At 61.4% G+C, this 230,686-nt stretch carries 196 protein-coding genes, 3 tRNA genes and 2 pseudogenes (2 of these 201 only partly in view); 104 read left to right on the top strand and 97 right to left on the bottom strand.

Annotation, left to right across the window (positions count from 1 at the left end; all coding sequences use genetic code 11):
• Positions 1–463 carry the 3' portion of a hypothetical protein gene (locus G442_RS0102625; protein WP_146882104.1) on the top strand. 35 nt of this gene lie to the left of the window's left edge, so only the last 463 of its 498 coding nucleotides appear in the window; the start codon falls outside the window, past its left edge; the stop codon is at positions 461–463.
• A 134-nt stretch (positions 464–597) separates the two neighbouring features.
• Here the strand turns inward: G442_RS0102625 and sthA are convergent, their stop codons facing one another.
• From sthA to G442_RS20585, 6 genes are all read right to left on the bottom strand, one after another.
• Positions 598–2,073 carry a Si-specific NAD(P)(+) transhydrogenase gene (sthA, locus tag G442_RS0102620; RefSeq protein WP_026396727.1) on the bottom strand — a complete coding sequence of 492 codons (1,476 nt, stop codon included), beginning with the start codon at positions 2,071–2,073 and terminating at the stop codon, positions 598–600.
• A gap of 86 nt (positions 2,074–2,159) precedes the next feature.
• Positions 2,160–4,043, bottom strand: a complete 1,884-nt coding sequence (locus G442_RS0102615; protein WP_084440301.1) for an ABC transporter ATP-binding protein — start codon at positions 4,041–4,043, stop codon at positions 2,160–2,162.
• 540 nt (positions 4,044–4,583) lie between these two features.
• On the bottom strand, positions 4,584–5,540 hold the full coding sequence (locus G442_RS0102610) for an alpha/beta hydrolase (protein ID WP_246789298.1): 957 nt from the start codon (positions 5,538–5,540) through the stop codon (positions 4,584–4,586).
• A 260-nt stretch (positions 5,541–5,800) separates the two neighbouring features.
• Complete coding sequence (murA, locus tag G442_RS0102605) at positions 5,801–7,063, bottom strand: UDP-N-acetylglucosamine 1-carboxyvinyltransferase (protein ID WP_026396724.1); 1,263 nt, start codon at positions 7,061–7,063, stop codon at positions 5,801–5,803.
• A gap of 3 nt (positions 7,064–7,066) precedes the next feature.
• Positions 7,067–7,621: a dCTP deaminase gene (gene dcd, locus G442_RS0102600; protein WP_026396723.1), complete on the bottom strand. Its 555-nt coding sequence runs from the start codon at positions 7,619–7,621 to the stop codon at positions 7,067–7,069.
• Positions 7,612–7,866, bottom strand: a complete 255-nt coding sequence (locus tag G442_RS20585; RefSeq protein WP_035376013.1) for a hypothetical protein — start codon at positions 7,864–7,866, stop codon at positions 7,612–7,614. The genes dcd and G442_RS20585 overlap by 10 nt, the downstream gene beginning before the upstream one ends.
• Before the next feature lie 187 nt (positions 7,867–8,053).
• Here G442_RS20585 and G442_RS0102590 point away from each other — a divergent pair, with 187 nt between their 5' ends.
• From G442_RS0102590 to hflX, 11 genes are all read left to right on the top strand, one after another.
• Positions 8,054–8,263, top strand: a complete 210-nt coding sequence (locus G442_RS0102590) for an entericidin A/B family lipoprotein (RefSeq protein ID WP_026396722.1) — start codon at positions 8,054–8,056, stop codon at positions 8,261–8,263.
• A 196-nt stretch (positions 8,264–8,459) separates the two neighbouring features.
• A complete protein-coding gene (locus tag G442_RS20580; protein ID WP_035376012.1) occupies positions 8,460–8,903 on the top strand; it encodes a hypothetical protein in 444 nt (147 codons plus the stop codon).
• Between the two features lie 104 nt (positions 8,904–9,007).
• Positions 9,008–9,610 (top strand): nitroreductase family protein, encoded by a 603-nt coding sequence (locus tag G442_RS0102580; protein WP_026396721.1) that lies wholly within the window; start codon positions 9,008–9,010, stop codon positions 9,608–9,610.
• Positions 9,611–9,820: 210 nt separating this feature from the next.
• Positions 9,821–12,457 carry a cation:proton antiporter gene (locus G442_RS0102575; protein WP_026396720.1) on the top strand — a complete coding sequence of 879 codons (2,637 nt, stop codon included), beginning with the start codon at positions 9,821–9,823 and terminating at the stop codon, positions 12,455–12,457.
• Positions 12,458–12,578: 121 nt separating this feature from the next.
• Positions 12,579–13,700, top strand: a complete 1,122-nt coding sequence (gene dusB, locus G442_RS0102570; RefSeq protein WP_051291837.1) for a tRNA dihydrouridine synthase DusB — start codon at positions 12,579–12,581, stop codon at positions 13,698–13,700.
• A 107-nt stretch (positions 13,701–13,807) separates the two neighbouring features.
• Positions 13,808–14,845 (top strand): two-component system sensor histidine kinase NtrB, encoded by a 1,038-nt coding sequence (locus G442_RS0102565; RefSeq protein ID WP_246789307.1) that lies wholly within the window; start codon positions 13,808–13,810, stop codon positions 14,843–14,845.
• 132 nt (positions 14,846–14,977) lie between these two features.
• Positions 14,978–16,447 carry a nitrogen regulation protein NR(I) gene (ntrC, locus tag G442_RS0102560; protein ID WP_026396717.1) on the top strand — a complete coding sequence of 490 codons (1,470 nt, stop codon included), beginning with the start codon at positions 14,978–14,980 and terminating at the stop codon, positions 16,445–16,447.
• A 175-nt stretch (positions 16,448–16,622) separates the two neighbouring features.
• Positions 16,623–18,893 carry a sensor histidine kinase NtrY-like gene (locus G442_RS0102555; RefSeq protein WP_035376122.1) on the top strand — a complete coding sequence of 757 codons (2,271 nt, stop codon included), beginning with the start codon at positions 16,623–16,625 and terminating at the stop codon, positions 18,891–18,893.
• Entirely contained in the window at positions 18,883–20,271 is a 1,389-nt protein-coding gene (gene ntrX, locus G442_RS0102550; RefSeq protein ID WP_026396715.1) for a nitrogen assimilation response regulator NtrX, read from the top strand. Before G442_RS0102555 ends, ntrX begins: the two co-directional genes overlap by 11 nt.
• Before the next feature lie 397 nt (positions 20,272–20,668).
• The gene (gene hfq, locus G442_RS0102540) at positions 20,669–20,974 is read left to right on the top strand and encodes an RNA chaperone Hfq (protein WP_026396714.1); all 306 of its coding nucleotides are present in this window, start codon (positions 20,669–20,671) and stop codon (positions 20,972–20,974) included.
• Positions 20,955–22,286 carry a GTPase HflX gene (gene hflX / locus G442_RS0102535; protein WP_026396713.1) on the top strand — a complete coding sequence of 444 codons (1,332 nt, stop codon included), beginning with the start codon at positions 20,955–20,957 and terminating at the stop codon, positions 22,284–22,286. Before hfq ends, hflX begins: the two co-directional genes overlap by 20 nt.
• 436 nt (positions 22,287–22,722) lie before the next feature.
• On the opposite strand, the gene G442_RS0102525 is transcribed toward hflX, so the two are convergent.
• From G442_RS0102525 to G442_RS0102510, 4 genes are all read right to left on the bottom strand, one after another.
• Positions 22,723–22,799, bottom strand: a tRNA-Asp gene (locus tag G442_RS0102525).
• A gap of 120 nt (positions 22,800–22,919) precedes the next feature.
• Positions 22,920–23,834 (bottom strand): delta(1)-pyrroline-2-carboxylate reductase family protein, encoded by a 915-nt coding sequence (locus G442_RS0102520; protein WP_246789297.1) that lies wholly within the window; start codon positions 23,832–23,834, stop codon positions 22,920–22,922.
• A 293-nt stretch (positions 23,835–24,127) separates the two neighbouring features.
• Complete coding sequence (gene amaB / locus G442_RS0102515; protein WP_026396710.1) at positions 24,128–25,672, bottom strand: L-piperidine-6-carboxylate dehydrogenase; 1,545 nt, start codon at positions 25,670–25,672, stop codon at positions 24,128–24,130.
• Between the two features lie 337 nt (positions 25,673–26,009).
• On the bottom strand, positions 26,010–27,302 hold the full coding sequence (locus G442_RS0102510) for an NAD(P)/FAD-dependent oxidoreductase (RefSeq protein ID WP_026396709.1): 1,293 nt from the start codon (positions 27,300–27,302) through the stop codon (positions 26,010–26,012).
• A gap of 207 nt (positions 27,303–27,509) precedes the next feature.
• Between G442_RS0102510 and G442_RS0102505 the strand changes: the two genes are divergently transcribed.
• Entirely contained in the window at positions 27,510–28,490 is a 981-nt protein-coding gene (locus tag G442_RS0102505) for a retroviral-like aspartic protease family protein (RefSeq protein ID WP_026396708.1), read from the top strand.
• Positions 28,491–28,520: 30 nt separating this feature from the next.
• Here the strand turns inward: G442_RS0102505 and G442_RS0102500 are convergent, their stop codons facing one another.
• Entirely contained in the window at positions 28,521–29,051 is a 531-nt protein-coding gene (locus G442_RS0102500; RefSeq protein WP_026396707.1) for a carboxymuconolactone decarboxylase family protein, read from the bottom strand.
• 210 nt (positions 29,052–29,261) lie between these two features.
• Complete coding sequence (locus G442_RS0102495) at positions 29,262–29,804, bottom strand: peroxiredoxin (RefSeq protein WP_026396706.1); 543 nt, start codon at positions 29,802–29,804, stop codon at positions 29,262–29,264.
• 474 nt (positions 29,805–30,278) lie between these two features.
• On the opposite strand from G442_RS0102495, the gene G442_RS20570 reads away from it, so the two are divergent.
• The 3 genes from G442_RS20570 (at position 30,279) to G442_RS0102480 (ending at position 32,263) form a co-directional block, all read left to right on the top strand.
• A complete protein-coding gene (locus tag G442_RS20570; RefSeq protein WP_051291835.1) occupies positions 30,279–31,268 on the top strand; it encodes a hydrogen peroxide-inducible genes activator in 990 nt (329 codons plus the stop codon).
• Positions 31,269–31,406: 138 nt separating this feature from the next.
• Positions 31,407–31,532, top strand: a complete 126-nt coding sequence (gene ykgO, locus G442_RS0102485) for a type B 50S ribosomal protein L36 (RefSeq protein WP_025886195.1) — start codon at positions 31,407–31,409, stop codon at positions 31,530–31,532.
• Between the two features lie 107 nt (positions 31,533–31,639).
• Positions 31,640–32,263 carry a tetratricopeptide repeat protein gene (locus G442_RS0102480; protein ID WP_051291834.1) on the top strand — a complete coding sequence of 208 codons (624 nt, stop codon included), beginning with the start codon at positions 31,640–31,642 and terminating at the stop codon, positions 32,261–32,263.
• Between the two features lie 106 nt (positions 32,264–32,369).
• Here G442_RS0102480 and G442_RS0102475 read toward each other — a convergent pair whose 3' ends face one another.
• Positions 32,370–32,927, bottom strand: coding sequence for a Dps family protein (locus tag G442_RS0102475; protein WP_026396704.1), 558 nt, complete (start codon positions 32,925–32,927; stop codon positions 32,370–32,372).
• A 173-nt stretch (positions 32,928–33,100) separates the two neighbouring features.
• Positions 33,101–34,057 (bottom strand): tRNA1(Val) (adenine(37)-N6)-methyltransferase, encoded by a 957-nt coding sequence (locus G442_RS20565; RefSeq protein ID WP_246789296.1) that lies wholly within the window; start codon positions 34,055–34,057, stop codon positions 33,101–33,103.
• A 166-nt stretch (positions 34,058–34,223) separates the two neighbouring features.
• Between G442_RS20565 and G442_RS0102465 the strand changes: the two genes are divergently transcribed.
• Positions 34,224–35,279: a polyprenyl synthetase family protein gene (locus tag G442_RS0102465; protein WP_026396703.1), complete on the top strand. Its 1,056-nt coding sequence runs from the start codon at positions 34,224–34,226 to the stop codon at positions 35,277–35,279.
• Positions 35,280–35,841: 562 nt separating this feature from the next.
• Here G442_RS0102465 and G442_RS20560 read toward each other — a convergent pair.
• Positions 35,842–36,735 (bottom strand): glutamate racemase, encoded by an 894-nt coding sequence (locus tag G442_RS20560; RefSeq protein ID WP_051291833.1) that lies wholly within the window; start codon positions 36,733–36,735, stop codon positions 35,842–35,844.
• 56 nt (positions 36,736–36,791) lie between these two features.
• Positions 36,792–37,547 carry an orotate phosphoribosyltransferase gene (locus G442_RS0102450; protein ID WP_026396701.1) on the bottom strand — a complete coding sequence of 252 codons (756 nt, stop codon included), beginning with the start codon at positions 37,545–37,547 and terminating at the stop codon, positions 36,792–36,794.
• 126 nt (positions 37,548–37,673) lie between these two features.
• On the opposite strand from G442_RS0102450, the gene G442_RS0102445 reads away from it, so the two are divergent.
• Together G442_RS0102445 and G442_RS0102440 are read left to right on the top strand one after the other, a co-directional pair.
• Positions 37,674–38,624: an ELM1/GtrOC1 family putative glycosyltransferase gene (locus tag G442_RS0102445; protein WP_084440298.1), complete on the top strand. Its 951-nt coding sequence runs from the start codon at positions 37,674–37,676 to the stop codon at positions 38,622–38,624.
• A 118-nt stretch (positions 38,625–38,742) separates the two neighbouring features.
• Positions 38,743–38,982: a hypothetical protein gene (locus G442_RS0102440; protein WP_026396699.1), complete on the top strand. Its 240-nt coding sequence runs from the start codon at positions 38,743–38,745 to the stop codon at positions 38,980–38,982.
• 472 nt (positions 38,983–39,454) lie between these two features.
• Here G442_RS0102440 and gltA read toward each other — a convergent pair whose 3' ends face one another.
• The 4 genes from gltA to G442_RS20550 all read right to left on the bottom strand — a co-directional run bounded on the left by gltA (position 39,455) and on the right by G442_RS20550 (position 42,754).
• Positions 39,455–40,768: a citrate synthase gene (gltA, locus tag G442_RS0102435; RefSeq protein ID WP_026396698.1), complete on the bottom strand. Its 1,314-nt coding sequence runs from the start codon at positions 40,766–40,768 to the stop codon at positions 39,455–39,457.
• Between the two features lie 154 nt (positions 40,769–40,922).
• A complete protein-coding gene (locus tag G442_RS20555; protein WP_035376010.1) occupies positions 40,923–41,459 on the bottom strand; it encodes a SixA phosphatase family protein in 537 nt (178 codons plus the stop codon).
• Entirely contained in the window at positions 41,456–41,830 is a 375-nt protein-coding gene (locus G442_RS0102425) for a chorismate mutase (RefSeq protein ID WP_026396697.1), read from the bottom strand. Before G442_RS0102425 ends, G442_RS20555 begins: the two co-directional genes overlap by 4 nt.
• 126 nt (positions 41,831–41,956) lie before the next feature.
• A complete protein-coding gene (locus G442_RS20550) occupies positions 41,957–42,754 on the bottom strand; it encodes a metallophosphoesterase (RefSeq protein WP_051291832.1) in 798 nt (265 codons plus the stop codon).
• Between the two features lie 446 nt (positions 42,755–43,200).
• On the opposite strand from G442_RS20550, the gene G442_RS0102415 reads away from it, so the two are divergent.
• From G442_RS0102415 to G442_RS0102400, 4 genes are all read left to right on the top strand, one after another.
• Positions 43,201–44,718, top strand: coding sequence for an acetyl-CoA hydrolase/transferase family protein (locus G442_RS0102415; protein ID WP_026396696.1), 1,518 nt, complete (start codon positions 43,201–43,203; stop codon positions 44,716–44,718).
• Between the two features lie 320 nt (positions 44,719–45,038).
• A complete protein-coding gene (locus tag G442_RS20545) occupies positions 45,039–46,409 on the top strand; it encodes an MFS transporter (protein ID WP_051291831.1) in 1,371 nt (456 codons plus the stop codon).
• Positions 46,410–46,443: 34 nt separating this feature from the next.
• The gene (locus G442_RS0102405; protein WP_026396695.1) at positions 46,444–47,589 is read left to right on the top strand and encodes a glycerate kinase; all 1,146 of its coding nucleotides are present in this window, start codon (positions 46,444–46,446) and stop codon (positions 47,587–47,589) included.
• A 145-nt stretch (positions 47,590–47,734) separates the two neighbouring features.
• Positions 47,735–48,199 (top strand): nuclear transport factor 2 family protein, encoded by a 465-nt coding sequence (locus G442_RS0102400; RefSeq protein WP_026396694.1) that lies wholly within the window; start codon positions 47,735–47,737, stop codon positions 48,197–48,199.
• Between the two features lie 77 nt (positions 48,200–48,276).
• Here the strand turns inward: G442_RS0102400 and G442_RS0102395 are convergent, their stop codons facing one another.
• The 3 genes from G442_RS0102395 to G442_RS20540 all read right to left on the bottom strand — a co-directional run bounded on the left by G442_RS0102395 (position 48,277) and on the right by G442_RS20540 (position 54,441).
• Entirely contained in the window at positions 48,277–49,158 is an 882-nt protein-coding gene (locus G442_RS0102395) for a PI-PLC domain-containing protein (protein WP_026396693.1), read from the bottom strand.
• Complete coding sequence (locus tag G442_RS0102390; protein ID WP_026396692.1) at positions 49,151–53,701, bottom strand: AAA family ATPase; 4,551 nt, start codon at positions 53,699–53,701, stop codon at positions 49,151–49,153. The genes G442_RS0102395 and G442_RS0102390 overlap by 8 nt, the downstream gene beginning before the upstream one ends.
• Positions 53,702–53,778: 77 nt before the next feature.
• Complete coding sequence (locus G442_RS20540) at positions 53,779–54,441, bottom strand: thioredoxin domain-containing protein (RefSeq protein ID WP_051291830.1); 663 nt, start codon at positions 54,439–54,441, stop codon at positions 53,779–53,781.
• Between the two features lie 215 nt (positions 54,442–54,656).
• On the opposite strand from G442_RS20540, the gene G442_RS0102380 reads away from it, so the two are divergent.
• On the top strand, positions 54,657–55,037 hold the full coding sequence (locus G442_RS0102380) for a hypothetical protein (protein WP_026396691.1): 381 nt from the start codon (positions 54,657–54,659) through the stop codon (positions 55,035–55,037).
• A gap of 237 nt (positions 55,038–55,274) precedes the next feature.
• On the opposite strand, the gene G442_RS23805 is transcribed toward G442_RS0102380, so the two are convergent.
• Together G442_RS23805 and G442_RS0102370 are read right to left on the bottom strand one after the other, a co-directional pair.
• On the bottom strand, positions 55,275–56,789 hold the full coding sequence (locus tag G442_RS23805) for a glycosyltransferase family 2 protein (protein WP_051291829.1): 1,515 nt from the start codon (positions 56,787–56,789) through the stop codon (positions 55,275–55,277).
• 232 nt (positions 56,790–57,021) lie between these two features.
• A complete protein-coding gene (locus G442_RS0102370) occupies positions 57,022–58,119 on the bottom strand; it encodes a lysine-2,3-aminomutase-like protein (RefSeq protein WP_026396690.1) in 1,098 nt (365 codons plus the stop codon).
• A gap of 290 nt (positions 58,120–58,409) precedes the next feature.
• On the opposite strand from G442_RS0102370, the gene epmA reads away from it, so the two are divergent.
• From epmA to G442_RS24830, 6 genes are all read left to right on the top strand, one after another.
• The gene (epmA, locus tag G442_RS0102365) at positions 58,410–59,447 is read left to right on the top strand and encodes an EF-P lysine aminoacylase EpmA (protein WP_051291828.1); all 1,038 of its coding nucleotides are present in this window, start codon (positions 58,410–58,412) and stop codon (positions 59,445–59,447) included.
• 118 nt (positions 59,448–59,565) lie between these two features.
• Positions 59,566–60,000, top strand: coding sequence for a hypothetical protein (locus G442_RS0102360; protein ID WP_026396688.1), 435 nt, complete (start codon positions 59,566–59,568; stop codon positions 59,998–60,000).
• A gap of 122 nt (positions 60,001–60,122) precedes the next feature.
• Positions 60,123–60,872 carry a fasciclin domain-containing protein gene (locus G442_RS20530; protein ID WP_161628322.1) on the top strand — a complete coding sequence of 250 codons (750 nt, stop codon included), beginning with the start codon at positions 60,123–60,125 and terminating at the stop codon, positions 60,870–60,872.
• Positions 60,873–60,946: 74 nt separating this feature from the next.
• Entirely contained in the window at positions 60,947–62,305 is a 1,359-nt protein-coding gene (locus G442_RS0102350) for an 8-oxoguanine deaminase (RefSeq protein ID WP_084440297.1), read from the top strand.
• A gap of 302 nt (positions 62,306–62,607) precedes the next feature.
• The gene (locus G442_RS24220) at positions 62,608–64,278 is read left to right on the top strand and encodes an AAA family ATPase (protein WP_084440296.1); all 1,671 of its coding nucleotides are present in this window, start codon (positions 62,608–62,610) and stop codon (positions 64,276–64,278) included.
• Between the two features lie 3 nt (positions 64,279–64,281).
• Entirely contained in the window at positions 64,282–65,136 is an 855-nt protein-coding gene (locus tag G442_RS24830) for an HNH endonuclease (protein ID WP_146882100.1), read from the top strand.
• 70 nt (positions 65,137–65,206) lie between these two features.
• Here G442_RS24830 and G442_RS0102340 read toward each other — a convergent pair whose 3' ends face one another.
• From G442_RS0102340 to aroB, 5 genes are all read right to left on the bottom strand, one after another.
• Entirely contained in the window at positions 65,207–65,695 is a 489-nt protein-coding gene (locus G442_RS0102340; RefSeq protein ID WP_161628321.1) for a hypothetical protein, read from the bottom strand.
• A 610-nt stretch (positions 65,696–66,305) separates the two neighbouring features.
• Positions 66,306–68,954 (bottom strand): alanine--tRNA ligase, encoded by a 2,649-nt coding sequence (gene alaS / locus G442_RS0102335; protein ID WP_026396685.1) that lies wholly within the window; start codon positions 68,952–68,954, stop codon positions 66,306–66,308.
• Between the two features lie 154 nt (positions 68,955–69,108).
• Positions 69,109–69,624, bottom strand: a complete 516-nt coding sequence (locus G442_RS20520) for a GtrA family protein (RefSeq protein WP_035376110.1) — start codon at positions 69,622–69,624, stop codon at positions 69,109–69,111.
• Positions 69,625–69,765: 141 nt separating this feature from the next.
• Positions 69,766–70,905 carry an OmpA family protein gene (locus G442_RS0102325; RefSeq protein WP_026396684.1) on the bottom strand — a complete coding sequence of 380 codons (1,140 nt, stop codon included), beginning with the start codon at positions 70,903–70,905 and terminating at the stop codon, positions 69,766–69,768.
• Positions 70,906–71,230: 325 nt separating this feature from the next.
• The gene (gene aroB, locus G442_RS20515; RefSeq protein ID WP_051291826.1) at positions 71,231–73,024 is read right to left on the bottom strand and encodes a 3-dehydroquinate synthase; all 1,794 of its coding nucleotides are present in this window, start codon (positions 73,022–73,024) and stop codon (positions 71,231–71,233) included.
• Positions 73,025–73,113: 89 nt separating this feature from the next.
• Between aroB and G442_RS20510 the strand changes: the two genes are divergently transcribed.
• The 3 genes from G442_RS20510 (at position 73,114) to G442_RS0102305 (ending at position 75,633) form a co-directional block, all read left to right on the top strand.
• The gene (locus G442_RS20510) at positions 73,114–73,392 is read left to right on the top strand and encodes a hypothetical protein (protein ID WP_051291825.1); all 279 of its coding nucleotides are present in this window, start codon (positions 73,114–73,116) and stop codon (positions 73,390–73,392) included.
• A gap of 82 nt (positions 73,393–73,474) precedes the next feature.
• Positions 73,475–74,422: a tyrosine recombinase gene (locus G442_RS0102310; protein ID WP_026396683.1), complete on the top strand. Its 948-nt coding sequence runs from the start codon at positions 73,475–73,477 to the stop codon at positions 74,420–74,422.
• A 239-nt stretch (positions 74,423–74,661) separates the two neighbouring features.
• Entirely contained in the window at positions 74,662–75,633 is a 972-nt protein-coding gene (locus G442_RS0102305; protein ID WP_026396682.1) for an acetyl-CoA carboxylase carboxyltransferase subunit alpha, read from the top strand.
• Positions 75,634–75,773: 140 nt separating this feature from the next.
• Here the strand turns inward: G442_RS0102305 and G442_RS0102295 are convergent, their stop codons facing one another.
• The 7 genes from G442_RS0102295 to G442_RS0102265 form a co-directional block, all read right to left on the bottom strand.
• Positions 75,774–76,529 (bottom strand): competence/damage-inducible protein A, encoded by a 756-nt coding sequence (locus G442_RS0102295; protein ID WP_026396681.1) that lies wholly within the window; start codon positions 76,527–76,529, stop codon positions 75,774–75,776.
• A 224-nt stretch (positions 76,530–76,753) separates the two neighbouring features.
• Entirely contained in the window at positions 76,754–77,758 is a 1,005-nt protein-coding gene (locus G442_RS0102290; protein WP_026396680.1) for a bifunctional GNAT family N-acetyltransferase/(deoxy)nucleoside triphosphate pyrophosphohydrolase, read from the bottom strand.
• A 6-nt stretch (positions 77,759–77,764) separates the two neighbouring features.
• Positions 77,765–79,150: a Rieske 2Fe-2S domain-containing protein gene (locus tag G442_RS20505; protein WP_084440295.1), complete on the bottom strand. Its 1,386-nt coding sequence runs from the start codon at positions 79,148–79,150 to the stop codon at positions 77,765–77,767.
• Positions 79,151–79,290: 140 nt separating this feature from the next.
• Positions 79,291–79,806, bottom strand: coding sequence for a RidA family protein (locus G442_RS0102280; protein ID WP_035376009.1), 516 nt, complete (start codon positions 79,804–79,806; stop codon positions 79,291–79,293).
• Positions 79,807–79,809: 3 nt separating this feature from the next.
• The gene (locus tag G442_RS0102275) at positions 79,810–80,238 is read right to left on the bottom strand and encodes a c-type cytochrome (RefSeq protein WP_026396678.1); all 429 of its coding nucleotides are present in this window, start codon (positions 80,236–80,238) and stop codon (positions 79,810–79,812) included.
• Positions 80,238–81,839, bottom strand: a complete 1,602-nt coding sequence (locus G442_RS0102270) for a flavin monoamine oxidase family protein (protein WP_026396677.1) — start codon at positions 81,837–81,839, stop codon at positions 80,238–80,240. The genes G442_RS0102275 and G442_RS0102270 overlap by 1 nt, the downstream gene beginning before the upstream one ends.
• 838 nt (positions 81,840–82,677) lie before the next feature.
• On the bottom strand, positions 82,678–83,550 hold the full coding sequence (locus G442_RS0102265; protein WP_026396676.1) for an ATP-binding protein: 873 nt from the start codon (positions 83,548–83,550) through the stop codon (positions 82,678–82,680).
• Between the two features lie 168 nt (positions 83,551–83,718).
• Between G442_RS0102265 and yajC the strand changes: the two genes are divergently transcribed.
• On the top strand, positions 83,719–84,093 hold the full coding sequence (gene yajC, locus G442_RS0102255) for a preprotein translocase subunit YajC (RefSeq protein WP_026396675.1): 375 nt from the start codon (positions 83,719–83,721) through the stop codon (positions 84,091–84,093).
• A gap of 169 nt (positions 84,094–84,262) precedes the next feature.
• Here yajC and G442_RS0102250 read toward each other — a convergent pair whose 3' ends face one another.
• The 4 genes from G442_RS0102250 to G442_RS26050 form a co-directional block, all read right to left on the bottom strand.
• Positions 84,263–84,562: a hypothetical protein gene (locus G442_RS0102250; protein WP_026396674.1), complete on the bottom strand. Its 300-nt coding sequence runs from the start codon at positions 84,560–84,562 to the stop codon at positions 84,263–84,265.
• Positions 84,559–86,241, bottom strand: a complete 1,683-nt coding sequence (locus tag G442_RS20500; RefSeq protein WP_084440294.1) for a PepSY-associated TM helix domain-containing protein — start codon at positions 86,239–86,241, stop codon at positions 84,559–84,561. Before G442_RS20500 ends, G442_RS0102250 begins: the two co-directional genes overlap by 4 nt.
• Positions 86,238–86,546 (bottom strand): hypothetical protein, encoded by a 309-nt coding sequence (locus G442_RS0102240; protein ID WP_051291823.1) that lies wholly within the window; start codon positions 86,544–86,546, stop codon positions 86,238–86,240. The genes G442_RS20500 and G442_RS0102240 overlap by 4 nt, the downstream gene beginning before the upstream one ends.
• 179 nt (positions 86,547–86,725) lie before the next feature.
• Positions 86,726–86,983, bottom strand: coding sequence for a hypothetical protein (locus tag G442_RS26050; protein ID WP_456303699.1), 258 nt, complete (start codon positions 86,981–86,983; stop codon positions 86,726–86,728).
• Here G442_RS26050 and G442_RS0102235 point away from each other — a divergent pair.
• Together G442_RS0102235 and G442_RS0102230 are read left to right on the top strand one after the other, a co-directional pair.
• Positions 86,919–89,264: a TonB-dependent receptor gene (locus G442_RS0102235; protein WP_051291822.1), complete on the top strand. Its 2,346-nt coding sequence runs from the start codon at positions 86,919–86,921 to the stop codon at positions 89,262–89,264. The genes G442_RS26050 and G442_RS0102235 overlap by 65 nt on opposite strands.
• Positions 89,265–89,376: 112 nt before the next feature.
• The gene (locus G442_RS0102230) at positions 89,377–90,489 is read left to right on the top strand and encodes a glycerophosphodiester phosphodiesterase family protein (RefSeq protein WP_026396671.1); all 1,113 of its coding nucleotides are present in this window, start codon (positions 89,377–89,379) and stop codon (positions 90,487–90,489) included.
• A 67-nt stretch (positions 90,490–90,556) separates the two neighbouring features.
• Here G442_RS0102230 and nadC read toward each other — a convergent pair whose 3' ends face one another.
• The 4 genes from nadC to G442_RS0102210 form a co-directional block, all read right to left on the bottom strand.
• Positions 90,557–91,408, bottom strand: a complete 852-nt coding sequence (nadC, locus tag G442_RS0102225) for a carboxylating nicotinate-nucleotide diphosphorylase (RefSeq protein ID WP_026396670.1) — start codon at positions 91,406–91,408, stop codon at positions 90,557–90,559.
• A 24-nt stretch (positions 91,409–91,432) separates the two neighbouring features.
• Complete coding sequence (nadA, locus tag G442_RS0102220; RefSeq protein WP_026396669.1) at positions 91,433–92,425, bottom strand: quinolinate synthase NadA; 993 nt, start codon at positions 92,423–92,425, stop codon at positions 91,433–91,435.
• A gap of 405 nt (positions 92,426–92,830) precedes the next feature.
• Positions 92,831–93,772, bottom strand: a complete 942-nt coding sequence (locus tag G442_RS0102215; RefSeq protein ID WP_026396668.1) for an NUDIX hydrolase — start codon at positions 93,770–93,772, stop codon at positions 92,831–92,833.
• Between the two features lie 112 nt (positions 93,773–93,884).
• A complete protein-coding gene (locus G442_RS0102210; RefSeq protein WP_026396667.1) occupies positions 93,885–95,510 on the bottom strand; it encodes an inorganic phosphate transporter in 1,626 nt (541 codons plus the stop codon).
• A gap of 228 nt (positions 95,511–95,738) precedes the next feature.
• On the opposite strand from G442_RS0102210, the gene G442_RS20495 reads away from it, so the two are divergent.
• On the top strand, positions 95,739–96,089 hold the full coding sequence (locus tag G442_RS20495) for a hypothetical protein (protein WP_051291821.1): 351 nt from the start codon (positions 95,739–95,741) through the stop codon (positions 96,087–96,089).
• Between the two features lie 170 nt (positions 96,090–96,259).
• Positions 96,260–97,897: a dihydroxyacetone kinase subunit DhaK gene (locus G442_RS0102200; protein ID WP_026396666.1), complete on the top strand. Its 1,638-nt coding sequence runs from the start codon at positions 96,260–96,262 to the stop codon at positions 97,895–97,897.
• 273 nt (positions 97,898–98,170) lie between these two features.
• Here the strand turns inward: G442_RS0102200 and G442_RS20490 are convergent, their stop codons facing one another.
• Both G442_RS20490 and murJ read right to left on the bottom strand, forming a co-directional pair.
• Positions 98,171–99,406, bottom strand: coding sequence for an MFS transporter (locus tag G442_RS20490; protein WP_051291820.1), 1,236 nt, complete (start codon positions 99,404–99,406; stop codon positions 98,171–98,173).
• Positions 99,403–100,968 (bottom strand): murein biosynthesis integral membrane protein MurJ, encoded by a 1,566-nt coding sequence (gene murJ / locus G442_RS0102190; RefSeq protein ID WP_026396665.1) that lies wholly within the window; start codon positions 100,966–100,968, stop codon positions 99,403–99,405. Before murJ ends, G442_RS20490 begins: the two co-directional genes overlap by 4 nt.
• Positions 100,969–101,157: 189 nt before the next feature.
• On the opposite strand from murJ, the gene G442_RS24825 reads away from it, so the two are divergent.
• The gene (locus tag G442_RS24825) at positions 101,158–101,361 is read left to right on the top strand and encodes a hypothetical protein (protein ID WP_146882096.1); all 204 of its coding nucleotides are present in this window, start codon (positions 101,158–101,160) and stop codon (positions 101,359–101,361) included.
• Between the two features lie 387 nt (positions 101,362–101,748).
• On the opposite strand, the gene G442_RS0102175 is transcribed toward G442_RS24825, so the two are convergent.
• On the bottom strand, positions 101,749–102,501 hold the full coding sequence (locus G442_RS0102175; RefSeq protein WP_026396664.1) for a hypothetical protein: 753 nt from the start codon (positions 102,499–102,501) through the stop codon (positions 101,749–101,751).
• 189 nt (positions 102,502–102,690) lie between these two features.
• On the opposite strand from G442_RS0102175, the gene G442_RS0102170 reads away from it, so the two are divergent.
• The 4 genes from G442_RS0102170 (at position 102,691) to G442_RS0102150 (ending at position 111,690) form a co-directional block, all read left to right on the top strand.
• Positions 102,691–106,107 (top strand): transglutaminase family protein, encoded by a 3,417-nt coding sequence (locus G442_RS0102170; protein ID WP_026396663.1) that lies wholly within the window; start codon positions 102,691–102,693, stop codon positions 106,105–106,107.
• Between the two features lie 101 nt (positions 106,108–106,208).
• On the top strand, positions 106,209–107,321 hold the full coding sequence (locus G442_RS0102165) for a zinc-binding metallopeptidase family protein (protein WP_026396662.1): 1,113 nt from the start codon (positions 106,209–106,211) through the stop codon (positions 107,319–107,321).
• Positions 107,322–108,118: 797 nt separating this feature from the next.
• Positions 108,119–110,767: a circularly permuted type 2 ATP-grasp protein gene (locus tag G442_RS0102155; protein ID WP_026396660.1), complete on the top strand. Its 2,649-nt coding sequence runs from the start codon at positions 108,119–108,121 to the stop codon at positions 110,765–110,767.
• The gene (locus G442_RS0102150) at positions 110,764–111,690 is read left to right on the top strand and encodes a transglutaminase family protein (protein WP_026396659.1); all 927 of its coding nucleotides are present in this window, start codon (positions 110,764–110,766) and stop codon (positions 111,688–111,690) included. Before G442_RS0102155 ends, G442_RS0102150 begins: the two co-directional genes overlap by 4 nt.
• 133 nt (positions 111,691–111,823) lie before the next feature.
• On the opposite strand, the gene G442_RS0102145 is transcribed toward G442_RS0102150, so the two are convergent.
• Together G442_RS0102145 and G442_RS0102140 are read right to left on the bottom strand one after the other, a co-directional pair.
• Complete coding sequence (locus tag G442_RS0102145; protein WP_026396658.1) at positions 111,824–112,645, bottom strand: endonuclease/exonuclease/phosphatase family protein; 822 nt, start codon at positions 112,643–112,645, stop codon at positions 111,824–111,826.
• 305 nt (positions 112,646–112,950) lie between these two features.
• Entirely contained in the window at positions 112,951–113,634 is a 684-nt protein-coding gene (locus G442_RS0102140) for a carbonic anhydrase (RefSeq protein ID WP_026396657.1), read from the bottom strand.
• 373 nt (positions 113,635–114,007) lie between these two features.
• On the opposite strand from G442_RS0102140, the gene G442_RS0102135 reads away from it, so the two are divergent.
• Together G442_RS0102135 and G442_RS0102130 are read left to right on the top strand one after the other, a co-directional pair.
• Entirely contained in the window at positions 114,008–115,009 is a 1,002-nt protein-coding gene (locus tag G442_RS0102135) for an NrtR DNA-binding winged helix domain-containing protein (protein WP_026396656.1), read from the top strand.
• A 134-nt stretch (positions 115,010–115,143) separates the two neighbouring features.
• Positions 115,144–116,664, top strand: coding sequence for an FAD-binding protein (locus G442_RS0102130; protein ID WP_161628318.1), 1,521 nt, complete (start codon positions 115,144–115,146; stop codon positions 116,662–116,664).
• On the opposite strand, the gene G442_RS0102125 is transcribed toward G442_RS0102130, so the two are convergent.
• The 3 genes from G442_RS0102125 to G442_RS20485 all read right to left on the bottom strand — a co-directional run bounded on the left by G442_RS0102125 (position 116,659) and on the right by G442_RS20485 (position 123,113).
• Positions 116,659–118,101 (bottom strand): FAD-binding oxidoreductase, encoded by a 1,443-nt coding sequence (locus tag G442_RS0102125; protein ID WP_026396654.1) that lies wholly within the window; start codon positions 118,099–118,101, stop codon positions 116,659–116,661. The genes G442_RS0102130 and G442_RS0102125 overlap by 6 nt on opposite strands.
• A gap of 511 nt (positions 118,102–118,612) precedes the next feature.
• Positions 118,613–121,705 carry an efflux RND transporter permease subunit gene (locus tag G442_RS0102115; protein WP_026396653.1) on the bottom strand — a complete coding sequence of 1,031 codons (3,093 nt, stop codon included), beginning with the start codon at positions 121,703–121,705 and terminating at the stop codon, positions 118,613–118,615.
• 4 nt (positions 121,706–121,709) lie between these two features.
• Positions 121,710–123,113, bottom strand: coding sequence for an efflux RND transporter periplasmic adaptor subunit (locus tag G442_RS20485; protein WP_161628317.1), 1,404 nt, complete (start codon positions 123,111–123,113; stop codon positions 121,710–121,712).
• Positions 123,114–123,307: 194 nt separating this feature from the next.
• On the opposite strand from G442_RS20485, the gene aspS reads away from it, so the two are divergent.
• The 6 genes from aspS (at position 123,308) to G442_RS0102080 (ending at position 129,049) form a co-directional block, all read left to right on the top strand.
• Positions 123,308–125,119 carry an aspartate--tRNA ligase gene (gene aspS, locus G442_RS0102105; protein ID WP_026396652.1) on the top strand — a complete coding sequence of 604 codons (1,812 nt, stop codon included), beginning with the start codon at positions 123,308–123,310 and terminating at the stop codon, positions 125,117–125,119.
• Positions 125,120–125,241: 122 nt separating this feature from the next.
• Complete coding sequence (locus G442_RS20480) at positions 125,242–126,171, top strand: EipB family protein (RefSeq protein WP_051291817.1); 930 nt, start codon at positions 125,242–125,244, stop codon at positions 126,169–126,171.
• 133 nt (positions 126,172–126,304) lie between these two features.
• Positions 126,305–126,469: a hypothetical protein gene (locus G442_RS25695; protein ID WP_169720784.1), complete on the top strand. Its 165-nt coding sequence runs from the start codon at positions 126,305–126,307 to the stop codon at positions 126,467–126,469.
• Positions 126,466–127,401: a DnaJ C-terminal domain-containing protein gene (locus G442_RS0102090; protein WP_026396651.1), complete on the top strand. Its 936-nt coding sequence runs from the start codon at positions 126,466–126,468 to the stop codon at positions 127,399–127,401. Before G442_RS25695 ends, G442_RS0102090 begins: the two co-directional genes overlap by 4 nt.
• Positions 127,398–127,754 (top strand): chaperone modulator CbpM, encoded by a 357-nt coding sequence (locus G442_RS20475; protein ID WP_051291816.1) that lies wholly within the window; start codon positions 127,398–127,400, stop codon positions 127,752–127,754. Before G442_RS0102090 ends, G442_RS20475 begins: the two co-directional genes overlap by 4 nt.
• Positions 127,755–127,843: 89 nt before the next feature.
• Entirely contained in the window at positions 127,844–129,049 is a 1,206-nt protein-coding gene (locus G442_RS0102080) for a sensor histidine kinase (RefSeq protein ID WP_026396650.1), read from the top strand.
• Positions 129,050–129,501: 452 nt separating this feature from the next.
• Here the strand turns inward: G442_RS0102080 and G442_RS0102075 are convergent, their stop codons facing one another.
• The 7 genes from G442_RS0102075 to zwf all read right to left on the bottom strand — a co-directional run bounded on the left by G442_RS0102075 (position 129,502) and on the right by zwf (position 135,108).
• On the bottom strand, positions 129,502–129,918 hold the full coding sequence (locus G442_RS0102075) for a c-type cytochrome (RefSeq protein ID WP_026396649.1): 417 nt from the start codon (positions 129,916–129,918) through the stop codon (positions 129,502–129,504).
• Positions 129,918–131,516, bottom strand: coding sequence for a flavin monoamine oxidase family protein (locus tag G442_RS0102070; RefSeq protein ID WP_026396648.1), 1,599 nt, complete (start codon positions 131,514–131,516; stop codon positions 129,918–129,920). Before G442_RS0102070 ends, G442_RS0102075 begins: the two co-directional genes overlap by 1 nt.
• Before the next feature lie 138 nt (positions 131,517–131,654).
• On the bottom strand, positions 131,655–131,804 hold the full coding sequence (locus G442_RS26650; RefSeq protein ID WP_154660336.1) for a hypothetical protein: 150 nt from the start codon (positions 131,802–131,804) through the stop codon (positions 131,655–131,657).
• A 182-nt stretch (positions 131,805–131,986) separates the two neighbouring features.
• Complete coding sequence (locus tag G442_RS20470) at positions 131,987–132,379, bottom strand: hypothetical protein (RefSeq protein ID WP_146882094.1); 393 nt, start codon at positions 132,377–132,379, stop codon at positions 131,987–131,989.
• 90 nt (positions 132,380–132,469) lie between these two features.
• Positions 132,470–133,108 carry a ubiquinol-cytochrome c reductase iron-sulfur subunit gene (gene petA / locus G442_RS20465; protein WP_051291814.1) on the bottom strand — a complete coding sequence of 213 codons (639 nt, stop codon included), beginning with the start codon at positions 133,106–133,108 and terminating at the stop codon, positions 132,470–132,472.
• A 51-nt stretch (positions 133,109–133,159) separates the two neighbouring features.
• Positions 133,160–133,651 carry a hypothetical protein gene (locus tag G442_RS20460; protein ID WP_051291813.1) on the bottom strand — a complete coding sequence of 164 codons (492 nt, stop codon included), beginning with the start codon at positions 133,649–133,651 and terminating at the stop codon, positions 133,160–133,162.
• Positions 133,651–135,108: a glucose-6-phosphate dehydrogenase gene (gene zwf, locus G442_RS0102045; RefSeq protein WP_026396647.1), complete on the bottom strand. Its 1,458-nt coding sequence runs from the start codon at positions 135,106–135,108 to the stop codon at positions 133,651–133,653. Before zwf ends, G442_RS20460 begins: the two co-directional genes overlap by 1 nt.
• Positions 135,109–135,260: 152 nt before the next feature.
• Here zwf and G442_RS0102040 point away from each other — a divergent pair, with 152 nt between their 5' ends.
• From G442_RS0102040 to G442_RS0102025, 4 genes are all read left to right on the top strand, one after another.
• Positions 135,261–135,509, top strand: coding sequence for a hypothetical protein (locus G442_RS0102040; protein ID WP_026396646.1), 249 nt, complete (start codon positions 135,261–135,263; stop codon positions 135,507–135,509).
• A 62-nt stretch (positions 135,510–135,571) separates the two neighbouring features.
• The gene (locus G442_RS0102035; RefSeq protein ID WP_026396645.1) at positions 135,572–135,844 is read left to right on the top strand and encodes a DUF2312 domain-containing protein; all 273 of its coding nucleotides are present in this window, start codon (positions 135,572–135,574) and stop codon (positions 135,842–135,844) included.
• Positions 135,845–135,957: 113 nt separating this feature from the next.
• On the top strand, positions 135,958–136,890 hold the full coding sequence (locus G442_RS23795) for a hypothetical protein (RefSeq protein WP_146882092.1): 933 nt from the start codon (positions 135,958–135,960) through the stop codon (positions 136,888–136,890).
• 499 nt (positions 136,891–137,389) lie between these two features.
• Positions 137,390–138,478, top strand: coding sequence for an acyltransferase family protein (locus G442_RS0102025; protein ID WP_084440291.1), 1,089 nt, complete (start codon positions 137,390–137,392; stop codon positions 138,476–138,478).
• A 50-nt stretch (positions 138,479–138,528) separates the two neighbouring features.
• Here G442_RS0102025 and proB read toward each other — a convergent pair whose 3' ends face one another.
• The 4 genes from proB to rplU all read right to left on the bottom strand — a co-directional run bounded on the left by proB (position 138,529) and on the right by rplU (position 141,458).
• Positions 138,529–139,680 (bottom strand): glutamate 5-kinase, encoded by a 1,152-nt coding sequence (gene proB, locus G442_RS0102020; protein ID WP_051291812.1) that lies wholly within the window; start codon positions 139,678–139,680, stop codon positions 138,529–138,531.
• Entirely contained in the window at positions 139,677–140,699 is a 1,023-nt protein-coding gene (gene obgE, locus G442_RS0102015; protein ID WP_026396641.1) for a GTPase ObgE, read from the bottom strand. Before obgE ends, proB begins: the two co-directional genes overlap by 4 nt.
• A gap of 122 nt (positions 140,700–140,821) precedes the next feature.
• Complete coding sequence (gene rpmA, locus G442_RS0102010; protein ID WP_026396640.1) at positions 140,822–141,091, bottom strand: 50S ribosomal protein L27; 270 nt, start codon at positions 141,089–141,091, stop codon at positions 140,822–140,824.
• 52 nt (positions 141,092–141,143) lie between these two features.
• Positions 141,144–141,458 carry a 50S ribosomal protein L21 gene (rplU, locus tag G442_RS0102005; RefSeq protein WP_026396639.1) on the bottom strand — a complete coding sequence of 105 codons (315 nt, stop codon included), beginning with the start codon at positions 141,456–141,458 and terminating at the stop codon, positions 141,144–141,146.
• Between the two features lie 237 nt (positions 141,459–141,695).
• On the opposite strand from rplU, the gene G442_RS0102000 reads away from it, so the two are divergent.
• A tRNA-Ser gene (locus G442_RS0102000) sits at positions 141,696–141,784 on the top strand.
• Between the two features lie 106 nt (positions 141,785–141,890).
• Here G442_RS0102000 and G442_RS0101995 read toward each other — a convergent pair.
• Positions 141,891–142,799, bottom strand: coding sequence for a LysR family transcriptional regulator (locus G442_RS0101995; protein ID WP_026396638.1), 909 nt, complete (start codon positions 142,797–142,799; stop codon positions 141,891–141,893).
• A 105-nt stretch (positions 142,800–142,904) separates the two neighbouring features.
• Between G442_RS0101995 and G442_RS0101990 the strand changes: the two genes are divergently transcribed.
• Entirely contained in the window at positions 142,905–143,615 is a 711-nt protein-coding gene (locus G442_RS0101990; RefSeq protein ID WP_035376008.1) for an RraA family protein, read from the top strand.
• A gap of 46 nt (positions 143,616–143,661) precedes the next feature.
• Complete coding sequence (locus G442_RS0101985) at positions 143,662–144,996, top strand: 2-hydroxycarboxylate transporter family protein (protein ID WP_026396636.1); 1,335 nt, start codon at positions 143,662–143,664, stop codon at positions 144,994–144,996.
• Between the two features lie 380 nt (positions 144,997–145,376).
• On the opposite strand, the gene G442_RS0101980 is transcribed toward G442_RS0101985, so the two are convergent.
• On the bottom strand, positions 145,377–146,222 hold the full coding sequence (locus tag G442_RS0101980) for an oxidoreductase (RefSeq protein ID WP_026396635.1): 846 nt from the start codon (positions 146,220–146,222) through the stop codon (positions 145,377–145,379).
• A 49-nt stretch (positions 146,223–146,271) separates the two neighbouring features.
• Here G442_RS0101980 and G442_RS0101975 point away from each other — a divergent pair, with 49 nt between their 5' ends.
• Positions 146,272–146,868, top strand: coding sequence for a TetR/AcrR family transcriptional regulator (locus G442_RS0101975; RefSeq protein WP_026396634.1), 597 nt, complete (start codon positions 146,272–146,274; stop codon positions 146,866–146,868).
• Positions 146,869–147,051: 183 nt separating this feature from the next.
• Here the strand turns inward: G442_RS0101975 and G442_RS23785 are convergent, their stop codons facing one another.
• Both G442_RS23785 and G442_RS0101965 read right to left on the bottom strand, forming a co-directional pair.
• Positions 147,052–148,074 carry a 2OG-Fe(II) oxygenase gene (locus G442_RS23785; RefSeq protein WP_051291809.1) on the bottom strand — a complete coding sequence of 341 codons (1,023 nt, stop codon included), beginning with the start codon at positions 148,072–148,074 and terminating at the stop codon, positions 147,052–147,054.
• Between the two features lie 207 nt (positions 148,075–148,281).
• On the bottom strand, positions 148,282–149,181 hold the full coding sequence (locus tag G442_RS0101965) for a LysR family transcriptional regulator (protein ID WP_026396633.1): 900 nt from the start codon (positions 149,179–149,181) through the stop codon (positions 148,282–148,284).
• A gap of 125 nt (positions 149,182–149,306) precedes the next feature.
• Here G442_RS0101965 and G442_RS0101960 point away from each other — a divergent pair, with 125 nt between their 5' ends.
• Positions 149,307–150,020: an SDR family oxidoreductase gene (locus G442_RS0101960; protein ID WP_026396632.1), complete on the top strand. Its 714-nt coding sequence runs from the start codon at positions 149,307–149,309 to the stop codon at positions 150,018–150,020.
• A 255-nt stretch (positions 150,021–150,275) separates the two neighbouring features.
• Here the strand turns inward: G442_RS0101960 and G442_RS23780 are convergent, their stop codons facing one another.
• A complete protein-coding gene (locus tag G442_RS23780) occupies positions 150,276–150,830 on the bottom strand; it encodes a GNAT family N-acetyltransferase (RefSeq protein WP_051291808.1) in 555 nt (184 codons plus the stop codon).
• A 246-nt stretch (positions 150,831–151,076) separates the two neighbouring features.
• Here G442_RS23780 and G442_RS20440 point away from each other — a divergent pair, with 246 nt between their 5' ends.
• Positions 151,077–152,348: a cation:proton antiporter gene (locus G442_RS20440; RefSeq protein ID WP_051291807.1), complete on the top strand. Its 1,272-nt coding sequence runs from the start codon at positions 151,077–151,079 to the stop codon at positions 152,346–152,348.
• A 19-nt stretch (positions 152,349–152,367) separates the two neighbouring features.
• Here the strand turns inward: G442_RS20440 and gluQRS are convergent, their stop codons facing one another.
• A complete protein-coding gene (gluQRS, locus tag G442_RS0101945) occupies positions 152,368–153,303 on the bottom strand; it encodes a tRNA glutamyl-Q(34) synthetase GluQRS (RefSeq protein ID WP_026396631.1) in 936 nt (311 codons plus the stop codon).
• Positions 153,304–153,462: 159 nt separating this feature from the next.
• Between gluQRS and G442_RS0101940 the strand changes: the two genes are divergently transcribed.
• Positions 153,463–154,023, top strand: coding sequence for an HNH endonuclease (locus G442_RS0101940; RefSeq protein WP_026396630.1), 561 nt, complete (start codon positions 153,463–153,465; stop codon positions 154,021–154,023).
• Positions 154,024–154,299: 276 nt separating this feature from the next.
• On the opposite strand, the gene G442_RS0101935 is transcribed toward G442_RS0101940, so the two are convergent.
• The 3 genes from G442_RS0101935 to G442_RS0101925 form a co-directional block, all read right to left on the bottom strand.
• Positions 154,300–154,620 carry a hypothetical protein gene (locus G442_RS0101935; RefSeq protein ID WP_051291806.1) on the bottom strand — a complete coding sequence of 107 codons (321 nt, stop codon included), beginning with the start codon at positions 154,618–154,620 and terminating at the stop codon, positions 154,300–154,302.
• A gap of 118 nt (positions 154,621–154,738) precedes the next feature.
• On the bottom strand, positions 154,739–154,945 hold the full coding sequence (locus G442_RS0101930) for a heavy-metal-associated domain-containing protein (protein WP_026396628.1): 207 nt from the start codon (positions 154,943–154,945) through the stop codon (positions 154,739–154,741).
• Between the two features lie 138 nt (positions 154,946–155,083).
• Complete coding sequence (locus G442_RS0101925) at positions 155,084–157,459, bottom strand: heavy metal translocating P-type ATPase (RefSeq protein ID WP_026396627.1); 2,376 nt, start codon at positions 157,457–157,459, stop codon at positions 155,084–155,086.
• Between the two features lie 291 nt (positions 157,460–157,750).
• Here G442_RS0101925 and G442_RS0101920 point away from each other — a divergent pair, with 291 nt between their 5' ends.
• From G442_RS0101920 to G442_RS0101910, 3 genes are read left to right on the top strand one after another with little or no spacing between them, the layout of a single operon-like run.
• On the top strand, positions 157,751–158,347 hold the full coding sequence (locus tag G442_RS0101920; protein WP_051291863.1) for a TadE/TadG family type IV pilus assembly protein: 597 nt from the start codon (positions 157,751–157,753) through the stop codon (positions 158,345–158,347).
• A complete protein-coding gene (locus tag G442_RS20435) occupies positions 158,344–158,880 on the top strand; it encodes a TadE/TadG family type IV pilus assembly protein (RefSeq protein ID WP_051291805.1) in 537 nt (178 codons plus the stop codon). The genes G442_RS0101920 and G442_RS20435 overlap by 4 nt, the downstream gene beginning before the upstream one ends.
• A 40-nt stretch (positions 158,881–158,920) precedes the next feature.
• On the top strand, positions 158,921–159,499 hold the full coding sequence (locus G442_RS0101910; RefSeq protein WP_084440289.1) for a GNAT family N-acetyltransferase: 579 nt from the start codon (positions 158,921–158,923) through the stop codon (positions 159,497–159,499).
• A 66-nt stretch (positions 159,500–159,565) separates the two neighbouring features.
• On the opposite strand, the gene G442_RS0101905 is transcribed toward G442_RS0101910, so the two are convergent.
• Positions 159,566–161,524 (bottom strand): OPT family oligopeptide transporter, encoded by a 1,959-nt coding sequence (locus tag G442_RS0101905; RefSeq protein ID WP_026396624.1) that lies wholly within the window; start codon positions 161,522–161,524, stop codon positions 159,566–159,568.
• A gap of 360 nt (positions 161,525–161,884) precedes the next feature.
• Here G442_RS0101905 and G442_RS20430 point away from each other — a divergent pair, with 360 nt between their 5' ends.
• From G442_RS20430 to G442_RS25855, 9 genes are all read left to right on the top strand, one after another.
• Positions 161,885–164,386, top strand: coding sequence for a mechanosensitive ion channel family protein (locus G442_RS20430; protein WP_084440323.1), 2,502 nt, complete (start codon positions 161,885–161,887; stop codon positions 164,384–164,386).
• Between the two features lie 123 nt (positions 164,387–164,509).
• A complete protein-coding gene (locus G442_RS0101895) occupies positions 164,510–165,331 on the top strand; it encodes an SDR family NAD(P)-dependent oxidoreductase (protein WP_084440322.1) in 822 nt (273 codons plus the stop codon).
• A 171-nt stretch (positions 165,332–165,502) separates the two neighbouring features.
• Positions 165,503–168,127, top strand: a complete 2,625-nt coding sequence (locus tag G442_RS0101890) for a M16 family metallopeptidase (protein WP_246789303.1) — start codon at positions 165,503–165,505, stop codon at positions 168,125–168,127.
• Between the two features lie 75 nt (positions 168,128–168,202).
• Positions 168,203–168,493, top strand: coding sequence for a hypothetical protein (locus G442_RS0101885; RefSeq protein ID WP_146882090.1), 291 nt, complete (start codon positions 168,203–168,205; stop codon positions 168,491–168,493).
• Between the two features lie 80 nt (positions 168,494–168,573).
• Entirely contained in the window at positions 168,574–168,846 is a 273-nt protein-coding gene (locus tag G442_RS26535; protein ID WP_371863389.1) for a transposase, read from the top strand.
• A 138-nt stretch (positions 168,847–168,984) separates the two neighbouring features.
• A complete protein-coding gene (locus tag G442_RS26530) occupies positions 168,985–169,389 on the top strand; it encodes an IS5/IS1182 family transposase (RefSeq protein ID WP_026396620.1) in 405 nt (134 codons plus the stop codon).
• A gap of 184 nt (positions 169,390–169,573) precedes the next feature.
• The gene (locus G442_RS0101870) at positions 169,574–169,996 is read left to right on the top strand and encodes a hypothetical protein (RefSeq protein ID WP_026396619.1); all 423 of its coding nucleotides are present in this window, start codon (positions 169,574–169,576) and stop codon (positions 169,994–169,996) included.
• A gap of 266 nt (positions 169,997–170,262) precedes the next feature.
• Positions 170,263–171,204 (top strand): VOC family protein, encoded by a 942-nt coding sequence (locus G442_RS0101865; protein ID WP_246789291.1) that lies wholly within the window; start codon positions 170,263–170,265, stop codon positions 171,202–171,204.
• The gene (locus G442_RS25855) at positions 171,201–171,572 is read left to right on the top strand and encodes a hypothetical protein (protein ID WP_161628314.1); all 372 of its coding nucleotides are present in this window, start codon (positions 171,201–171,203) and stop codon (positions 171,570–171,572) included. Before G442_RS0101865 ends, G442_RS25855 begins: the two co-directional genes overlap by 4 nt.
• A gap of 262 nt (positions 171,573–171,834) precedes the next feature.
• Here G442_RS25855 and G442_RS0101855 read toward each other — a convergent pair whose 3' ends face one another.
• Together G442_RS0101855 and G442_RS0101850 are read right to left on the bottom strand one after the other, a co-directional pair.
• Positions 171,835–172,998 carry an MFS transporter gene (locus G442_RS0101855; protein WP_026396616.1) on the bottom strand — a complete coding sequence of 388 codons (1,164 nt, stop codon included), beginning with the start codon at positions 172,996–172,998 and terminating at the stop codon, positions 171,835–171,837.
• A 370-nt stretch (positions 172,999–173,368) separates the two neighbouring features.
• Positions 173,369–174,751 (bottom strand): ABC transporter ATP-binding protein, encoded by a 1,383-nt coding sequence (locus G442_RS0101850; protein WP_026396615.1) that lies wholly within the window; start codon positions 174,749–174,751, stop codon positions 173,369–173,371.
• A gap of 351 nt (positions 174,752–175,102) precedes the next feature.
• Between G442_RS0101850 and G442_RS0101845 the strand changes: the two genes are divergently transcribed.
• Positions 175,103–176,494: a M20/M25/M40 family metallo-hydrolase gene (locus G442_RS0101845; RefSeq protein WP_026396614.1), complete on the top strand. Its 1,392-nt coding sequence runs from the start codon at positions 175,103–175,105 to the stop codon at positions 176,492–176,494.
• Between the two features lie 112 nt (positions 176,495–176,606).
• Here the strand turns inward: G442_RS0101845 and G442_RS26045 are convergent.
• The 6 genes and pseudogenes from G442_RS26045 to G442_RS0101815 form a co-directional block, all read right to left on the bottom strand.
• A pseudogene (locus tag G442_RS26045) lies at positions 176,607–176,747 on the bottom strand (IS5/IS1182 family transposase); the annotation flags it as partial.
• Positions 176,748–177,091: 344 nt separating this feature from the next.
• The gene (locus G442_RS0101835; RefSeq protein ID WP_026396613.1) at positions 177,092–177,271 is read right to left on the bottom strand and encodes a CsbD family protein; all 180 of its coding nucleotides are present in this window, start codon (positions 177,269–177,271) and stop codon (positions 177,092–177,094) included.
• A 342-nt stretch (positions 177,272–177,613) separates the two neighbouring features.
• Positions 177,614–179,368, bottom strand: coding sequence for an ABC transporter permease subunit (locus tag G442_RS0101830; protein ID WP_026396612.1), 1,755 nt, complete (start codon positions 179,366–179,368; stop codon positions 177,614–177,616).
• A gap of 17 nt (positions 179,369–179,385) precedes the next feature.
• A complete protein-coding gene (gene dut, locus G442_RS0101825; RefSeq protein ID WP_026396611.1) occupies positions 179,386–179,841 on the bottom strand; it encodes a dUTP diphosphatase in 456 nt (151 codons plus the stop codon).
• Positions 179,842–179,905: 64 nt separating this feature from the next.
• On the bottom strand, positions 179,906–181,180 hold the full coding sequence (gene coaBC / locus G442_RS0101820; RefSeq protein ID WP_026396610.1) for a bifunctional phosphopantothenoylcysteine decarboxylase/phosphopantothenate--cysteine ligase CoaBC: 1,275 nt from the start codon (positions 181,178–181,180) through the stop codon (positions 179,906–179,908).
• Positions 181,181–181,231: 51 nt separating this feature from the next.
• Positions 181,232–182,050 (bottom strand): class I SAM-dependent methyltransferase, encoded by an 819-nt coding sequence (locus tag G442_RS0101815; protein ID WP_026396609.1) that lies wholly within the window; start codon positions 182,048–182,050, stop codon positions 181,232–181,234.
• A 28-nt stretch (positions 182,051–182,078) separates the two neighbouring features.
• On the opposite strand from G442_RS0101815, the gene mutM reads away from it, so the two are divergent.
• The 6 genes from mutM (at position 182,079) to gyrB (ending at position 190,595) form a co-directional block, all read left to right on the top strand.
• Complete coding sequence (gene mutM / locus G442_RS0101810) at positions 182,079–182,954, top strand: bifunctional DNA-formamidopyrimidine glycosylase/DNA-(apurinic or apyrimidinic site) lyase (RefSeq protein WP_026396608.1); 876 nt, start codon at positions 182,079–182,081, stop codon at positions 182,952–182,954.
• Positions 182,955–183,126: 172 nt separating this feature from the next.
• On the top strand, positions 183,127–183,396 hold the full coding sequence (rpsT, locus tag G442_RS0101805; protein WP_026396607.1) for a 30S ribosomal protein S20: 270 nt from the start codon (positions 183,127–183,129) through the stop codon (positions 183,394–183,396).
• Between the two features lie 606 nt (positions 183,397–184,002).
• Positions 184,003–185,454, top strand: coding sequence for a chromosomal replication initiator protein DnaA (gene dnaA / locus G442_RS0101800; protein ID WP_026396606.1), 1,452 nt, complete (start codon positions 184,003–184,005; stop codon positions 185,452–185,454).
• A 143-nt stretch (positions 185,455–185,597) separates the two neighbouring features.
• Positions 185,598–186,722, top strand: a complete 1,125-nt coding sequence (dnaN, locus tag G442_RS0101795) for a DNA polymerase III subunit beta (protein ID WP_026396605.1) — start codon at positions 185,598–185,600, stop codon at positions 186,720–186,722.
• Between the two features lie 121 nt (positions 186,723–186,843).
• On the top strand, positions 186,844–188,004 hold the full coding sequence (gene recF, locus G442_RS0101790) for a DNA replication/repair protein RecF (RefSeq protein WP_035376006.1): 1,161 nt from the start codon (positions 186,844–186,846) through the stop codon (positions 188,002–188,004).
• A gap of 149 nt (positions 188,005–188,153) precedes the next feature.
• Positions 188,154–190,595 carry a DNA topoisomerase (ATP-hydrolyzing) subunit B gene (gyrB, locus tag G442_RS0101785; protein WP_026396603.1) on the top strand — a complete coding sequence of 814 codons (2,442 nt, stop codon included), beginning with the start codon at positions 188,154–188,156 and terminating at the stop codon, positions 190,593–190,595.
• 60 nt (positions 190,596–190,655) lie between these two features.
• Here gyrB and G442_RS24815 read toward each other — a convergent pair whose 3' ends face one another.
• Positions 190,656–190,826: a hypothetical protein gene (locus G442_RS24815; protein ID WP_154660335.1), complete on the bottom strand. Its 171-nt coding sequence runs from the start codon at positions 190,824–190,826 to the stop codon at positions 190,656–190,658.
• Positions 190,827–191,152: 326 nt separating this feature from the next.
• Positions 191,153–191,332: a hypothetical protein gene (locus G442_RS26645; RefSeq protein WP_211229111.1), complete on the bottom strand. Its 180-nt coding sequence runs from the start codon at positions 191,330–191,332 to the stop codon at positions 191,153–191,155.
• Between the two features lie 96 nt (positions 191,333–191,428).
• On the opposite strand from G442_RS26645, the gene G442_RS26640 reads away from it, so the two are divergent.
• Positions 191,429–191,590: a hypothetical protein gene (locus tag G442_RS26640; RefSeq protein WP_170230051.1), complete on the top strand. Its 162-nt coding sequence runs from the start codon at positions 191,429–191,431 to the stop codon at positions 191,588–191,590.
• A 109-nt stretch (positions 191,591–191,699) separates the two neighbouring features.
• Here the strand turns inward: G442_RS26640 and G442_RS0101765 are convergent, their stop codons facing one another.
• A complete protein-coding gene (locus tag G442_RS0101765; RefSeq protein ID WP_026396601.1) occupies positions 191,700–191,888 on the bottom strand; it encodes a hypothetical protein in 189 nt (62 codons plus the stop codon).
• Positions 191,889–192,193: 305 nt separating this feature from the next.
• A tRNA-Val gene (locus tag G442_RS0101760) sits at positions 192,194–192,268 on the bottom strand.
• 207 nt (positions 192,269–192,475) lie between these two features.
• On the opposite strand from G442_RS0101760, the gene G442_RS20415 reads away from it, so the two are divergent.
• Positions 192,476–193,312: an N-formylglutamate amidohydrolase gene (locus G442_RS20415; protein WP_161628313.1), complete on the top strand. Its 837-nt coding sequence runs from the start codon at positions 192,476–192,478 to the stop codon at positions 193,310–193,312.
• Positions 193,313–193,337: 25 nt separating this feature from the next.
• Here G442_RS20415 and G442_RS0101750 read toward each other — a convergent pair whose 3' ends face one another.
• From G442_RS0101750 to G442_RS0101735, 4 genes are all read right to left on the bottom strand, one after another.
• Positions 193,338–194,108 (bottom strand): RluA family pseudouridine synthase, encoded by a 771-nt coding sequence (locus tag G442_RS0101750; RefSeq protein WP_246789290.1) that lies wholly within the window; start codon positions 194,106–194,108, stop codon positions 193,338–193,340.
• Positions 194,101–196,947 (bottom strand): FtsK/SpoIIIE family DNA translocase, encoded by a 2,847-nt coding sequence (locus G442_RS0101745; protein WP_026396599.1) that lies wholly within the window; start codon positions 196,945–196,947, stop codon positions 194,101–194,103. Before G442_RS0101745 ends, G442_RS0101750 begins: the two co-directional genes overlap by 8 nt.
• 203 nt (positions 196,948–197,150) lie before the next feature.
• The gene (locus tag G442_RS0101740; protein WP_026396598.1) at positions 197,151–198,605 is read right to left on the bottom strand and encodes a sugar porter family MFS transporter; all 1,455 of its coding nucleotides are present in this window, start codon (positions 198,603–198,605) and stop codon (positions 197,151–197,153) included.
• Positions 198,606–198,672: 67 nt separating this feature from the next.
• Positions 198,673–200,100 (bottom strand): protein adenylyltransferase SelO, encoded by a 1,428-nt coding sequence (locus G442_RS0101735; protein ID WP_026396597.1) that lies wholly within the window; start codon positions 200,098–200,100, stop codon positions 198,673–198,675.
• Positions 200,101–200,445: 345 nt separating this feature from the next.
• Here G442_RS0101735 and G442_RS0101730 point away from each other — a divergent pair, with 345 nt between their 5' ends.
• Positions 200,446–203,343, top strand: a complete 2,898-nt coding sequence (locus G442_RS0101730) for a TonB-dependent receptor plug domain-containing protein (RefSeq protein ID WP_371863388.1) — start codon at positions 200,446–200,448, stop codon at positions 203,341–203,343.
• Positions 203,344–203,476: 133 nt separating this feature from the next.
• On the opposite strand, the gene G442_RS0101725 is transcribed toward G442_RS0101730, so the two are convergent.
• On the bottom strand, positions 203,477–204,541 hold the full coding sequence (locus G442_RS0101725; protein WP_026396595.1) for an enoyl-CoA hydratase/isomerase family protein: 1,065 nt from the start codon (positions 204,539–204,541) through the stop codon (positions 203,477–203,479).
• A gap of 196 nt (positions 204,542–204,737) precedes the next feature.
• Between G442_RS0101725 and G442_RS0101720 the strand changes: the two genes are divergently transcribed.
• Together G442_RS0101720 and G442_RS26415 are read left to right on the top strand one after the other, a co-directional pair.
• Positions 204,738–205,199: a flavin reductase gene (locus tag G442_RS0101720; RefSeq protein WP_084440320.1), complete on the top strand. Its 462-nt coding sequence runs from the start codon at positions 204,738–204,740 to the stop codon at positions 205,197–205,199.
• A gap of 116 nt (positions 205,200–205,315) precedes the next feature.
• On the top strand, positions 205,316–205,441 hold the full coding sequence (locus G442_RS26415) for a hypothetical protein (protein WP_264801481.1): 126 nt from the start codon (positions 205,316–205,318) through the stop codon (positions 205,439–205,441).
• A 276-nt stretch (positions 205,442–205,717) separates the two neighbouring features.
• Here the strand turns inward: G442_RS26415 and G442_RS20410 are convergent, their stop codons facing one another.
• Together G442_RS20410 and arsC are read right to left on the bottom strand one after the other, a co-directional pair.
• A complete protein-coding gene (locus G442_RS20410; protein WP_084440287.1) occupies positions 205,718–206,671 on the bottom strand; it encodes an MIP/aquaporin family protein in 954 nt (317 codons plus the stop codon).
• A 127-nt stretch (positions 206,672–206,798) separates the two neighbouring features.
• A complete protein-coding gene (arsC, locus tag G442_RS0101705) occupies positions 206,799–207,164 on the bottom strand; it encodes an arsenate reductase (glutaredoxin) (RefSeq protein WP_035376085.1) in 366 nt (121 codons plus the stop codon).
• A 177-nt stretch (positions 207,165–207,341) separates the two neighbouring features.
• Here arsC and G442_RS0101700 point away from each other — a divergent pair, with 177 nt between their 5' ends.
• The 14 genes and pseudogenes from G442_RS0101700 (at position 207,342) to G442_RS0101635 (ending at position 222,890) form a co-directional block, all read left to right on the top strand.
• Positions 207,342–209,192, top strand: a complete 1,851-nt coding sequence (locus G442_RS0101700; RefSeq protein WP_211229110.1) for an adenine deaminase — start codon at positions 207,342–207,344, stop codon at positions 209,190–209,192.
• 167 nt (positions 209,193–209,359) lie between these two features.
• Positions 209,360–209,563, top strand: a complete 204-nt coding sequence (locus G442_RS0101695; RefSeq protein ID WP_026396591.1) for a cold-shock protein — start codon at positions 209,360–209,362, stop codon at positions 209,561–209,563.
• Between the two features lie 578 nt (positions 209,564–210,141).
• Positions 210,142–210,435, top strand: coding sequence for a co-chaperone GroES (groES, locus tag G442_RS0101690; RefSeq protein WP_026396590.1), 294 nt, complete (start codon positions 210,142–210,144; stop codon positions 210,433–210,435).
• A 60-nt stretch (positions 210,436–210,495) separates the two neighbouring features.
• Positions 210,496–212,136, top strand: a complete 1,641-nt coding sequence (gene groL / locus G442_RS0101685) for a chaperonin GroEL (RefSeq protein ID WP_026396589.1) — start codon at positions 210,496–210,498, stop codon at positions 212,134–212,136.
• Between the two features lie 336 nt (positions 212,137–212,472).
• Positions 212,473–213,876: an aminotransferase-like domain-containing protein gene (locus G442_RS0101680; protein ID WP_026396588.1), complete on the top strand. Its 1,404-nt coding sequence runs from the start codon at positions 212,473–212,475 to the stop codon at positions 213,874–213,876.
• 338 nt (positions 213,877–214,214) lie between these two features.
• Entirely contained in the window at positions 214,215–214,697 is a 483-nt protein-coding gene (locus G442_RS0101675) for an MSMEG_0572/Sll0783 family nitrogen starvation response protein (RefSeq protein WP_026396587.1), read from the top strand.
• A 24-nt stretch (positions 214,698–214,721) separates the two neighbouring features.
• Positions 214,722–215,696, top strand: a complete 975-nt coding sequence (locus G442_RS0101670) for a Nit6803 family nitrilase (RefSeq protein ID WP_026396586.1) — start codon at positions 214,722–214,724, stop codon at positions 215,694–215,696.
• On the top strand, positions 215,693–216,802 hold the full coding sequence (locus G442_RS0101665; RefSeq protein ID WP_026396585.1) for an MSMEG_0568 family radical SAM protein: 1,110 nt from the start codon (positions 215,693–215,695) through the stop codon (positions 216,800–216,802). The genes G442_RS0101670 and G442_RS0101665 overlap by 4 nt, the downstream gene beginning before the upstream one ends.
• Positions 216,799–217,362, top strand: coding sequence for an MSMEG_0567/Sll0786 family nitrogen starvation N-acetyltransferase (locus tag G442_RS0101660; protein WP_026396584.1), 564 nt, complete (start codon positions 216,799–216,801; stop codon positions 217,360–217,362). Before G442_RS0101665 ends, G442_RS0101660 begins: the two co-directional genes overlap by 4 nt.
• Positions 217,362–218,333 (top strand): sll0787 family AIR synthase-like protein, encoded by a 972-nt coding sequence (locus tag G442_RS0101655; RefSeq protein ID WP_026396583.1) that lies wholly within the window; start codon positions 217,362–217,364, stop codon positions 218,331–218,333. Before G442_RS0101660 ends, G442_RS0101655 begins: the two co-directional genes overlap by 1 nt.
• Positions 218,330–219,510: pseudogene (locus G442_RS20405) on the top strand (MSMEG_0565 family glycosyltransferase). The gene G442_RS0101655 and the pseudogene G442_RS20405 overlap by 4 nt, the downstream one beginning before the upstream one ends.
• The gene (locus G442_RS0101645) at positions 219,498–219,785 is read left to right on the top strand and encodes an MSMEG_0570 family nitrogen starvation response protein (protein WP_026396582.1); all 288 of its coding nucleotides are present in this window, start codon (positions 219,498–219,500) and stop codon (positions 219,783–219,785) included. The pseudogene G442_RS20405 and the gene G442_RS0101645 overlap by 13 nt, the downstream one beginning before the upstream one ends.
• Positions 219,786–219,799: 14 nt before the next feature.
• Positions 219,800–221,047 (top strand): MSMEG_0569 family flavin-dependent oxidoreductase, encoded by a 1,248-nt coding sequence (locus G442_RS0101640; RefSeq protein WP_026396581.1) that lies wholly within the window; start codon positions 219,800–219,802, stop codon positions 221,045–221,047.
• Positions 221,048–221,063: 16 nt separating this feature from the next.
• Complete coding sequence (locus G442_RS0101635) at positions 221,064–222,890, top strand: AMP-binding protein (RefSeq protein WP_026396580.1); 1,827 nt, start codon at positions 221,064–221,066, stop codon at positions 222,888–222,890.
• Between the two features lie 341 nt (positions 222,891–223,231).
• Here the strand turns inward: G442_RS0101635 and G442_RS0101630 are convergent, their stop codons facing one another.
• Together G442_RS0101630 and G442_RS0101625 are read right to left on the bottom strand one after the other, a co-directional pair.
• Positions 223,232–223,582 carry a VOC family protein gene (locus G442_RS0101630; protein WP_026396579.1) on the bottom strand — a complete coding sequence of 117 codons (351 nt, stop codon included), beginning with the start codon at positions 223,580–223,582 and terminating at the stop codon, positions 223,232–223,234.
• Between the two features lie 60 nt (positions 223,583–223,642).
• A complete protein-coding gene (locus G442_RS0101625) occupies positions 223,643–224,569 on the bottom strand; it encodes a helix-turn-helix transcriptional regulator (RefSeq protein WP_246789288.1) in 927 nt (308 codons plus the stop codon).
• 150 nt (positions 224,570–224,719) lie between these two features.
• Here G442_RS0101625 and G442_RS0101620 point away from each other — a divergent pair, with 150 nt between their 5' ends.
• The 3 genes from G442_RS0101620 (at position 224,720) to G442_RS20400 (ending at position 227,347) form a co-directional block, all read left to right on the top strand.
• On the top strand, positions 224,720–225,148 hold the full coding sequence (locus tag G442_RS0101620; RefSeq protein ID WP_026396577.1) for an NUDIX hydrolase: 429 nt from the start codon (positions 224,720–224,722) through the stop codon (positions 225,146–225,148).
• 202 nt (positions 225,149–225,350) lie between these two features.
• Positions 225,351–226,076, top strand: coding sequence for a class II aldolase and adducin N-terminal domain-containing protein (locus G442_RS0101615; RefSeq protein WP_026396576.1), 726 nt, complete (start codon positions 225,351–225,353; stop codon positions 226,074–226,076).
• A 461-nt stretch (positions 226,077–226,537) separates the two neighbouring features.
• Entirely contained in the window at positions 226,538–227,347 is an 810-nt protein-coding gene (locus G442_RS20400) for a 2OG-Fe(II) oxygenase (protein ID WP_218030244.1), read from the top strand.
• A 103-nt stretch (positions 227,348–227,450) separates the two neighbouring features.
• Here G442_RS20400 and G442_RS0101605 read toward each other — a convergent pair whose 3' ends face one another.
• Positions 227,451–229,139 (bottom strand): M3 family oligoendopeptidase, encoded by a 1,689-nt coding sequence (locus tag G442_RS0101605; protein WP_026396575.1) that lies wholly within the window; start codon positions 229,137–229,139, stop codon positions 227,451–227,453.
• Positions 229,140–229,866: 727 nt separating this feature from the next.
• On the opposite strand from G442_RS0101605, the gene G442_RS23770 reads away from it, so the two are divergent.
• Positions 229,867–230,403: a hypothetical protein gene (locus tag G442_RS23770; RefSeq protein ID WP_051291801.1), complete on the top strand. Its 537-nt coding sequence runs from the start codon at positions 229,867–229,869 to the stop codon at positions 230,401–230,403.
• Between the two features lies 1 nt (position 230,404).
• Here the strand turns inward: G442_RS23770 and G442_RS25505 are convergent, their stop codons facing one another.
• On the bottom strand, positions 230,405–230,686 hold the 3' portion of the coding sequence (locus tag G442_RS25505; RefSeq protein WP_161628311.1) for a glycoside hydrolase family 73 protein. 243 nt of this gene lie beyond the right edge of the window; only the last 282 of its 525 coding nucleotides appear in the window; the start codon falls outside the window, past its right edge — the gene reads right to left on this strand; the stop codon is at positions 230,405–230,407.

Raw genomic sequence — 230,686 nt, 5'->3', positions numbered from 1 at the left:
GATCGTTTTGCTGGGTTGCTCCCCCGAAGCGGCGAAGGCGCCCGCCGCGGGTTCTGTGGCGTTTCTGCGCGGCGCATGGCGCATAGACATCAGCAGCGAAGACCCTGATTTCACGCAGGACCTCGCACGCAAACTGCGGAGTGCGTTGGAGGCGCGTCTTGGCGCCGTCGGGCTGTCGGTTCCTGGAGGGGGCGCCCCGGATCGCGTCCTGACCGTCAATTTGACGAAAGTCGCGATCGCGGAAGAGGCTGACTACGTCACCATCGGGTCGCCGACGACGCGCGACGTGCTGGATGCGAAGGAAACAGTGAAGGTAAAGACGGCTGACGGGTTCAGCGCGGTTCAGACATTCACGGTTGGAGCCAAATCGCCGCATAGCTACTTCAATAACGAAGCGTCGTTGAACGACACGATCTCGCTGCTTGCGCGCCGCAGCGTCTCGGCTCTCCACCGGGGGCAGTAGGGAGGCTGGAGAATTGTTTCTGACCGCATGGCGCAGCCGTCCGGGCGGGAGCGCGCCTGCGGAAGGTGTGAAGGACATCGCTCACGATTGCGCTGAGCGTGCGGGATCGGACAATCGCCGCGCGCTGTATTTCTTCAGTGTGATTCGGTTTTCATCCGTTGCGGCGCGGATGATTCCGGGGAGATTGCGGGAGGCTCGCCCTTTCCCGCGTGGCGGGGCGTGATGCGGTTCCACACGTCCAGCGCCGCGCTTTTGTAGGCCTCCGCGAACGTCGGATAATTGAAGGTAGCTTCGATAAAATACTCGAAACTTCCGCCAAAGTTCAACACGGCCTGACCGATATGGATCAGCTCCGTCGCCGCTTCGCCGACGATGTGCACACCCAGAAGCTTGTGCGTCTTCAGGCATACGATAATTTTCAGAAACCCTTGGGTTTCGGCCATAATCTGACCGCGCGACGTCTCCCGGAAACGCGCCACGCCAGCCTCGTAAGGAATTTTCTTCTTTCGCGCTTCTTCCTCCGTGATGCCTACGATCGATATCTCGGGCACGGAGTAGATGCCGTAAGGGAAAAATTTAGGCGCAGGCGGCACCGGCTGTTCGCACGCGTGGCACGCGGCGATCCGGCCCTGCTCCATGGACGTGGAGGCGAGCGCCGGAAAACCGATGACGTCCCCCGTGGCGTAAATATTGGGCGTTTTGGTTTGAAAAGTTATCGGGTCGACATCCAGTCGTCCGCGCTCGTCGGCTTCCAGTCCTGCGGCTGCGAGGTTGAGATCACCCGTCGCTCCCTGACGTCCACCGGTGTAGAGCAGGAGGTCCGACCGAACTCGTCGACCGTCCTCCAGAATGGCGACGGGTTGCCCGGCTTCGATAACGATGGACTCCAGTGCGCCACCCAAACGAAAATTGACGCTCTGATCGCGAAGTTGATGGATGAAGTCGTCCACGATCTCTCGGTCGATGAAGTCGAGAATATGCTCGCGCTGGTCGATGATCGTGACGCGGACGTCAAGCGCGCTGAAGATCGTGGCGTATTCGATGCCGATGACGCCGGCGCCGACCACCGTCAGAGAGCGTGGGATGCGATCAAGATTGACCATGCCGTCGCTGTCGATCACACGCGTCCCATCGAAGGGAATGTTGTGCGGGCGATGGGGCGCGGAGCCAACGGCGACGACGATCGCCTTTCCACTTACGCGACGGGATCCGCCTGCCGGATTTTCGATTTCGATCGTATGCGCGTCAACGAATTTCGCTGATCCGTATTCGACGGATACCCCGTTTCTCAGAAACTGGTGCTCAAGCACTTCGACTTCGTCGTCGAGCGTCTTGCCAAGCCGCATGTTGAGATCTTGCGCGTCGATATTCTGTTTGACGCGGTAGTTCATTCCGTAAATCCCGCGTTCGCGCCAACCTGTCAGGTTGAGCACGGTTTCGCGGAGGGTTTTCGACGGAATGGTGCCGGTGTGGACGGAAACGCCGCCGACCTTGCCCCGACGGTCCACGACGAGGACGGAGCGGCCGAACTTCGACGCCTGAACGGCAGCGCGGCGACCGGACGGCCCGCTGCCGATGACGATCACGTCGTAATCATAATGCTTCGTCACCCACTTCCTCCGGTTCAGTCTTCGCGCCCAAGCACAGACGCGCCCGCCAAAAGGCGGTTCCGTCTGCTCAGGAACAGTTGACGGCGCTATCCATCCAGCGACTGCAACTCATAGAGCCGCCGGTAGAGTCCTCCCTCGCGTCGAATCAACGCTTCATGGGAGCCGTCTTCACGGATTTCCCCATGTTCGAACACCAAAATCCGATCCAGGCCGACGACGGTCGCAAGGCGGTGGGCGATCACGATCACCGTTCGGTCCAGCATCAGCCGCTCGATCGCGTCCTGCACCAGAGCCTCGGACTCCGAATCAAGGCTGGCCGTGGCTTCATCAAGGATGAGAATGCGTGCGTCAGCGAGGAACGCTCGCGCGATGGCCACGCGCTGGCGCTCGCCGCCCGACAGTTTCACGCCGCGCTCACCGACAAGAGTGTCGTATCCCTGCGGCAGGCGCGAGATGAAGCCCGACGCGTTCGCCAGTTCTGCGGCGCGCTCGATCTCCGACTGAGTTGCGCCAGGGCGGGCGTAGGCGATGTTTTCCGCCAGAGAGCGGTGAAACAGGATTGGCTCCTGCTGCACGATTGCGATCTGCGAACGCAACGACGATTGCTGAACGGAGGCAATATCCACGCCGTCGATCAGGATGCGTCCGCCGTTGATGTCATAGAGTCTCTGCAACAGTTTGGTGAAGCTGGACTTTCCAGATCCCGACGGGCCGACCAGCCCGACGCGCCCACCCGGGGGGATCGTGACGTCGAGGTCTTTGAACAGCGGCCTGTCCAGACCCTGATACCGAAAGAGAACATGCTCGAACCGGATCTCGCCCCGGGTGATGGCGATGCGCCCGGCTCCCGGCCTATCTCTGACGGCGGGCGGCTGGTCCCAGATCGCGACAAGCTCTTCCATTTCGTTCACTGACCGCTGAACGACGGAAACCTGCTGCCCGATATCGCGCAGATAACCCTGCACGAGAAAGATCATGGTCAGGACATAGGCGACGTCGCCGGGTCCGGCTGCTCCTTTCCACCAGAGCCACACCGCCGCAGAGGCGAGCGTCAGCCGCATGCCGGTGACGGCCAGATTCTGCGCGTTGCCGCTGTTCGTGCCGCGAACCCACGAACGGGCGGTGCGCAGGCGCCATATCGCCAGCGTGCGGCCAAGGCGCCGCTCTTCCCGGGCTTCGGCGCCGAACGCCTTGACCAGCGGGTTGCAGGTGATCGCGTCGGCCAACGCGGCGCCCACCCGGCTGTCCCAGCGGTTCGCCTTGCGTGCGTGCGGGGCGACATAGCGCAGCGTCAGGGCGCAGGAGAGCGCGACGAACGCTATCGACATTCCCGCCAACAATGCGCCCATCAAAGGCCAACGCCAGCCGAGCACCAGCGTCGTGCCGGTCAGCACGAGCATCTCCGGCAGCAGCATCAGCAGCAGGTTGTCGTTCAGCGTGTCCAGAGCCCACATTCCGCGCGTCAGCTTGCGGACCGTGGATCCGGCGAATGTGTTGGCGTGCCAGTCGGTTGAGAATTTCTGTAGTCGGGCAAAGCTCTCCTGCGCGACGTCGCGCATGATGTTGATCGACAGGTGGGTTATGCCCAGAAAGGATGCGCGCCTGCCGGCCACGCTGACCAGACCGAGCAGACCGAGCGCGCCCAGCATCCACATCGCATCGCCACGAGCGGCCAGGGCGGCCGTGCTTGTCACCGCATCGCCGGCCACTGGCGGCGGGTGCGCCACGTCCTCTACCAGCCGACCCGCGACGAGCGGCGTGGCGACGTCGGATAATGTGGCGACGGCCATGCCGGACAGCGTGGTCGTCAGGTATCGTGGCCAGCGCGTCCACTGGCGGATCGCGAAGCTCAGGGCTGCGACGAAGGGGCTGCGTTCGGACTTCGCCGCTATCGACGCGCCGTCAACTTCGTCTTCGGACGCGGCATCGCCGTGCGTAGAGTGGACACCTGCGGGGTGCGCTCCGCACATTGCGGCGCTCTCCGATGGGGCGTCTGCAGGGGCCACGTGAGCGGGTTGAGAGGGAGGGGCATTCTGCTCCGCAGTTTCGTCGACTGCGGAAGTCGTGGGTGATTGAGGTGATGATGTCATGCGACACCCACTCTAGCCAGTCAGGCAGCGTCCAGCCAAGCGCCTCGTCGCATGTGATTACTATAACGTCTACGATGTGGATTCACATAGGGTACGCAGAAAAATCAAATCTTCTATTAATTTCGTCATATTTAATTAATAAGTTATTTTATTTTCTGAGAAATATTTACGTCCATGGGTGTGTTTCGTGACCTTCAAATGCGAACTTAAATATATTGCCGTATAATCAGACTGTATGCTTGAGGCGCTGGTATAAATATGCTCCCCGCCCGACGATCAGCTTTCGGAGGGGGCCAGAGGCAGTCTTGGGTAGGGATCGTCGGCTGCCCGGCTACGTAACCGAGTGCAGGTGAGAGGATACCCAAAATTTTGTTACGTTTAAGGGTGCGGTAATAGCGTTGCTGAGAACGAAGCTTGTCTTCAGGCGATAAAGCCCGTTTTGCGCATCCAGCTTTCAGCCAATCCAGGCCATGTCATGGTCTCCGTCCCCGGAATCCCCATTCCGAAGCCATGCCCTCCCATTGGAAAAAGATGGCGCTCTACGCTGACCGCAGCCTGCTGGCACGCTGATTCCAAAATGGCGGTGTTCGCGGGATTCGAAATCTGGTCGTCTGCTGCCTGGGTCAGGAAGAACGGCCTCAGGCCCCGATGAATGTGCGTCTCCAGGGACCACATGGCGCTATCTTCAGGCGTAGGATGGGCGCCGATCAGCACCCGACGGGTGGACGTCCGATCATAAGGAGGCTTCAGCGTCACAATAGGGTAGAGCAGCAGGTTCAGATCGAGAGCAGAACTGGCGACGTCGATTGCGTCTGCTGAGGCGTAAATCGCCTCGTGAGACCGGGCGCTTGTCATGCCGAGAAGATGGCCGCCAGCCGAAAATCCGACGCCGCCAATACGGTGCGGGTCGAGGTCGAGTGCGGGGGCGTTGTGGCGTATCATACGCACGGCCCGCTGCGCGTCCTGAAACGGTGCGAGGCGGCCTGCGCCCCAGCCTTCCATGGGAAGGCGATAGGCAAGGGTGAAGGCGGTCACGCCCAGGCCAATCAGCCAGCGTGCGGCGGCTTCGGCTTCCTTCTGCATCTGAATCCGCTGGTACCCTCCGCCGCCCGCCACCAGCATCGCCGCGCCGTTGGGGCGTTCCGGACGCCAGATCGTCAACGTGGGCGTGGAGACGTTGGTGATTGCGCCGTGCGCCGAAATCTGTTCGGGGCCTGTGGGACCGCCGCCGCCGGGCGGCGCCCCTTCCCATAATGGCCATGTTCCAACGGCGTCGTCGGCTCTGGCGCGGGACAGAGCCGGCAGAGGCATCCCGCCAAACATCAATCCCGTGCTAGCGCCGATGAGCATCTGGCGGCGGGTTCGTGATCGCGTCACTGCGTCGTCTCCCCGATCAGGGAACTAATCTTCGTGCTTCAATCGTACGGAGCGTCTGGACCGATGTGCCGTAGCTAACGGGGGAGGCTCGTGACCGCGACATCGAGAGCTGTGGCTTGGCTGGTTTCCCTGTTGACGTCAGCGCCGTTGGTCAGACGCTGGTTTGGCGGTCCATCGAAAAGGCGTTCCGAAAAAGTGTCGACAGGAACGGGCCGCCGGAGGGGGCGGGATCGAAAGCACCGCCCGACTATGCGCGTCCGCTACTCCCGAACGCGCTCGATATTCGCGCCGCATGCCGCGAGCTTCCGCTCCACGGCCTCGTATCCGCGATCAAGGTGGTACACGCGACTCAGGATCGTCTCGCCATGTGCGGCGAGGCCCGCGAGAATGAGCGAGAACGACGCCCGAAGATCGGTCGCCATGACTGGCGCGCCAGACAGGGCGTGCACGCCGCGGATGATGGCGGATGAGCCGTGAACGTTGATTCGCGCGCCCATGCGGTTCAGTTCCGGCACATGCATGAAACGATTTTCGAAGATGGTCTCAGTGACCATCGACGCGCCCTCTGCGACCGAAAGCAGCGCCATGAACTGCGCCTGCATGTCGGTTGGAAAGCCGGGGTAGGGCTCGGTCATGATGTCGACGCCGCGCAGCGCCCCCGTGCGACGTACCCGTAGACCCTTCTCGTCTTCCGTCACTTCGACGCCCGCTTCTTCAAGCGTGCGTACGACCGCGCCCAGATCGTCCAGTCTGCCGCCGACCAGACGAACATCGCCGCCCGTAATGCCCGCAGCGCAGGCGTAGGTGCCGCATTCGATGCGATCGGGCATGATCCGATGCTCGGCGCCCTGCAGCGCTTCCACACCGTCGATCACGAGCGTGCCGCTGCCCGAGCCGCTGATCCGCGCGCCCATCTTGTTCAGGCAAGCCACAAGGTCGCCGATTTCCGGTTCGCGCGCCGCGTTGACGATTTCCGTGCGCCCCTTGGCGAGCGTCGCCGCCATCAGCAGGTTCTCGGTCGCGCCCACCGAGGCGAAAGGAAGAATGATCCGCTCGCCGATCAGGCCCTCTGGCGCGCGGGCGTTGATGTAGCCGTTTTCAAGCCGGATCTCGGCGCCCAGAGCCTCCAGCCCCTTCAGGTGCATGTCGACCGGACGCGTGCCGATCGCGCAGCCGCCGGGCAGGGATACGCGCGCTTCCCGACAACGGGCGAGCAGCGGACCGAGGACCAGAATCGAGGCGCGCATTTTCGAGACGATGTCGTAAGGCGCTTCCGTGCTGGTGATCTCGCCGCCGACGGCGTAGGCGCTGCCGTCGCCGTTGACGTCCTCAACCGCGACGCCATGCTGGATCAGCAGATCGCGCATGGTCGCGATGTCGGCGATGCGCGGCACGTTGGTCAGCACCAGCCGCTCGGCGGTCAGAAGTCCGGCGACCATCAGCTTCAGACCGGCGTTTTTCGCGCCGCCAATGACGATCTCGCCACGAAGCGGCCGTCCGCCGCGGATGATGAAACGGTCCATCGTTCAGAGCCTCGGTGTCGTGACGCCGTGTTGTCCCATATACTTGCCCGCGCGATCCGCGTAGCTGACTTCGCAGGGCGACGCGCCCTGGAAGAACAGGAACTGGCAGATGCCTTCATTGGCGTAGATGCGGGCGGGAAGCGGCGTCGTGTTGCTGATCTCGATCGTCACCTGACCTTCCCACTCAGGCTCCAGCGGCGTCACGTTAACAATGATGCCGCACCGGGCGTAAGTGGATTTGCCGAGACAGACGACCAGAGTGTCGCGGGGGATGCGGAACCGTTCGATGGTGTGCGCCAGAGCGAAACTGTTCGGCGGAATGACGCAGACCGGACCTTTGCGAGATACGAAGCTGTCCTCGGTGAAGGCCTTCGGATCGACGATGGCGCCGTTGACGTCGGTGAAGATACGGAATTCGTCCGCGACGCGCGCGTCGTACCCATAGGACGACAGGCCGTAGGAGATCACGCCCTCACGCTTCTGGTTTTCGACGAAAGGTTCGATCATGCCGTCGTTTAACGCCCGCTCGCGGATCCAGGTGTCGGGCATTATGGGCATGAATCTGTCTCCGGTGCAGGCGTGTCGATACGGGCGGGCTGGTCGCGCGACGCTTCGTCGGCCACGCGGGCGCGGGCTTGCGCCTTACGCCGAAGCAGATTGGCGCGCAAGGCGTTGGCCTCAGCGGTTTTCCGTTCCTGCAGGGCGGCTTCGGCTGCAGGCGTGAGCCGGGGCTTCCGCACGGGCGGGGTTTCAGTCGCCTGAGGCGCTGCGTCATGGGGTGTGTCGGGCGGGCGCGTCGTCATGGCCGCTTGCGCCCCCCAGATGGCGTTGATGCGAAAATACCGTGCATCGGCGCAGCTTATCCGAGTAGGGAGCGGCCCGCCAGCGTTCGCACAGGGCGTCATTGCGAACTGTTATCTCTGTAGTGAAACTTTCTCGGGCCTGTCTACGTTATCGCGGCAGACGACTGTTTAATGGAGTGTCGACCCAATGGTAACGGTATCCTCAGTTAACCGCAGCAAATCGGACGTTAAGCTGACGCGCGTGGTCGCGATCGGCGCGGCGCTGCTCTCTCTCGCCGCTTGCAACACGGTGGCGGGCGCCGGCAAGGACGTCAGCTCGGTTGGGCACGATGTGTCTCGCGGCGCCAGTTCGGCGCAGCAGGGGATCGCGAACTCGACCGGGGCGTCCTCGCAGTAATCTGCGCCGATCCGGCGCGGGCAGCCGCGATTTGCGAAGCGCGCCGCGAAAGCGGCGCGTTTTGCGTTTGTGGAGGACGAAGGCGCTGCGGCAGGTATGCTGCCGCAAGCGGCGAAGACCGTCGGCCTCTGAGGCGCTATGGTGGGGCAGGGCGACGGTCTCCGCTTTGGCGGCCGCCCCGAGGGAAGATCCTGCCATGCGCGTTAGTCATTCATATCGCGAAGCACGGCCTGCGAACTGGCGCCGGACGATCCGGGTCGCGTTCGGAGCAGCTATCCTGTCCGTGACGGCTGTCACGCACGCCGCTCCGCCTTCGAACAGCCTGCCTCCAAATTCGGCTTACCCGGATGGCACTGGCGATAGCGAAGTTGACGGCCTCAACGCCGCCCAGATCGGCGGGGCTTATGCGGGGCCGTATTATCGAAGAGACCAGCCCGCGCCCGCAGCTCGCCCGGTGACGCCGCGGGGCGCGTCGTCTGCAACGGCCACGACGGCGCAGCCGCAGGGGCGGCCTCAGGCGGCGGGGACGGCAGGTGTCCCGGAAACGACTTCGGTGAAGCGCGGCGGGGTAGGTTATGACGGATCGTTGTATTATCGTGGCGCGGGTCGCCCGACGTTGCCGCCGCCGTCACCCCGGTGACGGGCGTCGCGCTATCGGCCCGCTCCACAGTTGCGGCCCCGGCTGACGCGGTTTCTGCACCGCCGCCGCCTTATGTATCTTCCGCAGGAAAGCACACCTTAATCATGACGACTTCGCAAAATCGGGTCTCCAGCCCCTCGACCCTTGGCATTGTGCTCGACCGCTGGTCGCCGCGCGCGTTCACTGACGCGCCGATTTCATGGGACGAACTGTCGTCCATCATCGAGGCCGCGCGCTGGGCGCCCTCCGCCTATAACTCGCAGCCCTGGCGCTTCCTGGTCGCCCGCAAGGGAACGCCCGAGTGGGAAACGTTTCTGTCGTGGTTGATTCCGTTCAACCAGTCCTGGGCCTCGAACGCCTCCGCCCTCGTCTACATCGCGTCCCGCACCGTCATGCTCTCGCCTTCGGGGGAAACTGTTCCGGCGACCACGCATGAATTCGACGCCGGAGCGGCTTCGATGCTGCTGCATCTGCAGGCCAACCATCTGGGATGGGCCACGCATGCGATGAGCGGCTTTGACGCGGAGGCGGCGAAGAAGGGACTCGCAGCGCCGGACGAATTCAAGATCCACGCGGCGGTCGCGATTGGTCGACAGGGTCCGGCCGAGTTGCTTCCCGAAGGCCTGAGGCCGCGCGAGACGCCGTCCGGGCGCGCTCCGCTCGCTACTATGGCGTGGGAAGGCCCGTTCAAAGCGCAGGAAGGCTGATAATTCGCCACGAGGCGGCGACGTAACCATATCGCCGCCTTAAATCTCGTTTACTTTATGCGAGTAAGAACGCTTCGCGCGTTGACTGCGCGGCCACGGTCGCCTCTGTGTGATCGTGAGCCGCTGTTTTTTTGGCGCGGTGGGGCGTGACGGCACGACCGTCGGGTCCGGGAGGCGGAAAGCGGATCGGGTGAATCCAGGGAGGGCGGCATGGAGGTGACTGGTCTGGCGGCGGTGCTGCTTGCGATCGCGCTTCTTCTGGTGATCGTCAGCGCCGTGCAGCCGCTGGCCCGCAGACTGGAAGTCTCGGAAACCGTTTTGCTCGCGGTCGTGGGCATTGTGATCGGCGGCGGCGCCGATCTGGTGCTCCGTACGACGTACACCGATTCGCTTTCCGGCGTCGCCAGCAACGCCATCAATGGCGTTGCGGAGACGTTGCTCGACTTTCCGGTCAGCAGCGAGGTGTTCCTGCTGATCTTCCTGCCGGTGCTGGTTTTTCAGGGCGCGATGGTGATCGATGTGCGGCGCCTCGCGGACGAAACCGCCACGGTGCTGCTGCTGGCCGTGGTGGCCGTCGCAGTGTCGACCGCCACCATCGGCCTGGCGCTCATGCCATTCGCGCAGATGCCGTTGATCGTCTGTCTGCTCCTCGGCGCGATCGTGGCGACCACCGACCCGTCTGCGGTCGCGGGCATCTTTCGCGACATCGGCGCGGCGTCGCGACTGACCCGACTTGTGGAGGGCGAGGCCCTGCTCAACGACGCGGCCGCGATCTCCATTTTCTCGATCCTGCTCGCCGCCGTCACGTCGCACCATGCGATTCATCTCGGCGGCGCGGCGTTGTCGTTCGTGGTGTCGTTTGCGGGCGCCACGATCATCGGCATCGTGGGCGCGCGGCTCATGCTCTACATGATCACCGCCCTGGGGAATGCTCCCGCGGCGGAGACGACGCTGACTGTGGCGTTGCCCTACATCGTCTACATTCTGTGCGACGAAGTGCTTGGCGTATCAGGCGTCGTCGCGACCGCGTCCGCCGGTCTCACGCTTTCGGTTTATGGTCCTTCGACCTTTCGCCCGCAAACATGGCGCTTCCTGAACGAGCTGTGGCAGCAGCTTGTGTTCTGGGCCGGATCGCTCGTCTTCGTGCTCGCCTCGATGCTCGTTCCGCGTTTGCTGATCGGCATGACGCGCTGGGACGTGGTGCTGATCCTGATCGCCAGTTGCGCCGGTCTGGTGGCGCGCGCTTCCGTCGTGTTCGGCATGCTGCCGCTCCTGGCGATGACCCGGCTGGCCCCGCCAGTGCCGACGCCGTTCAAGGTGACGATGGTGTGGGGCGGCCTGCGCGGCGCGATCACGCTGGCGCTGGCGCTGGCGGTCACCGAAAACCCGCGCGTATCGACGCCGGTGGCCCATTTCGTCGGTATCATCGCGACCGGCTTCGTGCTCATCACCCTGTTGGTTAACGGCACCACCCTTCGCTCTCTCGTGCTCTTCTTCAGACTGGATCAGCTGTCCCCGATTGATCAGGCGATGCGCCATCAGGTGCTGGGCATCGCGCTGGGCAAGGTCGCCGAGCAGGCCAGGGAAACCGGCGAAGAGCTTGGGTTTTCTCCTGATGCGACCGGGTCGGTCGTGTCCTCGCTCGAAAAGCGGGGGGCGGAAGAGCAGTCCACCAACACGTTCGACACCGCGCTCGGAGACCGGCAGAGGGTGACGCTGGCCCTGATCACGCTCGCGAATCAGGAGCGGTCGATCCTGCTCGATCTGTTCAAGATACAGGGCCTGTCGCGACGCGTGATGGAGAATCTGTTGCGCACGTCGGAGGCCATGGGCGACGGCGCGCGGCTGGAAGGGCGCTTCGGTTACGTTCGGGCGCTTCGGCGGCGGCTGAGCCCATCGCTGCGCTTTCGGATTGCGCAGGAGATCCATAACCGTTTCCATTACGACCGGCCGTTGATGGAATGCATGGCCGAGCGTTTCGAGATGCTTATGGTCATCCATCTCGTGGCGATCTCGTTGATGCGTTTCATGCGAGACCGTCTTGAGCCGACGCTGGGCAGCCGCATCAGCGAAATCGTGGGTGAGACGCTGCTCCGGCAACGCAAGATGCTGGACGAGGCGTTGACGACCCTGCGTCTTCATTATCCCGGCTATTCCGAGGCGCTGGAGAACCGGATTTTCCGGCAGATCGTCCTGCGGTTGGAGAGCGTCGAGTTCGACGAATTGCACTCGGAATCGTTGATCAGCGACGAACTGTACCGGGAACTGAATCGGGACGTGGAATTGCGAAAGCAGCGTCTTGGCAACCGCATGACGTTCAACCTGAAGAACAATATCGAAGACCGGCTGCGCCGGGCTGCCGTGTTCGATGGGCTGCCAGCATCTGTCATCCACGACCTGGCGATGACCACTTCGCTCCGGTTCACCTCTCCGGGCGAGAAGATCATCCGGCGTGGGCGCAAGACGCGTTCGGTGTTCTTCATCAGCGCGGGTCTGGCTGAAATGCACGTTGCGGAGAGCGATCTGCGCTATGGCGCGGGCGATCTGATCGGCGGGGTGGAGGCGCTGGAGGCGCGGCCGATGCCCGGCACCGTTCGCACCCTGCAATTCAGCCACATGTTGACCATCAGCGCCTCCCTCTTCGTCAGGCTGGTGGAAGAATTTCCGGTCATCCGGGAGAATCTGGAAAAGCTGCGCTCCCGGACGGAAGACGATGCGGTTCCGGCTATCGTTCATCTGGAACAGGACTTCGACGAAGATAGTCCCCCGGGAGAAGCTGCAGTGGCGCTGCTCAATGAACCGGCAACAAAGTCTGACGAGCACCACGAAAACGCAACGTGGTCGTGAACGACAAAGACGCCGAAAAGCTTGGTTGAACGCGGGGAAGGGCGGCAGCCGCATCGCTTGCGCATGACGAGGGGTTGAAACGCCGATTGCGCTGCACTGGGCCGGGCACTATATTGCTCAAATGGTAGGCAGCACTCAAAACACGGGCGAACGCGCAGCTGGTTTGTCGCCGATTGACCTCGGCGGCGTGATTCTGGAGACGCCGGTCATCCTCGCGCCGATGGCGGGCGTGACGGACGTCCCTTTCCGGCGTCTTGCCCGGCGTTTGGGCGCAGGGCTCGTGGTCTCCGAAATGATCGCTTCGTGGGCAATGGTGCGGGAGAATGAAGCGACTCTTCGTATGGCGGAGGTCGCCGGGCCGGAGGGCCTGAACTCGATCCAGCTCGCCGGATGCGATCCTGATGCGATGGCGGAGGCGGCGCGCATCGCTGTCGGTCGCGGCGCGAATATCATCGACATCAATTTCGGCTGCCCTGTGAAGAAGGTGGCGGTCGGGCAGATGGCCGGATCGGCCCTGATGCGTGACGAAGTCGCGGCTGGCCGCCTGCTGGAAGCGACGGTCAAGGCCGTGAACACGCCGGTGACGCTGAAAATGCGCATGGGCTGGGATCATGATCACCTGAACGCCCCGACGCTTGCGCGTATCGCGCAGGAAGCGGGAATACGCATGGTTACGGTGCATGGCCGCACGCGCCAGCAGTTTTACAATGGCGTCGCTGACTGGGGCTTCGTCCGCAACGTCAAGGATGCGGTGCGGATTCCAGTCATCGTCAACGGCGACATTCTGACGGTCGAGGATGCGCGCGAGGCTCTGGCGCGTTCCGGAGCTGCTGGCGTGATGATCGGCCGCGGCTGTTACGGTCGGCCATGGTTTCTGGCGCAGGTGGCGCAGGCGCTGAGAACCGGCGTGACGCCAGCAGACCCGGATCTGCCGACGGAGCGGACCATTGTGCTCGAGCACTACGACGCCATGCTCGCGCATTTCGGGCGGGGGCCCGGCATGCGTCTGGCCCGCAAGCACGTGTCCTGGTACTCCGCCGGCCTTCCGGATTCCGCGGGCTTTCGTTCGGCGGTGAACCGCATGGACGACGTTGACGAGGTCATTGGCGCGATCAACGCGTTTTACGACAGGCAGATCGCCGCTGGCGCAGTGCGGGAAGTCCGGAAATCGCGTGTGCTCGACGCCGCCTCCGCAGATGGCGGAGAAGTGGATGAACGGACGGAAGCGTTGTGCGCGGCATGAACCATCTGGCGCCGCGCAGCGTCTCGCGTGACGGGGTCTCCGGCGCCGTCGCTCAGGAGAGAATCCCTGAGGCCGCCCTGCTGCTGGATTGTCTGCCCGCGCCCGTGATGCTGATTGGCGCGGGGGACGCGATCCTGACCGTCAACAGCGCCGCCGAGATGTTTTTCGCCCGGTCGCGGGCTCAGCTCAAGCGTGAACCGCTCTCCGATCTGGTGCCTCCTGACCATCCGCTTTTTCTGTTGTTGAGGCAGGTGCGAGAGATCGGCGGCTCGGTGACGGAGCACGGACTGGTCCTGAGCACGCCGCGTTTCCAGCATGACGGCGTCAGCGTTCAGGGATCGGACGTGCCGGACTTCCCTGGGCAGGTGCTGCTGGTCTTTCAGGACGAATCTGCGGCGAAGGCGCTGGACCGACAGCTTACGTTTCGTTCCGCCGCGCGAAGCGTGGCTGGCATGGCGGCGATTCTCGCGCACGAAGTGAAAAATCCGCTGTCGGGCATTCGTGGCGCGGCGCAGTTGCTGGAGGGCTCCGTTGGAGAGACGGACCGGGAACTTGCGGTGCTTATTCGCGACGAGGCTGACCGTATCCGCTCGCTGGTGGAGCGGATGGAGATTTTCAACGAAAAACCGGTCGGAAGACGGCCGGTCAATATTCACCGCGTTCTGGAACATGTGCGGACGCTTGCGGAAAACGGCGTCGCCAGTGGCGTTCCTATCGTCGAATCATACGATCCGTCCTTGCCGCCGGTCTGGGGAAATCGCGACGAACTGGTTCAGGTCCTGCTCAATCTGGTGAAGAACGCCGCCGAAGCCATTACCGGCGCTGGCGGAAGCGGGACGATCACGCTGGCCACCGCGTATAGGCAAGGCATCCGTCTGGCCGTGCCGGGGACCGGGCAGCGACGGCACCTTCCGCTGCTCGTTACGATCAGGGACACCGGGCCGGGAATATCGGAAACCGTGCGCCCGCATCTGTTCGAGCCTTTTCTGACCACCAAGGCCGCGGGGTCTGGTCTGGGCTTGGCGCTGGCCGGAAAAATCGTCAACGACCACGGCGGCATTATCGAGGTCGAAAGCCGTCCGGGGTGCACGGAGGTCAGTCTGCATTTGCCGGTGGTGACCGAGGAAACCGGCGCGGTTGCTTAAACTGCCGTCCGACGAGGCGGCGTCTGGAGATCGGGCGCTGCTTGCTGTAGTGCCTGCGCGAGCCGAAGCCGGCTTCTGTTCATTTCCCGCCTGCATGCGGGCTATCCTGTTTTCGAGAGATATTCCGTTCCTATGACTTTGCCCACGATCCTGATCGCCGACGATGATCGGTCGATCCGCACGGTTCTCAGTCAGGCCCTCGGGCGGGCTGGATACCAGGTGCGTTCCACAGCTAGTGCAAGCGCGCTGTGGCAATGGGTGGAAGACGGCGAGGGCGATCTGGTCATCACCGACGTCGTCATGCCGGACGAGAACGGTCTCGACCTCATTCCGCGCATTCGTCGCGCCCGTCCTGACCTGCGGGTGCTGGTGATGAGTGCGCAATCCACGCTGGTGACCGCAGTGAAGGCCACGCAGCGCGGCGCCTTCGAATATCTGCCAAAACCGTTCGACCTCACTGAGCTTCTCGCCGTCGTCGAGCGCGCGCTTGCCACGCCTGCGCCTGCGTCGGGCCTGAGCGTCCCGCCGCAAGGCGACGACGGGATGCCGCTGATCGGCCGCTCGATGGCGATGCAGGATATCTATCGCATCATCGCCCGCCTCACGACGTCCGATCTGACTGTGATGATCAACGGGGAGAGCGGCACGGGCAAGGAGCTCGTGGCTCGGGCGCTGCACGATTACGGACGGCGTCGCACAGGGCCTTTCGTGGCGGTGAACATGGCGGCGATCCCGCGCGACCAGATCGAGAGCGAGTTGTTCGGCCATGAACGCGGAGCCTTCAACGGCGCCACGGCGCGCAATCCGGGTCGCTTCGAGCAGGCGGCGGGAGGGACGCTGTTTCTCGACGAGATTGGCGACATGCCGCTGGAGGCGCAGACGCGCCTGCTGCGGGTGCTGCAAGACGGCGAATTCACATCTGCGGGCGGCCGCAACCCCATCAAGGCGAACGTCCGGATCGTGGCTGCGACGCACCGCGACCTCAACCAGATGATCCGTGCGGGCGCCTTTAGGGAAGATTTGTTTTATCGCCTCAATGTCGTGCCGATCCGCCTGCCGCCCCTGCGCGAGCGGGTGGAGGACATTCCGCTGCTCGCACAGCATTTTCTGGAGCGTTGTTCGGAGGGCGGCCTTCCCAAGCAGCTGTCTGAAGACGCCCTTGCGCGATTGCAGGCATGGCGGTGGCCCGGCAACGTGCGTGAGCTCGAGAACCTGATGCGGCGCGTGACCGCGCTGTATCCGCAGGAGACCATCACAGGCGCATTGATCGACCATGAACTGTCCGAAAGCGTGCGCGAGGACTCTCGCGCCGCCAGCCATCAGGCAGCTTCCTCGGATGACGAGACGCTCTCCGATGCGGTGAGCCGCCATATCAGGCGCTACTTCGCAGCAGGCAATGACGGCGCCCCCTTGCAGGATGTGTATGACAAGGTGATCGCCGAAGTCGAACGGCCGCTGATTCAGATGACGCTTGCAGCGACGCGGGGCAATCAGATCAAGGCGGCGGCGATGCTGGGCCTTAACCGGAACACGCTGCGCAAGAAGATCCGCGATCTGAACATTCCCGTGATGAAGGGGCCGATCGCGAGGGAGGCCGATTGAGGCGCGACGACGCGCTGCGCGCCACAGGCATACGGCTCTGTCCACCTACTAAACCGGGGCTTCGTCGATGAGCGGGCACGAAACATCCGCAAAGGCTTCGCGGGCGGACGCCCCGTCCGCAGCGAACGCTCCGGCGGCGGGCGAGGGGCAGGAGCGGCGCCTGCTGCTTGGACGCATGCGCTGGGCGCTCGACCTGCGCAGCGTCGTCGTCATTCTGGTCGCGCTCGCGCTGGTTCTGGGATTCGCGACGTTCGTGGTGCTTTCAGGCGGCTCGGCGTTGGCTCACCATCCGGTGCTGCAGACCTGCGTGTTCGTCGGAAACGCGCTTGCGCTCATCCTGCTTGCGCTCATTTTCGGGTCGCGCGTCCGTAGCGTCCTCGCCGATACGCGTAGCGGGCTGGCTGGGACGCGGCTGCATGTCCGGCTTGTGGCCTTGTTCGGCCTTGTCGCCGTCGCTCCGACTATCCTCGTCGGCGTGTTCGCGACGCTGTTCTTCAATTACGGCATCCAGATATGGTTCTCCGACCGGGTCAATACGGCCCTGAACGAGGCGTTGCTCGCGTCGCGCGGATATCTGACCGAACACAACGCTAATATCCGAACAGACGCCTTCTCTCTCTCCAACTACCTTGTCAGCGCGGAAAACGAGTTGTCCGGCAATGGCGGGGATCTGATGCACGACCCGGCCAGTCTGGGGGAAATGCTGGACAGTCAGGCGACCGTGCGAGGACTGACCGAGGCGGTCGTCTACGACCCGCTGACCAACAAGGTCGTCGCGTCAGGCGGCCTGCTGAGCCACGCCGGTTACAACGAGCCGCTTCCGCCGCCAGCCGCCACGATGATGGCGCGGGCGAACGACGTCGCGATTTATGACAGTCCGGACGAAAAATCTGTGCGGGCGGTCGTCTCCCTGGGCGTCACACCGGAATTGATGCTGGTGATAACACGCCCGGTCGACCCGGAAATCGTCGGCCACATGCGCAAGACCGAGCGCGTCGTCGCGGATTACCACCGCCTGAACAACAACCGCGCGAAAATTCAGTTCACGTTCGTGATGATTTTTGCGCTGGTGGCGCTTCTGGTCCTCGCGATGGCCGCGTTGATGGGGCTTGCGCTCGCAAACCAGATAGCAAGGCCCCTCGGGCTTCTGATGGTCGCGTCGCGTCGAATCAGTGAGGGCGATCTTGCAGTCCGCGTGCCTGAAGGCGGCGGCGACGACGAAATCACCAGCCTGTCGCGGGCGTTCAACCGGATGACCGACGAACTGTCGAGCCAGCGTTCGGAACTGATGTCGGCCTACGCGCAAATTAATGAACGGCGCCGCTTCACGGAGGCGGTGCTATCGGGCGTGTCGGCAGGCGTGATCGGCCTCGACGCGCTGACGCGGGTCGAACTGCCGAACCGGGCCGCATCGGAGTTGCTCAACCGCGACCTCACGCTCGCGGTCGGTGAAAAGCTGTCGGACGCGATTCCCGAGTTCGCCTCCATCCTCGACGACCTGCGTCAGGGCTCGGACCGCGCGCTGACGCGGGAAGTGCAGATCGGGCCGACAGGAAACCGCCGGGTGCTGCTGGTCCGGGTCGCCGCCGAGCTGCGGGGCAGCGTCACGCGCGGCTACGTGGTGACTTTTGATGACATCACAGCGTTGCAGGCGGCCCAGCGGAAGGCTGCGTGGGCCGATGTAGCGCGCCGTATCGCCCACGAGATCAAGAACCCCCTGACCCCGATCCAGTTGGCGGCGGAACGTCTGAAGCGCCGTTTCCTACGGGAAATCACGTCTGATCCCGAGACGTTCCAGCAATGTGCGGACACCATCGTGCGGCAGGTCGGGGACATCGGACGGATGGTGGACGAATTTTCGTCCTTCGCGCGCATGCCTCAGCCGAAAATCGCGATGGAGGACGTGTCGCGCATCGTGCGGGAGGCTCTGGTGCTTCAGCGCGACGCCCACCCGGAGATCGCCTATTCGGTGATCGGGCCGGAGCATGGACCTGTCGCGCCGTGCGACAGGCGGCAGATCGGGCAGGCGCTGACCAATCTGTTGCAAAACGCCGCTGACGCCATCTCGATGACCGGCCGGGCGAACGGTATGGCGCTGGCTGCAGACAGGCGGGACGACAACGTTGGGGACGCTCAACGCGTTCATCATCCGGATGGCGTGATCGGCGCGATCACTGTCGAAATCACGGAGAAGGACGGGCGGGTGAGCATAGCCATAGTGGACGACGGGGTCGGTTTGCCGCAGGCAGACCGGGATCGGCTGACCGAGCCGTATGTCACTCACAAGCCGAAGGGAACCGGTCTGGGGCTGGCCATCGTGAAGAAAATCATGGAAGACCATGAGGGCAGTGTTCAACTCTCCGATCGGCCCGGGTGCCCGGGAAGCGAGGCAGTTCTGATTTTACCCGTCAAGGATTCAGCACGGAAAGAAAACGATGGCGTATGAAGTCCTGATCGTTGATGACGAGCCGGATATCCGCATGCTCATCGAAGGCGTGCTGCATGACGAAGGATACGAGACCCGGGTAGCCGGTGATTCGGAGGCTGCGCTTGCGGCGTTCCGCGCCCGCCGCCCTGCGCTGGTGATCCAGGATATCTGGTTGCAGGGATCGAAGCTGGACGGCCTCGACATTCTCAAGACTATGCACGCGGAGGACCCCTCCGTTCCGGTCGTGATGATTTCCGGGCACGGCACGATCGAGACGGCCGTCGCGGCTCTTCAGCACGGCGCGTACGATTTTATTGAAAAGCCTTTCCAGTCGGATCGCCTGCTCGTGGTGACGCGTCGCGCGATCGAGGCGTCGCGTCTGGCGCGTGAAAACGCGGAACTGCGTCTTCGCGCCGGACCGGAAACCACGCTGTTCGGAGAAAGCGCTGCGATCGCAGCCGTTCGCACGCAGGTTGAACGCGTCGCCCCGACGGGATCGCGCGTGCTGATCACAGGTTCTCCCGGCGCAGGCAAGGAAGTGGCGGCGCGCATGATTCACGCGCGGTCGCGTCGCGCGGAAGGCCCGTTCATTGCGCTAAACTGCGCCACCCTGGCGCCGAGCCGGTTCGAAGAGGAGCTGTTCGGCCTCGAGGGGCCGGAGGGAGCGCCGCGACGCATCGGCGTTCTGGAACGTGCGCATGGCGGCACGCTGCTGCTCGACGAAATTTCGGACATGCCGATCGAGACGCAGGGCAAGATCGTCCGCGCGCTTCAGGATCAAAGTTTCGAACGAATTGGCGGAGCTACGCGCGTGCGTGTCGACGTGCGGGTGATCTCCACCACCAATCGTGATCTGCATGTGGAGATCGCGGCGGGTCGATTCCGTGAGGATCTGTTCTACAGGCTCGCCGTTGTGCCGGTGCGTGTGCCCAGCCTGCGCGAACGGCGCGAGGACATTCCGGATCTCGCGCGGCTGTTTCTCACGCGCGCGGCCGAATCGGCGGGACTGCCGGTGCGGGAACTGAGCATGGACGCCATTGCGGCGTTGCAGGCTTATGAATGGCCCGGCAACGCGCGAGAGTTACGGAATCTGATGGAGCGCCTGCTCATCATGATGCCGGGCAACGGGACTGAACCGATTCGCGCGGATATGCTGCCTTCGACAATAGCGGAAGGCGCTCCCGCCCTTCTGAAGCTGGATTCGAACGCCGACGTGATGAGTCTGCCGTTACGCGAGGCGCGAGACCTGTTCGAGACACAATATCTGCAGGCCCAGCTTTTGCGATTTGGCGGCAACATCAGCCGGACAGCTGGATTTGTCGGCATGGAGCGTAGCGCCCTGCATCGCAAGCTGAAACAGCTTGGAGTGACAGCGGACGAACGCGCCGGGGTATAGAGGAGAGGTCGGACAAACGCGATGTCCGGTGGGCAGTACTGCGTCCGCCGCTCTGGTGGCCGGAGCGACGGTGTGTTTTTTCCGGGAAACCCGGTGGTTCCTGCCGCCGCCTTTCGTTACAAATCAACCGGCGCGGCTGGTCGATCATGGATCAGACGCGTGGTAGGGAACGCGGGACGATGCATGTCTAAATAAAAATATATCGTGTTTGTGAGGAAGCCCGGCGCGCTACGCAGGGCCAGCATCGCAAAGCGCTCTCGCCAGTGGCGGTAAATCTGCTTTAATGGTGAAACTGACATTTTGCGCGCCCGTTTCGGGGAAGGGGATACGACAATCTCCGCGCGTTCAACATTAATCGGCCGCAACAATAAAAAAAAGAAAAGCGCAGGACAACAACGTGGCAAAATCAGCACCTCAGACAGTACAGGATGTGTTTCTAGGGCATGTCCGGCGCGGCAAGGCGCCAGTCACTATCTTTCTTGTGAACGGCGTAAAGCTGCAGGGCGTCATCACCTGGTTCGACGCAGAAACCGTTTTACTGCGTCGCGACGGCCATACGCAGCTGGTCTATAAACACGCCATCAGCACGGTCATGCCGCTGGTGCCAGTGAACATATTCGAGACCGCGACCGGAATTGCGGCGCAGGCGGGCACGGCGGCGCATGTGGAGAACGACGAAACCCTTGCCGACGACATCTACTGACACCACTCCGGCCGCCACCCGGGCGGCCGTCATTCTTCCGTGGGAGCGTCCAGACAGGGATCAAGACGTTCGGGCCGCCGAAGCGCGGCTTGACGAGGCAGTCGGCCTGACGTCCTCCATCGGCCTCGTCGTCGTTTTGAGTGCGGTGCTTCTGCTGCGCGCGCGTCGCCCGGCGACGCTGCTCGGAAGTGGCCAGGTCGAATCGCTTAAAGCTGCGGTCGCGGACAAGGGCGTCACCGTCGTTGTGATTGACGCGCGTCTTTCCCCCGGTCAACAACGCAATCTGGAAACGGCGCTCGGGTGCAAGGTCATCGACCGCACCGGGCTCATTCTGGATATTTTCGGCGCACGCGCAGCGACGCGGGAAGGAACGCTGCAGGTCGAACTGGCGCACCTGGAATACCAGCGCTCGCGGCTCGTGCGCCTGTGGACCCATCTCGAGAGACAGCGCGGCGGCTTCGGCTTCCTCGGCGGTCCCGGTGAAACCCAGATCGAGGCCGACCGCCGGATGATCGGCGACCGCATCGTGCGCCTGAAGCGCGAGCTTGAGCAGGTGCGACGCACGCGCGGTCTGCACCGCTCAGCGCGCAAGCGTGTGCCGTTCCCGGTCGTGGCGCTGGTGGGCTACACCAACGCCGGAAAGTCCACGTTGTTCAACGCGCTTACTGGCGCGTCGGTGATGGCGAGGGATCAGCTTTTCGCGACGCTCGATCCGACCATGCGCGGCATTGAGCTGCCGTCAGGGCGGCGGGTGATTCTGTCGGATACGGTCGGCTTCATCAGCGAGCTGCCGACCGAACTGATCGCCGCGTTCCGAGCTACGCTGGAGGAGGTGGCGGAGGCGGACATCATCCTGCATGTGCGCGATATCGCCCACCCTGATTCTTCCGCGCAGCGATCGGACGTGCATTCCGTGCTCACCGGCATGGAGCGCGACGGCATGCTGGACGCCGAATGGCGGTCGCGAGTGATCGAGGTGCTGAACAAGGTCGATTTGCTCGCCGAGCCCAGGACTCTGCCGCACCGGGACGATATCGTGCCGATCTCGGCCATGGCGGGCGACGGGTTGCCTGAATTGATGGAGGCCATCGATGCGCGCCTGACCAGCGCCATGGTCGTCGCGAGCTACAGGTTGCCGATTCACGAAGGCGGGGCCATCGCGTGGCTTTACGATCATGGCGAGGTACTGGAGCGCGACGACGGCGACGAGAGAGTCTCCATAACCGTGCGCCTTCGCGACGCCGATAAATCGCGCTTCGCGGTTCAGTTTCGTTCGTTGCTAGCCACGATGGAAGAGGCGCCTGAAGCCTGAAATCGGGCGATCGTCGTCGTGCGTCTCGTTCGTGCGGGGCGCGCGGCCTTGAAGACGATCGCTGCAGGGACGATTCGAAACCGTAGCGCTGAAAAGTCTTGCGCTGAACACGGAGCAGCTGGGGAATCTGCTGACTGGATCAGGATGTTCGCCGAAAGAACGAATTCAGATCGAATTTTCGGGCCGCAACGCGCCTGATTCGCGAGTAGCGGAAGTCACCGATGAAGGGGGGATTCACGAATTGCCGTGAACGGAGCAGACCCTGCCGGTTGCGCCCGTCTTGATCGATCGCCTCTGCTGTCAGGCGATCATTTCCGGTTGCCTGCTGAAAGCGCCGATAACGAGGGTGCATGCGTGCGCGCATCAGGAGAAATTCGAACTTTTGTGATGGTGTCAAATGACGCCACTGTTCTAAATCAACATGGATTTTTGAAAGTGGCGCGAGTGACGGGGCTCGAACCCGCGACCTCCGGCGTGACAGGCCGGCGCTCTAACCAACTGAGCTACACCCGCTTTTTTCAACGAGCGCCTCGGTGAGGCGTCGTGTTGGCGCGACTTATAGCGGGGATTTCGACGCTGGCAACACCTGTCGGAAAAATTTTTCCTACACGCTGCCGAAACATGGCTGCCCCCTTACTGAGTGCTGGAAAAACCAAGCGCCGTGCGGCAGGCCGCAAGATCCCACGCGGCGCATCCGACTGTTTTGCACACGATCGGGACACGGGAATCGGGTGGGGCATCGAGCGCGGAGGCGAGGGGGCTGACGCGATTCCAGTCGATTCCGGCCTGAATCAGGTCTCCCGCTTCCGAAGGCGCGCCGTGCAGGTCGTCCACATAGATCGCACTGCTCTCAAGCGTCGCAGGGCCGATCTCGGCCATGTCCGGGCGGAAGGCCCCCAATCCCACCACCAGAACCCCAACACGGCCGGGAAGGTCATAGACAGGCTCCCGGGCCGTGGTCGCTATGATGACCACATCATGAGCGGCGTCAGGCTGACCGGGCTCTACGGCTTCGTGAGAAAGAACGACACGCGAGTCCGTCGCTGCGCGAAAAGCGCTCTCCCGCTCAACCGAGCGGCCTTGCACGGTCACGCGAATATCCGGCCACAGGGCGAAGAGACCCTCCACATGTGCTCGCGCCTGCACGCCCGTACCAATCAGCAAAGCGGAGCGCGGCGGGGCCGGCAACAGGCGGCGGATTGCGACAAAGGTGACGGCGGCCGTCCGGCGCGCTGTGACGGTCGGGCCGTCGAGACTCAGGATCGTGCGGCCGTCGCGGGCGTCGCCGCAGGTCACCACACCGTGAATCGCGGGCAGATTGCGTGTGGCGTTGCCGGGATAGACGGTCACCAGCTTGTGGCAGAATACGTCTGCCGCCGCGCTGGGCATGGACAGCATGACGCCTTCGCGCCCCGGAGGCGTGAGCGCCTGCCGTTCGGGGCAGAGAATCCTGCCCGCCGCGTAGTCCAGCATCGTCGCCTCCAGTGTCTCGATCAACGGAGTCCACGGAAGGCGGGAGGCGGTTTGCCCGGCGTTGAGGATATCCACGGTGTTTATGCTCCTGATGCGAAAAGGGGGGCGGCGCGGGCGTAAATCGCCCTTCAAACGACATATGGAAAAGCGTCGGTCGACGGGCGAGCCGTGCGGAACGCGGAGACGTCTGGACGAGGGAGGGGAAACCGAATGTCCGTTTTGAGGTCAGCGGCAAGGGATGGTGCAAGAAACGCTACGTTGTCGTCTTCGAAAATCACTCCTGCGGTTATTGCGGAGTGGCGTCGCAGCGTAGCGTTGGTATGTCTTTCCGCCGCGTTCTGATGGCGGAAAGCTTCGAACGACCGGTCTCAACCGACGTCGAACGTGACACCCTGCGCCAGCGGCAGGTCGCGACCGTAATTGATCGTGTTGGTCGCGCGCCGCATATAGCCTTTCCACGAATCGGAACCGGACTCCCGGCCGCCGCCGGTCGCTTTCTCCCCGCCGAACGCGCCGCCGATCTCCGCGCCTGACGTGCCGATATTCACGTTGGCGATGCCACAGTCCGAACCGCGCGCGCTGAGGAACAACTCCGCCTCGCGCAGGTCGGTGGTGAAGATGGCGGAGGAAAGGCCCTGCGGGACGTCGTTCTGCAACGAGATGGCGTCTTCAAGATCGTCGTAAGGCAGCACATAGAGAATCGGCGCAAACGTCTCGTCCAGCACAGGGCCGTCGTGCACCGGCGTCTCCACCAGCGCGGGGCGTGCGTAGAACGCCTGCGGGGCGCCGACGTCGACCCGCTCTCCGCCATGCACCGTCGCGCCGAGCTCCATGGCCGCCGCCAGCGCCTCCTGCATGCGCTCCAGTGCGGCATGGTCGATCAACGGCCCCACGAGGTGCCCCTCCAGCGGGCTGCCGACGCTGACCGAAGAGAACGCGGCCTTCAGCCGCGGCACGAAAGCGTCATAGACGCTGCTATGAACGAATAGACGGCGCAGCGTGGTGCAGCGTTGACCGGCCGTGCCCATCGCCGCGAAGGCTACTCCGCGTAGCGCCAGATCGAGGTCGGCGGACGGCGTGACGATCGCCGCGTTGTTGCCGCCCAGTTCGAGAATCGCCCGTCCGAAGCGGCTCGCCAGTTCACGTCCAACGATGCGCCCCATTTCAGTCGACCCCGTGGCCGAGACCAGCGGGACTCTCGGATGGGCCACCAGCGCCGCGCCGGTCTCCCGCCCGCCGACCGCAAGCTCCGCCAGCCCGTCGGGCGCTGCGTCGCCGCTGGCGTTGAAACGCGTGATTGCGCGGCGGAGAATCGCGTCCGTCGCGATGGCCGTCAGCGGCGTCTTCTCCGACGGCTTCCAGACGACAGAATCGCCGCAGACCAGCGCCAGCGCAGCATTCCATGCCCAGACTGCAACAGGGAAATTGAAAGCGGAGATGACGCCCACGACGCCGATCGGGTGCCATGTCTCCATCATCCGATGCTCGGCGCGCTCCGTAGCGATGGTCAGGCCGCAGAGTTGCCGTGACAGACCGACTGCGAAGTCACAGATGTCGATCATCTCCTGCACTTCGCCCAGCCCTTCGGACGGCGATTTGCCGACCTCGATCGAGACCAGTCGTCCCAAAGCGTCCTTGTTGGCGCGCAGTTCCTCGCCGAGCAGGCGGACAAGTTCGCCGCGCCGGGGCGCGGGGATGCGACGCCACGTGAGAAAAGCTCCGTGCGCGCGCTCGATTGCGGCGTTCGTTTCTTCAACTGTGGCTGAGGCTACATGTCCAAGCGTCTGCCCGTTGACCGGCGAGCGGACGGTGATCGCCAAGCCTTGCGCCGACAGGCGTCGATCATCCACCCCGAGGCTGGAGAGCAGGTCGCGCGTCTGTGTGGCGAGGTCGAGCGAGGCGATGTCGGACATGGTTTTTCCTCCGGGTTTCCCCGTGACAAAACGAAAACGCGGCGACTGTGTCCAGAGCCGTCATCGCAGGCGGCGCCTGACGCATGGTTGCGGTGTGACGGACGCTGGGTGGCCGGAATGTGTAAGTCCGGCTGCGTCGCCTATCCTGCCAGAATATTTCTCGGCAAATGAGGGTCCACTGCCGAGATGCGAAGCGAACCCTGATGTTTTAGCTGTCGTTATGAATAAGGTCCGCAAGCAGCCTCGGCGCACGCCGGTTCAGTCGGATGGCTCAAGACTGCGGCTTCCCCGCGCCCGACTTTCGCCGATCAAACATCGTGCCGAAACGGAGTGCGCCCTACCGGGGGCGCCTGGCTCCCGCGAAATGTCTGAGACCGGAGCCCACCGCATAGATCAGCCCCCGCAGTCCGCGTAGCGCATCCGGCTCCGGAAGGTTCATGACCGGCAAAGGCAGTTCGCTGTCTGGCGTATGGCCGGCCGTCATGTCCGCAAGGACGCGCCCGAAGGCCGTGCCCGGCGCAATGCCGCGTCCGTTGTATCCTGCCATCGCGACGACGCCCGGCGCCAGGCGGTGCAGGCGCGGCAACCGCGTTGCGGTCACGCCGATGGAGCCGGACCACTCCGTTTCGAAATCCACGCCTGCGAGCTGAGGGAACAGGCGAGTCACCTCGCGGCGCGCCCAGTCGCGATGGACGGCCGCGTCCCACCGTCCCAGGCCGCCGACACTGCCGAAGACGAGGCGCCCTGCAGCGTCCATGCGAAAGGAACTGAGCACGGATCGCGTGTCCCAGGCTCCGTGGCCTTCGGGCAGGATGCGGGCGCGCATTGACGGCGATAGAGGCGCGGTTGCGACGTTGAAGTAGGGCAGCGGCGCCAGAGAGTCCGAGATCGCGGCAAATGGACCGGTGCTGTAGGCGTTGGTCGCGACGATGACTTTCGCCGCGCGAACCTGTCCGCGCGGAGTGTCTATGATGTGCCGGTCTCCCGACTGCATCATCCCGGTGACAGGAGAGTTCACGAAAATCCGTGCGCCCGCGCCAATTGCGGCGTCGGCGAGGCCGCGCGCATAGGCCAGCGGCTGCACCGTCCCCGCGCGTCGGTCGAGCAAGGCGCCCTTGTAGTCGCAGGACCCGATCAGCCGAGCAGTCTCCTGCGCGCCGAGAAGGCTGACCGGCGCCCCCCACCGCGCCCATTGACGCGTCCGCTCCGTCAGATCGGACAACCCCCGCTCGTCCGGCGCGCAATGCAATGTGCCGACGCGTGTCGCCTCGCAGGCGATGGCGTGCGCCGAGATCACGTCGAACACCAGATCCGGCGCCTGTCCGAGCAGCGTGAGCAGTCGCTGGCCGTAGATCGGCCCCAGGACGCCGGGGAAGTCTTCGGGTTTCACCCACATTCCGGCGTTGACCAGTCCGACGTTGCGCCCCGACCCGCCGAAACCGATCTGTGCGGCCTCGACAACTACCGGCGCATAACCCGCCTGCGCCAGATGCAGCGCGGCGGACAGACCGGTGTAACCCGCGCCGATGATGACGACGTCCGTGTCTATCGTGGAATACAGCGCCTCGGCATAGGGCGCGGGAGGCGCGGTACGTTCCCAAAGTCCGTGTGAGCGTAAATCGGTCTGCATCGCCGCGGCCGTCCCAAACTTTGAAAACCGAAACAGCATCACATGGTTTTCGTTACGCCGCCAGAGCGTCTTATTTTTGTCTCAAACATGCAGCGCCGTGCGCGGGGCGGGTTGTCAGGGAGTTATGACCGTTTCAGAGTGTAACTGGATGCGCTGTGGCCTGAAGGCTTAACGCCCCGGTACATCTGGCGCTGCAGGAGATGCGTTTTGAAGTTGAACCGGACGGCCGCTTACGTTTTTTTCGCCGAAATTTTAGCGCGTGTTGGTAAAACTCTGTTCAAAGCCACGTTATGTTGCGCCGCTATCGGACTGGCGGCCTGTGAGGATGGTGGCGGCGGATGCAAGGTGGAGCGGCTCGGTCCACTTCAGGTGCTGAACAGGAAAGGCGTTCCGATCGTAAAGGTGACGATCAACGGCAAGCCGGCAGCCATGATTGTCGATACTGGCGCAGGCATGTCGGGCGTATCTTCGTCCATCCATGCGTTCGATGTGGCGTACACCGGAGCGACGACTCTGGGTTACGGGATAGGCGGGCTTTCAAGATTCCCCATTATGTCGATCGCGGAACTCGGGATGGGAACCGCGATTGCGCGGAACGTACAGATGATCCAGACCGATCAGAAGTTCGGTTTCATCGGCGGCGTGCCGATTGTTGGCCTGTTCGGCGCTGATTTTCTCTCCAACTACACTGTGGCGCTGGAGTTGCCCCATCTGACGGTCAGCCTATATCGCCTGCATGAATGTGCGGACGAAAAAGAGCGGTGGGAAAAGGAATTCGATCCCGTTCCCTTCAGTATCGACAATGATCGCCATGTGGAGATCAGCATAAAGCTCAACGGCGCGTCGGTGGACGCCATTCTCGATAGTGGGGCGGTTGGTACGACGATCCTGCCCGACGATGCTGCGCGGGCGGGCGTGACGAAGTCTATGTTGCAGACTGACCGCACAGCGTCGCTGATCGGCGTCGACCAGAACGTGGTGCGCAGCTGGCGTCATAAGTTCAGAACATTGCAGGTAGGGAAAGAGGTATTCAGAGACCCGTCTCTTTTGGTCGCACCGCTGGAAATTTCGACCTCACTACTGGGCGCTGACTTCCTGCGCCATAACTCGGTAATGATATCCTACCCGTATAGGCGCCTCTATATCCGCAACGACGACGCTCCCGCCGATGGAGCGTCGCCCAGATAATAACGGCGCTCCTCTCGGCGCGCGTCGGCGTCAGGCGTCAGCGGCGGCGGAAGCTTCCAGAGTGACCGCCACCGCGTGCACCACCGCAGCGATGCGCGCAGCCGTCTGAACCTGTTCGCTGGTCAGGCCGCCTTCGCGCACGGCGCGCTCGTGGCTGCGCACGCACATCTCACATCCGTTGATCGCGGACACGGCCAGCGACCACAGTTCGAAATCGACCTTCTCCACGCCCGGCTTGCCGATGACGCTCATCCGCAGCTTCGCCGGGAGGTTTTCGTAATCGCCGCCCATGAAATGGGTGAAGCGGTAATAGACGTTGTTCATGCCCATGATGGCGGCTGCCGATTTCGCGGCCGCCAGAGCTTCCGGCGACAGCTTCGCGCCGAACTCCTCGATCACCGCCTTCGTGAACTCGTCGTTGCGCGAGGCGATGGCGCTGGCCACGAACGTGCCGGCCAGTTGCTGCGCAGAGAGCGTGGCGTCGTTGGCGAGCGTCCCGAGGTTGAGGCGCAGGTCCTTGGCGTAGTCGGGAATCCGGTCCTTGAGTGCTTCGAATGACATGATGGTCTCCTGCCGAATAGCGGCGGATGGCGGCGCATGCGCCGACAGGTAACGGGAAGGGGTTTGATCGCCCTTGCCGCATCGGACGACGGTCGTCCGATCGGGCAAGGGCGCTTCGGCGCGCCGGGGTCCGCCCTGCGGGGCTGGCCTCGGCGCGCGGGCGACGAAGGCCGGGGGGAACCTTCGTCGCCGGTCGTCTTCCTTGCGGAATCAGACCTTCAGGAAGTCGTCGCCCTGCTTCCAGTTGCACGGGCAGAGCTCGTCGCTCTGCAGTGCGTCCAGAATGCGGACGATTTCCTGCGGGTTGCGGCCGACCGACAGGTCGTTGACCGACACATGGCGGATGATGCCCTGCGGGTCGACGACGAACGTGGCGCGCAGGGCGACGCCCGCGTCCTTCGCCAGAACGCCGGTCTGCTCCGACAGCTCACGCTTGATGTCGGCGAGCATCGGGATCTCGAGCTTGTTCAGGTCCTCGTGGTGGAGGCGCCAGTTGAGATGAACGAACTCGCTGTCGATCGACACGCCGTAGACCACGGCGTCACGGTCGGCGAATTCCTTGTGGAGCTTGCCGAACGCCACGATCTCCGTCGGGCAGACGAAGGTGAAGTCTTTCGGCCAGAAAAACACGACTTTCCACTTGCCGGCGTCCGACGTGTCGGAAATCTGAACGAAATTGCCTTTCAGGCCTTCCGGACCGCCGGGGACGGAGGCCAGGTCGAATGTGGGGAACTTGTCGCCTACGGTAAGCATGAAACGCTCCTCGCGCTTGAAGTGGCACATGGCGCGTCGCCGGACGGCGTCGCGCTCTGGAGGTATCTATGGCGGCGATTGTCTGATCATGCCAATGAATAATTTATCTCAGGATGATTGAAATATTCGATGGTGACGCGGTGTCATCAATGTGGTGTACTGACCGCTCGTCCCTGCGTCCGATGCTTCGGCGTTCTCGAAAGCTTCTGTCTGGTGCAAAGGCGCGGTCCATTGAGCGCGCTGAGGCCACCGCGCCGACGGGTCTTCGCTGGAGCTTACGCAACCGGACACGTCGGCTGTTCCTCTGACGTCATAAGGCAAGATGGATGCGTCTTCCGCTCGCCAGACGGAGTGAGTGCGGCGCACCCTTGTCCATAAAGACATAAGAGCCGATTTCTGGGTCATCGTCTGGCGACCGGTTCTGTTCGTTTGCCGCCGCCCTTTTCATATCTGAGCCGCACCGGAGGCGTTTTCATGCAGGCGCTGCCTTCTCCCCAGCAACTCCGATACCTGATAGCACTCGCGGAACTGCGGCATTTCGGGCGTGCCGCAGCGGCCTGTTCCGTGACGCAGTCCACTCTTTCTGCCGGGTTGCTCGCGCTGGAGCGTCAGATGGATGCGCAATTGCTCGACCGGGATGTCGGCAAGCGTGTGGTCTTCACCCCGCTGGGAGACGAGGTCGCCCGTCGCGCACGAGTGGCGCTGGACGCGCTGGAGGCGATTCCCCTGATTGCGCAGGCCGCGCGTGCGCCCATGCATGGCCCGATGCGCATGGGCGTGATCCCGACGATCGGACCGTTTCTGCTGCCCCGTCTCGTCCCGCTCCTGCGGGAGCGGTTTCCGGGCATGAAGCTCGTGCTGACCGAGGACGTGACCGAGCGGTTGCTGGAAAAGCTGTCGAAGGGCCGACTGGATGTTCTGCTTCTCGCCATGCCGTGCATGTGCGACGGATTGGAGACCATTCCAATCTGGCGCGACCCGTTCATCGTCGCCGCGCCGCCCGGGCACCCGTTCGCGATCAATATGGCGGACGTTCCGCTGAATCGGCTGCAATCTGAACACATGGTGCTGCTGGAGGACGGGCATTGCCTTCGGGAGCAGACCGTCGACGTATGTCGTCAGGGCGGAAGCTGGAGCGGCGAGGAGAGCGAGACGGCGCATACGGCGTCCTCCCTGCACACGCTGGCGCGGATGATCGGGCAGGGGCTGGGCGTCGGGTTGCTGCCGCGCATGGCGGTCGATTCGGGTATTTTGAACGGCACGGGCGTCGTCACGCGCTCCATTGAAGGCGGGCAGGCATGGCGGACGATCGGCGTCGGCTGGCGCGCCAAATCGCCTCGTGCGGCTGATTACCATGCGCTCGCCCAGGCGTTGCGTGCGCTGGCCCCCGGCGATACGTCTGTGTCGGCCGAGGGGGATCCGGCTGTGGCGAGCGCCGCAGTAGGGTTGGAGGCCGCCGTATAGCTGTCGCTATCCGGCGGCTATACGCTAAAAAAGCGCGCTCGACCGCAGTCAGGGTTTGACTTTGGCGCGGGGGCTGCTTATGTCGCTCCACTTTCCGTTTCACGACGCCTCACGGCGTGCTGATTAAAGAGACCCGTTATGAAGATCAGGAACAGCCTCAAGTCGGCGAAAATCCGCGACAAGGACTGCCGCGTCGTTCGTCGTCGTGGGCGCGTCTATGTCATCAACAAGAAGAACCCGCGCATGAAGGCTCGTCAGGGCTGATACCGGTTTCCTTTTCCTTGGTGATCAGGATTACGTCGACCCGCCATGTGGCTCTTCTAAGAGAGCTGTCTGGCGGGTTTTCGCGTTCTGAGGCCGGAACTCGAGCGATGCGCCCGCTTCTGTCGGCGTTGCTGCTGACGATGTGGTGCGGGCAGGCCGCAGCTCAGGCGCAAGTCCCGGCCCCGTATGCTAGCGGCCAGACCGATACAGCCGTCCCGCCGGGCAAACCGGCGACTCCGTCCAAAAAGGCGATGGACCGGCGCGACGCGTTGGTGAAGGCTCTCGCGCAGGCGCACGACGAATCCGAGGCGACGGCGATCGCGGCGCAACTGGAAGAGATGCGTAGCCATGGCCTCGCGCCTGCGACGTTGCTGTTGCTGCGACGGGCCAATCGGGAACTGTCTCAGGAGAAGCATGGAGACGCCATCGAGGACCTTGGCGCAGCGCTGGCGTTGCAGGGGGACGCCGAAATCCTCTGGCGTCTGCGCGCGCAGGCGCGTCTCGCCACGGGCGATACCGATGGCGCTATCGGCGACCTTGGCGTGGCGCTGCAACACGATCCGGATGATGTCGGCGCCTGGCAGCTTCTGGCGGCGACGGAAGAGCAACGCGGAGACGGGCAGGCTGCGTTGAAAGCGTGGCGGCGCGCTCTGGAGCTTGACCCGAAAATGCCGGGTGGCGCGGCTCGTGAGGACAAACTGAAACTGAAGGCGTTCGGTCGGCCGACCTGAAGGTTCCGCCAGTTGCTGCCCGTAGCTCTTTAGCGAACCCGCGCGACGCTCTGTGTGGCAGGCCGTATTCGCGCGCAAGCGTAGCGCGAGATACGGCCACCCTGTGTCAGTCGTTCGTCCCTGACGTATTGCGCGAGGCTTCGAAGAGGAACCACGTGCGGCGTTCGGTCTCGTCGATCCAGTTCTCCAGCAGGCTGGTCGTCGCGCAGTCGCCTGCATCGCTGGTCAGTTCATGTACGGCGCGCATTTCGGTCGTGAGCTGCCTGTTGTCCTCGCACAGTTCCGCGAGCATGTCCTGCGCATCGACGTATTCCGCATTGTTGTCGGAAAGGCGCTGCAATTTCGAGATTTCGCTGATGGAGTGGAGGGAGGTCCCGCCGATCTTGCGCGCACGCTCGGCGATCGGGTCGGTCATTGCGAAAATCTGATCGCTCTGCTCGTCCAGCAACAGGTGGTAGTCGCGGAAATGGCGACCGCTCATGTGCCAGTGAAAGTTCTTCGTCTTGAGGTAGAGCGCGAACACGTCTGCGAGCAATGCGCGTAAAGCGGCCGAAATGTTCTCGACGTTTTCAGCGCCCAGATCGGAGGGCGTGCCCAGAAAGTGGTGAATTTGAGCCGCCTTCGCTGCGGCCGGCTTTGACCTGGATGTCTGTGCTTTCGCCATTTTTGCGGTCCTTGAGCATCTTCTGCAGCCGCCCGTAGCGAGCGACTGTGTTCAGGGCGTTCACCTGAAGCCTGCGACGCTTGCGCGTCGCCGCTCGTCAGTTACGAGGCTCCCGCTAGAGACTGATGTCAACGCAGGACAGTTATTCGTGGCGCGTGGAACTGGGCATGTCGTCAACGTCCGACCGACTCATCTCTTTCAGAGGTGGCCGAGGCTATCTGGGGTGCGACGGCGGAGGCGCTTGCCGTACGGGCGGTCGTTCGGAAAGACGCCTGATACAATCCATGTCCCTCGCGCAGAACAGCCTGTGCGTCAGTGGTGAACTCGCCGCCGGGAAGATGAAGCGTGAGGCCAGCGAGCATCCGCGATCCCGCGCGCCCGTCCAGCCGCCCGCGAAGAAGGGTCAGCCTGGCTTCCTTTCCCGCCTCCGGCCACAACGGGATGATCTCGACGCTGCCTATTCCATGCGCTTCGCACGCAGCGAGGGCAGGGGCCAGCAATTCGGCGGGCAGGGCGAGCGTCAGCGAGCCTTTTGGCTTCAGCAGGCGGGCGAGGGCGCTCACCCAGGCGGGAATCGTGTCGGGTCGCCTTCGCCGGGCCTGATCCCTGCGGGTTTCAGACGACGGCGTGGCGTCGGGCCGCCACCATGGCGGATTGGCGAGGGCATGGTCGAACCGGGTCGCCCCCAGCGCGCCGAGCCGTTCAGGGAGGGCCGACGCAAGGATGTCTTCTTCAATCGCCGTCAGGCGCGAGCGACCATTGGCGGCGAAATTGGCGCTGGCGAGGGCGGCAGTGCCGGGATCGATCTCCACACCTACGCCAGCCAGACCCGGAATCCGCTCGGTCAGGCATAAAAGCCCGGCGCCCGCGCCGCATCCAGCCTCGATAACCCGCTCCCCATTTCGCGCAGGGGTCAGCGCCGCCATCAGCACCGGCTCAAGGCCGGTGCGATAGCCGTGGCGGAACTGCCGGTAGATCACGCGGCCGCCGAGGAGCGTTCCATCGGATATTTCATCCGGGACGGCCTCATGGCCCGCGTCGGGGGCTGAGCCTGCGTTCGGCGCGCCGAGCTGCGCCGGATGCGGTCCTGCGGAGGGGTAAGGCGAGGAGGTCACAGCTTGACCGTCCATTGACCGCCGCTCATATGGTTGCACCAACGGGCGTCCTGCATCGGGAGAAAATCGTTTGCGCGCTGCAGCCAATCCTTCCGCGACTGATCATGTCGGAAGTCCCGTCGTCGACGCCACGCCCGGCTCCGGGATCGCGTCGACAAAAGGAAAGGACGCGAGACATACAATGAATTCTGGCGGTGAAGAGGCGACTGCTCAAGAGGGCGTCCATGACGGAGAGACGGCGCTTAGGGCGCTGGCCGACTATCTTGCCGAGGATATGAAAGCTTGCAACCGCGAGATCGTCGCGCGGATGCAGAGCGAGGTTCCCTTGATCCCGCAACTGGCCGCCCATCTGGTCGCCGCTGGCGGCAAACGGCTGCGTCCTCTGCTGGTGCTGGCTGCGGCCCGTCTGGCCGGGTACGACGTTCAGGGCGACGATATGCGTCATGTGGGCGTCGCCGCCTGCGTGGAATTCATCCATACGGCCACGCTGCTGCATGACGACGTCGTCGACAACAGCCAGCTCCGGCGCGGCCTCGCCAGCGCCAACGCGGTCTTTGGCAACAAGGCCTCGGTGCTGGTCGGAGATTTTCTGTTCGCCCGCGCGTTCCAGATTCTGACCGCCGACGGTTCTCTGCCGGTTATGGCGATTCTCTCCGCGGCGTCGGCGACTCTCGCAGAGGGCGAGGTCATGCAGATGACCACCCAGAACGACCTTTCCACCACGGTCGATCGCTATCTGCAGGTCATTTATGGCAAGACCGCGGCCCTGTTCGCCGCCGCGTGCGAAACCGGCGCCGTCGTGGCTGGCGCAGATGAGCACACGCGCGCAGCCTTGCGCGATTACGGCGCCAATCTCGGCATGGCGTTTCAGCTCGTCGATGACGCGCTGGACTACGCGGCCGATCAGGCGGTGCTGGGCAAGACCGTCGGCGACGATTTCCGTGAGGGCAAGGTCACGCTTCCGGTGCTGGCGGCCTATCACGCCGGAAATGAAGAAGAGCGCGCTTTCTGGGTCAAGACGATCGAGGACAACGAGTCGCAGGTCGACGCAGATCTCGACCGGGCGCTCGACCTTATCGCGAAAACGGACGCCATCGGCGTGACGATGGCGCGCGCGCGTGATTACGCGGAGAAGGCGTGTCAGGCGCTTGAAGGCGCCCATATCTCCAGCGGCGACGATAAGCTGGCGGGCCTGTTAGTGGCCGTCGCGCGTTATACGGCTGTGCGCTCCAGATAATCCGGTTCACAGCCAGGCGCCGTCGTCTGGTTATTGGGTATTTCACGGGCGATATGCCGCAGTGCATTTCGCTCGGGCGTTCCTGACGATCGTCCACCGGTCATGCGACGCGCATGGCTTATCGCTGTCTGGCTGCAGCTGCTGGCGGACTGAGCCGTTTCCGTGAGATCGGGGAGAGTGGGCGCAGTTCCTGTGCTGACGGCTCATTGCGTTTTCGCCGCGCGCGGCTGTGCGCATCCGCCGCCTTTCAGCGGCGCGATGGCCCACGAATTCGCGGTTTGTCCGTTCAGGCATACTGTATCGATCAGGCGCTTCGCGTGATCCTTGCAGAGGTCCGCGTTCAACCAGTCGATTCTGTCAGACTGGACGCTGTCAAGGAGCCACATCCACTCGGAGAACGGTCCGGCCATGACAATGAACTGGCTTCACATCCGCGAATCTGCACAAGCGGATACGGCTCCAGAATTCTTCCACTGAACATGGGATCAGTGGAAAAGCTCGAATCCCTATTCCATCGGGCGTCTGAGCGCTCTCAAACGATCCCATTTGACCGGGATTTGCTTCAGGCGCTTTGGGAGCGAACCGACGGGGTCTGGGCAGGCCAGATTTCTGGTGCCGCATAGCCGCAGTCTGCGAGACCGCGCGTAAGCGACGAAGGGCGCTCGGGCGGAGCGGTGAACCATGCCCCGCCTGGTCCGCCCTCGTCTTCGGCCCTTTCGGGCTTCGCGTCATCCGCCCCGCGCTCGGTCGTCAGGACCGTAGCTGTGCGCCTGGCGACAGCGTCGGCAGGGTCCAGCCACGCCACATCTGGCGGCGCCGCCTGCCGCAAGGCGTCAAGCAAAAACGTGTAGTGCGTGCAGCCTATGCCGACGGCGTCGATCCGGTCGCCATTGGGTTGTTCGAACAGGCCGCGCAGTTCACGGGAGATGACAGCCGGGTCGGCGGCTTCTCCCCGAAACGTCCTCTCCGCCATGTCCGCAAGGTGGCGCGCGCCATGCGCGATCAGAACACAGTCCGGGGCGTATTGCTCCCGAAGGGCGGCGACATAGGGTCTACGCACGGTGGCGCGTGTCGCCAGAAGGCCGATAACGCGGGTTTGGCTCAACCGCGCCGCCCAACGTATCGGCGGCACGCAACCGACGAACGGGACGGTGGGACAGGCGGCGCGCAGGCTGGTCAGCGCAAGCGTGCTGGCGGTGTTGCACGCTACGACCACGACGTCGGGGTTCAGGCGCCGCACGGCGTCGGTCAGAAGCGCCACGATATGGCGGATCAGCGTTTCGTCTTCCTGTTCTCCATAGGGAAACAGGGCGTTATCGGCGAGGTAGTCGATCCGCGCGCCCGGCAGGCGGTGGCGGAGGGCCGCGACGATCCCGAGCCCCCCGATGCCGGAATCGAACGCCAGCACGCGAAAGCGCGAAAAATCGTCGGGCAGGGGGATGGAAGGTTCGTCCATGGCGTCGCGCGGCGTCGAGGGTTGAGACCGGCGCGCCGGGGCGCGCCGCCGTGACGTCAGGAGTCGCGCGCAGTCTTCAGCGCGAGGGCTTCCTCAAGGCTGCCGACGCCGCCGTGCTTCGCGGACCACGCGCACGGATCTTCGAGGAAGCGCCGGACTTCGGTAGCGGCTTCTTCCGAGAAATACGGACGCTCGGCGCAAGCCTCCAGCACGTCCCACCAGGTGCACAGCGAATGCAGCGTGATGCCCATGTCGGACAACGTGCGATGGGCGCCGGGGAACACGCCGTAGAAGAAGACCACGAAGGTGTGATTGACGATCGCCCCGGCGTCGCGAAGCGCCTTGGCGAAGCCGATCTTCGATGCGCCGTCGGTCGTCAGATCTTCGACCAGCAGGGTGCGCATGCCTTCGGGCACGTCGCCCTCGATCTGGGCGTTGCGCCCGAAACCTTTCGGTTTTTTGCGGACATACGCCATGGGCGTCATCATCCGGTCGGCGAACCACGCGGCGAACGGAATTCCCGCCGTTTCTCCGCCGACCACCGCGTCGATGCTTTCGTAGCCGACATGGCGACCGATTTTCTCGACGCCCAGCTCGACGATTTTGGCGCGGGCGCGCGGGAAGAAGATGATGCGGCGGCAATCGATGTAGACTGGGGATTTCCAGCCGGAGGTTAGTGTATAAGGATCCTCGGGTCGGAAATTGACTGCCTTGATTTCAAGAAGAAGACGCGCAGTCGTGAGAGCGGCGTCGCGATCCCAAGCCGATGCGTCATTGCCCAGAACCGATTCCTGTCCGATCATGTTTCCCATGCCCCTCTATCCTCGCGCGCCTGCCGACGTCGTCGTGGCATAGACGGAGATGGGCGGAAAATCCATCGCCGCGCCCTTGAAACGCGGCTCAAAGGGGTAAGGCTGGCGATCGGGAGCGCCGATGAGATGGAGAAAGAGGGTTCAGCCAGGGCGAGCCGCCCGACCGCCATGGCCAGACAAGCTGCGCCCGACGCCGCAATCTGGGTGATCGAAACCGTTCGCGCGGGGCAGGTGGGGCAGGCTCACGCTCTGGCGGGAAGGCTCGGCAACTCTTTTCGGCGCGTGCGCGATGTGGCCACGGCCGAAGCGGATGGACAGCCGCCGCATCTCATTCTGACGTCAGGGGTCAATGGCGGTCTGGCCGGCCTCACCCTGGGGAGGCGTTTCGACGCGCCGGTCGTCCATTGCGCAAGCCAGTTCGCGCGGGTCACGCGCGGCAGGCCCTTCGATATGACGATCGTGCCGTCCGTTCGCCCGCGCGACCTGCGGGATGATCGCGTGATGTCGGTCTTTGGCCCGCTGACTCCGGTGTCGCCGATGCTGTTCGACCGGGCTCGCCGTCTCTGGAGCGAGCGTCTCGACCATTTGCCGGAACCGAGAATTGCCGCCGTTCTGGATTCAGGCGCGCATATGACCCCGTCGCTGGCTAATGAAAGCGCGCGGCGCCTCGCTCTCATGGTGCAGGACCATTATGGCTCGGTCCTCCTTTCCATCGCGGACGGGGTCTCGCGGGAGGTCGCCGACTCGTTCGTCGCAGGACTTGGTTCCTGCTTCAATCTCGTTTGGCGGCATGGGGAGCCGGACGACGATCCGACGCTGGGCTTCATGGCCTGCTCCGACGCCGTGGTCGTGTTCTGCGGGAGGCCCGCGACGCTTGTCGATGCGGCGGCAAGCGATCTTCCCGTGTTCGTCGGGGAAGCGCCGGGGCTGTTTGGCGCCCGTAACGCAATCGTCAAAAATTTGATCGCGGCCGATTATGTGCGGGTGCTGGATGAAGGATTTTCGCCGTGGCCCCGCCAACCGCTGGATGAGGCCGGGCGGGTTGCGGCGTTTCTTCGTCAACGCTTCGGGCTCTGATCTCGCCGGGCATGCAGGCGGCACGCGGTTGCCATACTTCAAGAGACTTGCGCCCGACGAAGCATTTCCATTAAACTGACATCAGTTGCAATTAATTCTCAGTTTAAGGACTCGCTCCGTGGTCGTTGAAACCAGCCGGATTGCCCGCAAGTGCGAGCGCGCAGTGATCACCGCCTATCAGGAGCTGAAAGTGGTGGGGATTAATGAGGTCTCGGCGTTCAACGCCTGCACGACCCTCTATCGCATCCATCATCCCGAGGCTTCGGTGAACGAGGCCCGCCGTCTGGTGTCGGAGTGGATAGATCATCACATCGTCAGGCAGGCGCCGGGCCAAACCAACGGGTGCGACTGCCCCTGATCAGCTGAATCCCTTTTGGGGAGCGCCTCGGCGCGGCGGGTCTCGGCCTGCCGCGCTTTTTTTTTTGCCGTTTCGCAAAGGGGGCGCCCGCATGGTGAACGGGAAGGACTTTCTAGGGCCTTCGCTGAATCCCGCGAAGATGCGCATCCTCTGGACGCAAGACTTGTCAGGCAATGGAGCGGATGGAGGTGGCGCCATCAGAAAACGCCAGCACAGCGGCGACGCTCCGTTTACCTGTTTGGTAAAGCGTCCTCATCCACCAGAAACGAGCGCACCAAGGCAAGCTATTGCTGATCGATCGCGCCCGAATGGACCTTCATGGATGCTTGCAGGCCCTTAATTGTTCCCAGGCAAGGATGTCTGTCTCCCGGAACATGCGCCACAAACAAGAAAGGCGCGCTGTTAGCCGACGCGCCCTGTCTGAAAACGCGACCCGCCAGCTTTTCAGGGCGGACGGGCTGGGCGCAGCGATTCAGCCGCGCTTTTCGACTGGGACGTAATCCCGACGTCCAGCGCCAAGATAGAGCTGGCGAGGGCGGCTGATGCGCTGGCCGGGCTCCTCGATCATTTCCTTCCACTGGCTGACCCAGCCGGTGGTGCGCGCGACGGCGAAGAGAACGGTGAACATCGAGGTCGGGATGCCCATCGCCTTCAGGATGATGCCCGAATAGAAATCCACGTTCGGGTAGAGCTTGCGCTTGACGAAGTATTCGTCATGCAGGGCGATCTTTTCCAGTTCCACCGCCAGTTCCAGCAACGGATCGTCGGTGATGCCGAGCTCAGTCAGAACCTCGTGGCACGTCGCCTGCATGATCTTCGCGCGCGGGTCAAAGTTCTTGTAGACGCGGTGCCCGAAGCCCATCAGCTTCACGCCGCTGTTCTTGTCCTTCACCTTTTCGATGAAGTCGGGGATGTTCTCCTTCGAACCGATCTGGGCGAGCATCTTCAGCACCGCCTCGTTCGCGCCGCCATGAGCGGGTCCCCACAGAGCGGCCACGCCCGCTGCAATACAGGCGAACGGATTGGCGCCCGTCGATCCCGCCATGCGTACGGTGGAGGTCGAGGCGTTCTGTTCGTGATCGGCGTGCAGGATCAGGATGCGGTCCATGGCCCGCGCCAGAACCGGGTTGATCGTGTACGGCTCCGAGGGGCGCGCGAACATCATCGACAGGAAATTTTCCGCGTAGCTGAGGTCGTTGCGCGGATAAACGAAAGCTTCGCCGATCGTGTATTTGTAGGCCCAGGCGGCGATCGTCGGGATCTTCGCGATCAGGCGCATAGCGGCCAGTTCGCGGTTCTCCGGCTTCGAAATGTCGTTGGCGTCAGGGTAGAACGCGGCGAGCGCTCCGACCGTGCCACACAGGATCGCCATCGGATGGGCGTCGCGGCGGTAGCCGTTGAAGAAGTTGCGAATCTGCTCGTGCAGCAGGGTGTGATTGGTCAGCGTGCTTACGAACGCGGCGTATTCCGCCTTGTTCGGCAGTTCGCCGTTCAGCAGCAGATACACCAGCTCGGGGAATGTCGCTTCGGTGGCGAGCTGCTCGATCGGATATCCGCGATGCAGGAGAACGCCTTCATCGCCGTCGATGAACGTGATCTTGCTCTCGCAGGATGCGGTCTCGCCGTAACCCGGATCGAACGTGAAGACGCCCAGATCGGCGGTAATGCGGCGGATATCGAGGACATCCGGTCCAAGAACGCCCGTAAGAACCGGCAATTCGGCTGTTTTGTTTCCAAGCGTGATTGTGGCGGGCTGTCCCGTCACCCCGGTCTGCGACGCGCTCATGGTGATACTCCTGCAACGATCCTACCACCAACCGGTTGTACGGTTGGTGACGTTCCCCCCGGTTTTCCCCGATCAGAGATAAAACAGGAAGTCGAAGACGGGCGCTCAGTAGCTCACCTTGTTGCGAGGCAGGCTTCTGAGGGCGTTTTTCGGCTCAACTTTGCGAGAACGATTCCAGCCAGGACGTCTTCGGTCCCAATCCGGCCCACGCCAGTGCGATTGATTCCCGTTCCTCCGCCTCCACCCGGAAGGTGGCCAGCGTGGCGAGCGCGAAGTCGGAATCCAGCGCCGCTTCCACGCCGTTGAGATAACGCGCGAGAGCCGGAAGGCCAGGATTGTGGCCTACCAGCAGGATCGTATGAACGGAGTCGCGGGTGGCTCGTAAACGGGCCAGCAGTTCGTCGGGCGCGGCGAGATAAAGCGTCGGCTCGATTCTGATCTCTGGCCGCGCATTGCGTCCGAAGGGCAGCAATCCTGCATAAGTCTGTCGGGTGCGCAGCGCGGGGCTGCACAGGACCAGATCCGGGATGAGCCCGGCGCGGCGCATGCTTTCGCCGCGTTGCCGGGCGATCTGGTGGCCTGTGGCTGTCAGGGGGCGCGCCAGATCGGCGTCTCGTCCGAGATCGCCGCCTTCGGGGGGCGCGGCCTCGGCATGGCGCAGCAACAGCAGACGATGGGCGACGGGTTTCACGGTGCGCCGCCTGCTCCGGACAAAGCCTGCCCCTGATTTCGGTCGCGGGCGATGGCTTCGTGGTGGCGGATGACCTCACGAATGATGAAGTTCAGGAATTTCTCCGCGAAATCGGGGTCCAGCCGGGAACTGGCGGCAAGCGTGCGTAACCGCTCGATCTGGCGCGCTTCCCGCGCCGGGTCGGCGGCCGGCATGCTGCTTCGGGCTTTCAGCTCGCCGACCGCCTGCGTGCAGCGGAACCGTTCCGCGAGGATTGAGATCAGCGCGGTGTCGATATTGTCGATGCTCTGTCGCAGCTCAGCGAGTCTGGCGGCGGCGTCCGCCCCATCCGCTAATCCGGCGCCAGTTGGCTCGTTTGTCGTCGCGGTCACACCTGCCCCGTGTTCTGAATTCGTGAAAAACGGCGCATTTCCCGTGCCGAAAAGGCGGTCGGAAACGCTTGCCCATTCATCACGTGGACAAGCCTTCTGTCAAAGCCGACGACCCTGCGGCGTGCATCAGAATCCTTGTGGCGCGGCGCCGTGAGAATCGCGCGGAGAGCCATGGTCGAAGTAAGGTTCCGGCGCAGGATAGTCAGGGGTGTCGGGATCTTCCGCAGGCAGATCGATCCACGCCAGATGCCCGCCTTTGCCGGCTCCGGTATCCACGAATACCGCGGTTCCGCCGTTTCGTCCGTGCTTCACCCAGGGCCGACCATCTGTGGAGCGACGGTCGTGGCCGCAATAGACAGTGTATCCGGCGGGAATGTGGTCCACCCAGTTCAGGCGTCGCTCCGGGTAGCCGTCCGCCTGAGTGCGTCCCACCACTTCTCCGAACATCGCGCGTGAGAGGACCGGCGTGACGCCGTCGAGACCGCCAGGCGCATCTTCTACGAGCATGCGTGTGTGGAAGGCGCCATGTACGAAGACGCGGCGGCCGAGACGCAACCATGTGGGCGCAGCGGACAGCATTGGGACGACCATATCCAGAACGTCCGCGTTTTCAGGGCGGGTGATCTGGGCGAGGGTGGCTTCGACGACAGGATCGCGCCGCAGCTTGCGTCCGAGCAGGGCGCGCCCCAGCTTGCGATCATGATTGCCGAGCACAAAGACGCCTCGACGTTCCTCTATTACGGACGCCATGAGCCGCAGCGCGCCAACGCTATCAGGTCCATAATCCACCAGATCGCCAAGCTGTACGATGAAACGGTCCGTCGCCGTCGCATGGCGGAAGGCGGCTATGTCGCCGTGCACGTCTCCCACCACCCGCACGGGGCGGCCAGCAATCAGTCGCGCGAATGAACTGTTTTCACTCATCGTTTGCCCACCGCCTCCTAGCCTATGGATATAAGCCGGTATTATTCCAACGGCAGCCCCTAAAGACGGTTCGCAGGTTATTTATCCGGCTGTGACGGACAGACAGCGTGCTTCCGCCCTGACATCCTTTTAAATTGGGCCCCACAAGCCTCGGCGGAAGATGGGGGATGCTCGAAAAACGATTGCATCGCCGTTAACCGCTCGGGAGAACGTGCGGCGCTCTGTCGAAGCTCACGCTCCCGTCAGAGCGCGCACAACCATGTGACGCGCATCTCGAACTGAATTGCGACTAAGTGTTAGCCCGACGGTCGTAGCGGAATGCGCGCATCGGCAAGCAGTAGGGGCATTGGCGGGGCCAGCAGGGCGTCCCGGGCTGGTGACTTCGCAAACTTGTCGAGCGTGCGCGCCGACGGCTGGATAAACGATGTGGGACGGGACCGCCTTTCATGACTGATCGCATCCGCAGCCAGGCGCTGCGCGCCAAAGAAAAACCTGCCGCAGCCGCAGCCGAACTGATCGGCAACGGCGCTACGCTGGGAACCAGCGGCTTCACCGGCGCGGGATATCCGAAGGCAGTGCCGGGCGCTCTGGCCGAACGTATCGCCGCAGCGCACGAGAAGGGCGAGGAGTTCAAGGTGCGCTTGGTGACCGGCGCTTCGACCGGCCCGCAGATGGACGGCGCGCTTGCCAAGGTGCACGGCGTTTCGTTCCGGTCGCCGTTCAACACCGACGCCGCGATGCGCAACAACATCAACTCGGGCGAGACCGAATATTTCGACACCCATCTGGGTCAGGTCGCGCCGCGCTCGATTCAGGGCAACTACGGCGAGTTCGACTTCGCCATCGTCGAGGCGACGGCGATCACGGAAGACGGCGGCATCGTGCCCAGCTCGTCGGTCGGCAATTCGCAGACCTTCCTCGATCTCGCCAAGAAAGTGATCATCGAGGTCAACGAGTGGCAGCCAGCCGGCCTCGAAGGCATGCACGACATCTGGCGCGGCAATGTCAGCGCGCTCCCGCCGCGCGACATCATCCCGATCACGACTGCAGACCAGCGCATCGGCGAAGGCGCGCTGAAGGTCGATTCGGAGAAGATCGCGGCTATCATTCGCACCAATGACCCGGACCGCAACGCGCCGTTTGCGGCTCCGGACGACAATGCGAAAGCGATCGCGGGTCACCTGCTCGAGTTCCTCAAGCATGAAGTGAAGAAAGGCCGTCTGCCTCCGTCGTTGCTGCCGCTTCAGTCAGGCGTCGGCAATGTCGCGAACGCGGTGCTGGAAGGCCTGAACGAGGGGCCGTTCGAGAACCTGATGGGCTATTCGGAAGTCATTCAGGACGGCATGTTGAAGATGCTCGACAGCGGCAAGATGAAGATCGCGTCCGCGACGTCCTTCTCGCTGAGCCCCGACGCGGTTAACGAAATCAACGACCGCATCGACTTCTTCCGCCAGAAGATCATTTTGCGCCAGCAGGACGTCAGCAACAACGCGGAAGTCATCCGTCGTCTGGCCTGTATCGCTATGAACGGCATGATTGAGGCCGATATCTACGGCAACGTGAACTCCACCCGCGTCATGGGCACGCGGATGATGAACGGCATCGGCGGTTCGGGCGATTTCGCGCGCAACTCCTTCCTGTCCATCTTCCTGTCCACGTCGACGGCAAAGGAAGGCAAGATCTCTGCGATCGTGCCGTTCGCGGCCCATGTCGATCACATCATGCAGGACAGTCAGATCATCGTGACGGAGCAGGGGCTCGCGGACATGCGCGGTCTCGGCCCTGTCCAACGCGCGGAAGTGGTGATCGAGAACTGTGCGCACCCGGATTACAAACCTGCCCTGCGTGACTACTTCGAGCGTTCTAAGAAGGACTCCTACGGCAAGCACACGCCGCATCTGCTGAGCGAAGCCCTGTCCTGGCATCAGCGCTTCGTCGAAACCGGCACGATGATGCCGTCCTGAGAAACAAATCTGGCTGGACTGGCGGGCGACGCCAGCCCAGCCGGGTAAGTCAGTTGCTCAACTTAACTGTCGGTGTGCTCGCCAACTCGTTCCGGGTCCGCCAGCTCGTTTGCCGCAGATTCGTTTGTCCGCCGGCGGTCGGGGTCGCCTTGATCGGCAACGTGTGTACGAAAAGTAGTTCCGTCCCGACCAGTCGAGGCGGCTGGTCGGACGGAGGTTTTTGGTCGTAACGTGAAGCTTCGCCGCGCCGTATCGGACGTGGCCTTCGTATCCTCAGGCGTATTTGCGCGCCTCAAGAACAAAGAGCTGGAAAAGCGACCATGACCACCGGCGCAGACCGGGCGACGGGTTTCGGCGGCGACGCCGAGGCATTGTATCGCCGCGTCACCCTTCGTATCGTTCCCTATATTTTCGTCTGTTACCTGTTCAATTACCTTGACCGGGTGAATGTCGGCTTCGCCAAGTTGCAGATGCTCGACGCTCTCGGCCTGAACGACGAGCAGTTCGGGCTGGCGGCAGGCATCTTCTTCATCGGATATGTCTGTTGCGGAGTTCCGGCGAACGTCGCATTGCAAAAATTCGGCGCCCGGCGCTGGCTGTCTATCATCATGATCGTCTGGGGAGCGTTGTCCGCCAGTCTGGCGTTCGTTCACAGCGCGACCGCCTTTTACGTCCTCCGCTTCCTGACAGGCGCGGCGGAGGCCGGGTTTTTCCCCGGTCTGGTGCTCTACCTGACGCGATGGTTCCCGACTGATCGCCGGGGACGCGTGATGGCGCTGTTCATGGCGGCGATTCCGCTGTCTGGCGTCGTGGGCGGTCCGCTTTCCGGGTGGATCATGACCTCGTTCGTGGGCGGGACCGCCGGAGCGCCGGGCGGCGTCGGCGGCTTGCAGGCGTGGCAGTGGCTCTTTCTGCTGCAGGGCGCGCCGACCGTGGCGCTGGGCGTGGGTGTGGCCTTCATCCTGAGCGATGACGTGAAGCGCGCGCGATGGCTGTCATCAATGGACCGCGCAGCGCTGGAAGGGCGATTATCAGCCGATGCCGCCGCACAGGCGCCCGCTCAGCGCGCAGCGAATTTTGGCGACGTCTTACGCAGCCCCTGGATATGGGCGATGGGGCTGGTCTATTTCTGCGTGCAGGGCGGGGTTTACGCGATCAACTTCTGGCTGCCGTCGCTTATGCGGGCGAGCTTCGGGGAGGATCTGCAACTGATCGGCTGGCTGAGCGCCGCGCCCTATGCGGTCGCCGCAGCGGTGATGCTTCTCATAGGGCGTTCTGCGGATCGCACGCGGGAGCGGCGATGGCATCTCGCCGGACCGATGTTGCTGGCGTCCGCCGGGCTTTTGACGGCGGCATGGACCGGAGGCGCCCATGCGCAGGATCCGGCGATCCGCCTTGTTGCTTTGGTCGGGGTGTCGCTGGGCGCCTCGGGCGCGTTGACGGGGTTGGCGATGTTCTGGCCGCTTGCGTCCTTGTTCCTTGGTGCGGAGGCTGCGGCGGCGGGACTCGCGCTGATCAATTCGATGGGGCAGGTCGCCGGGTTCGTCAGCCCCTATCTGGTCGGATGGATCAGTCACGTTACGGGCGGACCGGGCGACGCGTTGGCGGTTCTGGCCGCGTTGATGATTACTGGCGTCGTCATCGTCCTCCGTAGTCCGGTGGCTGGCCGAACGGACCGGCGGCAGGCGTGATGTTCGATGGACGCGAAGCAGGGAGAGAGACGAGATGAAGATTGCGATCATCTGCGATTCCTTCAAGGAGAGTCTCTCCGCGTTGGAGGTGGCCGACGAGATCGAGGCGGGGTTCCGTCTCGTCTGGCCTGACGTCGTCTGCGTGAAGCTGCCCGCGGCTGACGGCGGCGAAGGGACAGTTGCGGCGCTGGTCGCTGCGACCGGCGGACGCGTTGTGCGGACATGCGTTACGGGTCCGCTGGGCGACCCTGTGGAGGGGTTCTTTGGCGTCACGGGCGACGGCCGGACGGCGATCATCGAGATGGCTGCGGCTGCGGGGCTTGAGCTGTTGTCGCCGGAACGCCGCGATCCGCTTCGGGCGACGACGCGCGGCGTGGGCGAACTGTTTTGCGCGGCGCTCGACGCCGGGTGTCGGCATATCATCCTTGGTCTTGGCGGCAGCGCCACGAACGATGGTGGAGCGGGCTTCGCGCAGGCGCTGGGAGCGTCGCTCCTTGACGATTCCGGGCGCGAGATCGAAGCGGGCGGCGCGGCGCTGACGCGGCTTGCCCGGATAAGCCTTGATGAGCTGGATCCGCGTCTGGCGGAAACGCGCGTCGATGTGGCTTGCGACGTGGACAATCCCCTGACTGGCGAGCACGGCGCCTCGGCGGTCTTCGGGCCGCAGAAGGGCGCGACACAGGCGATGGTGGACGTTCTGGATGCGGCGTTGAGCCATTACGCAGGGCGGATCACAGCCGATCTGGGGCGCGACGTGGCGTCTGTTCCCGGCGCTGGCGCTGCTGGCGGCATGGGCGCTGCGGCGCTGGCATTTCTTGATGCGCGCATGCGCCCCGGCGTCGAAATCGTGATGGAGGCTCTCGGCGTCGCAGAGATCGTCGCGGACGTGGATCTGGTCATTACCGGCGAAGGACGGATCGACGGCCAGACTGTGCGCGGTAAGACGCCTGCGGGCGTTGCACGGGTGGCTAGGCAGGCGGGGAAACCGGTGATCGCAATAGCCGGCTCTCTCGGCGCGGGCGTTGACGACGTCTACGGGGCCGGAATCGACGCCGTCTTCTCGACGATGCAAAGGCCCGGGTCGCTTTCCGAGGCTCTGGCGGAAGCTCGCTCAAGCCTGCGCCGGACAGCGCGCAACGTCGCCATGGCGATCAGGCTGGGATCCGGGCTTGGCGCTTAGGACTGGGCGTTTTGCGAGCGATCAGGGAGTCTTTTTTGTTCGAAAAGACTTGTGTTCAAAGCTGTATTGCAATGTTTTTAAAGTATTTCTCTCTTGAGGGGAGATACCCTCTTCCACAGGAGAATTTCTGGAAGAGGAGTGCGTAATGACTCGACCGCCCGTACCGCCGTTCACTGCAGAAACAGCTGCGATCAAAGCTCGTATGGCCGAGGATGCGTGGAACAGCCGGGACCCGCACAAGGTGTCGCTCGCCTACACTGAGGACAGCATCTGGCGGAACCGCGCCGAGTTCATTGTTGGCCGTGAACAGATCGTGGGGTTTCTTACGCGCAAATGGGCGCGGGAGATGGAGTATCGCCTTATCAAGGAAGTCTGGGCGCATGAAGGGCGCCGCATCGCCGTTCGCTTCGCCTATGAATGGCGGGACGACAGCGGACAGTGGTTTCGGTCCTACGGGAATGAGAACTGGCAGTTCGACGACGCCGGGCTGATGGCGCTGCGGATTGCCTCGATCAACGATGTGCCGATTGCTGAAAAGGAGCGGTTGTTTCACTGGCCGCAGGGCGTTCGTCCCGACGATCATCCGTCGCTGAGCGAGCTGGGTCTCTAGGGAGCGCAACTGAACCGGCGAGGCGTCTGAAAACTGGCGTCCGCCGTTTGTTCCCGTCAGTTTATTGGCGTCCGGCCTTACTGCCGGGCGGCGTCCTCGCCAGTCATCGTCTCAGCGAAGCGCACTGGCTGGTCCGTCACTATGATATCCACGGGCTCGTCGAGCAGCGCCTGCAATTTCGCGGGATCGTCAGGCGTCGTCGGGCCGTCGGCAATAACCGCTTCCGCGTCGTGATGGGCCAGGGCGAACAGCTCCGGCGTCGCGGAGGCGGGCAGATAAGCGGCGAACCGATGCGAGCCCACAAGGCGTCGGGCGTGCTGTTCCTCGCGCGCCGAGCGCACGGGAAGAGCGATCATCATGCCGCCGTCGGCGGCCATGGCGGTACGCGCTTCAGCGTCGTTGGTCGCGGCGAGAATGACGTGATGGCGCATATCCGCGGCCCGAATGGCCTGCGCCACGTGCTTCGGGGTCGCGCCATGCAGGGAGAGCATAACCAGCTTGCGTCCTTTTCGGGACGCCGAAAGCGCGCTGGAGAGCGATTGCGTCCCGCCGCCGACGGTCAACAGCCCGCTGGCCGACTCGAAAACGTCCAGCCTGACCATCGCGGGCGCATACTGATGCCCGGTCAGCAGATCCGTGGGAATGGCCGCATTGGCGACCGCGCCGGGGAGAATTGCCGACATGGCGCCGCCCGAAGTGAGCGGACCAACCAGCGTCGCCGTGGCGGCGTCGCCACTCGCGCAGACGAGCATGCCATGATGGATGCGCGACAGAATGGCGTCGGCGCGGGATTCCCGCCAGACAAGCAGACCGCCGGCCACGCCAAGGGCGCACATCGCCATAGCGGCCTTGCGCATGCAGCGGCGCATGACCACCGGGCGCGCCACGCCGCTGTTCTTGCAGTCGCAGACAGAGCGCGAAGGAGCGACGTCGAGTGTGAGGACGTCAGGATCAGGCATGGGCCTCTTCCCGTGTTTGGCTTCCAGCCATGGCGGACGCGCGTTCAAGATCGACCGAGAGCACACGGCTTACGCCGCGCTCCTGCATCGTTACTCCGAACAGGCGGTCCATATGGGCCATGGTGAGTTGATGATGTGTCACAACAAGAAAACGCGTTCCGGCTTCACTGGCCATGTCGCCCAACAGGGCGCAGAAACGACCAACATTGGCGTCGTCGAGAGGCGCGTCAACCTCGTCGAGCACGCATATCGGCGCTGGATTGCACCTGAATACAGCAAAAATCAATGATAAAGCTGTAAGGGCCTGCTCGCCGCCCGACAGCAGCGACAGGGTGGCAAGTTTCTTCCCGGGTGGCTGGGCGTAGATTTCAAGCCCGGCCTGAAGCGGATCATCGCTGCCCACAAGGCCAAGATGCGCCCGCCCGCCGCCGAACATCCGCGAGAACAGCGACTGGAAATGCTGGTCGACTTGCGTGAATACGGCCATCAGCCGCTCCCGGCCTTCCTTGTTCAACGCGCCGATCGACCCGCGCAGGCGGGCGATGGCGGTTTCCAGCTCACCATGTTCGCGCTGGATAGTGTCGATATGGGTCTGGGCTTCCTGGGCTTCAATATCGGCGCGCAGGTTGACCGGCCCCATGTCCTCCCGCTCACGCGTCAGGCGTGCGATCTTGCGGCGAAGGCTGGTTTCGGCGGACTCGGTCAGATCGCTGACCGGGGCGAGCGGCGGTTCAGGGGTTTCGGCCAGCAACTGGTCGAGGATGGCCCGGGCCTGTTCGCTCTTGCCTTCGCTGCGCAGCACGTCCTCGCGCGCCGAAGCCAGCGCGGCTTCGGCGCGGCGACGCTCATCCTGCGCGTTGCGAATGCGGGTTTCGGCGGCGTCGCGCGCGGAATCTGCCGCCAGAAAAACAGCCTCGGCTTCCGCCAGCGCTGAAGCGCTGCTTTCGCGCAGACGCTGGACTTCGGCGGGCAGTGCGGAGACCGTTGCGTGCTCGCCGGACGCCGCCTGCACACGCGCCTCGACGTCGTTCAGGGCCGTGCGGGTCGTGCCCTCGCGCGCGGTCCATTCCGCAACGGACGCCCTGAGGGCGGTCGCACGTGCGGCCAGAGCGCCCGCCTCCGCCGCGAGGGTCGCGCGCAACTCTCGCGCCGCCTGTTCTTCGGCGCGAAGGACCGTCACGCGCTCGCGTAGTGTATCGATGCTCGCGGGATCAACCGCTGAGGCTTCGGACGCGGCGGTGTTGCGGCGTGCGGCCTCAAGCGCGTCGCGCGCTTCGGCCAGTTCCTGTTCCATCGCCGCGCGGCGAGGTTCCAGAGCGGAAATTCTGGCGCCGAGTTCGAGGGAGCGTTCCTGCGTCGCGCGATGGGTCGCGCGTGCGACTTCACTCGCGGCCTCGGCGGCTTCGGTGGCGGCGCGGGCTTCCGTCAGGGCCGCGTCGGCTGCGCGGGTCTCGGTCTCAGCCGCCTGAAGCGCGATCGCCGCAGCTTGCGGGTCCGCCGCTTCGCCAAGCGCGCTCTCCGCTGCGATGATCGCGGCCTCGGCGGCGGCGATTTCATCGCTCAGCCGCGCGAGTTCCGGCAGGATGGTGGCGAGGCGCGCCTCAGCCGCGCCATGACGCGTTTCGGCCTCCTGCGCACGCTTGCGGGCGGTATCCAGCGCCTGCTCCGCACGCTGCCGTTCTGTTCTGCTTGAGGCTTCGGCCTGCGCTGCGCGCTGGTCACGCTCGCGCGCGCCGTCGTGCGCCGCCCGCAGTGCAGCCGGGTCGGGCAGGGCGTTTTGGGCTTGCTGCGCCTCTGCGTGTGTCTGCCGCGCGGCCTCCTGAGCTTGAGCCGCGCGCTCATGCTGCGGGCGCACGGCGTCGAGCCGCGCCTTCGCGGCGCTGTGACGCCGGGCGACGTCTGCTTCCTGCGAGCGGGCCTTGCCCAGTGCGGCCTCGACGGCTGCGCGCGTGGTGCGAGCGGCTTTGACCGCGTCGGACGCATCCTGCGCCGCGTGGGCGGCTTCGGCGGCAAGGCGCTCGGCCTCTGGCAATGATGTGGCGAGATCCTGAAGTCGCTGTTCGGCTTCCCGCAACACGCGGCGTTGGGCAAGACGCAGCGCGGCGGCGCTGGGCAGGCCCGCCCGCATGTGCAGTCCGTCCCACCGCCACAAGGCCCCGGCGCGTGTGACCAGACACTGGCCGGCGGCAAGGCTCGGAGCGAGGCGTTCTGCGTCGGCCTCTTCGACCAGACCCACCAGCGACAGCGCCCGAGCCAGCACGTCCGGCGCAGTGACGAGCGACGCGAGAGGCGTCGTCTCCGGGGGAAGCGGCGGGGGAGCTGCGAGCGGCGGCAGGTCGCGCCAGTTGCGCGGGGCGTTCGGGGAGGTCAACGCCTCCGGGGCGTCGAGTCCTTCAGCGAGCGCCGCAGCCAGCGCGGCTTCCAGCCCATCCGGCACGCTCAGCAGGTCGGAGACCGGCGTACCGCCAGCATCGTGCTCTTCTCCGCCCTTCAGCGCTTCGGCAAGGCCTTCGGCCTGCGCGCGGACGCGGGTCTGTTCAGCCTTCAGCGCGCCAAGAGCGGCGTCGCGTTCCCGGACAGCGGCAGTGGCTTCGCTCTGGGCGCGATCGGCGGCTTCCAGCGTCCGTTCGATTTCGCTCAGGCGTAACTCTTCCGCCGCACGCGCCGTCTGGGCGGTGGAGAGGACGTCGTCGGGAACCTCGTCGCGGATGGCGGCCTGCAAGTCGCGCGACAGGGTCGCCGCTTCCTGTTCGGCCCGTCGCAACGCGGCCTCGGCGGCGCGCAGGGCGTCCGCCGCCGCCGCGCGGATCGTATTGTCTTCCTGTGCGCGGGCGCGTGCTTCGACCAGCGCGGCGCCGGAAGCTGCGCGTTCAACCTCCGCAGCCTCCAGTGCGGCGCCTGCGGCGGCGCGCAGTGATTCCGCTTCCGCGAGCGCTGTCGCCAGCGCGGCGCGGACCTCTTCCGGCACCAATCCGGTTTCGGTTTCCGTCTTGCGACGGCTCAGCGTGTCCCGGTCTTGTTGCAGGGTCTTCAGCCGCGCGGCGGCGCCGTCGCGCGCGGTCCTGCGCTCCGTATGCCGGGCGCGGGCGGTTTCCGCAGCGTTGCGGGCGATGGACAGTGCGAGTTGCGCGTCGCTGCGGCGTTGCGTCGCTTCCTCCAGCGCCGCGCGTCGGGCGACGAGGGCTGCGACGGCTGCGACGATGGCTTCTTCCCGCGCGGTCAGGCTGGCCGCGTCGGGCAAGTCGGCCTTGAGCTTTTCGAATTCGGCTTCCAGGGCCGCACGGGTTTCGACAAGCCGTTCGTGGCGCGTGGCGGCGCTTTGCAGGGCGGTCTGCGCTTGTTCGAGTCTGGCGCGTGCGGCGGAGGCCTCTCCCGTCGCGCGTTCAAGTGTTTCCAGTGCTTCGGCGATGGCGGTCTGCAGGGTCGCCATCGCGCGTTCGGCGTCGGCCTGTTTCTCCGGCAGAGCCGCCGTGGCCGCTTCGGTGTCCGCGATTTCGGCGGTCAGGCGCTGCAACGTGCCCTGCGCGTCGCTGTGGCGGGCCAGCGCGGCGTCGCGATCAGCCTCGCTCTGCTTCAGTCTTTCGGCGGCGGCGCGGGCGGTTTCGGCGGCGCGTTCCTCTTCCCGGGCGACGCCTTCGGCGGCGACGCGGCGACGCTCCAGCGCGGTTCGCGCGGCGTCGGCGGCTTCGCGCAGGGCTGGGAGGACTTTTCCAGCTTCGAAATCGCCGATGACGGAGGTTTCGGCGGCTTCCTCGGCGGCGATCAGTCCCTTGCGAGCGGCGGCCGTCGCTTCGATGGCGCGCTCCACCTGCTGGCGCGCGCGGGCGTGCAGCAGGGCGAGCAGGGAGGTTTCTGATTCGCGCAGCGACGCCGAAATCTCGCGATAGCGGGCGGCCTGCTCCGATTGCCCGGTCAGTCCTTCGAGGCGGGATTCAAGCTGGGTTCGGAGATCCTCTGCGCGGGTGAGGTTCGTTTCGGTGGCGCGTAGCTTCAGTTCGGCTTCATGGCGGCGGGCGTGCAGGCCGGTGATGCCCGCCGCTTCTTCGAGGATAGTGCGGCGTTCTTCCGGGCGTGCGCCGACCAGCATGGCGACGCGGCCCTGACTGACCATTGCTGAAGATCGTGCGCCGGAAGCAAGGTCCGCGAACAGCGTCTGCACGTCTCGGCCACGGATGGTCTTGCCGTTTAGGCGATAGTCGCTGCCTGAACCGCGCTCGGCGCGGCGAGTGACCTGCAGGTCGTCCACTTCAGCGAACGCGCCGGGACCAAGCCCTTTGGCGTTTTCAAGGGTCAGCGTGACTTCGGCCAGGTTGCGCGCCGGGCGGTTGGCGGTGCCTGCGAAGATCAGGTCGTCCATTTCTCCGCCGCGCAGGGAGCGGGCGGAGGTTTCGCCCATCGCCCAGCGCAGGGCTTCGACGACGTTTGATTTGCCGCACCCGTTCGGGCCGACGATCCCGGTCAGGCCGGGAAGGATATCGACGCTGATCGGTTCAGCGAAACTCTTGAATCCCGCAATGCGGAGCTGGACGAAACGCGCGCTCATGGATGGAGATCACCGCCCGCCGCAAAGCGGGGATACGGCGGTGTGCGGGGCGGTTGAGCGGGACGTGCAGGGAGCGTTCAAGGTGTGCGAGAGCCTTGCTGCGCCGTGTGGACGCCGGCGGCCTTTTCGGCGTCGGCGACTTTCTGGGCGAACGCGTCATAGGTCAGTTCGCCCTGACGGTACACTTCGTCGTTGAAGCGGAAGGTCGGCGTGCTGTCGATCTTGTACGCGGCTTCGGCCCGGTTCTGCTCCGCGAGGATGGCGTTTTGCAGGGCGACGTCGTTGACGACGCGGTCGAAATTATCGGCCGACATGCCGGCGAGAGCCGACATCTTGCGAAGCTGGTCCTCGGGGTTGCCATCCTGCACGAACGCCCAGCGATCCTGATTGGACAGGAGAGAGAGGACGAACGCTTCGTAACGCTCCGGCGGCAGCGCCCGCGCGACCTGCGCAGCCATCAACGCCACGCGATCGAGCGGGAAATCGCAGAAGACATAGCGGATGCGGCCCGTGTCGATCAGCTTTTTACGGATGTCGGGGAACACGTCCATCGCGAAGCGCGCGCAGTGAGTACAGGTTAGGGAGAACCATTCCTCCACCACGACCTTGGCGTTCGCGGAGCCGAACGAGCGTTGGGCCATGCGCGGATCGACGGCGTCGGCCAGTGCGAATCGTGGCGCAAGGGTAGCTGCGGGCGCGGATAGACTGGCGGCGAGAAGGACGCGGCGGGAAAGCTGCATGGATTCAGGCTCCGGCGTAGACGGTTCTCGGGCGCGGCGGTCGCGTCCGTTCGTGGGGGCTGGCGAAACTGGCTTAGCTCATGGCCGCACCGGGAGGGGAGCGTCAAGACTGCGCGATGACGGCGCGCTTTCTGGCGTACTGGCTGTCGCCACAATTCGGCGGCATGATGTGCGTGCGCCGGGTCCCGGCGTCCTGGCAGTTTAGGATTATATCGATGCGTAAAGTTCTGACGGCGACTCTCGCCGTAACCATGATGGCGGGTTCACTTTCCGTCGCCAACGCTGAGCCTGGCGGTTGCATCAAATACGGCGCGGCGGGCGCTGTCGGCGGCCATCTGGCGAATCACGGCGTGCTCGGGGCGGTCGGCGGCTGCGTGACCGGCATGTATGTCCGTCACAAATATCGCAAGGAAGCGAAGGCGAAGGCGGCTCTGTATGATCAGGAGCATCCGGGCGTGAAAGGAACGTACGCCCAGAAAGCGACGGCCTACGACGTCGAGCACTCGGCGGAGCCTGGAAATATGGGCTCGGCATCTCAGCCGAGCGTCCAGTCGTCTCCTGCTCCAGGGGCGGACACGACGTCGACGCATATGTAAATTCGTAAGCGTCAGGATGCGGGTGGATTTTTTACCCGCGTCGCTGCGTCATCGGGGGTGGGACGCATGGCCCCCGAAACGGTGGGGCGTGTTGCTTGCGGGATCGCGTCGACGAGGCTTGCTCAGCCCCGGCCTGATCTCGCGACAGCAGGTCTTCGTGCGCGGAGATCGAATGCTGCGTCGCCCGGGTCGTCGCGCCGCAAAAGGCATGACCCCATAACTGCCGCCCTGTGGCTGTTACAGTGTATGGGGTTGCGCGTTGTCCAGCCAGGGAACATTGGGGACGCCGTGGGCCGCACGCCACGCGTCTATGGCTGTTCTCTCCAGGGCTGAGATCGTCGCGATATAGGCGTCGGCGGTGAACTTCTCGCCCGCGTCCGCATAGTGCGGAATATCCTCGCCACGCGCCTGTCTCTGGACGATGTCCGCCACGATGAGCGCAAGCGCTCCGGGCGGCGTTGCGCGCTCGATAAACTTAAATCCCTCCCACCCCAGAATGGCCTCGCGATCAAGCTCCACATGTGACGATACGGATTGGCCGGACTGCGGGGGCAGGCAGCAGACCGCCTTGCCGGAATGCGGGCTGCGCAATCCGATATCGCCTTGTTCACCATGCGAAAGCCTGAATGAAAGAACCGAAGAAACGCGGCAATCGCGGGTAAGGTGCAGGGAGACGACAGGCTCCGCTGCGACCAGATAGACAACGTCGGGCTGCGCATCGACGATGAGGGCGGAGAGTCTGACGAGATTTTTTTCCGCTTCGGGCGATCGCGCCTGGGCGATGCTGCCAGTGTGGGCGTCGTAGCAAAGTTGCATTCCCTCGCCGGTGTGCAACTCCCACTGACGGAAGCCGGGCGAAAGAGAAGCGGTCACGACGACTGCCTGATCCGTCATGCGGTGGGGAAAGACGAGGGCGAGGGCGCGTCGGGCAAGAGAGTTCTGCACGCTGTGGACGATCTGGAACATCCGCCAGTGTCGCGCGTCGAGGCCCGGCGAGAACACGTTGTTTGTGTCGTGATATACGAAGAGACCGATATTGACCCGCGCTTCCCGCAGATCGCTGCGTCGCGCCACCTTCCTTACGTAGTGCTCCGCACTGCGGACGATGTAATGGCGGATCGTCGCGACGCTCCAGTCCGGGCGTCCGGCGATGCGTTCGGGATGTTCGTCCGACCACGTCACGTCTTCACCGGAAGGAAGCACGTAGCGACCGCGCACATGAAAGCGATGGGGGTTCATGTATTCGGTCGCCGTGGCCTTTGGGCGAACGAAGGATTTGACGATCCTGTTTTCTTCCAGATCCTCGGTCGAATGACTCAGGTAGGTTTCAAATACGTTCGGCGTGGACGGTTTGAGGACGTGGCCGCCGCTGCCGAAGCAGGTCCAGTTGATGGCGACTCCGTCAGCGTTCGGATAACGGGCGAGGAAGTCGTGAACGTTCTCGCCTGATTTGATGTCGAGATATTCGTCAGCGTCGAGAAAGATGACCCAGTCGAATTCTGCACGCGCCTCATCCAGTGCGGCCATGTACGTCAAATTCTGGCGTTGATTGAAACGCAGCGCCGGAAGGGCTTTGCGGCAGCGGACGTCCACCGACCACGCCGCAGCTTGTACGAGTTCGCGCGTTCCGTCGGTTGAGTCGTCGTCGTAGACGAATACGGTATCGAAACCGATGGCGAAGTGCCATGCGAGCCACCAGACGATGTCCTCCACTTCGTTTTTTACGAAAAGAACGGCAGCGACTTTCGTCATTCAAAATCCTGAAGAGAAAAGCGGCGAAGAGGGAAGCGACTGCTCTTGGGCATATTATTGAACATTGGAAAGAGGGAAATCAGGTTGTATTATTAATAATATTTGTATAAAAATTTATATTTACGGATATTTATTGAATATAACAATCTATTTTCAATCTTCCCAGGGTTCCGGTCGAATCTGATCTCCGTTGGCTGCAGGGCGCTGAGATCTTCAAGTCGCCAGGTTCACCTCACGCGGCGCCAAGAGCGTGAGTTTGCCCGGACGGATCGATGATCATGCCGGAGTCGAGGTCGACATAATCCGGCCCCAGCGGCGCCTTGCCATGGCCGCCCGGGATATCGAGGACGTAGGTCGGCCATGCGAGACCTGTCACGCGACCGCGCAGCGACGCGAGCAGTGCGCGGCCTTCTTCTATGGGCACATGGAACCGCGCCGTGCCGGGCGCCCGGTCCAGTTGATGGAGGTAGTAGGGTTTGACGCGTCGTTCGACCATGGCGCGAAACAGATCCTCCAGCGCCGCGCTGCTGTCATTGACCCCACGCAGCAACACAGACTGACCGAGCACGGGAATGCCCCGGCGGATGATCGTACGTAGGGCGGCGTCTCCAGCCTGCGTGAATTCGCGGGCGTGATTGGCGTGCAGCGCCAGCCAGAGCGCGCGGTCGGTCTCCAGCGCGTCCAGCAACTCGCCGCTGACCCGCTCCGGCGCGGCGAGGGGAACGCGGCTGTGAATGCGTATGGTGGTGACGTGCGGAATCGCGTTCAGCCGTGCCATGATGGTCGAGAGACGCCGGGGCGACAGCATCAGCGGATCGCCGCCGGTCAGGATCACTTCTCGGATTTCGGCGTGATCGGACAGCCAGCCAAGCGCGCGATCCAGATCGTCGTCGCCAAGCAGGCCGCCATCCGGACCGACATGTTCGCGGCGAAAGCAGAACCGGCAGTAAAGCGGACAGACCAGAAGCGGCTTGAGCAACGCGCGGTCGGCGTAACGCCGCACGATGCCCGGCACAGGCGACAGCGCGTCGTCGGCGATGGGATCGGCGTCCTCGTCGGGAGAGAGGATCAGTTCGTCGGCGTGCGGTATGACCTGCAGGCCGATCGGATCGTCCGGATGTTCGATCAAGGCGCGAAAGACGTCCGGAATGGCGGTGGCGTAGCGTTGGGACACGCGGGTCACATCCGCGAGGGCGTCGCGGTCGATCAGTCCCGATTCGAGCAGGTCTCCAGGCGTGCGTAACGTCCGTTGCGCGCGGGCGGCCTTTCGGGCGTGCGTCTGGGACGGCGCCTCGTGACGGGCGTCAGGAGATGAGGAAATCTCTGGCATGAGCGGTCTTTACCGTTCCCGGCGTCGCGCGCGCAACTGCGCGGGCGAAAGGCGGCGTTGCGGCCGCGTGAGGCTACGGCGATAAGCGGCGGTTTCGTCGCGCGCCCAGGTTCATGAATGGTGCTTCCTGCGCCATTCATGGCCTGCTTTCGGTCGTTCTGGCGTAAGGCGATATGAACAGTTCGGCCTTCGGTCGGATTGCGCAGGGAGTATCTGGCGCACGGGAGGATCTGGGCGAGATCGTTGGCGACGCGTAATTATGTCGGGCGTCGGAAAACAGGGGGCGGGACATGGGAAGCGGCAGTGCAGGCCAGAAAGGGCGGTCTACACTCGTGACCGGAGCGCGAACAGATCCGGGCAGGATCGCCGAGCGTCTTCCGCTCCTGCGTAGACGCGCCCTGCTGGTGCGCGCGGTCCGGGCGTTCTTCGACGGGCGAGGCTATCTGGAGGTCGAGACGCCTTACGCCGTTCCGGCTCCGGGCGAGGAGACGCATCTATACCCGTTCGCCACGCGGCGTGAGTTTCCGGATGGCGGCGTGGAGGATCTGTTCCTCCACACCAGTCCCGAATTTGCGATGAAACGCATCGTCGCGGCGACAGGGTTGCCGGTCTTTCAACTCGCTCGCGTATGGCGAAATGGCGAAGGAAGCGATCTGCACGCCGCCGAGTTCACCATGCTGGAATGGTATCGGCCAGGGGCCTCTCTCTCTTCTCTGATGGATGAGACGGAGGTCCTGACCCGGCTTGCTCTACCGCTGACGATCCATCGAGGCGGCCGGGACATTCCCATCGACTTGCCGTTCGAGAGACTGACGGTCGCGGAGGCGTTTCATCGGTATGTCGGCGCCGACTTGCTCGAAACGGCCGAGGATGCGGCGGGGCTGGCGTCGCAGGCCGGTTGCGTCCTTCGGGATGGGGAGACGTGGGAGGATCTGTTCTTTCGCCTGCTACTCGAGCGTGTGGAGCCAGTGATCGGGCGCGACCGTCCGACGTTTCTGACGCACTGGCCCGTGAGTCAGGCGGCATTGGCGCGCGCCTGTCCTGACGATCCGCGCGCCGCCCTGCGCTTCGAACTTTATATAGGCGGGGTCGAGCTTGCGAACGCCTTCGAAGAGTTGACCGATGCGGCGGAGCAGAAGCGCCGCTTTGAGATTGATCGGGGGCGGCGCAGGTCGCTTTATCCGTCGCGCCCGGACTGGCCTCTCGACGAGGCGCTTCTCGATGCGCTGCCCGATATGCCGCCGACCTCGGGGATCGCGCTTGGCTTTGACCGTCTGGTTATGCTCGCGACCGGGGCGCCGCGACTGGCTGATATCTTGTGGCTTTAGGGATTTCGCGTAACTTAGGCGCGCGTCAGTCGTTAGGGAATTCAGAGCCGCTATGGGCGCGGCTCCGTCGGACGGGCGCGCCGGCGTTGAGCATAGACAACCAGTGAGGGGCGAGCTGATGAAATCCAAGCGTCTCTGCGCAGTGGCGACGGCGGTCGTCCTCACGGCCTGTTCATCCGGCCCGAGCGCCGAACAGCGCGCCCAACTCAATACGCTGATTGGCAAGACCGAAGTCGACGTGATCCGCGCATTTGGCGTGCCGACGCGAACCTTCCAGGCGTCTGGCCACACCTTCCTCGCCTACATCGACAACCAGACCAGCTATTCGCCGGGAACCGGCAGCGCCTGGGGCTGGGGCTGGGGCGGCAGCCCTGGCTGGGGCGGCGGCGGCTGGGGTTGGGGCGGCGGCATGGGCGGCTGGGGTAATGGCTGGGGCGGCGGTTGGGGTGGCGGCGGAATGCCGCCCAGCTACTACAACAGCTCCTGTCAGACGACTTTCGAACTCGCCAACGGCGTCGTGTCCGGTTGGACGATGCGCGGCGACGGTTGCTAGGCCGACAGTTTGAAACTGGACGCCATGTGCGACTTTCGCTCGGGAGGCGGCTTTACGTCTTCGAAACCGGGCGTGAATACGCTCGGCGCGAGCCGCGTCAGTTGTGATGCGGCTGAATGTCAATGATTGAAAACGTGAGGAACGGGATGCTGCCAGGTCTGGCTGGACGGTTCGGCGTGGCGGGGCTCGTCCTCGGGACGGCTCTGTCGCTCGGAGGATGCGAAAGTTCCGCGAGGCAGGACCCTTATACGAAGCCTACCGGCGCCTGTTCCTTCATGGCGCCCACTGTGTCCGGCGCCAGAACCTACGCACCCAAAGGCGCGGCGCCGGACAGCGCGATCGCGTACCCGGACCCTGAAACGCCGATCTACTGCGACCGTCCGATTTCCGAATCGCTGATGGCCGCCATCGAGCTGGCCGATTATCGCAAGGCCCTGCAGGATGCGGATATGTTCAGGCTTCTGCAGCGTAATGGGCCATTCACGGTGTTCGCCATCCCGAACAGCCCGCTGGAACATTACTCCACACAGTTCCCGGGCGGAATTCTGGCTCCGGCGAACGCTCCGGCCCTGAAGTCGCTTCTGTCCTACACGATCGTAGAGGGGAATTGGCCCGCGCCGAAGATCGCGAAAGCGATCGCGCACTCGCCCAACGGCGCGTTTGCGCTGCCGACCATTGGCGGCGCCTCCATCGTTGCTACGGTCGAGGCGTCGAGCGGTCAGATCGTGCTGTCCAACGGAGCGGGCGTCGTGACGCGGCTGTGGGTCACAGGCGCGCCGCAGTCGAACGGGACGCTGTATTTCGTGCAGTCGCTTCTGCCGCCGCCCGCGGTGCACAGCACGCCCGCATCGGCTCCGGCAGGACGGCGCTGAAACAGCCTTTTCGTCTCGAGCGACGCGGGCCTGCGTTCTGGTAGAAAAAGCAAGCAGCCTGCGGAGGCCCCGTCGTGACGAAAACCGTCCTGCTTTCTAACGCCTATGTGGCGACCATGGACGGCCAGCGCCGGGAGTTGCCCGGCGGCTGGGTTCTGGTCACGGACAATCAGATTACGGCAGTGGGAGCCGCCACGGACCCGGAGCCCGAGGCGTCGGAGCGCATCGATCTCGCCGGGCACGTGCTGCTGCCCGGCCTGATCAACACCCACCACCACATGTATCAGACGCTGACCCGCGCCGTGCCGGAGGCGCAGGACGTGTCGCTGTTCGGCTGGTTGCGTGCGCTGTATCCGATCTGGGCGCGTCTGACGCCGGAGATGATCCGGGCCTCTACACGCACAGCAATGGCGGAACTTCTGCTGTCGGGCTGCACGACCAGTAGCGATCATCTCTACCTGTTTCCCAACGGCGCGCGCCTCGATGACCAGATCGAGGCCGCCGAGGACATGGGCATGCGCTTCCATGCCGCGCGCGGCTCCATGAGTGTCGGCGAAAGCGACGGGGGCCTGCCTCCGGACTCGCTGGTCGAGGACGAGCGTTCTATTCTGGCCGATACGCAACGCGTGATCGAGCGGTGGCATGACGCTTCGCGCTTTTCCATGCGGCGCGTCGTCGTCGCGCCGTGCTCGCCGTTTTCGGTGAGTGAGGGGCTGATGCGCGACGCGGCGTCGCTCGCCCGCGCCACAGGCACGACTCTGCACACGCATCTTGCGGAGAATGACAGCGACGTCTCCTACAGTCTGGAGAAATTCGGAAAAACGCCTGCTCATTACGCCGAAGATCTCGGCTGGCTTGGCGCGGACGTGTGGCACGCGCATTGCGTGAAACTCGATCAGGACGGCATTTCGCGGTTTGCGGCAACGCGAACGGGCGTTGCGCATTGCCCCTGCTCGAATATGCGTCTGGGCTCGGGTATTGCGCCGGTGCGCGTGATGCGTGCGGCAGGCGTGCCGGTGGCGCTTGGCGTTGATGGTTCGGCGTCGAACGACGGAGGCCACATGCTGGGCGAGGCGCGGCAGGCGATGCTGCTGGGCCGCGTGCTGGATCAGACGAACGGGCCGTTGCTGGGTGCGCGCGAGGTGCTGGAGATCGCGACGAGGGGAGGGGCGGAGGTGCTTGGCCGCGATGACGTCGGGACGATTGAGCCCGGTATGGCGGCGGACCTCGCGGCGTTCGATATCTCCGGGATCGAGCACGCGGGGGCGCAGTGCGATCCGCTTGCGGCGTTGCTGTTCTGCTCCCCGGTGCGTGCGGCGCTGACGATGGTGAATGGTCGGGTGCTGGTGCGTGGCGGGGTTTTACTGGTCACGGATGAGCGTAGGCTGGTGGCGGACCATAATCGGCTTGCTCTGGATTTGATTAACGGGTGAGAGCTGAGATTGCGTCTTTTTTGAAGAAAAGGACGTAAGACGTCGTGTGTTGTGACTACTTTGGGAGGGGAAACGGAAGGTCGGCTGTTTGGCATAAAAATTTAAATTATCGGACATTGAATCTGACTAAAGATAGCTTTTGAAGTGCCCCACTATAGGAAACATTATAATAATTATTGAAGATATAAAATGCTCATATGCAAGGGAATTTATGGAAGAATAGCCCCGACAATTTAGATCAACCAACATATCCATCAACGTGTAAGATGGATTTCAAAGAGTAGAATCATAAGAGCTTTGGCATGAAAATAACAGTGATTCCGCCACAGCGTGGCGTGCCCCATGGATATAAGGGCTTGGTTCTTGAACAGGATCTTTGGAACGACTTTTCATATCGCACACAATACCATGTCTATTATTTTGGAAACGAATTCGAAGGGTTTATCGGAAACGTAAAAATTCTGAAACGTGGACAAGTTGAGGGTTCTAGCGACGTACTTCCTGTAGGGACGCTTGAGCCTCTCTCCGAGGCTTACTGCTCTCTTGGTCAGTCTCTCGATTATTATGAGAGGCTTGCTCAGCTTTCAGCCGAGGATCGGAATGCGGTCCTACTTGGACTCCGTGACGCATTGAAATATCCCGATCATGCCGAGAAGTTTGTTAATGAACGAGGTTGGAATACCTCGATCATGCGCGATTCAAGCAGTATAGCCGAATATCGTTCAGTTGCGATGGTTCTGGTAGAACGTGATTACAGTGCCCTTGCGTCGCTTGGCATTGAAATGTCTTTTAGGGTCCGCAATTGGAATAAGTCACTAAAAATTTCCTTTGCTGGCAACAACTCATCTGAAGATACAGCAGGAAAGCGCCGACTTAATACGCGATTACCTGAGAGGATTGCAGTGATAACCGGCGAAAACGGATCTGGAAAGAGCACTTTGCTAGCAAGACTTGCGCGAGTACTGCATGCCTCGCCAATGGAGCGTTCTAGGAAGTCAATCCGAAGACTAGGAAAAATCGAACCTAAGGGAATAGGTTTCACCCGTATTATTGCAGTTTCGTATAGCGCATTTGATACTTTTCATGTCCCTGGTATTTCACGTGCCGACAAACAACAAATTGCTAGTGACTTATCGGTTGGGGCTGGCCGTTATGTTTATTGCGGTCTGCGAGATATTGGTCGCGAGCTAAGTGAACTTCTTGACGAGACCATTGATAAAGTAAACAAGCGTTTCAGCAGCGTAAATGAAGAACTTGGCGCTTTCGGCCGAGATCGACAAGTAAAAACTTATCTTAAATCAGCTGATACTCTTGCCGATGAATTTGACGTCATGATTCGACGGATCAAAAAGCATGCACGCATGCCGCTCTTGCAGGACATATTAGAAATTCTGCTCAGTGACGCCTCTTTTGCAGATTTTGCCGACGAGAGGCCGGCAGCTTTTCTTACCTCCAATCCCCGGGCTATGTTCCTTACCCGAAGCACTGGTCATAAGATTGTTCTTCATTTGATTGCAGCTCTTATTGCTTATGTCGAACCCAAGAGTCTTATCCTTATGGATGAGCCCGAAAGTCATCTGCATCCACCATTGCTGGCAGCACTGATGCATGCAACTCGGACCATTCTCGCCGCGCACGATGCTTTTGCCATCGTTGCAACTCATTCTCCAGTGGTGGCGCAAGAAACTCTAGGACAACATGTGGCCATAGTGCGGCGATCGGGCTCAATCACGACTATATTGCGACCTCGTATTGAAACTTATGGTGAAAGCATTGGTGAGATTACTAACGCTGTATTCGGTTTGAATACTAATGTTACCGATTATCACAACGTCCTTGACGAACTTGTTAACGCCGGCATGTCCCAACAGCAGATCGAAGATCTTTTCGAGCGGGGTCTCAGCTTTCAGGCTCGTGCTTATGTTATGAGCCGAATGGCAGACCGGGATGCGCAGGCAGGAGACGAAGGATAATCAATGTGGACTCTTGATCCTCCAGCTGTGCGTATGGCACGCACGCAAGTGCGAACAGCGCTATCCCGCAAAACCGCGCCGCCCATATACACCTTAAGTAACGCAGAGTGGATCGCCATAAAGGATCTTTATGCCCTCTATGAAACCCAGCAAGGTCAGCCTATCAGCGGCCTGAAGCCTGCGGTTCTCAAAGGCTGTGAGCAAACTCTACATGATTGTTATAGTCAGATTCAAATTGGTGGTCGACTTGAAAAGCTGCGTGGACGCCTTCTGACGGGTGCCTCAGAATGTCCCTTATGTGGTTATGGCGACCCAACCACGCTTGATCATTATCTCCCACGCTCAAAGTACAAGGCATTAGCAATCTATCCGCGCAACCTTATTCCAGCATGCCAGCCTTGCAATAGGAAAAAGGGTACGGCTGCCCCTAAAGGAAACAAAGGTTTCATTCACGCTTATTATGAAAATCTTCCGGATCATTGGAACGATGAGCCTTTTTTACATGCAAAAGTGAGCTATACTCGAGGAACGCTACGCGTGATCTTTAGTATTTCGCACCCGACACTGTCCTCACAAACTGTAGAACGGCTTCGCTATCAATTCGAAAAACTCGAACTGAATACGCGTTACGCGGCACCAATAAATAATTTTTTATTTAGCCAAAAAGTCGCTCTACTCGGCTTTACAGGGAAAGATGCGGCTAAGTTGCGTTGCGCCTATCTCAAAACTGTATCCGAACAGTGGGCTAGGGATTTTGGGTTAAATGACTGGCGCGCTGCGTTCTTGCGGGGGTTAATGCTCTGCTCGCAATTCTGCAAGATGCCCGACGCTTATTTCAAAAATCCAAAACGTAGATGATCGATTTCGAATAACACAACGGCGATGAAGAAACCTTCAGCGCCGTTCCAATGGCTTTTTTAACAACCTGTTAGAGTAGTGTCTGGCCACTTGTCGCGGCGACAAGGGATCGTGGAGTAGGTGTTATAACTCGGCTGCCATTTAGTACGTCTCCATTTTGAGAGGTGACACGACGGGCCTTTTTTTTCAGCGCGGCTTCGATACGCTGGGCAAGGTCTGGGTCAGTTTCGGGGTTTCGGGCGATATTCTGAAGTTGTGTGAAGCCAACGATCTCGATTTTCCGGCCTTCGCTTGCCGCCTGTCTTACCGCTTGTTTGGCGCCTCTTCCCGTATCTCCCGACGTTGTAACAAGTAAACCATCAGACTCTGCCCCGTACATCTCTCCGTTCCGGGCTCCTGCCTCGTCTAAGTTCACGACGGCACCTTTAGAGATATTGTTCTGCTGCCGCACGAATTTAGATTCTACTGTAAGGAGGCGGCCCGTTTTCGTGTCTCGGAATAATCCGTCATCTCCGGCGTCATTGCTCGGACCCCGAATTTGTTCGAGATTGGGGTTCATTGTGCGAGCCACATCCTGAGCTATTACCTCCATGTCAGCGTTTTGAGGGTCAAAGTCCTTGGCAGTCTTTCGTCTGGTCAATGGTCATCTCCGATATTACATTGGGGAGGAGCGCACTAGAGATAGACCCCTCATGGTTAGAGTAATTATATCACCGTTTTATGAACTTATATACGCGTTTTATACGGAATTTAATAAATGTGATAATGACTGACGCAAACGATCGGTTCTTGTGGGTCTCCAGCTTAATTGTTGGTACACTTTTGTATCCGTCGCCATTGCCTTGATATAGGTGGGGCGAAGCGGAATCGGTCGCCAAGGTTACTGTGCGGACAGGCGATGTTGCAGTGGTGCAGCCGAGTCCTGATCGGCCGTCACAACCTCAGGTGATAATAGATGACGCGCAGCAAGCGACCACTCGTCTCCAAACTGGGTCTATGCGACTCACCTAACGAATGTCGGCTTTCGGACTCCTGTCACAACCGTTTGAATGTCTGCGATGAGGGCGAAAGCGGTCATAGTCGCGCAAAAATAACCACATACGAAAAACCCCCCGTTCACACGAGGGGCTTTTCCGTTTTCAGCGCTGCGGCATCACTCAGCAATCAGCCTACCCCTGCGCCGCAACAACAATGCCCGCCCGCACCGCGTCCAGCGCCGCATCGGCGGCCCCAACGTCCGGTCCGCCAGCCTGCGCCATGTCGCGCCGTCCGCCGCCGCCCTTGCCGCCCAGCGCGGCGCTTGCGGCGCGGACGAGGGCCACTGCGTCGATGGCTTCCGGCAGTTCCGGGTTCACGGACACCACTACGGTTCCCTTGCCGTCGGCGGTGGAAACAAGCGCCACCACGCCCACGCCGATCTGCTTGCCGATGGTCTCGGCCAACCCCTTCAGTTCACGTGCGGGCGTGTCGCCGATGTTGCGGCCTGCAAACGGAACGCCAGCGATGGTCTCCACGCCTGCGGCTTCGGTTCCTCCCGCTGCGAGCTTGCGCTGGAGATCGGCGATGCGTTTTTCCATCGCCTTGCGCTCTTCGAGGATCGTCGCCAGCCGCTCCGGCGCTTCTGCGGCGTTAACGCGCAGCATGGCGGCGATCTGGAACAGCCGCTCATCGTTCAGGTTGGCGGCGGCTTCGGCGGCGGGACCGGCGAGGGCTTCGATACGACGGACGCCCGCCGACACGCCGCTTTCCGAGGAAATGCGGAACAGGCCGATATCGCCGGTGCGTGCGACGTGGGTGCCGCCGCACAGTTCCACGGACCAGCCGGACTTGTCGTCGGAGGCGCCCATGGAGACGACGCGGACCTCGTCGCCATATTTCTCGCCGAACAGGGCCATGGCGCCTTCGGCGACGGCCTGCTCCGGCGTCATGATGCGCGTCGTCACCGCCGTGTTTTCACGGATGCGGGCGTTCACCTCGGCCTCGACCTCGGCCAGTTCCTCGCGCGTGATCGGGCGCGGCTGGCTGACGTCGAAGCGCAGACGGTCCGGCGCGTTCAGGCTGCCCTTCTGCGTGACGTGCTCGCCCAGACGCCGACGCAGCGCTTCGTGCAGAAGATGTGTCGCGGAGTGGTGGGCGCGGATGGCGCTGCGTCGCGTGTGGTCGACGACGGCGTGGATGGCGAGGCCGGGTTTCACGGTTCCTTCGGTGACCGTGCCGTAATGCACTAGCAGATCGCCGAGCTTCTTCTGCGTGTCAGTGACGGCGATGCGAACACCCGGCGCGGTGATCTCGCCCGTGTCGCCGACCTGTCCGCCGCTTTCGCCGTAGAACGGGGTCTGGTTGAGCAGGATGGCGACCTGCTCGCCGGGACCTGCGCTCTCGACCAGACGGTCGCCGAGCGCGATCGCCTGAATCTCGCCGTCCGCGACTTCGGTGCTGTAGCCAAGGAACTCGCTCGCGCCGAAACGGTCGCGTGCTTCGAACCAGACGGTCTCCGTCGCGGTGTCGCCGGAGCCGGTCCACGCGGCGCGGGCGCGCTCACGCTGTTGCTTCATCGCGGCGTCGAAGCCGTCGACGTCTACCGTGTGGCCGCTGGAACGGAGCGCGTCCTGTGTCAGGTCGAGCGGGAAGCCGAATGTGTCGTACAGCTTGAACGCCACGTCGCCGGGCAACGCGCCGCCCGATGGCAGCTTGTCGGTTTCTTCGCCGAGCAGGCCGAGGCCGCGTCCAAGCATTGCCTTGAAGCGCTCTTCTTCACCCAGCATCGTTTCGCGGATCAGCGCCTCGGCCTGTCCCAGTTCGGGGTAGGCTGCGCCCATCTGGCGGATCAAAGCCGGCAGCAGCTTGTAGAAGACCGGATCGGTCGTGCCCATCATGTGCAGGTGCCGCATGGCGCGGCGCATGATGCGGCGTAGCACGTAGCCACGCCCGTCTTTTGCGGGCAGGACGCCGTCGGCGATCAGGAACGCGGTTGAGCGCAGGTGATCGGCGATCACGCGATGGCTGGACTTGAACTGTCCGTCCGGGTCCTGTCCGGTCGCGTCGGCGGAGGCGAGGATCAGCGCCCGCAGCGTATCGGTGTCGTAATTGTCGCGCTTGCCCTGCATGATCGCGGCGAAGCGTTCAAGGCCCATGCCGGTGTCGATCGACGGACGTGGCAGCGGCGTTCGCGTGCCTGGCGGATCCTCGAAGAACTGCATGAACACGAGGTTCCAGATCTCGACGAAACGGTCTCCGTCCTCATCGGGCGAGCCCGGCGGGCCGCCTGGAACGTCGGGGCCGTGGTCGTAAAAGATCTCGGAGCAGGGGCCGCAGGGGCCGACGTCGCCCATGCGCCAGAAATTGTCGGAGGTCGGGATGCGGATGATGCGGTCGTCAGAAAGACCGGCGATCTTGCGCCACAGCGCCGCAGCATCTTCGTCTTCCGAGTAGACGGTGACCAGCAGCTTGTCTTTCGGCAGCCCGAAATCACGCGTGATCAGATTCCACGCTAGTTCGATGGCGAGCGGTTTGAAGTAATCACCGAACGAGAAGTTGCCCATCATCTCGAAGAACGTGTGATGGCGCGCGGTATAGCCGACGTTGTCGAGGTCGTTGTGCTTGCCGCCTGCGCGGACGACTTTCTGCGCCGTTGTGGCCCGGTTGTAGGGGCGCGTTTCCTGCCCTGTGAACACGTTCTTGAACTGCACCATTCCGGCGTTGGTGAACAACAGCGTCGGATCGTTGCGGGGAACGAGGGGGGAGGACGGCACGATCTGGTGCCCCTGCGACGCGAAATAATCGAGGAACGCGGCGCGGATGTCGTTTGTCGTAGGCATGGCGGCGGACGGATATCCCGGGGATATGGATGCGTGGCGCCCGAGGACAGCCGCGCGGCCGAAAGATGGTCGGAAACTGGTTCTCAGGCAGATTTAACCTAGTCGAGCCCGCCCCGGAAGTGTCGGGGACGACGCTCTGCTCGCCAGAACGGTTTTATGCGGCGGCGCTGTCTTCTGAATCGGATTTTTCCGCGCTGGTCAGGCCCGTGGCGATCTCGGCGAGATCGAGCGCGGAGTGCGGTGGTCGTTCGCGGAAAACCAGGCGTTGGCTGAGGTTGAAATTCGCCAGCATTCCTGTGAGCGACCCGACGGCGATGGCTGTGACCGGGTGCTGGACGCAGAATGGCTCCAGATAAAACAGCAGATAGACCGCGCCGCGGTTGAGGAGAAAGCCGAGGCTGTTGGCTGTCAGAAACCGAAGCCATTGCAGCACTGGATGTTCGTCCAGCCCAACGCCACGGAACGTCCAGAGACGATTGGCCAGCCAGTTGAGCGAGGCGGCGACGAAATAGGCCGCAAGGGTTGCCAGACCAAGTCCGATAATTGGGCGAAGTGCGTAGACCGTGCCGGTATCCCACAGAAAACCGAGGCTACCGATTAGGCCGAACTTCAGGAATCGCTGCATCTTGGCAAGGCGCTGGGCGGAGAGAGGCGGATGGGCGGAGGCCATGTCAGGTGAGATCCTGATCGCGTGAAGAAGCCATGACAAGGCGCGCTGCAAGCAGGCTATTTCGCAGCGGACGAGAGGCAAGAAAAAAGGGCACCGAATGGCGCCCTTTCCTCCGATATCCAGACTGGATCGACGAGTCGATCAGTGCAGGATGATCTCGACGCGACGGTTCTGCGGCTCGCGGGTGTTCGGACCCGTCGGGACCAGCGGGTGCTGCTCGCCATAGCCGTGAATGTCGATGGCGGTCGCCGGAACGCCGTCACGGATCAGTTCAGCCTTCACGCTGTCAGCGCGACGGATGGACAGGCCCATGTTGTACTTCGCACCCGAAGCGCCGCCACGAGCCGACGAGTTGTCGGTGTAGCCGTTAACTTCGATACGCGTCGTCTGAACGTGCGTCGAAGCCTGAGCAGCCTCGGCGACGATCTGGCGAGCGCGCGCCGTGAGGATCGACTTATCCCAGTCGAAGAACACGAGGTACGTGCGAGCCGGAGCGACGACCGGCGGCGGAGCGACCGGAGCCGGCGGCGGCGGCGGCGGAGCCGTGTCGAACGCGTAACGCAGGCTCAGGATGAACTGGTGGTTGAAGCGGTGGTCGAAGTTCACGTTACCCTTGTGAACGCCCGAGCCGTTCCACGAGGTCGACGAGTAAGCGCCGTCCGTGAACGTCTGGCCGATCATGCGGTATTCGGTCGTGATCGCTAGGCCCGGAACCGACGGAATGTCGTAGGCGGCGCCGACGATGCCCTGATAGGCGAAGCCGCCGTTCGTTCCGCCGACGCGGTTGACGTTGCCGTTCGCGTAGGTGGTGGTGATCGGGTTGTAGTGCTGCCACAGGTAACCGGCGCCAACGCCGACGAACGGCGTGATCGGCGCATCGATGCCGAACTGCTTCAGATCGATGTCATACAGGACGTTGACGAAACCGCCGTACGACTGATCGCTGCCGCTGGTCGAGCCGGCGACAGGCGTCGCGTTGCGGTGGTTGATCTGCGAGTAGTTGTAAACGCCTTCGAGCTCAGCGCGGAGACCGTTGCCGAAGCCCCAACCGAACGCGCCGAAGCCCGTGAAGCCGTCCTTGTGACGGAACTTCGAGGACGTGCCGGAATTGGATTCAGATCCGTCCGCCTGCGTCGTCGGGGAGAAGTGAGCGTGCTGGGTCTGGGTCAGATCATAGCCGCCGCCGAGATTGATATACGGGCCAGTGATCGTCGTGGCCGATGCAGCCACAGGCGCCGCGGCCATCAAGGTTGTTGCGAGTAACGCCGTGCGGAGACGCATTTTTTCGTCCTCTTCCCTCATCTGTCGGGGCCGACGCCTACCATTGGCGTGTCAGCCCCCGCAAGATGTCTGAAAGCCCTATAGGGCCAGCGGTTCCTCCAATGGAACCCGCTGTTTAGCTCTATCAGACATTACAAGCCATAAGCGTGTTTTATATGCAACACTTCATTTCGGTAGGCAAAAATTTAGGCAGAAAACAGGGCAATCAAAACGACCGCCCTTTAAGAAAATCCCTGCTTGCGGCGCTTTTAATACGCCGACGCGGAGATTGGCATTAAAATCATGCCCGTAACGTGTTCGTTTTCGTAATAGTTTTGCTTCTCAGCTATTCGCCACGTGCATCGCTAATGTTCAGGGCGCCGTCCTCGATCAGAATGTCACGCACCAGAGGCATCGGAACGTCGCGGGAGCTGAACGCCTGTCCGATGCCTTTCACCAGAACGAAGCTCAGCTTTCCGTCGCTCATCTTCTTGTCCCGCGCCATGTGGGCGACCAGCGCATCCGCCGTGACGGGGCGAGAGAGCGAGGAGATACGCGACGGCATCTCGTGCGCCTCCAGATGCGCGGTCACGCGGTCGAGGTCTTCCTGCGGGCAGACGCCAAGACGCACGGAGAGCAGGAAGGCCAGACGCAGGCCGATCGAGACCGCTTCGCCATGCAGCAGGCTGCCGTCGTATCCCATCTCCGCCTCGAGCGCGTGTCCGAACGTGTGGCCGAGATTCAAAAGAGCCCGACCGCCATCGGACCGCCGCTCGAATTCATCGTCAGCGACGACCGACGCCTTGAATGCGCAGGCGCGTTCGACCGCTTCGGTCAGCGCGCCTGCGTCCTGTGACAGAACCGCAGAGGCATTGGCTTCGCACCACGCAAACAGCGCAGGATCGCTGATAAGACCGGCCTTGAGGATCTCGGCGTAACCGGCGATCAACTCCCGCTGAGGCAGGGTGCGCAGGGTGGATACGTCCGCCAGAACGGCGATCGGTTGATGGAACGCGCCGAGCAGGTTTTTGCCCCAACTCGTGTTGATTCCGGTCTTTCCGCCAACCGACGAGTCGACCTGCGACAGCAGGGTCGTCGGGATCTGCGCGAACGGAAGCCCGCGCAACGTTGTTGCGGCGACGAAGCCGGCCAGATCGCCGACGATTCCGCCGCCGAAGGCGATGATCGTCGTCCGGCGCTCCACACCCGTTTCCAGCACGGCGTCCGTTACACGCTTGTACTCTTCGAGAGACTTTGATCGCTCTCCAGGAGGAACGATCACGGTCTGCGAACGGATTCCCGAATCCGAAAGGGAGTCGAGCAGGCTTTGCAGATGAAGCGAGGCGACTGTTTCGTCCGTGATCACGACGACTCGCGGCTGAGGCAGCAGCGGCGCGAGCAGCAAGCCGGCGCGGGCCAGCAGGCTGGAGCCGATCACGACTTCGTAAGAGGCTTTCTCCAGCGTGATGGCGAGGCGGCGGGGCCGTCTGCTTTGCGCCAGCGCCTCGATGACCCGCGTTGTCCCGTTATCCACGTTGTCGTCTCCACATTGTACGATGACGTCGGCTTCCGCGTATATCGGGTGGCGTTCCGTCATCAGTCTTTCAAGTACGTCCTTCGGACGCGCGTCGTTCAGCAGGGGGCGGTGTGAGCGCCCGGCGACGCGTCGCACCAGCATGGGCAGGGGACAGCGCAGCCATACCGACATCGCGCGTTCCCGGATCAGGGCGCGGGTTTCGGCGTTCATGAACGCGCCGCCTCCGGTAGCCAGGACGCAGGGCGGTCCGTCCAGAAGCCGTCGGATCACACGCCGCTCGCCCTCGCGAAACGCCTGCTCTCCATAAAGGCGGAACACGTCGCTGATCGAGCAACCGGCGGCCCGTTCTATTTCAGCGTCGGCGTCGACGAAGCCGAGCCTCAGGCGTTCGGCGAGTCTGCGGCCGATGGTGCTCTTTCCAGCGCCCATAAGGCCGATCAACACGATGCTGCGCCCCGAGAGCGGTCCGAATCCGGCGGCGGAGCGCACCACGTCGAGGTTGAGCGGCAGGTCCGGCGGCGTCGCGATGGCGTGCGCGTCTTCGTGTTCCGAATAGACGTCGGCGGCGTCGGCGTTGGTATGGGCTTGGCGAGTGCGTGACATGGACGGCATCGTAACATAGAGCGAGGGAAGACCCGCTATTGCGTGGAGAACGGGCGCGCGCCCGACAGTTGTGGAGCATAGAGACAGGAATGCGTCGACTCGTCATCATTGTGGCCGCTCTGGTCGTCGTAATCCTCGTGGGGGGGATCGCGATGCTGGGAACTTCGCCGCAGTCGCCCGTCCAGCAGGTCGTCCATAAGACCCTGCCTTCCAGCGCGTTCGCCTCCAGCGCCCCGCCAGCAGAAGCTCTCCCGAACGTCATTCCGCCCGGTGCGATGACGGCTCCTGCGGCGCCAGCACCTGTCGCTGCGGCCCCGGCGGCGGCCTCTTCGGTTCCTCCGTCGACGCCAGCGGCTGCCGGGCGCTGACGCCGTGCGGGATCGGGCTGGCGCCCGTGTGCTCCGCCGTCGGCTACGATCATATGTCAGCCAGTAAAAGGCTGAACCGTCAGTGACCGGCGCTCTGGTGGACGCTTTTCTTGAAATGCTTGCGGCGGAGCGCGGCGCCGCCCCGGCCACGCTGGCCGCGTACACGCGCGATCTTTCGGAATGCTCCGACAGTCTCGCCGCGCGGGGCGAAGCCTTGCCGGAAGCTTCTGGCGAGGGGCTGCAGGCATGGGTGGCGGAGATGGGCGCCGCAGGGTTATCGCGCCGGACGATCAGCCGCCGTGTTTCCTGCGTCCGACAATATTTTCTCTTCCTGCTCCGGGACGGTCGGCGGCCTGACAATCCAGCGGCCCGACTCGATGCGCCGTCGCCACAGGATTCGTTGCCGAAATTTCTCTCCGAGGCAGAGGTTCTGTCGCTCATCGGCGCTTGCCGTCCTGACGAGAGGGCGTCGCCGGAATTGACGCGCCGTCTGCTGGTCGGGCGGGCGGCGATAGAGCTGCTCTATTCAACCGGGCTCCGCGTTTCCGAGTTGCTGGCGTTGCGCAGGGCCGCTTTTCGGGATCGCGCACGGATGCTTCTTGTAAGAGGCAAGGGCGGCAGGGAGCGGCTGGTGCCGTTATCCGACCCCGCGCGAGAGGCGGCGGTGGCGCTGATGCGCGCGGACGAAACGAAAGGCAGCCCGTTCGTTTTTCCTGGACGCAACCCGCTGCGCGCGCTCACTCGGCAGGGGTTCGACAAGATTCTTGCGGACATCGCCACCCGGGCGGATCTCGACGTCGCGCGTTTGTCGCCGCACACGCTGAGGCACTCATTCGCGACGCATATGCTGGCGCACGGCGCGGATTTACGGACGCTGCAGACATTGCTTGGGCACGCCGACATAGCGACCACGCAAATATATACGCATGTGCAGGCCGACAGGCTGCGCGAGGTCGTGCTCGCCCATCATCCACTTGGGGAGGCCGCCGACTCGACCGAAGACGACGCGTCGCCGCCAGAATGCGACTGATCAGCCGACGATCTGGGGACGGCGAAGGACGAGGGTTGTGCTCTGATATCCATATACTGAAGGCGTGTGACGGAGGCAGCCTGACGCGCCAATGGCGATAAAACCTGCCTATCGCCATGATTCGCCGCGAGTTTGCCACCGGTGCAGCCCTGTCGGCCACGCTGGCCTGATGTAAAAGATGTGCGGTCGTTGCGCTGTGAAGCTTGGCTTTGCGCGCCACTGTGCTATCGCCATCCGCCATGCGTCAGTTTCTGGACTTTGAGAAGCCGGTCGCCGAGCTTGAGACCAAGATCGACGATCTGCGAAATATGGCCGCCTCGAGCGAGGGCGGGCCTGATGGTGTCAATATTTCCGACGAGATTTCTCGTCTGTCGGACAAGGCGGAGAAGCAGCTTCGCGCGCTTTATGCGAAGCTCACCCCCTCGCAGAAAGTGCAGGTCGCGCGTCATGCGCAGCGTCCGCATGCGCTGGATTACATCCGCGCGACGATCTCCGATTTCACGCCGCTGGCGGGCGACAGGCAGTTTGCTGACGACAAGGCCGTTGTCGGCGGTCTGGGCCGGTTCAATGGCCAGTCCGTGGTGGTGATCGGCACGGAGCGTGGGTCGGATCTCGATACGCGGCTTGTCCATAACTTCGGCATGGCTCGTCCGGAAGGCTATCGCAAGGCCATGCGCCTGATGGAGCTGGCTGGGCGTTTCGGCCTGCCGATTCTGACCTTCGTCGATACGTCCGGCGCATGGCCAGGCATCGACGCGGAAGCGCGTGGGCAGGCCGAGGCTATCGCCCGTTCGATCGAGACCTGCCTGACGGTTCCCGTGCCGCTGGTTGCAACGGTGATCGGTGAGGGCGGATCAGGCGGCGCCGTGGCGCTGGCGTCGGGCGATCGTGTGCTGATGCTGGAGAACGCCATCTATTCCGTCATTTCGCCGGAAGCGTGCGCGTCGATTCTGTGGAGAGACCCGAAGCAGGCCACTACAGCGGCGGAGGCTCTAAAGCTGACGGCGCAGGATCTGCAGAAACTTGGGCTGATCGACAGAATCGTGACCGAGCCTGTCGGCGGCGCGCAGCGTGACCCGGCGTCGACCATAGAGAGCGTAAAGAACGCGATTTCGGAAGAACTGGCGCCGCTGGTCGGATTGGAGCCCGCGCTTCTGGTCGCGCAACGGCGAGACAAGTTCGTCGCCATGGGGCGTGACGCTTTGACCTGATGCTTTCCGGGCGCGGGTTACACGCCCGGCAGACCCTGCGTCTTCCGGGCTACGGCGCGACGCTCCCGAAGCAGCAGAGTTGCGGCGCGGCTGCCGGCGAGGCGGCTTTCTTTTTCGCCTGATGTTTGTCGCTCAGCCCGTCAGACTGGCGATTCTCCCTCGATCGGATCGCCGCCTGCCGTAACGATAAGGCTGCGGATTTCCTCGGACGCCGCCGCCACGTGGTCGGCGTTCGCGCCCTTGGCGACCAGAGCGACGCCCCGCCGTCCATCCGCGCGCATGAAGGGGTATGAGCCGATGTCGAGATCGGGAAAACGATTCTGCACCGCTTCCAGCGGCGCGGCGATCATGCTCTCGAACAGCGTCGTCGTATGCCAGGTGCGCGACGTGATCGGCGATCCGCGCAGGAGGTCGGGCTCCACCGCTTCATACATCGACTGCATGATGGACGGCACGCCAGCCATGACGTGGACGTTGCCGATCGTAAAGCCGGGTGCGACGGAGGCTTTGTTGATGATCGGCGTTGCTCCTTTCGGCAGCATGGCCATACGGTGCCGCGCCTCGGAGAACTGGTCGACGCCGTAGTGCGCCTCCATCCGGGCGGCGGTGTCCTGATGCAGTTCAAGCGTCGTGCCGAACGCTTCGGCGATGCAGGCGGCGGTGATGTCGTCGTGGGTCGGACCGATCCCTCCGGTGGTGAACACCTGCCCGAAACGCGCCTTCATCTCCGTCACGGTCGTGATGATAGTCTCCCGGATATCCGGGATGATCCTGACCTCCCGCAGTGGCGCGCCGAGTTCGCCCAGCCTCTGGGCCAGAAAACGAATATTGGCGTCCTGTGTTCGCCCCGAGAGAATTTCGTTGCCGATAACGATCAGCGCGGATGTTGGGTTCATCGGGTGCTATCCTGTCCTTGGCCCGTTTTCCGGGCGTGTTTCAGCGAGCCTGTTTGGGGGCTGCTTTCCGAAATCGTCGCTCGGCTGTGGTGAGGAGGACGGTTGATTGTTTTTGAGCGAGCGCGCCGCGCGGGGCAATGCGCCAATACGCGGTTGACTGCTCTGTTCGACAGAGTGTGCGCCGGGTGTCGGGATTTAGCCAGCGGGCGGCGCCCGTTTGGGCGTCACAGCAGGTCGCGTAGCAGCGGAATGAATGGCAGGTCTGCGGCGGGCATCGGATAATCTGCGAGTTGTTCCGCGGCGACCCATTTCAGGGTCTGGCCCTCCTTCGGCTGGGGCGCGCCCTTCCAGCGACGACAGACATATAGCGGCATCAGAAGGTCAAACGTCTCGTAAGCGTGAGACGCGAAGGTGAACGGGGCGAGGCAGGCGCTGGTCACGTCGAGCCCCAGTTCCTCGTTCAATTCGCGAATTAACGCAGCTTCGGGCGTTTCTCCGGGTTCAACCTTGCCGCCCGGAAACTCCCACAGGCCCGCCATAGGCTTGCCTTCGGGACGTCTGGCCAGAAGAATACGGCAATCAGCGTCAATCAGAGCGGCCGCGGCCACGAGGACCAGCTTTCGTGCGTCGCCTGTGGCGGCAGGCGCGGCGGAAGCGTCGCCCGACCCGACGTCCAGGTCGCCTCGCGACGCCTCGAACAGGTGGATCGGGATTTCACCGCCGCGCGCCATGAAGGGCTGCGAACCTTCTCCGATCTGGCGGAAGCCAATGCGGCGCAGTACGGCGGCTGAAGCCGGGTTGTCCTGCGCCACGGTTGCGCGCAACGCCTGAACGTCAAGGTTGGCCATAGCCCAGCGGGCGACGCGCCCGGCGGTGAGTGTTGCGACGCCGCGGCCCCAGAACGGCTTGCCGATCCAGTATCCCAGCCGGGCGACCTTGATGGCCGGGTTTTTTTCAAGTGTGAGGCCTACGCACCCGATCAGGGCCTCGTCGCCGTCCAGAATCGCGAAATGGTGGCTTTCGCCTCTCGCCGCCTGCTCGCGGGTGCTGGCGATCCAGTCCATGGCGAGTTCGCGGGGGTAGGGGAACGGTAGTCGGCTTAGCATCCGGATGACGTTCCAGTCGTTCACCAGACGGTGCATCCCGCTGGCGTCGCTGACGTCGAGGGCCCGGAGACGGTAGGGGCCGGCCTCGAGATCAGGTGTCCGGGTGTTATGATGACTTTCCACGAGTGATCAGGTCGGCTTGTCGTCTGGCTTCGCGGCGCCAGCTTTCCTCTTCGCGCTCGGAGCGCGCTTACTGGACCGAGACTCCGGTTTGGCGCGGGTCGCCGTCACGTTTTCAGGCGCTGGAGCGTCACTGCGCGAGACAGGAGCGGCGGCGGCGTCTTCCCGGCCTTGTGACGAGGAGGACGGCGGGGATGCCTCTTGTGGCGAACTGCCCGGCGTTGAAGCGCCCGGCTGCACGCCGCATTCGGCGAGCAGGCTGCGGAGCGCGTTGATCACGGGGAAGACTTCCTGATTGTGATCGCCGCCCAGTTCATTCCACGCTTTTTGTTCGAGCTCGACGATTTCGCGGTCCTCCGCGAAAATACGCTCGGTGAACGCCACAAGGAACGGCCATGCGAGGTCGAGCAGGCCGGGGACGCCAGGCTTCTTGACCGACAGCAGGCCGAAAGTGCGGTTGGTGAGTTGGTCCGCGTCCTGCGGCGTGTAAGCGATCCACAGGTCCATGACGGGGGCTTCGTCGCCGGTCTGGATTCGCAGCGTCTGGAACGGGTATTCGGTGCGGATCGTCATGACATCGCGGTCTGCGTACTTGGCCGACGCGTCGCGACGTTCTCCGAAAATCAGGGCCTCGCCGAGGGGCTGCTTGCCACTGGTACGCGCGAAACTGTAGCGCGCTTCAACCAGACCGGGCTCGCGCTTCTGGCCGAGGAAGCGAGGGCGCATTTGCCCCATCTGTTTCATGTGCATGAACTGATGGTTCATATCCATCAGGTTCTCGTGCATGAAACTGTAGTGGCAGGCGACATGTCGCCCAAAACGGCGGGTTTTGTAGGCTGCGTTGTTACTTTGAGCCAATTCGCGGCGTAGTGGCGTGGCGGCGGCCTTTTCAGGGTCTCCGGGAAAGACGAAGATCAGGCCGTCCTGTTCCCGCACCGGATAGGTGCGTACGCCGTTCGGCAGTTTGCCTTTGCCGAGATACGGCACATCAATGCAGCGACCTGAGCGGCCATAGGCCCAGCCATGGTAGCAACATTGAACGGATTGCCCGCACACTCGCCCCTTGCTGAGCGGGACCTGCCGGTGAGCGCAGCGATCTTCGAGAGCGAAGACGGGGCCTTCGTCAGGTCTGACAAGCGCTATCGGATGCCCGGCGTAACGCGTGGCGATAACCTTGCCGCGCCTCAGTTCGCGGCTCCAGGCGACGGGATACCAGAAATCCGGATCGCAGTGGATGCGGCGAAGGTCCTGCCCGGAGGCGCTGTTTGGAGATACGGACCGATTTTCGGCGTCACTGGCGTCCGTCGACGTTTTGGAATCCGTGGCCGCGTTCGCGGGATCGAGGCATACCTCGACGGATTCTGAGTGACTTTCGGTCGGAAGAAACTGGTCCATCGTACCCCTTTTTCGCGCTCTCCTGCGCCTTCGCTCCGCCGTGATGAAGCGGAGGAGCGAATCCCGGCGAACTCTTCGCTTATATCATCCAGTGCGTGGCGACGAAGTGAACTGGATCAATATCAGGGATAACGTATGAATTATGAATGAGGCGCCCGAACGGCGGTGACTTCGATTTCGATGAGCCAGCCGGGGTTGGCGAGGTGAGCGACTTCGAACGCGGAGCGAACCGGCAGGTTAGGCTGCGCTGCCGTCCCGAAGAACTGCGTGTAAGCCTTCATCATGCCTGCGAAATCGAGCTTGCCGAGCTTCGGGTCCGTGACCATGTACATGTGCATCTGCACGACGTCGCCCATCGTCAGGTTCAGCTTGGCGAGAGCGTCCTGAATTTTCTCCAGCGCGCCGCGGGTCTGCGTCTCCGTGTCGCCATAGGCGGCGAGGGTCTTCGGGTCCGCCGATTTGTTCGTCGGTGGGGAACCCATACCGCTGAGATAGATCGTCGAGGCGCCGGGCGGCACTTCGATGGCCTGAGCGATCGGGAAGTGGCCCGCCGGGTCGGTGTGTCGGACGACGCCGTCGGCGGCGGACGCGCTGGCGGCGCCGATGGCGGCGACGCTGGCGATCGCGAAAGTCAGGTTACGGATCGTGGAGTTCATTGCTTATTGCTCTTCCATCTGAACGGGCTGCCGCATCTTCGCAACATCCTCCGGCTTCACGGTTCCATCGAAATGGTTGCCGAAGCTCGTGCGAATATAATTGACGACATCCGCAATCTGCTTGTCCGAAAGCATGCCTGCGAACCAGGGCATGCCCGCACGGCCGTTCAATACCATGTAAACAGGGTATCCGGCGCTTTGCAGGCGTCCGTCGCCAGCGAATGCGGGAAAGCCCGAACTCGCCCCGGCCGCGCCCTTGCCGCCGGGCATATGACAACCCTGACAGACGTGCTCATAGACGGCGGCGCCGGTGTTGAGCGGCTGTACGCGGCCAACGACAGAGCTGGCGGAGTCCGCGTGGGCCTGTCCTGCTGTCAGCACGGGAACAGCTGTCGCGGCGACGGCGAGTGCGGCGAGAAGATAAGAACGCATCAGGCGGCTCCGATGGCGCGTTTGTGCAGGGAGGTGATCGCCGCGAGCGAGGACAGGATGGCGCCTTCCTGCCAGCAACCCACGTAGGACGCGTGCTCGCCAGCGAGCACGATGCGGTTGTCCATCGTGACCAGCGCTTTGTAGTGCTGCTTGCGCGCCTGCTCGGACCACATGCTGCAGCAGCCGAGCGTCCATGGCATGCGGCTCCATGCGAAGCCGACGCCGTTGGAAAACTCTTCGCGATACTGCGGATGAATCTTGAGGCCTTGTTCGATGCCCGCCTGAACGCGCTGTTCGGGCGTCATGCCTGCGAAGTCGTATGCGGCGGGGCCGAACATGTAGCCGCCAAGCAGCACGCCGGGGCCTTTGGAGAAGATGCCGCCGGACGGGTAGGAGATCTGGCTGATCGGTTGGTCGGTGAAGCTGATGCCGCCGTAAATCTGTTCATCCTGCTCCCAGAAGCGGCGCTTGAACTCGAGGCCGAGTTTCACGGAAGACGCATAGGGAACCGCCGAGATCGCGGCTTTCAACGGACCGCTGACCTGCACGTCGAGCTGCGACAGGACCGGAAGCGGGATGGTGCAGACGCAGTAATCGGCTTCGACTTCGCGCATTGCGCCGCCATGGGCCATATCCGCGTAGGACACCTTCACGCCGTGATCGTCCTGATGGATCGCCGTCACCTTGCAGTTCAGCGTGATCAGGTCGTGAACCTGCTTGATGAAGCCCTTGCCGATATTATCCATGCCGCCGACCGGCTGGAACATGGTCGTCTGCATGTCGAGGCGTTCATGGAACGACATGAACTGCCACAAACCCGACTTCATGATTTCGTCGCGGGGCAGGAGGTCGGACGGAATGGGTTCGCCGTCGATGCCGCCGCCCTGGGGACGCTCGAAGCCACGACGGAGGGAACTGCGGACGCCTTTCACCCATGCGCCGTTATTCTCGAGCCCGGCCCAGCCGCGCATCGCGGCCCCGACATGCTCGCGCTCGTCCTTGGACATGACGTCGTCCAGCTTGTGCTGGTCGATGGCTTTGGCCAGCAGTTCCGCTGTGTAACCGGTGAAATCGGAGGCATAGTCACGATACCGAACCGGCTTGCCGCCGAACATGGCGGACGAATGCAGGTAGCTGTTGTGGTTGAGTTCCACGAACGGCTCGAGCGCTACGCCGAATTCCTGACAGTAATGCAGCAGACCCTGATGGTGGTAGGGAATGCGCCACGGACCGGGGTTGATATAGTTGCCCGGAGCGAAGCCGACCTTCTGGGTGTAACCGCCGAGTTCGTTGACGACGTCGCCGCCGCGGAGCGTGATGTTTCGCCCGCCCGCTCGGTTCTGGTACTCGATGATCTGCACGGCGTAACCGGCTTTTCGCAGTTCATATGCGGCCAGCATTCCGGCCAGACCGGAGCCGAGGATGACGACGCGGGTGCCTTTCTTGGCGCCTTTAAGGTCGGGTGAGCCCTTGAAGTCGGTGCCCATCGCGTGACCCATGCTGGTCATCGCCTGATAGAGACCGGCGCTTCCGGCGAGCAACCCGATACGGGTCAGCATCTGCCGACGCGTTGGCGCGGCGTGCTGATGAACGTCCGTCATGCAAAGTCCTTGGTGGTAGGTTGGTGTATGTTTCTCGGTCGGGAACATTCCCTACACGGATTGATCGCCCTTGCAAATCAGATCGCGAACGCGTGCATGGCTATGGTTTCGGGGCGTGTCCGCTTTGCAACGGGCGTCCCGATTTAATGAAATAATTGTTTAATAAGAGGAGACGGGGGGTGTCGGGGCGGCGCCGCAAAACGTCCGGCGAATAGGACAATGGGCGGGGGCCGTTCAGGACATGGGGCTGGATCGGTCGACCGGAGCGATGACTTGTCTCGGCGGTTGGCGCCGAGGCCGTGGGGCGGAATATAGTCGATTTTCGGGTGTTTTGTCGGGTTGAGGCGGGCAGGTGCGATGGTGTGTTGCGGGCGAACGTTCGCAAAACGCACATTGCACAAGTATTTACAGATATTTTCAGAAATTACGCGTTTCGTCCGTCAATGGCGGCACGTTTTTCCTCGGGCGCATTGGATGGTTGTTTTTTTTGATTTATAATGTTCCGAATATGACATTTTCCGAAGGTATGTGATCTGCGCAAAGTTATGCGTATGGGCTTCCAGTATGGCGCGTTATAGCTTCGTCCTGAAAGCGCCGGGCGCCTCCGTGAGGAGACGTCGTGTGGATCATGGGAAAGCTGGCGCGCTGCAGTTGCGGTCATCCGCTGCTGCGTAGCTGTGTATTCTTCCCTTATCTCTTATCGAATAGTTTTTTGTGTATCGGGAGTATGTTGTACATTTACGCCCGACGCCCGACGCCCGACGCCCGACGCCCGACGCCCGACGCCCGACGCCCGACGCCCGACGCCCGACGCCCGACGCCCGACGCCCGACCTCTTCTATGCTTCCGTGCTCAACGTGGCTGAGAGGTCGTCGATGAATTGTTGCGCGACACGCCCCGAGCGGCCGCCGCGAGAGATCGACCACGCGTTGGCGCGCATACACAGGTCTTCGTCAGCGATCCTGAGCGACTGCTCACGGGCATAACCGCGCACCATTTCCAGGAATGTGTCCTGCGAGCAGGGATGAAAGCCGAGCCACAGTCCGAAGCGGTCCGACAGCGATACCTTTTCTTCTGTGGCTTCCGACGGGTTGATGGCGGTGGCGCGTTCGTTGTCGATCATCTCGCGGGGCATGAGGTGGCGCCGGTTGGACGTCGCGTAGAACAGCACGTTGGCGGGGCGGCCGGAGATGCCGCCGTCGAGCACAGATTTCAGCGCCTTGTAATCGCGGTCTTCGCGCTCGAAGGAGAGGTCGTCGCAAAACACGATGAAAGAACGCGGCGCGCGGCGGAGCAGTCCGAGCAGTTCGGGCAGCGTGGACAGATCCTCGCGTTCGATCTCCACCAGAGCGAGCTTGCCTTCGCCGGGCGGGGTGGCGCCAAATTCGGCGTTCACGGACGCGTGGCAGGCCTTCACGAGCGAGGATTTGCCCATGCCGCGCGATCCCCAGAGCATCGCATTGTTGGCCGAGAGGCCGCGCGCGAAGTGGCGCGTGTTCTCCAGAAGGGTGGTTTGCTGAGATTCAACGCCTCGGAGCAAACCGATGTCGACATGGGCGACGTGCGCGACAGGATCCAGCTTGCCGCTCTCGGGGCGCCAGACGAACGCGTCGGCGGTGGAGAGGCCATCCAGCGAAGGAGGGGGCGGGGACATACGCTCCAGCGCGGCTGCGATGCGTTCGAGAGTGGGCAGAAGGTCGGGCTGAGTCATGGGCGTCTTTCCTGTGTCGGCTCTGTTGTGCGAGCGGCATATCCGCAATACACGCGTTGAAGGCGGTGCGAAAACTGGCGGCTGGCTTGACGCGGGCGGCTCAAATTCTATGGTCCCGCCCTGTCTGTCAGCGCTCGTCTGACGTTTGCCTCTGGAAATGATGCCTCGATGTTCGACTTCCTGATTTCTCCCGCTTATGCGCAGTCGGCTGGCGGCGGCGCGTTCAGCACGTCCGGCCTGTTGCAGTTCGCTCCCTACCTGCTTGTGTTTGCGATCATGTATTTCGTCCTGATCCGCCCGCAGCAGCAGAAGCAAAAACAGCTTCGTGAAGGGCTGGGCAAGTTGCGCCGCGGCGATCGCGTGCTGACCGCCGGCGGAATTGTCGGCGTGGTTCGCAAGGCCGAGGAAGGCGCTGACGAGATCGAGGTTGAGATCGCGCAGAACGTGGTGGTGCGCGTCGCACGCCAGACCATCAGTTCTGTGTTGAGCAGCGCCTCGAAGCCTGCCAACGACACGGGAGCGACAGGCAAGGCGGCTTCCTGACGCAGTTACGCTCCAGGGTTCAGAGACGTCGGTCTGTGGCTTTGTCCTTGCGGCGTTTCAGCCATTGAGCTGAACGAGGGCGGCAGGTGGATGCGCCAATCTGCTCGTCTGCCTGATTCAGCGTCTCCGGCCTGCCTCTATGTGGCGGGCTGGCTCTCCCCAAGAAAATTCATCTGTGTCGCCTGCGCGGCCTTGGCTGCGGCACGGCTCGCGATTTGCGAAAAGCCAGAATCAGCGCGCACAAGACGCCTGCGATCGAGCCTGCGGCGAGCCAGACTGGCGCTCCCACGCCGCCCATCAGAAACAGGCAGCCAAGGAATCCGGCGGCCGGCGCTGCGACGCGGACTGCGGACGAGAGGCCGTCCGCTCGCCCGTCCATTTTGACTTTCTTTTGGACGCGCGCGTGCGCCAGAAAGCCGACGCACCAGAGGTCGAACGCCTGCACGACGGCCATTGACGCAGCGCTCATGACCCATACTCCAACCCGACGGCGTTGGCCGAGGCGGGATGCCGCACATGTCTCGCGGCTTCACGGGCGCGCCCAAGCAGCCACCAAAGAGCGCCGCTGATGGCGGCGAACGTGAGAGCAGTCGCATCGACGCCCCAGTAGGTGCTCTGCACGCTCCATGACTGCGTCTGAATCCATGGCCAGCGGGTTACAAGGTCGAGTGCCGGTAGCAGCCCGAGAGCGAGCGCGAGTATTGCCGTTTCTTCGCGCCAGGCGCTGTGAACCCTGCGCCTCAACGCGCTCAGCAGCGCGTGCGCGGCGCATGCGAGCCACACGACGAACAGCGCGCTGGTCTCCCAGGATGCGCGCGCCGCCATCGTTGCGGGCAGAAGCCTGTTCGCCCAGAACACGGCGGCGCATCCCACAGGCAATCCGATGATGGCGGTCATGGCGAGCGCTTCACCCAGAGCCATGGCGACGGGATGCTCTCCGGCGTTCTTGCGGCGTTTCATCAGGAAAAGGATCAGGCCTGTCGACATCATGGTTGCTCCAGCCGCGCCGGAGGCGAAATAAAGCCAGCGCACCGGCGATGGCGCCCAGCGGGCCATGTGCAGACCAGCCATCGCCTGCCTGGTCATGGCGGCGGCGGTAGCCTCCCGAGTGAGGCCGAGAGAGCGGCCCGTCAGCCGGTCGAAGTCGATATGGTCGCGGGTCATGCGCAGCGTGGCGTCGTCACCCCGGACAAAGGTGATGCGATCGCCTCGGGGTTGTGCGAATCCGATGTGCCCCGCACCAAACGCGCCGACGGCCTGCTCGTACATCGCGCCAAGTGGCGGGGGTTGCGTCGCGCCGGCAGGTGATTCTTCGGGCGCGCTGGCGGACGCATCCATTTTCCGTCCGTGACGGTCTCCGTCACCCTTCATTCCCCGCCCGTGTTCGCTCGGCGCGCGCTTTCCATCCGGACGTCCTTCGCCATGATGGGCGCCGCCGCGGGGTTCCCCGCCTGTCGGAAACAGCCGGTTCGCGTGGATCATGATGCCTGTGTAAGGCTCCATGATCAGAAACGGCAGGAACATCACGGCGGCGAGCAGATGCGCGTCCAGCCATGAGCGTTGACGCGGCGCGTTTGGCCGGAACGTCAGAAGATTCGGCAGCATCGCGCGGTAATGCATCACCAGCCCGGACATGAGCGTGACCAGAAACCCTGCCGCGAGAAGCTGCGCGATGATGACGCCGGTCAGATGCCCGAGGTGCAGCGTGTAATGAAATCGAAAGAACAGATCTCCGCCGGTGGTGTTGCGCAGTGGAATGACGGAGCCGTCACGCGGATCCAGCGTCTGGCCGACGAAGGCGTCATTTTCCAGATGAAGGACGCTCAGTCCCGGCTCGCGCTCGGAGGGTAGGGAGAGAAACGCCCGTCCGCCCGCCCGCTCTCCTTCGGTCAGAAGGACTGCGGCCTTGTCGAGCGCAGTGGCGCTGGGGGCGTAGGCGGCGCCCAGTGTCATCTCCGGCTGCATCCAGCGCGTGATTTCGCGGTCGAAGACCGCGAGTGTCCCGGTCGTGAACATGCAGACCAGCACGGCCCCGGCGATGAAGCCAACCCATGCGTGCAGCCAGCCCATGCGGGCGCGCAGGGAAGGGGGAGCGGGGCTGGCGGATGTGCTCGGGCCGCTGAGATGGGAACGGTGTTTACGGATCATTGCGCGGGGTTCGTTGCGCCGAAGGCGAGATAAGGAATGGCGAGGACAAGCGCGCAGAGCACCATGACCGCAGCGGCGACGAAACCGCGAGGCAGCGAGCGTGCGCCGAAAATGATCAAGACGATGAGGGGTACGACCGCGACGGCTTCCGCCTGCGCCACGAACAGGGCGTCAGGGTCGTGGGTCGCAAGAATTGCGGGGACGAGCGTCACGATCGCTAGTCCGGCGGGGTAAGCGGGCGCTGCGGCGAGCAGCAGGCGCCAGGAGAATGCGCGCCCGAGGCCGGGGCGACGCTGGGCTGCCACTGGCGCCGCCTTTCTGTGCTCGGATATTCGGGGATGAAATTTATTGCGACGCATTCTCAACTGAATACGTTGAACGAAACCCGTTGTAAAGCGTGATCGACCGCAGGGGGCGAACAGCGCGCTCCGCCCCGCTTTTCATCATGCTGTCACGCAACTGAAACGTAACTGTCCCGCAAATGTCACGCACGGGAAGCCGCCAGATACGTAGGTTCCGCGCCGGATAACGTCACGAATTGTAAAATGAGAGAGTTGATGACTTCACGCGCCCGGCGCCTCGCCATGCTTTCGGCTTTTTGCGCGCCTTTGGCCTTGCTTTCCTCGCTGACTTCGGCCGACGCGGCCTCGTCATCCACCTCGATAAAGCGCCATACGATGCGCGCAAAAAACACAGCGTCGCCAGCGGCGTCTCTTCCCGCCGCTACGCAAGCCTCCGCCACGCCGCGCCTGTCTGTGAAACCAGCCAAACAGGTGGCCGGCTCCACGACGGCGTCCGGAGTGGAGTCCATTGTCGCAACGGCCCGGCGCTCGCGCTCCGAGCAGAGCCTCGGCCACACCCAGATCCAGCGCATCCTTCCGGGCGTGAATCCGATCAAGGCGCTCAGCATGCTGCCCGGCGTTATCTATGAAGACGCTGATCCGTGGGGCAACAACGAGCAGAATGCGTCGCTCTACATCCACGGGTTCAATCAGAACCAGCTTGGCTTCACACTCGACGGCATACCGTTGGGCGATCAGTCTTATGGCAACTATAACGGCCTGTCGCCGCAGCGCGCGGTGATCAGCGAGAACATCGCCAATGCGGCGGTGGCCACAGGCGCGGGTTCGCTGGGCACTGCCTCGACGTCCAACCTGGGCGGAACGCTGGAGTTCACGTCGTCCGATCCCAAGCGTCATGCCGGAGGGCAGCTTTCGCAGACGTTCGGCAGTTGGTCGACGTTCCGAACCTTCGCGCGGATCGATACGGGCGAATTCGGAAATGGTAACTACGCCTATGTTTCGTGGGCGCGACAGGACGCGCGGGCCTGGGATTTTGCAGGCCACCAGGGCGGCAATCAGGTCAACGCCAAGTTCGTGCATGAAGGCCTGCATGACAAGATAAGCTGGTTTTTCGACTGGTCAGACAAGGTTGAGCCGAACGAGGACGGCATCGTCCTGCCTAACGGTTACGGAACATATGTTCGGCCGTTCATTTATCCTGACGCCGCCTACGCAAAAAAATATTTCAATTCGAGCGCCTATACTTCGGCTGGTTTGAACTACAGAAATTATTACAGCGCAGCGCAGCGCCGTGATTTTCTGACGTATCTCTCGTGGAATCACGATTTCAACAGCCATCTACACCTGAATACAAAATTCTACTATCACAACAACACAGGAGAAGGCGTCGTCGCTGGCCCCATTTCAGCGGCCGGGCTTCCGACTCTTTTCTCTGCATACTATCCGGGTCAGAATCTGAATCAGGTTTTCGGCGGGTCGGGTCTTGCGACACGCACGACCGAATATTGGGACAACCGCGGCGGCGTCATGTCGTCGTTGCGGTATGAACTGGGCGCACACACGATCGAGGTCGGCGGCTGGTACGAACGCAATAACAATACCCAGGCGCGGCGCTGGTATCCGTTCAGCTGGTCTGATCCGACCACGCCTTATCAGCGCCAGCAGAATGCGCTGATTGATCAATATACAAACAATTTTTACACGAACACCTGGGTCACGCATCTGCAGGACACGTGGAAGGTATCGAAAAACTTCACGTTGAATGCGGGCTTCAAGTCGGAACTGGTGTACACGAACGGCACCTTGCCGGTCGCGGCCAAGGCGGGGTCTCTGTCGCCGAGCACGGCGATCACGGTTCCGGGCGGCACGGTTGCGGCGGCGAAGCCGTTCCTGCCGTCGTTCGGCGCAGTCTGGAATATTACGCCGAACGAGCAGTGGTTCGCGAATATTCAGGAAAACATGCGCTCTTTCCAGGCGACGGGCTATGGAAACGCAACGGCTTGGGGCGCGACGAGTCAGGCCGCGTTCGACAATTTTGCGCGCAACGGAAAGCCGGAAACATCGTGGACGTACGAGACCGGCCTGCGGACGCATCATAACGTCAACCTGGGCCCTCTGACCGGCATTCAGGCTCAGGCCGAGTATTACCACGTTCATTTCTCGAACCGTCTGGTGGCGATCTCAACGACGCAGGTACTGTCGTCCATCGTCGGTTCGGCGACGACGCTCGCCAATGTCGGATCGGTGTCCACCGACGGCATGGACTTCTCGTTCACGGCGCAGTTCGGCGACCATTTCTCGCTGTATAACGCGCTGTCCTATAACAAGTCCGTTTACAACGATAACTACTCCACCGGCACGTCGCTTGTTCATACGGCGAACAGGAACGTGGTCGGCACTCCGGACTGGAGCGAAAAATTCATCGCCACCACGAACTGGGGCGGTTTCAGCGGGCAGTTCATTGGGGAGGTGATCGGCAAGCGCTTCACCACCTACACGAACGACATGTGGGCCTCGCCGTATGCGATGTTCAGCATGAATGCGGGCTACGCGATCCATGGCATTCCGCATATTCCGGTTCTGCGTGTGCAGGGAAACATCACGAACCTTACGAACGTGAAGGCGTGGTCAACGGTGAGCGCCACGCAAACTTCCGGGCAGTTCACAGCCTATCCGATTGCGCCGCGTATGTTCTTCCTGACGCTTAGCGCTGAGTGGTAAGAAGCCTGCTGCGAGGCGCCTTGCGCGCCTGTCGCCCCGTCGGTCACTCTGACGGCGGGGCGGCGCCGAAGCGGATGTGCGCTTCGGTAGATGGATTACGATGAGGGTACACATGCTTACGCGCAGATCGACGTTCGCTTTCGCCGCCACGACGGCTGCTGTTTCCATTGTCGGGCGTAGCGCAAAGGCGGAGCCGATGCTTGCGCCCAAGCCCCTGATTTTCGCACACCGTGGCGCGTCGGCGCTGTTTCCCGAGCATACGCTGGCGGCCTATGCGCGGGCGATGGCGGACGGGGCTGATTTTATCGAACCCGATCTGGTCATGACCAAAGATGGCGTGCTGGTCGTGCGGCATGAAAGCAATATCGCCGAAACGACGGACGTGGCCTCTCACCCGGAGTTCGCCAATCGCAAACGTACGATGAAAATCGACGGGCGGGACCAGACCGGATGGTTCACGACAGATTTCACGCTGGCCGAACTCAAGACGCTGCGCGCAAAGGAGCGTCTGGGGACGGTTCGTGTAAGCAACGCCCGTTACGACGGACGTTTTGACGTTCTGACTTTTGAGGAAATGATCGATTTCGTGTCGGCGGAATCCGCCGCCCGGGGAAAAGTTTTCGGTGTGATACCGGAGATCAAGAATTCCACGCATTTTCATGCGCTAGGGTTCGATCCTGAAGCCGCATTCCTGCGCGTGATTGCCGCCCACGAATATACGCGACAGGCGCCGCTGGAGGTGCAGTCGTTCGAAACGGGCAATCTGCGTGCGATTCGGGAGAAGGTTCTGGCGATCAACCCACAGGCGCGTCTTATGTTTCTGATGGGTGAACGCAATTACCAGATTCCCGATCTCGCGGCCGCAGGAAAGAAGACAACGTTTGGGGATATGATGACGTCGGAAGGGCTGAAGGATATCCGCACATTTGCGGATGTGATCGGGCCGTCCAATACCGATCTCATTCCTCGGGATGCTGACGGCGCGTGGGTGGTGCCCAGCACTCTGGTACATGACGCACATGAAGCCGGGCTTCTGGTGCATTCCTATACGGCGCGGCCGGAAAACATGTTTTTGCCGAAGCAGCTTCGTAATGGTGACGGGCCGACCGCGCGCAATCCTGCGGGGATGATTGCGGAATTACGCCGGTATCTCGATCTCGGACTGGACGGATTCTTCACGGACGATCCTGCTTTGGGGCGTCTGGCCGTGGACGGGCGCGGTTAAAGCCGGATTCGTAAACACGCCGATTACCGGCATGGTCTTTCATCTCTCTGGTCAGGGCCTGCGGCGTTTACGCGTCGAAATCGAGCCCGAAATCCATGGCGCGCACGCTGTGCGTCAGCCAGCCTACCGAGATCAGGTCCACGCCGGTCGCAGCGATGCCGGGCGCCGTCTCGGGCGTGATGCCGCCTGAAGCCTCGGCGATCGCCCGGCCGTTGATCATGTTCACGGCTTCGCGCAGCGTATCGCACGACATATTGTCCAGAAGAGCGGCGTCGACGCCGCCTGTGGCAAGCGCCTCGGCGAGCTGGGCGAGGGTGTCGACCTCGACTTCGACTTTCACCAGATGCCCGACATTCGAACGCACGCGGTCAATTGCGGCGCCGACGCTTCCAGCGATGGCGATGTGATTGTCCTTGATCAGCACTGCGTCGTCGAGGCCAAAACGATGGTTCGAGCCGCCGCCGACCCTTACCGCATATTTCTGTAGCGCGCGCATTCCGGGCGTCGTCTTGCGCGTGCAACACAGCTTCGCTTTGCTTCCGGCGATCGCCTGGGCGATGGACGCGGTCGCCGTGGCAATGCCGCTCAGATGCGAAAGCAGGTTAAGACCGACGCGCTCTCCGGTCAGAACGCCACGCGCTGAGCCTTCAATACGCGCCACCGTGTCGCCCGGCGCCACCCTGTCGCCGTCGCGCGCCAGCATCGCTACGGTCACGGTCGGGTCAATCAGTTTGAAAGACAGCCGCACCATGTCCAGACCGGCGACGACGCCGTCCTGTCTGCTGCGCAGTGCAGCGGCGGCGATCGCATCCGGGGGAACGATCGCGTCAGTGGTAATGTCCCCCGCGCGACCGAGGTCCTCCAGTAGCCCGGCGCGGACGATGGGCTCAAGCAGCAGGTCGGGCAGGGGATAGTGCATTGTCTTCTTCCGAAATGCCGTGCATCAGGCAGCGAGCATACGCTCGATGGACAGGCGGGCGCGGTCCGCCACGGCGGGGTCAATCGTCACTTCCGTCGTCATGGTTTCAAGAGCGCGACGGATGGCGGGCAGCGTGATCAGCTTCATGTGCGGGCAGAGATTGCATGGCCGCACGAACTCGACTTTCGGGTGCTGGATGGCGAGGTTGTCGCTCATCGAGCACTCGGTCACCAGCAGCACGCGACGTCCATCCGCAGTCGCCACGTAATCGGACATTCCTGCTGTAGAACCAGAGAAATCGGCTTCGGCCACGACTTCCGGAGGGCATTCCGGGTGGGCCAGAACCACAAGGCCGGGGTAGGCGTCGCGCCAGTGGCGAATTTCCTCGGGCGTGAAACGTTCGTGGACTTCGCAATGGCCCTTCCATGTAACGACGTCGACGCCAGTTTCTTTCGCAATATTCCGGGCGAGAAATTCGTCGGGGATCATGATGACCCTGTCGACGCCGAGGCTCTTCACGATGCGCGCGGCGTTGCCGGAGGTGCAGCATATGTCGCTCTCGGCTTTAACGTCGGCGGAGGTGTTCACGTAGGTGATCACCGGCAGACCGGGATAGCGTTCGCGCATCAGCCGAACGTCGCGCCCGGTGATGGAGTCGGCGAGAGAGCAGCCCGCGTTGCTGTCGGGGATCAGCACGGTTTTGGACGGGTTCAGCAGCTTCGCTGTTTCCGCCATGAACTCCACACCCGCCATGACGATGACGTCGGCCTCGACATTCTGCGCTTCACGCGCGAGCGCGAGTGAATCTCCCGTGACGTCCGCAACGCAATGGAAAATTTCCGGCGTCTGGTAATTGTGGGCGAGGATGACGGCGTTCTTCTCCGCCTTCAGGCGCTGGATCGCTGCGATGTCGTCGGCGAACGCGCCCCATTCCATTGGCGGAATCAACGCACTCACGCGGTCATACAGGGCGTCCAGAGAGGGCGCTTCCAGGCGAGGCTTGAGTATATGGTTCATGAGCCCTCCGAAGGGCGGCGAAAAAGATTAATACTCAATATGAGTATTAATCGGGTGGAAGCAAGACCTGCCTCGTGTGGCCTGAGCTACGAGATCGGCGTGAGGAGGGCTTCCTGCGTGGCGAAAGTCAAAAGAAAAAAACTTTAATGCAGCGGGGGTGGCGGGCGTGAAGGCATGCTGACGGCTGTCGACCGCCGGAAATGGCGGCGCCACACATCAGTGTGAGATTCCACCCGGGCTTGCCGTTAATCGCTGATATTCGTGTTGGCGCGCTCTTCGTCTGACCTTGGATGTTCCGCAGATATTCTCCGCGTGTCCTCAGGCGCTGCGCGTTACCGTGGTTCGCGATGGCGGAACTCGCCGGAGTCCTCTCGCTCGTTTGGCGTTGCGCTTGCGGCCTGTTCGTCAACGCGCCCGGACGATCGGCAGCTTCGATCCGGCTACGACGCGTTCCATGACCACCGACCGGCGAAATCTGTAGAGCCGTGCAGGTCGTCCTCCAGCCTCGCGGCTTTCGTCGCCAGTCTCTTCAATCAGTCCCTGATGAGCGACCTGACGGCGGAAGTTCTGCTTATGGACGTGACGACCGGCCACGCGTTCGACGGCCTGCTGCAGTGCGAACAGCGTGAACTGATCCGGCATCAGTTCGTAGATGACCGGTCGGTAGCGGATTTTCGCGCGAAGCCGCGCAATCGCGGTCGCAAGGATGCGGCGATGGTCGTGGCGCATGGCGAGCCCGGTCACGCAGGCGTCGCCGCCGATGTCCGCCATCTGCGCTTCAGGGACAAGTCCTGCCTCGTAAAGCAGTTCATAACGCTGGAGGACCAGTTCGTCGTTCCAGGATTCCCCATTCAGGCCAAAGACCTGATCGCGTCGCTGGCGCAGTTCTTCCCACCTTTCGGGCGACTGTCGCGTAATCCAGTCGTCGAGGCGCTGAAGAAGGGCGCCGACCGCGGGGGCGGCGCGCGGGCACGCCTGATCTTCCCATGGGAAGTAATCGTACCAATCCCGCCAGGCGGCAGGAGACCCGGCCTCGTCGAAGGGGTTGGCGTGTTCGGCCGGGCGTTCGGCGCCGACTCGGGTGAGGGCGAGATAGGAAATCGCGACGCGCCGTGGCTCGCCGTCAGCTGGGAGGTGGTCGGCGAAGGTGTAGAGTTGCTCCAGATGCCCGACCGCGACGCCCGTTTGTCGCTCCACGGCGGCGCGCAGACTGGCCTGAAGGGAGCGGTCGTCTGTTCTCAGCGGGCCGTTAGGCAGGCTGCGTCCGTCTTCCAGCGTGAGCACGCGGGGCGTGTCGCCGTTAAAGACGACGAGGACGGCGACGAGTTCGGTCTGAACGAGAGACATGTTGCGCACCGATTATAGTGTCGACGCGACGTTTGTGCACCCGGGGTCGCGTTGAAACGGGGTGCGGAGATGCTTTGGTCGGCTCGCCCGGGGCAAGCCGACCCAGGCTGGCTCAGAAGACCTGTCGGAACAGGATGTAGAGGCAGCCGGAGATCGCCATGGCGGCGGGCAGGGTGGTGACCCACGCCATCGCCATTGCGCGCAGGGTGGACCATTGCAGGCCGGAGCCGTTCGCCGCCATGGAGCCCGCGACGCCGCTCGAGAGGATGTGCGTGGTCGACACCGGTAGGCCGTATCCCTCCGCAAGGCCGATGGTGCCCATGGCGACCAGTTCGGCGGCCGCGCCCTGCGCGTAGGTCAGATGCGTTTTGCCGATTTTCTCGCCCACCGTCACGACGATGCGCTTCCAGCCGACCATCGTGCCGAGGCCCAGCGCTATGGCGACGGAGATCTTGACCCAGAGGGGAATGAAACGGGTGCCGGCGTTCAACTCGCCCATGAAGGATTGCAGGATTTTCTTCTGGTCAGCGGAAAAGTCGGCGGGGTCTTTCATCACGCGGATCGCGTCGGAGACCAGATACATGTCCGTGCGGACGTTCGACACGCTGGCCGCAGGCACGGATTTGATCGAGCCGTAGGTCTTCACGGAGTGAGAGATATCTCCGCTCAGAGTGGTCAGGGCGGCGAAGACGTCGGGGGACGAAACGGATTTCGCCCGCAAGGCGGCGCCGACCCGATCACGCGCGGCGGCGTTGTCCACTGCAGGCGCGTCTCCGGCATGCAGGTGGAACACGTTTTCGGCCTGGTCAGCGGTCTGGATGAAGGCGGGCATGCTGCTGTCCGGCATCGCGCGGTTGAGGGCGTAAGCCGTCGGCGCGGCGCCGATGAGGATCAGCATGATCAGGCCCATGCCTTTCTGGCCGTCATTGCCGCCGTGGAAGAACGAAACGCCCGTGCAGGTGCCGATCAGCAGGGCGCGGATCCATGTCGGGGGCGGCTGGTCGCCCTTGGGCGCATCATAGAGAGCCCTGTTCTTGATGCAGATCTTCATGACGAGCAGCAGAAGCGCCGCCATCACGAAGCCACAGAGCGGACTGAACAGAAGCGCGGAGAATACTTTCTGCACCTGTCCCCAGTCCACGCCCTGCGTCGCGGCGCCGGCCGGAGAGACGAACTGGTTGGCAAGGCCGACGCCCATGATCGAGCCAACGAGAGCGTGCGACGAGCTGTTAGGAATACCGAACGCCCAGGTGACGAGGTTCCACACGATAGCGGCGATCAGCAGCGCGAAGATCATCGCATAACCGGCGCTGCTGCCCGATTGCAGGATCAGTTCGACAGGCAGCAGGGTTACGATGCTGTAGGCGACCGTGCCGGCGGAGGTGACGACGCCAAGGAAATTCCACAAGCCCGACCAGACGACCGCGACCATGGGCGGCAGGCTGTTGGTGTAGATCACCGTGGCGACGGCGTTGGCGGTGTCATGAAAACCGTTCACGAACTCGAACGCCAGCGCAATGATCAGCGCGACGCCGAGCAGAACGAACGTGCCGACGGCGAGATGGCTGGTGTCGCCCGCAGCGCTCATGTCGTGCAGGACGCTCCATGCGGCGAAGCCGAGCGCGCCGATGAGCACGCCGAAGAAGATCGCGGCGCCGAGCGGTTTTCTGCCCCCGTTGAGGTCGGGACGATGCAGTGGACCGGCGGCGTTCTGATAGTCGATCGTTGCGTCTGACATTCTCGCTCCCCGCGCCAAGACGAGGGCTTGAATACGAGAATCGGATTTTAAAAGCGACGACAGTAAGATGATGAATTTATGACAACCATTTTGCTGCGCCGGACCTGTTTTTCAGATAAGCGAACACGACCAACTATCACTTTATCGTGCGTTAGCCTTTCTTCGACTATCCGAGCCTTGGCCGGATTTGTCGGGGGCCTCGCCGGATTTCGACGAGGGGCTAGAGATATGGACTACAGGCGAAGGTCGGACGACGGCGCGTCGCCGGGGCCTGCGGACGGGCGCGGCAACCATGGCGGGCGTCGGCGACGGCTGGCGGAAACGTTGCTGGCTGCGGTCCATCAGGCCTGTGATCTTGGTGAGCTGGATACTGCGCGCGGCCTTCTGGCGCTTGCGGAGGATGTCAGCGCGCGGAGGGGCATGAGTTGGGAGCTCGGTCGTCGGCGCGTCATTGAAAACCTCGTGTTCGCCCATGAGCGCCTGTGGCAGTTGCGGCGTTCCGTCGCTCACGCAGAGTCTTTTCCTGTTGAGAGCTTCGAATTTCTGCGAAGCCAGCTCTACTCGCCTGCCGATGATTGAGCGCGACGCCGAGAAGCGCTGGGGGCCAGTTCCCGTAGGCGGAGTTTCGGAGCGCGGTGATCGCAGGGGTGGACGGACGATCGAAACGGCGTGACGGTAACGCGTTTATGGTCTCGGGCGGGCGACGCAGCCAGCATCAGGGACCGCCTCCCGCGAAAGGACATTCCGGCATGAAGCGCTTCATCAACAGCCGCGAGAAGCTTGTCACCGAGGCTTTGGACGGCCTGCTGCGATCGCCTGCGGGCCGCAACCTGACACGCCTGGACGGTTATCCGGACATAAAAGTCGTTCTGCGACGTGACTGGAAGAAAGAAGATGGCAAGGTCGCCGTGATTTCCGGCGGCGGCTCCGGCCACGAACCGGCGCATGCCGGTTTCGTCGGGCGCGGCATGCTCACCGCCGCTGTTTGCGGATCGCTGTTCGCCTCGCCCGGCGTCGACGCGATTCTTGCAGGCGTCATCGCAGTGACGGGACCGGCCGGGTGCCTGCTGGTCGTTAAGAATTACACTGGCGATCGTCTTAACTTCGGGCTTGCGGCGGAACAGGCGCGCGCCATGGGGCTGAATGTCGAGATGGTGGTGGTCGGCGACGATATCTCCTTACCCGGGCATCGCCACGCGCGTGGCGTTGCGGGCACGATCTTCGTCCATAAGGCGGCGGGCAGCGTTGCGGAGGCCGGAGGGTCTCTGGCCGAGGTGACGGCTATGGCGAAGGACGTTGCGGCGCGCACGCGCTCCATCGGGTTATCCCTGAGCGACGTCGATGCGTACGACGAGGCGCATGAAAGTCGCCTGAAGGCGGATGAGGCGGAGCTCGGTCTGGGTATTCATGGCGAGCCCGGCGCACAGCGCATCGGACTGACGGACGCGGATGGGTTGATGCGATTGGCGGCGGACGAATTGGTCTCGTCTTTGCCTGCAGGCGACGCACGTTATGCCCTGATGCTGAATAACCTGGGCGCGACGCCGGTGGTCGAAATGTCCCTGTTGCTTGACGCCTTCTCCCGCACGGATCTGGCGAAGAAAATTGCTCTCGTCGCCGGTCCTGCGCCGTTCATGACGGCTCTCGACATGAACGGATTTTCGCTGTCCGTTCTTGAGTTGAGCACCGAGATTGAGGCTGCGCTGGAAAGCGAGGTTGGGCCGGAAGCATGGACCGGGGTCGCATCGTGGCGCGAGCCTTTCGTGACGCCGTTGCCGACCTTGCCTGAGGTCTTCGCGGCGGCGCCCTCAGACAATGCAGCGGTCAGGGAGGCGGTGACGCGTGGGGTCAAGGCGTTGCTGGAAAATGAGGACTATCTCAACGGACTGGACGCCAAGGTTGGTGACGGCGACGCTGGATCGACCTTCGCAGAGACTGCGCGCGTCATCGACGGGGCGCTGGACCGCCTGCCGCTGAACGATCCTTTCGCCCTGATGCAGACGCTGGGGCGGCTGCTGTCCCGACACGCGGGAGGGTCGAGTGGGGTGCTGCTGTCTATCATGTTCGCGGCGGCCGGACGCAGCGGGCAGGAACGCTGGCAGGCGGCGCTGGCTGAAGGTCTCGCAGCGATGCAGCATCTCGGGGGCGCCGGGGCGGGCGACCGGACGATGCTGGACGCGCTGATTCCGGCGATCGAAGTTTTGGAGAAAGACGGGCCTTGGGACCGTGTCGTCAGCGCTGCGAGGAGCGGGGCCGATGCGACGGCAAAAATGAAGAAGGCGGGCGCGGGGCGTGCGTCTTACATTCCCGAGGGGCGGCTGGACGATACGCCAGATCCGGGAGCGGAAGCGATTGCGCGGTTGTTCGAGGCGCTGCGGGGCGGCTGACGCGTAAGCGTCGGCTCTTGGAACCGTACCTCTACGCACCGCTTCACAGATATGACTTCAGTTTTTGGTTTCGTGGAATTTCTGCGCCCTGCCCGATGAATTCATCCGGTGGGGTGAGGTTCTGATTCTTTTGCAGTGACGGCTTCCCCGGACGAAGCGGGCTGGGGCTCTCACCGCGCCTGTTTTGCGAAGCGCCATGAGCGCCACGTTAAAGCAACGATGCACGGGCAATTTCCGTTGGCGACGGGCAAATCCGTTCACGCATAACGCGCGCTACGAGGCGTCCTGCGACCCCGGGCGCCACCGTTCGCGTGGCACGAGCAGGACCGGAGCCACCCCGGCAAGCGCCGTTGCGCTTACGACCAGAAAAACCTGAGGGAGCGCGAGGTAGTGGGCCACCACTCCGGACGCCAGTGCTGCGACGCCCGCTCCAGCATCGAAGAAACCGTCGAACAGGCCTAGCGCGGTCCCGCGCTTCTGCGCAGGCACGGCGGAGAAAACCGGAACGGTCAGCAGGGGATAGACCATGGAGAAGCCGAACCCGGTGACGATAGCGCCGATCAGCGCCATCAGCGGCGTTCCGGCCTGCCAGATCGTCGCCAGACCGACCGCCTGTACGAGCAGGCACGCCACAGCGAGCCACGGGCCGCGAATGCGGTCGGTCACGTCTGAGAACAGCACGCGCGCGCAGACATGTCCGGCGCCGAAACCGAAAACCCCGGTTCCCGTCCCCCCGAGCGGGAGCGCCGTCCAGCCTTGCGCCGTATAGTCGAGCGCCAGAAAGGAAGTGACGGCTGCGAAGCCACAGGCGTTGGCGAGCAACGCAAATCCGGGCAGCGCAACAGCCGACATCATGCTCCGCAATGAGACAGGTTCATGATCGTGGTAGAGCGCACCTGCGCCAATCGGCGCGCAGATGGCCATCGCCAGCGCGGGCACGAGCATGGACGCCAGCGCGGCCAGCGCGAATCCATGTGGTTGCCCGTAATCGATCGCCGCTCCGGCGGCGGAACCGATGGCGAGTCCGGCGAACATGCCGAGGCCGACCCATGAAACGGCGCGCCCTGTGCGGCCGGGACCTGCCCGGTCTATGCCCCAGAGGCCGGACCCGGCGATGAGCAGGCCTTCTCCCACGCCCATCAACACACGGCCGACAATGATCGCGAGCAGCGCCAGCGACCGTCCGGCGCCTGTCGCGGGATTCGTGAAGTCGGACAGGGCGTAGGCGAGTCCGCAGAGGATCATGACGCCAAGGCCGAGTAAGGTCGCGCTCTTGCCGCCGCGCCTGTCGGCGACGCGGCCGCTCCACGGGCGGCTGATCAGCGTGGCGATCGATTCCAGACCGATGACCCAGCCGACCGTCGTCAGGTCGTACCCATATCCGAGATGGAGCTGAGGCGGCAGGATGGGCAACGATATGCCCATCGTCCCCATGCCGAGCATGGTGACGAAAGAGATCGTCGCCAGAGCAGACGTGCTCGGTGGAGCGCTGTCGGCGGTGCGCGTCATTTTTGACGATTGGCCCGACGGGCAAGACGGCGCCGGACGCCGTCCAAGGCGCTGGCGAGGTCGAGCACCCTGAGCGCGTGTAACACGCCAAGATAGAACGCTGCGCCGAGCGGCACCTCGATCCCGAGCGTGACGCCCAGCCAAAGCGTCCGATGCGACGCAGGGATGGTGAGCATGGCCTGCGCCGCGCAGAGTATCGCCGCCATGGCGATCGCCGCGCCCGCCATCAGCGCGACCCGTTTCGTCAGCTTACGGTCGAAGCGTAAAGCATCGCGCTTCAGCAGCAGCAATGTCAGCGCGGCGACATTCACGATGGCGGCGAGCGAACTGGCCAGAGGCGGCCCGACATGCGCGAGGGGACGCATCAACAGAAGGTTGAACATCAGGTTTATCATCAGGGTGAAGAACCCGATCTTGACCGGCGTGGACGTATCGCCGCGCGCGAAGAACGCTGGGGCCAGAACCTTCGCCATCACGAAGGCGGGCAGGCCAAGCGCGTAAGCGCGCAGGGACTGTGCGGACAGCGCGGCGTCGGAGAGGCTGAACGACCCGTGGGCGAAGAGAAACTGCATGATCGGCGTGGCCAGGGCGAGAAGCCCGGCGGTGGCGGGCAGCGTCAGCAACAGCACGTAATCGATGGCGCTGTTCTGGACGGCGTGCGCGGTGTCCTCCTCTCCTGCGGCGAGATGCCGGGTCAGCACCGGCAGCAGCGTAGTCCCGGCGGCGGCGCCCAGCACGCCCAGCGGCAACTGGTTGAGACGGTCGGCGAAATACATCAGCGAGACGCTGCCAGCAGGCAGGAGGGTACCGATAATGGTGTCGATCGTCAGATTGATCTGCGTGACGCCGCTGCCGATGAGACCGGGGGCCATGCGTCGCCCCAGAAGGCGCAGTTGCGGCGTGATGCGCGGCGGCAGTGGCGTCAGATCGAAACCGGCTCGCCTCGCGGCGATCATCAGCAGTCCTAGCTGCGCCACGCCGGAGACGGTGACGCCCCACGCCGCAGCGTGCGCGACGCTGGGCAGGAAGGGTGTGGCGAACAGCACGGCGGCGATGCCGACCACGTTGAAAGCGAGGTAGGCCGCAGCGGCGGCGCTGAAGCGGTGCAGGCCGTTCAGCACGCCCGAAACCAGAGCCGCTGCGCAGATCAGGACCAGATAAGGGAAAGTGATGCGGCTGAGCGTTACGGCCATATCGTATCGGGAGCCGGTCTCGGTGAAGCCGGGGGCGATGACCCGCAGCACCTGCGGCATGAAGATCTCGCCGAGGATGCAAAGGAAGATCAGCCAGGTCAGCAGCACGCCGAAAGCCTGCCGTGCGAGCGTGCGCGCTGCGCCGTCGCCTTCGGTTGCGAGCGCCGAGGAGAACAGGGGGACGAACGCCGCATTGAACGCGCCTTCTCCGAACAGGCGGCGGAACATGTTCGGCAGTCTGAACGCCACCTGATACGCGTCCTGCATGGGACCGGCGCCCATGAAGGCGGCGAGAAGCTGGTCGCGCACGAGGCCGAGAATACGGCTGAGCATCGTCCAGCCGCCGACAGTAAGAAAACCCTTGAGCATAAGCGCTTATAGAGATGCGAACGGGGCTACGGAAAGACAGGTTCGGGCAGACGTTTCGATTATCCGTGAAACGGAAGACGCAGATCGTCGAAAGCCGTAAGGACGCCGCCGCTCCTTGCCGTGTCCGGTAATTTTGTTATTGCGAAAACACGAGCTTATGGCGCTGATGGCGCGGAGTGGGGGATTTGGATGCGCGACAACTGGAGAGCCGCTCTGGCGCAACGAATAACGATGCGGGTGATCATCATCGTTATTGGGCTGGTCACTATGGGACTTGCGGCCCGGTTCGCTATCGCCGCGCCCGACGTTATGCCGGGAGAGGCGATGGGGATGGTCGTGCTTGTCGTGGTGGGCGCGTTGCTGCTGCTCGGCGCGATCTGGGTAGGGCTTTAGTTGGGGCGAAGATCAGCGACCGCGTGCCCCAGACAGGACGGCACAGGAATTTGGGGGTGACGGCGGGTAATCAGAGACGCGGGGAGCCGGTACCTGTCGATTCCTGCGAATGTGTGTGCGCCGCCAGCAAAACAGCGACCAGACCATTGGAAAATTGACGAGCGACCCAGGCGATCATGATGTTTTCCCCGGAAGATCATGTGGTGCGAATGTGACTCAATGTTCATCTTAAGTAAATTAAAAAACGCGCCCCTGTCATGCGGTGGGCGCATGTTGCTGATCGCCTGCCGAGTAGGCTGAGCGCGGCTTTGCGGCCGTCGTCGAAGGATTTTCCGTACGGAATTTTCGTCGATAAAATGTAATGTTTGTGTCGCAGTGGTCGAATTTTTATTGTGTCATCATTTCAACGGCGAGGCGGGTCGTGGCGATCAAATCCGGTCGGCTGAGCCAATCAGAGCGTCCTGCCTCGGCGACAACAGTCATTTGTTCGTATTCCCTGTCGCCGGACTGTCGCCATAGCGATTCGATCTCGGCGAAGGGCAGGGCGGTGGTGAGCGAGACGCAGATATCGACGATTTCGGTCTTGGCGTGAGTCACCGCGACGACAGGCGCGCCGACCGTCAGATTCTCCGCCGCCAACCCCAGCTCTTCTTCGGCTTCCGCCAGAATTTGTGCAGCGAGGTTGATATCGGTGGGTGAGTCTGCAGCAGCGCTCGCTCGGGCTTCGACCGTTCCCGCGGGCGGAGATTGCCAGAGCCCGCCGAGATACGCCGCGTCGCGTTGACGTCGCGCCAGCACCAGTCCTTCGGGGCAGAACAGAACGCCGCAGACGGCGAGTTGCCGAAGTGGGCGAGACCCAAACAAGCCGGGGCGTCGGATCTGGGCGAACGCACGACGATATTCAGTCCAGTGTCCGTCTATCCGGTCGGTGGAGATGGCGTCGGCGCAGAAGATGCGCCCGTTGAACAGCGTGGGTCGTACGCGACGGGCGTCGTCCCATATTCCCGTGACGCAGGCTTCCGTCTCCGGCGGCAGGACCGGTTGCTTCCCGTTTGCGTGGATAGTGAGGCGCGGTGAGAGCCGTATGCAGGTCCATGCTGAAAAGTCGTGATTTGTGGCGGACGCCTCAGGTGGGATCATGACGAACGGGAGAGATGAAGGGGGAAAATCACGGGGCGTATCCTTTGGCGGCAGCGTTCTCGAGATCGGGCGTTGCGCGTCGACACGGGAGACTGCGTCAAAATTTTCTCATTGCGTAATAAAAATGGGTCTGTCGGTCCTCGCCGCGCTGGGCTTAAATCCAGAAAGCCAAGCTCTGGAAAGATGACTATGACGCTACACGTCGCCCTGACGCACAAGACCACCTACGATTACGACCGGCCGGTGACGCTCGGCCCGCAGGTCATCCGTCTGCGTCCTGCGGCGCACGCCCGCACGAATATCGTGTCCTACGCGCTCAAGATCGAGCCGGAACCGCATTTTATCAACTGGATGCAGGACCCGTCCGGCAACTGGCAGGCCCGCGTCGTGTTCCCGGAGCGCGTCGACCATTTCCATGTCAGCGTCGACCTTGTCGCCGACATGGCGACGGTCAATCCGTTCGACTTCTTCCTTGAACCGGATGCGGAGCAGTGGCCGTTCACATACGACCACGTGCTGGATCAGGAACTTGCGCCGTATCGCCGGACCGAGCCTCTCGGCCCGCTGTTGAGCGTCTTGCTTGACGGCGTATCGCGCGAGCCGCGCCGGACGGTGGATATGCTGGTCGAACTGAACCAGGCGATTCAGCGACGCATTTCTTATGTCGTGCGCATGGAGCCCGGCGTCTGGACGCCGGAGGAGACGCTTGGCGAGGGGCGCGGTTCGTGCCGCGACAGCGCGTGGCTGCTGGTGCAGTTGCTGCGTCACCTTGGTTACGCGGCCCGGTTTGTGTCGGGGTATCTGATACAGCTCGCCGCCGACGAAAAGCCTGTGGAAGGCCCGAGCGGCCCGGAGGCGGACTTCACCGACCTTCATGCGTGGGCGGAGGTATATCTGCCCGGCGCCGGCTGGGTCGGTTTGGACGCGACATCGGGAATGCTGGCGGGCGAGGGACATATTCCGCTCGCCGCGACGCCGGAGCCAAGTTCCGCTGCGCCGATTTCCGGCGGCGTGGAGAAGTGCGAGACCGAATTCGGGTTCGAGATGTTCGTGACGCGCGTGGCCGAAACGCCGCGCACGACGATGCCTTACGCCGACGGAACGTGGCGCGACATCCTTGCCGCCGGCGAAGCGGTCGATGCGCAGCTTGAGGCTGGCGACGTGCGTCTGACGATGGGCGGGGAGCCGACGTTCATCGCCGCCGCCGACATGGATGCGCCGGAGTGGAATATCGAGGCGCTGGGCCCGACCAAGCGGGCTTACGCGCAGCGACTTCTGCATAAACTGATGCCGCTCTGGTCGCCCGGCGCGGCCTATATGACGTTGTTCGGCAAGCATTATCCGGGTGAACAGCTGCCCCGATGGGCGCTGAGCTGCTACTGGCGCGTGGACGGGGAGCCGGTGTGGCTCGACCGTGCGCTCCTTGCGTCCGACGACGATACGGACGACGCGACGGAACATGACGCACGGCGTTTCGCCCGCTCGCTCGCGCAGCGTCTTGGCGTTGACGAGGAACTTGTGACCCCTGCGTACGAGGACGTTCATTACTATCTGTGGAAAGAGCATCGGCTGCCCGCAAACGTGCTCGCCGAGGGGTCGAAGCTGAACGACCCACTGGAGCGCGAGCGTCTTGCGCGGGTGTTCGGGCGTGGGCTGTCGCGGGAATCCGGTTCGGTGTTGCCGCTGCGGGTTGAAGTGCGCGACGGCGTGCGGCGTTGGCGGTCGGGGCGCTGGTTCCTGCGCGACGACACCATTTTCCTGATCCCGGGCGACTCATCGATCGGTTTCCGCCTGCCGCTGCACAGTCTGCCCTGGGCCGACGCGGAGAACATCGAGCAACAGTTCGAGCCTGATCCGTTCGCGGCGAAATCTCCCCTCCCGCCGCATCCGGCAGCCGTTCGTTATGCGCCGACCGCATACAGGGCGAGCGCGCCTGATCGTATTGGCTCGCAAGGGGCTTTCCACGAGGGACCGCAACGTCCCGAGCCTATGCTGTCAGATCTTCCGGCGTTACCGCCCTATCCCGTTGGCAAGCCCTGGCGCATCAGTACGGCGACGGCGCTGGGCGAGCACCTTCTGGAGATCAATCGGGAAGAGCCGGACGTTGTCCGTACTGCGCTGACTGTCGAGGCGCGAGGTGGAATCCTTCATGTATTCTTTCCGCCGCTGTATGCGATCGAGGACTGGCTGGATCTGTGCGCACAGGTCGAAGCGACGGCGAACGAATTCGGTCGCAAGGTTGTGCTGGAGGGCTATGCGCCGCCGCGCGATCCACGGGTCAAGTCGTTCTCGATCACGCCGGACCCTGGCGTAATCGAGGTCAACGTGCATCCGGCGGCGAGTTGGGCGGAGCATGAGGAACGCAGCCGCCAGCTTTACGACGAGGCGCGCGGCGTCGGCCTGATCGCCGAAAAATTCCTCCTCGACGGCCGTCACGTCGGAACAGGCGGCGGCAACCACGTGGTGATGGGCGCGACGAGACCGGAGGATAGTCCTTTCCTGCGCCGTCCAGACCTGCTGCGGTCGCTGGTCGGATTCTGGCACAATCACCCGTCGCTGTCCTACCTGTTCAGCGGTTTGTTCATTGGGCCAAGCTCCCAGCATCCGCGCATTGACGAGGCGCGGCAGGACGCGCTGTATGAGCTTGAGATCGCGTTCCGGCAGGTGAACCGGCAGACCTTCACGCCGCCGTGGCTAACCGATCGGCTGTTCCGCAACCTGTTCGCCGATATGACCGGCAACACGCACCGAACCGAGTTCTGCATCGACAAGCTGTATGCGCCGGAAAGCTCGTCGGGGCGGCTGGGGCTTGTGGAATATCGCGCATTCGAGATGCCTCCGCATCACCGGATGGCGGCGGCGCAGAGCCTGCTGATGCGTGCTTGCGTCGCGGCGTTCTGGAAGACCCCGTACGAGCGTCGTCTGGTTCGCTGGGGAACGCGCCTGCACGACGATTTCATGTTGCCGCATTATGTGGAGCAGGATTTCCGCGACGCGATTGCGGAACTGGCGCAACTGGGCGCGCCGCTCGACGCGGACTGGTTCGCGCCGCATTTCGAATTCCGCTTCCCGGAGATCGGAAATATCAGCGAACTGGGGATCACGCTTGAGCTTCGCCATGCGCTGGAGCCGTGGAACACGCTTGCAGAAGAACCTGCGGCTGGCGGCACGGCGCGGTATGTCGACAGCTCCGTTGAGCGCGTGCAGGCGCGGGTCAGCGGTTGGGTCAGCGAACGCTATGTTCTGGTCTGCAATGGCGTCGCCGTGCCGGTCACTGCGACGCAGAGGCAGGGCGAATACGTCGGCGCCGTGCGTTTCAAGGCGTGGAATCCCCCCAGTTCGTTACATCCGACGATCGGGGTCGAAACGCCCCTTATGTTCGACATCTACGACACATGGACGGGGAGGAGCGTCGGCGGGCTTACCTATCACGTCGTTCATCCGGGCGGCCGTAGTTACGACACCCGCCCGGTCAACGCGAACGAGGCGGAAGCGCGCCGCCGCACGCGGTTCTTCCCGATAGGTCACACGGTCGGACCTATGGCGCCGCCGCGTCAGGAACGGTCTTTGGAGCAGCCGCGCACGCTGGATCTGCGCCGTTTCTGAACGGCGTCTCAACGGAGCCGTGAAAAATGACGGCTGACAGGAAACGACCGCACTGACTGTCACGTTGTTAGGGCCTTAGCGGGATCCGGAGCCAGACGGTCATGAAGTTGTTTTGCTGCCAGGCGTGCGGGCAGATGTTGTTCTTTGAGAATGTCCGGTGCGAGCGGTGTTCGCGTCGCGTCGGTTATTGCAGCGAAGGAGCGACGCTTATCGCGCTGGACCCCGCTGACGGCGAGGGTGGGGTCGGCGTGGGAGGATGGTTGCCGGCCGGCGGGGACGCGTCGGCGCCCCGCATGTTTTGCGTCAATGCGGAGCAGGACGCGTGCAACTGGTTGGTGCCCGCCGGAACTGAAGACCAGTTTTGCGTCGCCTGCGCGTTCAACAGGGTTATTCCCGATCTGACGGTCGAGGGAAATCTTGAGTTGTGGCGCAAGCTTGAAGCGGCCAAGCACTATCTGATCTACAGCCTGCTTCTGTTGAAACTGCCGATTAAAAAATCTGTCGAAGCTGCGGACGGTGGTTTGACTTTTGACTTTATGGACGATCCGCTAGGCGGCGAGGATGGCCAGAAAGTGATGACGGGCCATGACGAGGGCGTCATTACCGTCGCGCTACGAGAAGCGAATGATGCAGAACGTGAAAAGATGCGTCTTGAAATGGGCGAGTACTACCGCACGGTGCTCGGGCATTTCCGTCATGAAATCGGCCATTACTACTGGAACGTTCTCGTGCGGGACGCCGGACAGCTTGAGGCGTGTCGCGCCGTGTTTGGCGACGACTCCCAGGATTACGGCGCCGCTCTGACCGTTCATTATGAAAATGGACCGCCTGTCGGGTGGCAGGCGACATATGTCAGCTCTTACGCCACGACTCATCCGTGGGAAGATTTTGCGGAAACGTGGGCGCATTACCTGCATATTGTCGATACATTGCAGACCGCGATGGCTTTTGGTCTTGTAGTCGACACCACCACGCCCGAAGGCGATGGCCTGGAGCGTCATTTCAATTTTGATCCGTATTCCGCGGGGTCTTTTGACGAAATCCTTAAAGCGTGGTTGCCGCTGACTGTCGTTGTCAACGCGCTCAATCGGTCGATGGGGCAGGCGGATCTTTATCCGTTCGTAATTACGCCAGTGATTGCGGAGAAGCTCCGTTTTATTCACCAGCTTGTGCATGGCCTGCCCCTCGCTGACGCGAAGCTGGAGGCCGCGTAGGGAGGGTGCATGGTAAATTCGGCATGGCATTACGTTTTCTTGGGTTGGTAGTTTTGCAGGTGACGTTTGAGGGCGTCGCCGCGGATACCTTCCCTGAGATTATAAGGAAATACTTCAGTTCGAAGCGTTTCCGGCTTTGTCCTCGGTGTCCTTGACGCCGATTGCGGTGGGAATAGGTTCGCCACCTGGAGCAGGTTTTGAAATACGCGCCGACAGCGATTCAGCGCGCATTCTCTGCGCTTTGGCGCTCGTGGACGCTCCGATGTCGAAACCACACGTTGGCAGCGGTTTGAACCGGGTCGCTTCGCGCCCACCCTGTACATTTCCCAAAAGACCCTTGGGTTGTTTTTAGGTCAGGCCTCAATTGACTGTGGGGTCCGCCAGGCTGCGTCGGGTTCGACTGGACCTTGCTGGCGTTCTGGTCTGAACGTTCGCGACGGGGCGGCGCGTAGGTAACTCTGGCGGTGATCGAGTGCGGCACTTAACGGGCGCAAGCGCCTGCGCGCTCTCGCACTGACCTGTTCCGATGAGCTTTGCGTCGGCTGTAAGCGTGTGTGCCACCGGAGTGAAGGTCGCCGGGGACGCTTATGATCCGCTTGCCGCCGTTACCTGAATACGGCCTTGATTCGGTAGCAGTTAGGTTCTGAACGGCGAAAACTGATTGACGTCAGGAACTGAAGGGTGCTGACCGGCCGATCCGTTTTTATGGCTGATTCGATATGGGTGGACCTTGCCCGAGAGGCCGACTGGTGGAGAGCATTGCGCACAGATCGGGCCACCCCTTAAAACGACTCCTTATGAACGAGACGATTCCCCTCGACGAGATGGTGGACGGTCGCGGCGGCGTTCGCCAGCACTGGCGGCGGCTGCTCGCCGTGTTTTCCGATCTTGGCCATCGTGAACTTGCGGCGAGGAAGCGTCAGATCGCGGTGGCGCTGTCCGACCAGACAGGCTCGCCGCTGCCGATGGAGGCGTTGAGCGAGACGATCGAGGGGCGCGCCAAGGCGGCCCGCCGCCCGGACGTCGTGGCAGGTCAGAGCAGGCCTTTGATTTGCGACCCCCTGCCGATAATCTTGCGCGCCGAGGAATTCGCGGTGCTGGAGGCTGGGGTCATTCAGCGCGTGCGCTTGGCGGAAAGCCTGCTGCGCGATGTCTACGGGGAGCGCGAGACGTTGGCGCTGGGCCTGCTGCCTCCGGCTCTCCTGTGGGCGAACAGCGGATTCATGCGCGGGGGAGAACTGGATGGCGAGCACGGCCGTTCCCGCCGCTTTCTGTCGTCGTTCGCCGTTGATGTGGTGCGCGAGCAGGACGGCGTCTGGCGGGTTCTGGCGGAACAGAGCGTCAGGCCGGACGGAGCGGGCGTCGCGATGGAGGCGCGCCGCCAGATGGTGCGTGTCGCGCCGGAATTCTTTTCCGGGCAGGATTTGCGTCGGCTGGGGCCGTTTCTCGACATCTGGCAGGAATCTCTGCAGCGGGCCGCGCCCGAAGGATTGACGAATCCCGGTCTGGCGTTGCTGACGCCGGGACCGCATTGCCGGGATTGGGGCGAGCATGTGATTCTTGCCCGCGAACTGGGCTGTGTCCTGGTCGAGGCCGGAGATCTGGCGGTTCGCGAGGGCGAACTGTGGCTGAAGACGGTAAGGGGTCTTCGGCGGGTGGATGTGCTGCTGGTCCGTCAGGACGGGCGAGCGCTCGATCCTCTGGAGCCCGATGGAACTGGCGCGGGGGGCGTCACCGGTTTGCTGGACGCTGCCCGTGCCGGGACAGTTCGGCTGGTGAATGATCCGCGTAGTGGATTCGTAGAGGCGCCGGGGCTCGCGCCCTTCCTCGCGCCGCTTGCCAATCGGCTCCTTGGCGAAAATCTTCTGCTGGAAAATACCACTTCCGTTTGGTTGGGAGATGAGGCCGGAGAGAGGTGTCTGGACGAGATTCTCCACGCAGGCTCGGGGGCCTCTGCAAAGCGGTCTGTTGCATGGAAGATCGGGTCCGCGTTGGACCCGGCCGAACCCTACCTGCGGATTTCGGAACTGGGCGCCGCCGAGCGCGCGGAGGCGGTGGACCGGATCCGGCGCGCCCCGTGGCGTTACGTGGCGCACCCGGTTCTGGCCCCGTCAGTCGCGCCGACCGTCGGCGTGGACGAGTTTGTGCCCAGGCCGGTGACGATGAGGCTGTTCGCGGTTCATGATGGTGAGGACTGGACGGTGATGCCGGGCGGCCTGGCAAGCGTGTATGAGGGCGCGGCCCCCACGAATGGGGACGGTCATGAGCATGTCGTCAAGGACGTATGGGTTCTCGTCAACGATCAGATCGCGCCTCGGGAGCATCCGGTCCATCTCGCCACCCCGCTGCCGATTCGTCGCTCCTTGGGAGATCTCCCCAGCCGCGCTGCGGACGATTTTTTCTGGTTGGGCCGATATCTCGAACAGATCGACAGCACTGCGCGACTTTTACGCGTTGTCCTCGCGCATATGGCGGGCGGCGAGCCATCTCCACGAGAGCGGGTCGATCTGGAGACGCTCGTGCGGGAGCTGCGCGCTGTTGGTCTTATCGATGAAATCCCGGCCTCCGGTTATGGGCTTTCCGCACTGATCCACACGCTCTCACGGGCGATGGGAGAGCAGGGATTATTCGGACGTATTTTGCGAAAAATCCTCCGACTCGTCCCGGAGCTTTCCGATCGCCTGACGCGTGAGATGCGTGATTTCATTATCCACAATTCCAACGATCTTCTGGACAAGCTGGCGGCTGCGCCAAGCCGTAGCGAAGTGTCGCGGTCCATCGCGCGCGTGACGGCAATCACCGACGCGTTGCTGGTGTATGGGGCGACGCTCTCGGGCCTCACGGCGGAAAACATGGTGCGTTCGGGCGGGCGGCAATTTCTTGATCTTGGCCGTAGAATCGAACGCGCGTCGCTGGTTCTGTCGTGCTGCGCGGGCGTTCTGGAGCAGCCCGGCGTTCATCAGCGCGGGCGAATGGAGGCGGCGCTGAGGTTGATGCTGGAAATCTGTGACAGCGTCATAACCTATCGCTCGCGTTATTTCGGCGTCGTGCAGCCTGCGCCGGTGCTCGATTTGCTGCTGCTTGATGCGGACAATCCGCGCGGCGCCGGTTTCCAGTTGGCGGCGTTGCGGGATTCCCTCGGCGAACTGGCTAATGCCGGGGGGACGGCGCCAGCGGCGCAACGCGCGGCGTCGGGCGAATTGTCCGCCTCAGCGGCGCAGGTTCTGGATTCGTTGACGATGGTTGTGGCGTCGGTGCTGGCGAACCAGAATCAGGACCGCGCCGCAGCCGATGCGCCGGAGGCGCTGCGCAGCGCCTGCGCTTCGGTTCTTTCATTGTCCGACCAGATCGGTCGCTGTTATTTCTCCGTTCTGACCTCGCCACGGCTGGTCGGCATCATCGGCGACGATCTTGTGGCGGACAGCCATGACGAGGCGCTGGCATGATCTATCGCGTTCGTCACTCGACCGTGTACAGCTATGGAAATCCGGTCGACCTTGCGGCGCACGTCTTGCATGTAACGCCGCGGGATCTGCCGGGACAGCGGGTGCTGTGGACGCGTCTCGATTGTGAACCTGCGCCGGTGAAACGTCACGGCGGCGTCGATCATTTCGGAAATCCGGTCTTCTGGCTCTTCCATGAAGAGCCGCATACGCGGTTCGAGATTGTGGCTGTATCGGAAGTTGACGTGGCGTTTGCGGCTCCGCCCCCGGTGGAGGAGATATCCTCCTGGGAAGTTGTTCGAGATCGTTCAAGATTCGATGCTAATGTTTCTCAGTTTCTGTTTGACGGATCGATGTGTCGCGCCTCTGAAAAAGTTGGCGCCTATGCAGCGCAATCATTCCCGGCGGGTCGGTCGCTGCTTGAAGGCGTGCTCGATTTCAATATGCGCGTTTTCAAGGAGTTTCGCTTCCGCTCCGGCGTCACGTCGTTGCGGACGACGGCGGACGAGGTGCTGGCGCGGCGGGAAGGAGTTTGCCAGGACTTTACGCACCTGATGCTCAGCGGATTGCGTTGGCTCGGCCTGCCGGCGCGATATATGTCGGGTTATATCCGCACGCGCCCGCCGCAGGGGCAGAAGCGTCGCCTGGGCGCAGATGTTTCGCACGCATGGGTCGGGGTGTGGCTGGGGCCGGAGTTCGGCTGGCTTGGCCTGGATCCAACGAACGGAATCGTCGTGCAGGACGAGCATGTGGTGTTGGGGTGGGGCAGGGATTACGCGGATATCAGCCCGGTTCGTGGTCTGATTCTGGGCGGCGGCGGCGATACGCTGCGCGTTGGGGTCGATCTCGTTCCCGTCGATGAGTGGGATGAGGACCCGACCTTGCGGGCGTTGACGGCGGCGCGTCAATCCGTAGACGCGGGCTGACATTTCACAGACGTCCTCAACTGCTGTGGTTCTCCGGGCGCGGCAGGGCTGAAATTTATTTCACCGTCCCGAAGCTGATCTGCGGCGCTTTTTTGTCAGATGTCAGAGCACGACCGCCAAAGAGGCTGCTCGGTCAGGGCGGAGACAGTTTGATCGACACGGGGCAATGATCTGACAGGTGGTCAGGGGGGATGTCCGTATTTTTGAAGGTTGCCACCCGGAGGCTGCCCGGCGCCATCCAGTGCTCTGCGCCGCCGCCAAGCAGCAGGTGATCGATGAAATATTCCCCGCCCCAGCATGGACTGGCGCGCCCGGAAGTGGTGAGCGTGAGCGGCGCGTCATGGGTCAGAGCCATATAAAATGGATCATGTGGCGCCAGGCGTCGGTTGAAATCGCCTATGATCGCGAAGGGCTGCCCTTCGTCCGTCCGTTCGAGTATCCAGTCATTGAGTATTTCGAACTGATTTTCCAATGTCGGACAGGAATGGCCGCGTTCGTTCCAGGGGTTGTCCCAGCACCCGGTTTTGAGATGCACCACGAGAACCCGTAATGTGGACGAGCCGTCTGCGATCGTCACGTCCAGCCCGCTTCGCAGTGCGTGCGGCGCGGTGGGCGGATAGACGTTGAGAGCTGTGAGATCGCGGTTGCGCGTCACATGCAGCATGCGCTTCACCGCGATGCCCACGCGCTGTTCGATCCTGTCGTCCGACATGACGATCGCGTAACGCGACAGTGGGAAGACCATCGCAGCCGTGCGTGGCTGATCGACTTCCTGAAATCCGATGACATCGGCGTCCAGCTTTTGTGCATAAGCCGAAAGGCGAGCAAAATCGGCGGGTTGTCGTCGGTAGACGTCTGGGGGAATGCTTTTCTGCCCCTCGGGATCGCTGGTCAGCCAGTCGAGATTCCATGTTGCGATCTTGATCGGACCCGCAAGGCATACGTTTGGCGGCATCGTGACGAGCAGCATCGCCGCCACGGCGGAAATGACGGTTCTTCGTATGAAACCGTCTGGAGATTTTCGTTTTTTACGACCAGTCATCGTATCCGTGCAGCGCGTTTCGCGACCATGTCCAAGTCGTGCGTCATGCCGGTTATGGCTGGACGGCTGGCGCCCGTCCAGCGCGTGGCGCGCCCCAAGGGGGCGATCGTTACGGTATGCTCGGTCGGATGTCGTGGGGCCGCCCTCGCGAAGCGGATATTTTCGACGGTCGCGAGAGCGGTGCGCGGTGAGAAGGGCGCGGTGAGAAGGGCGCGGTATCAGGCCGCCGCGTTCTCCGAGGCCTCAAGACTTGCAACGGCCTGCTCGATGCTGATCGTGCGACGGGTGTTTTCGTCCAGCACCATAACTTCGCCGCTGCCGATATCGTAGAACCAGCCCTGCAGGATCAGTTCCTGCTTGGCGAGAGCGGCCGCGACGGAGGGGTGGGTCCGCAGATGGGCGATCTGCAGCAGCACGTTCTGCTCCGCCATGCTGCGAACCGTCGCTGGTCCGCCATCGGTCGCGGCCAGAGCGACCGCGCGTGCGGCTTCCGCATTGCGAAGCCATGATTGCACGGTCGGCATCTTGGCCAGCTTTGCAGGGTCGGGATCCAGAAGAGCCATCATGGCGCCGCAGTTGGAGTGGCCGCAGACGATGATGCTGGTTACCTTCAGCGCAAGCACAGCGTATTCGATCGCCGACGACACGCCGCCGAGCATCTCGCCGTAGGCGGGCACGATGTTGCCGATATTGCGTAGAACGAACAGTTCGCCGGGGTCGCTCTGCGTGATCAGGGTCGGGTTCACACGGCTGTCGGCGCACGCGATGAAAAGTGTCGTCGGCGATTGGCCGTCGGCCAGTTCAGCGAACAGTTCACGCTTCTGGGGGAATATCTGTGTGTTAAAATGCTCCACGCCGTGCAGGAGCGCAATCAAGCTTTCTTTGGCGTCATTCTTCGCCATACCGTCTCTCCTAAATGGACCCACTGTTTCAGCGGACCCTAACATGTGGCGCCAGCACGGAGAATGTCCCGGAGCGCTGTTGGTTGCCTCCTGAAAGGAATTGTCATGCGGGCGACACCCTGATGAAATGCGCAGGCGGCCGATCTCGGGGGCGCCGTCAGGTTTTGATAGTCAGAAGCCTGTTGCTCCGTCTCGAGAGGATGTTCGCAACGCTTGTGAATTAAGCGTGGGGAGCTGTCGGAAAATCAGGAGGGAGGGGCGGTAGACCGGTTACGGGCGAAAGTGCGTCGGATTTGGCGTCCTTGCCGACGGAAGACTGACGCTGTGCAGTTGAGCGTCGTAACCGAGCACGTCGTTGGGGTGATCCGCGGTCATGAGGGAAGGGACACGGATCGTCCTCGTAGCCGTGCCCATCGCTCTCAAGGGCGACGTTCCTTATGTAATGACTGGAAGCGACGGGTTTATGCCCAGTGTCGAGTTGCGTCACGGCTCCGTTCCGGAGGCGCTTCGCGACATGATGGCGCGTCGTCGCAGTTCCGGAGTGGTGCGTGCGGAACAACTGGCGCTGGAGGAAGGCCTGGACGGACGCTCACCAGCCAGAAGCCTGTATGTGGTGACGACCACGATAGAGGGCGACGCAGCCAACTGGTCCCCTTGTTATCATTATCTGCCGTGGGAAGATCGGCGGTCGCAGGGCGATCAGGCGCGGGAGCGCGGAAACGAGTCAGGTCAGAAATGGGTGAATCCTGAAATTCTGGCGGCAATGCTGATGGAGACGATCGATACGACGTCTTATTCGGTGGGGCAGCTTTATCGACGCCGGATCAACGCCCTGTTCGGGACTGGTGGATGGCCATGGCGACCCGAGCTGGCGTACGAGCGTTTCATGGCGCTGAGGGAGGCGGTGGTCGAAGGTCGTATCAACGAAGACGTCTTGCATGCGTTGGGCGTGGGCAAGTTGGGCGATCGGGAGCGGCATCTCGCGCGGGCGCTTGGCGTGGTGCGCAATGCCTTTCGCTCGTTATCGGTTCCAACCGAGTTGATGCCGCGCCACTTCACCTTGCGGCAGTTGCAGGCTGGCGTGGAGGGCGTGATGGGTGAGCATCGCGATAGCCAGATGTTTCGACGCGAGATCACACGGGCAAAGCTTGTGGCGGCTGCGGGCGGGTTGGTTTCTGATGCGCCCGGTCGCCCCTCGCGTTTGTTCCGATTTAGAATTGAAATGGAAACGCTGCGTGAACTGCAGACGATGACGCTGACCCCTCCGGTGGTGATCGAGCAATTGCAGTCCGAGACGTTGGATGCGGTGCTGGCGCCACAGGACGACGCGGCGCTCCGAGAGAAAGGCCCGCGCGAAAACGCGAAGCGTCGGTAACCAGATGATCACACTTGTCGGGTAAGCCGTTGTGGGGTCGAAGACCTCCAGTTATGGCGGGAGCACGACATGGCAGGCGTTTCTTGCTGCGTTCTTTTGTTGGAATGGCTGGCCAGCCAAAGCGCGGTTCTTCGATGATGCGTTCCCTGGACACTCACGCGTTGAGGGGGCAGCCTGTGATCGTGGGTGCGGGAGTGGCGGGGCTCCTCACGGCGTTGCGCCTTGGCGACATGCCGTGCGTCATTGTCTCGGCAGCTGAGAAGCCGGGCGCGGGGGTGCTCGCCTCCGGCGTTGGAAAGGCGCTGGGGCGTGATGAAGCGATTGCGGACCGCGCTGCGAAAACGCTCGCCTGTGGCGCGGGATTGGCGTCTCCGGAAGTCGTTCAGCAAATCACGGACGCAATGCCGCATGTGTCGGAAGATTTGGCGCGCATCGGCGTGGGGCTGGACGCCCATGATTCGGGGGCGGCGCTTCATGCGGCGTTGCTGGCGAAGGTCCATGAGCGCCAAAACGTGACCATCGTGGCGCCCGCGATGCTTAGGCGGCTTACGATTATCGATGGACACGTCCGGGGCGTTAGCCTTGACGTTGGCGAGAGATTGCTTGCGATAGACACGAACATTGTCATTCTTGCGTCCGGGGGCGCCTGCGGTCTCTTTCCCGGCGCCCTGACGCAGGGGCCGGAGATTGGAGCGGGTATGGCGGTCGCTGCGCGCGCAGGCGTGGAGTTTTCAGATCTGGAGCTGATTTATTTTCATCCATTGACGCTCGACGAGGGCGATGCGCGCTCGACTGGGGTCTATGCGCCTGTCGAATTCTGCAAGTATGGCGTGTTGTTTGACGACGCCGGGTGCAAGCTGAATGTCGAGCAACGCGACCCGGGGTCGCTCGCGCGTGATATCGCCGTGCGGCGGGCTCAAGGGCGTGCAGTTTTTTTTGACATAACGCGCGCTTTAACCGCAGACGCTTTCAAGCGTGATCCCGCGCTGAATGCGATGGTTCAGCAGTGCCGAGCACGGGGTCTCGATCCGAAGACGCAGGCGCTGCCGGTTCGTCCGGCCGCTGCATTTCAGATCGGCGGGATTAAAGTGGATGTCGCGGGGCGCTCCTCCATTCCTGGACTTTGGGCGTGCGGAGAGGTTGCGTGCACCGGGTTCCATGGCGCGTCGATCAGCGCGGGTAATCCGCTGCTGGAGGCCGTGGTTTGCAGCGGATTTGTAGCGGAGAGCGTCCTTGGCGCGTCGCTCTCTCCATTATGCGACGTATCTGGCGTTCGTCCGGACCGTGCACCGTTGCATCGGCAATTGTCTATGGTGCGACAGGCGTTCGGGAACGCACTCGGGCCGGTCAGAAATCGCGCTGGAGTTCTGCGGGAACTGGATACGCTCTCTCGTTGTTCCGGCTATGACGATGCGGCGCTGATGGGGTGTCTGACGATGATTTCGGCGTTGATGCGTCAGGAGAGTCGTGGCGTACATTATCGGAGTGATTTTCAGCAAAGAGACGCTGTTGCGCGCCACAGTGTTCTCACGGAATCGGACATGCGCTCAGTCGTAAGGACTATCGGGCGTAATCATTTTGGCCCGACGTCCGCAGATGCGCAGATGCTGGACGGAGTTCTTGCAAGGGACGTCGATTTCGCGTCGCGTTTATGAATTGAGTGACGCTTCGCGCCCATAAACTCTGCCCGCCGGCAGAAGTTTTCCGGGGTTGAGAATTCCATCGGGGTCGAGGGTGTGTTTCAGCGCCCGCATCAGGCTAAGGGCTCCGTCTCCGTGTTCCGTTTCCAGGAATTCCTGTTTGCCCACACCCACGCCGTGTTCGCCGCTGCATGAACCGCCAAGGCTTTGCGCACGCCCAACGATAAGGCGGTCGAGTTCGAGGATGCGACGGCGTCCGTCGTCACTGTTTTCTGCGATCAACAATGCGTGGAAATTCCCGTCTCCGACATGTCCGAGAAGCGCCGCCTGCAGGCCGGACGCGTCGATATCCCTGCGGACGCCCGCGATGAGAACGCCAAGTTTTGAAATCGGCACGATGCAGTCTGTGGAAATCACCAAAGCCCCCGGAGCGAGCGATTTCGCCGCCCAGAACGCGTCATGCCGCGCCTTCCACAGGCGTGACCGCTCTTCGGCCGTGTCAGCCCATGTGAAGCCCGATGCGTTGTTGTCGAGCGCGATGGTTTCCGTCGTTCGCACCTGTTCACTCACGGCGTCCGGGGCTCCGGCGAATTCGAAGAAGAGTGTTGGTAAGGGCTTCAGGTTTTCCAGTCTGGAATAGCGGATCGAGGCGCCCATCTGTACTTCGTCCAGCAACTCCACGCGGCTGATCGGCAAACCGATCTGCACGAGTTGCATCGTCGTGGCGACGGCGTCGTCCAGATTCGTAAACTGGCAGATCGCTGCGGATACGGTTTCGGGGAGTCCGTAGAGCCTGAGCTGTATTTCCGTGATGACGCCGAGCGTCCCCTCCGATCCGACAAACAGGGCCGTCAGATCGTAGCCTGTTGAGGATTTGCGCACCCGACCGCCGGTTCGAATTATCTCGCCTGTTGCGAGAACGACCGTAAGACCAAGAACATTTTCCTTCATTGTGCCGTAACGTACGGCGGCCGTGCCGGATGCGCGCGTGGCGCACATGCCGCCCAACGTCGCTTCTCCGCCAGGATCGACCGGAAAGAACAGTCCCTGATCGCGGATGTTCGCGTTCAGGGACTGTCGGGTCAAACCCGCTTGCACGCGGCAGTCGAGATCGTCCGTGTTCACGGCGATGATCTTCGTCATCCGCGACAGGTCGAGGCTGATGGCGTGCTCTGGCGGCGTCACATGGCCTTCCAGCGAGGTGCCGGCTCCGAATGCGACGACGGGGACGCGATGCTGATGGCATACGCGCAACGTTTCCGACACGTCTTCGGTACTTTCTGCGTAGATGACTGCTTCAGGCAGGCGGGAGATGTCCAGCGCTTCGCCATGGCTGTGTTCTTCGCGAACTGAGTGTGTCGTGCAGACCCGATCGCCGAACCGTGTTCGTAACGTCTCGATAGCGGTGCGGACACGGTGGGCTTGCGTATCTGGAGCGGCGAGAGCGGTCATGGAGAGTTGGGTCCTGTGATCGGCTGGAGGCTCTGGGCGCCGGGCAGGCGCGCTGGCCGTATGTGAGCGGAAAACGCCGCTTTGGAAAAGACCGCGTCGTGCGGCTCTGGCGTGCGCCCGCGCAGACAAAAAGGTTGGCTCAGGCGGCGGCCCTCTGACAATCGCGCTTCGGTCGGTCGAAAATCAGGTCTCGGCGCAGCGCGTTCAGGTTGCGTTCGCCTTGAGAAACGGTCGGCGCGGCCCGCCCGATCAAAGGTTCTGGCGTTACGAACAGGTTCACCTGTTCTGAGATGCGCGTATTTCGGTGGGATTGCCTGTTGTCGTCGTAGACCTCGACGATTCAACGCGCGGGAACGCGGGCATCAAGCCTCATGCCTGCGTTGGGGCTGGAAGGCGAGAGTCGGATCGCCATCCGGGCCTCAACCGAATGGGCGTCAACGGGTTCGGTGGCGCAGTTCTATTGTTTCACATTTTCTGGAGGCCCAGCCGCTCCCCGGCAAGCGCCGGTGGATCACGCTTGGCTCCGCATGACGCGGGCGTAGAGAGACGGCAGCACCAGAAGGGTCAGCAGCGTCGAGGACACGAGGCCGCCGATCACGACCGTCGCCAGCGGCCGTTCGACCTCCGCCCCTGCGCTTGTCGAAAACGCCATCGGGAAGAAGCCGAGGCTTGCGACCAGCGCCGTCGCCATGACCGGGCGAAACCGCTCATCGGCCGCCCGGAACGCCGCCTGTGCGGCGTCCAGCGCCAGGTCTCTCCGTAACGTGCCGATGGCGGATAGCAGCACGACGCCGTTCAGGATCGCCACGCCGAACAGGGCGATAAAGCCGATGCCCGCAGAAATGCTGAAGGGAATTTCCCTGTCCCATAAAAGGACAATGCCGCCGGTGGCCGCTATAGGCAGGTTGAGGAACACCAGCAGGGCGGCGCGCGCCGAGCCAAGGGCGGCGACCAGAAGGACGTAGATCAGTGCAAGCGCGATCGGCACGACGATCTCCAGCCGACGCATCGCGGATTGCAGGTTGCGGAATTGTCCGGCCCACTCCATGCGATACCCGGGGGGCAGAAACACCGCCTTGCTCACACGCGCCTGCGCTTCGGTCACGAAAGAGCCAAGGTCGCGGCCGCGCACATTGGCCTGCACGATGATACGGCGGCGGATGCCGTCACGGCTGATGCGCGGCGGACCATCCTGAACTGCGATATGCGTCACGGAGGAAAGGGGGGTGGAGGCCCGCCCGTCCGAGCGTCTTACGCGGAGCTGTCCTATCTGCGCGACGGAGGCTGTGTCGGAGGCGGCGAAGCGGATCTGGGTCGGAATGATGGCGTCGCCCACGATCACTGGCCGTGCGACGAGGCCACCGACTGCGGACACTGTGTCGAGGATGTCGGATGCGGCCACGTCCAGCCGCGCGGCGCGGTCGCGGTCGATGTCGATATGCACGAACGGCACGGTTCCATCGTCCTGCGGCGCAACGTCCGCCGCGCCGGGGATTGCCGCCATTGTCGCCGCGATCTGCCGGGCGAGGCGTGAGAGAACGTCCAGATCGTCGCCGTAGATTGATACGGCGATCTGGCTCCGCACGCCGGAGAGCAGGTCGTCCATGCGCATTTCGATCGGCTGACTCCAGTTCTGCAGCGTATCTGGCAATTCGTCATGGAGCCTGCGGCTCATCGCGTCGACCAGTCCCTGCTGAGTGCGAGCCGTCGTCCATTGCGACGGGTTTTTGAGGAAGATGAAGCTGTCCGTTTCGTTCACGCCCATAGGGTCGGTGGGAATGGCGGAAGAGCCGGTCGTGCTGATCACTGACGTGACTTCGGGGAAGGAGCGGAGAATCCGTTCCTGCTGCGTCACGCCCGTCAGCACGGTAGGGAGTGATGCGCTGGGCAGGCGCGTCGTCGTGACGGTCAGGGCGCCTTCCTCCAGCGTCGGAATGAACTCGCCGCCCAGCCGGGTGGCGAGAAACACGGAGAGAAGAAAAACGCCGATGGCCGAGCCGAACATGGTTTTCGGGTGCGCTTCCCCCCACGCGACCATGGGGCCGTAGCCCCGACGCAGGATCGCGACCAGCTTCGTGTCGCCTGCGTTCTCGTTCACGCCGTCGTCGACGGCGTGTATCGGGCTGCGGCGCAGGGCGAGCGATGCAATGACGGGGATGAACACGACGCACCACACGAGCGAGGCGAGCAGAGCCATGATCACGGTCTGGGCCATCGGGCGGAACATCTTGCCTTCGACGCCCTGCAGCGTGAGTACTGGCAGGTAGACCATGACAATCACCAGGATTGCGAAGCTGACGGGGCGTATCACCTGCGCAAGCGAACTGACCACCAGCGTTGGCAACGCCACGTCACGTTCGCGCGCCCTGCGTGAAAGAACGTGTTCGACGACGACCAGAGAACTGTCGACAATCATGCCGAAATCGATCGCGCCAAGGCTGAGCAGGTTGGCCGACACGCCGAACAGCCGCATGCCGGCCATGGCGCAGATCAGCGCGAACGGGATGCTGGAGGCGATCACCAGAGAGGCGCGCCAGTCGCCGATCACCACGATCAGCACAACGATCACCAGCGCCGCGCCCAGCGCGAGGTTTTCCTTTACGGTCGCGATGGTTTTTTCCGTCAGTCCGTCGCGCGCGTAGTACGGCGCGATGCGCACGCCCGGAGGCAGGCTGCGCTGGATAGCGGGAAGCCGCCGTCGGATTTCGTCCAGCGTGGCGTTCGAACTCGCGCCCTGCTGCATCATCACGACGCCCACGACAGCTTCACCCATGCCGTCATGCGTCACCGCGCCCAGTCGGGTGCGGGGCGCGCGCGAGATCTGTCCAAGGTCGCGCAGGCGGATGACCGTCCCGTCCGGGGCGACGCGCGCCGGTATGGCGCCAAAATCCGCAAGGTCGCGGATCAGGCCGCGTCCAACGACAATCTGCTGTTCAGCGTGGCGCTCGATCCAGCCTCCGCCGCTGGCGGCGTTATTGGCCTCGACCGCGCGAAAGACGTCGCTGACGGAGACGCCATACGCGACGAGCCGTGCGTCGCTCAGACTGACTTGCCAGGTTTCCTCCCCGCCGCCGTTGATGTTGACGTCCGCGACACCCGGAATCAGCCGGAACTGCGGCGCGATCGTCCAGGCGGCGAAGCGGTTCAGTTCCATCAGGGAGCGATCCTTGCCCTCCACACGGAACTGCATGATCTCGCCCATGCCGGTCGAGCGGGGGCCCATGTTGATGGACAGGTTCGGAACGGTAAGGGAGCCGCGCAGCTGTCCAATCCGCTCGCTCACCCGCGTTCGGTCGAGATCTATGTCGGTGCTGTCGGCGAACTGCACATAGACGACGGATACGCCGGAACGTGAAATGGAGCGCAGGTCCACGAGGTCCGGCAGGCCGGTCATCGCGCTTTCGACCGGGAAGGTGATGAGTTTTTCGACTTCCTCCGTGGCGAGGCCGGGCGCTACGACCGACACCAGAACCTGTCGCGGGGAGATGTCGGGAACTGGCTCGACAGGCAGTCCGGCAAGCGAGGCGACGCCGACGGCGATGATCGCGGCCAGGACGCCGAACAGCAGAAACCTGCTTTTCTGAAGGGCGTAGAGGAGGCGCATCGCGTCAGTCGTCGTCGCCGAGTTGTGCTACGGCGCCAATGGATTTCAGAACGAAGGCGCCTTGCGTCACGATTGTCTCGTCGCCGCGCAGACCGGAGCGGATGATCACGCGGCCGCCGTTTTCCAGGCCGGTGACGACGGGGGCCGGGCGAAAACGCTCAGGCGTTTCCTGCACGAAGACAAAATCCCGCCCGTCGATCCGCTGCACCGCGTCAGAGGGGACGGTCACGCCGGTCTGCTGCGCCGTCGTGTGCAATCGTGCGTCCAGCATGGCGCCCGGCCGCAAGGCGCCGTCTGGATTGGCGACCTCGGCGATGACTCGCAGCAGGCCGTTCGTTGGGTCCGCCGTCTGATCGATGCTGGCGATCTTTCCGCTCCATGGCCACGTCTCGTCGCCTTCGGTCTGAGCGTCGTCTCCGTTGTTCGTTCCCTGTCCGGCGGGGCGTGCGTCGAAGCGTCCTCCCGGCGAAAGTTGGGCGGCGTTTTCGGGGGCGATCCAGGCGACGAACCAGACATGGGACAGGTCTGCGACGGTCGCTACGTCCGTTCCGGCTTCGATGTCGGCCCCGGGGGCTGCGGCAATGGACTGCACCACGCCATCGACGGGCGACAGGAGCGTCGAGCGTTCGTCCTCGTCAATGCGTTCCGTGACCGAGGTGTATTCTTCCTGAAACCGGTGGCTGATCGTGCCGACGTCGGCTTCGCGCGCCGCCAGATTGGCGTCCGCCTGCTGCAGCATTGCCGTCCTGCGCTGGAGTTCGCCTTGCGACACCGTAGCGCCCACCAGCGCGCGCCCCCGGTCGTAAGCCAGCCGCGCGTCGGTCTGCTCGGCGCGGGCGGCAGCGAGCGCGGCCTGCGCCTGCGCGCGTTGCAACTGCGTCACATGCAGCGCGTGATCGGTGTAGTCGATAAGGCCTTCGCCGCGCTTCACCTTCTGTCCGGGGATGACGCTTACGGCCAGAACCTTGCCCGAGCCCGCCGGGCGCACATGGACGACCAGCCGGGTGTCCGGCTGGATCTGGGCCATGGCGGGCAATGTGCGTTCCAGCGTTTCGCGGGAAGGGTGGCCAGTGACGACGTTCTCTGTTTTCTGGGCGGCCAGACTCATCGTCACCATGCTCGCGGCGGAGGATGTGCTGGCGACGTCCTGAGTGGCTGTGGAGGCGCTGGTCGCAACGGGTCTTGCCGCCGTGCTCGCCGTCGTAGCGCTTTTGGCGGTTGAGATTCCGGGCGCGGAGTCCACGGTTATGGCCGCCGCGCCCGAACCTGCGGATGTGGCGGTCGCGGCCATGGCCGCCGCGGGCGGGAACGTCAGGAGCATCGTGGCGACGGCTGCTGCGACGGCCTTCGGGCGCGCGCGGAGCGGGAGTGTGGCGTTGAGCGGTTTCTGAAGCGTGAGGTGTTGCATGGATGTTAAGGGGCCTGCGATGTCCACGCGGATGCATATCATACGAACCTGACGGCGCGCTGAATGGCGGAGGGCGTCCTTGCGGCCATGAGGCGCGCGTTCTCAGGGTTGACAGATCGGGCGGCGAGCGGCTTCCTCCGACGCCTCATTTTACGCGCGGTTATGGCGCGGTTCACCTTGGACAGGACTTCAACATGCATCCGTATCGCACCCATAGCTGCGCCGCCCTTCGGGCAGAAGACGCCGGCGCGACCGCGCGTCTCTCGGGCTGGGTGCACAGCAAACGCGATCATGGCGGCCTGTTGTTCATCGACCTTCGCGACCATGCGGGCATTACCCAGATCGTTATTCCATCCGGATCTTCGGTGATGGAGGCCGCCGAGGCCGTGCGCGTCGAGAGCGTGGTCACGGTGACGGGCGAGGTCGTGCTGCGTGACGGGGCGACGCGCAACCCGAACCTGCCGACGGGCGATATCGAGGTGCGTGCGAAGGAGTTCGCCGTGCAGTCCGCCGCCGCCGTGCTGCCTTTCCAGGTCGCGGGGCAGGAGCACTACCCGGAAGACCTGCGTCTGAAATACCGCTACCTCGATCTTCGTCGCGATAAGGTGCGCCGCAACATGATGCTGCGCGCGCAGGTCATCGCGAGCCTTCGTCGCCGAATGGTTGAGCAGGGTTTCACCGAGTTCCAGACGCCGATCCTGACGGCGTCCTCGCCGGAAGGCGCGCGCGACTTTCTTGTTCCCGCACGCATGCACCCAGGTAAGTTCTACGCGCTGCCGCAGGCGCCGCAGCAGTTCAAGCAACTGGCGATGGTGGCCGGACTGGACCGCTACTTCCAGATCGCGCCGTGCTTCCGCGACGAAGCCGCGCGCGCCGACCGCAGCCCCGGCGAGTTCTACCAGCTCGACTTCGAAATGGCGTTCGCGACGCAGGAAGAGGTGTTCGCGACGCTGGAACCTGTCATGGAAGGCGTGTTCCGGGAATTCGGCGGCGGCCGCGAAGTCAGCGCCGCGCCCTTCGTGCGTATTCCTTACGCGGAGGCGATGGCCGTCTATGGTTCCGACAAGCCGGACCTTCGCAATCCGTTGAAGATCAGCGACGTGACCGAAGCGTTCGCGGGTTCGGGCTTCGGCCTGTTCTCCAAGATTGCGGCGGACGGTGGCGAGATCCGCGCCATTCCTGCGCCGGGCGCAGGCGACAGGCCGCGCGGCTTCTTCGACAAGCTGAACAACTGGGCGCGTGAGAACGGCGCGGGCGGTCTTGGCTATATCGTGTTCGAAGCCGATGGCGGCAAAGGTCCGATCGCCAAGAACCTTGAAGCCGAGCGCGTCGAAGCGATCCGCGAGAAGACTGGTCTTAAGGCTGGCGACGCCGTGTTCTTTGCTGCGGGCAAGGGCGACGATGTCGCGAAGTTCTCCGGTCTGGTGCGCACGCGCATCGCGACGGAGCTGGACCTGATCGAGAAAGACGCCTTCCGCTTCTGCTGGATCGTCGATTTCCCGATGTACGAGCTGAACGAGGAGACGAAGCAGATCGACTTCTCGCACAACCCGTTCTCGATGCCGCAGGGTGGGCTGGAGGCGCTGAACACGCAGGATCCGCTGAAGATCAAGGCGTATCAGTACGACATCGTATGCAACGGCATCGAACTGTCGTCCGGCGCCATTCGTAACCATCTGCCGGAAGTCATGATCCGCGCGTTCGAGATCGCCGGTTATCCGGAAAGCGAGGTCGAGGCGCGTTTCGGCGGCATGCTCAACGCGTTCCGTTACGGCGCGCCGCCGCATGGCGGGTCGGCTCCGGGCGTGGATCGTATGGTCATGCTGCTGGCCGATGAGCCGAATATCCGCGAGGTGATTCTCTTCCCGCTGAACCAGCAGGGTGAGGATTTGATGATGGGCGCGCCCGCGCCGGTCGAGTCTGCCCGTTTGAAGGAGCTGTCGTTGGCGCTTGATCTGCCCAAGCCGAAGCCGACGGCGAAGACTGAGCCGACGAACGCGGGCTGAGCTCCGGTTCACGGGGGCGGGCCGTTACGGGCGGAGATTGCGCTCGGAGACGGTTTGCCCTCTTCTGGACGTATGATTTCGCATAAAGCTCCGGGCGTATGATCATGGAACGATTCAGACCCATGTCAGGAGGTCGGAGTGTCGCGGCCGTAGCGGCGTTGGCGATTATATGCGGCGCTGCGCCAACTTTCGCCGCCGACGGGATCTCCTCGACATTGTCTCAGGCGCGAACGCCCGGCGACGGGGTTGCCACGCCTGCCGCTGCAACTGCGGCTCCCGCCGTCACGGCCTCCGGCGCCAATGATGCGCAAATTAGCGCCGCTCCGCATCGCGCCGTCTATGATCTGACTCTCTCGGCTGTCAGTGGTGGGGACGTGGTCGCGGCGAACGGGTCTATGACCTACGCGGTTTCCGATGCGTGCGGCTTCTGGTCCACCGAGCAGATGCTGAAGGTGCAGACTGTGTCCAGATCCGGCGCGGCGTCGGAGCAAAACTCGGAATACTCTGCGCTGGAAAGCAAGGACGGACGGCAGTTCCAGTTCGCTACGACGCAGAAATCCGGCGACGAGACTGTGATGGTCATACGTGGCGACGCGACGCTCGACGCGGACGGGTCAGGCGTCGTGCATTACTCCGCTCCAAAAAAAAAGACCGTGACCCTGCCGAAGGGGACGCTTCTTCCAATGGCCCATACGCTGGCCATTCTCCACGCGGCGAAAGATGGCGCGCACGATCTCGCGCGTCCGCTGTTTGATGGCACCGGAGCGGACGGCGCGCAGCTAAGCTACGTGTCTATTCTTGGCTGGACACCTCTGGACGGTCCGGCGCCGTTTCCGGCGTTGTCGGGCTTGATGACGGCGCGGGTCCGGGTCGCGTTCTACGCCGTCGATCCGGGGGCAATGCTGCCGGATTTCGAGATGGGCATGCGGTATTACGCCAACGGCGTATCCGACAGGCTGGATATGGATTTTGGCGACTTTCGCATGAAGGGTTCCTTGCGAAGCTTTCAGCCGAAGCCGACGCCGAAACGTTGCGGGGCAGGACTTCATTAAGTCTCGTTCCCGCCCATTGACCGGCGGGGAATGCGTTCCCATTATTTTATGAAGTAAAGTTCATTGTTCGGTCGGCCTTGCAAGGCGGCCGCGACGCCGCCGGTTTCCGGGGCGTGAGAGGAGTGTGTAACGCATGAGCGGACAGACCGCGCAGGATGTGCTGCGGCCGCGCCTGAAGGCGTTGATCGCGCAGGCTGAGGTGGATGGGATCGCGCCGGACGTGACGATCTCCCTGTTGCTTAACCTGCTGGAGACGGAAGATTTCGGCGTCCCCACGCCGCCTGAGGAGGACGCGTGAGCACGGTCGACCCCTACGAAATCCTGGGCGTCGCCCGCACGGCGAGCCAGGACGATATCCGCAAGGCCTATCGCGCGCTTGCGAAGAAATATCACCCCGACCTGAATCCCGGCGACAAGGCGGCGGAGGAGAAATTCAAGTCGATCAGCCGCGCGAATGACTTGCTGTCCGACGAAAATCAGCGCGGTCGTTTCGACCGTGGCGAGATCGACGGGTCTGGACAGGAGCGCGCGCCGCCGGGTTATGGCGCGCACGGCGGATATCGCGATTTTGCGGACGGGGCGGGCGGGTTCCGATACGGCGGAGGCGGCGGGGGATTCTCTCAGGAGGATCTGGGCGACATCCTTGGCGGCATGTTCGGCGGCGGGCGGAGCGGCTTTGGCCGCAGGCCGGGCGGACCTGAACGCGGCGCTGACCGGTCTTATTCGCTGACCGTGCCGTTTGTCGACGCTGTGCTTGGGGCGACCTCGCGCATCAATTTGCCGGGCGGCGCGGAACTTGACGTTCGTATTCCACCGGGGATTGAGGACGGACAGGTGCTGCGTCTGCGTGGTAAGGGCGCCCCCGGCCAGCAGGGCGGACCTGACGGAGACGCTCTGATCACCGTTACAGTGACGCCGGACGCCCGTTACACACGGGAAGGGCGCGATCTGCGTCAACGGCTGCCGGTTGATCTTAAGACCGCCGTGCTCGGCGGACCGATCATGGTTCCGACGCCGTCCGGTACGGTGCGCATGAATGTGCCCGAAGGCTCCGACACCGGGTCGGTCATGCGTCTGCGCGGGCGCGGCGTCAAAGAGCATGGCGGGCACGAAGCGGGCAATCTTTACGTCGTCCTCGAGATTCACGTTGGCAAACCTGACGATGCCTTGCAGGCCTTCCTGAAGGACTGGAAGTCGGAAGGAGGCGCCGTCGGAGGGGAGGCGGCATGATCACGATCGAAGTCCTCGCCAGTCGCATTGGCCGGGCGAGCGTTGACGAGATCGAGGCATGGATCGGCCACGACTGGATTCGGGCGGAAGGCGTTCCCGGCCATTATGTGTTCAGCGAAATCGACGTTGCGCGAGCCGGATTGATCGTCGAACTCCGGGAGGATCTGGGCGTCGGCGACGACGCGCTGTCTCTCGTGCTCTCGTTGCTGGACCAGCTTTATGCAGCGCGTCGGGAAATGCGACTTGTCGCAGCCGCTCTGGACGGCGCGACGAGCGATCTCGACCCGGATGGGAGCCTTGTTCCGCTGCTGCGTGAAGCAATGCTCCGACGTTTGCCGCTCTCACACGAATAAATAGCCGACCGGCCTCCGACCTCGCCGGGCGGAACTTAGTGGGCGCTGGCGCGTCCCATACTGGTGCTGGCGGGAGAGGCGATGGCGTGATGGATGCGAATCTGCGACAGCGCGAAACCAAAGCCGCCGATCCGACCGTGAAGGCATTTCTTGCTGAACTGCGCGACGGCGTGCGCGCCACGGACACGCTGTTCGTGGACGCAGCCGGAATGCTATGCTGGGAAACTGCGCGTTCCCCAAATTTGATCGCTGTGAGGGAACGCGTTGCTGCGGCCACACGTATTGCGGTGAGCACGGGCGATACTTCGTACGACGGCATGATCTCGGCTGTGGAAGCCTGTGGGGGCGTTCGCTGCGCGGCTGCACGGGTAGTCGATCCGACGGGCGTATTTCTCGGCTTGCTGTGTTGTCTGTGGGATGATGAGCCTGAGTGGGAGACCCTTATTATCAACCGGCAAGCGCTGGCGCTTCATGCGAGGCTTTTGGGGCATTTTTTGAAAACTGCGAGCCGTCTTGCCATAGTTGAAGATGAGGCGGCGCGACGCGAGCGATTTGTCGCCGCACTGACGCACGACCTGCGAAATCCTCTCGCCGCTGTGCTGGCAGGTTTGCGATTGCTGGAGCGCAAACCTGACCGATGGACCGATTTCGTTCCCCAGATGAGGCAGTCGGTCGGCAGAATGAACAGATTGATTGACGGGGCATTTGATCTTGTCGACCTGCAATTGACCGGGGTGGCGTCTGCAGGCGGGAACGATGATGGCTTGGACGAAACGGGAGCAAGCAGCGCTGACGTTTACCGAACCGATAGCGTTTCAACTGAGCAGATCGGGAATCTGCGTGTGAGAACACCCGAAAGTCTGACGCTTGTATTGCGCGAGGTCGTGGAGGAGTTCAGGTCGGCACAACCGGAGGTGATCGTCACGACTGACTTTAGCCTTCTGGCGCCGGTGTATTGCGACAGCGATCGGGTGGCTCAGCTTTTGGCTTCTCTCCTTTCCTCAGGGCGGGCGCTGGCATTAGCTGAGCAGACCATCGCAGTGACGGCCGTGTCCGGGCCGCAGGGATTTATATTGGATGTGCTTGCGACTCCGGCTGCGGAAGTTTTTGATATTTCCTCACATATTAGGGATCCGTTCGGTGGTGGAAGCAGAAGCGATCGTTCGCTCGACCTTGGGCTTTACGTCGCCGCTATAATCGCGCGCCTGCATGGAGGAGAGATTGCGGCGGTCCGCGAAGGGGAGGCGACGCGGTTGGTCTTTCGCATCGAGACGAATACGGGAGTCGGGTGCTAGGCGTCTGGCTCAATACTCGGGATAGAGAATAAAGTTTGCGACGACATGGATCGCAAGCATAAACGCAGTATTTTTGGGTGCGGCGATACGTCGGCAAAGGAATACACACGTTTTTAAAATCGCTGATCTGGTTGATCGATCAGGGGAAGTATGACGCGGCGCCTTGTTCATCACATGGAATATGGAATTTCGAGTTCAAACCATCTTTTTTGCAGGGCGTCTCTGTAAGGCGCCCGCAAGGAGCGCCTGGTCGATCATTGGGGTCTCTGGCGGGCTTCCTGGCCTGATGGCGTCACGAGAAAAAGGTCGCAGGCGCCCGGAAAATTCACCGGATAAATGATACATAAGGTTGTTTGCAGACCATACCATGTCGGGGCTCTGCCTCTGCATGCTATTGCCGATAGCGCGCATGATCGTTTGGAGGCATGGCAGTTTCCGTCACGTTGAATCTTTTAGTCAAAAATTGGCTTAATCGACTCCGCCGATGGTCGAACCTTTGCGACATCTGAGGGCTTCAAGACATCCGTGTAGTGATTGCCGAAATGTGTTCGCACGTAATTCACGATAGCTGCGATTTGATTGTCGGACAGCTTGTCCGCAAACCACGGCATTCCGCCGAACCCGTTTGCGACGACGTAAGCAGGATAACTGCCCGACGCTAGTTTAGGGTTTTCACTTAATGAAGGAAAATGAGCAACTCCTTCCGCCCCTCTTGCGTCCGCCATATGGCATCCCTGGCATAGCGTCTGATACAGGACACGACCGTCAGTTGTCGTCAGCTTGTTTTTCGTAATCGCATCAGCGCTATCCGCCCGTGCGGCGTTGGGAAGGCAGGCTAATGCTATCATCATGAGAGCGAATTTTTGCATTAACCGACTCCCGAAGCGCGCTTGTGCAGCTGCTCAATTGCGTTAATGGAGGAAAGCATGGATCCCTCCTGCCACCCACCTATGTAAGAAGCGTGCTCGCCCGCAAGAACAATACGATTGTCCATAGTGCACAGGTTTTTATAGTGATCCTTGCGGCGCTGCTCACTCCAGATTGAAGAGCATCCCATAGCCCACGGGACGCGGCTCCAGGCGACGGCGACGCCGGATGAGTATTCCTTGCGGTATTGCTTATGAATTTTTTCACCCGAAGCTATCGATGCTTCGATTCGCTCGGCGGGCGTCATGCCGGCAAAACGAAACGCCTGCACGTCTTCCCACAGATAGGCTCCGAGAAGAACGGCCTTGCCATTGGAAAAGTATTTCGTGCTTGGGTAAGATATTTGTGTAATTGGCAAGTCAGTGAAAGAAATTCCGCCATATATCTGCTCGTCTTCCTCCCAGAATCTGCGGTTAAATTCCAACCCGATCTTTATGGCTGGCGCGTAAGGCACGGCGGCGATTGCTGCACGCATCGATCCGCTCACCTGAATGTCAAGCTGAGACAAAATGGACAGTGGGATAGTGCAAATACAGTAGTCGGCTTTTGCTATACGAGTGACGCTTCCATGCGCGTCATCAGTGTATGTAACGGATACGCCTGAATCATCCTGGTGAATTGCGGTGACCTTGCACCGTAGGTTGATGACATTTTGCAACTGTTTTTGAAACGCTTTCCCGATTTGATCCATGCCGCCGACAGGTTGAAACATACTCGTCTGATGATTGAGAAGCGAGTTTACGGAAATTGCCTGCCATAGGCCAGAGCTGAAAATGTCGCCTCTGGAGAGTGGCGTCGATGCGATGGACGGGCCGTCCAGACCGCCGCCGGGCGGCTTTTCGTAACCTCGACGCATCGAAGTCAGATCGCTTTTCTTGTAGGCATAAGAGGCGTCGAGCATGCCGCAACTTTTTAGCGACTGTAGAATATGCTCTCGCTCATCAGCGCTGATTTCATTGTCCAGTGCGTGCTGATTTAAAGATTTTGCCAAAAGCTCTGAAACATAACCAGAGTAATCGGCGTCTACTACGCGATACCTTTGCGGTGCGCCATTGAACGCCGTGCTTGAATGCACGTAGGCGTTGTGGTTGACCTGGACAAAAGGTTCCAGTGCGACGCCAAGCGTACGGCAGTAATGCAGGACGGCCTGATGATGATAGGGTATCCGCCATGGGCCAGGATTGAAGTAATTGCCTTGAGCAAAACCCACATGCTGGACGGCGCCGCCCAGCTCTTCAAAGGTGTCTCCGCCGCGAAGGGAAAAATTCCGACCTCCGGCTCGATTTTGATATTCAAGAATTTGAACTTTATATCCAGCTTTTTGCAACTCATAGGCGGCGACCATGCCTGCCAGGCCAGAGCCAAGGATCAGAACGCTTGTTCCCGGCCGAGCGCCAGACAACTTGGGCGGGTTGACGAAATCACTCGCCGCAGCATGACCGAGGCTCGTCATCGCCTGATAAAGGGCTCCGGCGCCAGCAACCGCCCCTATTCGCGACAGGAGTTGTCGCCGCGTGGCGGCCGTCTCGTGCTCTGGCATAAAGAATCATCTCCCCAAAATATGCGGGCAAAAAATATTATTTGTGCGCAACAGTCAATCAACCGACGGTGCGCTCATATAGCCGGTTTGACGTCGAAGCTCCTCTAAAGCATCGAAGATCATTCACTTCGCCTTAAGTCAGATACCGATGCGTGGGGCCGGTTCGGTGGCGACGGCGCGTGGCTTGCGCTGCCTGGAGATTTCGATGCTGCGAAGCAGCTCGCGGGAATCCACTCTGGCGATGAACGTGCTTTTGATCTGGTAAAATGCCGAGATCGGGTCGTGCAATCCACTAAGGATGATCAGTGAGAGTTTGCCCAGCGGGTTCGCGTGGACGAACCCGGGTTTTGTGCTGACGGGCGGCGTCGTAAGTTTGTCTGGCGCGCGGCGCCATTGGCGCCAAGCTTTTGGGGCGTTGTTTACGGCGCGCAGTCACCGGGCCGCACGACGCCCTGCAGGTGGAGTTCGTTTTAGAAGCGGAACACCGGCAATTCGATATGCTGGCTGGACGTTGCGCCTTCCATTTTGAAGACGGCGGAATTTTCGGACTGCAAGGTGAAGGACACGACGCGTCCATCCTCGCTGGTCTTCCATGCGTTGGCGCCATCAGGCGCGAGGGCGTAGTCCGCCTTTCCTCCCTTTCGCAGGAAGTCCGGCAGATGAACGAGCAGACGGCTTGCAGGTCCGGCGGCCCGGTTCGCGCTGACGGTGATCGCGGGCAGGCCCATTGACGCCCATGACCCCGACGTTTGCGGAGCCGTGTAGACGACGCTTGTCTCCTGTTTCGGCGCGGCGGCCATGGAGTGGGTTACGTTCACCGTCAGTCCGAGAGCGAGGGCGGGAAGGAAGAGAGAGCGGCGCATGAAAAGCGTTCCTCGGAAAATGAGCGGCATGAGCGTCCGCGTTTTGTTGCTGCTCTGCCCCACGTCAGAAAATTCGTCCAGAGCGGGTAGTCAGATTTGCACGATGTCGGAGAAATCGAACGTGGCGCCGGGAGGGTTTTCTCCGATCCGAAGGTGGTTGGGCGAAAGCATCCGGTGCGGCGGAACGGGCAAGTTATAGGGCGCTGGAACGCCGGTGAAGACGCGGCCCGCGAGATCGAATTTCGAACCGTGGCATGGGCATGCGTAACCGCGCCGCATCGGGTCCGTGGCCCCCGAAGCATATGCGGGGACGCAGCCCAGATGGGTGCAGACGCCTACGAGCACGCCATATTCGGGTGAGAGAGACCGGTGCCAATTCGTGGCGTAGGGCGGCTGTTGCAATGCTTTTGAGTCAGGATCGCGCAGGCGAGCCCGCAGTTCGGGTGTTTTCAGTTTCTCCAGCGCCTGAGGCGAGCGTCTCGTGATGAATATCGGGTTTGATCGCCAGACCACCGCCACCTGCTGCCCTACGGCGAGCGTGGACAGATCCACGTCGATGGGTACGTTGGCGACGCTGGAGTCAGGAGGGACGAGGCTTTCCAAAAACGGCCAGCAAAGTGCGCCTGCGCCGACCGCGACGGTGGAGGCCGTCACGAGCGTCAGAAGATCTCTGCGCGGCGGGTTTTCCGGATGGGAGGGCGCCGCGGCGCCGGGAGCGGAGCCGGTCATGTGCGCCTTGTTATCCGGTTGGCCCCGGCGGACGCAAGCGAGGAACGCGCCTCAGTTCGCGCCGTTGGGGATGAGGTGGAATGTCCCCGGGGAGCCCTGATCGGAGAAGACTTGCCGGTCGACGCGGTCAACCTTGAGGGTGAACAGCTTCGGTAGAGATTTGTCCGGATTCGGGCATGATCCGGAATGTTTTTCCATTACGTCGATCTTCGTGCCGTCAGGCGGGCTGTTTCCGTCGACGATGAACAACAGGCAGTCCGGGCGGTCCCCGGTCATGCCGTTATGCGTGACAACGTTGCGTAAATGCCTGACCAGAGCAGAATCGTCGAACCAGCTTGTAGGCTGGAATGTATAGCTGTCGACCATGCGGTCGAGGATGCCGCTTCGCGCCAGAAAGATCGCGCCCAGACTGAGGGGCACGACCATGATCAGCCTGCGGATGATATGCTGGCGTAGGGTGCGCGGCTTTTTGCCGAAACCGACGCCGGGGCGACCGTTCGTGGATTTGTCGCCCGGGCGAGGGGAGGTCTTGCGAAACGCCATTAAAAATCTTCCAGCCATTTGGACCCGTCACGTGCGAGCAGGTCTTTCGATGAATCAGGCCCCCAGGTCCCGGCCTTGTATGTTTCCAGAGCGCGTGCGTCTTCCTTCCAGCCCGCCAGGATCGGTTCGACCCAGCGCCAGGAGGCTTGCACTTCGTCGCGACGGATGAACAGGACGGGATCGCCCTGAACCGCGTCCATCAGCAGCTCTTCGTATGAATCGGGGTACCGCGTATGGAATTGCTCGGGGTAGGAAACGTCGAGCGTCGCCTCGCGCAGACGGAACTCGTCTTTGGATGGGTCCTTGCTGGACAGCGTCAGTGAAACGCCTTCGTGGGGCTGCACGCGAAGCACCAAACGGCCCGGTTGCGGCGCGTCCTGAAAGATTGGCCAGGGCTGGGGGCGGAAGGTGATGACGATTTCGGTTGCCTTTTCGGCGAGGCGCTTGCCGGTTCGCAGATAAAAAGGAACGCCGAACCAGCGCGGCGTCCGCACCTCTGTCCGGATGGCGAGGAAAGTCTCGGTGGTGCTTTTATCGTCGCCAAGGTCGGTGAGGTACCCGTCCACGGCTTCCCCGCCGATCTCACCGGCGACGTATTGCGCGCGCACGGTGTCTTTCGCCACGACCTCCGGGCTCATCGGCTTCAGGGCGCGCAAAACCTTAAGTTTCTCATCGCGAAGGTCCGCCGCCGTCAGCGACGCGGGGGGCTCCATCGCGACGAGGCTGAGAACCTGCAACAGATGGTTCTGCACCATGTCGCGCAAGGCTCCGGACGTGTCATAATACGGGCCGCGCGCGCCGACCCCGACCGTCTCCGCAGCCGTAATCTGCACACTCAGAATCGTGCCGGAGTTCCATGACCGTTCGAGCATGGGGTTGGCGAAACGGAGAGCCAGAACGTTCTGGACGGTCGTTTTTCCGAGATAGTGATCGATACGGAAAATCTGCTCTTCCGAGAAGTACTTGCCCACGCCGGTGTTGATCTCTTCGGCCGAAGCGAGATCGACGCCGATTGGCTTTTCCAGAACGATCCGGGTGTGGGGAGAGATCAGTTCCTTGTCCGCAAATGCTGCGGCCGTCGATACATAAAGATTCGGAGCTGTGGCGATGTAGAACACCCTTGGGCGGTCTTCATGGCCGTCAAGAAGGGATTTCAGCGTGCTCCAGTCGGCGTCCTTGTCCGCAGCGTCTAGCGACGCATACTGTACGAGTTCCATGAACGCTTCAGCCTGCGCTGCGTCATATGAGTCGCTCGGGACGAACTCCTTCAGCGCCTTGGCGCCGCGTTCACGGTATTCCTCGGACGATAATTTCGAGCGTGCGACGCCAATGATCTGGGTGCCTTCCGGAGCCTGTCCGAGGCGGAAGCGCTGATAGAATGCGGGAAGCAGCTTCCGCATCGTCAGGTCGCCCGTGGCGCCGACGATGACGAAGTCGAAGGGATCTGTCTGTGTCATGACGGCCTGCGCATTGCGGGGCTCGTCGGTTGGCTGATCGATTTCGGACGGCTGGCCATTGCGCGCAGATGCAACCATCAGGGGACTCCGCTCTGGGTGAAAAGCGGCGGACGACCGGGCGTTGGCGCCGGTGGCGATAGGCCTGCCGCTGTTTGACTGAACGTTGGACGTCGATTTTCAACGCCGTACGCGTCGTCGCGTTCCGGTCGGACGCGATGCGCGAGCGAGCGCCTCCCTATAATCCGATCATTCGTCTGGCGCCAGCCCATCATGGCAGCGGGGAAAGAGTGCCTGCTCCGGTGGAGCAGGGCAATTCGTCGATTGACCATGGGACGGTCGCCGGGATAATGCCGCCCGTTCGTCGCTTTGCGGCGTTCGAACAAGCCGCCGTCATGGCGTGACTGCCTTTCGGCGTAGGGGCGTCATCTTCGGCGTCGAACAACAGAGATGGAGTGATGCGGAGATGGACACCGATATGGGTTCGGGCGGCGAAGACGCCGCAGTTGGCGGAATTGCGGTAGATCGCCTTCGCAGCATCATCGAGCGGGTGGAGCGCCTCGAAGAGGAGCGCAAGGCGCTTGCCGGAGACATCAAGGACATTTTCACCGAAGCCAAGTCGGCCGGTTTCGACGTGAAGGTGATTCGCCAGATCATCCGCCTTCGTCGACAGGAACCCTCGGAGATCGAGGAGCAGGAGACGCTGCTCGACATCTACCGTCGCGCTTTGGGCATGTGAGTTCTGCCGCGTCAGGATTTCTGGCGCGCGACAAGCCCCTGCCTGTGAAACCGGCGCGCATGTGATATTGGTTAGCCGGGTGTCGGCGTTGGACGGTTCAACGGTGGTCGGCATTGGCTGCCGGTCCCGCCGACCCGCGTCGTTACGTGAAGCTTTCCCTCAATCAAGCGTTCTGTCGGAGCTTTTCCCTCTCGATGTCTCCAGTTCTTCCCGAATGGCTGCCTCTCTGGGCGCAACTGCTCATTCTGGTCGTGGGCGCGGTGTTCGTGCTCGCGTTTCTGCTGATGCCGTTCGCCGTTTTCGGCCTGAAGGGGCGACTGGCCGAGATTGAGCTGCAGCTTGAGGACGTACGGAGCGATCTTCGTGTGATCGCGGCTCGCTTGTCGGGCGGAGAGATTCCTCGTGACCGTGTCAGAGCGATTGGTGGCGCCGTCGAATGGACGCCACCTGCACATGTTGGAGGAAAGCCTGAGCCGGAATTTCGACCTGCGTCGTCAGCAGGCGGCTCTCTGCCGGAGGCTCCTTCCGACGCCAGGCAAGCGGCGCCTTCGCCGCGACCCGATCCTGCGACGTCGGTCAACGCACTCGCCGCTGCTCAGCGTGCTGCCGGGCATGATGTGGGGAAGGTGGTTGACGCCTCGGATGTACGCCGCGACGTAAATTTCTTTCCAACCAATCGGGCGGACGATCTGGGGAATGCCCTTCCTCGTGATAGCCAGGGCGACGGCGCCGATGGGTCTCAGGTCATTCGCGCCACCGATGCTTACGAAGCGCGGGTGACGCTTCCGCCTGAGCCGCAGTTGCGGAGCGAAATTCGAGGTGAATTTCGAGGCGCGGCCGCTGCTGACCCGCAACGTGTCTTCAGCGGAGACAGGCGCATGCCCTGGCATGAGGAACAACCGCCGGGCGGGCCGCAGCGTGGTTTGTCCAGCGGGTCGCCGCTCGGCGGCGGAGGGGATGAAATCAAGCGTTCTGCCCCAGGTGGACGTTCAGAACCTGTTCTGCGTTGGCCGTCGCGGCGTAACGACGAGCCTGCGCCCAGATAGGTCGCGCGTTGAGGTGGGCGTGATGGCGTTCCGCTGTGTGACGGGGATGGTTCCGAATTTTTGATTGCGGGCGTTGGATGCGTTCCGTTTGGGGCATTCAGCGCTCCAGTGGAATTGTCGCGGTCCCGCGCTTGTGTCTGCATAGCATTGGAACGCAGTCGACCCTACTCGTGGGGGTAATGGGTTGCGACGATCCTTGATGTGTGTTTTGAAATTCGATTTTTATTTATATAATTAAGGTTCATTATAAGATTATTATTTTTTATATTTCTACTTATATTATATAATTACTTTATTATAAAATCTTGTCTTGTGAAATCTTAAAAAATACCTCTGGGTAAAATTTGAATATAATTTCGGAATAAACGCAACGGATTAAATGCGCATTTAAGTTAAATAGAAACAAAAAGACACGATGAATCATTAATATTAACGGTAATTTTTTTTGATACAAAAGCTCTAGTCGATTACAGTCGAAATTCGATTCGATTGGGTTGTTATGAGCCAAAAAGTAAAAAGAGAGTACTACTACTATCTCGATTTTATGAGATTTGTATGTTCTCTATGCGTGATATTGCATCACAGCTTTCAATATCTCACCACATATCCATATCTCAATCACACGCATGTCGTAGTCGATTTTTTTATCATGCTGGGTGGGTTCGTGGCGACTAACGCCGACGAACCGAAACTCGAAAGTGGACGGATAACGTTTCGAGATTTTGTCCGACATCGATTCCTGCGATTGTTTCCGTTGATGTCGGTGGGTGTTTTCTTGGGATCAGTATTTTTTATCCTGACGCACCATGATTTTCGTCTTCCATTGATCGCTCTTGTCTTCGCGTATGCGGTGCTCAATCTTCTTATTATACCAAGACTTTTTGGGGATTATTATATAAAAGAAGACAATGCGGTTATTTCAAATCCGCCGTTATCTACGATTATATATCAGACGACGATTACCTTCATCTGGGCTCGGTGGTTTGTCGGGTGTCGCACCCGCAACGTCGCTGCCATCGTGACGATTTCCGGCGTGTTGTTCGCGATTTCTGCATATTTTACTAAAGAGTTGAACGTTGGCTGGGGTGGGCCTCACGCGATATGGGGTTATTTGAGGACGTTTTACGATTTCTTCGCTGGAGTGCTTATATACCGGCTACGTAGGTATATTCCGACATCGAAGGTTATACCTTTCTTCTCGTTTTTCGTGATTATCGTTATCATATTCCCACCATTTTCGTCGGTTTTGTGGAAAATATTTACTTTTTATGTGATGCCGCCTTTGGCGCTCATATGCGGAGTTTCCGCTCGTGGCCAGCATATCGTGTATGGCGACAAATGGTTTGGCCGTTTGTCATATTCGAATTACGTAACGCACTGGCTGGTCTTATACGTAATTGCTCTTGCTATCCCCAATACAAACAACTTCGCCGCAGTTGGCCTCGCGGTTGTTCTATCGGTAACGGTCGCATTCCTGACGATGAAATATTACGATATTCCGATATCTGCATGGGTGAACAAAAAGTTCGACCACAAGCGTAGAGAACCGTTGATATCTTCGCGCGGCCGGCAGGACGTTGAGGCGTAACAGCGGAGCACGCGGCTCCGTACGTCCCTTTCAGCTCATCGGGATCGGTCTCAGTCGAGGATCAAGTCATCGCGGTGGATGAGTTCGTCACGGCCTTGCCAGCCCAGAATCGATTCAAACTCATCAGATCGCTTTCCGGCGATCCTGCGTGCGTCCTCTGCTGAATATGAGCATAGGCCGCGACCGATTTCTGATCCGTCCTGGCTTAGAACGCGCACGAGATCGCCTCGGTTAAATTCGCCCTGAACGGCTTTGACGCCGACCGGCAGCAACGATCCGCCTTCGTTCAGCGCCCGGATCGCGCCGTTGTCGATCGTAAGGTTGCCAGATGGCGTCAATCCACCGGCGATCCAGCGTTTGCGGGCGGAGCGGCTGTCCGTGCCGGGGAGAAACCACGTGCAACGCGCGCCGTCCCGCAGCGCGGCCAAGGGATGCTCGCGTTTGCCCAAGGCGATCGCCATGGCGCAACCGGAATTCGTTGCGATTCGCGCGGCAAGCAGCTTGGTCCGCATGCCGCCGGAGGAGTAGCCGGGCGGGGGCGCGCCGCCCATGGCGTCTATCTCGGGGGTGATGGCGTTGATGGTGGGCAAGTGGCGGGCGTCCGGATCGACGCGTGGATCCGCCGTGTAAAGGCCATCAATGTCAGACAGCAGGATGAGTTGATCTGCGTTGATCATCTGCGCGACGCGCGCGGCCAGCCGGTCATTGTCGCCGAATCTGATTTCGGCCGTCGCGATCGTGTCGTTTTCGTTGATCACCGGCACGCAGCCGAGCCCGAGCAGGGTGTCCAGCGTTGCGCGCGCATTGAGATAGCGGCGACGATCTTCGGTATCGTCGGGGGTAAGGAGTAACTGGGCGGCGGTGAGGCCTCGCTCCGACAGTACAGCGCTCCACGCCTGGGCCAGACGGATCTGGCCAACGGCTGCGGCGGCCTGTTTTTCCTGCAACCGTAACGCGGGTCGAGTTAGTCCCAGCGAATGACGGGCGAGGGCGATGGCTCCGGACGAGACGAGAACGACTTCGGTTCCGGCCGCGCGCAGAGCGGCGACGTCATCGGCGACGCTGGCGAGCCAATCCGTGCGCGGCGCCGCGCGGTCCGGATCGACGACGAGGGCGCTGCCGATCTTTACGACGACGCGCTGTGCGGCGCTCAGGGCGGGACGTCGCGCGTCATGCGTCCCAGCGTCGCCGGTGATGCTCATTCCGCCTCTTCGGCGGCGCGTTCCGCGCGCGCATTCTGAACGTTTGTAAACAGATCGCGCAGAAGCTCCGGCACGCCTTGCCGCGAAACGCCAGAAATCACCATTACCTTTGCGCCGCTGGCGCGTTCCAGCGCCCGTTTGCGTCCGGATATCTGCTGCGGCGTCATGGCGTCGCACTTGTTAAGGGCAATGACTTCAGGTTTTTCGGCCAGCCCGCCGCCATAGGCCTCAAGTTCGTTGCGAATGGTGCGCCACGCGTCCACCACGTCGCCAGCGGCGCCGTCGATCAGGTGCAGGAGCGCCGCGCAGCGTTCCACATGTCCCAGGAAGCGATCGCCGAGGCCGGTTCCTTCGTGCGCGCCTTCGATCAGGCCGGGGATGTCGGCGATCACGAACTCCTCGGTCATCGACAGGCGCACGACGCCGAGCTGGGGGTGAAGCGTGGTGAAAGGATAATCGGCGATCTTGGGGCGCGCGGCGGATGTCGCTGCAAGAAAGGTCGACTTACCGGCGTTGGGAAGGCCGACGAGGCCAACGTCGGCGATCAGCTTGAGGCGCAACCATACCCAGCGCTCTTCGCCCGGCCACCCTTTGTCGGAGCGCCTCGGCGCGCGGTTGGTGCTGGTCTTGTAGTTCGCGTTGCCAAAACCGCCGTCGCCGCCGGTGCAGAGCGTTACGCGCTTGCCGGGTTTGTCCAGGTCGGCAAGCAGGGTTTCGCGGTCGTCGTCCATGATCTGCGTGCCAACAGGCACCTGAATGACGACGGCGGGCGCGGCTGCGCCGGTGCGGTCTGATCCGGCTCCATTGCCGCCCTTTTTCGCACGGAAATGCTGCGTGTAGCGAAAGTCAATCAGCGTGTTGAGATTGGCGACGGCTTCGAAAATGATGTCGCCGCCACGTCCGCCGTTACCGCCGTCGGGGCCGCCGAATTCGATGTATTTCTCGCGTCTGAACGCGGTGACGCCGTCGCCGCCGTCACCGGACCGAACGTAAATCTTGGCTTGATCGAGAAACTTCATCACCGTCTTCCGACATCTCGCCGCAAATGGCGGATGCAAAAGGGGCCGACCCATGCGGATCGACCCCTGTCACTAGTCTGGTCGCTGATCCGTATGCGGGTTTCACGCCCGCACAGGACCAATCACTCTGCGGCGAGCGGAAGAGCCTCGACCGACACATGAACGCGATCGTCGCCGCGACGCGAGAAGCGCACTGCGCCGTCGACGAGGGCGAACAGCGTGTGATCGCGGCCGACGCCAACGTTGGTGCCCGGCTTCATCTTCGTGCCACGCTGGCGGACGATGATGTTTCCGGCGATAACGGCCTCTCCGCCGAACTTCTTGACGCCGAGGCGGCGGCCGGCGCTATCGCGTCCGTTACGTGACGAACCGCCTGCTTTCTTTTGTGCCATGAACTTTGCTCCTTACTGATGCTGGCTCTGCTCGATCCTCCGTGGGAGGAGATCAGGCCGCGACGATCTCGCTGATACGCAGGACGGTGACCGGCTGGCGGTGTCCGTTCTTGCGGCGGCTGTTCTGGCGGCGGCGCTTCTTGAAGATGATGATCTTCGCAAGGCGGTCCTGAGCGATGACGGTGGCCGTCACCTTGGCGCCGGGGACAAGGGGAGCGCCGATCGTCGTGCCGGCTTCGCCGCCGACAGCGAGGACGTCTTCGAACGTCACGGTGGCGCCAGCCTCAACCTCAAGCTTCTCGACCTTGAGCACGGCGTTCGGCGTTACGCGATACTGTTTGCCGCCTGTGCGGATGACTGCGAACATAATAAACTCGTCTCTTCTCGATCAATCGACGTCTCGCGGCGTGTTGGCGCAGGCGATCGGTCCAGTCGCTTTTTCTCGTTGGCCGTGCGTCACGGCTGGCTCCGCCTTCTTTGAGCGGAGTGGGCTTTTAAGCGCTGGAGCCTGCTTTCGTCAACCGGAATCACATGGTTGAAAAAAGGGCCTTGTCTCCAATCACGCAGACGCATATGTAAGCGCCACCGCGTCGCCGGAAGCGACGGAGAGGTGCCAGAGTGGTCGATTGGGACGGTCTCGAAAACCGTTGTGCCTTATGGGTACCGTGGGTTCGAATCCCACCTTCTCCGCCAAATTTACCTAAATCGCTAACACAGAGCGTCTATATCGCTTCTTTGGGTCGATGTCGGACGTTCAGTCGCGGCTTTGTCTTCGTGGCGAGAAGTCATTCTCGCGCGCCTACGGCGAGTGGACAAAATTCGGCGCCTCGCTCTCCATTAGACTGACAAACCTCAACACGGCGGGAGGCAGCGCTGTCCCTCCGGTTGTGAGGCCAAGCTTCCTTTGCATGGTAAGCGTTTCGATCGGCAGTTCTTTCAGGTAGGGTGCCTGTAGCTGCCGGCCCAGAATATGACGGGAGACAAAGCAGACCAATCCGCTGTGAGCGATCATTGGCAACAGTAATGGCGTCGCGTTGACTTCCATGCGCGCTTTGGGGGGCGGCAGTCCGTAAGTCTTAAATCGTTCATCCAGCCACACGCGGCTGGCCACCTGCTGCACCGGCAATACCCATTGCTCGTCTGCGAGATCTGCAATGCTGACATTTTTGCGTCGAAAAAGGCGGTGTGTCTGGGTGGCGGCGATTACGACCGTGTCCGTAAGCAGCGGGTGGCTGCTGAATTCTTCGTCTGCGTCTGTTACGAGCCCGAGGATAGCGTCGATGTTCCCGTGCCGCAGTTCGTCGCGCAGGATGTAGTTCATGCCGACTGTAATCGTCACTTTTACGTTCGGCATATTGCGAGTGAGAATTTCGCAAACGGCGGGCAGCATTAATTCCGACATGACAGGGCCACAACCAATTCTGAGAACGCCTGCGCCGCCTGCTGCAAACTCCTGAATTTCGCGCAGTGCGTTGGTGGTCATCAGGTTGAGCCGACGCGCTTGCTGCAGGAGGGCGTCCCCTACGGCGGTCAGTCTTATGCCTCGTCCTTCACGCTCGAAGAGCCGCGCTCCAATGGCGCTTTCGAGCCGCCTGACGCATTTGCTAAGCGCTGGCTGGCTAAGGTGCAATTGTTCGGCTGCGAGGCGCAGATGCCCGAGTTCGGCGATTACCTCAAAGTAGCGCAGGTCTCGAGAGTCGACGTTCATCTGATAGCTCTGGGTAATTGATTGCGGAAAATTATTGAATAGATGTTTTGTAAACGCGGCGCTTATCCTTGGCCAGTTTTTCGGTGAAAAGCAGTGCAGGAGCCCATGGACATCTTACCATCTCTCAACCAGCAAGCTGAGTGGCCGCCTGGCTGGCGCATCCTTCCTAATGGAGCGTCGATTGCATGCGAGGTTATCGATGCGTGGCGCACAATTCCGGTCGCGGTGGCGGGGGATTGCATGGGACGGAGCATAGGCGCGACCGGGCTGCGGCAGTATCATCCTGATCTTGCAACGGTGATGTGTGGGCGTGCTGTCACTGTCCGCACCCGTCCAGGCGATAATCTCGTGATTCATAAAGCCATGCTTATGGCGAACCCGGGCGACGTTATCGTGATTGATGCAGGCGGGTCAGTGGAGCAGGCGATCGTTGGCGGTTTGATGCGTACTACTGCGATCGCACGTAAACTCGGCGGGTTCATCGTGGATGGCGCAGTTCGTGATCTACTCGAATGGCAGGAAGGGGGCATGCCGTGTTTCGCGCGCGGCCATACCCATCGCGGGCCCAGCAAGGATGGCCCGGGCGCGGTCAACATCCCGATCAGTTGTGGGGGACTGGTGGTGCAGCCGGGTGATCTGATTCTGGGCGATGCTGACGGAATTCTCGCGATCCCGGCGAATGAACTGTCGGGCCTGATGCCCAAGGTGCAGGAACACCTTGAGCGGGAGGCCGCCATTCGCGAGACGAATGCTCAAGAAGGCGGAAATGCCGATCGCATCAATGCGCTTCTGCGTAGTAAGGGGTTGAATATATGATGCTCGCCTAGATTGATCGTTGTGAAATAAAAACAAAAGATAAAAAATGCTAAAAAATAAAACGCATCTCAAAGAGACATCACTTGAAATGATGCCGTTCTGGCGGCGCGTGGCGAACTTTCGGGTCGTCATCATGCCGCTTCCAGTTTTTTTAATCGCCGCTATATGCATGGTTGTTTTCATCATCAGGGGCGTAATATCCAGCGATCTGTGCATTATGGCGGTTGTATTGGCTGTCTGCTCCTACCCCCTTGCGGAGATCGGGCATCGTGTTCCCGGCTTGAGATCTATCGGGGGAGCGGTGATCCTGAACACGTTCCTTCCGTCCGCGATGGTGTTTTACGGCCTTCTCCCGCACACACTCGAGAAGGCCATCGGCGTTTTTTACAAGCAGAGTAATTTTCTATATCTTTTTGTTACGGCAGTGGTCGTTGGCAGCATCTTTGCGATGGACCGGAAGACTCTGTTGGCAAACATGTTGAAGATATTGACTCCGTTAGCCATCGCCTCTGTCGCGGCTGGCGTAGTTGGCATGATCGTGGGGCTGGCGTTCGGGATGGACGCACGGCACGTGTTGTTTTTTATCCTTGTGCCAACCATGGCCGGGGGCGTTGGCGAGGGGGCAGTGCCGCTTGCCATCGGATATGCGGCTATAACGCATGGGTCTGAAAGCGACATAATAGGAGGCCTGCTTCCAATCGTCGCCATGGCCAATATCTGCGCAGTCGTAATAGCCGGGCTGTTGAATTCAATCGGTGAAAGAAGACCCACTCTTTCGGGAAATGGACAACTTCTTATCGCAAATTTTGAAAATCAGGCGCTGGATCCGGATCATCGCGCTATGCTGCTCTCTGATCCGGCGCGCGTCGCGACGTCTGGTTTGGCCCTTGTCACTCTGTATGCGGTTTCATCCGCTCTTGATCACGTTCTCAAGTTCCCTGCGCCTTTGATCATGCTCTTTCTTGCTGTCGTTCTTAAAGTTGCGAAGCTGATACCCAGCGGCATGGAACAAGGTGCTCACTGGGTTTATCGTTTTTTTGCAACCGCCTGCACTTATCCGTTGATGTTTTGCATCGGCGTAGTGCTGACGCCCTGGAAACCGCTTGTGGCGGCAGTTTCGCCGGCCATCTGCGCTACGGTCGCATGCACCGTTGTTACTTTGGCGGGAGCGGGTTTTGCGATGGCACGGTATTTTCGGATGTATCCGGTTGAAGCCTCCATGATCATGACGTGTCACGCAAGTTCTGGCGGGGCGGGGGACATCGCCATTCTGAGCGCAGGGCAGAGGCTGTCCCTGATGGCCAGCGCGCAAGTGTCCACAAAAATTGGTGGATTTGTTACCGTTACCTTGGCGTTGCTGGCTTTCTCCAGGTTAAATTGATTTTCCGCGCAATGTTTTGTGCGGACCGTGGCTACAGTAGTGCGATGCGCTTCGGTATGACGATCTCGAAGATAATTGTGTAAGTGGCGGCATGCACGCATGAGCACAGTCCTCAATCTCTCACGACTTTTCACTGCGCCTGATCCAGGCGGAACGGCGCTTGAAAGCCCGAGCCTAGACAGAGTTACATAACCGCGGTCAAGGGCTGAGATATGAGACGTCTGTCAGATCTCGTCGCACCATGAAGCCGAATATTCGATGGCGCCATATTGTTTTGACGTTGGAGATGAACGAATGGTGAGCATACTTGGTGGTTTCGCAGTGGCCTCACGCTGGATCGTTAGTTTCAACATACTCGCGCCGTCGTTTTACAAGCGCAGCTATGACGTGAAGCTGGTGGATCGTGAGAGGTCCTCCCATTCTGTTATTTCGTCTTTCATGCTTTCCAGCTTTCTTTCGACAAGCGACAGGGCGTCTTCTCCGAGGAAGAGGCGCGTCGGAGGGGTGGGCGCTTCCACCAACGTCAACAAAGCCTGCGCCGCCTTTGCCGGATCTCCGGGCTGGCGCCCGCTTTTGGCAATACGTGCCGAGCGCAAGGGGTTCATGACATCGTCATAATCCGCGATGCTTCGGGCGGCCCGATCCATGGAGCGTCCTGCCCAGTCGGTGCGGAACTGACCGGGCGCCAGCGCTGTCACTTTTATGCCCAGACCCGCGACTTCCTTGCTCAACGCTTCGGAAACGCCTTCAAGAGCGAACTTGCTGCCGCAGTAAAGACTCAGCCCCGGCATGGTGATGAAGCCGCCCATTGAGGTCACGTTGACGATGTGCCCCTTGCGTCGGGCGCGCATGCCGGGCAGCACCGCCTTGATCATCGCGATCGGCCCAAACACGTTTGCGGCGAACTGACGCTGTGCGTCGTCCATCGACGATTCTTCCAGAGCGCCTTCCTGCCCATACCCGGCGTTGTTAACAAGCACATCGATTGGACCCGCCTTGCGTTCCGCATCAGCCACAGCCTGCGGAATGGCGTCGAAGCAGGTCACGTCCAGCACAAGGGGATAGGCGCGATCAGGGGCGAGAGCGGAAAACGCCTCGGCGTCCGTGTCTTTGCGCACGGTCCCTATAACCTGGTGTCCGGCCTGAAGAGCCGCTTCAGCGAACGCTCTGCCAAGACCGGAACTGACGCCCGTGATGAGAAAAGTTCTGGCGGTGGCTGCTGTCATGATCTAACTCCATACGGAGGAAAACTATATCATGATATAAATATGAACCATGGCAGTTAGCAAGACCCAAAGCGTGTCCGGCAGCAAACGGGCGGATGCGAAACGGCAACACGTGCTTGATGCAGCCGAAGGCCTGCTTCGGGACGGCAAGGCTGATTTCTCTATGCGTGACCTTGCGTCCCGCGCAGAGGTCAGCTTCGCCACGCCGTTCAACCAATTCGGTAGTAAGGCGGCGATTATGCATGCTCTTTCCGCGAGAAGGATCGCCGCGATGCGGACGCGACTCTCCGAAGCGCCCGCAGATCTGGGCGCTGGAGAGCGTGTTCTGCTGGCCGTCGACACGGCTGTCGCTGTCATGCTGGAGGCGCCTGCCGTCAATCGGACCGTTATGGGATGGCTTGGCGCGGCTGGGCCGGTGGCCGGGGATGTGTGGACGCATTCAGCGGCGCTCTGGAAGCAGGCGCTTGGCGCTGGCGCCGGACTGTCGATAACAGGCCAACCGGAGGCGTTGAGTCGGCTCGCGGGTCATCTCGCTTTCGGGTTTCGCGGCGTGTTGTCCTTCTGGACTGCCGGAGAAATGTCTGACGACACGCTGAGGCTGCATGCGCGGGAGACAGCCGAAGCCTTGTTGAAGGGATTGCATTGATCGTTCTGCGCTGAACGTGAGCTTTGTGAGGCCTGACGTCTGGGTAAGGCGATAACACATAGCTATCGCGTCGAAGGCTTCTCTGTCGCGTATCTCAGCGTCGCGCTCTTCAGAGGACGGAGGCCTCCCCGAACATGATTGCGCCGGAAAGGGTTGAATAAATTTATTCTGTATAATGAACGTTCAAGTTAAAAACAGGAGAAGAGCGAAGCGGCGACCTTTCGTGATAGGCGTCACGACGTGCATGAGCGAGCAGGAAAATGCGATCGCTCCTGTTGCGGGTGGGCGGTACAGCGTGCCCGTGTATTCCGGAAATCCGATATATCCACCTTCATACTCATCGTTTAAATTGATAGAGATCGCAAATTTCCTGTCACGCGTGTGTGTCAGCGTGTTGTCTCGATGCGGATCGAAACGACCACCAGTGGCGGCGTCGTAGCAGGCGACGACCAGCCGTTCGATTCCGTGCATATCGAACTGATAGGCGCGCTTCAGTTCTGGCGCCACGCGCGCGGCCAGACGTTTGATGACCAGGTTGCGAAGGCGTTCGGGAATCTCTGAATCAGTGCGGCTCTTGCGGGTGTTGTCATGGTCGTGCGCCGCTTGTCCGCCTATTTCTGTTTGTGCGGGGGAGGCGTAGCGATCGCCCAGAAGATGAGTTTCGATCAACTCCTGGCACAGGGAGGGTTCAATCACGCTTTCCATAAGCAATGCCGGAGGCGGCGTCTGGCGGTTGTAATGCGCGAGATCCGGCGGCAGGTATCGAGCCAGTTCCACCATCGTGCGCGCGCCGACCATATCGTCCGGAAATGACTGGGCGTAGAGCAACTTCAGGCGCGGGTTAGCGACGAACCACAGGCTGTCTGACCGTTTTTCCGAAACGCCGAAAGCATGGTGCAAGGCGAGATCGTCATCCAGCAGGATGCGCACGGCGTCCCCTAACGCACGAAGTTCAGCGTTGAGTGTGTCATTTCCACCCGGCAACACAACGAAGAGCAGATGGGTGACGCCGTCTGTCTGCGCAGACAGTGTCCTGACCGCGTTTATCAGGGTGCTGTCGTCAGCTGTCGTCGTCTGCCCTTGCAATCTGGGAAAGCAAAAAAAAGAAAAGCGACCGCCTGCGGCTTCTATGCGAAATGGCGCTCCTGTGTGTGCGCATAACGGAGCGAGCCAGGGCAGGGGATCTCCCTTTTGCAAAGTGCTCATCCGACCGAACGCCTCCCTGAGCGTGACGCTATCGTTTGCATAATACGCGCTGTCACGTTGCCTCTTGATATCATGTTAAGAGCAAGATGAATTGAAAAATAGCTATTTGAGCAAGGAATAAGTACGCAATGAATCGCGATTATTCCTTGTTTCAAAATAAAATCAAATGATGGAATGCCGCCTGAAGCCGGTAACTGCCAGCATCGTCTATGAAGACGTTTTGCATGCCGCCATGAGTTTCTGGCGCAACCAGCGATGGCCCGGGTCGCTGTCGAGGCGCGGATGCCACATGGCGCTAATCGCGAGTTCCGGCGTTGATACGGGGAGTTCGAACCGCTGCAGGCTGTGAGCCTGTTTGTCGAGACTTGAGTTCGGCACGAGCGCGATCAGGTCGGAGTTGCGCGCGATGTTCAGCGCATCGAGAAAGCTTGGCACGATCGCTACGACCTCGCGGCGGAGGCCTAAATCCCGCAGGGCGTCGTCCACCGGTCCTTTCGATGCGCCTCGGCGTGAAGCGACGACGTGCCTGCATGCGGCGTATAGCTGCGGCGTAACCGGTTTTCCGAGCAGTGGGTGATTCTTGCGTGCAACGCCAATGAAGCGATCGCGGAAGATAAGTTGACTCTTCATTTCCGGAGCGGACGCGCCCGTCGTTCCGATTTCGAGATCAATCGTTCCGTCGCGCAAGGGCGTTGCGTCCTTGTCGGGCTTGGGAACGAAGCAGAGGCGAACAAGCGGGGCGGCTTTGGCGATTTCCGCGACGAGCGCGGGGGCGAACAATGTGACGAACCCGTCGTTGGCGCGGATTTTGAACGTGCGGTCCAGTAACGCTGGCTCCACCTGGCCCAGAGCGGGCGTAAGCACTGTGCGCGTTTCCTGCGCGAGAATGTGGACGCGTTCCGCCAATTGCTCGGCATAGGGTGTCGTCACGAGCGAACGCCCTGCCTGCACCAGCAGGGCGTCGCCCGTGGCGACGCGCAGGCGCGCGAGCGTCCGACTTGTCGCTGATGGACTCAGGCCGAGGCGCCTAGCCGCAGCCGTGACGCTGCGTTCGGTCAACAGCACGTCGAGAGCGTGAAGCAGGTTCAGATCAATGGTCTTTGGCATGGCTGAAGGATAAGCGCGTCAGCCTGATCGGCATAGCGTTCCATGCAATCATAGTTTGCATGTCGTGCGTCTGGCGCTTGCGGTGGAGAGGTACACATTGGGGGCAGGACAAAAGGAAGCTCGGCATGACAACAGCACTCTGCGATCAACCCGGAACTCTTCTCCTAGTCGGCGCATCACGTGGCCTTGGGCTGGCTATGGCGTCCGAATTCGTTGCTAAAGGCTGGCGTGTCGTCGGAACTGTGCGCGGAGACGGAATTACAGGCTTGCACGATCTCGCCGACCGGTACCCCGCTCAGGTGACGATAGAAGACCTCGATATTACCGACGCCGCCCAGATATCAGCTTTAAGCAGCAGGTTGTCAGGGGAGGTCTTCGACATGCTGTTCGTCAATTCTGGCACATCCAACCGCAATCAGGCTGAGACGATCGCGGAAGTCTCGACGGACGAATTCGTGCGAGTCATGCTCACCAACACGCTTGGCGTCATGCGCGTGATCGAGGGGCTTCAGGATCTGGTGCGTCCCGCCGGATTGATCGGGGTCATGTCGTCGGGGCAGGGAAGTATTGCCAATAATGTAAAAGGTGGTCGTGAGATTTACCGAGGAAGCAAAGCTGCGTTAAATCAGTGCATGCGCAGCTACGCTGCCCGGCATGCCGCTGATCAGCGTGCGCTGGTGCTGATGGCGCCGGGTTGGATACGCACCGAACTGGGAGGTCCGGAGGCGCCTTTTGGTATCGAAGAGACTGTTCCGAAATTGGTCGATACGTTAATTGGACAGCCGGGTAAGCCGGGGTTGCGCTTCATTGATCGTAATGGAGAAAGCGTGCCGTGGTAAACGTGTGTCGCAATTTTTATGAATGCGACATGATGTGAGGTTCGATGATTTTTAAAATATAACATTATTTTCATAATGAATTTCAAATTTATTTAAATATGGAACAATGAATCATTGTTGGTTGCAAATGGCGATCGGGAGATCCACTTCGAACGTATTCTGCGAGAAGATGGTGAGCAATTCTGCAATCTGTTCAGCGTAGTGGTCAATGTTTCTGATGATAATTAAATACAAAAAATATGCTGTTGAATTATTTCATGACGATTGAAGGCTTTTTGTCCACTCATGCCGCAGGATGGCGTATCCGACTTCGTCATGCCATAGCCCTGCGAGAAATCGACTTTCGACGGTTTGGCTTTCAAGCCGCATACCCAGTTTTCGCATCACTCTGCGAGAGGTTGCGTTGGCTGCGAGACATTGTGCAGTGAGTCGATGCATTTTGCGCGCGGTGAAACACCATGCGACGAGCGCTTTCGCAGCCTCCGTGGCATAGCCCTGTCCCTGGCATGAGGCGCTCATCCACCAGCCCATGTCGCCTTTTTCAGGATTGTCCTCGGAAATAAAGACGCCGACTTCGCCGATAAGGCCCGGATTGTGTCGTGGTTCGATGGCGAACATGCGCCAGCCGAAAGCGTCGGGAGCGAGTTGTGACTGGGAGTGGAGAAAGTTTCGGGCGGAGGTTTCGCTCGTAATTTCCATCATTTGCGCGGCAAGCGCCGAAGGTTCGTTACGGTAGGCCAGATAGCCGGAAAGATCCTCGATCGTGGGCGTGCGCAGCGTCAGGCGTTCTGTGAGGATAGGTGGAATCATGGTTTTTATTGAATCCGATTAGCGTTTGAGTCTTCGTCATCTGTATGGGTAGGTTATAAAAAAACGAGAGACTGCTTCGTGAGCGACCAGATTTACACGGAGGCCGCATCTGCAAACATGCTGAGCGCTGTCTCCTTCAGACGAAGCTCCTGCCTCAATCAAAATACCATACCGTCTTATACCGAATTTGCATAACAGGCTTGGCGTCACTACGTTGTCCGGCCGATAGGTGAAAAAGGACGCGCAATGACCAACATTACTGCGCTTATCAGCGACGCTGCGCTCTTCGTACTCCTGCCGTGGGCGCTTTGGCGCTTGCTGCAAAAGACGTTGCCCATAGCAGTGTTGCCAATCCTTGTGGGAATTCTGCTGGCGGTCTGGCATGTGCCGGTACAGAAATATGGCGTGCCGTCGCTTTACGGTAACGACATCGGGTGGGTGGCCGTCCTCGTGCTTGCGTTCACCGCGGGGCTCGAGATGTGGCAGCACCCAGGAGAGGGCGACGGAAGTCATGCTCTTCCGTCGCCGTCGCTCAGACGTCTGCTTGGCGGGGCGGCTGTCGCGCTGGGCGGGCCGTTTCTGATCGGCTCGATTCTGGCGTACGAGTTTTTTCTTCCTCTGCACGGGTGGCGTGCGCCTCACGCAACTCCGGGGATCGCGGCGGCGGCGATCGGTCTGTGTATCGCGGTGAGCGCCCTGCCAGTTCTCATCGGCGTTGTGCGAGAGCTTGAGCCCGCGCAGCGCCCGCTGGGACAACTGGCCTTGAAACTTGCGGTAGTTGACGATGCGGCCTTGTGGATCGGCCTGGCGGCCTTGCAGTTCGCAGCCAAGGGAACGGCGGCGTTGCATGGCTGGACAGGGTTGGAGTTTGTCGCTGTCGGCTTGCTTGTTGGTCTCGCTACTGCGGGAAACTGGGCGTCCCGGCATTACCGTAACCCGCCATCGTGGGTTATCTGGGCGACGGTGCCTGTCTATCTGGCGGCGGGGTCGTGGGCGGGGATGCAGCTTGGTCTGCATGAACTGATCGGCGCGTATTTCGCTGGAGCGATCATGCCGCCGAGTTGGGTGCGTCGTCTGCCGGTCGAGTGGGTCGGCACATTCTCGCTGTTCTGGCTGGCGCCGATGTTCTTCGGACATAGCGGCCTGCGTATCGACGGCGACGCCCTGACTTGGCCGTCGGTCATCGCCTCCCTGATGTTGGTCGCAGTGTCGATCGTCACCAAAATTGCGGCGGTTTATGTGTATCCGCCCGCAGCCGGTCTCAGCAGGCGTCAGGCTTTGAGTATTGGAGCGCTGCTGCAATGCAAGGGCCTGATGGAGATTGTAGCGGCCACCATTCTGCATGGGCAGGGCATGTTGTCGGAGTTCGCTTTCGCCTCTCTGATGGTGCTTGCCGTTATTTCGACGACCCTGACCGGGCCGCTGTTTCGCCTGTTTGCGCCCGGCGGGCGGAAAGTGCGTTCTTCTGACACGACGGGCGGGGGGATGCTGGCGCCGTCCACACAGACGACGCGCTGAACGCGCCGCGCTTCTCGCGCTACGGGGGAGTTGTTACAGGGCCCGGACTTCCTTCCGAAGACGCGGCGTGCCTCGCCATCTCCATAACGGCTTCCGGCGTCATGCCGCTTTCACGCATGGCCCGGATCGAAAGAGCCCCGTCACGCTTCGCGAGCCGCTTTCCGTTCTGGTCGCATAGCAGCGGGTGGAACGCGTAGACCGGCTCAGGCCATCCCATCAGTGTTTGCAGGAGGCGGTGGACGTCCGTGGCGGAGCGCAGGTCCTCCCCGCGCGTCACCAGCGTCACGCCCTGAGCCGCGTCGTCGTGCGTGACGCAGAGATGATAAGATGCGGGCGTGTCCCTGCGGGCCAGAATGACGTCGCCAAATGCTTCCGGCTCGCACGCGCAGACGCTGCGCTTCAGATCGCGAAAGGTGAGGCGGCGTCGTTCTGCCCCGTAAGCGAGGGTGCAGGCGCGACGCATGTCCAGACGCAGGGCGTAGGGTTGGCCCGCGCCAATCCGCGCGGCGCGTTCGGTTGCTGTCAGGTTCCGGCATGTTCCGGCGTAGAGCAGTCCCCCGTCTGGCGCAGTATGGGGCGCGGAAGCGGAGCTCTGGGCCTCCCGCGCGATGTCGGCGCGGGTGCAAAAACAGGGGTAGAGCAGATCTCGCTCCTGCAGGGTTTCCAATATCGCGCGATACCGGTCCATGCGCTGTGACTGGCGCATCGGCGCGTCCCACCAACGCAACCCGAGCCATCCAAGGTCTTCCTCGGTCGCGGCGATAAACCGTTCCTGGCAACGCTGCGTGTCGATGTCCTCAATCCGTAACAGGAAGCGACCGTCCGGCTGGGCGTGTTCCCGAGCGAACAGTGCGGCCGCGACATGCCCGAGATGCAGTAATCCGGTGGGGCTTGGCGCGAAACGGGTGATCCAGCCGCCTGCCGGTGCCGTGAAGAAGGGAAAAACGCTTGCCATGAAATCGTCATAACCCGGAAATGCCCGGCTTTCTTGCCGTTTGCGAAAACATGCGCCTATAGTTCTTGCGAAGACCTCGACGACGCATCACCCAAGGCGTTCAGTTCCGAGTCCCGCCCTGGTGTTGCATGAGCCGTCTCCGAGAAAAGGACGCGCGCCTTGCCCGATGGCAGTATGCACTTTCCGTCTCTCGTCCTGAACGCAGATTTCAGGCCGTTGTCCTACTTTCCTCTGTCCTTGTGGTCCTGGCAGGATACGATCAAGGCGGTCTGTCTGGATCGTGTCGCTGTTCTCAGCGAGTACGACATGGAAGTTCGTTCGCCCAGCCGCAGTTTTCGGCTCCCGAGCGTAATCGCCCTGAAGGAATACGTACCGACCGCGCGGCGACCGGCCTTTACGCGTTTCAACGTGTTCCTGCGCGACAATTTTTCGTGCCAGTACTGTCACGAACGGTTCCCGACGCACGAACTGACGTTCGACCACGTCATTCCTCGATGCCGTGGCGGCCGCACGACGTGGGAGAACGTGGTTACGGCTTGCGGCACCTGCAATCTTCTCAAGGGTTCACATATGCCCGCTGAAATCCGGATGTTCCCGCGCAGGCGTCCGTCCCAGCCGAGCACATGGGAATTGCAGGACAATGGCCGGGCGTTCCCGCCGAATTACCTGCATCAGAGCTGGCGGGATTACCTTTATTGGGATGTCGAACTGGAAAGTTGACGGTTCTCGGAAAAGAGCGGCGGGCCGTCGGTGGGTAAGTAAACGACGGTGGATAATCTTTTTCCAGGCATGAACTGGCGTGCGTCACGCCAGCCTTTCGCACGCTGTGGGAGATCAGGGTCGTGGAAGGTTTTTTCGCCTTGATCCCGCCATAGCCAGACGCAGCACCGCGTCTTTCCCTTGGGAGCAACGGGTTTGTTCGGTGGTGAATCGCCGCGCAATCTGCGTTTCGGTTCAATCCCTTACGAATATCGGCCTTTGTCGCAGGCGTGTCGTCTAACGCGTATAGGTATATCCGTATTCGGCGGCCTGCGCTTGCAGGTCTGGCGCGTCCTTCAGGTTAAGCGGAATCGGCTTGGCGTTCTTCGCGCCGAAAATCATGTTCCCGTTGCTCATACGCTGACAGGTGTTTGCGGCGATGGGGAACGACACACGGGATTCCCCGCTCATCTGCGCCCGCAGGCACGACACGTCGGTATCGTTGATGCGGCGACCCATCTCCTTTGAGCAACCTGTGGAGAGCAGCGACAGCGCCGCGAGGGGCAGCAAGCGCAGGCGCGTGGTCCCGCGGCGCGCGGGCTGTTTCAAATGGGGCATGGTCCGCGGGCTCCTCAAAGACGCTTGCTGGATGTTGATGTGTGCCACGCGCGACGTCGTCCCTGAACAGGGTGGGCGGCAGGGCGGCTGCGTGCGCCCCGCATGGCGAGGCGGCGTCCTAGTTGACTTCGAACCCTGCGCCTTCGATGGCGGCGCGAAACGCATCGGGAGAGGTGAGTGAGGGATCGTAAACGACCGTGACCTGTCCTTGCTCAAGGGAGGGAGTGGCTTCGGTGACGCCTTCGATCGCGGAAAGCGCGCGCTTTACCGAGGACACGCATCCGTCGCATGTCATGCCCTGAACAAGAAGCGTATCTGTTTTCATGAATGGTTCTCCTCAAGCGCCATTGGCCGGGGACTGGACCGGGCGCGTGGCCATGGACCGGACGGCGCGGGCGCGCCTCCAGAGCGGTGTGGTTCGAACTTCGCGCCCGATGGGCAGGATGTCCAGTCCGGGCGGGCGTCAGCGCGCGTCTGTGATCCGCGCTGGACGCCACCGGTTCAGCAACAATGCGTTGCCCACGACCGATACGGAACTGAGGGCCATCGTAGCGCCCGAAACGATCGGGTGCAGCACGCCGAACGCCGCCAGAGGCACCCCCAGTCCGTTGTAGATGCAGGCGAAAAACAGATTCTGCCGGATTTTGCGCGAGGTTGCGCGTGAGAGAGTGATTGCATCGGCGATGGCCGTAAGACGCGACCGCATCAGCACGATCGCAGCCGTTTCCAGCGCGACGTCGGTCCCGGCGCCCATCGCGACGCCGATGTCGGCGGAGGCGAGGGCGGGGGCGTCGTTGATGCCGTCTCCGACCATGCCGACAAGGCCTTTACCGCCTGCGCGTTCGATCTCGGAGCGCGCTTTCTCCACCTCAGCAACCTTACCCTCTGGAAGAACGCCTGCGGCAATGTCGGCAAGCCCGACGCTCTCTGCGACGCGTCGTGCGGCGGTTGGCGAGTCGCCTGTCACCATCACCGGCCTGACGCCGAGATCGCGCAGCAACGCGATGGCGCTTGCGGCCTCGGGGCGTATTGCGTCGGCGACGGCGATCCAACCCAGTAAACGCCCGCCTCGCTCGACGCCGATGAGCGTCTCGCCAGAGGACTCGGCCTGCGCCGCTGCGCCCTCCAGCTTCACGTCAAGAAAGCGCGCTGATCCAAGGCGCGCCGTCACGCCGTCGATTTGGCCACTGACGCCATGTCCGGCGACAGCCTTGCCAGATGAAATGGCGTCGGGCGTTACACTGCGCCCCTCGGCGGCTTCCCGGACGGCCTTGGCCAAAGGGTGGGCTGAATCGGCCTCCAGCCCGGCGGCGAGAGCAAGCAGGGCGGCTTCATCGACGCCCGGGGCAGGGTACAGGCCGGTCACGCCGGGATGGCCTTCGGTCAGCGTGCCGGTCTTGTCCAGCAGCAGAACGGAGATACGCCCGGCCCGCTCAAGCGCCTCGGCCGAGCGGAACAGCAGGCCGGCGGCGGCGCCACGCCCTGCGCCGACCATGATGGCGGTCGGTGTGGCGAGGCCCAGCGCGCATGGACAGGCGATCACAAGCACGGCGACAGCGTTGACCAGAGCGGTCTGGAACGACCCCGTGACGGCCCAGCCGCCGCCGAGCGTAAGAGCCGCAATGACCAGTATGGTCGGCACGAAGATGGCCGCCACGCGGTCGACCAGTCTCTCGATCGGCGCTTTCGAACCTTCGGCCTGATCGACCATGCGGGTGATGCGGGCCAGCGCCGTGTTCGCTCCAACGGCTGTGGCCCGGACCCGAAGCACGCCGTCGCCGTTCACGGATCCGCCGCGAACCGGCTCTCCGGGGGCGCGCATTACGGGTATGCTTTCGCCGGTCAGCATCGATTCATCGACGCCGGATTCACCGGAGATAATATCTCCGTCGGTCGGAAACGCCTCGCCAGGACGCACGACGAACACGTCGCCGACGGTTAGCGATGTGGCAGGACGGTCCTGCACGCCGCGCCCGGTTTCGACATGTGCGGTCGCGGGCTGCAGACGTGCGAGGCGAGCGACGCCGGACGCCGCCTGATCCCGCGCGCTGGCCTCCATCAATCGGCCGGCTGTCACCAGCGTGAGCACTGTGGCTCCGGATTCGAACCACACCGGCGCGTCCAGCCCGAACACGGTGACAACGGCGCTCGCGAACCATGCGATGGTCGTGCCGAGAGCCACCAGCACGTCCATGTTCGCGCCGCCGCCACGCAAGGCGGCCCATGCGCCACAGTAAAATTTAAGGCCGAGCACGCCCTGCGCGATCGTGGCGAGAAGCAGGGAAAGCCACCTCGAAGGCATCACGCCGAGCGCAGGGATCATGCCGACCAGCAGCGGCAGCGTCGTCGCGACGCCGATCGCCAGTTCTATCCAGAGTTTGCGGCGCGCCTTCGCCCGTCGCTCTTCTCGTGCGGAATCATCGGCGCTCGCGAGGGTCGCGCTGAAGCCCGCCTGCCTGATGGCGGCAATCAGGGCTTCGGGCGTGGCGAGACCGGGGGTGAAGTCGACTTCGGCCTTGTTGGCCGCGAAATTGACGGAGGCGGCGACGCCGGGGAGTCGGTCCAGCACCTTTGTCACGCGGGTTGCGCAGGCGGCGCATGTCATGCCTTCTATGGCGAGCGACGCATGTTCCTTCGGCGCCGTGAACCCGGCCTTTTCAATCGCGCCAACGATATCCGTGACGGGAGCATGTTGCGCCGCCAGATTCACGGACGCGCGAGCTGAGGCGAAGTTGACGCGCGCTGTCACGCCGGGAAGCCGGTTGAGCACTTTTTCGACTCTTGTTGCGCAAGCGGCGCATGTCATGCCCTCGATCGGAACGGACAGGGTTTCGGACATGACGATCTCCGGAGGGCGCAGGCGACGCGCCACAGCTCAGGCGGGCGCAGGTCGTAAAGACCGGCGATATGGGACGCCCGGATGCAGCGTTCGCCCAACATAAGGTTATCGCGGAGGCGCGGCGCAAGACGAGGAGGGCAATAACCCGTCGTTAATACGAGAATGTCAGGGTCCTGCATCGAGCCGTCGTTCATCGGCCCGCCTGCGTCGAATCCGCGATGCCTGACCGATGGTTACGCGGCGATGTGAGCATGAACGTGTCTGCCTGATGCGCCGCCATGGATGGAGCCAGTGATCGAGGCCGTCAGACATTTACAGTCGTTAAGCGGGACGTTGATTCGGCGCTTCCGGGCGCAAATCAGGTTCGACGCTCTCAGACGCCCGGCGTTTCTGGCGGATCGCAGCGGGGCCGCAGCGGTAGAGTTCGCGATGGTCGCTCTGCCTTTCCTGACCTTGATTGTCGCCACAGTCGTCATCAGCTTCATCTACTTTTCGCAGGCTACCCTCGACGCCGTGGCGGAAGAAGCGTCGCGGCTTATCCTGACCGGGCAGGCCCCGGCCTCTGGTCAGGGATCGGCGTTCAAAAGCCTAGCTTGCGGGATGCTTCCGTCCTACATGACCTGCGACAATCTGATGGTGAATGTGCAGGCCGTCGCCAGTTACTCCGATATCGACGCCGCGGCGCCAAACATTACGTTCAACGCGTCGGGGCAGGTGTCAAACTCCTGGTCCTATGATCCCGGCGCGCCAGGCGGAATCGTTGTGCTCCAGCTTATGTATATGTTGCCGGTCATCAGCGGCATGGATGGTTTTTCGCCTTCGAACATGCCCAACGGGACGAAGCTTCTGGTCTCCACCGTGGTGATCAAGGTGGAGCCGTCGTCGTGACGTGGCGCGAGTTTCTTGTCGCGTTTCGTTCAGCCCGGAGCGGCGTCGCGGCGATCGAGTTCGCGCTGGCTGCGCCTGTGCTCATCCTCCTTATGGTGGGGGCTTACGAGCTTGAAGACGCGCTGACCGTCTCTCGCAAGGTCACGACTGTTGCGCATACGATCGCGAATCTTGCGACTCAGTACACGTCGATGAGCGACAGTGACGCCGATCTGGTTCTGCAGGCGTCGGAACTTGTGTTGCAGCCCTATTCGGTGGCGACGGCGCAATTGATTGTGTCAGAGGTCAGCGTCAGCACATCCGGCGATGCAACGATCGTATGGAGCAAGGGGCTGAATGCGACGCCGCGTGCGACCGGGTCTTCGGTGACTCTGCCAAGTGGCACGTCGACGACGACGAGCGCCGTCATTCTGGGTGAAGTGACCTATACCTACACACCGCCGCTTGCGAATTCGGTCATACCGAAGCTGACCATGTACCAGAGTCTGTATATGGCGCCGCGACAGTCATCGACGATTCCGCTGTCCAACTGACGTCGGTTGGGCGGTGAGGGTTCGAAAAGGCCAGCTTTTTATGAACCGATGGCCGCAATCGGAGACCGGATGCTGGTGCTCCTCTCTAAAGATAACCGTTTTATTTTTGAAATGGAGAGCGGCGCCTTACTATTGCGGCGTGATGAATGATCCGCTTTATACCCAGCTGAAATTAGGTCTGCTGGAACAGCTGCCGGTCCCGGTTTGGCCTGCTGGAAGTCGATTAGAACCCTTCGAGGCCGAGAAGCACAGCAAGTCCGCACATGCTCTTTTGACGGAAGCTTACAAAAACGGTGGCGGCCGTGTGGGAGACTTTGACCGCTGGTGGACTGCTTTACGCGACGATCCTGAGTATGAGCCGGCCCTTTTCTTCTTGGCGGCGGATGCGCGAGGAGAGATTATCGGGGTCGCCCATTGCTGGACATCTTCGTTTTTAAAAGATCTGGTGGTGGGCGAGTGGCGCCGAAGAGGTCTTGGCCGAGCGCTCTTTCTTCACGCCTGCAATGTTTTTCGTGATCGAGGAGCCACAAAGTTCGCTCTGAAAGTTGAGGACAGCAACCCCTCGGGAGCTGTCCAGCTGTATCAGCGATTGGGGATGTCAAAGGCCGATCAAGATTGATTGGTATTCAGATCAGAATTTTGCGCGTGCCGTTCACTCGGCGGACGCCATCCCCAACGCGGACGTTCAGGCGGTTTTTTGTGCAATGGAATCTTCGCGCTGCACCCGGCGAACAAACCAGATGCAGACGCCTATGAATGCGACGACGCCGATGATTGTGCCCCACTGGGCGAAACCCGGCCCGACGATCGCAAGCACGTCGTCTCGACCCGTAGCGCCGGAGACAGCAGCCATAGCCACGCCTGTCAAACTTTCGCCGACGATCAGGCCAGAGGCGAGCATCGTCCCGGCGCCCGCTTCCTTGTCCGCGCTTGCGCCGCGTCGTTTCAGCAACCATCCCAGAAAGGCGCCGACGGCGAGCGTCGTGGAGACCGACGGCGGCAGATAGAGGCCGATACCGACGGCGAGCGGTGGCAGGGAGAGTTTTCTGCGGCGCAGAAAACGGTCGACGATCACCAGAACAGCGCCGACGGCGAGCCCCGTCAGGATCATGCTCCAGTCCAGATTACGCTCGAAAATGCCGGATGCGATCATTGCGATGATCGCTGGCTGCGGCGCCGCCAGAGCGCGGGACGGATCCATGCCGGGACGCGGCATCGCGCCTGCGAAACCGTAGGCCTGATAGAGAAGGTTGAGGATGGGCGGGATGACCAGCGCCCCGATCACGCACCCGATGAGGAGCGCCGCTTCCTGCTTCCACGGAGACGCGCCGACCAGTTGCCCGGTCTTGAGATCCTGAAGGTTGTCGTTGGAGATCGCCGCCGACGCCACGATCGCCGAAAGCACGGCGATGGCGAATGCGATGGCGACGTGGTGGTGGTTCTCCGAAAAAATCGCGGGCGTCAGGCCCATGGCCTCAAGAAGGAGAAATATGGAGGAGATCAGCACGGTGGCGATGATTACGATGCCGGAGATAGGTGAGGACGACGACCCCACCAGTCCGGCCATGTAACCGCAGGTCGCGGCGGTCAGAAAGCCGAAGATGATCATGAATCCAGTGCCGACGATGACCGGCAGCACGACGGAATGCGTCGATGGCGCAAGAAACGAAGTGAGCGATGCGGCGAGAACAACGGTGACCCCGGCGCCGATAATGGCGATGGCGCGGGGGGAGAGGTCGCGTTCGTCCGGGTGCGCGCCGACCTTTGACGCCAGGGCGTCTCGCACGCCGCGAAGGACCGGCCCGGCGAGCTCCGCAAGTGTGCAGACTGACGCCAGCGCGATTGCTCCGGCGCCGATGAACCGGACCTTGTGGACCCACACGGAGGTTGCGAACGCCGCTGGAGCAAGATGATCGAGATTGGGCGTGTATGCGGTCAGGAGAGGCGTTGCGACCAGCCATGACAGTGCATATCCGACCAGCATGGCGACGCCGCCGGCGATGCCGACGAGATACCCGGCGCCAAGCAGCGCCAGAGAAAACCCGGTGGAAAGTTTGAAGACGGAAGAGCCCAGACTAAAAACCGCCGTTGCTCCGTCGGAGATAAGCCTCAGGCCGCCGCTGGCGAAGGAGAAGACGCCGGACGCCACGGCGCCGCTGATCAACATGGACAGGCTTCGTGCGTTGGCGCGCGCTCCATCGGCGGCGGAGCCGACGCGCAGGATTTCGGCGGCGGCGACGCCTTCCGGGTAGGGAAGCGGGCTTTCGTTCACCAGGGCTCGACGAAGGGGAATGGTGAAGAGCACCCCGGTCATGCCCCCGGCCGCAGTCAATCCGAACGTTTCGAGATACGGAAAATGCGCCCAGAAACCGAGCAGGACAAGAGCCGGGAAGGAGGCGAAAACGGTGGCTATGGCCACAGCCGCCGACGCCTGACTCTGCACCATATTGTTTTCGAGGATCGTTCCGCCGCCGAGCACGCGGAGCACCGCCATCGATATGACGGCTGCCGGGATCGACGAGGAGAAGGTGAGTCCGATCCGGAGCCCCAGGTAGGTGTTCGACGCCGTGAAAACAACGGTGATCAGGGCGCCGATGACAAGGCCGCGAAACGTCATCTCACGGGCGGAGGAAGATCGATCCATAAAGTCGTCCTGCAGGCGGCCCGGCTTCCTGTGCGGATGGGCCACGGGGTTGCGTCGGGCTGTCAGGCCAGACCGTATTAATGTGCGCCGAAGTCGATCCGGTCGCGTTATGCGCGTGAGTTGCGCAGGGATGCGACCATGATGGCCGATGTCCGTGGCCATGAAAATGACCCGCTTCTGTTTACAAGTGGCTTGCGCTCCGGATCGACCCGGAAATAGCCATGTTGGGCTGATCGTGTCGGATGGAGGCGCTGCGCTGCCTCGACAGAATTCTGCCGGATGGAGATCGCTTCCCCAAAGGCCGGGCGCTCGTTCGCCCGGTCGCCTGTGGCCGGCAAAGGGGATTTTTCAGGAAAGCCTATGTCATTGAAAGAAAAAAGCTTTTGGTGTTGGCGCTCTGGCTCGGCCACGCTTCTGATCGTGGCTCTCGTCGTTTGCCCTCTGGTGGCTCGGGCGCAGCAGAATTCGAGTCCGTCAGCCTTGGCGGGATCGGTCGCTTCTGGTTCGTCCGGTTCGGCGACCGGGTACCTGACGCCGGGCGCGGATTCGCTGATTGCGGCGCCTTCGGCGGTCGTCTCCGACGCCGATCTGAATGCTCTTGAGGCCTCGATCGAGCAGATTTTCAGGACGCGGGTGGATTCCCACGCGATGCGCGGGGCGGCGGAGGTCGCGGATCTGGAGCGCCGCGCTGACAAGGCTGAAACCAGCGCGAACGCCATGGTCGCGCGGCTGGAGCCTTACGAGAAGATCTACCAGAGTTTTCTGGCGCTTCTCGGCCCCGCGCCGGGCAAGGGGGAGACCGACGCTTCTCCAGCGATCACCGCCCAAAGGGACAGGCTCCTGAAAGGGAAGGGCGATCTTTCAGGTCGCTTGATGCGCGCACGACTGTATGCGCTCGAGGCGCATCAACTTGTAGTCGCTTTAGGGCAGCGTACCGATGCCGTGCAGCAGGCGTTGCTGACGCAACGTTTTCAGTCTCCTCTTGGCGCGGGTTTCTGGGGGCGGCTGCGGGGCGAATTTTCCGCTGACACCGGACGGGCGCTGCAATTGTCCAACGAAATTGGCGAAAGCGTTGTGGACGCCACGAAAAGAGGTCGCCTGACCTTTTTTCTCGTGGGGATCGTAGCCGCTGCATGTTTGCTGTGCGCTCCGTTCGCGCTCGCGCGGCAGATACGGCGAGCTGCGGCCCGTATCTTGCGCGACGGAAAGGACAGACGTTTGGCCTCGGCGTTGATGCTGATGGTCGTGTCGCTTGCCTGCGCCATGGCGGCGTCCGGCGTCTTCTGGCTCGGGCTGACGGGGGGAGACGACCTCGAGGGCACGGACCTCGATTCTTTCGCGGATATGGTCGGCGCCCAATTGCCTATGGCGGCGGCGTTGCTTGGGGTCGCAGCCGCCATCCTCTCTCCGCGACAGACAGAATGGCGGATTGCGCCGCTGAATGACGAGGCTGCGCGGGCTCTCGTGCCGCTGGCGATCTGGTTCGCAACGTTGCCCGTGCTCAAAGGCGTCTTGCGGTATGTCGACTTGGCCAGCGGACTTGGTTCTCTGGGTGTGCAGGTGCTGGACGCCATCTTCGTTTTCGTCGCAGCGCCGCTGCTCATCATGATTCCCCGTGCGATTGTCCGCAGTCTGCCGGGCGAGGATGGGCAGGAGCCGGATGAAGCGCCGGGAACGTTGATCGAGTTGAGGACAGCCAGCATCGGACGACTTGCTCGCACTTTGGCTACTATCGTGGCGGCTTTCTGTTTTCTGGCTGTTGCTTGCGGTTACATCCCGCTTGCGTACACGACGGTGTCCTGGTTGTGCTCAATGGCGGCCGCCCTGACAGTTCTAGGGCTGGTTTTCATGCTGGCGCAGAACCTTGGGGAGACGGTGTTCGTTTCGTCTTCCTCCCTCGGCTGGAGGCTGACACGGCTGGGCGTCCCGCATCGGGTCATCGATCTGGGCAGCGTGCTGGCGACCGGCCTGATCAGCGTCTTTCTGGCGTTCGTCGCGATCGCGGTGGCGCAGTCCGCCGGAAACTTCGACCTTCAGCAGACTGCTGTAAACGTGGGGCAGCTCGTCGTCGGGCCGAACATCGGCGGCGTTACATTCTCTTTCGACACAGTGCTGATCTGTCTCGTAGCGCCGGTAGCCGGCCACTACGTCATCAAGGCGTTTCAGGGGTGGCTGCGGACAAGGCTCTTTCCGAGAACGCGTCTCGACCTTGGCGCGCAGACGTCCATCGTCAGCATCTTCACCTACACCGCCTGGATTCTCGTCGGGCTGACGGTTCTGTCGTCGATCGGGATCACGGTGAAGAGCATGACATGGGTAGTCAGCGCGCTCTCGGTGGGCATCGGCTTCGGTCTGCAATCGATCGTGCAGAACTTTGTGTCCGGCATCATTCTTCTGGCCGAACGTCCGGTGACGATCGGCGATCTGGTGGAGATCGGAGGAACGGTGGGCGACATCAAACGGATCAGCGTACGTTCGACGGATATTGGGCTTGCGGACGGGTCGACGATGATCGTGCCGAATTCGCAGTTCATCACCTCCGCAGTGCGAAACGCAACGCTTGGCCACCCGACAGGTTCTCTTTCGGTGGCGGTGGACCTGCCTCTGGGCACGGATCTGGTCAAGGCGATAGGCGTCATGTCTTCCGCTCTGGCTGGGGTGCCTGATCTGTTGAAAACGCCGGCTCCCACGGTTTCCGTTTCCAGCATCTCGGGCAAAACCGTGACATTGAGCGCGTCCGGCCGGACGCAGTCTCCAAGAAACGTCGGCGCAGTTTCGAATGAGGCGCGTCTGGCGATGTGGAAAGAACTGCACGCAAACGGGGTCGTCGCCTCCATTCCTTCCTCTGCTTCGGAAGGTTGACGAAATTTCATGGGGCTGTATCGCGTTGCACGATACCGCGATGACCTTCTTGGTCGTAAACACTCCGGGGTAAGGCGGGTTTGCGGCGTCGAATGACCGCGGGGCGCGAGCAGGGATATGGATATGGCCACGGCCCGGGAGGACGGAAGAAGCGAACGGCCATTGGCTGTTGTGACGGGTGGGTCTGGCGGAATCGGCGCCGTGATCGCTTCGCGTCTGGCGGATGCGGGCTATGACGTCGTCGTCGTGTCCCGTCGTTCACCTCCTGCGCTTGTCCGTGAGGGCGTTTCGCATATGCCGTGCGATCTTACGGACACGGCGCAGATTGTTTCTGCCGCGGAGCAGCTGGTCGCTGCGGGCAAGAACGTTAATGTCCTGATTCATTGCGCGGGGGTCATCACGCCTGCTGCAGTCGATGCGCTGAGGCAGGACGACGTTGAACGACAGGTCTCGGTCAATCTCGTGGCCCCTATATTGCTCACCTCGCGGCTGATGGCGTCGATTCCGTGCGGGGGCCATGTCGTGTTCATCAATTCGATGGCGGCGGTCATGCCGCTTGCCGGAAGCGCCGTGTACGCCGCGACCAAGGCGGGTTTGCGTAGTTTCGCGCTCTCTCTGTCGCTGGAGGCGCGACGTAGAAAAATCGCCGTGTCGTCGATCTTCCCCGGCGCCGTCGATACGACCATGCTGCGAGACGAAATGGCGGGTGGAGGATCGGTGCTGAACTATGTCAGCGCGCCAGCTCGCCCCGAAGAAATCGCCGCCACCGTCATGGAAACGCTGAGGCGACCCGGGGGAGAGCGGTTCAGGCCCGCGCTCGACGGGCTGTTCGGGAAGCTCTGCATGCTTGCGCCGGGCCTGTTACGCCTTTCACTGCCGTTGTTGACCTATCTGGGGGGGCGCGGCGTACGCCGCAGCTGCCCGACCGCCCGCGCGCCAAGGTGACAGCGTGGCCGTGAGGCTGCATGATCCCTGCCGCTACAGGTAGAGGGATTAGCTCACGTCATGACCTTTCGCTTTCCGCACGCGGTTCATCCCTTGTTGCGCGCTGCGCTGCTGTCTGGCGCCGCCCTTGTCGGCCAGGGCGCTGTTTGCGCCGTGGCGACCAGCCCTTTTATGGCGGGCGCATCACAGGCGGCGCCTCTCGCCACCAGCGCCGACCGCGCGTTGCAGGCGACGTTGCCCAACGGATTACGCGTCGTCATCGTGCCGGATCGTCTGGCTCCCGTCGTCACCACGGAACTGAACTATCTGGTCGGCTCTGCCGAAGCGCCGGACGGTTTCCCCGGAACGGCGCACGCCCTTGAGCACATGATGTTCCGCGGCTCCGACGGGCTCGACAAGGATCAGCTCGCGGCGCTGGGCGCACGTCTGGGCGGCAGTTACAACGCTGACACGACCGAGGACGTGACCCAGTATTTCTACACGGCCCCCGCCGAGGATCTGGACGTCACGTTGCGCATCGAGGCGTTGCGTATGAACGGTCTGACTCTCTCGCAGGCGGACTGGGACAAGGAGCGCGGCGCGATTGAGCAGGAGGTTTCGCGGGATCTTTCAAGTCCGGCTTACCGCTATATCTCGCAGCTTCAGTCGATCCTTTTCCAGGACACGCCCTATGCGCACGATGCGTTGGGAACGCGGCCGTCTTTCGACAAGACTGACGCAAAGCTTCTGCGTGATTTCTACGAGAAATGGTATGCGCCGAACAATGCGATCCTTGTGATCGCGGGCGATGTCGATCCGCAGGCGACTCTGGAGAAGGTCAAATCGATCTTCGGCGCCATTCCGCGCAAAACGCTGCCGGAACGCAAACCGGTTTCTCCCGCGCCAGCGCCAGCCCGCACCCTGTCGTTTCCTACGGATTACCCGATCGGCTTCGCCACCATAGCGTTTCCGATGCCCGGCCTGACGGCGAAGGAGTTCGCCGCCGCCGATATCCTGTCCGACGTGCTGGCGAGCCAGCGTGGGGCGCTTTATCAGCTCGGCCCGACCGGCAAGGCGCTGTTCGCCAGTTTTGAATTCGCTCCGAAAAAACAGACAGGATTCGGACTGGCGCTCGCAGGATTCCCCAAAGGCGGAGATTCCAACAAGGCGCTCGGTTATATGCGCGACGTTCTGGCGGACATCCGTCAGCACGGGGTTCCCGCCGATCTGGTCGAGGCCGCCAAGCGCAAGGAGATTGCGCAGCTTGGCTTTACCGCCAATTCTGTCAGCGGTCTGGCCGAAAGCTGGTCTCAGGCGCTGGCCTTCAAGGGGTTGTCCGCACCAGACGACATGATCGCCGCCTATAACGCAGTGACGCCGGAGGCGGTCAATGCACTGGCGCAGAAGCTTCTTGACCCCGCGCGGGCCGTGACGGCGATCCTGACGCCCGAAAACTCCGGCAAGCCGGTCGCAGGCGGCGGGTTCGGCGGGGCGGAGTCCTTCGCCTCCGCTCCTGACAAGCCGGTGAAGCTGCCCGACTGGGCGGAAGCCGCGCTGAAAAAACTCGATGTGCCGCCGCCCGCGCTCGCCCCGGTCGTGTCCACGTTGCCGAATGGTCTGACCCTGATCGTACATCCGGCGCATGTCAGCCAGACGGTTGAAGTCAACGGGATGGTGCGCGGCAACTCTGATCTTCAGGAGCCAAAGGGTAAGGAAGGCGTCGCGGATATTACTGAAACGTTGTTCAGCTATGGCACCACAAGCCATGACCGTCTGGCCTTCCGCAAGGCGCTCGACGAAGTGCCTGCGTGGGAAAGCGCGGGCGCAGGATTCTCCCTTCGCGTGCCGTCTTCGAAGTTCGCGGAAGGTATGGCGCTGCTCGCCGAAAATGAACTGCATCCGGCGTTCCCGGAACAATACTTCCAGATCGTGCGCCAGCAGACCGCGCAGGAGCAGGAAGGGCAGCTTCAGTCGCCGGGATATCTGTTTGACCGCGCCGTGGAAGCCGCGATCTCGCCTCCGCATGATCCGACCCTGCGACAGGCTACGCCGCAGACGATTATGGCGCTAAAACTTGATGACGTGCATGCGTATTATAAAGCCGCGTGGCGTCCGGACCTGACGACCATCGTCGTCACCGGCGACGTGACGCCCGAGCAGGCGCGTGAAGTCGTGGAGAAGACGTTCGGTGGCTGGGCGGCGGAAGGGCCGAAGCCGCAGGTCGATCTGCCGACGCGCCCCGACAGCAAGACGTCGCGCGCCAATGTGCCGGACAAGAGCAATGTGCAGGATACGGTGATCCTGCCGGAGAGCCTGGGGCTTACCGCCGCGAACCCCGATCATTTCTTCCTGACGCTTGGGAACGAGGTTCTGGGTGGCGGGTTCTCATCGCGCCTGTATCGCGATCTGCGCGTGAAAACCGGATATGTCTATTCGGTGAGCAGCAGTTTCGAATGGGGACGCACACGCGGCGCGTACTCCGTGTCTTATGGCGCCGACCCGGACAAGGTCGGTCCGGCTCGTGAGGCCGCGATGCGCGACATCAAGGCGATGCAGACGGCGCCTGTGACGGACGATGAACTGGTGCTGGCGAAATCGGCGTTGCTGCGCAGCCTGCCTCTGGCGCGTGCCAGCCTAGGCGCTATCGCCGGGGAATATTTGCATCTGACGCAACTCGGTCTACCGCTGAACACGCCTGATATTGCCGCGCGTAAGTATTACGATGCGACCGCGGCGGACGTGCAGGCGGCGTTCAGGAAGTGGGTGCGTCCGGCTGATCTGGCGGAGATTGTTAAGGGCCCCTCGCCGCATTGGTGAGGGGACTTAATTTAGTGACGATTTTCTTTATTATCCAATAATTACACCTTTAAAAGACCCTAAGGTGGGTAAAAAATGCAAAAACCAACGGTAAAAATTCCGTACACAAACATGCCAAAAGATGAGGGGGAAATAATCTCTGTTTATTTGTGGAGAGAGCACAGAGATTTGGTGATCAAGTTCAAAAAATTAGGAGAAAGCTACAATCCCGAAGATGAATCGGATGAACAGGTACAGGTAGGTGTAGATATTATGAATGAGAGGGTACAAGTGGGGTTGCGTATAATCGATTTTTTAAAAAAAACGGGCCGAGAAATTCACGGTGATAGTAATGACCTTGGGGGAGATATATATAAATATCTGTAGTGGCAGTTTTTTGGTAATTTTTTTGACATTTTAAGAGGATCAGATTGTTAAGATATTTGCTTTAGGCTCAGGATCCATTGATGTGGGCAGCAGGATGTGATTCAGGCTCCTTGAGGAAACTGAAGATGAGAGACCTGTATTGGCTGACGGGCGAGCAGATGGATCGTCTGCGACCCTTTTTCCCGAAGAGCCATGGCAAACCTCGCGTTGATGACCGTCGTGTGTTGAGCGGGATCATTTTCGTGAACCGAAAAGGTCTGCGCTGGCTGATGCACCCCGGGAATACGGTCCACACAAGACGCTCGACAACCGCTGGAAGCGCTAGAGTGCCATGGGAATATTCATCCGCATGATGGAAGGACTGGCTACCGGCAAGGTGGAGCTTCAGACAATCATAATTGATGCGACCTATCTCAAGGCACATCGCACAGCTTCGAGCCTGCGGTTGAAAAAGGGGCTCCAGGCCGTCTGATTGGGCCACCAAAGGCGGGATGCGAATAGCCGTCAGCGACCGGAACGGACGTCCGCTCGACTTCTTCATGACAGCAGGTCAGATCAGTGATTACGTCGGCGCCGCTGCCCATCCGGACAGTCTCCCACCAGCCGACTGGATGCTGACAGACCGGGGCTATGACGATAACTGGATCGGGAGTGCCCTAGAGGAGAAAGGGATCAAGCCCTGCATTCCGGGACGGAAATCCCACGGGAAACCGGTAAAATACGACAAACGGAAATACAAACGACCCAACCGTATCGAGATCATGTTCAGCAGGCTCAAAGACTGGGGGTGGGTCGCAACACGCTATGACAGATGCCCGACCGTCTTCTTCTCGGCAATCTGCCTCGCTGCAACCTTCTTGTTCTTGTTCTTGTTCTTGTTCTTGTTCTTGTTCTGAGTTCTGAACCTGATGTATTGACGCATAATTCTTCTAAATTCTCTATGGATAACTTATGTTTGAAGTAGTCAATAAGAGAGCAGGGGATGTCAATATTATAACTTAACTGTGAGTTTTGGGGTGGTGGCCAGAAACTTAAAATAGATCGTTGCTCGGCATAACTCGAAAAAAAGAAAGTAACCAGATGAAGTGGCGCCTTGCGCAAGGAATGATTTGGGGAAAATTGGACAACCCGTATCCGATGAAAAAGCCAGAAGTTAGGCCTGCGATGGAATCGGACCAGGGGGTTGTAATAATGTGGACAAAAACCAGCCCCGTCGTTGGTATGCGTACTCTTGTTTTAAGAAAAGGGAATTTTGAAGCTGTCGCTTATGCGATAGATGAGGTAATTAACGATGAGACAATAAGAGTCTCACTTATTCTTGACCCAAAATTCGCTAAATTTTGGAAAATATTAACCTATCTTGGTGAGAAGGCTGAATACTCCCCATCGAATGATGAGCTAAAGTGTGTGTCGGCTTCTTTGGAGGAAGCTCTTCCGTTGTGGCGAGGCGCTCCTGGTTCTGGTGCATATTATTCCGATAGATATAAAAATCTAGAAATTTAAAAATAACTGTAACAATAAACGGTAGAATCAGATAAAATCCCCGTTTTTTCTCGATTATATTGATAAAATATCTGCGAGGATTTGTGTTGTGCATACTTCTGGAAAGCGACTAAAAATCTGTCGATTGGCCGCATCAATACGAGCTAATCCGAAGCGCGTTTTGTAGCAGGCTGCGACCATGATAGATTTTGAGTCTAGCTAACGACTGGATAAGGTCGGCGTATCGTCTAGGCTGTCTAACCGTTCGCTAAACAGGAGCGTTTGCTGTGCCAGTTCTTTCCCGGAAAACCACCAGCGCGTTGAAGACGTTTGACTGGCGGCGCTTGGTATTGTCTCTGCCTGTCGGGATAACGTTGTGTCTGGCTAACGCCGCACACGCGGCAGACAGTTTCCTGCCGTTGGCGGTCCCTGCGACGAACAAGGCGATGCCCGGAAAGTTCGTATATGCACAGTTGACCACGCCTGACATTGTGCAGGCCGAACGCTTTTACGGGCAACTTCTGGGGTGGACGTTCAAGGAGTCGTTGGTTTCAGTCGGGCGTTACGTGCAGGCGACGGTGAACGGCAAAAGCGTTGCTGGACTGGTCGAGCGTCCCCTTGATGGGCGGCACACCCCGCTGTGGCTTCCCTTCATTTCGACTGCAAGCGTCGATCAATTGGTTGTAACCGCGAAAACATGGGGTGGATCGATCATGTTCGCGCCCCATGACATTCCCGGTATTGGTCGCGAAGCGATTATTTCCGACGCGCAGGGAGGGTTGTTCGCAGCCGTGCAATCCAGCAGCGGCGACCCGGAAGATTCTGACGCCCCCGCCGTTCAGGGGCAGTGGATATGGAATGCGTTGCTGACGCGCGCGCCCAGAGACGCCACGGGCTTCTATCAGAAGCTTTTTTCATACGAGGTTCGGACGCAGGATGAGTCGCAAGGCCCTCTGCGCTACATACTTTCCTCACAAGCCTCGGCGCGCGCTACGGTGAACCCGCTGCCGCCACGTCTGAGCGCCGATGCGCCAGCGCGCTGGATCAGCTTCATCAATGTCGACAATGTGGCTGAGAGCGCGAAAAAAGCGGTGGAGCTTGGCGGCAGCGTGATCAGTGAGCCGCATCTTGATCATAACAACAGCATGATCGCCATTTTGGCCGATCCCTCAGGCGCTGTGTTCGGCGTTATGGAAGCCCAGGCCTCTGTGGACGGAGAAGCGAAATGAGCGTGTTGACTGGCAAAAAGATCAAACTGGTCGCCGCCCTTGGGCTCGTTGGTATGCTCTCTGGATGCGTCGGTGTCGGTTACGATGATTTCGGTGGTGGATATTATGGCGGCGGCGGCTGGGGCGGTGGCTGGGGCGGTGGTTGGGGGCCGGGCTACGGCGTCGGACCGTATCGTGGTGGCGGCCCTCGCGGATTTGGCGGCCACCCGGGTGGTGGCCCGGGTGGCCGAGGCGGGCCGGGCGGCGGGTTCGGCGGTGGCGGCGGACATGGTGGCGGCCCCGGCGGAGGTGGGCGCGGTGGTGGTCCGGGTGGTGGCGGCCACGGAGGCGGCCCAGGTGGTGGTGGGCATGGCGGCGGCAGGCACTGACGCGCCACAGCGGGACGTTTGGTTTTAACCGACGTCTCGCTGCTTGTTACGAGCTATACGAGATGTTTTCGACCTCCTGCTGGCGGTCGTTGCTCAAATTGGCTGATCGCAACATGAGCATTTATTGTCAGTCGCCGGTGACGGGAAAGTTGGTGTGTAGAGCGTCCGGGTGGTCTGGCCGAGAGTGTTAACGGACGCTCTGTCGCACTGGTAATGGCTCTAAGTTTTTTAAGTCTTTAAATTATCTTTTTACAAATCGATATCAAGTGACGGTATCGTTCAGCAGAACGCGTGGCAACAGCATTCCCATGATGGCTACGACAGCCAATAGGCCACTCACAATCCCGAGGGCGAGTGAGAGGCTGGTCGAATGGGCGATAAACCCAAGACCTGCGGGGCCTGTCAGAATGCCGGAGTAACCAAGGGCCGTTATTGCGGAAACGGCCAAATGTTTCGGCATATAATTTTGGCGACCAATGGCAGAATAAAGCACGGGCACAACGTTGGCGCATCCCGCGCCTACAAAGGCGTAACCCAGTAATGTAATTTGCCATGCAGGAACTGCTGCAACGAGCAACATTCCCGTTGCGGCAAACAGGCTACCGCCAATGATCAGTAAGCGGCCGGAAACGTGGCGTACAAGTTGATCGCCCAGTAACCGCCCTACAGTCATTGTGCAGGCAAAAGCAACGTAACCCAATCCTGTATAGCGCACATCAACTCGGCGTTCCGTCGCAAGAAAAACAGCACTCCAATCGATAGCTGCTCCCTCGGTGAGGAAGACGACGAAACACATGACGCCAATGGCGAGTACAACGCCATGCGGTAGCGCAAAGGACATGTCCTCTCCAGCATTGGCGTGTCCTGTCAGCAGCCCCGGCAGAGTCAGGACGCCGCTCAGAAGCAATAAGAAAATGACGCAAAAGGAAGCATTTGCAGGAGAGAATCCCAAACTTAACAGGCCGCTGACCCCTGTGGCTCCCAGAAGACCACCCACGCTGAACAGGCCATGGAAGCCGGACATCATCGTTCGTTTGGACGCGCGTTCAACAATGACGGCCTGCACATTGACTACGCAATCGATGCAGCCGGCGCCGGCTCCGAATACGACCAGGGCAATTGCAAGAACGGGTATCGAGCCAGAAGACGCTAACACGGGGAGGGCGCAGCATATCGCCAAAGTCGCGCCCGCGATGATCCGCCGACAGCCGTAGCGACCTGCCACGCTACCAGCTACTGGCATGAATATGATCGAGCCGATTCCGAGGCACAGAAGTAATAGTCCGAGATGAGCGTCATTCAAGCCGCATCGAAATTTTACATAGGGAATAATCGGCGCCCACGCTGCTCCAGCAAAGCCGGCGATAAGAAAGGCCAGACGTGTGGAGCGTCGCGCCAAATTTGAATTGGGTGAAGGGTTTGCCATCGAGGTCACAATAGAATCCCTTCACTGTGTGTTCAATGGCATAATTTAATATATATTAAGGTTGTATTTTTATTTTTAATTCCATTGAGTCTAGTATATGGATACAAATCGTTCTCTTCGTGATTTGCGTCAGATTTTGCTTTTCTCAGCCTTTTGTTGATTTTTTCTGTATATTTTTGTTATTTTTATTGTAAAATTAATAATTCGTATGGCTGCGAACGTTGTTCAGGATTTTTCAAGCGGACAAAATGCTTATGTGCGGATGAATGTCGTCCTTCGCGTAGTTGACGCTCGATTGGATTTTCTGGGAAATATTTTCAAGAATCTATGAATATTTCAGGGTAATTCTCTTGAGTAGGCAAAGCGGACATCACCCAAGCGTATTTTCCGTCAGTAAAAACTCATTCCCCTCTTCATCAAAATCAAAGAGCTCCGCATACCGCGCCCATTGGACAATGGTTTGCAACGTCTGGGCGGCGTATGCGGGCGACATGCTTTCCTGCAATTCGTCGCGAAACCGTGTGACGCTGACGGTATGGTTGGGGCGTTCGTCCAGAGCTGCGCAAATTGATTTCATCAAGGGCGCTTCGTTCAGGAAGGCATGGCGCAAGATCGCCTTGCGCTCGTCGGCGTCGCTTCCGGCGAAATGCTGGCCTTCGTGGGTCAACAGAATGTCGCCGTCCTCAAGTTCCGCAAGGCCGAGCAGTTGCAGCGTCTCCACCAGAGGAAAGAGGTCGTCCAGTTCCAGCTGAGCGCGTGACGCCAGAAGCGGCAGGTCGGCGTGGCCGCCCAACGGCGGCGCGGCCAGAGCCTCTATCAGCCCAAGCATGCTGCCGACCGTGACGGCGGGCAGGGGCATATGCGTCGGTCCAGGTGACGCGGGACGCGCCTTATTCAGGTCCGCCTCGGACACGACAGGTGTGCGACGGGTCATCAAAGAATAGATATGATCGACGAGTTCGCGGAACGCCGGATCGTCGCGGTTGCGCGGGTGTGGAAGGTCGATCAGCAATTCATGCTCGATCCGCCCCGGATTGGCGGCGAAGACAAGGACGCGATCGCACATCAGCACTGCTTCTTCAATGCTGTGGGTGACAATCATCATCGCTTTGAGCGGCAGCTTGCGTTCGTCCCACAATTCCATCAGGTCGGTGCGCAGATTTTCTGCTGTCAGCACGTCGAGCGCTGCAAACGGTTCGTCCATCACCAAAAGATCAGGGCGCCCCGCCAGGGCGCGGGCGAGGCCGGTGCGTTGCAGCATGTCGCCCGACAGTTCACGTGGCCAAGCGTTCTCATTACCGGACAGGCCCATCAGGTCAATGACCTCGCTTGTGCGGGCAGCCTTCTCGGCGCGAGGGAGCGCATGGGCTGCGAGCCCGAGTTCGACATTCTCCTGTACGGTCAGCCATGGAAAAAGTGCGTAGGACTGAAAGACAATGCCGATGCCGGGCACCGGGCCGAGCAAAGGCTGGTCGTGCCAAAAAACACTTCCTGCTGTGGGGGCGACAAGCCCCGCCATGATCCGTAGCAGCGTGGATTTTCCGGAGCCTGATCTTCCCAGCAAGCCGACAACCTCTCCCGAGCGGACGGTCATGCTGACGTCGTCAAGGACAAGAAAATCGGCGTTGGCGTCCTGATGGAAAGACTGCTTGACGCCCGCCACCCGGATCAACGTTTCCTCCCCGCGCTCGGAAGCGGCGAGGGATGTTTCGTGTGCGACGGAAAAGAGGGGGCGCTTCGGCGCGTTGGGCATCGCGGGGTTCGTCCGGTCTCCACAGAAGCGCTCTCCGATCCGCGACGCCAGCGAGCGCGAGGAACACAAGAGCGTAAGCGAAGTCTACTGCGCGACGCCAGATCAGGGAAGCCGTGTAACGGTCCCGTTTGAAATGGCGTCCGAATGGCGCTTCCTCGTGCACGGCATATGGTCCGCTGACATGATAGGGCCCGTTGCTGTGTTCCGACTTTTGGCTCAGGTGCGGTTATTAGCCATGTCTGGGAAGACTGTTCGCGTCGTAACGAGGGGCGCGGCGAGAACGAGGTGGGTTTCCCTCGGGCGGGTGAATGCATACGATCCGCTTTCGATTTGAACCGAGGAGAAACGATCATGCGGGTGATTCCATTCGCGCTTGTACTGGCTGTTCTGGCGCCTCAGGCTGCCCGAGCCGAAATTGCGCATCACCCACGGGCGGAGCAACAGTCGCTGGACCTCGCAAAGGCGTCGATAGCGCTGCGTTCAGTGTCCGGGCCTGGAAACCAGACGCCGCAGGTGGCTGAGCTCTACAAGAGGACTCTGATCGAAGGCGGATTTTCGCCTGACGACGTCGTCATCACGCCGGTGGATAACACGGCTTATCTGATTGCGCGCTGGCCGGGCTCCGATCCGGCTCTGAAGCCGCTGGTCATTTCCGGCCATATGGACGTGGTCGAAGCGAAGCCTTCGGACTGGAAACGCGACCCGTTCAAGCCGATCGTGGAGAGCGGTTATCTGTTCGGGCGCGGCGCGACGGATATGAAGCTTGACGGCGCGCTGGCGATCTCATCGGTCATCGAACTGCGTCGCGAGGGGTACAAGCCGCGTCGCACGATCATTCTCGCGTTTTCCGGGGACGAGGAAACGGCGATGAAGACGAGCGAAATGGTCGCAGACGCCCTTCGCAACGCAGATCTTGTGTTGAATATCGACGTCGGTTCAGGGGTTCTCGACGAGAAGACGGGCGAGCCGCAGTATTTCAGCTGGCAGGGCGCAGAGAAGACCTATGCGGATTTCCGTATGTCGGTCTCGAACCCCGGCGGCCATTCGTCGGAGCCTCGTGCGGATAATGCGATCGACCGGCTTGCTGCAGCCTTGCTGCGCATCCAGAAATACCAGTTTAAGCCGGAACTCAACGACCTGACGCGCAGCTATTTCGAAAATGCGGCGAAGCTGCGTCCCGGCGCCACTGGTGCGGCCATGCTCGCGTTCGCGAAGGACCCGGCTAATGCAAAAGCCATTGCGACGCTGAGCGCTGATCCGGCTCTGATCGGCAAGATCGGGACAACCTGCGTGGTGACGATGATCGACGGTGGCCACGCGCTAAACGCGCTGCCGCAACACGCCTCGGCAAACATTAACTGTCGAATTTTCCCCGGCCACGCGCGCGCTGCCATCATGCGCGAACTGGAGCAGGTCGCGGCGGATCCGCAAGTTCACTTCGAGGATGTGAGCGCGGGATCTGTCGAAACGGCGGCGTCGCCCATGCGTCCTGATTTTGTCGATGCGGTGACTGCGGGTATTCAGAAAATTTACCCTGGAACACCGGTTTTCCCAAGCATGACGGCGGGAGCGAGCGACAGCATGTGGTTTCGCAAGAACGGCGTGCCGAGCTATGGCGCCAGTCCTGTGTTCCTGAAACAGTCTGAGGATTTCAGTCACGGCCTGAACGAGCGGACGCCAGTTGCGAGTATCGCTCCGGCGGTGGATTACTATCTGTCCGTAATCCCGGCGCTTTCGCATTAGAGCGCGCTTTAAAGCCTTATCAGTTCACACTGGTTCACGGATAAGGCTCTGGTTTGTCGTTTTGGCGAGCCTCTTTATCCGATCAGCCGATTCAGGTTGATCGGATGATGCTCTAAAACCATGTTGTAAGGGCTGCTGAGCAGATGAGACAGCACGCAATCAGTGTGAAGGCGAGGTGGATATCTGCCTTTCGTTCGTAGCGAGCTGTGAGCCGCCGGAAACGGGATATCCATGCGAAGGTCTGCCCGACGACTCAGCGATGCTTTCTTCGGTAGGGGGCTGCCTTTGATGCCTTTTCTGGCGATCCTGTGCCTGATGCCATGGCGGGAGCATCCCACTCGGTAGGGTCGATAATGAGCTTGCACAGGCGCTAGCCTTTGAAAAACAGGCCTGAGCGGTTCAATATCCGCCCGATAATTCATCGAAAACAATAGGTAAGCCCATTGAGTTTCACCCCTTGCCCACGACCGGATTGCAAGGGGTTTTCAAAGGCGCCCTCTTGGCAGGCGCATTAGTCACATGTTTCTGCTTAGGACACATATCCCTGAGACAGTCATGGTCTGTCTCAGGAATGTCCGCTTGGCAGAAAAAATGGCTTCATAGGTCGTTTATTTTACCTTTTACCGTACCCTTGAGCGTGTCGACATGCCCCTCGATCTTCTGGGCGGTCCCTTCTGCTTCAAGGTCCGGATTGTTGGTCGCCTTGCCAACTTCTTCTTTAATGGAGCCCACAGCTTTGTTGAGGGTTCCTTTAACTTTGTCAGTAAGTTCGCCCATCGTATCTCTCCTTATGTGAAGCAGCACGGACTGGAATGTCGTCCCAGCCACACTGGCTGATACGTGTACCAACGTGTGGCGACCTATCCGGTTTCGTAAACGGGAAGACAGCAGATCAAGCTGAGGTGCATCATTCTATGAGAGTGTCGCGCCTTAACGCGGAGCGGTAGCCTGCGGAGGATAGGGCGCGTTATCGGTTAACTGCGTAGGCGGGAGTGGTGTAATTCTTCTTCTTTGTCGCACATCTTCGTTATTTTTCGGGAAAATATGTAGATGTGACTGTATGGTTTGAGCGATGATCGGTGTAACCGGATAACGCTCCAGGTCTCAGCTCAACAAGAGCTATCGTAAAACGACGTGTTCGCGTCCGGTGCGCCGCCTCAGCGCGTTCGTTAGCGGAGCCCAGATCAGGAGACGCGAACTGCTGGCGAAGAATGTCATTGCGGCGACGCCCAGCGCCACGTTTGTCATTTCGCCGTTCACGCTGGCATGTGTGATGTAGCCGCCTATTCCGAGGAGTTCGAAGTCGCGGTCGCCCCATCTGACAAGTTCGGCCGCGATAGAGGCGTTCCAGGCTGCGTTAGCAGCGGCAATAACGCCCCCGAGGCATGCCGGGGCAAGACCTGGCAACATCACCTTACGCCACCATAGGCCACCCCGAACGTTGAACGCGGTTGCCGCTCGCAAGAGGTCGGCGGGAAATGTTTCTACGCCGCGTAAAATATGCGTCAGAAAGAACCACTGCGCCCCAAGCGCGGGCAACACCGCCAGCCAGAATCCAGCATTCACATGCGCGGAGATCGCTACGCCGACGACAAGCGGGTAAAGGAGGTTGGCCGGAAACATGGCGCACACGCCGACAATCTGTTTCGCTACGGAGCGACGCGCCAGCCATACGCCGACAGGCGTCCAGAAGAGCGAGATAAGCGCAATCAAGGCGAGGACACGTATCGTCGTTAATAGTCCAAAAAAGCATATGTGCAGAAAGTCGCCGAATAGGTGGTGATTCGAGATCAGAGCGTCGCCGTACAGCGCCGCGAGAACGCCTCCGGCAATCAATATAACGGGGATTGCGCGGTTTTCCGTGGCTGGCGGTTCGCTCAAATGTTGCGCTCGGGGGCGTCCACCAATCCGAAGTCGGGCGACGAACTCCACGGCGCTCGTCGCTACGCGTGTCGCAGGTCGGAGGACTGGCGATAATCGGAGCGCCCGGAAAAGAGCCGAATCACGCATCGGGTCACCGCGCTCAACGTCGCCAAGACGATACCGCGCCGCCCAGGCCGTCATGAGCTTCAGACCGAGCCGATTGCAGGCGAGCGCCACGACAAGCATGACCCCACCGCCGAGAATGATCGGCTGGATCGCAGCGTGTGTCGCTGCGGCGACGACGTAGGATCCTATGCCGGGGAAGGATCCGCCTCCTTGAACCCAGGTCAGATTCTCCGCGTAGAGCAGTGTGAACCATGCGCCGGGCAGGGACGCGGCAAGGCTGTCGCAGACAGACGGAATTGCGCATGGCGCGTCGAGACGCCAGAAGCGCTGCCACGCGGTCAAGCCAATCCCACGCGCCGCCAGATCCAGCTCGGCAGGTACGCCACGGAGCGCCAGGATCATTGCGAACGCCGCGTCAGGCGCAATGGAGCCCGCGGTGGCGATAATGGAGGCGAACTCCGCGCCGGTGCCATTCCGGGAATACAGCGCAAGGAATAGCGGCGTTAGAAACGCGGCCCGGCCAAGTGCAGGAACTGATCGGGCGGCGCGCGTCAGTCGCGTAAGCAGTGTGCCGCTCCAGCCGCCCGAAGCAGCCAGCGGAGCGCACACTCCGGTTACGATCAACGCGAGAAGCAGCGCCATCGCCATGCGTGACACAGTAAGTGCGGCAGACAATGGAGCGGCCCACGCCGCGAGGTTAAGCGCTCGCGGAGGTTGTGGGAGAACGGGAAGCCAGCGTGTGGCGAAAACCGCCGTCAGGATGGCCATTCCCGCCAGAAAGACCGGTGCGGAGAGGTCGGCCAGAAGCGATTTGACAAGCGCCCGTGCGGAACGCGGGAAAGCTGCGATCCGGCCGGGATGAAAAGCTGGCTCGCCTGACGTCATGGTCTCCCCGGAGATGATCAGTGACCGGTGCTGCCGAAGCCTCCGACGCCGCGCGCGGTCGCGTCAAGCTCTGCGACCTCGTTCCACGTCACGCGAAGCACGGGCGCGACGACGGCCTGAGCAATGCGCATTCCGCGCTCCACAGTGAACGGTTCGGAGCCGGTGTTGAGGATGATGACGCCGATTTCGCCGCGATAGTCTTCGTCGATCGTGCCGGGCGAGTTCGGCAGGGTGACCCCGTGCTTCAGCGCGAGGCCCGAGCGGGGGCGAAGCTGTAACTCGTAACCGGGAGGGAGGGCGATGCGTAATCCGGTCGGCGCCAGCGCCCGCCCGCCGGGAGGCACGATGAGGGGTTCGCTGACCGCGGCCAGAAGGTCCATCCCGGCAGCGCCGTCGGTGGCGTAGGAAGGGAGCGGAAGGTCTTCGGCGTGGGGAAGGCGCTTCACATCCACCCGGATCGACGGCGCGGTCATCGAACGCCCCGGAAGGCGGCCCAGTGAGCGGGTGCGGGATGTGAGAGAAACATGGCACTCCTGATCATGGCGTCTTCTTGGCGGCAATAGGCGCATCGTCGGTGAACTGCTCCGCGATCCGTTCCGCGAGGCGAGATGCGAGTTCGTCCTTGGGCATCCGCGGCCAACGTTCGACGCCCGCTTCAGTGATCAGGATAGCACGGTTCTGTGGGCCGCCCATGACATTCGTTCCGGTCGACACGTCATTCGCAACGATCCAGTCGCATCCTTTGCGCGCACGCTTTGCGATGGCGTTCTCCTCGACGTCGTCCGTCTCCGCCGCGAAACCGATCACGAGACGAGGTCTTTCCGGCCCAACTGCTGAAATTTCTGCGAGAATGTCGGGATTCGGGACGAGAGTCAGAACGGGTGGCGACTGTCCCGGCTGTTTCTTGATCTTGGAGTTCGTTGCGTGATCGACCCGCCAGTCCGCGACGGCCGCCGCGCAGACGACGATGTCCGCAGGCAGGGCGGCGAGTGTCGCCGAGCGCATCTCTTCTGCGGTCTCAACGCGGGCGCCGTTTACGCCGCGTGGGAATTCCAGAGACGTCGGGCCGCTGATAAGCGTCACATTGGCGCCAAGTCGGGAGAGCGCCCCGGCGATGGCGTATCCTTGCAGGCCCGACGAGCGGTTTCCAAGGAAGCGCACCGGGTCAATCGGCTCATGGGTCGGTCCGGCGGTGATGATCGCTCTGCGCCCGACCAGCGGGAGATGGTCAGGCGGGGGGAGCTGCATCTTTTTCGGCGCGGCGCGCAGACCCGCCAGAATCGCGTCGCGAATCGTTGCAGGTTCTACCAGGCGTCCGGGTCCGTATTCGCCGCAGGCCATCTCGCCGTCGTCGGGTCCAACGATCTGCACACCTCTGGCCCGCAATGTCTCGATATTGGCGCGAGTCGCCGGGTGGTCCCACATGCGCACGTTCATCGCTGGCGCCGCCATGACGGGTGTGTCCGTCGCCAGCAGTAGCGTCGTCGCCAGATCGTCAGCCAGACCGTGGGCCATGCGGGCGAGAATGTGCGCGGTCGCAGGGGCGACGACGACAAGGTCGGCGGAGCGGGAAAGGACGATGTGGCCCATTTCCTGTTCGTCGGTAAGAGAGAACAGGTCGCGATAAACGGGTTCGCCGCTCAGGGCCTGAACGGCCAGAGGCGTCACGAACTGCTCGGCGGCGCGGGTCACGACGCAACGCGTTCTAACGCCAGCGGTCGTTAGCAACCTGATCAGTTCGAGCGCCTTGTAAGCGGCGACACCGCCGCTCACGATCAGAAGAACCGAGGGCTTGTTCGTTTCTTGCGTCATGGGCGGATCACCCCCTGGCTCAGAATTCGACCGCCGACAGGTCGCGGCCTGTCAGACTCTCCAGCCCGAATGGATCGCCGCGATGCCGCCCGACAGGGACTGATAACGGACATGGCTGAATCCGGCGTCACGGAACATGTCCGCCAGCGTCTCCTGGTCGGGGAAGGTGCGGATGCTCTCGGCTAGATACTGGTAGCTGTCACGATCCTTGGCGATCTTCTCGCCAAGCAGCGGCAGGACCTTGAACGACCACGCGTCGTAGATCGGAGCCAGAGCCGCGACCTGCACATGAGAGAACTCCAGGCAGAGGAAACGACCGCCCGGGCGCAGCACGCGGCGCGCTTCGCGCAGCACCGCCATTTTGTCGGTGCAGTTGCGCAGGCCGAAAGCGATGGTCACCCGGTCGACGGAACGATCAGGCAACGGAATCTGTTCTGCGTCGACGACGCAGAAGGTCAGGTCGGACACATATCCGCGCGCGATGGCGCGATCTCGTCCGACGGACAGCATCGAGGCATTGATGTCGGTCATGATGGCGGGGCCGCCGCCGCCCGCGAGCCAGCCGAAGGTGATGTCCCCCGTGCCGCCCGCCAGATCAAGAAGCTTCAGGCCGGGCTGTGGGCCGAGCTCAGCATTGAAAATCCGCTTCCAGACGCGATGCACGCCAAGGGACATCAGGTCGTTCATGACGTCGTACCGGCTGGCGACGCTGTCGAAAACACCCCTGACCAACGTCTTTTTCTCCGACTTCGGCACTGTCCGGTAGCCGAAATCGGCGGTATCGCCGGAACTGGTCCCGAAGGAGTCGGCTCCTCCGGTTCCGTGGGAGTGCGGCGACGCGTCGTATGTGTGCGGGGCATTGTCGGTCATGGACTCGACGTATAGCGTGTTTGGACCCATGCCAGAACTCCCCGAAGTAGAAACCGTCATGCGCGGGATGCGTGCGCAGATGGAAGGCCACACGATCGTGGAGGCCGTAGTCCGGCGGCCGGATTTGCGTTGGCCCTTGCCACCGCGATTGCGGCAGGAACTCACGGGTCGGCGGATCGAAAGTTTTCGTCGAAGGGGCAAATACATCTTCATGCGTTTGAGCAGCGGGAGATCGCTTCTGCTCCATCTGGGCATGTCCGGCCGCGTCGTTTTGAACAGCGTCTCCGGCTCCGCTCTGGCGGAGGCGTTGGATAGCGAGTCGCAAAAGCACGAGCACGTGGCCTTCGTGACGCGAGAAGGATCGCGTTTCGGACTGGTCGACCCGAGACGGTTCGGCGCGCTCGATCTGATCGACACAGCGCTGGAGGACCGGCATCCGCTGGTGGCCTCGATGGGACCGGAGCCGCTGGAGGCGAACTTCAGGGCAGGAGCGCTGGCGGAAGCCTTTGCGGGGCGCAGGACGCCGGTCAAAACGTTGCTGCTGGATCAGCGCGTGGTGGCCGGACTGGGCAATATATATGTGTGCGAGGCGTTGTTTCGTGCCCGTATCCACCCCGAGACGCTGGCCGGGGCGATAGGGGCGCCTGCGTTGCGGCGTCTCGCCGCAGCTATCCGGGCGGTTCTGGAAGAGGCGGTGGCGGCCGGCGGATCCAGTCTTCGGGATTATGTGCAGCCAGATGGAGAATTAGGATACTTCCAGCATGCGTGGCGCGTGTATGGGCGGGAAGGGGAAGCGTGCCCGGATTGCGGCCCAGGCTCCGACTGTCCCGGCGTCCGACGGATCACGCAGGGAGGGCGCTCGACATTTTTCTGCCCGCGCCAGCAACCTGCGCCGTCTCGCTAGGGGCTGTGGACGACTCTCCGCGTATGCCTGTCCCGCGCGGCTGGCGGAGGTGAATAACTTCGCTTGACGGCCCCGCGCGGCTTGGATTAGAGAACCCAACTTCATTCGGGCCTCTTCGTCGACAGGCGGATCGGAAGCCTCATTCATTTTCGTTTGGACCAGACAGAGAACCATGGCGAACATCGCATCTGCCCGTAAGCGCATCCGTCAGACGGAGCGCCGCACCGCTCGCAACACCGCTCGCGTGTCCCGCATGCGCACCTTCATCAAGAAGGTTGAGACGGCGATCGCGTCGGGCAACAAAGAGCAGGCGAACGCAGCTCTGAAGCTGGCTCAGCCGGAAATCCAGCGCGCTGCGACCAAGGGCGTCGTTCATCACAACACGATCGCGCGGAAAATCTCCCGTCTGTCCGCACGTATCAAGGCTCTTGCTCCGGCCTGAACCGCTGCAGGTTTTGATTCGGCAATAGAACGCCGGTCTCGTTAAATAAAAAGCCGCATCTCGAGAGAGGTGTCGGCTTTTTATTTTTCTGGAATTGCGTCGAGCGTGTTTGGCGTGAAGTAAGCGCCGACCGTTTAGATTATTTATTCACAAAACTTGTTTCGTTCGAGTCGAAAATCTCATTGCGTCGTGCGAATCGGTGCTCTAAACCGATTCGCACAGCTTGATAATAAAGAGACGGCTGTTTCCTTCCGTGATCTGGGAGTTCTTCGCTCTTTGTACGCCAGCAAGCATGGCGTGATTGCTCCTGTACGGTCGGGAAGGCCGCAGGGGATGGGGCGGCGCATTAAAAGCCGTTGTTGAGGAACAAGCGGCGAACGTAAAATCGCCGTCCCGTCCAAAGAGCGTTGAGCGAAAGAATCTTCGGGCAATCGCGCTCCGCACATGTCATTGTGGGGGCTTGTCGAGGATATTGGAGTGGGAATGGCCGCCGGGTTTGATGAGGTTGAACCGGATATGGAACACCGCCTCACAACGTTTGAGGGTGGCGCTGCCCCCAGAGGAATCGCGTCGGGAGCATTTCCGGCAAGCGACCTGGGAGAAGATATGACTGCGGGTTTTTCAGGGCAGGTCAGTGATGATCATGACGTCGCTCACGCGGCGGGAGGGCTTCTGACGGAGGCGTGGGCAAGGATCGCCGCGCGTATGAAGTCCGAGGTTGGCGAGGTCGAGTATCGGACCTGGCTGCAGCAGATTGTGCTCGGGCCGGTGGACGGAGATGAAGTCACGCTGCTTCTGCCGACGCGATTTTTGCGCGACTGGGTCCGTAGCCAGTATGGCGATCGTCTGAGCACGCTCTGGAATCAGGAGATTCCGGCGCTTCGTCGTGTCGAGTTGCAGGTGATGCGTCCGGGCGATCGGCCTGCTGTCGCAACGACTGAACAGGCTGCTCCGATTGTGCCTGGTCGGCGTGTCGTGGACGTCCCTGAAGCTCCCGCTCCTGTCGTGGAGCGCGTGCAGGACGCGCGTTCGGACCTTGTCGCGCCGTTGGACCCGCGTTTCACGTTCGACAGCTTCGTCGTCGGCAAACCCAACGAGTTCGCCTATGCCTGCGCCCGCCGTGTAGCCGAAAAGCCGTCGAGCCCGGGGTTCAATCCGCTGTTCCTGTACGGCGGCGTCGGCTTGGGCAAGACGCATCTCATGCATGCGATCGGCTCCGAACTGACGCGCGAAGGGCGGGTGTCCGTCGCATATATGTCGGCCGAGAAGTTCATGTATCGCTTCATCGGCGCGATCCGGTCGCAATCGACGATTGAGTTCAAAGAGCAGCTGCGTTCGGTTGACGTACTGATGATCGACGACCTCCAGTTCCTGATCGGCAAGGACAACACGCAGGAAGAGTTCTTTCATACCTTCAATGCGTTGGTGGACGCTGGCCGGCAGATCGTGGTTTCGGCTGACAAGTCGCCTTCCGATCTGTCCGGGCTGGAAGACAGGCTGCGCACCCGTCTCGGCTGCGGCATGGTGGCCGACATCCACGCCACGACGTTCGAACTTCGCATCTCCATTCTGGAGGCGAAAGCCACGGCCTCTGGCGTGCCGGTTCCGGCCAAGGTGCTGGAGTTCCTCGCACACAAGATCACCACCAACGTGCGTGAACTGGAAGGCGCTCTCAACCGGTTGATTGCGCACGCCAATCTGTTTGGTCGTCCCGTGACGCTCGAAGCGACGCAGGAAGTCCTGCACGATATTCTCAAGGCTCACGACCGGCGCGTCACCATCGAGGAAATCCAGCGGAAGGTGTCCGAGCACTGGAACATCCGCCTCACCGACATGTCGTCGGCGCGGCGCGCTCGTGCGGTCGCGCGGCCTCGGCAGGTTGCGATGTATCTCGCCAAGCAGTTGACCAGCCGTTCGCTGCCGGAGATCGGCCGGAAATTTGGCAACCGCGACCATACGACCGTCATGCATGCGGTCCAGCGTGTGACTGAGTTGATGGAGCGTGACACGGCGTTCGCAGAGGACGTGGAGCTTCTGCGCCGTATGCTGGAGAGCTGACGGCTGCCGATGCGTCGGCGGTCGGCGACGGTCTGTGGGTTTGCTTGGACTCGCGACGCTGCTAGGTTGGCCGTGAATTTAAAGGATTTCAGCCGGATCTGGGTCGTGGGCGACCTTTCCGGCCCACGGAGGAACAGGCGTCGATGAAGTTTACGGCCGAACGCGCCACGCTGCTCAAGGCTCTGGCTCATATCCAGAGCGTCGCGGAGAAGCGTAACACTATACCGATTCTGGCCAACGTGCTGATCGAGGCTAGGGACATCCGCCTCTCCCTGACCGCCACCGATATGGAAATCGCCATCGTCGAGGACATCCCGGCGACCATCGTCACGCCCGGATCCGTGACTGCGCCGGCCTCGGTGCTTTATGAAATCGTTCGCAAGCTTCCGGACGGCAGTGAGGTCGAACTCGATCATGCTGGCGGCGACGCGCAGCTCGACCTGCGCGCCGGGCGGTTTTCGACGCGACTGAACGCTTTGAGCGTGGATGATTTTCCCTCGATGGTCGCAGGCGACCTGCCGCACCAGTTCAAGTTGAACAGCGCAGTTCTGAAAACGCTGATCGACAGAACGAGATTTGCGATCTCCACAGAGGAAACACGGTATTATCTGAACGGCATCTATCTGCATGTAACCGACGGCGAAACCGGTGGGCTATTGCGTGCGGTGGCGACCGACGGCCACCGTCTTGCGCGTGTGGAGACCGAATTGCCGGCGGGTGCGGCTGGAATGCCCGGCGTCATCGTGCCCCGCAAGACCGTAGCGGAACTGCGCAAATTGCTGGACGAGGCGCCGGACGAGATTCAGGTGGCGGTGTCCGACACGCGGATACAGTTCACGATTGGCCCGGTCATGCTGACCTCGAAGCTGATCGACGGCACGTTCCCGGAATACGAACGCGTCATTCCGTCGGGGAACAACCGCATTCTCCGCGTTGGAAAAAAAGACTTTTCGGATGCGGTGTCGCGCGTCGCCGCGATCAGCCAGGAGCGCTCGCGGCCGGTCAAGCTCGCCCTGTCACGCGATCTGCTCGTTCTTTCCGCGATCAGCGCCGATCAGGGCATGGCGACGGAAGAGCTTGACGACAACCGGGTCTCCTATGACGGCGCGGACATGGAGATCGGGTTTCAGGCCCGTTATCTCAATGACATTACAGATCAGGTGAACAAGGACGTCGAGTTCGTCTTCGCCGACAGTGCGGCTCCTACCATCGTGCGCGACGTTGATAGCCCATCAGCACTGTACGTGCTGATGCCGATGCGGGTCTGATCGAAGGTCGGGTCGGCCAGCGAGGCGAACGGCGCTGGCTGACGACAGGGGCGGATACGGGCAAACTCCGGCGTCAATTAAGGTATGGCCCGCGCGGTATGTATCGGGCGATCGAACCGTGATGCGTCTCAAGCGCCTGACGCTTACGGAATTTCGTAATTACGACCGCTTTGTCTGGCGTCCCACGGGAATGCCCGTGGTGATCACTGGCGATAATGGCAGCGGTAAAACCAACCTTCTCGAAGCGTTATCGTTGCTGACGCCGGGGCGTGGTCTTCGTGGCGCAAAGGCCGGCGATCTGCGGCGCAGAGTTGCGGATGACGTCGACCTTGTGTCGGCGGGATGGGGTGTCGCCGCATCTTTTGAAGATGAGCGTGGTGGATTTGAAATCGGCGTCGGGCAGAAACCCTCCGGGAATGGCGCTCGCGAGTTTCTGCTGAATGGCGCGCCAGCGCGTAATCGCAACGCGGTTGCGGAATATTTGTCCGCCGTCTGGCTCACGCCGCAGATGGATCGGCTGTTTGGAGAAAGCGCTAGCGGAAGACGTCGATTTCTCGATCGTCTTGTCGTAGCGGTTGCGACGCATCACGCGCGGGAGCTGGCCGCATGTGAGCGGGCGACGGCACAGCGAAACCGGCTATTGGCGACCAGGCCCGGAGAGGACGCCTGGCTGTCCGGGCTTGAAGATGCGATGGCGCGACATGGCGTCTCGGTCGTCGCTGCGCGTCGCGATCTTGTGACGCGATTGAATGCGGATGGCGGCGCTGGCGCTGACGACGCTTTTCCGGCGGCGGCGCTGACGCTTTTATGCCCGATAGCTGAACGGCTGGAGGTGGAGCCGGCGCTCGCTGTGGAGGAGTGGTTGCGTCTTCGTCTGCGCGCGGCGCGCGCGGACGATGGGCGGCGTGGGCAGGCGGGGTTCGGGGCTCACCGATCCGATTTCGGTTTGAGTGATCGCGTCAGCGGCAGGGCGGCTTCGGACGCGAGCACGGGACAGCAGAAAGCGATGTTGATCGGGTTGATCCTTGCTCACGCGCGGCTGATGACGCAAACGGGTGTGGTCCCTCCGATGCTGCTGCTGGATGAACCGCTCGTTCATCTCGATCCCGTGCGCCGTGAAGCGCTGATGCGCGCTGTGTTGAGATTTCCAGCCCCGATATTGCTGACTGGAACCGACCGGGAGCCGTTCGCGCCGCTAGAAGGGCGCGCTGAATTCATACGGCTTGCCGCCGGGCGAATTGATTCGCCTTTTCAGGGCGTTGGCGACCCGGAAGGCGTGTAGGCCGCCTGGGGCTGAAGTCTACGAAATTCGACGGGAAGGCGGATGAAACGCAGCTTTGGGGGGTAGCGAAGCTGGCGATTTTTCAAGGAAGAAGCTATGATGACGGCTCTGCCACGTCTTCAAGATCAAGTTCGGAGCGTTCCCCAAGTATGACTGATTTCGCCAAGTCGGCTTCGCCTGTCGAGAATGACGATTACGGCGCCTCCTCGATCTCCGTGCTTAAAGGGCTGGATGCGGTTCGCAAACGTCCCGGTATGTATATCGGCGACACCGACGATGGTTCCGGCCTTCATCACATGGCTTTTGAGATCATCGACAACGCGGTTGACGAGGCGCAGGCGGGCTTCGCTACCCACTGCGAACTCACGCTCAATGCCGACGGCAGCGTGACGATCCGTGATAATGGTCGTGGTATCCCGACCGATATGCACGAGGAGGAAGGCGTTAGCGCGGCGGAAGTGGTGCTTACGAAACTGCATGCCGGCGGCAAATTCAATCAGAATTCATACAAGGTCTCGGGTGGACTGCACGGCGTCGGCGCCGCTGTTGTAAACGCTTTGTCCGAGTGGATGCTGGTGCGCATCTGGCGCAACGGTCAGGAACACATGATCCGCTTCCAGCATGGCGAACGTGACGCGCCGCTGGTGGTTGTCGGCGCGTCCGACGCGGAGCGTGGGACCGAGGTGACGTTCAAGCCGAGCGCTGCGACGTTCACTAAAGTTGAATTTGAATTCGCGATTCTGGAAAAACGTCTTCGTGAGCTGGCTTTTCTTAATTCGGGTCTGAGAATTGCGTTGCGGGACGCCCGCACCGAAACGGTTCGAGAAGAAACGTTTTTTTACGAAGGCGGGTTGAATGCCTTCGTGGAGTGGCTTGATCGTTCGCGCACGCCCATCATGGCGCAACCGATTACGGGCAGTCTCGAAAACGCGGATAGCGGCATCAAGGTAGAGTTCGCTCTGAGTTGGAACGACAGTTACCACGAAACGATGTTGTGCTTTACGAACAACATCCCGCAACGCGACGGCGGCTCGCATCTCGCTGGATTCCGTCAGGCGCTGACGAGAATTGTCGGTAAATATGCAGAAAGCATCGCCAAGAAGGACGCTGCGTCCCTCGTTGGCGAAGATATGCGCGAAGGGTTGACTGCGGTGTTGTCGGTCAAGGTGCCGGATCCGAAATTCTCATCGCAGACCAAAGATAAGCTGGTTTCGTCGGAAGTGCAGCCGGTCGTGCAAGTGGCCGCCGCCGATATGATCGGGCATTGGTTCGAGACGCATCCGAAGGAAGCGAAGCTCGTTGTCGGAAAAGTGTTGGATGCGGCTTCGGCGCGCGAGGCTGCGCGCCGCGCTCGCGAGTTGACGCGCCGCAAAGGCGTTCTGGATATTTCTTCACTACCCGGCAAACTCGCTGATTGTCAGGAACGGGATGCGTCGAAGGCTGAAATCTTCATCGTCGAGGGAGATTCCGCAGGTGGGACGGCGAAGCAGGGCAGAGATCGGCGTTTTCAGGCAATTCTGCCGCTCAAGGGCAAGATTCTCAATGTTGAGCGCGCGCGTTTTGACAGAATGCTCGGCTCGGCGGAAATCGGCACGCTGATCACGGCGCTTGGCACCGGAATCGGTCGTGGCGAGGCTGATCAGGGCGGGTTCTCGATCGACAAGCTGCGTTATCACCGCATCGTCATCATGACGGACGCCGACGTCGACGGTTCTCATATCCGTACGCTGTTGCTGACATTCTTTTTCCGCCAAATGCCGGAACTGATCGAGCGGGGCTATCTCTACATCGCTCAGCCGCCGCTTTATCGCGCCAAGCGCGGGAACGAGGAGCGGTACCTGAAGGACGACGCCGCGCTTGAGCGGTACCTGCTCGACAAAGCTCTGAACAATGCGACCCTGACGCTTGGGAGCGGCCGCATTGTCGTTGGTGAGGATCGTGAAGCTGAACTCTCGTTCATGCGTGATGCGGCGCGCTCAGTCGCCCGCATTTCCGCCCGTGTTCCGGACTGGATTATCGAGCAGGCCGCTATCGCCGGAGTGTTCAATGCAGATCGGGCTGCTGCGCAGCTCAATGTTTCTGATCTTCAAAAGCGTCTGGATGACGTGTCGGAGCCTTCCGAGCGCGGCTGGAAAGTTGTGCTGAGCGATGACGGGCTGGAAATGGCGCGAAACGTTCGTGGCGTGGGCGAGGTCTATCGCCTAGACCCTACGGCGATGGTCGGCGTCGATGCGCGTTGGTTCGCCGCTAATACAGAACGGCTGGCCCGCGACTACGGTGCCGGAGTCAAGCTGCACCTTGAGGGCGGAAGCGAAATAGCCGCAGCTGGCCCATCTTCTGCGTTTGGTCGATTCCTTGCGCAGGGACGCAAGGGTCTTGCGATCAATCGCTTCAAAGGTTTGGGCGAAATGAATGACGCTCAGCTTTGGGATACGACGCTTGATCCGGCCACGCGCACGCTTCTGCAAGTAAGGGTCGCGGATATTGAGGACGCTGGGGCGGTGTTCTCTACGCTGATGGGCGATGTCGTTGAACCTCGCCGAGACTTTATCGTGGGCAATGCCTTGAAGGTCGCCAATCTGGACGTCTGAGGGCGTTGAGTCGGGACGGTGGTATGGATGGGCCAGGGTCGCTGCTGCATCCCTAATCGTTCATTTGTGAATAATGGCTACGATGACGTCATGAATGTCGAGCCATAGTTCAGACCTGTCGTAATCGCCAAGCTGCGCGAACATGGACGCGTTTCTGAGCGCCGCGCTTTCGGCCTTGTAGCCAAACTCGCTCAGTAATCGCGCGGCTTCTGTTTTGATGTCACTCCTCATGTCCTCATCTTGACCAACAACGAGACTGCATTGTGTCCCGCTTTGAAACAAACGGTGTGTTTTGTAAGTGCGAGGGGATGAGTTGTGGCTGTGAGATCTCGTGACCACCGCAAATCAAGATCGGCGCGATCTCGACGTATACGGTCACGGACGGTCACGCTCAGGGTGGGCATGAATGACTTCGCACGGGCGCAATAAGGCATTTCTGAGAGACATAGGTCGCTCGATACGGCGACAGTGTCAGGCATATCGAGATTTCGCTATCGCAGCGTGACGATCTCTGGCGTTGCCAGAAAAGAGAGAATATCGGCGTTGCCGTGCCGAGGTCACAAAGATTTTCCGCCAGTCAAGCGGCGGGGCGACGCCTGTCGGCCGAGACCGATGAGGCGAAGTCGAGCGCCGTCCTCCCGCATACGTGCCCGGACAACATCGCCGAAACTGGCATCGTCTTTTTCAAAAGCCTTTATATGATAAACTTGGATTTCGTTCTTCAGCGTATTGGTCACCGAACGGGCAGGCGGGTAATACGAGAATGCTACGGGCCCGTGTTGGTTTGTTTGTCGCTGCCGAAGTGAGCGAGTGTCGTCGGCTGCGGCGGTTGGTTGTTCAATCTGCGGCAGAACAACGTCATCACGGGTGGTCATTGCGTGTGGCAGTATGGGTATGATGCGGACTGGCTCTATCTGAGTGCCTGGGGCGAGCAGAAGCGCATGTCGTGGGGCTTTCTGCGCCAGTTCAGGGACGAGGCTTACGGACTGGTGTAGCGGCACACTTGGACGGGGATAGCATCGGTCGCGCTCTGGCCGCCTGGGTAAAGCTGCGGCCATCTGGTACGCCGAGCATGCCTGATGTGGTGTTGGCGAAAGGGTCGCTTCAATGCCGCGTGTCGCCGCCCCACTTCATGATCTGCCGGACGTGCGCGCGGACCTCCAGCCAGTCGCGGGCGTTGTCGATGTCGTTGGCTTGCAGGAACGCGGCGGCGCGCTTGAGCGCTGTCTCCTCGGCCTGGACACCGAGCAGGCGCAGTAGTTCTTCGGCGGTTAGACGAGGGTCGAGCGGCATGTCTCAAAAAACGCACGCGGCTGGCACGGGGTTGCCGGGCTTTCACCGGTCAGGAGTCTCAGTCGCGTCGTCCGACCTTCTCGGGTCTCTGCAGTCTGCGCAGAATCGTGCGAATGGAAGCCGGGTATAGGGGGATTTTGGGAACTGGACAGGAGCATCGTGCACGGATTTTGCATCGATTAGCCCGATTCGACGCTCACTATTCCGAGCCGATACAGACTGGTTTATGATCTGACCCGGAGCAATTGCTCTGCCGCCTTGGCTTCGTATCATATTGTTTTGTAAGGGGTCTTCTGACCGGCGGATGGTGGGCGCAACAGGGATTGAACCTGTGACCCCTACCATGTCAAGGTAGTGCTCTACCGCTGAGCTATGCGCCCATCCGCTCGGTAGCCGGCTTCTAACCCCACTCGCTCTGAAGCGCAACCCTGCTACTGGAAAAGACATTCGCGTTGATCGACTCTGACGCCTGGATCGGCGCTTTTTTCGCAGAATTCCAAGAAAAATCGAGGGTAATCCGGACCGGAAGCGAATCTGTCGACGAATCATCGACCGCCGAATCGGAGCGCGATACGGTCCCCCCTTTCGTGGTGGAAACGCCGAAAGGGACTTCGATTCCGCTTATCGTCTGCTCTCCCCATTCTGGACGGCACTACAGCGCCGCGTTTCGAAAGCTCTCGCGGCTGTCACTTGCGCAACTGAGGGCTGGCGAAGACTTTTACGTCGACCGGCTTATCGCCTCGGCCCCAGCGCATGGCGCGACGACCCTTCACGCGACGTTTCCACGTGTGGTTTGCGACGTGAACCGGGCGCCGCTCGATCTCGATCCCGCGATGATAAGCAACGGCGACAAGATCGGTCTGCGTCCGAGCGAGCGGGCGTTGGCTGGGCTGGGCAGCGTGCCACGTGTCGCCTCAGGCGGCCTTCCGGTCTATTCGGGCAAGCTTACGTTCGACCAGACAGCAGAGCGTTTACTCACATTCTGGCGGCCGTATCATGCTGCTCTGGGGGAACTGATAGCGCAGGCTCGGGCCGCGCATGGTTTTTGTCTGGTGCTTGATATGCACTCGATGCCTTCCGGATTGGCCGGGACGGCTCAGTTCGTAATAGGCGACGCATTCGGCGCAGCATCCGAGCCGATATTTGTTGAGGCAGCGCAACGCAGTCTGCAGGCGATGCGATATCGGGTCGCCCGCAACCGTCCTTTTTCCGGTGGGTTCATAACGCGCCACTATGGCAGGCCGGATGATGGAGTCAGCGTCATCCAGATCGAGATCAGCCGCGCGCTTTATATGACGCGCGGGGTGAACGGCGAGTGGGGCGTCGTGGAGGAATTTGCGGGGAAGACAGGTGCCCTGATCGCCGACGTGGCGCAGGCGGTGGAGTATAGGCTTTCGTCGCATCAGCGTTCCGCCGCAGAGTAAGACGTGTCTGCGGGCAGTCGGTCCGTCAGCCCTGCCAGCCGATCCGATTGAGCGTGGCGAGCATATGCGGCGGCGGCGGGGCTATGGCGTCGATCGGTGGCGTAAAGGGAAGATGCAGTTCCCGGCTGAGCAGATGCAGTTTCTGGCCGTCAGGCGCGCCGTAGACGCTGTCCCCGACGATGGGGGTCCCTAGAGTCGCGCAGTGCACGCGCGCCTGATGCGTGCGTCCCGTGCGTAGCGTCAACTCGAGAAGCGAAAGTCCTCCACTGGAAAAAAGGCGGCGCCATGTCGTTCTGGCGGGCTTGCCTTTCTTGTCTGCAATGACTTTCCATCCGCCGGGCGTGGTTACGCGCAGCAGGGGCAGGTCAATTTCACCCGCAGCGGCATCGGGCGTGCCCTTCACCACAGCCCAATAGGTCTTGCGTACGCGACCCGCCGCGAAGAACGCCTGTGTGTCGATAAGTCCCTGTTTGCGCAGCGCGATCACGAGGCATCCAGCGGTGTCCGTGTCCAGACGATGCGCCAGCCAGGGACCGTCTCGTCGGCGGCTCATCAGCGGAAACCAGTCTTCGACGCAGGCCGTGGCGCTCGGGCCGGCATGCGACGCCAAACCCGCCGGTTTGTTGATCACCAGCAGGCGCGGGCTTTCATAGAGCGTCTCGTATGGCCGGGGCAGGTCCGCAAAGGCGGGCGTGGGGGCGGTTTCCTGTCGCTCACCATGGCGCTGCACAGGAACTTTACGCTGCCCGGCCGGCCTGCTCCCGGGCTTTGCTTTACTACGCCGCATGTCAGTCATCGGCGCCGCGTCCAATCAAAACCTTACGGCGTCCCACATGGTCGGCCGCGCTGACGATATTGTTCTTTTCCATCTGCTCAATCAGCTTCGCGGCGCGGTTATAACCGATGGAAAGATGCCGTTGCACGAAGGATGTAGAGGCCTTGCCCTCACGAATGACCACGGCCACGGCCTTGTCATAGAGGCCTCCGTCGCCATCGCCGCCGCCCCCTCCGCCTTCGAACGCCGCGGCGCCGGTTTCTTCCTCCCGTTCCGAAATGACGTCTTCGTTGTAGATCGGCTCGCCCTGTTCGCGGAGAAACGAGACCACGGCTTCGACTTCAGAATCCGCGACGAACGGACCATGAACGCGGGTGATCCTTCCGCCGCCTTGCATGAACAGCATGTCGCCCTGTCCGAGCAACTGCTCCGCGCCCTGTTCGCCCAGGATGGTGCGGCTGTCGAATTTGCTGATCACCTGGAAGGAAATTCGCGTCGGGAAGTTCGCCTTGATGGTGCCAGTGATGACGTCGACCGACGGGCGCTGCGTCGCCATGATGACGTGGATGCCTGCGGCGCGCGCTTTCTGCGCAAGCCGTTGCACGGCAGAGTCGATTTCCTTGCCAGCCGTCATCATCAGATCCGCCATTTCGTCGATGATCACGACGATGAAGGGCAGGGGGTCGAGCGTGAGCGACTGTTCCTCGAAGATCGGATTGCCGGTCTCGGGGTCGTAGCCTGTCTGGACGCGGCGGGTGACTTCCTCGCCGCGATCACGGACCTGCGCCGCGCGTTCGTTATATCCGGCGATGTTACGAACCTGCAGATGCGCCATTGCCCGATAGCGCCGGTCCATTTCCCTTACGACCCACTTCAGAGCAGTGACCGCCTTGTTGGGTTCCGTGACCACGGGCGTCAGGAGATGCGGAATGCCGTCATAAATCGACAATTCGAGCACCTTTGGATCGATCATGATCAGGCGGCATTCGTCCGGGGAAAGACGGAACAGCAACGACAAGATCATCGAGTTGATCCCGACGGATTTGCCCGAGCCAGTGGTGCCCGCGACCAGCAGATGCGGCATCTTGGCGAGATCGCTGAATACGGCTGCGCCAGCGATATCTTTGCCCAGAGCCAGTTCCAGTCGCCCTGTTGGGTTTTTCCATTCCGGCCGATCGAACAATTCGGTCAGGTAGACCGTTTCACGGAGCGCGTTGGGCACTTCGATGCCGATGACGTTGCGGCCCGGCACCGTCGCGATGCGAACGCTCAGCACTGAAAGCGACCGCGCCACGTCGTCGGCAAGTCCGATCACGCGAGCCGCGCGAATGCCCGGTGCAGGCTCCAGTTCATACAGCGTCACGACCGGACCCGGGTGAATGTCGACGATCCGGCCCTGCACGCCAAAATCTGACAGCACGTTTTCCAGAAGGCGCGCATTTGCGTCCAGTGCCTCGCGGGATGGCGCTGAGTCGGCGCGCGACAGCGGCGGGGAACGAAGCAGCGACACGGGAGGGAGGGTCCATCCTGCGCCGGGCTGGTTCGTCGCATCACGCGCGCGTCCCTTGTCGCCATGCCCGGCCTCGGCGTCGCGCCCGCCGAACAGGCGCGTCAACAGAGGCTTGCGGGGCGCCTCTTGAGGCGCGACGGGCGTAGGCTGCTCAGCCTGTGTGGGCTCTCGTCGGGCGTAATCCTGTGGAGGCGGCTGAGGCGCAGGCGGTGAGTACGGTTGCTCGTCGTCGAAGGCTTCGGGCTCCGGTGCGGTGTGTGGGGCCGGTTCAGTGGCGCGATGGATCGGCTGTGGCCGAGGCTCTGCCGTGGTCGGGCCGGGAAGTGCGATCGCCGGAGCATCTTCCTCTCCCTTGACGCCGACCAGCCTGCCGCTCCCTCGCGCCGCCGGGTAAGCCGCAGGCGACGGCGCCGTAATGCTGCCAAGTTGCGGGGCGGCCAGCCGCAAGGGCTCGTCGTTGATCTGGGCGGTCTTGGCGCCAGCAGCCGCTACTGCGGGTTCGGGACGAGAGGATGACGCTGGAGCCTCATTGCGACGCACGGCGGCGCGGCGGGCGTCGCTGGGGGGAGTCCAATTGGTCTCCGGCATTGGGCGACCAGTATAGGACGGTGTCGCGCCGCCAGCATGGGCGTACGCTGTCCCTTGGTTGGCGGGCTGATCCTGCCGACGCTGCATGGCGACATAACGCCGCGCCAGAATGACTGGCCGAGAAGTGAGCCATAGGGTGCTTCGGCCGGTAAACCGGCCCAGAGCCGACCATTCGCGTCGATCCAGCCCGAACGCCAGAGCGGCGAGCAGGAGAGCGAGCAGTCCGCCCAAAATCCACATGAGTACGCCGCCCGCCGGGCCTATGGCGGAGGTTCCGGCGGCTATCGCGTTGCTGGCGATTGTTGCGCCTACGCCGCCGCCAACCCCCGCGTCAGAAGGCCATTCGGGTGCATGGATGACGGTTATCAGCATCGGTCCGGCGGCAAGGAGCGCTCCAACGACGCATGGCAAGCACAACAGCGCCGCTGCGCGCACCGGAAACACGCTCAGTCCGCGATGTCGAAGCAGGCGCCATCCCCAGGCGACGAGCCCGATAACGAGCATCGACGAGCCCAGGCCGACACCCTGGATCAGGCTGTCGGAGAGGTAGGAACCCGGCCAGCCAAGAAGATTGCTCGCGACGCGCGTCGTCGAAACATCTGGCGAGGGGTCGAGCGGGTCGTAGCTCCACAGGGCGCAGGACAGGGCCAGGGCGACGAGCCAAAGCAGAACGCCAGCAGCTTCCTCGCTCCGGCGTTGCAGCGCGGAACGAAGGGCTGGAGAAGAAAGATTGGGCGTATTGAGACGGCTTAAACGCGCCAAGTGGTCGATCCTGAACCTGTTGCGAACCGGCGCCGCATAAATAACGCGCCGAGCGCCAGCATACCCCGATCCCGGCGCCTTCAGAAAGGCAGGACGCTGGCTCCTGGTCGATTATCGACACAAACGCGAATATTTTGTGACCGGATCGGCGGTTCGTGGGGCTGCCTGTCCCCCGAACGTCCAAATCGTTCGGGGGGCGGCATTCAGGCGGCGGACGCTTCGGACTGATGCGCGATCACCGGACTCTGTCCGCGCCGCGGCGTAAACGTTCCGCGTCGCAACGATGCTTCGATATCCTCGAGCGACGCTCCCGCCGTTTCGGGGACAAGGAAATAGACGAAGGCTGTGCAGGCGAGATTAACGCCAGCGTACACCCACATCGTGCCGCCGAGCGAAACCAGCTGCACGAGCAGCAGCGCTGTCGACGTCACCAGCAGATCGCTGCCCCAGAGAACGGCCGCGTGCAGGCTGGTGGCGGCGCCGCGCATTGGCAACGGAAACATCTCTGCGCCGAGCAGCCAGCCGACGACCTGAATGCCGCCAGAGTTGAACAGCATGAACAGCAGGAGAAAGGCGACCGTGGCGTAGCTGCCGACTGAGCCTTTGTCCGGGTGGACGGCGAACATGATCCCGAGCCCGATCAGGCTGAGCACCGAGCCCGGTCCCATAATCAGCACCAGGCGTCGCCTTCCGATCCTGTCGACGAACAGGCACCCAAGCAGGGTCATGACGCAGTAAACGACCGAGACGCCAAGGCTGGCCAGAAGCGCAGAGGAGGAACCAAAGCCTGCGTCAGACAAAAACGTCGGCGTGTAATAGATCATCATCTCCAGGCCGCCAGCCTGCGTGAAGAAAGCGACGCCGAGCGCCGCGATCAGCGCGGGACGTACCCATGCGTGAGACAGGCCGCGCCACCCACGCTCGTCCTCTTCAATCGCCGACGCGTTTTGGTGGATTTCGTGCAGTTCCTTCCGGATCTGCTTGCGGGATGTGCGGACACGGCTCAGCTGAGTCACCGCGGACTTCACGCCCTCGTTTTCCGCTGTCCAGCGAGGGCTTTTTGGCATGAAAAACATGCAAATGAAGACGAACGCAGCCGGGATGGCCGCGATCGAAATCATGGGCCGCCATCCCCAGGCGTCGCGCATCGCGAAACCGACGATATTGGCCAGCAGAATGCCAATGCCGATCGCGACGTTGAACATGGTGACCAGATTGCCGCGTCGTTCGGGCGGAGCGAGTTCAGAAATGTAGGTCGGGACGACCTGCGTGGCGCCGCCGACGGCGAAGCCAAGAAACACGCGGGCCACGATAAGCGAGATCGCGTCGGGCGCCATTGAGCAGGCTATGGCGCCGACAACGAAAACGGCGGTCACCAGAATGACGGAGGTCCGGCGGCCAAAGCGTTCGGAAAACCATCCCATGCCGACCGCGCCGATAGTGGCGCCTGCGAGAATTGCCGAAGCGACCGCCGATTGCATGCCTGTGCCGAGGTTGAAATCGTGTGTCATCAATAGCAGAGCGCCAGAGATGATGCCGGTATCGTAGCCATAGAGACCGCCGCAAATGGCGGCCACGGTGGCTGCGATCCAAAGCACCCAACGGGCGTTAGGCGAAAGTTCTGCGGCGTCTACCGCCTTCGTAACGGCGGGCGAAATCGCCGTTGCGGGATTGGACGTGGTCTCCAACAATGCGTCTCCTTACGGTTTTCCGCGCGCGCCGACCTCATGAGGAAGATCCGGCTTTGAGGGCGTCGGCCATGGCCTCGAGACGGTGCCACATGTTGCGCAGTGGTTCCCAGTCATCGCCTTCAGCCACATGGGACCAAAGGGATTCGACCGTCTCGATCAGCAGGTCGCAGGGCGCATCGGCCCCAAAATACGCATGACCCAGATCGACGCCGGCCGCGGGCGCGCGGGATTGCAGCAGTGAACGCACAGGGATGAACGACGGTTCATTATAATAATGTGTGCGCGCACTGGCGTCGGCCCGATGGCGTGACGCTTCACCTCCATACCAGTCATAGGGCAGAAAATGGAAGGGAATTGACGAGTTCGCGAGGAATTCGGTGACGGCGAGCCTCAGATCTCGATCACTTTCTGGGCCGAGCGACGCCACGCCGAGCCGTCTTCGCCATGCCTGATCCAGTTCGGCTTCGTAATTTTCCGGGAACCTGGAAAGAATTTCGTTCAGCGCTTCATGCGGCGCTAGCGCCAGCAAGCATTCCGCCAGCCGCGCGAGATTCCACATCAGCGCCTGCGGTTGTCGGCCATAGCTGTAGAGTCCGCCGTGATCAAAGTACGCTGCGGTGAAGTTCGGATCGTAACGGGGCAGGAAACGCCATGGGCCGTAATCGAAACTTTCGCCGGTGATGGCGATGTTATCCGTGTTCAGCACGCCGTGCACGAAACCGGCGGCCATCCACTGCGCTCCGACGCGCGCGACACGTTCGCCGATGGCGCGGAACATGACGAGCGCAGGATTGTCCCCGTCGTTTACGGGGATGGTTGGATAGTACGTGGTGAGCACATAATCGACCAGTGCCGAAATGGACTCCACGTCCTCATGCGCCGCCAGACGCTGAAAGGTGCCTATGCGGATGTGGGAGTGGCTCAACCGCACCAGCACGGCGGAGCGCGTGGGAGACGGTTCGTCGCCCCGCGTCAACTCCTCGCCGGTTTCGATCAGGCTGAACGCGCGTGACGTATCCACGCCCAGAGCTCCGAGCATGGAAGCGGCGAGAATTTCGCGCACGCCGCCTTTCAGGGTCAGCCGCCCATCGCCGCCGCGCGACCACGGCGTCCGGCCGCTGCCTTTCGTCCCAAGGTCGAGAAGGCGTCCCTGATCGTCTCGTAGCTGCGCGAACAGAAAGCCGCGCCCGTCGCCGAGGTCGGGGTTGTACTGCCGGAACTGGTGACCGTGATAACGCAGCGCAAGTGGTTGCGGCAGCGAACCGGGCAACGGCTCGAAACGACCGAAATGCCTGACCCATTCCGGGTCGGTAAGGGCGTCAAGGCCTATGGACGCTGCGGCGCGTTCGTTGCGATAGCGCAGGATGTGCAGCGGGAAGTGCGCGGCCTGGACGGGGTCGTAGAATTCGGCGCCGAGGGAGAGGTGATCGGTTGCCGGTCGGTAAGTCGGCGAAACGGGCATTGTAGGAAACCTTCTACGAAACTCGATCTCCGCGACGGGATGGCGCGGTCCGGCATGTTTACCCGACGCGATATGGCGACTGGGTGGCTGAGCGTCATGATCGCGCTGCAATTTGACACGTGGTGTAACAATATGTGCCAAAATGATCACAGTGAGAGATTTAGCGACACAACTGCCGATCGAACGTCAATTACCCGATTGCAACATATTCGCTATGTTTGCCATGCATGGAGCATTCCGGACGATAAGTCCGCACATCTCGCCTGAGCTCGGTGCTGTATGGAAAATTTCAAAACAATAACAAAAAAAACTTCACTTTTCTTTGGGGCGGCGCTTCTCGTTTCTATGCCCGTAGTCGGGAGTGGCTGGGCGGATGCTGCGACGAAAAGCAAGTCATCGCAAAAAAAAGCAAAGCATGTTCAGGCCCACTCTGTAACGACTCCGGTTACACAGACCCCTCGCGTTGTAACAGGGTCTTCGCCGACGGCCTTAACTCCCGTGGCGGGCGCGCACCGTGCAACCGCCGCTCGCCCCACAGCTTCGTTGGACGGCGGCAGCGAAGCGATTGTTGTGACCGGCTCGCTTCTGCGCTCAGCGCACAATACCGATTCCAACCCAGTTCAGATCATCACGTCGAAGCAAATTCAACAGACGTCCGCTGTGACTCTGGGCGATTACCTTCAACGTTTGCCATCGATAGGCAACTCCGGCGCGGCGAACACGCAAACCAATGGTTTCGGCGGAGTGTCGTGTACGGATCTGCGTAACCTTGGCAGCACTCGTGTGCTCGTTCTGGTGGACGGCAAGCGTACGACCCAGGATCCCAACGCCGCCTGCGTCGACATGAACATGATCCCGGTCGAGCAGATCGCCAGCGTTGAAATTCTTAAAGACGGTGGCTCGGAACTATATGGTGCGGACGCTGTTGCGGGCGTCATCAACATCAAGCTGCGTCACGACCTGAATACAGGCAATATTACGATCCGTGGTGGCCTGACCGACCGGGGGGATTCGCGCACTGGTCTCATTGCGGCTTACAAAGGCTGGAATTTTGATCATGACCGCGGAAATATTACGATCAGCGGCCAATACATGACTGTGGGCCCTGTCATGCAGCGGGATCGCTCCTGGGCGAATCCCGTGCAGGCGTCCAACGACCCGGGCGTACCCCCGATCTACGGGTCCGGTTATTCTGCTGGCATGCGTGTTCTGAGCGGCCCGGGAGCTGGCTTGATAGCCAATAGCGACGGTTCAGGCTTCCACAATTTCACGTCGGCAGATCGATATAATTACGGTAACGACCAAAGTCTTTCGAACTACCTTCAAAGCTCGACACTATCCGGCGACATGCATTATCGGGTGAATGACCATTTCATTCCGTATGCTCAGGTCCGGTACACACACAAATCCGCCGCTACGTCGATGGCGGCATCGCCGGTTGCAGGAAGTATCTATCCGTCCACGTTGTCCAATCCGCTGACCCTTCCTGGCAACGCCCCCTATAATCCGTGGGGCGAAGATGTCGTCACGCAGAAGCGTTATACGGATTTTGGCGGACGTCGCTCCGAAACTGCAGTGGATAACCTGCAGGTTATGGGCGGCGCACATGGCAAGATCGTCGCTAACTGGGAATACGATGCGTCGATGACGTACGGCGTCAGTCGTGCGAGTTATGATACAGAGAATATGGGAAATTATCGCCATATTCTGGAAGAGTACGGTATTCGTCAGCTGGATCCTGGTGACCCGGGCAGCGCAGTGACCTATGATCCGACGGTGTGCACCTCCCAGCGCGGATGCGTGCTGCAGAATCCGTTCGCGCCTATGTCGGCGCAGGCCGCCAATTACGGCAAGTTCACCCAACATGACACTGCGCAGTATATGTTGCGCGACTTCAACCTTCGCGTGAACAATGATCGCGTCGTGAAGATGCCGTATGAAAACGGCGGACAGCTCGGTCTGGCGTTTGGTCTTGAGCATCGTAGCGAACAGCTGAGCTATACGCCTGATATCCTCGCGCAGTCCGGCGACACGACCGGCAATACGCAGGCCTATTCCGGTGGTGGCTTCAATGCTACCGAGGTCTATGGCGAAGCAAAATTGAACCTGCTGCACAATGCATTCCTCGCTCGTGACCTTACGGTCGACGCTCAGGGCCGTTGGTCACACTACAACACGTTCGGCAACACGCAGAACTGGAAAGTCGGGATTGACTGGGCCCCGACCCGCGATATCCGCTTCCGCGGCACTTTGGGAACCTCCTACAGACAGCCGAATGTTTATGAGCTGTATGGTGGCCAGTCGCTCGGCTACGCAGCTGCGACCGATCCCTGCGCGCAGGTGTCTTCCTACGCCGGTCTTGCTGCGAACGTGATCGCCCGCTGCCAGAGAGACGGCATTACGAACCCGGCGACCTTTGAAGTGGCTAACCCGGGACAGGTGCCGGCGATCAGCGGCGGCAACGCGAAACTGTCTCCGGAAATGGGCCGCACCTACACGTTCGGCACGGTCATCACGCCGCGCTGGATTCCGGGCCTCACGGCGTCCGTCGAATACTGGCACTACACCGTCAAGAACGAGATCAGCTCTGTGCTCGCGCAGTACGCGCTTGACGGATGCTACACGGGAACAGCGACGCAATATTGCAGTGCGATTTCGAGAAACTCCAACCAGCAGCTTAATTATGTCACAACGTTGGACGAGAATCTCGGCGGCCTGAAGACTTCGGGCATCGACTTTGATCTCGATTACCACGTTCGCGTTTCGCCGGTCGACGTGCTGACGCTGTCAAACAACTTCCAGCAGATCGTGAGTTATCTTCAGCAGAACGAGCCCGGCGGCCCGTGGTACAATTACGCAGGGCGGCTGTTCTTTGCCGGATCGTCGGGCGTCGGCGGCACGAACGGCATTCCGCGTGTGACGAACTACACTACGGCGTCCTGGGCGCATGATAACCTGACATTCACTTACATGCTGCACTACACCGGGGGCATGGTGTGGAACGATGGAACCAACGATCTGAACCGCCAGACGGCGGGACAGTGGAAGACGCCGGGCATCTTCACACATGACGTGACGGTCAACTACCGCCTGCACAAATGGAACTTTGAAGTTGGTGTCAACAACCTTCTCGACAAGAAACCGCCCTTCGTATTCGATGCGGCGACCAATACCGCCAATGCGATCTATAGCTCGGCCATCATCGGTCGGTATGTTTTCGCTCAGGTCGGTCTCGACTTCTGATCGTTCGTTCCTGGTGTGAGCGACTGCAAGGCCGCCATCTTCCGATGGCGGCCTTTTTGTTGGAGCGCCCCCCCTGATGGGGCGTCGTCTCGCGTTCGTCGCTCGCGCGTTCTTAGATCGCTCGGGAGAAGTCTTACGGTGCGTCATCCGGATTGAAGCAACTCAGCACGGCCTGCCTCGTCACGTCTCCGATTGAACGTGGACTCCAGACGGGCGCATTGTCCTTGTCGATGAGCCGCGCACGTACGCCCTCCATAAAATCTGGGCGGTTGAGCAGATGTCCCACCAGACGCGTTTCCTGCGCAAAGGCCTCTTCTCGCGTCACGCCGCCTTGCAGCGCGTTCCAGGCCAGCCATGTGACGTGTAGCGAAAACGGGCAGGCGCCACGCAGGATTCCAAGATCGGCAGCAGCCCAGTCATGCGCGTCTTCGTTCTTCGCGAGAGTTTCGAGACGCGCCATAAGCAGGGGTAGGCCCTCAAAGGGCGAAACATTGCGGAAGTCGTAGGTCTCGTTGATCACGTTCGATAGAGAAGGAGCGGCCGGGGCTGAAGCAAATGACGAGAGCAGGTTGTCGACGCTCTGCGGAGCCTCCGTCGACAACGTGTCGAAAAGGTCCGCAAGCGCGTCGGAGGCGATGGCGTGATCCGCGAACCCAAGCGCCACGGCCTGCGCGCCCGATATACGGCCCCCGGTCAAGGCGAGACGTAATCCGTGCATGCCCGGCGCACGAGCAAGCAACCAGGAGCCCCCCGCGTCAGGCGTCAGGCCGATAGCCGTCTCAGGCATCGCGAGCACGGAACGCTCGGTGACGATCCTGTGCCGGGCGTGCGCTCCAAGCCCTACGCCGCCGCCCATCGTGATCCCATCCATGACCGTCGCCACCGGCTTGGGGTAGGATGCGATCGCAAGCATGGTCACGTAAGGCACGGACATCTCGGCCAGTGCCTTACGTGGCCCTTCACTCTCGATTATCGCCCTGATGTTTTTGATATCGCCGCCAGCGCAGAACGCGCGGGGCGAAGAGCTGTCTATCAGGACGATCTGGACGCCGGGGTCGTCCCTCCACGTGTCGAGCGTGGCAAGGATTGCTCGCGCCATGGTCGGATCAACTGCGTTCAGGTTTTTGGGGCGATCAAGGGTGATGCGGCCCACATGACCGCGCCGGTCGACGAGTATCGGGTAGGGGGAATGGTTCATCGTGGAGCCGCTGCTTTTTCTCTCAACCGACCGGGCCGGTTTTGCCCTTACTTTTATATATGGTTGTCGGAGGTCGCCTAATCTCTTACGGGTGAGTGCTTGTGCCTCCAGACCGCAGTGAAAATCGCGCGCAGGCGGAGGCAGTGCAGGAGGGAGCGCGCAGGTGTCCGTAGATGCGGCAGTATTCCGTGAAGCCATGTCGCGTCTGGGCGCGGCGGTCACGATCGTCACCACGGGGAGTCTGGACGCCCCGGTTGGCTTCACCGCCTCTGCAGTCTGTTCGGTTACGGACACGCCCCCCACGTTGCTGGTTTGTCTGAATCGCTCCACACGCGCCCGACCGGCTTTTGCGGAGTTGGGAGCCATCTGCGTGAATGTGCTTTCCGCGGGGCAGGACGCCCTGTCGAACCATTTCGCCTCGCCGATGGAGATGTCGGAGCGATTCGCTCTTGGCCACTGGACGACGTTGGAAACCGGCGCGCCGACGTTGGAAGAGGCGGTCGCCAGTTTCGATTGCCGCATTACGCAGATGGTCGAGGTCGGCACGCATACGGTGATTTTCGGCGCAGTACAGGCGATCCGCCTGGGCGGAGACGTGGGTGGACTGGTTTATTTTAACCGCGCCTACCATCATCTGCCCTATATCAGCGCAAACTAGAGCGCGTTACGACTTCATGCGAAAGCGTAACTTCGGTTAATCGTTTGTCGAGCTTGCTCCGTTCACATGGCTTCATGGACGCATGTTCGATTTCAGGCATCAGCGGAGATGGGTTCATGGCGAAGCGCAAGGCGAAAGACGACGCGCCGGTCATCAGCGTGCGCGCTCTGGTCTACATGCATCTGGTGATGTTGATCGTCGTTGCCTTGCTGGCCTGGCTGGACTGGTCTCTACCCAACTGATCGAGGGCCTGACGCTGGGCGCAGGCATTTCGCCCGCAATCGCGCGGATGCGCCACGATAAAGCTTGAACGTGTATGGCCCTTCATCCCGGCCAGACGATTCTCGGTGCGTTGGACCGTTTATCCGGCTCTCCCAATATGACACCGATCCGCGCCTATGCTCCGAGTTGTCGGGAGTATGCAGCCGTGGCCAGTCAGCCGATGTTTGATCGGGAAAACTTCAGCCAAGCCAGAAGTCAGGAATTGGCGCCGCAAACTGACGCAACGAGAGGGGGCGTTAGCTGGACGGAAAATGCTCGGCCGCAGGCTGGGGCGTCGCCTCGGGCGCTTCGAGACGCGGCACTCGTCCGTGGTGGCCGAAATTCACGACCCGCGCCTCGACCGCGTGAAGACGGCCAAAGATGCGGGATTTTATCGCCCCAACCCCGAGCGCGCTGCCGAGAAGCGGGCCAGCCAGATAAATCCAGAGCGACGTCCAGTTCCGATCAAAGAGCGCAGGCCCCAAAGATCTGGCGAAATTCGTGCTGTCTCCAGATATCCAGGCGAAGATCGGGTTCATGGCGAAGAAATAGATCGCGCCGATCCATGGAGCGATGAAATGCAGACGGGGTTTCGCCGCAGCATAGTAAATCGCCAGAATAAGGCCAAACGTGACGACGGTTTCGGTCGCCACCACCCAGCCCGGGTCAAGCGTTGGGTTAGGTAATGTGGCCGCGTAATGCCCGGCATGAACAAAGTTGCCCCAACCCGGTATCAAAACTGCGGAAGCTGCCACGCACGCGCACCCCGCGACAGCGCCGACAATTTGCGCGCAGCAATATCCGGTCAGATCGAGTGGCTTTAACTGACCGCCAAGAGAGAACGCCAGCGATACGGAGGGACTGAGATGCGCGCCGCTGACTTTTCCGAAGCGGGTCATGGCGGCCAGAGTTCCCGCCCCGCCGAAGCACAGGCCGCAAAGTGCAGTTTGCAGTAAGGGGCGCTGCCCGAGCCACGCGCCGACGGACCATGAGGGCGCGCTCAGCAGCGTGTTGGTCGTCACGCCGATAATCATCAGCACAGCCGTGGCGATCGCCTCGCACGCGTAAAGCTTCCAGTGCAGCGGGTGATCCGGGTGCGGCTCTCCAGCCAAAGGGCGGTCCTCAAGCTCCTTCCTGGTGAAGTGAATGTGCGGGAAATGAATATGCGGAAGTCGAGCATGGCGCGCTTCGTGGCGACGGTCGGTGTCCATAGGGGCTGGGCCTCCCTGTCGATACGTTGATGAGTAATGACATGGCGTGGAAATGGCGGGGTTCCGCGTGCTTCCGCCGCGAAACCTTTCCCCGCCTTGCGATTTCTCCACACGTGATGTTGAGAGATCAGGCGGCGGGCAGAATCTCCGTTAAAACGTCTGCTGGACGGCACAGGCGTACGCCGAGAGACGTCTCGACTATCGGGCGGTTGATCAGCACAGGATGCGCCAGCATCGCATCCAGAAGCTCATCTTCCTCAATGTCCGCCCGACCGAGGTTCAGTTCTTCTGCCAGAGCCTCCTTCGCCCGAAGCAGGCCTTTCAATCCGACGCCACTGGATCGGCCGAGACGGAGCAGTGTTTCATGATCCGGCGGGGTTTTCAGATACTCAACGACGCGGGGAGAGAGCCCTTCCGCACGAAGCTTTTCCAGCACCGTGCGGGACGTGCCGCAACGGGGGTTGTGATAGATCGTGACGTCAGTATCAGGCATGTTCAGATCCGGGATAGCCGCCGTCCGGTCAAAGTCGGGTGAGGCGGGGCGGGAACGATGACGAAAGGGAGACGGCTTCAGAGCACGTCGCCCGCTGTCGGCGGCTTTTCGGCCTATCATGAAAATCATCACGCGCCATGACGTGAGAATAGCAGACAGGTCGTATCAGACCTGACTATGCTCGCCCCTATGAGCACACAGCACAACCCGATCCGCCCCTCGCTCCTGACGCGCTTTTCGGTCGATCCGCTTCATACGATGACGTGTCGCCTGGCGGCTGTCGCGTCCGGGCGCGCCGCGCCGGATCTGGTGCTGACCGGCGCGCGGGTATTGTCCACCTATTCTGAGAGAATCCTGACGGACCGTGAGGTCTGGATCAGCGGTGGCCGCGTCGCGGCGATAAAGCCGGCGGGAAGCTGGCGGGCGACCGGACATGCTCCCGGCGCCGTCAGGGACGTGCAGGGCGGGATCCTGGCCCCCGGCCTCGTCGACCCGCATCTGCATATTGAAAGCAGCATGATGACGGCTTGCGCCTACGCGGAAGCAGCGCTGCTCAATGGCACGACGACAATTTTTTGTGACAGCCATGAAATCGGCAATGTCGCCGACGTCGCGGGCGTCGAGTGGATGCTTGAGGATGCGCGTCAGGCGCCGTTGAACGTATTTCTGACCGTGCCGAGCACCGTGCCCGCGACGTCGCCCCAGTGTGAGACGGCAGGTGGAGACCTGACGCCGGAGAAGATTGGCGGAATTTTTGATCGCTGGCCGGAGGCGGTCGCGCTTGGTGAGAAAATGGACTTCGTGCCGCTTTGCCTGGGCGATGAACGCAGCCATGCCATCGTCGCGGAGTCGCTGAAGCGCGGTCGACCAGTTAGCGGCCATGTTTATGGGCGGGAGTTCGTGGCGGCGTACGCCGCCTCCGGCGTGACGGACACGCATGAGGCGATCACCGGCGAGATCGCTGACGATCTGATAGAAGCCGGCGTGTGGGTCTTTTTGCGCGGTGGACCAGCGACGACGCCCTGGCATTCGCTACCGCAAGCGATTCGGGCGGTTACGCAGATGGGAGCATCGCCGAAAAGGGTCTGCGTATGCACCGATGATCGCGACGCAGACGACCTGTTTCTGTTCGGTCAGGATTGGGTGGTGAGACAGGCCGTGGCTGCAGGCCTGTCGTCGGAAGTGGCGTGGAGCATGGGATCGCTGCATGGCGCGACTCGCTTTGGCATGGAAAACGATATCGGCGGACTGGGCGGGGGACGCCGCGCCGATCTGGTGCTGCTCAACGATGCGCTGGAGGTGCAAGACACTTGGTATGGCGGCGTTCCGGTCGTCGAACATAAAAAGATCACGCCAGTTCTCGACCGGCAGCTTTCGGAGGCGCGTTATCGTTACCCCGATGCGGCCTATCGCACGGTGATTCTGCCGGAAATCGGCGCGTTGACGCCGGAATTGCCCGACGGGCCATGCCGCGCCAACGTGATCGGCGTTGGCGCGCAGGGAGAAATTCCGCTGCGGCACGAGGTTCTTGAACTGGCGGAGGCGCGTGCGTGGGAGCCCGTTCTGGACGCGCATGATCTTTGCTTCGTGACTATTCTTGAACGCCATGGGCGCAATGGCGGCGTCGCGCACGGCTTGCTGCGCGGGTTCGGTTTGACGGAGGGGGCCGTAGCCAGCAGCGTGGGGCATGACGCCCACAACATTATCGTCGCCGGGCGGCATGAAGCGGACATGCGCCTGGCGGTTGAGACGATCCGCGATGCGCGCGGTGGCGTGGCGGTCGTATCTGGAGGACAGGTGAAGGCGCTGGTGGCCCTGCCGATAGCGGGGTTGCTGTCGGACGAGCGCGGCGGGGTGGTGGCGGCGCAAACCGAAATCCTGAAGCGCGAATGGAGCGCGTTAGGTTGCACGCTGCCATATATGGGCTTCAATCTGATCCCATTGTCGGTCATCCCCGAGATACGCATTACCGATCGGGGACTGATCACTGTGCCCGCGATGGAGCAGATTCCGCTTTTCGAAAAATGACGCCCGTCGGTCGAATGTTGGAACGGTAACCAAACGCGGCTTGACAGCGTTGTTTCTTCCGTGAGCGGATGCTGCGAGCTCTGCCGGTGGTTTTCCGCAGTGATCAGGGTGAGCCGCCATCGCGGGACGATGACGCCCGCAGTGGAAGAAAAGGAAAGAACAGTAAGATGCCAACCGGTACCGTGAAATGGTTCAACGCCACCAAGGGCTTCGGCTTTATAGTCCCGGACGAAGGCGACAAGGATGTGTTCGTTCATATTACGGCGGTGCAGGCGGCCGGACTTCGTGGTCTTGTTGAGGATCAAAAACTCAGTTTCGATCTGGTGACCGAGCGCGGAAAAGTCGCGGCTACGAATCTCCAGTTGCTCTGAAGGGACGGGGTCAGGGGAGGCAACCCGATGGAGGGTTGCCAAGCCTTTGGGTGGACCGTGAGCCTTCATGTGCCGTCGATATGGTCGGCGGAGTATCGTAGTGGCGTCTGAATAGTCTGCGGCGACGGGCGCCGAAGGCGGAATTGAGAGGCGCTTCCTCGAACTCATTTCATCGCGAAGTGCGGCGGATGAGCGTTGTGCTCCTGCGCCCTTCGTGAGCGTCGACCCCGCCTGCTTTTTGACGCGGGGTGGGACGAGCGCGCTATGTGGCGCCCGCCTGTTGAGCTGTGGAGCTGTTTTATTGCGCGCGTGGCGCCATCAAAATTTCATGCTTGGCCCAGCCGAGCGGAAAACGCGAGCGGGTCGGTAAATTTTTAAATAACACAATGAAAACAGAGGCTTGTCTTCGGTTATAAAAATCAACCACGATCCTTGACAGGGCCGGGGGGCGATCCTATCTCAATCGTGGCACTCCCGGGGTGGGAGTGCTAACGCACCGCGGCGTTAAGCGCGTGGCAAACGGTGGCGTTGCTTGATTCAAGAGGGCGCCGCCCCAGAAAGATGTGGAGCGATCCATAATGACGAAATTTCGTCCCCTGCACGATCGTGTGGTGGTCCGTCGCCTGACGGGTGAAGAAAAGACGGCTGGCGGGATCATCATCCCCGACACCGCCAAGGAAAAGCCGATGGAAGGCGAGATCATCGCTGTTGGCTCCGGCGCTCGTAACGAGCAGGGCCAGATCGTGGCTCTGGACGTCAAGGCTGGCGACCGCGTCCTGTTCGGCAAGTGGTCCGGCACCGAGGTCAAGATTGACGGTGAAGACCTGCTCATCATGAAGGAAAGCGACATTCTGGGCGTGATCGCCGCCTGAACAGGGCTGGCTTCAGATCCCCCTTACTGATCGCTTTTAATCCTCACAGGAGAAGAAACTATGGCTGCCAAGGACGTAAAGTTCGGCGGTGAAGCCCGCCAGCGCATGCTGCGCGGCGTGGATATCCTTGCTGACGCAGTGAAGGTGACGCTTGGCCCGAAGGGCCGCAACGTCGTGCTCGACAAGAGCTTCGGCGCGCCGCGCATCACGAAAGACGGCGTTTCGGTCGCGAAAGAGATCGAACTGGCCGACAAGTTCGAGAACATGGGCGCACAGATGCTGCGCGAAGTGGCCTCGAAGACCAACGACGTGGCTGGCGACGGCACCACGACGGCGACCGTTCTGGCTCAGGCCATCGTTCGTGAAGGCGCGAAGGCTGTCGCGGCTGGCATGAACCCGATGGATCTGAAGCGCGGCATCGACAAGGCTGTTGCGGCCGTCGTTGAAGAGCTGAAGAACAACACCAAGAAGATCACGACCCCGGCCGAGACGGCCCAGGTCGGCACGATCTCCGCAAACGGCGAGCATGAAATCGGAGAGATGATCTCCAAGGCCATGCAGAAAGTCGGCTCGGAAGGCGTGATCACGGTCGAGGAGGCCAAGGGCCTTCATACCGAACTCGACGTCGTCGAGGGCATGCAGTTCGATCGTGGTTACATCTCCCCGTATTTCATCACGAATGCGGAGAAGATGATCGCGGATATGGAAAACCCCTATATCCTGATCCACGAGAAGAAGCTGTCTTCGCTTCAGCCGATCCTGCCGCTGCTCGAGGCTGTTGTGCAGTCCGGCCGTCCGCTGGTCATCATCGCTGAAGACGTCGATGGCGAAGCTCTGGCGACGCTGGTCGTCAACAAGCTGCGTGGCGGTCTGAAGATCGCTGCCGTGAAGGCTCCGGGCTTCGGCGATCGTCGCAAGGCGATGCTGGAAGACATCGCGATCCTGACCGGCGGTCAGGTCATCAGCGAAGACCTCGGCATCAAGCTTGAGAGCGTGACGCTCCCGATGCTCGGTCGCGCCAAGAAGGTGCACATCGAGAAAGAGAACACCACGATCGTTGAGGGCGCTGGCGAAGGCGACGACATTAAGGGTCGTTGCAACCAGATCCGCGCTCAGATCGAGGAGACCTCCTCCGACTACGATCGTGAGAAGCTCCAGGAGCGTCTGGCGAAGCTCGCAGGCGGCGTCGCGGTCATCCGCGTCGGCGGCTCGACGGAAGTCGAAGTGAAGGAGCGCAAGGACCGCGTCGACGACGCGCTGCACGCAACCCGCGCGGCTGTCGAAGAAGGCATCGTACCGGGCGGCGGCACGGCTCTGGCTCGCGCTTCTGCGGCTCTTGGCCACCTGCACTTCCACAACGAAGACCAGAAGGTCGGCGCGGAAATCATCCGCAAAGCCCTTCAGGCTCCGCTGCGCCAGATCGCTCACAACGCTGGTGAAGACGGCGCCGTGATCGCTGGCAAGGTGCTCGAGTCCAGCGAATACGCTTACGGCTTCGATGCGCAGCTCGGCGAGTACAAGGATCTGGTGTCGGCTGGCATCATCGACCCGACCAAGGTTGTCCGTACGGCTCTGCAGGACGCGGCTTCTGTCGCTGGCCTGCTGATCACGACCGAAGCCATGGTCGCCGAGAAGCCGGAAAAGAAGGCTCCGCCGATGCCGGGTGGCGGCATGGGCGGCATGGGCGACATGGATTTCTGATCCAGTCGAACATATGGTTCCGAAGAGGGGAGGGCGATTTCGCCCTCCCTTTTTTTATGGCGATTATTGCGCATGCGAACGCGATTACTCTCTTTGTTTCGTTGTGGTGATATCGAAAAATTACTTCCGCAATGAAGCGATGAAATTTCTATTGGATCGTTAATGTTTTCATCGGTTTTCCGGTTGATGAAGGGGGCTCGAAGGTTCGCGAGATCGCGCTGATGTTGGCGAGCGGAGGCCGGGGCGCCGAACTTCATATTCAGAAGACGGCTGGCTGCGTTAATTGTATGGTGCTTTACGCAGAAAATACGCGTCAAATGTATGGAATTTCATCTCATGCCCGCTGAAACTTATCTGGCTCATTGGAAAGATGAAATCAGCCGCAGTCCCAACTCAATTTATCTGACGATCGTTGACGCGCTGGCGCTGTCCATCCGCAAGGGCGATTTGCGCGAGGGCGACAGACTGCCACCGCAGCGAACGATTGCGGATTACCTTGGCACGAACCTTACCACCGTGACGCGCGCCTTCACGGAGGCTCGTCGTAGAGGGCTCATAGACGCCACGGTCGGTCGCGGAACCTTCGTTCGGGTGGGGGCGGGCGAGAGCCACTGGCGGCATACCGGCCCGGCTGTGGTCGATCTGACCATGAACCTTCCCCCCATTCCGCAAGATCCGTCGCTTCAGCGTATGATCCAGAACGATATTACGGCTCTTCTGAAGCAGCAGGACCTAAACAGCCTGATGTCCTACCGGGTTACGGGCGGCACGATCGAGGAGCGTCAACTCGGCGCCAAATGGATCGCTCCTGCCATAGGGCAGCGGCGGACGGACGAAATTCTGGTCACGCCAGGCGCCCAGAGCGCGCTGGCGGCAATTGTGAGCACACACACGCAGCCGGGAGACGTCATTGTCACCGATCGCATCGCTTATCCGGGAATTCGGACGATCGCGGCTCAGTTTGGTCTCATTCTCGTCGGCGTAGACAGCGACGACGAAGGCATGGCGCCTGAGCAACTCGATCAGGTCTGCTCTCAGCATCACCCTCGGCTGCTGTACTGCATCCCGACAATCCATAACCCCACCACGGCCACGATGTCTTTGCAAAGACGCAAGGATATTCTGAAGGTCGCTCAACGTCACCATCTGCACATTGCCGAAGACGACCCTTACAGCCTGTTGATGAACGACCCGCCGCCCGCGCTGGCGGCGCTCGACCATTGCCGTGTCAGCTACATCGCGACGCTCGCCAAGACGCTCAGCCCGGGCCTGCGCACTGCTTATGTCGCTCTTCCGAATGCGGATATGACCCGGCGCGTCACCGCCGCCATTCGTGCGATCGTGCTTACCAATGCCGGGTTACTGAGCGCGCTTGCAGTTCGCTGGATGCAGACCGGGCAGGCCCACACGATTCTGCACGCTATTCAGAGAGAGCTGCGTCTTCGGCAGTCGATCGCCCGTAAGGTTTTGGGTGATCAGCACTGTATGAATCCCGATGGGCCTCATGTCTGGCTGAAGCTTCCCGATTGGTGGGGGAGTGCGGACTTTGTGGCTTATGCCCGCAGACGGGGGCTAGCGCTTGTCCCGAGCACCGTGTTCGCCATCAGCGGCGAGCCTCCACAGCGTGCCCGGATCGCTCTGGGCAGTGCGCCGGACGCGGCCAGCCTTGAAGAATCTCTCCACGGCGTCCTGTCCATCTTACAACACAAGCGTTCTCCCGGCTTCGCGGATATTGTGTGACCGGGCCATTGCAGGCGGAGCCGATCAAATCGCTCAACTCTGCGAATGATTCGAGCGCGCGGGAAAATCAAGAAAGTGCAACGTTCACGAATTCGTGATAAAAAAAATGCATTGAAACAATGACTTCTAAGAATTTTGATAGATTGTATGATGTGCAGTTTCTTTTTGTATGTCTATGTTCATGCGAAATGATGAGATTCATTTTGCATTGATTTTATTGTACCGATTTCCGTGCCCATACAAAATTTTGCCGCAGAATTTTCCCGTGTCACGTTTGCTTCGGCAACGCGGTCGGCCCCGGTTTCTCGCCGGAGACCGCATTACACGGGAGAAATGTCATGCCAAAAGTCGAACACGCTCCGCATAAAGATGGCGATTGTTTCGTCAATTATGAAAACAAGGTTTTTGAAGACGTTAAAGCGCAACCCGGCGAGAAGGCCCTCGTCACTTTCCACACCGTCGCCAACGAGGGTTCGGTCGGATTTGTAAATCTTCTTCAGGCCACGCGTCTGATTCGAAAAGGGTTTGAAACGTCCGTATTGTTGTACGGACCGGGCGTCACCCTTGGCGTGCAGCGCGGCTTTCCCCGTCTTGGTGACGAGGCTTTTCCCGGGCATATGAACTGCAACAACCAGATTTCAAAAATACTTGAAGAAGGCGGAAAAGTTTACGCCTGCCGCTTCGCGCTTCAGGCTCTTTACGGTTACGGCGAACAAAATCTGATCCCGGGCATTACGCCGATCAACCCGCAGGACGTGCTCGACATTATCCTGCTGGCCCGGCGAGACAACGCTTTCATCCTCAATACCTGGACTCTCTGAGGGCAGAAGGGAGGACCGCAAGCCATGTCACGCATCATTCGAGCCGCTGCTATCCAGATCAGCCCCGTCCTGGGTGACGACGGTCTGGGTACTGCCCGGAAAGTCTGTCAGGCCATTCGTGACGCCGCTGGAAAAGGTGTGAAGCTGGCGGTCTTTCCCGAAACCTTTGTGCCTTATTACCCCTATTTCTCGTTCATCCAACCAGCTTTCCGCTTCGGCGGAGAGCACCTGGAGCTTTACGAGCGCGCGGTTGTCATTCCCGGACCGGTGACGGACATGGTGGCTGAAGCCGCCCGTGATACGGGCATGGTCGTCGTGCTGGGCGTGAATGAGCGCGATTTCGGCACTCTCTACAACACACAGATTATTTTCGACGCGACGGGAGACATCCTGCTCAAGCGGCGAAAAATCACGCCTACCTACCATGAGCGTATGGTCTGGGGGCAAGGCGACGGCGCTGGCCTTAAAGTCGTCGAAAGCGCCGCCGGGCGTATCGGGGCTCTGGCGTGCTGGGAGCATTACAACCCGCTTGCCCGTTATGCGCTGATGACCCAGCACGAGGAAATTCACTGCGCCCAGTTTCCGGGTTCGCTGGTGGGCCAGATTTTCGCCGATCAGATGGAGGTGACCATCCGACATCATGCGCTGGAATCCGGCTGCTTTGTGGTGAACGCCACCGGATGGCTCACGGAAGAACAGATCAGGGAGGTGGCGCGCGACCCGGCGCTTGAGGGGCCGCTGCGTGGTGGGTGTTTCACCGCCATCGTTTCACCGGAGGGCAAACTCCTTGGCGCGCCGCTGACTGAAGGCGAGGGGATGGTGATCGCCGATCTCGACTTCGCCCTGATCACCAAACGCAAGCGGATGATGGACTCAGTGGGACATTACGCGCGTCCGGAATTGCTCAGCCTGCTTCATGACCGGCGTCCGGCCCGAACTGTTCGCTATCCCGATGCTGACGCAAGACTTTTCTCTTCTGATGACGAGGTCACACAATGACCGTCCCGACGCTTGGCACGATCTCCGGCCGTAAGCTTCTCACCGATCTGCAATCGTTCGGCTTGCAAATTGGCGACGATATCGGCGGCATTGCCCGTAAGGGCGGCGCCGGCCCTTCTGATCATAAGACGATCACTATCGCCGGCCAGACCATCATGGTCCCGGTCTATACGTCCGGCGCCCGTCGCTCTCCGTTTCAGGCGAGCCCGCCGGATCAGCGCGGCGCCAGCACACTGGTGCGTGAGGGTCAGGCTCTCGGCACAATTCATTTCCCGACCGCCCCGCGCTTCTACGGCCTGTCCACGGCGGACGGCGTTCCTTATTGGAAAATCGCGCTGCTGCACGGGCGTGATACGCTTGCGACCACAGTGCATCAGACTTGCATTCGCTACGCCGACAGAAGAACGTCGTGTCAGTTCTGCGCCATCGGGCAGTCTTTGGAAGCCGACAGGACGATCGCCTACAAAACACCTGCGCAACTCGCCGAGGTCGCCAAAGCGGCGGTCGAACTGGACGGCGTGCGGGACATGGTGCTTACGACCGGCACGCCCAACGTGGTCGACCGTGGCGCCGCGGTGCTGGCGGAGTCCGCCCGCGCCATCAAGGCGGCGGTCGACCTGCCGCTTCAGGTGCAATGCGAGCCGCCACGCGATCACAGCTGGTTCCAGCGTCTGCGCGATGCGGGTGCGGACAGTCTGGGCATGCACCTTGAAGCAGCCACGCAGACTGTGCGTGAAAAGATCATGCCGGGCAAAGCCACAGTCAGCGTCGATCGTTACATGGACGCATTCGCCAGCGCCGTTCCCATCTTCGGACGCGGGCAGGTCAATACCTATATCCTGGCTGGTCTGGGCGACGGGGTCGAAGACATCCTGGCTCTGGCTGAGCGTCTGATCGCGTTGGGAGTCTATCCCTTCGTCGTTCCGTTCGTGCCTATTTCTGGAACGCCTCTGGAAAATCACGCTCCTCCTTCGAGTGATTTTATGAAGTCGGTTCTGGCTCCGCTGGGACGCATGTTGCGGGAGGCTAACATGAAATCCACCGACATCCGCGCGGGATGTGGTCGCTGCGGCGCCTGTTCCTCGCTTTCGGCCTACGAACAATGAGCATGGACCTCGCAGATGTAGGAGAACGCCCGTTCGTTCCGACGGAATACGTCGTGCGGCTTGCCCGGACGTCGTGGGAGCGCGCCGGCTATTACGCTTTACGTCGAGAAGTGTTTTGTGAAGAGCAACGTGTTTTCTCTGGCGATGATCGCGATGTTGTCGATGAAGTCGCCATTCCCATCGTCGCCGCCTGCTGCATGGCGGGAATGGCGGATCGGGTTGTAGGCGCGGTACGCATCCATGAATCTGAACCCGGTGTCTGGCGCGGTTCCCGTCTGGCGGTACAGGAAGATCACCGGCGACTGGGGCGGATCGGCGCCGAACTTATCCGCATGGCGGTCAGCACGGCGCACGGGCTTGGGGCCAGCCAATTTCTTGCGCAGGTTCAGGAGCAGAACGTGCTGTTCTTTCGTCGCCTGCATTGGAAAAGTCTCGGGGAGATCACGCTGCATGGCCTGCCTCACCACGACATGGAGGCAGATCTCTCACGCTATCCGGCTCATGAGCAGGATCAGACATGGTTGTTGCGCCCGCAACCCAGAACCCGGCGGGTGGCGTAATGACGCGCGAACTCGCCACTCTGCTGCGCACGCTGCGCCAAAGTCGTGCGCTCGCCGCCAAAGAGGACATTGCAGAGGTGGCGGCGATCCTGAGCCCTGCGAGCCGCGAGGCTGTCCGCCTGGGTGACGATTGCGCCGCGATACCGGATGGCGATGGCTATCTTCTTTTGGCCAGTGAAGGTTTTCAGGACAGCTTTGTTCGCGCCATGCCGTGGTTTGCCGGGTATTGCGGCGTGATGGTCAATGTCAGCGACATCGCGGCCATGGGTGGTCGTCCGACGGCAGTGGTGGATGCGCTGTGGAGCGATACGTCGGAGGCGGCCGCCTCCATCCTGGCCGGCCTGCATAACGGGGCCGACGCCTATGGAGTGCCTGTTGTCGGTGGCCATACCAACATGCGCAGTTCTCATAACTCGCTTTCTGTAGCGATCCTCGGGCGCGCACGTCATCTGCTGACCAGCTTCGACGCCCGACCAGACGAGGTTCTGATCGCTGCAATCGATCTGCGTGGCCGCTGGCATGATCCACATCCGTTCTGGGACGCAAGCTCATCTCTGCGCGGCGTCGAAGGAGCGGCTCGACTGCGGGGCGACATTGAACTTCTTCCCTCTATCGCGGAGGACGGTCTGAGTCGTGCAGCCAAGGACATCAGCATGGCCGGGTTGCTCGGCACTGCGCTCATGTTGGCTGAATGTTCGGGCGTCGGCATGACCATCGCACTCGACGACATTCCGCGTCCCAAGAGCGCCCCGATGGAGCGCTGGCTATCCGCCTTCCCAAGCTATGGCTATCTGTTGACGGCCCGTCCTGATGATGCGGAAGAGATCATGGCCCGGTTTCACGGGCGCGACATAGCGGCGGCGGTCATCGGTCGTTGCGACAGCACGCTGCGGCTCGACGTCATATGGGACGGAGAAAAAGAAACTTACTGGGATCTCGCTCAAACGCCGCTCATGGGGTTTGCGCCATGATGCTCTCGATCGGAATCCTGACCCACTCGACCAACCCACGCGGCGGCGTGGTGCATGGCATGGCGTTGGCGGAAGCTCTCCGCGACGCCGGGCACGAAGCCGTCCTGATTGCGCCGGATGAGGCGGGAACAGGTTTTTTCCGCACGCCTCGTTGCGCCACGCGCTGCATCCCGGCGAAACCTGAAGCGGATCTCCCGACGCTGGTGGAACGGCGTATTGGAGAGATCGCGGATGCATTGCGGAGCGCCGTGCATTTCGATGTGCTGCACGCGCAGGATCCCATAAGCGCCAACGCGCTGGCGGATCTGGCGACTGAAGGGCGGATCACGGGATTTGCCCGAACAGTCCACCATCTGGACCGTTTCTCTCATCCCGGTGTCGCAGCCCGACAGAGACGGGGAGTTACGGCTGCGACCGAGCTTTTCACCGTCAGTCAAGTCTGGAGGGATGCTCTTCTTGCCGAATATGGGCGGGATGCGCCTGTGGTTGGAAACGGCGTCGATCTGGCGAAGTTTTCTTCGGATCCGGCGCTCCGAGACCGCGATGTTCGTGAACGTTACGGACTTCCGCAGGGCGCTCGCCTCATTCTCTCGATTGGCGGGGTGGAGCGTCGCAAGAACACGCTTGTTCTTCTCGAGGCGTTTGAGATTTTGCGTCGGGAGAATCCGAGCCTGCATCTCGTGATTGTCGGCGGCGCCACGTTGCTGGACCATTCCGATTACCGCCGTCTTTTCGATGAACGCGTTCAGACCAGTGGACTTGCCGATGCAGTCACCGTGACCGGCGTCGTCGCGGATGACGATATACCCGCGTTTTACCGGCAATCTTCCGTTCTGGCCTATCCCTCGCAGACGGAAGGCTTTGGCCTGTGTCCGCTTGAAGCCCTCGCATGCGGGATACCGGCGGTGACGCCCGCCGTGCCGCCATTCACGGAACATCTTCATAGTCTTGAGGCGTTCTGGTGTTTGCCGGATCGTCCTGAGACACTCGTTCGCGCGTTGCGTGACGCTCTAAGCGCCCGGAGCCCTACCCGCTTTAAGGTCAGCGGCCCCGCAACAGCTCGTCGTTTCGATTGGCGCAACGTGGCCAATCGGCACCTCCCCGCATACCGACGTCTGGCGGCGCTGTCACGCGCGGGCGTCCCTGCTCAGGAGTCACACAACCATGCCTGAAATGATTTTTCGCGTGCGCTGGCCAGACGGAAAGGAGACCGACTGTTACTCCCCGTCTCTGGTCATACGCGATCATTTCCAACCCGGGGAGGATTACCCGATCCACGAGTTTCTTGAAAAGGCGGACATCGCCCTGACGGAGGCCAGCGAGCGGGTTCGCGTGCGCTACGGTTTTCCGTGCAGCCGTGCCCTTGGCCAGCTTCACGCCATTCGGCAGGCTGGCGCCCCTTTTCTAAATCTGTCCGACGCGCAGGTGCGCATCCTCTCCTTTGGATTCTGAAACGGAATATTCTTATGACACAGAGTGAAAAATCTGTCCCCGTGATCGTCGTCGGGGGAGGGCAGGCCGGTCTTTCAATGAGCTGGTATCTCTGTCAGGAGAAAGTCGAGCACATTGTCTTTGAAGCGAAGACGGCCTGCCATTCATGGGACGATGAACGCTGGGACAATTTCTGCCTCGTCACCCCCAACTGGCAGTGCGCGCTTCCCGGTCATCCCTACAAGGGGAAGGATCCACACGGTTTTATGGTGAAGCAGGAAATTATAGATTATGTAAAAGGCTTCGTTGAGTCATTTAATCCTCCCTTGCGCGAGCATACTGCGGTCACCTCCATCACCCGTCATGAAGATGGTGCTTACCGCGTAGCGGCTGGTGGCGACGTCTGGCGCGCACAGCACGTAGTGATCGCGTCGGGCGCATATCAGGACGCTGTGATTCCGGGTTACGCCAGCGCAATAGATTCTTCGATATATCAGGTTCACTCACAGGACTATCGTAATGCTGCGCAATTGCCGAAAGGAGCTGTGCTGGTGGTGGGAAGCGGCCAGTCAGGCGCGCAGATTGTCGAAGACCTGTTTCTGGAAAAACGTAAGGTCCATTTGTGCGTCGGGTCGGCGCCCCGCGTCTCCCGGTTCTATCGTGGACGCGACGTCGTGGACTGGCTCGCCGATATGCGGTTCTATGACCTGACAGTAGACAACCACCCTCTGCGTGACGGCGCACGTGACAAGACCAATCACTATGTCACCGGCCGCAACGGTGGCCACGATCTTGATTTGCGCCTTTTTGCGAAAGAGGGGGTGGGGCTGCACGGCACGCTGGATACCATCGGCGAAGACGTGGCGCATTTTCTTCCGGATTTGAAAGAGAATCTCGATGAAGCGGACAAGACGAATTCGGACATAAAGAAATCCATAGACGCCTACATCGCCCGCGAAGGCGTCGACGCGCCAATGGAAGCGCCTTATGTCCCATTGTGGGAGCCGGATGCGAATAATGCGCCGCTGGATCTGAAAGCTGCCGGAGTCACCTCGATCGTCTGGTGCATCGGCTTTCGCCCTAACTATCGCTGGATTGACGTGCCGGTCTTTAACGGAGCCAACAAACCTGTATGGCGCCGGGGCGTGACGGATGCGCCGGGATTCTACTTTCTCGGGTTGCCGTGGCTGCATACATGGGGGTCCGGACGCTTCTCCGGCGTTTCTCGCGACGCTGCGTGGTTGGCCAGTCAGATCACCGGCAAGGACATTCCTGTAGCCTGAGCGGAGGGTGCGCGCCATGCCGCCATGGGCGACTTATGAAGCGATGTATGACGCGGCTTCAGGCCAGCCAGATTTGTTCTGGCTGGATGCGGCTCGACGCGTCACATGGGAGCAGGAGCCTGCGATCGCGCACCGCGCGCGGGCGGACGGCTGGCATGACTGGTTTCCGGGCGCGACGCTCAACACCTGCCACAACGCCGTGGATCGGCATGTGGAAAGTGGACGCGGCGACCAAGCGGCGCTGATCTGGCATTCCTGCGCGACGAGGGAACGGCAGATCGTGACCTACCGGGAACTGCAGCGCCGGGTGGCAGGATTTGCCGGTGGTTTGCGCGCGCTAGGGGTAGGCAAGGGGGATCGGGTTCTGATCGCCATGCCGACGATGATCGAGACGGTTGTCGCAATGCTGGCGTGCGCGCGGATCGGCGCCGTGCATGTGGTGGTTTTTTCCGGTTACGGAGGGCCTGAACTTGCTCGCAGGATTGATGACGTGGCCCCGAAAGTCATCATCGTCGCCAGTTGCAGTTTTCAAGGACAGACGGCAGTTCCATCGGCGCCCGGCTTGAACGAGGCGCTCGCCGGGGCCGCTCACAGGCCGCAGGCCTGCGTGATCGTGCAGCGCAAGGGCTGCGCGGCCTCGCCCCTGCCGGTGCGCGATCATGACTTTCATGTGCTGGAGCAGTCGGCGCCTGTGGATCCAGTCGTGCTTAGGTCCGAAGACCCGCTCTATATCCTTCATACATCCGGAACGACAGGTAATGCTAAAGGTATTGTGCGGGATAATGGGGGACACGCTGTGGCGCTCGCCCTGTCGATGGAACTGATTTACGGGTGCAGGCAGGGCGATGCATTCTTCACGACATCGGATCTTGGCTGGGTCGTTGGTCACTCCTACGGCATTTACGCGCCCCTGATCAGCGGTTGCACCAGCGTAATCGTTGAAGGCGGGGCGTCAGCGTCCGCCATTAACGCCCTCTGTCATGAGCATAAGGTGAAATGCCTGTTCACCACGCCCACCCAGATGCGGCTCATGCGACAGGAAAGCCGTCGTCAGCCTCAGGCGGTGTTACCGGCGCTGGCGCGAATTTTCGTAGCCGGAGAGTATGCCGATCCGACGTTGCTAGAATGGGCGCGGGCGTATTTTCAGAAGCCGGTCGTCAACCACTGGTGGCAGACGGAAACTGGCTGGAGCATCACCGCGCATTTTTTCGGTCTGCCCGAGCGTGAACCTGCTTCGCTAAAAAATGACATCGGGCGGCCTGCGCCGGGATTCAACCCGGTGATCGCACCGTCCGAAATGGACGAACAATGCGGCGAGATTCTTCTGTCCCTGCCGCTGCCACCCGGTTGCCTGGCGGGGGTCTGGAAGGAAAGGGCGATCCATGTTCCTACGGCGTATCTGGATGAGAGCGGCATGTATTACCGTACTTTCGATGAAGGCATGATCGAGGCTTCGCGCGCCGTCCATATGCTCGGGCGTTCTGACGATGTCATCAAAGTCGCCGGTCGCCGAATCTCGGGCGTGCAGATCGAGAAAATCATCTCCGCTCATCCTGGCGTTCACGCTTGTGCCGTAGTGGCGGTTGCTGACGAGTTGAGAGGACAGCGCCCAGTCGCCTATGTTGTGGCGAATTCTGATCTGGACTGCCCACTCTCTGTCGAAATTATTATTGGACAGGTTCATCAGGGGCTTGGCCGATGGGTCGGTCTTAAAGAAGTTCGATTTGTAAAACGATTGCCTACAACAATATCAGGAAAAATTACCAGAAATTCTCTCAGTGTTTCCGATGGAGTGACAAGAGAGGGTGCGGATTCTTCGGTGCGGAATATGTCTGCCGCGTAGACTCCAGAGCGCGAGATAATTCCTACGGAACTTTACCGCTTTAGGCTCGTCCATTTCGTCAACTTACTTAGATATGATGGTGGCGAGATTATATTTTTCATGACATTGGCCTTTGTTCCCATTTGCAGAAACACTTTTTTCTGGAGCAGAGTTTCTTCTGCCCCCGCATAATTTTTGCACTTACAAGTAATGTAATGTTATCGTGAATCGTCACGCCATATTCGACTAAGTTCGTAACACCCCACATCTGATGTCTGGAACTTCTCCTGAAGTGCTTTGCGGAAACTCAGGTCACTCACGACTTGACTCTGCGCAAGTGCTTGTGACCCGTAGAGCGTCTTTCACCTCGCCGCCGGTCGAAAGGCGCGTAGGCGATGACCGTCTGGGTCTTCGACCACGACATTGCGGCCAAACGCCATATCGGTCGGCGGCTGAATCACCGTGTATCCTGCTTCGACCCACAGTTTGTGAACCGCGTCGGGGTCTTCCGTTGTAAGCGTAATCTCACTGTCGGCGCCCGCTGGTAAGGCGTTATTTCGATTCCATAGGCCGAGGCGGCCGCCGTCTGGCAGATTGAAGAGCACGAAGCCCGGCGCAAGCCAGACTGGCTCAACCCCCAATAGGGTATGATAGAAATCGGCGCTGGCGGCAGGATTGTCCACATAGAGAATTGTTGAGGTTGAAAGAAACACGGGTCGGTCTCCTGATGATTGGAACGACGTTCATCTGGAGGAGGGGAGAGACAGTTTCTGTCAGTAGGGTATGGAGATTCCTGTCTGCGCGCGCCATTCGGCCAACAGAATGCGTCGCCGTCGTGGGTAACGCCCGCACCCCGGCACGGCGCTCTCGATGCGGTCCAGTCGGAAATGTCGGAAGTCTGCGCGTTTCTCACACCATGCGGCTAACATCTCGGAGGTCTCGAAGAAGCCGATGGCGACGGGCCAGATCGTGCGTTCGGTCGCGTTTCCCTCCTTGTCCGTGTAACGCAGCGACAATTTCATCTCGTCGCGGATCGCCTGTCGGATGACCTTGAGGCAGGGCGTTTCGTTCCGCCCGGACGGCCCGGCGAGCATGCCGCTGGTTTCGACTTCGTGCGCGTGCGTATCTGGCAGGACCGCCGAAATCTTGGCGAGCGCGTCGGCCGCCGCCCGTTCCAGATCTTCGTCGTCGCGGTGACGGACGAGGCGCAGGCCGAGAATCAACGCATCCAGTTCATCGTTGGTGAAACGCAAGGGTGGAAGAAGATATCCTCGTCGGAGCACGTAACCGACGCCAGCCTCCCCCTCTATCGCAGCGCCTTGCGCGATCAGCGTGCCGACGTCGCGATAGATCGTGCGCGTCGAGACGCCCAGCTCACTTGCGAGCGTGGCGGCGGTAACGGGGTAACGACGACGGCGCAGGGCTTGAAGCAGGTCTAGCAAGCGGCTGGCGCGGGACACTGCGGCGATTCTCCGGTGAGGTGGCAGTAGCTGGGAACGCTTGTATTCGCTCGCCTGGCGTCGTGGATAGGCCGTGTTGGTGCGGTGGGACTGGCCCAGCGGTCCAGACTGGCCGTCCGTGTCGACGGTGATGCTTACTGACTGCACGCGGGCGATGCACTCACAGTCAAACCAGGCAGTGTCGGATCTGGTCGGCGCTACAGGGATAGCAAGGAACTCGGATGCAGCGGGGCGCGGCATATGTTTCGAAATGGGTTCAATGCATGATCGTTGTGTCAGATCGACAGTCAGATTTCGCGTCGCTACGATCGAGAATCTGCTGCGGTTTTTTCCGGGCGGAGTAGTCGTATCGACGATCATTGCCCCAAGGCACAGAGGATTTTTCTGTCTATGAGCGATCTTGCCGCGCCAGTCATACGAATCGCCGCTGCAGTCATAGACGACGGCGCAGGGCGGCTTCTCGTGGTCAGGAAGGCCGGATCGAAGTGGTTCATGCTGGCCGGTGGGAAAATCGAGAAGGGAGAGCAGCCTGTTGATGCGCTGAAGAGGGAGCTGGCGGAGGAGGTCGGGTTTGTCGTGGACGAACATTTTCTCACGCCGTTAGGCTCTTTCTCCGCTCCCGCCGCCAACGAGGCCGGGGCGATCGTGACGGCGGAACTCTTTCATTTTCGTACGACGCAAATGGCGAAGGCTTCGGCCGAGATTGCGGAAGCGCTTTGGGTGGCCGCGTCGGACGCGGCCTCGCTCCCACTGGCGCCGCTCATGGTTGGTCATGTTTTGCCTCTGGTGGCGGCGAGAGGGATCGTGTCCGCCGATTAAGTCGGTGGACGAAGGGAGGCCTGACTTTCGGGCAAGATCGGACGTGGAGGTGACGTCAGCCTTCGAAGCTGTCGCGCCGTAACGAGAGGCTACACACATATTTTGACGAAGCCCGACACATAAAAACCCTGTTTGTCCCCGACAGGCGTCTTGGTCATGGTTCGGCGTCGAAACAACAGCCAGGCACAGGAGTACCGACGCGATGACCGATGAGCAGCGTATCAGAATAGATCTCGCGGCGGCGTTTCGGATCACGGCGAAGCTGGGTCTGCATGAGGCGGTGGCGAATCATTTCAGCGCCGCCGTCTCTGAGGACGGACGCTGGTTTCTGCTTAACCCCAAATGGCGACATTTTTCGCGTATCCGCGCGAGCGACCTTGTGCTGCTGGATGCAAAAGACGTTGCGTCCAGCCGCCATCCCGATATCGATCCGACCGCCTGGTCCATTCATGGCCAGATTCACCGTTTGCTTCCCAAGGCGCGGGTTGTGATGCACCTGCATCCCATCCACGCAACGACGATCGCTTGCCTCGAAGACCCCACAATTTTGCCGATAGAGCAAAATTCCGCGCGCTACTTCAATCGCGTTGCTCAGGACACGAACTACGGCGGCATGGCTGATACGGTGGCGGAGGGTGAGCGGCTGGCGCACCTGCTGGGTGATCGGTCACGCCTGATGATGGGCAACCATGGGGTGTTGGTGACGGCGGAGAATGTTGGAGAGGCCTTCGATGACATCTACACCCTCGAACGCGCCTGCCAGATTCTGGTGAACGCTTATGCGACCGGACAGCCGTTGAAAATCCTGGATGCAGATGTCGCGGAAAAGACCGCACGCGCGTGGGAAGGGATAACTGACTTCTCCCGCGAACATTTCGCAGAAATGAAACGTATTCTTGACGCCGAGGATCCGTCGTACGCGACGTGACTTTAACGATCCAATTTTGAGATGTCCTATAAATACTGTATATTTTTCAGCGTGTTATATTTAACAATTTATTAACGTGAAATTGATATTAACGATATTTTGTTATAAAGCTTGCGCTCAATGTGCTGAGAAGTTTATGGGTGGTTCAGACATCGTTCGGAAACGAACAGGAATTCAGAGATCGCCTCCTTGAGCGTTGGCTCTGAAGTTCCTGTCCTTTCCGAATGTAATCTGGTGCCTGAAGCGTATATTTCAGTAAATCGAGAGCGCAGTCGACTTTGTTTCTTCTCGCATATGAAAATATAAAGCGTGTGCGTACGTAATACTTGATGTTGCTGCTTTTGTGGCGGCTGCAAATCCGCTGGCGGCGGGTTGTCTCTCTGCGCATTGCTTTATTCTCGTCGCGGAAGAAATGATTTGTAATGGTTGCGACGATCGGAAAGGAGGAAGGCGATTTGCCCGTGACCACCGATTGGCGTTCACCGACTGCCGACACGCTGGAGCAATGGCGGCGTTCGTATAGAGACGCTGTGCCGTTCCCGCATCTGGTTATCGACGATTTCTTTGAAAGAAGCCTTCTTTCGTCCGTCAATTCAGACGCTTCTTCGGCTCCGCGCGCGGATTGGACGTCTCATCATACGGCGCTTCAAAACAAGCGCATGCTGGACGACCCGGTGTCGCTTCCTGAGGAAATTGCACGATATTTTCGCGTTGTGTACTCACAGGAATTCATCACGCTTATGGAGCGGGTGACCGGGATCGGCTCTCTTCTTCCCGATTTCAGTCTCTATGGCGGCGGATTGCATGAAGCTGGCGTGCACGGACACTTTGAGGTCCATGTCGATTTCCAGCGCCATCCGACAACGGGGATGAGAAATCGTTTGGCGCTCATCACCTATCTCAATGAAGGGTGGACGGAAGAAGACGGTGGCAAGCTTGAGCTGTGGAACCTGAAAGAACGCAAGTGCTACGTCAGGGTGGCGCCGATCATGGGGCGGACGCTGCTCATGGGACAATCTCCGGATGCGGCCCACGGATATCCGGCCCCGCTTCCGGAAGGCCGGACGAGGCGAGCGCTGATCGCGTATTTTTATACAGAGAGCGATGATCCGGTGGAGATCGGCAGCCAGAACACCCACTATCTGGAGCGCCCCGGACTTCCGCCATCCAGGAGGGCGCTCATCGCCCTGCGGCGCATGTTGCCCACGCCCGTGGTCAAGGTCCTTCGTGTCGGCCTGACGGGAGTTCTTCGGCTACGGGAGCGGCGTTAGCGTCGTCCCGGTGGCGTAACCTGCCTGATCGGACAGGCTGCGCGTTGGTTTAGGGCGGTGAGGGTAAGATCGCCTGACACCCCTCAGGCGAAAGGTTTTTAAGTCAGTCCTCCATGCCGGGTGTATCGAAAAACTGCGCTGCTTCCCTGACGACATCCGCCAGGGCGCCGGGCGTGAAGGGTGAGATCAGACCTGCCTCCGCGATCAGCGCAGTGAACGCGGCAGATCCGCCGCGCGCGCACAGGTCTTCATATGCGGTCGTCGCAGCAGCCTCGTCCCGTCGCGACAGCAACCAAATCTGCATCGCGCAGCAGAGCGCGAGCGTATAATCAATGTAGTAGAATGGTGATTTGTAAATGTGGCCCTGCGCCTGCCACCGCCCCCCTGCTGCGGGGTAGCTCAGATCGCCGTAATCGCGCCACGGCATGTATTGCTTTTCCAGATCTCGCCAGAGCGCATGGCGCTGCGCGGGCGTCATGTCCGGGTTGGTGAAAATTTCATGCTGAAAATGATCGACGCAGACGCCATAAGGCAGAAAGCTGAGCGATCCGATCAGATGCATGCGGCGGAAGCGATCTGCGGCGCCGTCTTCGACCATCAGTTCCATATGCGGCCAGGTCAGGAATTCCAGCCCCATGGAATTGATTTCCGCCGCCTCCATCGTCGGCCATAATTCGTCAACGCCATGCAGGTCGCGGCTGCGCCAGTTCTGGTAGGCATGGCCCATTTCGTGCGTGAAGACGTTGATGTCGCCATGCGTGCCGTTGAAATTGGCGAAGATGAACGGCATCCCGACATTCGGGAACGACGTGCAGAACCCGCCGCCCGCCTTGCCGTCGCGGTTTTTGAGGTCGAGATAGCCGCCATCAACCATGTCGCGGAAGAAGGGACCAAGCCCGCCGGACATCCTGTCAAACATGGTCTGCGCACGCGCGATCAGCAGATCGTAATCCCCGGCAGGCTTCGGATTGCCGAGTGCGTCGATGAAGTTCTCGTCCCAGTAACGCACGGCGTCCCAGCCCATCTCCGCACGGCGGTCTTCCAGAATCCGTGCGACGAGCGGCGTGACATGGGTGCGGACGTCGTCCCTGAAACGTGCGACTTCCGTCGGCCCGTAATCGACCCGGCGCATCCTGCGATAGCCAAGTGGCGTGTAGGTATCGAAGCCCAAAGTCGTGGCCATACCGTGACGCAATTTCACCAAGCGATCGTAAAGATCGTCCAGCTTTGCGCCATTTTCCGCAAAAAAGGTCCAGCGCGCCGCCTCGGCCTCGTAACGCACCGCGCGGTCCGGGTTCTCCAGCCATGGCGCAAGCCCGGACAGATTGACCGTGGCGTCCCCGATCGTGATCCGCGCCGCAGCGAGCAAGGCGGTGTATTCACCGGAAAGGCGGGCTTCTTCCTCCAGCGCGGCTTCAATGCGGGTGTCGAAGGTGGTGACGTCGCTCTCCCACAGCTTGGTCACATGCGGGCCGACAAGATTCACCAGCGCCGATCGGTCTACGTCGTTCAGAAGCCGCTTCTTGATCGCGACCTCATGCGCCGTGGCTTTGGGGCCGATCTTGTCCGCGTAATCGCGCTCCGCCTTGGCGGTCTCGTCCGTCGTGTCCTGAGAAAAGCGCAGATAAGCGAGCGACGCCCAGCTTTCCAGCGTCCGCCGTTCCGTATCGAAACGGGCGAGCGCGCCAGCGAGGTCGCCCGCGTCCAGCAGGGAGAGGACGGCGCCGAAGCCTTCGTCGAGGCTGGCTTCCGTGGGGCGGGGAAAGGTGAGGGAGGCGAAGGTCGGGATCATCCGGCCATGCTGGCATTGCGCCGGGTTGTCGTCCACTGGCGAATGATCCGACGGCAAGCTGGCCGCATGTCGTCACGCGTTCCGGCTCAAGGGATCTGGGGCAATGTAGTGGGTGTCTTTGCGTCCGTTGCGTTCTGGTGGTGGCCGGTGCTGCCGCATGGAATCCAGTCTTTTAGGGCACATAAACTCAGCATCGGTGGGTATTAAGGGCAACTGTGTTGATCACAGGGCCTGCAGAGACTGCCTTTTCTGCCTCATGGCGTTGAGTATGACGATCAACTGACGCGCGACGGTGATGAGGATGTCGTCGCAGCCGCTGGAAGCTTCGAAGACGACGAGGGTTTGGGCGTGAACGTTTCGGCGCATTCGGCGATAACGTCACGGGTATTGAGAATGCGCGGTGTTCGGGCGGAAGGTAGGTCGCAGAGATCGAGGAAGGCGCACGAAAGATCGTATCTAATGACTGTCTGTGCTATGGCGAGGGTTCATGTCCGTGTCATGCGGATCGAATGTCTCAGGTAACTGTTCAGGGACGAGCGAAGACGGAAGGAATCCATGCTCCCCAACCGGCTCCAGCCTCTCGGGAGTCGGGGTACTCCCTTCCGTCGCGCATCCTCGCACAAAGCCAAACAGGCAGGGATCGGCGTCCGAAGAGCTTCATCACTTCGTAAAATCCATGTATCAGTGAACAATGACGACACGAAAAAAGTTCCGGAGTTTCTCAATCTTGAATTTCAAGAATACCGTGCAGATTTCATCCCTCAAGCATCTTATGCAATTCTTGCCGATGGCAGTCTGCGTGCTGGTTCTGGTTCCTGCGGCACTGGCTGACGAGATTCCCAAGGACTGGCAGGTTTATGGGAATGCCCGTTTTCATTACCAAATTTGCTATCCGGCTTCTTTGCTGAAGCCACAAGGGGAGCCCGATAACGGGGATGGACAGTCGTTTTTTGGCGATAACGGCGTGGAGCTCAGCGTGTTTGGCCGAAACCACGTTGACGGTCTGACGCTCGCCGATAACGCAAAGATGGAGTCTACGCAGCTGGCGGGGAGTTCCGGTAAAACAACGTATCAGGCCGTGCGCAAGGACTGGGCCGTCGTATCCGGAAATGATGGAAAAGACGGCGTTTTTTACAGTAAAATTCTGGACAGCGGCGACCACTATGTCGTTTTCGAATTGAAATACACGCAAAAAGAGAGCGCTGTTTACGACAAGGTGATCGTTCAGTTATCCAGATGCCTGAAATCCGACCAGAAAACCTGAATTACCGGTTATATTTGTAAAGATCTTTTTTCTTCATGATCGACTTCAGCAGCGTTCCGTAAAGGGAATCCGTCGCATAGTGATGCGTGAGCGCATCGGCGTAGCCGTCAGGGTCGTTGGTGCGGCTCTGGGCCAGGCTGTAAGCCGGATGGGTCGCAAGAAGCTTGCCATGCTCATCAAAAGCTTCCGCCATGGAGGCAAACTTGCGGAAACCGGCCTTGATGTAAATCGACCGGTGATCCTTGGTCTCTTCGCGCGTGGTGACATATACCGCCGCCTGCCC

Source organism: Acetobacter nitrogenifigens DSM 23921 = NBRC 105050, assembly GCF_000429165.1.
Classification (GTDB): domain Bacteria; phylum Pseudomonadota; class Alphaproteobacteria; order Acetobacterales; family Acetobacteraceae; genus Acetobacter; species Acetobacter nitrogenifigens.
The sequence above is the reverse complement of the archived record's forward strand: the minus strand, read 5'-3'. Positions and strand labels throughout refer to the sequence as shown.

Excerpts from the sequence above, each read along its gene's own strand:
- G442_RS0102615 (WP_084440301.1), bottom strand. The coding sequence starts at position 4,043 with ATGTGCGGAGCGCACCCCGCAGGTGTCCACTCTACGCACGGCGATGCC.
- murA (WP_026396724.1), bottom strand. The coding sequence starts at position 7,063 with ATGGACCGTTTCATCATCCGCGGCGGACGGCCGCTTCGTGGCGAGATC.
- dcd (WP_026396723.1), bottom strand. The coding sequence starts at position 7,621 with ATGCCCATAATGCCCGACACCTGGATCCGCGAGCGGGCGTTAAACGAC.
- G442_RS20585 (WP_035376013.1), bottom strand. The coding sequence starts at position 7,866 with ATGACGACGCGCCCGCCCGACACACCCCATGACGCAGCGCCTCAGGCG.
- G442_RS0102590 (WP_026396722.1), top strand. The coding sequence starts at position 8,054 with ATGGTAACGGTATCCTCAGTTAACCGCAGCAAATCGGACGTTAAGCTG.
- G442_RS20580 (WP_035376012.1), top strand. The coding sequence starts at position 8,460 with ATGCGCGTTAGTCATTCATATCGCGAAGCACGGCCTGCGAACTGGCGC.
- G442_RS0102580 (WP_026396721.1), top strand. The coding sequence starts at position 9,008 with ATGACGACTTCGCAAAATCGGGTCTCCAGCCCCTCGACCCTTGGCATT.
- G442_RS0102575 (WP_026396720.1), top strand. The coding sequence starts at position 9,821 with ATGGAGGTGACTGGTCTGGCGGCGGTGCTGCTTGCGATCGCGCTTCTT.
- dusB (WP_051291837.1), top strand. The coding sequence starts at position 12,579 with ATGGTAGGCAGCACTCAAAACACGGGCGAACGCGCAGCTGGTTTGTCG.
- G442_RS0102565 (WP_246789307.1), top strand. The coding sequence starts at position 13,808 with ATGCTGATTGGCGCGGGGGACGCGATCCTGACCGTCAACAGCGCCGCC.
- ntrC (WP_026396717.1), top strand. The coding sequence starts at position 14,978 with ATGACTTTGCCCACGATCCTGATCGCCGACGATGATCGGTCGATCCGC.
- G442_RS0102555 (WP_035376122.1), top strand. The coding sequence starts at position 16,623 with ATGCGCTGGGCGCTCGACCTGCGCAGCGTCGTCGTCATTCTGGTCGCG.
- ntrX (WP_026396715.1), top strand. The coding sequence starts at position 18,883 with ATGGCGTATGAAGTCCTGATCGTTGATGACGAGCCGGATATCCGCATG.
- amaB (WP_026396710.1), bottom strand. The coding sequence starts at position 25,672 with ATGTCCGACATCGCCTCGCTCGACCTCGCCACACAGACGCGCGACCTG.
- G442_RS0102510 (WP_026396709.1), bottom strand. The coding sequence starts at position 27,302 with ATGCAGACCGATTTACGCTCACACGGACTTTGGGAACGTACCGCGCCT.
- G442_RS0102500 (WP_026396707.1), bottom strand. The coding sequence starts at position 29,051 with ATGTCATTCGAAGCACTCAAGGACCGGATTCCCGACTACGCCAAGGAC.
- G442_RS0102495 (WP_026396706.1), bottom strand. The coding sequence starts at position 29,804 with ATGCTTACCGTAGGCGACAAGTTCCCCACATTCGACCTGGCCTCCGTC.
- G442_RS20570 (WP_051291835.1), top strand. The coding sequence starts at position 30,279 with ATGCAGGCGCTGCCTTCTCCCCAGCAACTCCGATACCTGATAGCACTC.
- ykgO (WP_025886195.1), top strand. The coding sequence starts at position 31,407 with ATGAAGATCAGGAACAGCCTCAAGTCGGCGAAAATCCGCGACAAGGAC.
- G442_RS0102480 (WP_051291834.1), top strand. The coding sequence starts at position 31,640 with ATGCGCCCGCTTCTGTCGGCGTTGCTGCTGACGATGTGGTGCGGGCAG.
- G442_RS0102475 (WP_026396704.1), bottom strand. The coding sequence starts at position 32,927 with ATGGCGAAAGCACAGACATCCAGGTCAAAGCCGGCCGCAGCGAAGGCG.
- G442_RS20565 (WP_246789296.1), bottom strand. The coding sequence starts at position 34,057 with ATGGACGGTCAAGCTGTGACCTCCTCGCCTTACCCCTCCGCAGGACCG.
- G442_RS0102465 (WP_026396703.1), top strand. The coding sequence starts at position 34,224 with ATGAATTCTGGCGGTGAAGAGGCGACTGCTCAAGAGGGCGTCCATGAC.
- G442_RS20560 (WP_051291833.1), bottom strand. The coding sequence starts at position 36,735 with ATGGACGAACCTTCCATCCCCCTGCCCGACGATTTTTCGCGCTTTCGC.
- G442_RS0102450 (WP_026396701.1), bottom strand. The coding sequence starts at position 37,547 with ATGGGAAACATGATCGGACAGGAATCGGTTCTGGGCAATGACGCATCG.
- G442_RS0102445 (WP_084440298.1), top strand. The coding sequence starts at position 37,674 with ATGGAGAAAGAGGGTTCAGCCAGGGCGAGCCGCCCGACCGCCATGGCC.
- gltA (WP_026396698.1), bottom strand. The coding sequence starts at position 40,768 with ATGAGCGCGTCGCAGACCGGGGTGACGGGACAGCCCGCCACAATCACG.
- G442_RS20550 (WP_051291832.1), bottom strand. The coding sequence starts at position 42,754 with ATGAGTGAAAACAGTTCATTCGCGCGACTGATTGCTGGCCGCCCCGTG.
- G442_RS0102415 (WP_026396696.1), top strand. The coding sequence starts at position 43,201 with ATGACTGATCGCATCCGCAGCCAGGCGCTGCGCGCCAAAGAAAAACCT.
- G442_RS20545 (WP_051291831.1), top strand. The coding sequence starts at position 45,039 with ATGACCACCGGCGCAGACCGGGCGACGGGTTTCGGCGGCGACGCCGAG.
- G442_RS0102405 (WP_026396695.1), top strand. The coding sequence starts at position 46,444 with ATGAAGATTGCGATCATCTGCGATTCCTTCAAGGAGAGTCTCTCCGCG.
- G442_RS0102400 (WP_026396694.1), top strand. The coding sequence starts at position 47,735 with ATGACTCGACCGCCCGTACCGCCGTTCACTGCAGAAACAGCTGCGATC.
- G442_RS0102395 (WP_026396693.1), bottom strand. The coding sequence starts at position 49,158 with ATGCCTGATCCTGACGTCCTCACACTCGACGTCGCTCCTTCGCGCTCT.
- G442_RS0102390 (WP_026396692.1), bottom strand. The coding sequence starts at position 53,701 with ATGAGCGCGCGTTTCGTCCAGCTCCGCATTGCGGGATTCAAGAGTTTC.
- G442_RS20540 (WP_051291830.1), bottom strand. The coding sequence starts at position 54,441 with ATGCAGCTTTCCCGCCGCGTCCTTCTCGCCGCCAGTCTATCCGCGCCC.
- G442_RS0102380 (WP_026396691.1), top strand. The coding sequence starts at position 54,657 with ATGCGTAAAGTTCTGACGGCGACTCTCGCCGTAACCATGATGGCGGGT.
- G442_RS23805 (WP_051291829.1), bottom strand. The coding sequence starts at position 56,789 with ATGACGAAAGTCGCTGCCGTTCTTTTCGTAAAAAACGAAGTGGAGGAC.
- G442_RS0102370 (WP_026396690.1), bottom strand. The coding sequence starts at position 58,119 with ATGCCAGAGATTTCCTCATCTCCTGACGCCCGTCACGAGGCGCCGTCC.
- epmA (WP_051291828.1), top strand. The coding sequence starts at position 58,410 with ATGGGAAGCGGCAGTGCAGGCCAGAAAGGGCGGTCTACACTCGTGACC.
- G442_RS0102360 (WP_026396688.1), top strand. The coding sequence starts at position 59,566 with ATGAAATCCAAGCGTCTCTGCGCAGTGGCGACGGCGGTCGTCCTCACG.
- G442_RS20530 (WP_161628322.1), top strand. The coding sequence starts at position 60,123 with ATGATTGAAAACGTGAGGAACGGGATGCTGCCAGGTCTGGCTGGACGG.
- G442_RS24220 (WP_084440296.1), top strand. The coding sequence starts at position 62,608 with ATGAAAATAACAGTGATTCCGCCACAGCGTGGCGTGCCCCATGGATAT.
- G442_RS24830 (WP_146882100.1), top strand. The coding sequence starts at position 64,282 with ATGTGGACTCTTGATCCTCCAGCTGTGCGTATGGCACGCACGCAAGTG.
- G442_RS0102340 (WP_161628321.1), bottom strand. The coding sequence starts at position 65,695 with ATGAACCCCAATCTCGAACAAATTCGGGGTCCGAGCAATGACGCCGGA.
- alaS (WP_026396685.1), bottom strand. The coding sequence starts at position 68,954 with ATGCCTACGACAAACGACATCCGCGCCGCGTTCCTCGATTATTTCGCG.
- G442_RS20520 (WP_035376110.1), bottom strand. The coding sequence starts at position 69,624 with ATGGCCTCCGCCCATCCGCCTCTCTCCGCCCAGCGCCTTGCCAAGATG.
- G442_RS0102325 (WP_026396684.1), bottom strand. The coding sequence starts at position 70,905 with ATGCGTCTCCGCACGGCGTTACTCGCAACAACCTTGATGGCCGCGGCG.
- aroB (WP_051291826.1), bottom strand. The coding sequence starts at position 73,024 with ATGTCACGCACTCGCCAAGCCCATACCAACGCCGACGCCGCCGACGTC.
- G442_RS20510 (WP_051291825.1), top strand. The coding sequence starts at position 73,114 with ATGCGTCGACTCGTCATCATTGTGGCCGCTCTGGTCGTCGTAATCCTC.
- G442_RS0102305 (WP_026396682.1), top strand. The coding sequence starts at position 74,662 with ATGCGTCAGTTTCTGGACTTTGAGAAGCCGGTCGCCGAGCTTGAGACC.
- G442_RS0102295 (WP_026396681.1), bottom strand. The coding sequence starts at position 76,529 with ATGAACCCAACATCCGCGCTGATCGTTATCGGCAACGAAATTCTCTCG.
- G442_RS20505 (WP_084440295.1), bottom strand. The coding sequence starts at position 79,150 with ATGGACCAGTTTCTTCCGACCGAAAGTCACTCAGAATCCGTCGAGGTA.
- G442_RS0102280 (WP_035376009.1), bottom strand. The coding sequence starts at position 79,806 with ATGAACTCCACGATCCGTAACCTGACTTTCGCGATCGCCAGCGTCGCC.
- G442_RS0102275 (WP_026396678.1), bottom strand. The coding sequence starts at position 80,238 with ATGCGTTCTTATCTTCTCGCCGCACTCGCCGTCGCCGCGACAGCTGTT.
- G442_RS0102270 (WP_026396677.1), bottom strand. The coding sequence starts at position 81,839 with ATGACGGACGTTCATCAGCACGCCGCGCCAACGCGTCGGCAGATGCTG.
- G442_RS0102265 (WP_026396676.1), bottom strand. The coding sequence starts at position 83,550 with ATGACTCAGCCCGACCTTCTGCCCACTCTCGAACGCATCGCAGCCGCG.
- yajC (WP_026396675.1), top strand. The coding sequence starts at position 83,719 with ATGTTCGACTTCCTGATTTCTCCCGCTTATGCGCAGTCGGCTGGCGGC.
- G442_RS0102250 (WP_026396674.1), bottom strand. The coding sequence starts at position 84,562 with ATGAGCGCTGCGTCAATGGCCGTCGTGCAGGCGTTCGACCTCTGGTGC.
- G442_RS20500 (WP_084440294.1), bottom strand. The coding sequence starts at position 86,241 with ATGATCCGTAAACACCGTTCCCATCTCAGCGGCCCGAGCACATCCGCC.
- G442_RS0102235 (WP_051291822.1), top strand. The coding sequence starts at position 86,919 with ATGCGCGCAAAAAACACAGCGTCGCCAGCGGCGTCTCTTCCCGCCGCT.
- G442_RS0102230 (WP_026396671.1), top strand. The coding sequence starts at position 89,377 with ATGCTTACGCGCAGATCGACGTTCGCTTTCGCCGCCACGACGGCTGCT.
- nadC (WP_026396670.1), bottom strand. The coding sequence starts at position 91,408 with ATGCACTATCCCCTGCCCGACCTGCTGCTTGAGCCCATCGTCCGCGCC.
- nadA (WP_026396669.1), bottom strand. The coding sequence starts at position 92,425 with ATGAACCATATACTCAAGCCTCGCCTGGAAGCGCCCTCTCTGGACGCC.
- G442_RS0102215 (WP_026396668.1), bottom strand. The coding sequence starts at position 93,772 with ATGTCTCTCGTTCAGACCGAACTCGTCGCCGTCCTCGTCGTCTTTAAC.
- G442_RS0102210 (WP_026396667.1), bottom strand. The coding sequence starts at position 95,510 with ATGTCAGACGCAACGATCGACTATCAGAACGCCGCCGGTCCACTGCAT.
- G442_RS20495 (WP_051291821.1), top strand. The coding sequence starts at position 95,739 with ATGGACTACAGGCGAAGGTCGGACGACGGCGCGTCGCCGGGGCCTGCG.
- G442_RS0102200 (WP_026396666.1), top strand. The coding sequence starts at position 96,260 with ATGAAGCGCTTCATCAACAGCCGCGAGAAGCTTGTCACCGAGGCTTTG.
- G442_RS20490 (WP_051291820.1), bottom strand. The coding sequence starts at position 99,406 with ATGACGCGCACCGCCGACAGCGCTCCACCGAGCACGTCTGCTCTGGCG.
- murJ (WP_026396665.1), bottom strand. The coding sequence starts at position 100,968 with ATGCTCAAGGGTTTTCTTACTGTCGGCGGCTGGACGATGCTCAGCCGT.
- G442_RS24825 (WP_146882096.1), top strand. The coding sequence starts at position 101,158 with ATGCGCGACAACTGGAGAGCCGCTCTGGCGCAACGAATAACGATGCGG.
- G442_RS0102175 (WP_026396664.1), bottom strand. The coding sequence starts at position 102,501 with ATGATCCCACCTGAGGCGTCCGCCACAAATCACGACTTTTCAGCATGG.
- G442_RS0102170 (WP_026396663.1), top strand. The coding sequence starts at position 102,691 with ATGACGCTACACGTCGCCCTGACGCACAAGACCACCTACGATTACGAC.
- G442_RS0102165 (WP_026396662.1), top strand. The coding sequence starts at position 106,209 with ATGAAGTTGTTTTGCTGCCAGGCGTGCGGGCAGATGTTGTTCTTTGAG.
- G442_RS0102155 (WP_026396660.1), top strand. The coding sequence starts at position 108,119 with ATGAACGAGACGATTCCCCTCGACGAGATGGTGGACGGTCGCGGCGGC.
- G442_RS0102150 (WP_026396659.1), top strand. The coding sequence starts at position 110,764 with ATGATCTATCGCGTTCGTCACTCGACCGTGTACAGCTATGGAAATCCG.
- G442_RS0102145 (WP_026396658.1), bottom strand. The coding sequence starts at position 112,645 with ATGCCGCCAAACGTATGCCTTGCGGGTCCGATCAAGATCGCAACATGG.
- G442_RS0102140 (WP_026396657.1), bottom strand. The coding sequence starts at position 113,634 with ATGGCGAAGAATGACGCCAAAGAAAGCTTGATTGCGCTCCTGCACGGC.
- G442_RS0102135 (WP_026396656.1), top strand. The coding sequence starts at position 114,008 with ATGAGGGAAGGGACACGGATCGTCCTCGTAGCCGTGCCCATCGCTCTC.
- G442_RS0102130 (WP_161628318.1), top strand. The coding sequence starts at position 115,144 with ATGATGCGTTCCCTGGACACTCACGCGTTGAGGGGGCAGCCTGTGATC.
- G442_RS0102125 (WP_026396654.1), bottom strand. The coding sequence starts at position 118,101 with ATGACCGCTCTCGCCGCTCCAGATACGCAAGCCCACCGTGTCCGCACC.
- G442_RS0102115 (WP_026396653.1), bottom strand. The coding sequence starts at position 121,705 with ATGCGCCTCCTCTACGCCCTTCAGAAAAGCAGGTTTCTGCTGTTCGGC.
- G442_RS20485 (WP_161628317.1), bottom strand. The coding sequence starts at position 123,113 with ATGCAACACCTCACGCTTCAGAAACCGCTCAACGCCACACTCCCGCTC.
- aspS (WP_026396652.1), top strand. The coding sequence starts at position 123,308 with ATGCATCCGTATCGCACCCATAGCTGCGCCGCCCTTCGGGCAGAAGAC.
- G442_RS20480 (WP_051291817.1), top strand. The coding sequence starts at position 125,242 with ATGTCAGGAGGTCGGAGTGTCGCGGCCGTAGCGGCGTTGGCGATTATA.
- G442_RS25695 (WP_169720784.1), top strand. The coding sequence starts at position 126,305 with ATGAGCGGACAGACCGCGCAGGATGTGCTGCGGCCGCGCCTGAAGGCG.
- G442_RS20475 (WP_051291816.1), top strand. The coding sequence starts at position 127,398 with ATGATCACGATCGAAGTCCTCGCCAGTCGCATTGGCCGGGCGAGCGTT.
- G442_RS0102080 (WP_026396650.1), top strand. The coding sequence starts at position 127,844 with ATGGATGCGAATCTGCGACAGCGCGAAACCAAAGCCGCCGATCCGACC.
- G442_RS0102075 (WP_026396649.1), bottom strand. The coding sequence starts at position 129,918 with ATGCAAAAATTCGCTCTCATGATGATAGCATTAGCCTGCCTTCCCAAC.
- G442_RS0102070 (WP_026396648.1), bottom strand. The coding sequence starts at position 131,516 with ATGCCAGAGCACGAGACGGCCGCCACGCGGCGACAACTCCTGTCGCGA.
- G442_RS20470 (WP_146882094.1), bottom strand. The coding sequence starts at position 132,379 with ATGCGCCGCTCTCTCTTCCTTCCCGCCCTCGCTCTCGGACTGACGGTG.
- petA (WP_051291814.1), bottom strand. The coding sequence starts at position 133,108 with ATGACCGGCTCCGCTCCCGGCGCCGCGGCGCCCTCCCATCCGGAAAAC.
- G442_RS20460 (WP_051291813.1), bottom strand. The coding sequence starts at position 133,651 with ATGGCGTTTCGCAAGACCTCCCCTCGCCCGGGCGACAAATCCACGAAC.
- zwf (WP_026396647.1), bottom strand. The coding sequence starts at position 135,108 with ATGACACAGACAGATCCCTTCGACTTCGTCATCGTCGGCGCCACGGGC.
- G442_RS0102035 (WP_026396645.1), top strand. The coding sequence starts at position 135,572 with ATGGACACCGATATGGGTTCGGGCGGCGAAGACGCCGCAGTTGGCGGA.
- G442_RS0102025 (WP_084440291.1), top strand. The coding sequence starts at position 137,390 with ATGAGCCAAAAAGTAAAAAGAGAGTACTACTACTATCTCGATTTTATG.
- proB (WP_051291812.1), bottom strand. The coding sequence starts at position 139,680 with ATGAGCATCACCGGCGACGCTGGGACGCATGACGCGCGACGTCCCGCC.
- obgE (WP_026396641.1), bottom strand. The coding sequence starts at position 140,699 with ATGAAGTTTCTCGATCAAGCCAAGATTTACGTTCGGTCCGGTGACGGC.
- rpmA (WP_026396640.1), bottom strand. The coding sequence starts at position 141,091 with ATGGCACAAAAGAAAGCAGGCGGTTCGTCACGTAACGGACGCGATAGC.
- rplU (WP_026396639.1), bottom strand. The coding sequence starts at position 141,458 with ATGTTCGCAGTCATCCGCACAGGCGGCAAACAGTATCGCGTAACGCCG.
- G442_RS0101995 (WP_026396638.1), bottom strand. The coding sequence starts at position 142,799 with ATGAACGTCGACTCTCGAGACCTGCGCTACTTTGAGGTAATCGCCGAA.
- G442_RS0101990 (WP_035376008.1), top strand. The coding sequence starts at position 142,905 with ATGGACATCTTACCATCTCTCAACCAGCAAGCTGAGTGGCCGCCTGGC.
- G442_RS0101985 (WP_026396636.1), top strand. The coding sequence starts at position 143,662 with ATGCTAAAAAATAAAACGCATCTCAAAGAGACATCACTTGAAATGATG.
- G442_RS0101980 (WP_026396635.1), bottom strand. The coding sequence starts at position 146,222 with ATGACAGCAGCCACCGCCAGAACTTTTCTCATCACGGGCGTCAGTTCC.
- G442_RS0101975 (WP_026396634.1), top strand. The coding sequence starts at position 146,272 with ATGGCAGTTAGCAAGACCCAAAGCGTGTCCGGCAGCAAACGGGCGGAT.
- G442_RS23785 (WP_051291809.1), bottom strand. The coding sequence starts at position 148,074 with ATGAGCACTTTGCAAAAGGGAGATCCCCTGCCCTGGCTCGCTCCGTTA.
- G442_RS0101965 (WP_026396633.1), bottom strand. The coding sequence starts at position 149,181 with ATGCCAAAGACCATTGATCTGAACCTGCTTCACGCTCTCGACGTGCTG.
- G442_RS0101960 (WP_026396632.1), top strand. The coding sequence starts at position 149,307 with ATGACAACAGCACTCTGCGATCAACCCGGAACTCTTCTCCTAGTCGGC.
- G442_RS23780 (WP_051291808.1), bottom strand. The coding sequence starts at position 150,830 with ATGATTCCACCTATCCTCACAGAACGCCTGACGCTGCGCACGCCCACG.
- G442_RS20440 (WP_051291807.1), top strand. The coding sequence starts at position 151,077 with ATGACCAACATTACTGCGCTTATCAGCGACGCTGCGCTCTTCGTACTC.
- gluQRS (WP_026396631.1), bottom strand. The coding sequence starts at position 153,303 with ATGGCAAGCGTTTTTCCCTTCTTCACGGCACCGGCAGGCGGCTGGATC.
- G442_RS0101935 (WP_051291806.1), bottom strand. The coding sequence starts at position 154,620 with ATGCCCCATTTGAAACAGCCCGCGCGCCGCGGGACCACGCGCCTGCGC.
- G442_RS0101930 (WP_026396628.1), bottom strand. The coding sequence starts at position 154,945 with ATGAAAACAGATACGCTTCTTGTTCAGGGCATGACATGCGACGGATGC.
- G442_RS0101925 (WP_026396627.1), bottom strand. The coding sequence starts at position 157,459 with ATGTCCGAAACCCTGTCCGTTCCGATCGAGGGCATGACATGCGCCGCT.
- G442_RS0101910 (WP_084440289.1), top strand. The coding sequence starts at position 158,921 with ATGAACCGATGGCCGCAATCGGAGACCGGATGCTGGTGCTCCTCTCTA.
- G442_RS0101905 (WP_026396624.1), bottom strand. The coding sequence starts at position 161,524 with ATGGATCGATCTTCCTCCGCCCGTGAGATGACGTTTCGCGGCCTTGTC.
- G442_RS20430 (WP_084440323.1), top strand. The coding sequence starts at position 161,885 with ATGTCATTGAAAGAAAAAAGCTTTTGGTGTTGGCGCTCTGGCTCGGCC.
- G442_RS0101895 (WP_084440322.1), top strand. The coding sequence starts at position 164,510 with ATGGCCACGGCCCGGGAGGACGGAAGAAGCGAACGGCCATTGGCTGTT.
- G442_RS0101890 (WP_246789303.1), top strand. The coding sequence starts at position 165,503 with ATGGCGGGCGCATCACAGGCGGCGCCTCTCGCCACCAGCGCCGACCGC.
- G442_RS0101885 (WP_146882090.1), top strand. The coding sequence starts at position 168,203 with ATGCAAAAACCAACGGTAAAAATTCCGTACACAAACATGCCAAAAGAT.
- G442_RS26535 (WP_371863389.1), top strand. The coding sequence starts at position 168,574 with ATGTGGGCAGCAGGATGTGATTCAGGCTCCTTGAGGAAACTGAAGATG.
- G442_RS26530 (WP_026396620.1), top strand. The coding sequence starts at position 168,985 with ATGCGAATAGCCGTCAGCGACCGGAACGGACGTCCGCTCGACTTCTTC.
- G442_RS0101870 (WP_026396619.1), top strand. The coding sequence starts at position 169,574 with ATGAAGTGGCGCCTTGCGCAAGGAATGATTTGGGGAAAATTGGACAAC.
- G442_RS25855 (WP_161628314.1), top strand. The coding sequence starts at position 171,201 with ATGAGCGTGTTGACTGGCAAAAAGATCAAACTGGTCGCCGCCCTTGGG.
- G442_RS0101855 (WP_026396616.1), bottom strand. The coding sequence starts at position 172,998 with ATGGCAAACCCTTCACCCAATTCAAATTTGGCGCGACGCTCCACACGT.
- G442_RS0101850 (WP_026396615.1), bottom strand. The coding sequence starts at position 174,751 with ATGCCCAACGCGCCGAAGCGCCCCCTCTTTTCCGTCGCACACGAAACA.
- G442_RS0101845 (WP_026396614.1), top strand. The coding sequence starts at position 175,103 with ATGCGGGTGATTCCATTCGCGCTTGTACTGGCTGTTCTGGCGCCTCAG.
- G442_RS0101835 (WP_026396613.1), bottom strand. The coding sequence starts at position 177,271 with ATGGGCGAACTTACTGACAAAGTTAAAGGAACCCTCAACAAAGCTGTG.
- G442_RS0101830 (WP_026396612.1), bottom strand. The coding sequence starts at position 179,368 with ATGACGTCAGGCGAGCCAGCTTTTCATCCCGGCCGGATCGCAGCTTTC.
- dut (WP_026396611.1), bottom strand. The coding sequence starts at position 179,841 with ATGACCGCGCCGTCGATCCGGGTGGATGTGAAGCGCCTTCCCCACGCC.
- coaBC (WP_026396610.1), bottom strand. The coding sequence starts at position 181,180 with ATGACGCAAGAAACGAACAAGCCCTCGGTTCTTCTGATCGTGAGCGGC.
- G442_RS0101815 (WP_026396609.1), bottom strand. The coding sequence starts at position 182,050 with ATGACCGACAATGCCCCGCACACATACGACGCGTCGCCGCACTCCCAC.
- mutM (WP_026396608.1), top strand. The coding sequence starts at position 182,079 with ATGCCAGAACTCCCCGAAGTAGAAACCGTCATGCGCGGGATGCGTGCG.
- rpsT (WP_026396607.1), top strand. The coding sequence starts at position 183,127 with ATGGCGAACATCGCATCTGCCCGTAAGCGCATCCGTCAGACGGAGCGC.
- dnaA (WP_026396606.1), top strand. The coding sequence starts at position 184,003 with ATGACTGCGGGTTTTTCAGGGCAGGTCAGTGATGATCATGACGTCGCT.
- dnaN (WP_026396605.1), top strand. The coding sequence starts at position 185,598 with ATGAAGTTTACGGCCGAACGCGCCACGCTGCTCAAGGCTCTGGCTCAT.
- recF (WP_035376006.1), top strand. The coding sequence starts at position 186,844 with ATGCGTCTCAAGCGCCTGACGCTTACGGAATTTCGTAATTACGACCGC.
- gyrB (WP_026396603.1), top strand. The coding sequence starts at position 188,154 with ATGACTGATTTCGCCAAGTCGGCTTCGCCTGTCGAGAATGACGATTAC.
- G442_RS24815 (WP_154660335.1), bottom strand. The coding sequence starts at position 190,826 with ATGAGGAGTGACATCAAAACAGAAGCCGCGCGATTACTGAGCGAGTTT.
- G442_RS0101765 (WP_026396601.1), bottom strand. The coding sequence starts at position 191,888 with ATGCCGCTCGACCCTCGTCTAACCGCCGAAGAACTACTGCGCCTGCTC.
- G442_RS0101750 (WP_246789290.1), bottom strand. The coding sequence starts at position 194,108 with ATGACTGACATGCGGCGTAGTAAAGCAAAGCCCGGGAGCAGGCCGGCC.
- G442_RS0101735 (WP_026396597.1), bottom strand. The coding sequence starts at position 200,100 with ATGCCCGTTTCGCCGACTTACCGACCGGCAACCGATCACCTCTCCCTC.
- G442_RS0101730 (WP_371863388.1), top strand. The coding sequence starts at position 200,446 with ATGCCCGTAGTCGGGAGTGGCTGGGCGGATGCTGCGACGAAAAGCAAG.
- G442_RS0101725 (WP_026396595.1), bottom strand. The coding sequence starts at position 204,541 with ATGAACCATTCCCCCTACCCGATACTCGTCGACCGGCGCGGTCATGTG.
- G442_RS0101720 (WP_084440320.1), top strand. The coding sequence starts at position 204,738 with ATGTCGCGTCTGGGCGCGGCGGTCACGATCGTCACCACGGGGAGTCTG.
- G442_RS26415 (WP_264801481.1), top strand. The coding sequence starts at position 205,316 with ATGGCGAAGCGCAAGGCGAAAGACGACGCGCCGGTCATCAGCGTGCGC.
- G442_RS20410 (WP_084440287.1), bottom strand. The coding sequence starts at position 206,671 with ATGGACACCGACCGTCGCCACGAAGCGCGCCATGCTCGACTTCCGCAT.
- arsC (WP_035376085.1), bottom strand. The coding sequence starts at position 207,164 with ATGCCTGATACTGACGTCACGATCTATCACAACCCCCGTTGCGGCACG.
- G442_RS0101700 (WP_211229110.1), top strand. The coding sequence starts at position 207,342 with ATGCTCGCCCCTATGAGCACACAGCACAACCCGATCCGCCCCTCGCTC.
- G442_RS0101695 (WP_026396591.1), top strand. The coding sequence starts at position 209,360 with ATGCCAACCGGTACCGTGAAATGGTTCAACGCCACCAAGGGCTTCGGC.
- groES (WP_026396590.1), top strand. The coding sequence starts at position 210,142 with ATGACGAAATTTCGTCCCCTGCACGATCGTGTGGTGGTCCGTCGCCTG.
- groL (WP_026396589.1), top strand. The coding sequence starts at position 210,496 with ATGGCTGCCAAGGACGTAAAGTTCGGCGGTGAAGCCCGCCAGCGCATG.
- G442_RS0101680 (WP_026396588.1), top strand. The coding sequence starts at position 212,473 with ATGCCCGCTGAAACTTATCTGGCTCATTGGAAAGATGAAATCAGCCGC.
- G442_RS0101675 (WP_026396587.1), top strand. The coding sequence starts at position 214,215 with ATGCCAAAAGTCGAACACGCTCCGCATAAAGATGGCGATTGTTTCGTC.
- G442_RS0101670 (WP_026396586.1), top strand. The coding sequence starts at position 214,722 with ATGTCACGCATCATTCGAGCCGCTGCTATCCAGATCAGCCCCGTCCTG.
- G442_RS0101665 (WP_026396585.1), top strand. The coding sequence starts at position 215,693 with ATGACCGTCCCGACGCTTGGCACGATCTCCGGCCGTAAGCTTCTCACC.
- G442_RS0101660 (WP_026396584.1), top strand. The coding sequence starts at position 216,799 with ATGAGCATGGACCTCGCAGATGTAGGAGAACGCCCGTTCGTTCCGACG.
- G442_RS0101655 (WP_026396583.1), top strand. The coding sequence starts at position 217,362 with ATGACGCGCGAACTCGCCACTCTGCTGCGCACGCTGCGCCAAAGTCGT.
- G442_RS0101645 (WP_026396582.1), top strand. The coding sequence starts at position 219,498 with ATGCCTGAAATGATTTTTCGCGTGCGCTGGCCAGACGGAAAGGAGACC.
- G442_RS0101640 (WP_026396581.1), top strand. The coding sequence starts at position 219,800 with ATGACACAGAGTGAAAAATCTGTCCCCGTGATCGTCGTCGGGGGAGGG.
- G442_RS0101635 (WP_026396580.1), top strand. The coding sequence starts at position 221,064 with ATGCCGCCATGGGCGACTTATGAAGCGATGTATGACGCGGCTTCAGGC.
- G442_RS0101625 (WP_246789288.1), bottom strand. The coding sequence starts at position 224,569 with ATGCCGCGCCCCGCTGCATCCGAGTTCCTTGCTATCCCTGTAGCGCCG.
- G442_RS0101620 (WP_026396577.1), top strand. The coding sequence starts at position 224,720 with ATGAGCGATCTTGCCGCGCCAGTCATACGAATCGCCGCTGCAGTCATA.
- G442_RS0101615 (WP_026396576.1), top strand. The coding sequence starts at position 225,351 with ATGACCGATGAGCAGCGTATCAGAATAGATCTCGCGGCGGCGTTTCGG.
- G442_RS0101605 (WP_026396575.1), bottom strand. The coding sequence starts at position 229,139 with ATGATCCCGACCTTCGCCTCCCTCACCTTTCCCCGCCCCACGGAAGCC.